At 67.2% G+C, this 227383-nt stretch carries 203 protein-coding genes and 1 tRNA gene (1 of these 204 running past the window's edge); 89 read left to right on the plus strand and 115 right to left on the minus strand.

Going from position 1 to position 227383, the window contains the following annotated elements; translation table 11 throughout:
• The 3 genes from AC4BCK_RS16050 to AC4BCK_RS16060 all read left to right on the plus strand — a co-directional run.
• On the plus strand, positions 1-768 hold the end of the coding sequence (locus tag AC4BCK_RS16050) for a heavy metal translocating P-type ATPase (RefSeq protein ID WP_490566180.1). The gene continues 1371 nt to the left of window position 1, outside the view; the window shows 768 of its 2139 coding nt (coding positions 1372-2139); the start codon falls outside the window, past its left edge; it ends in the stop codon at positions 766-768.
• An 84-nt stretch (positions 769-852) separates the two neighbouring features.
• Positions 853-1374, plus strand: a complete 522-nt coding sequence (locus AC4BCK_RS16055; RefSeq protein WP_490566181.1) for a hypothetical protein — start codon at positions 853-855, stop codon at positions 1372-1374.
• Positions 1375-1449: 75 nt separating this feature from the next.
• Positions 1450-2070, plus strand: coding sequence for a DUF305 domain-containing protein (locus AC4BCK_RS16060; RefSeq protein WP_490566182.1), 621 nt, complete (start codon positions 1450-1452; stop codon positions 2068-2070).
• A 194-nt stretch (positions 2071-2264) separates the two neighbouring features.
• Here AC4BCK_RS16060 and AC4BCK_RS16065 read toward each other — a convergent pair whose 3' ends face one another.
• Positions 2265-3533: an FAD-dependent oxidoreductase gene (locus tag AC4BCK_RS16065; protein WP_310108477.1), complete on the minus strand. Its 1269-nt coding sequence runs from the start codon at positions 3531-3533 to the stop codon at positions 2265-2267.
• Between the two features lie 237 nt (positions 3534-3770).
• Here AC4BCK_RS16065 and AC4BCK_RS16070 point away from each other — a divergent pair, with 237 nt between their 5' ends.
• From AC4BCK_RS16070 to AC4BCK_RS16085, 4 genes are all read left to right on the plus strand, one after another.
• The gene (locus AC4BCK_RS16070; protein WP_174177980.1) at positions 3771-4409 is read left to right on the plus strand and encodes an arsenate reductase/protein-tyrosine-phosphatase family protein; all 639 of its coding nucleotides are present in this window, start codon (positions 3771-3773) and stop codon (positions 4407-4409) included.
• 100 nt (positions 4410-4509) lie between these two features.
• On the plus strand, positions 4510-5664 hold the full coding sequence (locus AC4BCK_RS16075; protein ID WP_490566183.1) for an LCP family protein: 1155 nt from the start codon (positions 4510-4512) through the stop codon (positions 5662-5664).
• 165 nt (positions 5665-5829) lie between these two features.
• Complete coding sequence (locus AC4BCK_RS16080) at positions 5830-6885, plus strand: LCP family protein (protein WP_363940159.1); 1056 nt, start codon at positions 5830-5832, stop codon at positions 6883-6885.
• Positions 6886-7073: 188 nt separating this feature from the next.
• Entirely contained in the window at positions 7074-8777 is a 1704-nt protein-coding gene (locus AC4BCK_RS16085; RefSeq protein WP_490566184.1) for an alkaline phosphatase D family protein, read from the plus strand.
• A 40-nt stretch (positions 8778-8817) separates the two neighbouring features.
• Here the strand turns inward: AC4BCK_RS16085 and AC4BCK_RS16090 are convergent, their stop codons facing one another.
• Positions 8818-9204, minus strand: coding sequence for an HAAS signaling domain-containing protein (locus tag AC4BCK_RS16090; protein WP_174177975.1), 387 nt, complete (start codon positions 9202-9204; stop codon positions 8818-8820).
• Complete coding sequence (locus AC4BCK_RS16095; protein WP_174177973.1) at positions 9205-9549, minus strand: PadR family transcriptional regulator; 345 nt, start codon at positions 9547-9549, stop codon at positions 9205-9207.
• A 166-nt stretch (positions 9550-9715) separates the two neighbouring features.
• Between AC4BCK_RS16095 and AC4BCK_RS16100 the strand changes: the two genes are divergently transcribed.
• Both AC4BCK_RS16100 and AC4BCK_RS16105 read left to right on the plus strand, forming a co-directional pair.
• Positions 9716-10492 carry a histidine phosphatase family protein gene (locus tag AC4BCK_RS16100; RefSeq protein ID WP_174177971.1) on the plus strand — a complete coding sequence of 259 codons (777 nt, stop codon included), beginning with the start codon at positions 9716-9718 and terminating at the stop codon, positions 10490-10492.
• The gene (locus tag AC4BCK_RS16105; protein ID WP_490566185.1) at positions 10461-11402 is read left to right on the plus strand and encodes an NAD(P)H-hydrate dehydratase; all 942 of its coding nucleotides are present in this window, start codon (positions 10461-10463) and stop codon (positions 11400-11402) included. The genes AC4BCK_RS16100 and AC4BCK_RS16105 overlap by 32 nt, the downstream gene beginning before the upstream one ends.
• 165 nt (positions 11403-11567) lie before the next feature.
• On the opposite strand, the gene AC4BCK_RS16110 is transcribed toward AC4BCK_RS16105, so the two are convergent.
• Both AC4BCK_RS16110 and AC4BCK_RS16115 read right to left on the minus strand, forming a co-directional pair.
• On the minus strand, positions 11568-11990 hold the full coding sequence (locus tag AC4BCK_RS16110) for an Hsp20/alpha crystallin family protein (RefSeq protein WP_174177967.1): 423 nt from the start codon (positions 11988-11990) through the stop codon (positions 11568-11570).
• Between the two features lie 241 nt (positions 11991-12231).
• Positions 12232-12414 carry a hypothetical protein gene (locus AC4BCK_RS16115; protein WP_490566186.1) on the minus strand — a complete coding sequence of 61 codons (183 nt, stop codon included), beginning with the start codon at positions 12412-12414 and terminating at the stop codon, positions 12232-12234.
• Positions 12415-12690: 276 nt separating this feature from the next.
• Here AC4BCK_RS16115 and AC4BCK_RS16120 point away from each other — a divergent pair, with 276 nt between their 5' ends.
• Positions 12691-14922: a S9 family peptidase gene (locus AC4BCK_RS16120; protein ID WP_490566187.1), complete on the plus strand. Its 2232-nt coding sequence runs from the start codon at positions 12691-12693 to the stop codon at positions 14920-14922.
• An 89-nt stretch (positions 14923-15011) separates the two neighbouring features.
• Here AC4BCK_RS16120 and AC4BCK_RS16125 read toward each other — a convergent pair whose 3' ends face one another.
• Positions 15012-15464 carry an SRPBCC family protein gene (locus AC4BCK_RS16125; protein ID WP_174177963.1) on the minus strand — a complete coding sequence of 151 codons (453 nt, stop codon included), beginning with the start codon at positions 15462-15464 and terminating at the stop codon, positions 15012-15014.
• Positions 15465-15748: 284 nt separating this feature from the next.
• Between AC4BCK_RS16125 and AC4BCK_RS16130 the strand changes: the two genes are divergently transcribed.
• The 6 genes from AC4BCK_RS16130 (at position 15749) to AC4BCK_RS16155 (ending at position 23150) form a co-directional block, all read left to right on the plus strand.
• A complete protein-coding gene (locus AC4BCK_RS16130; RefSeq protein WP_490566927.1) occupies positions 15749-16498 on the plus strand; it encodes a peptidoglycan-binding protein in 750 nt (249 codons plus the stop codon).
• A gap of 6 nt (positions 16499-16504) precedes the next feature.
• Positions 16505-17605 (plus strand): zinc metalloprotease, encoded by a 1101-nt coding sequence (locus tag AC4BCK_RS16135; protein ID WP_490566188.1) that lies wholly within the window; start codon positions 16505-16507, stop codon positions 17603-17605.
• Positions 17602-18912, plus strand: coding sequence for a hypothetical protein (locus AC4BCK_RS16140; RefSeq protein ID WP_490566189.1), 1311 nt, complete (start codon positions 17602-17604; stop codon positions 18910-18912). The genes AC4BCK_RS16135 and AC4BCK_RS16140 overlap by 4 nt, the downstream gene beginning before the upstream one ends.
• Positions 18913-18994: 82 nt before the next feature.
• Complete coding sequence (locus AC4BCK_RS16145; RefSeq protein ID WP_490566190.1) at positions 18995-21595, plus strand: AMP-binding protein; 2601 nt, start codon at positions 18995-18997, stop codon at positions 21593-21595.
• A 146-nt stretch (positions 21596-21741) separates the two neighbouring features.
• Entirely contained in the window at positions 21742-21948 is a 207-nt protein-coding gene (locus tag AC4BCK_RS16150; protein ID WP_104184611.1) for a hypervirulence associated TUDOR domain-containing protein, read from the plus strand.
• A gap of 5 nt (positions 21949-21953) precedes the next feature.
• A complete protein-coding gene (locus AC4BCK_RS16155) occupies positions 21954-23150 on the plus strand; it encodes an NAD(P)/FAD-dependent oxidoreductase (RefSeq protein ID WP_490566191.1) in 1197 nt (398 codons plus the stop codon).
• A 68-nt stretch (positions 23151-23218) separates the two neighbouring features.
• Here AC4BCK_RS16155 and AC4BCK_RS16160 read toward each other — a convergent pair whose 3' ends face one another.
• Positions 23219-24385: an acetate kinase gene (locus tag AC4BCK_RS16160; protein WP_310108420.1), complete on the minus strand. Its 1167-nt coding sequence runs from the start codon at positions 24383-24385 to the stop codon at positions 23219-23221.
• Between the two features lie 135 nt (positions 24386-24520).
• Between AC4BCK_RS16160 and AC4BCK_RS16165 the strand changes: the two genes are divergently transcribed.
• Positions 24521-24826, plus strand: a complete 306-nt coding sequence (locus tag AC4BCK_RS16165) for a hypothetical protein (protein WP_310108417.1) — start codon at positions 24521-24523, stop codon at positions 24824-24826.
• A gap of 100 nt (positions 24827-24926) precedes the next feature.
• Here the strand turns inward: AC4BCK_RS16165 and pta are convergent, their stop codons facing one another.
• The gene (gene pta / locus AC4BCK_RS16170) at positions 24927-27005 is read right to left on the minus strand and encodes a phosphate acetyltransferase (RefSeq protein WP_174177951.1); all 2079 of its coding nucleotides are present in this window, start codon (positions 27003-27005) and stop codon (positions 24927-24929) included.
• Between the two features lie 407 nt (positions 27006-27412).
• On the opposite strand from pta, the gene AC4BCK_RS16175 reads away from it, so the two are divergent.
• From AC4BCK_RS16175 to AC4BCK_RS16195, 5 genes are all read left to right on the plus strand, one after another.
• Entirely contained in the window at positions 27413-27958 is a 546-nt protein-coding gene (locus AC4BCK_RS16175; RefSeq protein WP_364407773.1) for a hotdog fold thioesterase, read from the plus strand.
• 6 nt (positions 27959-27964) lie between these two features.
• Positions 27965-29332 carry a phenylacetate--CoA ligase PaaK gene (gene paaK, locus AC4BCK_RS16180; RefSeq protein WP_174177947.1) on the plus strand — a complete coding sequence of 456 codons (1368 nt, stop codon included), beginning with the start codon at positions 27965-27967 and terminating at the stop codon, positions 29330-29332.
• Positions 29333-29399: 67 nt separating this feature from the next.
• Entirely contained in the window at positions 29400-30017 is a 618-nt protein-coding gene (locus AC4BCK_RS16185; RefSeq protein WP_174177945.1) for a TetR/AcrR family transcriptional regulator, read from the plus strand.
• Positions 30018-30100: 83 nt separating this feature from the next.
• Entirely contained in the window at positions 30101-31210 is a 1110-nt protein-coding gene (locus tag AC4BCK_RS16190; RefSeq protein WP_490566192.1) for a S1C family serine protease, read from the plus strand.
• 12 nt (positions 31211-31222) lie between these two features.
• The gene (locus AC4BCK_RS16195; RefSeq protein ID WP_174177942.1) at positions 31223-31528 is read left to right on the plus strand and encodes a hypothetical protein; all 306 of its coding nucleotides are present in this window, start codon (positions 31223-31225) and stop codon (positions 31526-31528) included.
• 84 nt (positions 31529-31612) lie between these two features.
• Here AC4BCK_RS16195 and AC4BCK_RS16200 read toward each other — a convergent pair whose 3' ends face one another.
• Together AC4BCK_RS16200 and paaZ are read right to left on the minus strand one after the other, a co-directional pair.
• On the minus strand, positions 31613-32008 hold the full coding sequence (locus AC4BCK_RS16200) for a VOC family protein (RefSeq protein WP_229675165.1): 396 nt from the start codon (positions 32006-32008) through the stop codon (positions 31613-31615).
• 284 nt (positions 32009-32292) lie between these two features.
• On the minus strand, positions 32293-34404 hold the full coding sequence (gene paaZ, locus AC4BCK_RS16205) for a phenylacetic acid degradation bifunctional protein PaaZ (RefSeq protein WP_363939179.1): 2112 nt from the start codon (positions 34402-34404) through the stop codon (positions 32293-32295).
• 145 nt (positions 34405-34549) lie between these two features.
• On the opposite strand from paaZ, the gene AC4BCK_RS16210 reads away from it, so the two are divergent.
• Complete coding sequence (locus tag AC4BCK_RS16210) at positions 34550-35011, plus strand: PaaI family thioesterase (RefSeq protein ID WP_363939181.1); 462 nt, start codon at positions 34550-34552, stop codon at positions 35009-35011.
• A gap of 8 nt (positions 35012-35019) precedes the next feature.
• Here the strand turns inward: AC4BCK_RS16210 and AC4BCK_RS16215 are convergent, their stop codons facing one another.
• Entirely contained in the window at positions 35020-37155 is a 2136-nt protein-coding gene (locus AC4BCK_RS16215; protein WP_490566193.1) for a S1 family peptidase, read from the minus strand.
• A complete protein-coding gene (locus AC4BCK_RS16220) occupies positions 37152-37850 on the minus strand; it encodes a tyrosine-protein phosphatase (RefSeq protein ID WP_310112890.1) in 699 nt (232 codons plus the stop codon). Before AC4BCK_RS16220 ends, AC4BCK_RS16215 begins: the two co-directional genes overlap by 4 nt.
• 118 nt (positions 37851-37968) lie before the next feature.
• Here AC4BCK_RS16220 and AC4BCK_RS16225 point away from each other — a divergent pair, with 118 nt between their 5' ends.
• Positions 37969-38799, plus strand: coding sequence for an SGNH/GDSL hydrolase family protein (locus tag AC4BCK_RS16225; RefSeq protein WP_490566194.1), 831 nt, complete (start codon positions 37969-37971; stop codon positions 38797-38799).
• A gap of 10 nt (positions 38800-38809) precedes the next feature.
• On the opposite strand, the gene AC4BCK_RS16230 is transcribed toward AC4BCK_RS16225, so the two are convergent.
• Complete coding sequence (locus tag AC4BCK_RS16230) at positions 38810-39418, minus strand: GNAT family N-acetyltransferase (RefSeq protein ID WP_174177930.1); 609 nt, start codon at positions 39416-39418, stop codon at positions 38810-38812.
• Between the two features lie 75 nt (positions 39419-39493).
• Between AC4BCK_RS16230 and AC4BCK_RS16235 the strand changes: the two genes are divergently transcribed.
• The gene (locus tag AC4BCK_RS16235; protein WP_174177928.1) at positions 39494-39727 is read left to right on the plus strand and encodes a DUF6480 family protein; all 234 of its coding nucleotides are present in this window, start codon (positions 39494-39496) and stop codon (positions 39725-39727) included.
• A 9-nt stretch (positions 39728-39736) separates the two neighbouring features.
• Here the strand turns inward: AC4BCK_RS16235 and AC4BCK_RS16240 are convergent, their stop codons facing one another.
• The 5 genes from AC4BCK_RS16240 to AC4BCK_RS16260 form a co-directional block, all read right to left on the minus strand.
• Positions 39737-40621: a 3-hydroxyacyl-CoA dehydrogenase family protein gene (locus AC4BCK_RS16240; RefSeq protein ID WP_364272653.1), complete on the minus strand. Its 885-nt coding sequence runs from the start codon at positions 40619-40621 to the stop codon at positions 39737-39739.
• Positions 40618-41475: an enoyl-CoA hydratase/isomerase family protein gene (locus AC4BCK_RS16245; protein WP_364272650.1), complete on the minus strand. Its 858-nt coding sequence runs from the start codon at positions 41473-41475 to the stop codon at positions 40618-40620. The genes AC4BCK_RS16240 and AC4BCK_RS16245 overlap by 4 nt, the downstream gene beginning before the upstream one ends.
• Positions 41475-42701 carry a thiolase family protein gene (locus AC4BCK_RS16250; RefSeq protein WP_310112884.1) on the minus strand — a complete coding sequence of 409 codons (1227 nt, stop codon included), beginning with the start codon at positions 42699-42701 and terminating at the stop codon, positions 41475-41477. The genes AC4BCK_RS16245 and AC4BCK_RS16250 overlap by 1 nt, the downstream gene beginning before the upstream one ends.
• 144 nt (positions 42702-42845) lie before the next feature.
• Positions 42846-43523, minus strand: a complete 678-nt coding sequence (locus AC4BCK_RS16255; RefSeq protein WP_363939193.1) for a pentapeptide repeat-containing protein — start codon at positions 43521-43523, stop codon at positions 42846-42848.
• Entirely contained in the window at positions 43523-43981 is a 459-nt protein-coding gene (locus AC4BCK_RS16260) for an SRPBCC family protein (RefSeq protein ID WP_363939194.1), read from the minus strand. The genes AC4BCK_RS16255 and AC4BCK_RS16260 overlap by 1 nt, the downstream gene beginning before the upstream one ends.
• Positions 43982-44108: 127 nt before the next feature.
• Between AC4BCK_RS16260 and AC4BCK_RS16265 the strand changes: the two genes are divergently transcribed.
• Entirely contained in the window at positions 44109-44285 is a 177-nt protein-coding gene (locus tag AC4BCK_RS16265) for a CsbD family protein (protein WP_363939196.1), read from the plus strand.
• A gap of 76 nt (positions 44286-44361) precedes the next feature.
• Here the strand turns inward: AC4BCK_RS16265 and AC4BCK_RS16270 are convergent, their stop codons facing one another.
• From AC4BCK_RS16270 to AC4BCK_RS16310, 9 genes are all read right to left on the minus strand, one after another.
• Complete coding sequence (locus AC4BCK_RS16270; RefSeq protein WP_446686689.1) at positions 44362-45432, minus strand: DNA polymerase IV; 1071 nt, start codon at positions 45430-45432, stop codon at positions 44362-44364.
• Positions 45433-45612: 180 nt separating this feature from the next.
• A complete protein-coding gene (locus AC4BCK_RS16275; RefSeq protein WP_310112881.1) occupies positions 45613-47073 on the minus strand; it encodes an amino acid permease in 1461 nt (486 codons plus the stop codon).
• 175 nt (positions 47074-47248) lie between these two features.
• A complete protein-coding gene (locus AC4BCK_RS16280) occupies positions 47249-47584 on the minus strand; it encodes a Rieske (2Fe-2S) protein (RefSeq protein WP_364272641.1) in 336 nt (111 codons plus the stop codon).
• A complete protein-coding gene (gene nirB / locus AC4BCK_RS16285; RefSeq protein WP_490566195.1) occupies positions 47581-50109 on the minus strand; it encodes a nitrite reductase large subunit NirB in 2529 nt (842 codons plus the stop codon). Before nirB ends, AC4BCK_RS16280 begins: the two co-directional genes overlap by 4 nt.
• Positions 50109-50456: a molybdopterin oxidoreductase gene (locus AC4BCK_RS16290; RefSeq protein ID WP_364272635.1), complete on the minus strand. Its 348-nt coding sequence runs from the start codon at positions 50454-50456 to the stop codon at positions 50109-50111. Before AC4BCK_RS16290 ends, nirB begins: the two co-directional genes overlap by 1 nt.
• Before the next feature lie 245 nt (positions 50457-50701).
• Entirely contained in the window at positions 50702-52441 is a 1740-nt protein-coding gene (locus AC4BCK_RS16295) for an ABC-F family ATP-binding cassette domain-containing protein (RefSeq protein WP_400633934.1), read from the minus strand.
• Between the two features lie 184 nt (positions 52442-52625).
• The gene (locus AC4BCK_RS16300; RefSeq protein ID WP_490566196.1) at positions 52626-53495 is read right to left on the minus strand and encodes a metal ABC transporter permease; all 870 of its coding nucleotides are present in this window, start codon (positions 53493-53495) and stop codon (positions 52626-52628) included.
• 2 nt (positions 53496-53497) lie between these two features.
• A complete protein-coding gene (locus AC4BCK_RS16305) occupies positions 53498-54241 on the minus strand; it encodes a metal ABC transporter ATP-binding protein (protein ID WP_251425337.1) in 744 nt (247 codons plus the stop codon).
• Positions 54238-55212: a metal ABC transporter substrate-binding protein gene (locus tag AC4BCK_RS16310; RefSeq protein WP_490566197.1), complete on the minus strand. Its 975-nt coding sequence runs from the start codon at positions 55210-55212 to the stop codon at positions 54238-54240. Before AC4BCK_RS16310 ends, AC4BCK_RS16305 begins: the two co-directional genes overlap by 4 nt.
• A gap of 129 nt (positions 55213-55341) precedes the next feature.
• Between AC4BCK_RS16310 and AC4BCK_RS16315 the strand changes: the two genes are divergently transcribed.
• The 5 genes from AC4BCK_RS16315 to AC4BCK_RS16335 all read left to right on the plus strand — a co-directional run bounded on the left by AC4BCK_RS16315 (position 55342) and on the right by AC4BCK_RS16335 (position 59711).
• Positions 55342-56103: a CPBP family intramembrane glutamic endopeptidase gene (locus AC4BCK_RS16315; RefSeq protein WP_251425339.1), complete on the plus strand. Its 762-nt coding sequence runs from the start codon at positions 55342-55344 to the stop codon at positions 56101-56103.
• Between the two features lie 32 nt (positions 56104-56135).
• The gene (locus AC4BCK_RS16320) at positions 56136-56576 is read left to right on the plus strand and encodes a VOC family protein (RefSeq protein WP_174177903.1); all 441 of its coding nucleotides are present in this window, start codon (positions 56136-56138) and stop codon (positions 56574-56576) included.
• A gap of 22 nt (positions 56577-56598) precedes the next feature.
• Positions 56599-57564, plus strand: a complete 966-nt coding sequence (locus tag AC4BCK_RS16325) for a 1,4-dihydroxy-2-naphthoyl-CoA synthase (RefSeq protein WP_174177901.1) — start codon at positions 56599-56601, stop codon at positions 57562-57564.
• 13 nt (positions 57565-57577) lie between these two features.
• The gene (locus tag AC4BCK_RS16330) at positions 57578-58765 is read left to right on the plus strand and encodes an AMP-binding protein (RefSeq protein WP_490566198.1); all 1188 of its coding nucleotides are present in this window, start codon (positions 57578-57580) and stop codon (positions 58763-58765) included.
• Positions 58766-58829: 64 nt separating this feature from the next.
• Entirely contained in the window at positions 58830-59711 is an 882-nt protein-coding gene (locus AC4BCK_RS16335; protein ID WP_174177897.1) for a 1,4-dihydroxy-2-naphthoate polyprenyltransferase, read from the plus strand.
• A gap of 34 nt (positions 59712-59745) precedes the next feature.
• Here the strand turns inward: AC4BCK_RS16335 and AC4BCK_RS16340 are convergent, their stop codons facing one another.
• A complete protein-coding gene (locus AC4BCK_RS16340; protein ID WP_174177895.1) occupies positions 59746-60057 on the minus strand; it encodes a DUF4229 domain-containing protein in 312 nt (103 codons plus the stop codon).
• A gap of 61 nt (positions 60058-60118) precedes the next feature.
• Between AC4BCK_RS16340 and AC4BCK_RS16345 the strand changes: the two genes are divergently transcribed.
• Entirely contained in the window at positions 60119-60511 is a 393-nt protein-coding gene (locus AC4BCK_RS16345; RefSeq protein WP_066278707.1) for a PLD nuclease N-terminal domain-containing protein, read from the plus strand.
• Between the two features lie 35 nt (positions 60512-60546).
• Here the strand turns inward: AC4BCK_RS16345 and AC4BCK_RS16350 are convergent, their stop codons facing one another.
• From AC4BCK_RS16350 to AC4BCK_RS16395, 10 genes are all read right to left on the minus strand, one after another.
• A complete protein-coding gene (locus AC4BCK_RS16350) occupies positions 60547-62040 on the minus strand; it encodes a dynamin family protein (RefSeq protein ID WP_490566199.1) in 1494 nt (497 codons plus the stop codon).
• On the minus strand, positions 62037-63920 hold the full coding sequence (locus AC4BCK_RS16355) for a dynamin family protein (protein WP_310112872.1): 1884 nt from the start codon (positions 63918-63920) through the stop codon (positions 62037-62039). The genes AC4BCK_RS16350 and AC4BCK_RS16355 overlap by 4 nt, the downstream gene beginning before the upstream one ends.
• A 54-nt stretch (positions 63921-63974) precedes the next feature.
• The gene (locus tag AC4BCK_RS16360; RefSeq protein WP_251425353.1) at positions 63975-64724 is read right to left on the minus strand and encodes an IniB N-terminal domain-containing protein; all 750 of its coding nucleotides are present in this window, start codon (positions 64722-64724) and stop codon (positions 63975-63977) included.
• A 149-nt stretch (positions 64725-64873) separates the two neighbouring features.
• Complete coding sequence (locus tag AC4BCK_RS16365; protein ID WP_490566200.1) at positions 64874-66955, minus strand: LuxR C-terminal-related transcriptional regulator; 2082 nt, start codon at positions 66953-66955, stop codon at positions 64874-64876.
• Between the two features lies 1 nt (position 66956).
• Positions 66957-69050 (minus strand): Hsp70 family protein, encoded by a 2094-nt coding sequence (locus tag AC4BCK_RS16370; protein ID WP_251425359.1) that lies wholly within the window; start codon positions 69048-69050, stop codon positions 66957-66959.
• Between the two features lie 150 nt (positions 69051-69200).
• Entirely contained in the window at positions 69201-70337 is a 1137-nt protein-coding gene (ccsB, locus tag AC4BCK_RS16375) for a c-type cytochrome biogenesis protein CcsB (RefSeq protein WP_251425362.1), read from the minus strand.
• On the minus strand, positions 70337-72106 hold the full coding sequence (resB, locus tag AC4BCK_RS16380; RefSeq protein WP_174177883.1) for a cytochrome c biogenesis protein ResB: 1770 nt from the start codon (positions 72104-72106) through the stop codon (positions 70337-70339). The genes ccsB and resB overlap by 1 nt, the downstream gene beginning before the upstream one ends.
• A complete protein-coding gene (locus AC4BCK_RS16385; protein WP_174177881.1) occupies positions 72106-72861 on the minus strand; it encodes a cytochrome c biogenesis CcdA family protein in 756 nt (251 codons plus the stop codon). Before AC4BCK_RS16385 ends, resB begins: the two co-directional genes overlap by 1 nt.
• A 10-nt stretch (positions 72862-72871) precedes the next feature.
• A complete protein-coding gene (locus AC4BCK_RS16390; RefSeq protein WP_310112869.1) occupies positions 72872-73486 on the minus strand; it encodes a TlpA family protein disulfide reductase in 615 nt (204 codons plus the stop codon).
• 2 nt (positions 73487-73488) lie between these two features.
• Positions 73489-74169 carry a histidine phosphatase family protein gene (locus tag AC4BCK_RS16395; RefSeq protein WP_490566201.1) on the minus strand — a complete coding sequence of 227 codons (681 nt, stop codon included), beginning with the start codon at positions 74167-74169 and terminating at the stop codon, positions 73489-73491.
• 212 nt (positions 74170-74381) lie between these two features.
• Here AC4BCK_RS16395 and AC4BCK_RS16400 point away from each other — a divergent pair, with 212 nt between their 5' ends.
• The 3 genes from AC4BCK_RS16400 (at position 74382) to AC4BCK_RS16410 (ending at position 76438) form a co-directional block, all read left to right on the plus strand.
• Entirely contained in the window at positions 74382-74930 is a 549-nt protein-coding gene (locus AC4BCK_RS16400; RefSeq protein ID WP_174177877.1) for a YceI family protein, read from the plus strand.
• Positions 74931-75039: 109 nt separating this feature from the next.
• Entirely contained in the window at positions 75040-75504 is a 465-nt protein-coding gene (locus AC4BCK_RS16405; RefSeq protein WP_490566202.1) for a hypothetical protein, read from the plus strand.
• A gap of 109 nt (positions 75505-75613) precedes the next feature.
• A complete protein-coding gene (locus AC4BCK_RS16410; protein WP_436054746.1) occupies positions 75614-76438 on the plus strand; it encodes a heme-copper oxidase family protein in 825 nt (274 codons plus the stop codon).
• Positions 76439-76500: 62 nt separating this feature from the next.
• Here AC4BCK_RS16410 and AC4BCK_RS16415 read toward each other — a convergent pair whose 3' ends face one another.
• Both AC4BCK_RS16415 and AC4BCK_RS16420 read right to left on the minus strand, forming a co-directional pair.
• Entirely contained in the window at positions 76501-77205 is a 705-nt protein-coding gene (locus AC4BCK_RS16415) for a redox-sensing transcriptional repressor Rex (RefSeq protein ID WP_174177871.1), read from the minus strand.
• Positions 77206-77323: 118 nt separating this feature from the next.
• Complete coding sequence (locus AC4BCK_RS16420; protein WP_174177869.1) at positions 77324-77578, minus strand: glutaredoxin family protein; 255 nt, start codon at positions 77576-77578, stop codon at positions 77324-77326.
• Between the two features lie 99 nt (positions 77579-77677).
• On the opposite strand from AC4BCK_RS16420, the gene AC4BCK_RS16425 reads away from it, so the two are divergent.
• Entirely contained in the window at positions 77678-78496 is an 819-nt protein-coding gene (locus AC4BCK_RS16425) for an HAD family hydrolase (protein WP_066278758.1), read from the plus strand.
• 124 nt (positions 78497-78620) lie between these two features.
• Here AC4BCK_RS16425 and AC4BCK_RS16430 read toward each other — a convergent pair whose 3' ends face one another.
• The 10 genes from AC4BCK_RS16430 to AC4BCK_RS16475 all read right to left on the minus strand — a co-directional run bounded on the left by AC4BCK_RS16430 (position 78621) and on the right by AC4BCK_RS16475 (position 90732).
• On the minus strand, positions 78621-78719 hold the full coding sequence (locus AC4BCK_RS16430) for a 30S ribosomal protein bS22 (RefSeq protein WP_003792170.1): 99 nt from the start codon (positions 78717-78719) through the stop codon (positions 78621-78623).
• A gap of 149 nt (positions 78720-78868) precedes the next feature.
• The gene (locus AC4BCK_RS16435; RefSeq protein WP_174177867.1) at positions 78869-79081 is read right to left on the minus strand and encodes a helix-turn-helix domain-containing protein; all 213 of its coding nucleotides are present in this window, start codon (positions 79079-79081) and stop codon (positions 78869-78871) included.
• Positions 79082-79224: 143 nt separating this feature from the next.
• Complete coding sequence (locus tag AC4BCK_RS16440; protein WP_251425373.1) at positions 79225-80370, minus strand: 3-deoxy-7-phosphoheptulonate synthase; 1146 nt, start codon at positions 80368-80370, stop codon at positions 79225-79227.
• A gap of 215 nt (positions 80371-80585) precedes the next feature.
• A complete protein-coding gene (locus AC4BCK_RS16445; protein WP_363959402.1) occupies positions 80586-81914 on the minus strand; it encodes a glycoside-pentoside-hexuronide (GPH):cation symporter in 1329 nt (442 codons plus the stop codon).
• Positions 81915-81968: 54 nt separating this feature from the next.
• On the minus strand, positions 81969-82988 hold the full coding sequence (locus tag AC4BCK_RS16450; protein ID WP_366278262.1) for an acetylxylan esterase: 1020 nt from the start codon (positions 82986-82988) through the stop codon (positions 81969-81971).
• A 3-nt stretch (positions 82989-82991) separates the two neighbouring features.
• The gene (locus tag AC4BCK_RS16455) at positions 82992-85565 is read right to left on the minus strand and encodes a glycosyl hydrolase family 95 catalytic domain-containing protein (RefSeq protein ID WP_490566203.1); all 2574 of its coding nucleotides are present in this window, start codon (positions 85563-85565) and stop codon (positions 82992-82994) included.
• 62 nt (positions 85566-85627) lie between these two features.
• A complete protein-coding gene (locus AC4BCK_RS16460) occupies positions 85628-87112 on the minus strand; it encodes a rhamnulokinase (protein WP_490566204.1) in 1485 nt (494 codons plus the stop codon).
• Entirely contained in the window at positions 87109-89145 is a 2037-nt protein-coding gene (locus AC4BCK_RS16465) for a bifunctional aldolase/short-chain dehydrogenase (RefSeq protein ID WP_490566205.1), read from the minus strand. The genes AC4BCK_RS16460 and AC4BCK_RS16465 overlap by 4 nt, the downstream gene beginning before the upstream one ends.
• A gap of 6 nt (positions 89146-89151) precedes the next feature.
• Positions 89152-90318, minus strand: coding sequence for an L-rhamnose isomerase (gene rhaI, locus AC4BCK_RS16470; RefSeq protein ID WP_490566206.1), 1167 nt, complete (start codon positions 90316-90318; stop codon positions 89152-89154).
• A gap of 66 nt (positions 90319-90384) precedes the next feature.
• A complete protein-coding gene (locus AC4BCK_RS16475; RefSeq protein WP_174177853.1) occupies positions 90385-90732 on the minus strand; it encodes an L-rhamnose mutarotase in 348 nt (115 codons plus the stop codon).
• 149 nt (positions 90733-90881) lie between these two features.
• On the opposite strand from AC4BCK_RS16475, the gene AC4BCK_RS16480 reads away from it, so the two are divergent.
• Positions 90882-91895 (plus strand): LacI family DNA-binding transcriptional regulator, encoded by a 1014-nt coding sequence (locus AC4BCK_RS16480; RefSeq protein ID WP_174177851.1) that lies wholly within the window; start codon positions 90882-90884, stop codon positions 91893-91895.
• Here the strand turns inward: AC4BCK_RS16480 and AC4BCK_RS16485 are convergent.
• Positions 91892-92266, minus strand: coding sequence for a DUF7793 family protein (locus AC4BCK_RS16485; protein WP_174177849.1), 375 nt, complete (start codon positions 92264-92266; stop codon positions 91892-91894). The genes AC4BCK_RS16480 and AC4BCK_RS16485 overlap by 4 nt on opposite strands.
• A gap of 88 nt (positions 92267-92354) precedes the next feature.
• Here AC4BCK_RS16485 and AC4BCK_RS16490 point away from each other — a divergent pair, with 88 nt between their 5' ends.
• The 4 genes from AC4BCK_RS16490 (at position 92355) to AC4BCK_RS16505 (ending at position 96380) form a co-directional block, all read left to right on the plus strand.
• Entirely contained in the window at positions 92355-93191 is an 837-nt protein-coding gene (locus AC4BCK_RS16490; RefSeq protein WP_490566207.1) for a phosphotransferase, read from the plus strand.
• Between the two features lie 22 nt (positions 93192-93213).
• The gene (locus AC4BCK_RS16495; protein ID WP_490566208.1) at positions 93214-94278 is read left to right on the plus strand and encodes a spore photoproduct lyase family protein; all 1065 of its coding nucleotides are present in this window, start codon (positions 93214-93216) and stop codon (positions 94276-94278) included.
• A 52-nt stretch (positions 94279-94330) separates the two neighbouring features.
• Positions 94331-95194, plus strand: coding sequence for a hypothetical protein (locus tag AC4BCK_RS16500; RefSeq protein ID WP_490566209.1), 864 nt, complete (start codon positions 94331-94333; stop codon positions 95192-95194).
• A 163-nt stretch (positions 95195-95357) separates the two neighbouring features.
• On the plus strand, positions 95358-96380 hold the full coding sequence (locus tag AC4BCK_RS16505; protein ID WP_174181881.1) for a DUF808 domain-containing protein: 1023 nt from the start codon (positions 95358-95360) through the stop codon (positions 96378-96380).
• 5 nt (positions 96381-96385) lie between these two features.
• Here AC4BCK_RS16505 and AC4BCK_RS16510 read toward each other — a convergent pair whose 3' ends face one another.
• The 6 genes from AC4BCK_RS16510 to AC4BCK_RS16535 form a co-directional block, all read right to left on the minus strand.
• Positions 96386-97063, minus strand: coding sequence for a DUF1961 family protein (locus tag AC4BCK_RS16510; protein WP_490566210.1), 678 nt, complete (start codon positions 97061-97063; stop codon positions 96386-96388).
• Positions 97064-97756 (minus strand): rhamnogalacturonan acetylesterase, encoded by a 693-nt coding sequence (locus tag AC4BCK_RS16515; RefSeq protein WP_490566211.1) that lies wholly within the window; start codon positions 97754-97756, stop codon positions 97064-97066.
• 26 nt (positions 97757-97782) lie between these two features.
• A complete protein-coding gene (locus AC4BCK_RS16520; RefSeq protein WP_174181887.1) occupies positions 97783-98655 on the minus strand; it encodes a carbohydrate ABC transporter permease in 873 nt (290 codons plus the stop codon).
• Entirely contained in the window at positions 98655-99629 is a 975-nt protein-coding gene (locus tag AC4BCK_RS16525) for an ABC transporter permease (protein ID WP_174181889.1), read from the minus strand. Before AC4BCK_RS16525 ends, AC4BCK_RS16520 begins: the two co-directional genes overlap by 1 nt.
• Positions 99630-101159, minus strand: a complete 1530-nt coding sequence (locus tag AC4BCK_RS16530) for an extracellular solute-binding protein (RefSeq protein ID WP_490566212.1) — start codon at positions 101157-101159, stop codon at positions 99630-99632.
• Positions 101160-101302: 143 nt separating this feature from the next.
• On the minus strand, positions 101303-101986 hold the full coding sequence (locus tag AC4BCK_RS16535; RefSeq protein WP_174181893.1) for a YesL family protein: 684 nt from the start codon (positions 101984-101986) through the stop codon (positions 101303-101305).
• Between the two features lie 240 nt (positions 101987-102226).
• Between AC4BCK_RS16535 and AC4BCK_RS16540 the strand changes: the two genes are divergently transcribed.
• Positions 102227-103474, plus strand: coding sequence for a Gfo/Idh/MocA family protein (locus AC4BCK_RS16540; RefSeq protein ID WP_400641648.1), 1248 nt, complete (start codon positions 102227-102229; stop codon positions 103472-103474).
• Complete coding sequence (locus AC4BCK_RS16545) at positions 103429-106824, plus strand: family 78 glycoside hydrolase catalytic domain (protein ID WP_490566213.1); 3396 nt, start codon at positions 103429-103431, stop codon at positions 106822-106824. Before AC4BCK_RS16540 ends, AC4BCK_RS16545 begins: the two co-directional genes overlap by 46 nt.
• A gap of 10 nt (positions 106825-106834) precedes the next feature.
• Here the strand turns inward: AC4BCK_RS16545 and AC4BCK_RS16550 are convergent, their stop codons facing one another.
• The 6 genes from AC4BCK_RS16550 to AC4BCK_RS16575 all read right to left on the minus strand — a co-directional run bounded on the left by AC4BCK_RS16550 (position 106835) and on the right by AC4BCK_RS16575 (position 113390).
• Positions 106835-108124 carry an ABC transporter substrate-binding protein gene (locus AC4BCK_RS16550; RefSeq protein ID WP_490566214.1) on the minus strand — a complete coding sequence of 430 codons (1290 nt, stop codon included), beginning with the start codon at positions 108122-108124 and terminating at the stop codon, positions 106835-106837.
• Positions 108125-108261: 137 nt separating this feature from the next.
• The gene (locus tag AC4BCK_RS16555) at positions 108262-109530 is read right to left on the minus strand and encodes an MFS transporter (protein WP_251422791.1); all 1269 of its coding nucleotides are present in this window, start codon (positions 109528-109530) and stop codon (positions 108262-108264) included.
• A gap of 4 nt (positions 109531-109534) precedes the next feature.
• The gene (locus AC4BCK_RS16560) at positions 109535-110164 is read right to left on the minus strand and encodes a Poxvirus protein I5 (protein ID WP_174181901.1); all 630 of its coding nucleotides are present in this window, start codon (positions 110162-110164) and stop codon (positions 109535-109537) included.
• Positions 110165-110182: 18 nt separating this feature from the next.
• Positions 110183-111100: a carbohydrate ABC transporter permease gene (locus AC4BCK_RS16565; RefSeq protein WP_174181903.1), complete on the minus strand. Its 918-nt coding sequence runs from the start codon at positions 111098-111100 to the stop codon at positions 110183-110185.
• The gene (locus tag AC4BCK_RS16570; RefSeq protein ID WP_174181905.1) at positions 111097-112050 is read right to left on the minus strand and encodes a carbohydrate ABC transporter permease; all 954 of its coding nucleotides are present in this window, start codon (positions 112048-112050) and stop codon (positions 111097-111099) included. The genes AC4BCK_RS16565 and AC4BCK_RS16570 overlap by 4 nt, the downstream gene beginning before the upstream one ends.
• 47 nt (positions 112051-112097) lie before the next feature.
• Complete coding sequence (locus AC4BCK_RS16575; RefSeq protein WP_174181907.1) at positions 112098-113390, minus strand: ABC transporter substrate-binding protein; 1293 nt, start codon at positions 113388-113390, stop codon at positions 112098-112100.
• Positions 113391-113565: 175 nt separating this feature from the next.
• On the opposite strand from AC4BCK_RS16575, the gene AC4BCK_RS16580 reads away from it, so the two are divergent.
• A complete protein-coding gene (locus AC4BCK_RS16580; RefSeq protein ID WP_490566215.1) occupies positions 113566-115581 on the plus strand; it encodes a beta-galactosidase in 2016 nt (671 codons plus the stop codon).
• 148 nt (positions 115582-115729) lie between these two features.
• On the opposite strand, the gene AC4BCK_RS16585 is transcribed toward AC4BCK_RS16580, so the two are convergent.
• Positions 115730-116254, minus strand: coding sequence for a hypothetical protein (locus AC4BCK_RS16585; RefSeq protein ID WP_377086879.1), 525 nt, complete (start codon positions 116252-116254; stop codon positions 115730-115732).
• Positions 116255-116908: 654 nt separating this feature from the next.
• Here AC4BCK_RS16585 and AC4BCK_RS16590 point away from each other — a divergent pair.
• The gene (locus tag AC4BCK_RS16590) at positions 116909-118498 is read left to right on the plus strand and encodes an HNH endonuclease (protein WP_490566216.1); all 1590 of its coding nucleotides are present in this window, start codon (positions 116909-116911) and stop codon (positions 118496-118498) included.
• Positions 118499-118655: 157 nt separating this feature from the next.
• On the opposite strand, the gene AC4BCK_RS16595 is transcribed toward AC4BCK_RS16590, so the two are convergent.
• The 3 genes from AC4BCK_RS16595 to AC4BCK_RS16605 all read right to left on the minus strand — a co-directional run bounded on the left by AC4BCK_RS16595 (position 118656) and on the right by AC4BCK_RS16605 (position 122204).
• Positions 118656-120014, minus strand: coding sequence for an ABC transporter substrate-binding protein (locus tag AC4BCK_RS16595; protein WP_490566217.1), 1359 nt, complete (start codon positions 120012-120014; stop codon positions 118656-118658).
• Positions 120015-120328: 314 nt separating this feature from the next.
• Complete coding sequence (locus AC4BCK_RS16600; protein WP_102975962.1) at positions 120329-121270, minus strand: carbohydrate ABC transporter permease; 942 nt, start codon at positions 121268-121270, stop codon at positions 120329-120331.
• Positions 121260-122204: a carbohydrate ABC transporter permease gene (locus AC4BCK_RS16605; RefSeq protein ID WP_251422783.1), complete on the minus strand. Its 945-nt coding sequence runs from the start codon at positions 122202-122204 to the stop codon at positions 121260-121262. The genes AC4BCK_RS16600 and AC4BCK_RS16605 overlap by 11 nt, the downstream gene beginning before the upstream one ends.
• A gap of 338 nt (positions 122205-122542) precedes the next feature.
• On the opposite strand from AC4BCK_RS16605, the gene AC4BCK_RS16610 reads away from it, so the two are divergent.
• Genes AC4BCK_RS16610 through AC4BCK_RS16625 form a run of 4 tightly spaced genes read left to right on the plus strand, consistent with a single transcriptional unit; the run spans position 122543 to position 128233 of the window.
• Complete coding sequence (locus tag AC4BCK_RS16610; protein ID WP_363959353.1) at positions 122543-123838, plus strand: ABC transporter substrate-binding protein; 1296 nt, start codon at positions 122543-122545, stop codon at positions 123836-123838.
• A gap of 50 nt (positions 123839-123888) precedes the next feature.
• Positions 123889-125058 (plus strand): acetylxylan esterase, encoded by a 1170-nt coding sequence (locus tag AC4BCK_RS16615; RefSeq protein ID WP_400583049.1) that lies wholly within the window; start codon positions 123889-123891, stop codon positions 125056-125058.
• Positions 125058-127118: a DUF6807 family protein gene (locus tag AC4BCK_RS16620; protein WP_490566218.1), complete on the plus strand. Its 2061-nt coding sequence runs from the start codon at positions 125058-125060 to the stop codon at positions 127116-127118. The genes AC4BCK_RS16615 and AC4BCK_RS16620 overlap by 1 nt, the downstream gene beginning before the upstream one ends.
• On the plus strand, positions 127115-128233 hold the full coding sequence (locus tag AC4BCK_RS16625; protein WP_366278306.1) for a M24 family metallopeptidase: 1119 nt from the start codon (positions 127115-127117) through the stop codon (positions 128231-128233). Before AC4BCK_RS16620 ends, AC4BCK_RS16625 begins: the two co-directional genes overlap by 4 nt.
• 239 nt (positions 128234-128472) lie before the next feature.
• Here the strand turns inward: AC4BCK_RS16625 and AC4BCK_RS16630 are convergent, their stop codons facing one another.
• The 6 genes from AC4BCK_RS16630 to AC4BCK_RS16655 form a co-directional block, all read right to left on the minus strand.
• Complete coding sequence (locus tag AC4BCK_RS16630; RefSeq protein WP_310112814.1) at positions 128473-128799, minus strand: helix-turn-helix domain-containing protein; 327 nt, start codon at positions 128797-128799, stop codon at positions 128473-128475.
• 274 nt (positions 128800-129073) lie between these two features.
• Entirely contained in the window at positions 129074-130525 is a 1452-nt protein-coding gene (locus AC4BCK_RS16635) for an aldehyde dehydrogenase (NADP(+)) (RefSeq protein ID WP_490566219.1), read from the minus strand.
• Positions 130526-130569: 44 nt separating this feature from the next.
• A complete protein-coding gene (locus tag AC4BCK_RS16640) occupies positions 130570-131673 on the minus strand; it encodes a mandelate racemase/muconate lactonizing enzyme family protein (RefSeq protein ID WP_364321087.1) in 1104 nt (367 codons plus the stop codon).
• Positions 131673-132578: a 5-dehydro-4-deoxyglucarate dehydratase gene (locus AC4BCK_RS16645; RefSeq protein ID WP_490566220.1), complete on the minus strand. Its 906-nt coding sequence runs from the start codon at positions 132576-132578 to the stop codon at positions 131673-131675. The genes AC4BCK_RS16640 and AC4BCK_RS16645 overlap by 1 nt, the downstream gene beginning before the upstream one ends.
• Entirely contained in the window at positions 132575-133540 is a 966-nt protein-coding gene (locus AC4BCK_RS16650; protein ID WP_400601912.1) for an NAD-dependent epimerase/dehydratase family protein, read from the minus strand. Before AC4BCK_RS16650 ends, AC4BCK_RS16645 begins: the two co-directional genes overlap by 4 nt.
• Before the next feature lie 32 nt (positions 133541-133572).
• Positions 133573-135027 carry a Gfo/Idh/MocA family oxidoreductase gene (locus AC4BCK_RS16655; RefSeq protein WP_363939719.1) on the minus strand — a complete coding sequence of 485 codons (1455 nt, stop codon included), beginning with the start codon at positions 135025-135027 and terminating at the stop codon, positions 133573-133575.
• A 380-nt stretch (positions 135028-135407) separates the two neighbouring features.
• Here AC4BCK_RS16655 and AC4BCK_RS16660 point away from each other — a divergent pair, with 380 nt between their 5' ends.
• Entirely contained in the window at positions 135408-136442 is a 1035-nt protein-coding gene (locus AC4BCK_RS16660) for a LacI family DNA-binding transcriptional regulator (protein WP_364275221.1), read from the plus strand.
• A 7-nt stretch (positions 136443-136449) separates the two neighbouring features.
• On the opposite strand, the gene AC4BCK_RS16665 is transcribed toward AC4BCK_RS16660, so the two are convergent.
• Positions 136450-137139, minus strand: coding sequence for a FadR/GntR family transcriptional regulator (locus AC4BCK_RS16665; protein ID WP_174177133.1), 690 nt, complete (start codon positions 137137-137139; stop codon positions 136450-136452).
• A gap of 99 nt (positions 137140-137238) precedes the next feature.
• Between AC4BCK_RS16665 and AC4BCK_RS16670 the strand changes: the two genes are divergently transcribed.
• On the plus strand, positions 137239-138579 hold the full coding sequence (locus AC4BCK_RS16670) for an alpha-hydroxy acid oxidase (RefSeq protein WP_490566221.1): 1341 nt from the start codon (positions 137239-137241) through the stop codon (positions 138577-138579).
• Between the two features lie 11 nt (positions 138580-138590).
• On the opposite strand, the gene AC4BCK_RS16675 is transcribed toward AC4BCK_RS16670, so the two are convergent.
• Positions 138591-139193, minus strand: a complete 603-nt coding sequence (locus AC4BCK_RS16675; RefSeq protein ID WP_251422753.1) for an ArsR/SmtB family transcription factor — start codon at positions 139191-139193, stop codon at positions 138591-138593.
• Between the two features lie 153 nt (positions 139194-139346).
• Between AC4BCK_RS16675 and AC4BCK_RS16680 the strand changes: the two genes are divergently transcribed.
• Positions 139347-139850: a hypothetical protein gene (locus AC4BCK_RS16680; RefSeq protein ID WP_251422750.1), complete on the plus strand. Its 504-nt coding sequence runs from the start codon at positions 139347-139349 to the stop codon at positions 139848-139850.
• A gap of 10 nt (positions 139851-139860) precedes the next feature.
• On the opposite strand, the gene AC4BCK_RS16685 is transcribed toward AC4BCK_RS16680, so the two are convergent.
• Positions 139861-141072, minus strand: coding sequence for an acetoin utilization protein AcuC (locus AC4BCK_RS16685; RefSeq protein ID WP_397425577.1), 1212 nt, complete (start codon positions 141070-141072; stop codon positions 139861-139863).
• 104 nt (positions 141073-141176) lie between these two features.
• On the opposite strand from AC4BCK_RS16685, the gene AC4BCK_RS16690 reads away from it, so the two are divergent.
• Entirely contained in the window at positions 141177-142610 is a 1434-nt protein-coding gene (locus tag AC4BCK_RS16690) for a TrkH family potassium uptake protein (protein ID WP_174177141.1), read from the plus strand.
• 40 nt (positions 142611-142650) lie between these two features.
• Complete coding sequence (locus AC4BCK_RS16695) at positions 142651-143289, plus strand: potassium channel family protein (protein ID WP_172801511.1); 639 nt, start codon at positions 142651-142653, stop codon at positions 143287-143289.
• A 13-nt stretch (positions 143290-143302) separates the two neighbouring features.
• Here the strand turns inward: AC4BCK_RS16695 and proC are convergent, their stop codons facing one another.
• The 5 genes from proC to AC4BCK_RS16720 form a co-directional block, all read right to left on the minus strand.
• Positions 143303-144136 carry a pyrroline-5-carboxylate reductase gene (gene proC, locus AC4BCK_RS16700; protein WP_174177143.1) on the minus strand — a complete coding sequence of 278 codons (834 nt, stop codon included), beginning with the start codon at positions 144134-144136 and terminating at the stop codon, positions 143303-143305.
• 273 nt (positions 144137-144409) lie between these two features.
• Positions 144410-145399, minus strand: a complete 990-nt coding sequence (locus AC4BCK_RS16705) for a Ppx/GppA phosphatase family protein (RefSeq protein WP_174177145.1) — start codon at positions 145397-145399, stop codon at positions 144410-144412.
• A gap of 7 nt (positions 145400-145406) precedes the next feature.
• Positions 145407-145826: an SseB family protein gene (locus AC4BCK_RS16710; protein ID WP_174177147.1), complete on the minus strand. Its 420-nt coding sequence runs from the start codon at positions 145824-145826 to the stop codon at positions 145407-145409.
• Between the two features lie 50 nt (positions 145827-145876).
• Positions 145877-148603: a type I DNA topoisomerase gene (gene topA / locus AC4BCK_RS16715; protein WP_174177149.1), complete on the minus strand. Its 2727-nt coding sequence runs from the start codon at positions 148601-148603 to the stop codon at positions 145877-145879.
• Positions 148604-148739: 136 nt separating this feature from the next.
• Positions 148740-150401 carry a DUF7059 domain-containing protein gene (locus tag AC4BCK_RS16720; RefSeq protein ID WP_490566222.1) on the minus strand — a complete coding sequence of 554 codons (1662 nt, stop codon included), beginning with the start codon at positions 150399-150401 and terminating at the stop codon, positions 148740-148742.
• 63 nt (positions 150402-150464) lie between these two features.
• On the opposite strand from AC4BCK_RS16720, the gene AC4BCK_RS16725 reads away from it, so the two are divergent.
• Positions 150465-150941: a DUF6023 family protein gene (locus AC4BCK_RS16725; RefSeq protein WP_174177153.1), complete on the plus strand. Its 477-nt coding sequence runs from the start codon at positions 150465-150467 to the stop codon at positions 150939-150941.
• 50 nt (positions 150942-150991) lie between these two features.
• The gene (locus AC4BCK_RS16730) at positions 150992-151576 is read left to right on the plus strand and encodes a DUF6023 family protein (RefSeq protein WP_310112789.1); all 585 of its coding nucleotides are present in this window, start codon (positions 150992-150994) and stop codon (positions 151574-151576) included.
• 15 nt (positions 151577-151591) lie between these two features.
• Here the strand turns inward: AC4BCK_RS16730 and trhO are convergent, their stop codons facing one another.
• Positions 151592-152485: an oxygen-dependent tRNA uridine(34) hydroxylase TrhO gene (gene trhO / locus AC4BCK_RS16735; RefSeq protein ID WP_490566223.1), complete on the minus strand. Its 894-nt coding sequence runs from the start codon at positions 152483-152485 to the stop codon at positions 151592-151594.
• 163 nt (positions 152486-152648) lie between these two features.
• Here trhO and AC4BCK_RS16740 point away from each other — a divergent pair, with 163 nt between their 5' ends.
• Together AC4BCK_RS16740 and AC4BCK_RS16745 are read left to right on the plus strand one after the other, a co-directional pair.
• The gene (locus AC4BCK_RS16740) at positions 152649-153341 is read left to right on the plus strand and encodes a GNAT family N-acetyltransferase (RefSeq protein ID WP_310112787.1); all 693 of its coding nucleotides are present in this window, start codon (positions 152649-152651) and stop codon (positions 153339-153341) included.
• A gap of 65 nt (positions 153342-153406) precedes the next feature.
• Positions 153407-155782 carry a DEAD/DEAH box helicase gene (locus AC4BCK_RS16745; protein ID WP_490566224.1) on the plus strand — a complete coding sequence of 792 codons (2376 nt, stop codon included), beginning with the start codon at positions 153407-153409 and terminating at the stop codon, positions 155780-155782.
• A gap of 10 nt (positions 155783-155792) precedes the next feature.
• On the opposite strand, the gene AC4BCK_RS16750 is transcribed toward AC4BCK_RS16745, so the two are convergent.
• From AC4BCK_RS16750 to ssd, 7 genes are all read right to left on the minus strand, one after another.
• Positions 155793-156227 (minus strand): Rv3654c family TadE-like protein, encoded by a 435-nt coding sequence (locus tag AC4BCK_RS16750; RefSeq protein WP_490566225.1) that lies wholly within the window; start codon positions 156225-156227, stop codon positions 155793-155795.
• Positions 156224-156745, minus strand: a complete 522-nt coding sequence (locus AC4BCK_RS16755; RefSeq protein WP_490566226.1) for a TadE family type IV pilus minor pilin — start codon at positions 156743-156745, stop codon at positions 156224-156226. The genes AC4BCK_RS16750 and AC4BCK_RS16755 overlap by 4 nt, the downstream gene beginning before the upstream one ends.
• On the minus strand, positions 156742-157089 hold the full coding sequence (locus tag AC4BCK_RS16760) for a DUF4244 domain-containing protein (RefSeq protein ID WP_174177160.1): 348 nt from the start codon (positions 157087-157089) through the stop codon (positions 156742-156744). The genes AC4BCK_RS16755 and AC4BCK_RS16760 overlap by 4 nt, the downstream gene beginning before the upstream one ends.
• Positions 157090-157229: 140 nt before the next feature.
• On the minus strand, positions 157230-157847 hold the full coding sequence (locus AC4BCK_RS16765; protein ID WP_490566227.1) for a type II secretion system F family protein: 618 nt from the start codon (positions 157845-157847) through the stop codon (positions 157230-157232).
• Positions 157844-158614 carry a hypothetical protein gene (locus tag AC4BCK_RS16770; protein WP_490566228.1) on the minus strand — a complete coding sequence of 257 codons (771 nt, stop codon included), beginning with the start codon at positions 158612-158614 and terminating at the stop codon, positions 157844-157846. The genes AC4BCK_RS16765 and AC4BCK_RS16770 overlap by 4 nt, the downstream gene beginning before the upstream one ends.
• Entirely contained in the window at positions 158611-159966 is a 1356-nt protein-coding gene (locus tag AC4BCK_RS16775) for a TadA family conjugal transfer-associated ATPase (RefSeq protein WP_366278333.1), read from the minus strand. Before AC4BCK_RS16775 ends, AC4BCK_RS16770 begins: the two co-directional genes overlap by 4 nt.
• Complete coding sequence (gene ssd / locus AC4BCK_RS16780; RefSeq protein WP_343044906.1) at positions 159963-161027, minus strand: septum site-determining protein Ssd; 1065 nt, start codon at positions 161025-161027, stop codon at positions 159963-159965. The genes AC4BCK_RS16775 and ssd overlap by 4 nt, the downstream gene beginning before the upstream one ends.
• 269 nt (positions 161028-161296) lie before the next feature.
• Between ssd and AC4BCK_RS16785 the strand changes: the two genes are divergently transcribed.
• Together AC4BCK_RS16785 and AC4BCK_RS16790 are read left to right on the plus strand one after the other, a co-directional pair.
• The gene (locus AC4BCK_RS16785) at positions 161297-163015 is read left to right on the plus strand and encodes a bifunctional 3'-5' exonuclease/DNA polymerase (protein ID WP_366278335.1); all 1719 of its coding nucleotides are present in this window, start codon (positions 161297-161299) and stop codon (positions 163013-163015) included.
• Positions 163016-163175: 160 nt separating this feature from the next.
• On the plus strand, positions 163176-163367 hold the full coding sequence (locus AC4BCK_RS16790; RefSeq protein WP_251422712.1) for a YegP family protein: 192 nt from the start codon (positions 163176-163178) through the stop codon (positions 163365-163367).
• Positions 163368-163370: 3 nt separating this feature from the next.
• Here AC4BCK_RS16790 and AC4BCK_RS16795 read toward each other — a convergent pair whose 3' ends face one another.
• From AC4BCK_RS16795 to AC4BCK_RS16805, 3 genes are all read right to left on the minus strand, one after another.
• Complete coding sequence (locus tag AC4BCK_RS16795) at positions 163371-164048, minus strand: NUDIX domain-containing protein (protein WP_174177172.1); 678 nt, start codon at positions 164046-164048, stop codon at positions 163371-163373.
• On the minus strand, positions 164045-164839 hold the full coding sequence (gene nth, locus AC4BCK_RS16800; protein WP_174177344.1) for an endonuclease III: 795 nt from the start codon (positions 164837-164839) through the stop codon (positions 164045-164047). Before nth ends, AC4BCK_RS16795 begins: the two co-directional genes overlap by 4 nt.
• 68 nt (positions 164840-164907) lie before the next feature.
• Complete coding sequence (locus tag AC4BCK_RS16805) at positions 164908-166320, minus strand: energy-coupling factor transporter transmembrane component T family protein (RefSeq protein ID WP_251422706.1); 1413 nt, start codon at positions 166318-166320, stop codon at positions 164908-164910.
• A gap of 411 nt (positions 166321-166731) precedes the next feature.
• Between AC4BCK_RS16805 and acs the strand changes: the two genes are divergently transcribed.
• Complete coding sequence (gene acs / locus AC4BCK_RS16810; RefSeq protein ID WP_251422704.1) at positions 166732-168768, plus strand: acetate--CoA ligase; 2037 nt, start codon at positions 166732-166734, stop codon at positions 168766-168768.
• A 103-nt stretch (positions 168769-168871) separates the two neighbouring features.
• Positions 168872-169660, plus strand: a complete 789-nt coding sequence (locus AC4BCK_RS16815; RefSeq protein WP_251422701.1) for a DeoR/GlpR family DNA-binding transcription regulator — start codon at positions 168872-168874, stop codon at positions 169658-169660.
• A 9-nt stretch (positions 169661-169669) separates the two neighbouring features.
• Here the strand turns inward: AC4BCK_RS16815 and AC4BCK_RS16820 are convergent, their stop codons facing one another.
• Positions 169670-170689, minus strand: a complete 1020-nt coding sequence (locus AC4BCK_RS16820; RefSeq protein ID WP_066278928.1) for a LacI family DNA-binding transcriptional regulator — start codon at positions 170687-170689, stop codon at positions 169670-169672.
• A 10-nt stretch (positions 170690-170699) separates the two neighbouring features.
• A complete protein-coding gene (locus AC4BCK_RS16825) occupies positions 170700-171905 on the minus strand; it encodes a Gfo/Idh/MocA family protein (protein WP_174177180.1) in 1206 nt (401 codons plus the stop codon).
• A 215-nt stretch (positions 171906-172120) separates the two neighbouring features.
• Between AC4BCK_RS16825 and AC4BCK_RS16830 the strand changes: the two genes are divergently transcribed.
• From AC4BCK_RS16830 to aroQ, 5 genes are all read left to right on the plus strand, one after another.
• Positions 172121-173062 (plus strand): carbohydrate ABC transporter permease, encoded by a 942-nt coding sequence (locus AC4BCK_RS16830; RefSeq protein WP_251422695.1) that lies wholly within the window; start codon positions 172121-172123, stop codon positions 173060-173062.
• Positions 173063-173072: 10 nt separating this feature from the next.
• Positions 173073-173999 (plus strand): carbohydrate ABC transporter permease, encoded by a 927-nt coding sequence (locus AC4BCK_RS16835; protein ID WP_174177184.1) that lies wholly within the window; start codon positions 173073-173075, stop codon positions 173997-173999.
• Between the two features lie 54 nt (positions 174000-174053).
• Complete coding sequence (locus tag AC4BCK_RS16840; RefSeq protein WP_490566229.1) at positions 174054-175394, plus strand: ABC transporter substrate-binding protein; 1341 nt, start codon at positions 174054-174056, stop codon at positions 175392-175394.
• A gap of 169 nt (positions 175395-175563) precedes the next feature.
• Positions 175564-177768 (plus strand): alpha-galactosidase, encoded by a 2205-nt coding sequence (locus AC4BCK_RS16845; protein ID WP_400640904.1) that lies wholly within the window; start codon positions 175564-175566, stop codon positions 177766-177768.
• A gap of 122 nt (positions 177769-177890) precedes the next feature.
• Entirely contained in the window at positions 177891-178352 is a 462-nt protein-coding gene (gene aroQ / locus AC4BCK_RS16850; RefSeq protein ID WP_174177190.1) for a type II 3-dehydroquinate dehydratase, read from the plus strand.
• 3 nt (positions 178353-178355) lie between these two features.
• Here the strand turns inward: aroQ and AC4BCK_RS16855 are convergent, their stop codons facing one another.
• Positions 178356-179540, minus strand: coding sequence for a MarP family serine protease (locus tag AC4BCK_RS16855; RefSeq protein ID WP_490566230.1), 1185 nt, complete (start codon positions 179538-179540; stop codon positions 178356-178358).
• A 263-nt stretch (positions 179541-179803) separates the two neighbouring features.
• Between AC4BCK_RS16855 and AC4BCK_RS16860 the strand changes: the two genes are divergently transcribed.
• Both AC4BCK_RS16860 and AC4BCK_RS16865 read left to right on the plus strand, forming a co-directional pair.
• Positions 179804-180481 carry a Crp/Fnr family transcriptional regulator gene (locus AC4BCK_RS16860; RefSeq protein ID WP_013602309.1) on the plus strand — a complete coding sequence of 226 codons (678 nt, stop codon included), beginning with the start codon at positions 179804-179806 and terminating at the stop codon, positions 180479-180481.
• A 271-nt stretch (positions 180482-180752) separates the two neighbouring features.
• The gene (locus AC4BCK_RS16865) at positions 180753-180941 is read left to right on the plus strand and encodes a hypothetical protein (RefSeq protein WP_490566231.1); all 189 of its coding nucleotides are present in this window, start codon (positions 180753-180755) and stop codon (positions 180939-180941) included.
• Here the strand turns inward: AC4BCK_RS16865 and AC4BCK_RS16870 are convergent.
• From AC4BCK_RS16870 to sp36, 3 genes are read right to left on the minus strand one after another with little or no spacing between them, the layout of a single operon-like run.
• Complete coding sequence (locus AC4BCK_RS16870; protein ID WP_251422680.1) at positions 180938-181849, minus strand: NUDIX hydrolase; 912 nt, start codon at positions 181847-181849, stop codon at positions 180938-180940. The two genes, AC4BCK_RS16865 and AC4BCK_RS16870, sit on opposite strands and share 4 nt — an antisense overlap.
• Positions 181850-181864: 15 nt before the next feature.
• Positions 181865-182398, minus strand: coding sequence for a RidA family protein (locus AC4BCK_RS16875; RefSeq protein ID WP_174177204.1), 534 nt, complete (start codon positions 182396-182398; stop codon positions 181865-181867).
• Between the two features lies 1 nt (position 182399).
• Positions 182400-182555, minus strand: coding sequence for a Sp36 family protein (gene sp36, locus AC4BCK_RS16880; protein ID WP_003797879.1), 156 nt, complete (start codon positions 182553-182555; stop codon positions 182400-182402).
• Positions 182556-182592: 37 nt separating this feature from the next.
• On the opposite strand from sp36, the gene AC4BCK_RS16885 reads away from it, so the two are divergent.
• The 5 genes from AC4BCK_RS16885 (at position 182593) to AC4BCK_RS16905 (ending at position 189812) form a co-directional block, all read left to right on the plus strand.
• Positions 182593-184929, plus strand: coding sequence for a transglycosylase domain-containing protein (locus AC4BCK_RS16885; protein ID WP_377088515.1), 2337 nt, complete (start codon positions 182593-182595; stop codon positions 184927-184929).
• A 6-nt stretch (positions 184930-184935) separates the two neighbouring features.
• Positions 184936-185883 carry a metallophosphoesterase gene (locus AC4BCK_RS16890; RefSeq protein WP_251422674.1) on the plus strand — a complete coding sequence of 316 codons (948 nt, stop codon included), beginning with the start codon at positions 184936-184938 and terminating at the stop codon, positions 185881-185883.
• Positions 185884-186036: 153 nt separating this feature from the next.
• Positions 186037-187857 carry an ABC transporter ATP-binding protein gene (locus AC4BCK_RS16895; protein WP_490566232.1) on the plus strand — a complete coding sequence of 607 codons (1821 nt, stop codon included), beginning with the start codon at positions 186037-186039 and terminating at the stop codon, positions 187855-187857.
• Positions 187854-189680, plus strand: coding sequence for an ABC transporter ATP-binding protein (locus AC4BCK_RS16900; protein WP_490566233.1), 1827 nt, complete (start codon positions 187854-187856; stop codon positions 189678-189680). The genes AC4BCK_RS16895 and AC4BCK_RS16900 overlap by 4 nt, the downstream gene beginning before the upstream one ends.
• 55 nt (positions 189681-189735) lie before the next feature.
• Positions 189736-189812 (plus strand) — tRNA-Pro (locus AC4BCK_RS16905).
• A 104-nt stretch (positions 189813-189916) separates the two neighbouring features.
• Here AC4BCK_RS16905 and AC4BCK_RS16910 read toward each other — a convergent pair.
• The gene (locus tag AC4BCK_RS16910) at positions 189917-190132 is read right to left on the minus strand and encodes a hypothetical protein (RefSeq protein ID WP_174177214.1); all 216 of its coding nucleotides are present in this window, start codon (positions 190130-190132) and stop codon (positions 189917-189919) included.
• A 133-nt stretch (positions 190133-190265) separates the two neighbouring features.
• Between AC4BCK_RS16910 and AC4BCK_RS16915 the strand changes: the two genes are divergently transcribed.
• Positions 190266-191531, plus strand: coding sequence for a helix-turn-helix domain-containing protein (locus AC4BCK_RS16915; protein ID WP_174177215.1), 1266 nt, complete (start codon positions 190266-190268; stop codon positions 191529-191531).
• Between the two features lie 35 nt (positions 191532-191566).
• Here the strand turns inward: AC4BCK_RS16915 and AC4BCK_RS16920 are convergent, their stop codons facing one another.
• Positions 191567-192505 (minus strand): phosphoribosylaminoimidazolesuccinocarboxamide synthase, encoded by a 939-nt coding sequence (locus tag AC4BCK_RS16920; protein ID WP_490566234.1) that lies wholly within the window; start codon positions 192503-192505, stop codon positions 191567-191569.
• Position 192506: 1 nt separating this feature from the next.
• Positions 192507-193823 carry a phosphoribosylamine--glycine ligase gene (gene purD / locus AC4BCK_RS16925; protein WP_251422812.1) on the minus strand — a complete coding sequence of 439 codons (1317 nt, stop codon included), beginning with the start codon at positions 193821-193823 and terminating at the stop codon, positions 192507-192509.
• A 111-nt stretch (positions 193824-193934) separates the two neighbouring features.
• On the opposite strand from purD, the gene AC4BCK_RS16930 reads away from it, so the two are divergent.
• Both AC4BCK_RS16930 and AC4BCK_RS16935 read left to right on the plus strand, forming a co-directional pair.
• Entirely contained in the window at positions 193935-195542 is a 1608-nt protein-coding gene (locus tag AC4BCK_RS16930) for a molybdopterin-dependent oxidoreductase (RefSeq protein WP_364321038.1), read from the plus strand.
• A 36-nt stretch (positions 195543-195578) separates the two neighbouring features.
• Positions 195579-196595, plus strand: coding sequence for an asparaginase (locus tag AC4BCK_RS16935; RefSeq protein WP_174177223.1), 1017 nt, complete (start codon positions 195579-195581; stop codon positions 196593-196595).
• A 64-nt stretch (positions 196596-196659) separates the two neighbouring features.
• Here AC4BCK_RS16935 and AC4BCK_RS16940 read toward each other — a convergent pair whose 3' ends face one another.
• Entirely contained in the window at positions 196660-197031 is a 372-nt protein-coding gene (locus tag AC4BCK_RS16940; RefSeq protein ID WP_363960511.1) for a VOC family protein, read from the minus strand.
• 124 nt (positions 197032-197155) lie between these two features.
• Here AC4BCK_RS16940 and AC4BCK_RS16945 point away from each other — a divergent pair, with 124 nt between their 5' ends.
• Positions 197156-197533, plus strand: a complete 378-nt coding sequence (locus tag AC4BCK_RS16945; protein WP_174177227.1) for a sterol carrier family protein — start codon at positions 197156-197158, stop codon at positions 197531-197533.
• Between the two features lie 28 nt (positions 197534-197561).
• On the opposite strand, the gene AC4BCK_RS16950 is transcribed toward AC4BCK_RS16945, so the two are convergent.
• The 3 genes from AC4BCK_RS16950 to AC4BCK_RS16960 are packed head-to-tail and all read right to left on the minus strand — an operon-like array spanning position 197562 to position 200669.
• Positions 197562-198323, minus strand: a complete 762-nt coding sequence (locus AC4BCK_RS16950; RefSeq protein ID WP_174177229.1) for an SDR family oxidoreductase — start codon at positions 198321-198323, stop codon at positions 197562-197564.
• Positions 198324-198346: 23 nt separating this feature from the next.
• Positions 198347-199090 (minus strand): aspartate/glutamate racemase family protein, encoded by a 744-nt coding sequence (locus tag AC4BCK_RS16955; protein ID WP_363960514.1) that lies wholly within the window; start codon positions 199088-199090, stop codon positions 198347-198349.
• Between the two features lie 10 nt (positions 199091-199100).
• Complete coding sequence (locus AC4BCK_RS16960) at positions 199101-200669, minus strand: NCS1 family nucleobase:cation symporter-1 (RefSeq protein ID WP_251422656.1); 1569 nt, start codon at positions 200667-200669, stop codon at positions 199101-199103.
• Between the two features lie 339 nt (positions 200670-201008).
• Between AC4BCK_RS16960 and aceE the strand changes: the two genes are divergently transcribed.
• Both aceE and nboR read left to right on the plus strand, forming a co-directional pair.
• Entirely contained in the window at positions 201009-203744 is a 2736-nt protein-coding gene (gene aceE, locus AC4BCK_RS16965) for a pyruvate dehydrogenase (acetyl-transferring), homodimeric type (RefSeq protein WP_490566928.1), read from the plus strand.
• A gap of 24 nt (positions 203745-203768) precedes the next feature.
• On the plus strand, positions 203769-204398 hold the full coding sequence (gene nboR / locus AC4BCK_RS16970; protein ID WP_310113291.1) for a nicotine blue oxidoreductase: 630 nt from the start codon (positions 203769-203771) through the stop codon (positions 204396-204398).
• On the opposite strand, the gene AC4BCK_RS16975 is transcribed toward nboR, so the two are convergent.
• The 7 genes from AC4BCK_RS16975 to AC4BCK_RS17005 form a co-directional block, all read right to left on the minus strand.
• Positions 204395-205066: a uracil-DNA glycosylase gene (locus AC4BCK_RS16975; protein WP_363958232.1), complete on the minus strand. Its 672-nt coding sequence runs from the start codon at positions 205064-205066 to the stop codon at positions 204395-204397. The two genes, nboR and AC4BCK_RS16975, sit on opposite strands and share 4 nt — an antisense overlap.
• Before the next feature lie 21 nt (positions 205067-205087).
• Complete coding sequence (locus AC4BCK_RS16980) at positions 205088-206068, minus strand: aldo/keto reductase (protein ID WP_174177239.1); 981 nt, start codon at positions 206066-206068, stop codon at positions 205088-205090.
• A gap of 76 nt (positions 206069-206144) precedes the next feature.
• Complete coding sequence (locus AC4BCK_RS16985; protein WP_436054711.1) at positions 206145-208976, minus strand: molybdopterin-dependent oxidoreductase; 2832 nt, start codon at positions 208974-208976, stop codon at positions 206145-206147.
• 3 nt (positions 208977-208979) lie between these two features.
• Positions 208980-209900, minus strand: a complete 921-nt coding sequence (locus tag AC4BCK_RS16990) for an FAD binding domain-containing protein (RefSeq protein WP_490566235.1) — start codon at positions 209898-209900, stop codon at positions 208980-208982.
• Entirely contained in the window at positions 209891-211132 is a 1242-nt protein-coding gene (locus AC4BCK_RS16995) for an XdhC family protein (RefSeq protein ID WP_490566236.1), read from the minus strand. Before AC4BCK_RS16995 ends, AC4BCK_RS16990 begins: the two co-directional genes overlap by 10 nt.
• A 162-nt stretch (positions 211133-211294) precedes the next feature.
• The gene (locus AC4BCK_RS17000; RefSeq protein ID WP_363938928.1) at positions 211295-212815 is read right to left on the minus strand and encodes an NCS2 family permease; all 1521 of its coding nucleotides are present in this window, start codon (positions 212813-212815) and stop codon (positions 211295-211297) included.
• 15 nt (positions 212816-212830) lie between these two features.
• Positions 212831-213325 (minus strand): nucleoside deaminase, encoded by a 495-nt coding sequence (locus AC4BCK_RS17005; protein ID WP_174177249.1) that lies wholly within the window; start codon positions 213323-213325, stop codon positions 212831-212833.
• 402 nt (positions 213326-213727) lie between these two features.
• Here AC4BCK_RS17005 and AC4BCK_RS17010 point away from each other — a divergent pair, with 402 nt between their 5' ends.
• A complete protein-coding gene (locus AC4BCK_RS17010) occupies positions 213728-215095 on the plus strand; it encodes an 8-oxoguanine deaminase (RefSeq protein ID WP_400594376.1) in 1368 nt (455 codons plus the stop codon).
• On the opposite strand, the gene AC4BCK_RS17015 is transcribed toward AC4BCK_RS17010, so the two are convergent.
• Positions 215092-215280, minus strand: a complete 189-nt coding sequence (locus AC4BCK_RS17015) for a hypothetical protein (RefSeq protein WP_174177254.1) — start codon at positions 215278-215280, stop codon at positions 215092-215094. The genes AC4BCK_RS17010 and AC4BCK_RS17015 overlap by 4 nt on opposite strands.
• A gap of 359 nt (positions 215281-215639) precedes the next feature.
• Between AC4BCK_RS17015 and pucL the strand changes: the two genes are divergently transcribed.
• Together pucL and AC4BCK_RS17025 are read left to right on the plus strand one after the other, a co-directional pair.
• A complete protein-coding gene (pucL, locus tag AC4BCK_RS17020) occupies positions 215640-216548 on the plus strand; it encodes a factor-independent urate hydroxylase (RefSeq protein ID WP_363938932.1) in 909 nt (302 codons plus the stop codon).
• A gap of 181 nt (positions 216549-216729) precedes the next feature.
• Positions 216730-218241, plus strand: a complete 1512-nt coding sequence (locus AC4BCK_RS17025; RefSeq protein WP_490566237.1) for a nucleobase:cation symporter-2 family protein — start codon at positions 216730-216732, stop codon at positions 218239-218241.
• 92 nt (positions 218242-218333) lie between these two features.
• Here the strand turns inward: AC4BCK_RS17025 and AC4BCK_RS17030 are convergent, their stop codons facing one another.
• Positions 218334-219089 (minus strand): IclR family transcriptional regulator, encoded by a 756-nt coding sequence (locus tag AC4BCK_RS17030; RefSeq protein ID WP_104189556.1) that lies wholly within the window; start codon positions 219087-219089, stop codon positions 218334-218336.
• A 209-nt stretch (positions 219090-219298) separates the two neighbouring features.
• On the opposite strand from AC4BCK_RS17030, the gene AC4BCK_RS17035 reads away from it, so the two are divergent.
• From AC4BCK_RS17035 to AC4BCK_RS17055, 5 genes are all read left to right on the plus strand, one after another.
• Positions 219299-220747, plus strand: a complete 1449-nt coding sequence (locus AC4BCK_RS17035; protein WP_363958213.1) for an NAD-dependent malic enzyme — start codon at positions 219299-219301, stop codon at positions 220745-220747.
• 39 nt (positions 220748-220786) lie between these two features.
• A complete protein-coding gene (gene aceB, locus AC4BCK_RS17040; protein ID WP_363958210.1) occupies positions 220787-222385 on the plus strand; it encodes a malate synthase A in 1599 nt (532 codons plus the stop codon).
• Between the two features lie 3 nt (positions 222386-222388).
• Positions 222389-223666 (plus strand): DUF6986 family protein, encoded by a 1278-nt coding sequence (locus AC4BCK_RS17045; RefSeq protein WP_490566238.1) that lies wholly within the window; start codon positions 222389-222391, stop codon positions 223664-223666.
• Between the two features lie 16 nt (positions 223667-223682).
• Positions 223683-224495 carry a bifunctional allantoicase/(S)-ureidoglycine aminohydrolase gene (locus AC4BCK_RS17050; RefSeq protein ID WP_174177266.1) on the plus strand — a complete coding sequence of 271 codons (813 nt, stop codon included), beginning with the start codon at positions 223683-223685 and terminating at the stop codon, positions 224493-224495.
• A gap of 87 nt (positions 224496-224582) precedes the next feature.
• Complete coding sequence (locus AC4BCK_RS17055) at positions 224583-225728, plus strand: serine hydrolase domain-containing protein (protein ID WP_490566239.1); 1146 nt, start codon at positions 224583-224585, stop codon at positions 225726-225728.
• Between the two features lie 27 nt (positions 225729-225755).
• Here AC4BCK_RS17055 and AC4BCK_RS17060 read toward each other — a convergent pair whose 3' ends face one another.
• Positions 225756-226937 (minus strand): zinc-dependent alcohol dehydrogenase, encoded by a 1182-nt coding sequence (locus tag AC4BCK_RS17060; RefSeq protein ID WP_364321566.1) that lies wholly within the window; start codon positions 226935-226937, stop codon positions 225756-225758.
• A 169-nt stretch (positions 226938-227106) separates the two neighbouring features.
• Between AC4BCK_RS17060 and AC4BCK_RS17065 the strand changes: the two genes are divergently transcribed.
• Positions 227107-227355 carry a hypothetical protein gene (locus AC4BCK_RS17065; RefSeq protein WP_174177272.1) on the plus strand — a complete coding sequence of 83 codons (249 nt, stop codon included), beginning with the start codon at positions 227107-227109 and terminating at the stop codon, positions 227353-227355.
• The last annotated feature ends 28 nt before the right edge of the window (positions 227356-227383 follow it).

Genomic DNA, 227383 nt, shown 5'->3' on the forward strand with positions numbered 1-227383 from the left:
TCCCTGACCGGCCGGGGCGTGCGGGCCTCCGTGGGCGGACGCACCGTGCACGTGGGCGGGCCCGCGCTCCTGCGCAAGCTGGGCGCCGTCGAACCTTCCGCCCTGGCCCGGTCCACCCGGGCGTGGATGGACCGCGGCGCTGCCGTCCTGCACGTGATTGACGACGACGGCCGCGTGCTGGGGGCGGTCAGCCTGGAGGACGCGGTGCGGGCGGAGTCGCGCCAGGCCGTGGCGGCCCTGCAGAACCGCGGCGTGAAGGTGGGCATGATCACCGGCGACGCCCGGCAGGTGGCCCAGGCCGTGGCGAAGGACCTGAACATAGATGAAGTGTTCGCCGAGGTGCTGCCTGCGGACAAGGACAAGAAGGTTGCCGAGCTGCAGGCGCGCGGCCTGAAGGTGGCCATGGTGGGTGACGGCGTCAACGATTCGCCGGCGCTGGCCCGCGCCGAGGTGGGCATCGCCATCGGGGCCGGCACGGACGTGGCCATGGAGTCCGCCGGCGTGGTGCTCGCCGGAAACGATCCGCGCGCGGTGCTGTCCATGGTGGACCTCTCCCGGGCGAGCTACCGGAAGATGTGGCAGAACCTGGTGTGGGCCACCGGCTACAACATCCTGTCCGTTCCGTTGGCCGCCGGTGTCCTGGCGTTCGCCGGGGTGGCACTCTCCCCCGCGGCCGCGGCGGTCCTGATGTCCGCGTCCACTATTGTGGTGGCCCTGAACGCCCAGCTGCTGCGGCGGGTGAAACTCAACCCGTCCGAGGTACGTTGAAGGTACTGAACCCGGCCCGTCCCAGTCCCGTCCCGTCCAATCCAGTCCCGTCCCGTCCCGTCCACTGAAGGAGGAGGAACCAGCATGACCGCACGCGCCAGCGTCCTGCCGGCAGCCCTCCTCCGCGCGGGGCTGCTGGCTGCGGTTATGGCCATCGTGGCCGGAATCTTCGGCATGCACGTCATGACCGCGGACCATTCCTCGCACGCAGCCCACGCGGGCGCCGCCGTCGCTGCCGGGGACGCCGCCGTCGGGCACGCTCCCGCTGGGCACACCGCGGCGGAACATGCCGCCGTGGACCATTCAGCCGGGCACACCGCCGTCGAACATTCCGATGCCGGGCACGCAGCGGTTCTGGCGGACGCTGTGGGCGCGGCGAGCGTGGCCTTTACCGCCTCCGAATCATGCAGCGCGGGCTGCCCGGATGTGCGGGAAGGCGGCGCGTCCTGCACCCCCCTGGCCAAGACCGGATCGCTCGCGGCCGTCCCGCCCCCGGCCAACCCCACCGCGCTTCTGGCTCCGGCGTCAGGCGCTCACGGAACCACCGGTTACTCCTTCGTCCCGCCCAGCAAAACGCCCTGCGAACTGTCCATCAGCCGAACGTAAACCGACTGCGCTGCGTGGTCCCGCCCACGCCTCCACAGGCCCAGTTCACCTACGTTCCTGAAGGACCAACACACAATGAACAGCAAGATCAAAGCCCTGTCCGTCGCCGCTGCGCTGGCAGCCTCACTCGGCCTGGCCGGGTGCGCCGCAGACTCCGGAAGCTCAGGGGGAAGCACCATGCCCATGAACCACGGCAGCTCCGGCCCCGCGTCCACCATGATGCCCGATGCCAGTGCCGGCCATAACCCTGCGGACATCGCCTTTTCCCAGATGATGATCCCGCACCACGCACAGGCCGTGGAGATGAGCGACATGATCCTGGCCAAACCGGACATGCCCGCGGACGTCACCGCCCTGGCCACCAAGATCAAGGACGCGCAGGCGCCGGAGATCGACACCATGACCGGGTGGCTCAAGAACTGGAACGTGCCCACCATGATGTCGGACCACTCCGGGCACGGCATGACCGGCATGGTTGATTCTGAGGGCATGGAGAAGCTCAAGGACGCCCAGGGAACGGACGCCGTCCGGCTCTTCCTGGAGCACATGATCGGACACCATGAAGGCGCGATCGACATGGCGCAGCAGGAAATCGCCGCAGGCAAGCACCCCGAAAGCATCCAGCTGGCCCGCGACATCGCCACGTCCCAGGAAGCCGAGATCGCCGAGATGAAGGAAATGCTCGCCGGGCTCTAACCCTCCCCCCACGACGCTCTCTCACTTAATGCCCCAAATCGGCCAACGCTCTATCACCTAACGCACCAAATCGGTCAACGCTCTATCACCTACCTCGCGAGCATGAACGAGCGTCTGTCCGGGGACTGCGTCAAGTGAGAGAGCGTCCGTCCGGGGACTGCGTCAAGTGAGAGAGCGTCCGTCCGGGAACCGCGTTAAGTGAGAGAGCGTCCGCCCGGCTGGCGGCGCCTGGATCGCCTGGATCCAGCCGCCGCCGGTTTCACATGCTCGGGGCGGATTCCGACGCCGATAAACCGTGCGGTGAAGCGGCGCAGCAGCGGTGAGGCGATACGGATCACCGCGACCACCCAGCGCGGCGCGAAGCGACGGCCCGTGGCTGCCCTGGAGATGGCCTTGTGCCCGTTGCGCTGGATCAGCTGCATGACTTTCACCGGCATCTCGCGGCGCCGCTGCACAGCCGCGAGCTTCTCCACCGGGGCCGTTCCGGCAGCCAGGTCCCCCGAAATGGCGTTGAACAGCGCCACGGCGTCCTGGATGGCGAAGTTCACGCCGACGCCGAACACCGGGGACATTGCGTGGGCGGCATCGCCGATAGCCATGAAGCCCGGCCGGTACCAGCGCCGGAGCCGGTTGATCTGGACGGAGAGGAGTTTGACCTGCTCCCAGTCCTGCAGGGTGCCAACCACCGGCTGCAGCACAGGAGCCGCGCGAGTGAGCCGTTCACGGAGTGCGCCCAGACCTGCAGCCCGGAGCTCATCGAGTCCGCCTTTCTGGATGGCCATGCCCGACTGGTACCTGTCGCCCCGGTCAAGGGTGAGGACCATCCCGCGGGAGGAGATATACCCGAGGGTCACTGGCGGCGGCGAGGGCGGTTTGGGAAGGTTGAACCACAGCACGTCGATGGGCACGCCGAACTCATCCGGTACCAGCCCCGCCGCCGAGCGCAGCACGGACGCCCGCCCGTCCGCGGCCACGGTCAGCGTCGCACGGATCTCGCGTCCGCCGTCGGGCGTTTCAACCCGCACGCCACGCACCTGGTCCTGCTCCATGATCAGTCCGCCGGCCTCCGTGTTCATGAGCAGCTCGAAGGTGGGGAAAGCTGCCGCCTCGCGGGCCAGGAAGTTCAGGAAGTCCCACTGCGGGGCCAGGACCAGGAAGTTGTCGGGGGCCCGGAGGGTGCGGAAGTCGGCCATGGTGATGCGCTGCCCTTCCACAACGGCATCCAGGGTGGGCAGCCGGGTGAGGGGCAGCTGCAGGAATTTCTCCCGCAGCCCGAGCTCGCCGAGCAGGGTCACGGTGGACGGATGCACGGTGTCGCCACGGAAGTCGCGCAGGAAGTCCGCGTGCTTCTCCAGCACCGTGACTTTCAGGCCGGCGCCCGCGAGCAGGTATCCGAGCACCATGCCGGCCGGACCGCCGCCGGCGATCACGCAGTCGCGTTCCGGCTGGTCCTGTGGACTCATCGTGCCCCTCCTCCGCATCGGTTCCTGCATCCATGGTGGGCGCAGTGCCGCCGGATTGGTAGTGATGCGTGGCGGTGCCGCTGGGTCAGGTGAGAGAGCGTGCGGCCAAAAGCTGCGTCAAGTGAGAGAGCGTCGGGCGAAAAGCTGCATCAAGTGAGAGAGCGTGCGGGTGTTGCGTGTTAAGTTGAAACGTGCGGGCCGGACGGTCCGCGCACCGGCTGGAAAGAGAAAATCCCCTTGGACACATCCGCACCAGTACGAATCCTCACCGTCTGCACCGGCAACATCTGCCGCTCTCCGGTGGCCGAGCGGCTGCTGCAGGCAGGCCTCAACCAGGCGGTGCCGGGCGGTTTCGTGGTCACCAGCGCGGGGACGCGCGCCATGGTGGGCGAGCCCATGCAGCCCATCTCCGCGGACATCGTGCGCACCTTCGGCGGGGACCCGGACAACTTCGCGGCCCGCCAGCTGACCCCGGCGATCCTGCGCGGCGTGGACCTGGTTCTCACCATGACCACCGGGCACCGCGGCGAAGTGCTCCAGCTGGACGCCTCGCTCCTCAAACGCACCTTCACCATCCGCGAATTCGCCCGCATGCTCGACGTCCTGGACCAGCGCGCGGCAGCATCGGGCGGGGGCACGCCTCCTGCAGGAACGGCCGACGACGGCGACCGGCTGGCTGCCAACACCGCCTTCTGGAAGAGCCTGGCAGCGAGGGCAGCGGGGGTCCGGCATTTGTCCCTGCCGCCGAATGCAGGGGACAACGACATCATCGACCCGTACCGGCGCTCGCCCGAGGTTTACCGGCAGATGGAGGACGAGCTGGCTCCGGCCATCGTCTCCATCCTCCGCCACGCACGCCTGAACGTTCCCGCCTGAGCCGGCCTCCGCCGTCGTCGTTTCAACCTGTGGTTATCTCTGCGGTTTTTCTGCGGATTCCCCCGATGTAATGGATTTTTGCCGGTGCTAATTTTCCCAAATGGGCATCCAGCTGCACGATCCAAGCACCCAGCCAACAGACGCACCCGAGCCGGCCAAACGCCGCAGGCGCCGCCCGTTGCGGACCATCCTGCTGGTACTCCTTGCCGTGGCAATCATCGTTCCTGCCTCCCTCGGGGCCTACCTGTACAGCCTGGGACAGATCTACGAGTCCGAGATCACCACCATCGACTCTCCCTGGCCGGCGGAATCCCTCCGGCCCCAGCGCCAGCAGGCGGGCGCTGCCGCGGGAGAGCCGGCACCCGGTGATGCCGGCGGGCCGGGCGGAAGCCAGCCCGGCGCCGGAACAGCGGAGGGCTCCCAGAACGCCGTGGCCGACGGCATGCTGAACATCCTGGTGATGGGCAGCGACAGCCGCGGCGCCACCACGGAAGAGGCCCTGTCCGGCGGCAACTCCAACCAGCGCGCCGACACCCTGATGCTGGTGCACGTCCCCGCGGACAGGTCCAAGATCTTCACCGTCTCCCTGATGCGGGACACGTGGGTCGACATTCCGGGCCACGGCCAGGCGAAGATCAACGCAGCCCTCGCCTACGGCGGCGTCCCGCTGATGGTGCAGACGGTCGAATCCCTGTTCAACCAGCGGATCGACCATGTGGCCATGATCGACTTCGAAGGGTTCGTGGGCATGACCGACGCCCTGGGCGGGGTGCAAGTGAACGTCACCCAGCCGTTCGTCTCGCCGCACAGCAGCAAGAAGTACGCCAAGGGGCCCACGGTCCTGGACGGCAAGGGAGCCCTGGACTTCGTCCGCGAACGGTATGCCTATGCCGACGGCGACTACCAGCGGGTGCGCAACCAGCAGGCCTTCCTGCAGGCGCTGCTGGCGAAGAACCTCAGCCGGGACACGCTCCTCAACCCCGTGAAGATCCACAACGTCATCAGCGCCATGGCACCCTTTGTCAGCGCGGACAGCGGCCTCAACGCCGGAACGCTGGCGCGGCTGGGGCTGGAGCTCCGGAACGTCCGCTCCGACGACATGGAGATGTTCACCCTCCCAACGCTCGGAACGGGAACGTCGGCAGACGGCCAGTCCATCGTGATCCCGGACCGCAACGCCATTGCGGGGCTCTCAAGGGCCCTGGCAGATGACAGTTTGGACAAGTTTGTAGCCAGCAGGGGCCTCGCGGGCTGACACTGATCCCACCTACCCACAATGAGGTGAGACATCGTGAGCATGCCTGGCGGTCCTGATTCATCCGGTCCCTCTGGTCCTGGTTCGTCCGGGCCCGGTTCATCCGGGCCCGGAGGCAACGGGCCAACCGATCCATCCGGGCCCGGCCCGCACGGCGGCAGCTGGGTGGCACACGGCCGCCGGCGGTGGATCGCGGCGCTGCTGGCGCTTGCGCTGGTGGCTGTGGCCGTCGTCGCCGTCATCAGCCTCAACCGTCCCGCCCCCGAGGCCCAGCCCGCGGCGACGCAGAGCGAGTCGCCGTCGCCGTCGCCATCCGAGACACCGTCCCCCTCGGAAACCCCTTCTGAGGCACCTCCGCCTGCCCCTGCTCCCCCGCCGCCTCCGGAACCCATCCCGGACCTGCCGGCCGTGCCCATGAATGTGCTGGTGATCGGCAGTGACATGCGCGGCGTTGCCAAGGACGCGGCGGCACACACGGCGGCGACCGGCGAAGCGATGGACCACCGTTCGGATACCCTGATGCTCGTCCACGTCCCGGCCGACCGCAGGACCCTGTACATCGTGTCCATCAACCGGGATACCTGGGTGGACATCCCGGGCTTCGGCGGGGCGAAGATCAACGCCGGGCTGCAGTACGGCGGCATCGACATGACCACACAGACGGTGCAGCAACTGCTCGGAATCACCATCGACCACACCCTGATGCTGGACTTTGGCGGCCTCAAGGTCCTCGTGGACGGGCTGGGCGGCATCGACGTCAACGTCCCCATTCCCTTCCAGTCCACGCACGACACCGGGCACGTCTTCGGCCCCGGAGTCAACCACCTGGACGGCCAGGCGGCGCTCGAGTTTTCCCGCGAGCGGTACGCCTTCTCAGACGGCGACTTCCAGCGGGTCCGCAACCAGCAGATCCTGCTCAAGGCCATCCTGTCCCGGCTGACCGCGGGTGGCGTCCTCAACGATGTCAACGCCGTCCGCAGCTTGGTGGGCTTCGCTTCCTGCTGCCTCACCGTGGACAAGGGCTTCGACCCGGTCCAGGCCGCCATCCTCGCCTACAGCCTGCGGAACCTGGACGTCAACGCCATCGGCACCATGACCCTGCCCACGGCCGGAGCCGGGTTCGTGGCCGGCCAGTCCGTGCTGTTTCCCGATTACGGCGCCATCAATGCCGTGGGGGCAGCACTGCGGGAGGGCCGGATCGGCGAATTCGCCGTTCCATAGGGGATGTTGGGCAAGGGCAGTGCCGCCCGCCCGATGAACGGCCCGGCCCCGCACGGTGCTGGGCAGCACCGCGCGGGCGGCCCAAGGCCGTTCCTGCCGGAGGGGTGTTCCCGGCTGTTCAGGCACCCGGCACCCCGCGTTCACCCGGGGGCCAGAGTCCGTGCGCCCGGCGGCGGCAGCGTGGGGGCATGACTTCGATTTCACCGGCCGCCGTGCCACGCCGCACCATCGTCAAGGGATCCGTCCTCGCCGCCGCGCTGTCCGCCGTGCCCGCGTCCGCCCACGCCGGCACCGTCCGGGCCGCCCCGCGCCAGAGTCCCGCCGGCATCGCACTGGTGCGGAAACGGCTCACGCTGCCCAGCGGCCTTGCCACCGGAGATGTTACGTCGGACTCTGCAGTGCTGTGGTCGCGGGCGTCGGGGCCAGGGCGGATGACGGCTGTCCTGCGGGCCGTTGACGGCGGCGGCGAGATACTGCGCGGCCGGGGCGCCTTCGAGCGCGTCATGAAGGGGCCCCGGGCCACCCAGGCGTCCGACTTCACCGCCAAGATCCACGCCGGCAACCTGCCGTCCAACACCCGCTTCGCGCTGGACATCAGTTTCGAGGACGACGGCGGAGCGGGCGGTGAGAGCGTGCGCGGCACCTTCCGCACGGCTCCGGACGCCGGGACGTACAACGGCCGGGGCCGCAACGGCGACTCGAACAACGGAGGCGACGCACCGTCGTCGTCCGCCCAAAGCTTTGTGTGGACCGGCGACACTGCCGGCCAGGGCTGGGGCATCAACGAGGAGATCGGCGGCATGCGCGGCTACCGGGCCATGCACCAGACCCGGCCGGACTTCTTTATCCACTCCGGCGACACCGTGTACGCGGACGGGCCGCTGGCCGAAACCGTGGTGGAGAAGGACGGGCAGGTATGGCGGAACCTGGTCACCGAGGAGGTGTCCAAAGTAGCTGAAACCCTCACCGAGTTCCGCGGCCGGCACCGGTACAACTCCATGGATGCCAATATGCGCGCCATGTTCGCCGACGTCCCGGTGATCGCCAACTGGGACGACCACGAGACCACGAACAACTGGTACCCCGGCGAGATCCTGGACGATCCCCGCTACACCGTCCGCGACGTCAACACCCTTGCCGCCCGCGGCCGCCAGGCATGGCAGGAGAACATGCCCATCGCCGATTCCGCAGCGCTCTGGCGGCCGGGAACGTTCGACGACGCCGGCCAGTACCAGCCCGCCCGCATTTACCGGAAAATCAGCCGCGGCCCGCAGCTGGACATCTTCTGCCTGGACATGCGCACCTTCAAGTCCCCCAACACGGACGGCAAGGAAGCCTACGCAACGTCCATCCTGGGCCAGGAGCAGGTGGACTGGCTGATCCGGGAGGTCTCGAAGTCGAAGGCGACCTGGAAGGTGATCGCCGCGGACCTGCCGCTGGGGATTATCGTGCCCGATGGCGCCGTGAACCAGGAGAGCCTGGCCAACCGTGATCCCGGCGCACCTTTGGGCCGCGAGCTGGAGATCGCCGGGGTGCTGAGCGCCTTCAAGCGGAACCGGGTGAAGAACATCGTCTGGCTGACCGCCGACGTGCACTACTGCGCCGCGCACCACTACTCCCCGGAGCGTGCCGCGTTCACCGACTTCGATCCGTTCTGGGAGTTCGTGGCCGGCCCCATCGCCGCAGGCTCGTTCGGCCCGAACGCCATGGACGGCACGTTCGGGCCCGAGGTGGTGTTCTCCAAGGCGGGCAAATTCGCCGGGGAGTCACCGCGCGACGGCGAGAACCAGTTCTTCGGGCACGTCCAGCTGGACTCCGACACCTTCACGGTGAGCCTGCGGAACGCCAACGGCGCCACGGTGTTCTCGAAGGTGCTGACGCCGCAGCGGTAGGGCGGTGCGGTGTGATGCAACTGCCATGGCAGGCCCGGCGTTACCGCGGGTCCGGGAGGTGCCGATCCATCCGCTGGCCGGCCACGATCAGGGCAGCCGTGACAGCCACCACCGCACTAAAATACGCGAGCGTGCCGGAGATGCCGAAGCTGACGTCGAGCGTCCCCCGCAGCACCAGGTACGCAGCGAGCGTCGCGATCACAACCAGCCCGGCAAGGTTTCCCACCCGCGCGCCCCTCGAGGTGGTTGTGCCTGCGGGGAATGAAGCCGCGTAGTCTTTTGGCTGCCCGAAGGCTGCTTCGCCGCTTTCGCCGCTCTCGGCCAAGTGGCTGCTGACCTCCTGCAGCCTGCTGCTGACCATGTCTTCGTTGAGTTTCCGCTGGCGCAGTTCATAAGCCAGGGCCTTCAGGTATTCCTGTGACGACATTTAGTGTGCCTTCTTTTCCTCTAGCAGGTCCTTGATGAGCGCAGAAAACCGATTCCAGTCCCGGGCCGACTCCTCAAGCCGCTGCCGGCCTTTAGGGGTCAGGGAGTAAAACTTCTTTCCCGGGCCAGCGTCCCCCTGACGCCATTCGGAGCTGACAAAACCGTCCGTCTCCAGCCGGTTCAGCGCCGGGTAGAGCGTCCCGCCGCTGAGCCCGTCAAACCCGGCAGCCTTCAGCGCCTGGATGATCTGGTATCCGTAGGCCTCGCTCCCGGCGACGGCCTGCAAGATGCAGGTGGGGAGCACAGCCCGCACCCAGTCACTGGGCCATCGCTTGTCGGGGGTCATGGCTAGATAGTGTCACAGGCTAGGTTGTTACACAACCCAATGCGTTGCCGGGAGTGACCCCGGACTGCCCGGCCGGCCGCCGTCGTCCGTTATTTTCCCGGCGCCGTGGGTACGCCGCTGGTAGTGTTCCTGCATTCGGCAGGGCACGCGGACGGGGTGATTCTTTGTGAAGGACGACGGACTGACAGAGGCTGTGCAGGAAGCCGGGGCGGTGGAGCTTCTGCTGATCCGCCACGGCGAAAGCGAAGGCAACGTGGCCGCCACCGATGCCCGGATGGCAGGGGCGGAAGTCATTGCTGTGCCTGCCCGGGACGCAGACGTGAACCTCTCGGGCACCGGCCAGGAACAGGCCAAGGCACTCGGCGCGGCGCTGGCCCGCATCGCCGAGGAATTCCGGCCGGACGCCGTGGTCTCTTCCCCCTACGCGCGGGCCTTCCAGACGGCCGAAATCGCGGTGGAGGCTGCGGGCTGGCCTGTGAAGGTCCAGCTGGATGAGCGGCTGCGGGACCGCGAACTGGGCATCCTGGACAGGCTGACCCGGCTCGGCGTGGAGAAGCGCTACCCGGAGGAGGCCGAACGCCGCGAGTGGCTGGGGAAGATGTACTACCGGCCGCCGGGCGGTGAGTCCTGGGCGGACGTGGCGCTCCGGCTGCGCTCCGTCCTGGACGAACTGAACAACCTCGGCAGCGGGCACCGGGTGATGCTGGTCTGCCACGACGCCCTGATCATGCTGTTCCGGTACGTGCTGGAGGGAATGACGGAGAAGGAACTCCTGGACCTGGCGGCCAGCACCTCGGTACTGAATGCCTCCATCACCCGGTTTGTGCGGCCTGCCGGCGAGGGCCCCTGGACGCTGGAGAGCTTCAACGTTGCTGACCACCTGACCGAACACGGCGTCACCGTCACCGAACATGCAGGGGATTCCAGTGTCCACCCACAGTGATACCGCCCCGCCAACCCTCGTCACGCCGTCGCTGCTCCGCGACTGGCCGCTGCCGGCGCCCGGAGAGGACAAGTATTCGCGCGGCTCCGTCCTGGTGATCGGAGGCGCGCGGGCAACGCCGGGGGCGGCGCTGCTCGCCGGCGCGGCCGCACTGCGTGCCGGTGCCGGGAAGCTCACCCTGGCCGTGGCGGAATCCGTGGCCGTCCAGGTGGGCGTGGCGCTGCCTGAGTGCGGGGCCACGGGGCTGCCCGAAACCGCCAGCGGGTCCGTCACGGGTGAGGGACTGGACCTGATTTCGTCATACCTTGACAGCGCTGACGCCATCCTGGTCGGCCCGGGCCTGGACGATCCGGACCTCGCCGAGGACCTGCTCCGGGCCCTCCTGGAGCGGGAGGCCGCCGCCGGGGACAAGAACGACGGCGGAGGGCCCGCCGTCGTTCTCGATGCCTTCGCTTTGGGTGCTTTGGTGAACGTTCAGGACCGGTGTGACCCGTGGAAGGGCCGGCTGATCCTGACGCCCAACCCCAAGGAGGCGGAGATCCTGCTGGAGCGGGACCTGAAAGACCTGCCGGCGGATCTTGCGGAAATCGCCGACAGGTACCAGGCCGTGGTGAGCTGCCAGGGGCTCATTGCCCGCCCGTCCGGCCCGGACGCCCCGGAGGAGTCGGAGCTGTGGAAGATCACCACCGGTTACGGCGGGCTGGGCACATCCGGCAGTGGCGACGTCCTGGCTGGGGCCATCGCCGGCCTCCGCGCCCGGGGAACCACGGGACCGCAGGCCGCCTGCTGGGGAACACACCTCCACGCGGCCGCCGCGGACCGGCTGGCCAGCAGGCTCGGCCCCCTGGGATTCCTGGCCCGCGAACTGGCCGACGAACTGCCCGCCCTGATGCTGGAGCTCAACACCTGAGTCCGGGCATGGGACGACCCCCGGCCGAAACCGGGGGCCACCGTATCGGGAAGTTCAGGCGCAACCTGCCGATGCGCTGGAAGCGCTGTGGCGTGCTCAGAATGGCCATCCGCCCTGAAGAGGCAGTACACAATCAGTGCCCGACGTCCCGATCCTGTGTTGAAACTAGGCGGCGATTTCCTGCTTTGCCCCCTTCGTCTCAATTTCGATCTTCCGCGGCTTGGCCTTTTCGGTGACAGGAATCCGCAGTGTCAGGACACCGGCGTCGTACGTAGCCTTCACATTTTCAGCATCCAGGGTGTCCCCGAGGATCAGCTGGCGGCTGAACACGCCGCGCGGCCGCTCGGAGGCGATCAGCTCGGTGTCCTTGCCCGCAGGATCAGGCCGCTCGGCCTTGACCGTGAGGACATTCCGTTCCACATCCAGATCCACTGAATCCACATCGACGCCGGGCAGATCAAAGGCGACTACAAATTCCTGGTCCTCACGCCATGCGTCCATCGGCATGGCTGCCGGACGCGCTGCGGTGCCGAGGACCTGCTGGGCCAGCCTGTCCAGCTCGCGGAACGGATCGGTTCGCATCAACATGGCTTCCCTCCTCGTAAGAGACGGTCCAACACTTTTGGTATCAGCCGATCTGTATTGGCTGATATAGATTTTTTATCACTGGCGAGGCAGGTCCGCAAGCGTCACGCCAAAGATTTTTCGGACTTTTTTTGGGTGCCGGAATCCGCGTCGGAATGCGGAAAAAGGGGCCTTCCGCATGGTGCGGAAGGCCCCTTTTCCGGCTGCTCCTGGGTTGGGATGTGGCGGTGTTCGCCGCGCCGGCTCAGTCCCGGGTGGGGTCCGGCCGCAGTGGTGCGGGACCGGGGTCCGGTACGGGCAGCGGCCCTGGCGGCTCGGGTGCAGGGAAGGGATTGGGGGCCGGCGGGCCGGGATGTGCCGGATCCGGCTGGGTGGGGCCCGGTTCCGGCGGGAACGGCTCGGGCTCGTGCACTGGCGGGATGGTCATAAACTTCCCCTCTCACGCTGGGCGGATGTGCCTTGGCGTGAACAGGATACGCCTGCCACCTCAAGCCGACCAGCGCCCTCGGGTGAGAGAGCGTAGGGGGAAACGAGCATCAAGTGAGAGAGCGTCCGGGGAAAACCGGCGTCAAGTGAGAGAGCGTTGGGGAAAACGAGCGTCAAGTGAGAGAGCGTCCGGGGTGGGAGGAGAGGGGTTTGGCGGTGTTATCCCCCGGTAGCGAACGGCGGCAAAATTGTCGGGGCGGCTCTATATATTGAAGGCATGACCCAGACTCCGCTGCAGGACTCCTCCGCCACCGCCGTTCCTACCCCGCCGGCAGCAAAGAAAATTCCGTCCGAACGCCTCCACCACGGGGACACCTTCGTGGACAACTACGAGTGGCTGCGGGACAAGGAATCCGCCGAGGTTGTGGAGCACCTGAAGGCCGAGAATGCCTACCAGGAAGCAGTCACCGCCCACCAGGAGCCGCTGCGGGAGGCCATTTTCCAGGAAATCAAGGGCCGCACCCAGGAAACGGACCTTTCCGTGCCGCACCGGAAGGACGGCTGGTGGTATTTCAGCCGCTCGGCCGAGGGCAAGGAGTACGGCATCCAGTGCCGGGTCCGGGCCGCGGACACCGATGACAAGATTGCCGACTGGACACCGCCCGCTGTCCAGCCGGGCATCGAAATCCCCGGCGAGGAAGTCCTGCTTGACGGCAACGTGGAGGCGGAGGGCAAGCCGTTCTTCTCGGTGGGAGGTTCGGCCGTAACGGTCGACGGCAACCTCTACGCCTATGCGGTGGACAACTCGGGGGATGAACGTTTCACCCTCCGCATCAAGGACCTCCGCACCGGAGAACTGCTGCCTGACGTCATCGAGAACATCTTCTACGGCGTCGCCTTCTCGCCGGACGGCACCCGGATTTTCTACACCGTGGTGGACGACTCCTGGCGCCCCTACCAGGTGAAGGCGCACACCCTGGGAACGCCCGTGGCCGAGGACGTCGTCATCTACCAGGAGGACGACGCCGCCATGTGGCTGGGCTTCGAGCTGTCCTCCGACCGCCGATACCTGGTGCTGGGCATCGGATGCTCGGAGTACAGCGAGACGCGCCTGCTCCGCTTTGACGACCCCGCCCAGGAACTGACCACCGTCATCTCCCGCAACGAGCGGGTGCTCTACGAGGCGGAGCCGTTCCTCCTCACCGGCCCGGACGGCAACGCCAGCGAACGCATCTTGCTCACGCACAACCGCGGCGCCATCAACTCCATGGTGTCCCTGGCGGACCCGGCCGAGCTCGCCAGGCCGCTGTCCGGGCAGGACTGGGTCACCGTCGTCGGGCATTCGGACGACGTCCGCGTCAACGGGGCCGGCGTCACCTCCACGCACCTCATCGTGTCCATCCGCAAGGACACCATTGAACGGGTGCAGGTCATCGGGCTGGACGGGCTGGGTACTCCGGCGCAGGAGGCCCCGGTTGAGCCCGCTTTCGATGAAGAGCTGTACACCGCGGGAGTGGGCGGCTCCGATTACGAGGCACCCGTGATCCGGCTGGGTTACACGTCCTACTTCACGCCGTCGCGCATCTATGACTTTGTCCTGCCCACCCCTGAGATGCCGGCAGGCGAACTGCTCCTGCGGAAGGAAAGCCCGGTCCTGGGCGGCTATGACGGCAACGACTACGTGGCCACCCGCGAATGGGCCACCGCTGCAGACGGCACCCGGATCCCGCTGTCAGTGCTGCGGCACAAGGCCGTGAAACAGGATTCGACGGCGGCGGGCCTGGTGTACGGCTACGGCTCCTACGAGATGAGCATGGACCCGGGCTTCGGCATTGCGCGGCTCTCGCTGCTGGACCGCGGCGTGGTGTTCGTGATCGCCCACATCCGCGGCGGCGGGGAGCTTGGCCGGCACTGGTACGAGAACGGCAAGAAGCTCACCAAGAAAAACACGTTCACCGACTTCGTGGACGCCACCGACTGGCTGGCGGCCTCGGGCTGGGTGGACCCGTCACGGATCGCCGCCCTGGGCGGTTCGGCCGGAGGCCTGCTGATGGGTGCCGTGGCGAACATGGCACCCGAGAAGTACGCCGCCATCGTGGCCCAGGTGCCGTTCGTGGACCCGCTGACCAGCATCCTGGATCCGGAGCTGCCGCTGTCCGCCCTGGAGTGGGAGGAGTGGGGCAACCCCATCACGGATCCCGGTGTCTACGAGTACATGAAGTCCTACTCCCCCTACGAGAACGTGCGCCCGGCCGCCTACCCCAAGATTGCCGCCGTCACATCCTTCAACGACACCCGGGTCCTCTACGTTGAGCCGGCCAAGTGGGTGCAGGAGCTGCGGAACAAGACCACCGGTACCGAGCCGATCGTCATGAAGATCGAGATGGACGGCGGACACGGGGGCGCCTCCGGCCGGTACGTACAGTGGCGCGAGCGGGCCTGGGACTACGCGTTCATCGCCGATTCCCTCGGGGCCACGGAGCTGCTGCCGGGGGCCGGCCTGAAGTAGGCCGGGCGTACGCCATCGATTGCTCCGATACTGCCGTTGAGGGCCCCCAGAACGGCAGTATCGGAGCAATCGATGGGAAACCAGGCAGCTCAGGCCTCCGGGTGCGCTGCCAGCCACTCCGCCAGGGTTTCGAGGTTGGCGCGGACCGTGCGGCCCTGGGCCCGTTCAACGAGCGGGTCGGCCAGCTTGCCGAACACGCCGCCCAGTCCTGTGGCAGCGTCGATCCGCTGGGTGAGGCGGGTGCCGCCGTCGGCCGGTTCAAGGGTGAAGGTGATGGTGAAATCCAGCTTGCCCTCGACCGAACGGGACACCATGCGCCGGGGAGGATCGAACTCGGTAACCTCGACGGTCCAGTCGAACTGCCTGCCCATCACTTTGCTGGTGCCCCGCCCGCGGGTGCCGACGCCCAGGGGGCCGTCCCCCACCTGCTCCGAGGACGTGACGGAGGAATCGAAGACCGCGACGTTCTGGAACTTCGACACGAAGTCAAAGACCTCCTGCGGCGGCCGGGCAACAACAACACTTTCTTCTACAACAGGCATGGGAGCCTCCTTCACAGGGCACCTGATGCCGGCTCGGCTCTGCCGGCACGATAGGCAGGCACAGCGCCAGAGTGGACCTTCGGCAGGCCGGTGTCAATGCCCTGCCGGAAGGGCCGGCACCGCCTGCGAATGAAGCCGCGCGCGTGTGGTCCCACAGGCCTGACCAGCGGTAACGCTCATGACGCCTCCAGTACCCATAAATGCTAATCAGGCTTACTATTGTCTGGCTGGCTGCCCGCTGGGGGCAGGACAACCAGCGCCGCATGTGGAGGTTTTGCGTGAGCATGGAACAGGAAATGCGTCCCCTGACCGACGACGAACTGATGTCAGAGCAGGCAACGGCCCTGCCGGACAAGGAAGTCGCCTCTGTCCTGGACTTGAATGCCGACCTGGACCTGGGCATCGACGCGGCAGCGCCCATCGACCTTGCTGTGGCAGCAAACGCCAACGTCGCAGCACCGATTGACGCCGCAGCCTCCGCCAACATTCTTTCCTACGGCTCGGACGCCCAGGCACTCGCCGATCAGGGCGTCGTGATTGAGCAGGGCATCGTGGCGGATGCGAATGCCGAGTCCACCCAGGACAGCACCATCGACCAGGGCAATGACACGGTGGACGGCGGAAGCCCGGATGCGGGAACCACCGCAGGAACGGCCGACGGCGGCGCCCTCCTCCCCGATGGCACGCTTCCGGACGGAACCCTGACCGACGGAACACTAACCGACGGCACGCTTCCCGACGGAACCCTGCCCGATGTCGGCGCGGTGCCTGTGGATCCCGCAGCGGCTCTGGACGGCGACCTGCTCAACGTCAACGTGGACCTTGCTGCGGACGCGGACATCGCGGCGCCGATCAACGGTGCCGTGGCTGCCAATGCGAACGTCGCGGCCCCGATCGACGCGGCTGTGGCCGCGAACATCGGTTCCATCGACAGCCAGGCCTACGCCGTGGCCGAGCAGGACGCCATCATCAGCCAGCACATTGAGGGCCAGGCCAACGCCTCTGCCAACCAGCAGTCCAACCTCGAACAGTAAGCACAGATGACCCAAACCAGCGGCGGGCCGCGCCCCCAGGCGGGCCCGCCGTCGTCCTCTGCCCTGGAAACTGAGCCCCACCTGCGGGTTCCCCGCCTTGCCGACGGCGTCCAACTGATCGGCGAGTCAGAAGGATCAGGCTACCGGGAGCCGCCTTCCCTGGTCCGCCGCGCCGACGGACAAACCCTCCAGCTGACACCGCTGCTCTATCTTGTGCTGGAAGCCGTGAACGGGACCCGCGGCCTATCCGAGATTGCGGAGCATGCCAGCGCCGGGTCCGGCAGGCTCATCAGCACTGACAACGTGCGCACCCTGATCGATTCGCAACTGCTGCCGCTTGGCCTGCTCCGGCTGGCCGACGGGTCCCAGCCCGAAGTCAGGAAGGCAGATCCGCTGCTGGGCATGCGCTTCCGCTACACGGTGACGGATCCGGTGCGGACGGGCAAACTCACGGCTCCGTTCGCCGCACTTTTCAACCCCCTGATCGTCGCGGCGGTTACCGTGGCCTTCCTGGCGGCGTGCTGGTGGGTGCTGATGGTGAAGGGACTCGGATCAGCCACCCACGAAGCTTTCGAAAACCCCCTCCTGCTCCTGCTGATCTTCGCCATCACCATCCTGTCTGCAGGCTTCCACGAATTCGGTCACGCCGCCGCAGCACGGAAAGGAGGCGCCATCCCCGGCTCGATGGGCGCGGGCCTCTACCTGGTCTGGCCGGCATTCTTCACAGATGTGACCGACTCCTACAGGCTGGGCCGCGGCGGCCGGCTCCGGACGGACCTCGGCGGCCTCTACTTCAACGCCATCGTTGCCGTGGCAATCATGGCACTCTGGTGGGCCACCGGCTTCGACGCACTGCTGCTGGTTGTGGTGACGCAGATCCTGCAAATGGTCCGGCAGCTGCTGCCCCTGGTCAGGTTCGACGGCTACCACATCCTGGCGGACGCCACCGGCGTGCCCGACCTTTTCCAGCGCATCAAACCCGTCCTGCTGGGCATGCTTCCATGGCGCTGGGGGCGGCCTGAAAATAAGGTCCTCAAACCATGGGCGCGCGCCGTTGTGACGCTTTGGGTCCTGGTCACCGTGCCCCTGCTGCTGTTCAGCTGGTGATTTCGCTGCCACGGCTGCTGGCCACCGCATGGAGCAGCGCCGCCCGGCAGCAGGGCCTGCTGGCAGAAAGCCTTTCGGCCGGAGACCTGGCCGGGGCCGCGGTACGCTTCCTCGCCATTGTTGCCGTGGCACTGCCCATGCTGGGCATGCTGTACATCCTGCTGCGCCTGGTTCGCCAGCTGCTCACCGCGCTCTGGCAGAAGACCCGCGGCAACGCTGTGCAACGTACCGCTGCATTGACAGTGGTGGGTGCCCTCCTTGCCGGCCTCGCCTGGGCATGGTGGCCAGACGGCGCAACCTACCGGCCCGTCCAGCCCTACGAACGCGGCACCCTCGCGGATGCGACCACATCGATCCTCCCGGCCGGCGATACCGCCTTGAAAGAAGGGCGCGGCGGACGCACAGTGGCCCTCTGGCCTGCGGGCACCCCGACGCCCACGCGCGAGAATCCCCAACTGAGCATGGTGCTTGTTCCCGTTGCAGGCCCGTCCGGTACCGGGCCTGCCGCATCCACGGCCGCGGACGCTTCCGCCGCGCCGTCCTGGGTATTCCCGTTCGATCGGCCCGCCGCCCCGGAGCCGGACGGCACCCAGGCCCTTGCCATCAATACCAGCGACGGCTCAGTCACCTACAGCGTGGCATTCGCGCTGGTATGGGCTGAGGACGGCGAACCGGTGGACGCACGTAACGAGGCATACGCCTTTGCCAGCTGTACAGGCTGCGCGGCGGTGGCGGTCGGTTTCCAGGTGGTTCTTGTTGTGGGGCAGGCGGACGTCATCGTCCCCGAGAACCTGTCAGCTGCCGCAAACTACAACTGCCTGGACTGCCTTACCTATGCGCTGGCCAGCCAGCTCGTGCTCACCCTCGACGGTCCGCTTGAAGGGGACAGCATGGCCCGACTGACAGCCCTGTGGGAAGAAATTGCCGCGTACGGCAGGAACATCCACAACGTCCCGCTTTCGGAGATCCAGGCCGCGCTCGCATCCTACAAGGAACAAATCGTAGCCATCATCAGGGCAGATCCCGGCGCCTCGGCAGGTCAGCCCGCCAGCCGGACGGCCTCGCCCAGCCCAGCCTCCGCGACCGCACCGGCGGACCCGGCTTCGGCGGCCCCCGCCACCGAGCCACCTGCTCCTGCTCCGGCTCCGGCTCCGGCTCCTGCAGGATCCGGGGCAGCAACCGCGGCCCCGACCGGCGGAGCCAGCCCGGCGCCGTCGTCCACTCCGGTTCAGACCGCACAGCCGACGGCGGCCACGGGTCCCACTGTCCCCGCCGCGGAACCGCTCCCCACAACGGACGCAGGCTAGGACGGTAACCGATTATTTCTCCACCGGATGGTCTATAACAGTGGTTTTTACTTAGGTGAGGCTTAGCTAATACCATGGTCGGATGACCACGCAGCTTGATTTCGCGCGGGTACCTTTCGCTGCCGATCTTTCGAGCTACGGAAACAGGCCTGCCATCATCACCGACGGACTGACCCTCACCTACGGGGACCTTGCCGACCGGGTGGACAGCTTCGCCCGAAGGCTCGGCACCGAACGACGCCTGATCGCGCTCGCTGCCTCCAACGACGTCGAATCCGTTGTTGCCTACCTGGCAGCCCTCGCCTCCGGCCACCCGCTGATCCTGCTCCCGGAGGACAAGCCGGCGGCCCTCGAGTCTCTGGTGGCCGCGTACGATCCCGACGTGGTGGTGCGCTCGGCCGACGGGCAGTGCGTCCTGGACGAACGCCGGCCCGGCACCCGGCACACCCTGCATCCGGACCTCGCCCTGCTCCTCAGCACCTCCGGGTCCACGGGCTCCCCCAAACTGGTGAGGCTTTCCCACGCCAACCTCCAGGCCAACGCCGAATCCATTGCAACCTACCTGCAGATCACCCGGGACGACCGCGCCGCCACCACGCTGCCCATGTCCTACTGCTACGGGCTCTCCGTCATCAACAGCCACCTCCTGCGCGGCGCAGGCCTGGTCCTCACCGGGCTGTCCGTGGTGGATCCGTGCTTCTGGGAGCTGTTCCGGCGGGAGGGCGCCACAGCCTTCGCCGCTGTTCCCTACACCTTCGAACTGCTGGAGCGCGTGGGCTTCGCGGACATGGACCTGCCCGCCCTGCGCTATGTCACCCAGGCCGGCGGCCGGCTTGCCCCGGACTCGGTGCGGCACTACGCCGAACTGGGCCGGGAGCGGGGCTGGGACCTGTTCGTCATGTACGGCCAGACGGAGGCCACCGCCCGCATGGCCTACCTGCCGCCGGACCTGGCAACCGACCATCCCGGCGCAATCGGTGTTCCCGTTCCAGGCGGAGCCTTCCGCATCGAGCCCGTCCCGGGGCTTGCCGACGGCGAACTCGTGTACAGCGGCCCGAACGTGATGCTGGGCTATGCAGAGAGCCCTGGCGACCTGGCGCTGGGCCGCACTGTCACCGAACTGCGCACCGGCGACCTCGCCCGGAAGAACAGCGCCGGCCTCTACGAGGTGTGCGGGCGCCGCAGCCGGTTCGTCAAGATCGTTGGGCTGCGGGTGGACCTGGGCCAGGTGGAACGCCTCCTGGCGGATCTCGGCGTGGTAGCGGCGAGCGCCGGGACGGACCAGCGGCTCGTCGTCGCCGTCGAAGGGGACCACGACACCCACCTGCTCACCAAGGTCCTGGCCCAGGGGCTGGGACTGCCGCGGGCCGCCGTCGACCTCCATGCCGTGGAGGAGCTCCCCCGCCTGGGGACGGGCAAGGTGGACTATCCGGCCGTGGCTGCCCTGCCGTCGGCACACCCCTCCCGTCCGGCCGCAGCCGCTGAGTCCGCGGGGGACGCATCCGGCGCCGCAGCCCGGCCCGGCAGCACCACGCAGCCGGACACGGTCAGGCGGATCTTCGAGGACACGCTGGAACTGACGGACATTTCCGACGACGACACGTTCGTTTCGCTCGGCGGCGATTCCCTGTCCTTCGTGGCCGCCTCAGTCCGGCTCGAGCAGGTGCTGGGGCACCTGCCGCCGGACTGGCACGTGACGCCGGTCCGGAACCTCAAACCGCGGCCGGACAGGAACAGGAACGGGCACCCGGACATGCCTGCGGACGGGCGCCAGGGTGAGAAGCCTGTACGCCCGTGGACCGCCCGCCTCCTGGCCCCGATGGACACCAGCCTCGTCCTCCGCGCCGTCGGGATTTTCCTGATTGCCAGTACCCACATCGGCCTCTTCAGCTGGCAGGGCATGGCTCACGTGTTGTTCGCCGCGGCGGGATTCAATTTCGCCCGCTTCCAGCTCTCCGGCGAGGGGCTTCCCCGCCTGCGGCGCCAGCTCACCAGCGTGGCCCGGATCGCGGTGCCCAGCATGGTGTTCATTGCCTTCGCCTACCTGGCCACGGACCGGTACGGCCTGGTGAACATCGTGCTCCTGAACGCCGTCCTCGGCCCCGAGCAGGTGACCACGCAGTGGCACTTCTGGTTCATCGAGGTGATGGTCTACATCCTGCTGGCGATGACGGCCCTGCTCGCCCTCCCCTGGCTCCACCGCGCCGAACGCCTGTTCCCGTTCGTCTTTCCGCTGGTCCTGTTTGGCGGCGGACTGCTCACCCGCTTTGAGCTAATAGAGCCCGGCGTGCCCCACACCGTCCCTGCCTTCTGGCTGTTCGCCCTGGGGTGGGTGGTGGCCCGCTCCCGCACCCTCGCCCAGCGCTGCACCGTCACCGCCCTGACGCTCCTCACCGTCCCGGGATTCTTCGAGAACCCTTACCGGGACCTCACCGTGATGGCCGGAATCCTCATGCTCGCCTGGCTGCCCACCCTCCCGGTGCCGCGCGCCCTGAGCCGGCTGGTAGTCCTGCTGGCCAGCGCCTCCATGCACATCTACCTTGTCCACTGGCTGGTCTACCCCCTGCTGACCGGCATCAGCGTGCCGCTGGCGGTAGCCGGCTCACTGGCCGCGGGAGTGGCCTACTGGGCCCTGTGCAACAGGGCGGCCGGGGCAGCAACCCGCTACCTGGCACGGCGGTGAGGTGACGACGACGGCCGCCTCCCGCCGTCGTCACCCCACCTTCTAGCCGCGGCAGTACCCGGAGAAGCTAACCGTGCTTACTATTGTGGAGCACCCGTATTCCAACCGGAGACCGCCACGTCCCGGACCCCACCAAAGGAGCAGGCATGCCGCTACGCAAGGGAACGTCCGTCGAATGGAACACGTCGCAGGGCATGACCCACGGAAAGATCGTTGAGAAGAAGACCAGCGACTTTGAGCTGGACGGACACACGCACCGTGCCAGCGAGGACGAGCCGCAGTACGTGGTGGAATCCGCCAAGACCGGAGCCCGGGCCGCGCACAAGGCTTCTGCCCTGACCGAAAAGAAGTAGCGCCCGTGGCCACGCAGCATGAAGTGGTGATCATCGGCGGGGGCAACGCAGGCGTTTCCCTGGCAGCCCGCCTGGAACGCTACGGGGTCAGGGACGTGGCCGTCATCGAGCCCAAGGACCACCACCTTTACCAGCCGCTGTTCTCCCACATTGCCGGCGGCCGTGCCCAGGCCCAGGAGGCCGTCCGCTCCCAGGAATCGGTGATGCCCCAGGGCGTCACTTGGATCCGGGACGGCGCCGTGGGGGTGGACACGGACACCAATACCGTCAGCCTGGCCTCGGGCTCGTCCGTGTCCTACGGGCAGCTGGTGGTGTGCCCGGGCCTGCAGTACGACTGGGACGAGGTGCCGGGCCTTGCCGAGGCCGTGCATTCACTGCACGGGGCGTCGCACTACGAGTTCGAGCTGGCACCAAAAGCCTGGACCCTGCTGAGCGGCCTCACGTCCGGAACCGCCGTCTTCACCATGCCCGCCGGTCCCATCAAATGCGGCGGCGCCAGCCAAAAGCCCATGTACCTTGCCTGCGACTACTGGCGGGAACAGGGCGTGCTGGACCAGATCCGCGTGGTCATGGTCCAGCCCTACCCCACAGTGTTCGGGGTGCCCGAGATTGACCGGGAACTGGACCGCAAGATCGCGGAGTACGGCATTGAACTGCGGACCAACAGCGAACTGGTTTCCGTGGACCCGGCAGGCCGGAACGCCGTCATCCGGGACATCTCCACCGGCGTAGACGACACCATCCACTACGACGTACTGAACGCCGTTCCGCCGCAGTCGGCACCGGACTGGCTCAAGGCCACGGACCTGCCTGCCGCCGGGGACACGGGCGGGTTCGTGGAGGTGGACCGCCAGACGCTCCGCCACATCCGGTTCCCGAACGTGTGGTCCCTGGGGGACGCGGCCGGGACCACCAACTCAAAATCCGGCGGCGCCCTCCGGAAGCAGACCAAGGTGCTGGCCAAGAACCTGGTCGCCGCCAGGAAGGGGAAGCCGCTGCGCGCAAAGTACAACGGCTACTCCGTATGCCCGTTCACGGTGTCGCGGGACACGGTGGTGTTCGCGGAGTTCGACGACCGCTACCGGCCCATGCCCACCATTCCCCGGGTGCCTACCTGGAACGAGAGCAAGCTGTCCTGGGTGGTGGACCGGGACATCTTCCCCCAGGTCTACTGGAACCTGATCCTCAAGGGCCGGGCGTAGGCGAGAGAGCGTCCCGGGAACCCCGTCGAGTGCTCCAGTAATGCCGTTCTGGGCGCCGAAAACGGCACTTAAGGAGCAACCGATGAGGAGACGACGGCGGCCGTCGCCTCCGCGATGGCGCGCTCCTCGTCCGTGGGAACCACCAGGACGGGGATGGCGGACCCGGCCGTGGAAATGACGCGCGGATCCCTGGACCGCTCGGCGTTCAGGCCGGCGTCGAGCTCTACGCCCAGGGCGCCCAGCCGGTCCGCCACCAGCGCACGGAACTGGTGGGAGTTCTCGCCGATGCCGGCCGTGAACACGAGGGCCTTCGCCCCGCCCACGGCCACGTGGTACCCGCCGATGTACTTGGCCAGCCGGTAGGACGTGACGGCGAGCGCCGTGGCAGCCTTGGCGTCGCCTGACTCGGAGGCCTCCACCACCGAGCGCATGTCATTGTTGCCGGCCAGGCCCTTCAGCCCGGATTCGCGGTTGAGCATGGTGTCCAGGTCCTCCGGGGTCCAGCCTGCGCGGCCCAGGAACACCAGGATGGACGGGTCCAGGTCGCCCGAGCGGGTTCCCATCACCAGGCCCTCGAGCGGCGTGAAGCCCATGGACGTGTCCACGGAGTTGCCGCCGCGGATGGCCGTAACGGAGGCGCCGTTGCCCAGGTGGGCGATGACGCCGTCGAACTCTTCAACGGGCAGGTCCAGCAGCGCGGCGGCGCGGCGGGTCACGTACTCGTGCGAGGTGCCGTGGAAGCCGTAGCGGCGGATGCCGTGGTTGGTGTAGAGCTCGTCCGGGACGGCGTAGCGCCAGGCGTGCTCGGGCAGGGTGCGGTGGAACGCGGTGTCGAACACGGCAACCTGGGGCATGTCCGGCCACTTCCTGGTGATGGCACGGATCCCCAGGACGTTGGCGGGGTTGTGCAGCGGCGCCAGCGGGTTCAGGCGCTCGATGGCGCGGGTGATCTCGTTGTCTATCAGCACGGGCTCCGCGAAGCGCTCCCCGCCGTGCACCACCCGGTGCCCCACCGCGGCCAGCTCCAGGCCGCCGAGTTCCTGGTGGATGGCGGCATCCACCTGCTCCAGCGCCTCGGCGTGGTCCCGCGGGCCCTCGATCTCGCCGTCCCCGTCACCACCGTTGCCCATGCCGATCTTCTCGATCAGCCCCTCGGTCAGGACGGTCCCGGCGGCGACGTCGCGCACCTGGTACTTGAGCGAGGACGAGCCGGAGTTGATGACGAGCACGAGCATATGGGGCCTCCTGAGCCTTGCTTCTGCGGTTCAAACCCCACTATAGGCGGGCTGCGGTGGAGGTTTCTTGCGGACAGGCGAGGCGGGGGCCTAAAGTCGGCACACGAGCTGGACCACGCCCGAGAGGACACTTCCATGACGAACGAGCCGAATTCGATCGACGAGAACGACCCCACCAACACGGGATCCAGCAGCACCGCGCCTTTGAATCCGCAGGCGGATTCGGACACCGGTTCCGGTTCCGGAAAGAAGGACCCCACAGTGGTGGAAGGCGCCAACCCTGCCCTGGACGACACGGGCGCCCTGAAAGCTGAGGAAACCGGTGAGGCACCCGAAGCCCCGGAGAACACCGAGGACCTGGACCTCACCCCGCAGGGCCTGTCCGATGAGCCCGCCAAGCAGGAGGACCCGGCCAGCCTGGCGAAGCCGGACAACAGCTGACGCGGCGCTAAGCACCTCAAGACAAAGGACGACGGCGGCACCCAGGGTGGGTGCCGCCGTCGCCCTTTGTGCCGGCTGGGTTGTGTCCCGGGACGCCGGCCTAGGAGGCTGGGGCCTGGGCCTGGATGGCGGTGATGGCCACGGTGTTCACGATGTCCTCCACGGTGCAGCCGCGGGAGAGGTCGTTGACCGGCTTCCGCAGCCCCTGCAGGACGGGCCCGACGGCCACGGCCCCGGAGCTCTGCTGCACCGCCTTGTAGGTGTTGTTGCCGGTGTTGAGGTCCGGGAAGATGAACACCGTGGCCTGCCCGGCAACCGAGGAACCCGGCATTTTGGACTCCGCGATGGAGGCGTCCACGGCGGCGTCGTACTGGATGGGGCCCTCGACGGCGAGGTCCGGGCGGCGCTGGCGGACCAGTTCGGTGGCCTGCCGCACCGCGTCCACCGCTTCACCCGAGCCGGAACCGCCGGTGGAGTAGGAGAGCATCGCCACCCGCGGCTCCACGCCGAACTGCGCCGCGGTTTCCGCCGACGCCAGCGCAATGTCCGCCAGCTGCTCCACGTTGGGGTCCGGGTTCACGGCGCAGTCGCCGTACACCAGCACCCGGTCCGGCATCAGCATCAGGAACACCGAGGACACGATCTTCACGCCCTCGCGCGTCTTCACGAACTCCAGGGCGGGCCGGATGGTGTGGGCGGTGGTGTGGGCCGCGCCGGACACCATGCCGTCCACCACGCCGAGCTGGACCATCATGGTGCCGAAATAGCTCACGTCCTGCATGATCTCCAGGGCCTTGGGCAGGTCAACGCCCTTGTGCGCCCGCAGTTCCGCGTACTTTTCCGCGAACTTCTGGCGCAGGTCCGAGGTGGCCGGGTCAACGATGTTGATGCCGGACAGGTCGATGCCGCGGGCGGCCGCCAGTTCGCGGACCTCCGATTCGGGGCCGAGCACGGTGAGGTCGCAGACGTCGCGCCGGTGCAGGATCTCCGCCGCGCGCAGGATCCTCACGTCCGTTCCCTCCGGCAGGACCACGTGCCGGCGCTGCGAGCGGGCGCGCTCTATAAGGTCGTGCAGGAAGCGCAGCGGCGTCATCCGCTCGGCCCGGGGCAGGTGCAGGCGTTCCACCAGTTCGGCCTCGTCCACCCGGCGGGACCAGAGGCCCAGGGCGGACGCCACCTTGCGGCGATGCCCGGACCAGATCTCGCTGCGGACCTCAGAAACCCGGCGGGCGGTGGTGTAGGTGTCCTCCCGCGCCGCGAAGACAGGGAACGGGGCCTGCGCCAGGAGCGGATAGATGTTGGCGTCCGGCGCGAGCCCGCCGGTGAGGATGAGCGCGGAGGCCACCGGGAACTCCGGCGAGAAGGACGCAGCCAGGCACGCCACCATCACGTCCGCTCGGTCGCCGGGGACGATCACCAGGGCTCCCTCGTCCAGCACGTTCAGGAAGTTGCCCACGTTCATGGCGGCCACCTTGATGTCCTTGACGTCGCGTTCCATGTCCGGCCGCCCGGCGATCTGGCGGACGCCCAGCGCCGCTGCAACCTCGCCGGTGGTGGGCCGCGCGATGGCCTCCAGTTCGGGCAGGATGTACACGGGCCGCCTGGAGGCGCCGGGCTTCACGGCAGCGGCGATCGCATCCAGGTCCGCCGGGTCCGCCCGGTTCACCATGATGGCCAGCAGGGAGCACCGTTCCGCGGCAAGTTCCTTCCGGGCAACCTCGACGGCGGCCGCGGCCTCGGCGACGGTCCGCCCCTTGGCTCCCACCACCGCCACGATGGGGGCGGCCAGGTTGTTGGCCAGGCGGGCGTTGAGGTCGAATTCGACGGCGGAGTCCTGGCCCACCAGGTCCGTTCCCTCCACGATCACCACATCGCAGTGCCGCGAGATGTCGGCGAAGATTTCCACGCAGCGGGCGTCGATCTCGGCCCGGTTTCCCTCGGCCAGCAGGGTCCGGACTTCCTCGTGGGTGAGGCCGCCGCGGCAGCGCTCGTCCTCCAGCGCGAATCGGGATTTCATCAGTGCGACCATCGGATCGGCCGCGGCGTCCGGGCCATGGACCACGGGCTTGAAGAAGCCGATCCTGTCCGCATGCCGGTGAAGGGTGTCCGCCAGGCCCAGGGCCACGAGTGACTTGCCCGATCCGGGAGTGGTTGCGCTGACGTAGATGCCTTTGGCCATGGTCCGCCCTTTGCTGTGCTGGTGCCGGTTACTCCATCCTTGCACTTCGGCACGGGCTTTCGGCAGCGTTGGAGCCTGCCGGGCCTGTGGTGATGGGCACGGCCCGCTGTGGTGGCGGGCACGGCGGCGGTGACACTGCACATCCGGCGGGCACGGCGGCGGTGACGCTGCACATCCGCCGGGCCGGGGGCGGCCGGTGCGTGCCGCCGTCGTATGTTCCAGCCCGGTTGCTTCTCCGCACCCCTTCCGGCGCGCCGGGCACGACGGCGTGTCCCGGCTCTGGCGCACGGTCCCGCCGGAGCAAGTGGGCAGGAACGGCCCGGCCGTGACGCCCGGCCCTTGACACCGGACCCCTCCATGGGATTACCTAATGAACATTCGGTAAATAAAGCTGGAGGCAATGACGCATGGCTGAAACCACCCTTTCCGGGCCCACACACCAGATCCTGGAGAACGACTATGCCTCCGAGTGGATGGGCATTGAAGTCCTCGCCATCAGCGACGGCCACGCAACCATCCGGATGACCCTCCGGCAGGAAATGCTCAACGGCTTCGGCATGGCCCACGGCGGAATGATCTTCGCCTTCGGTGATACCGCATTCGCCCTCGCCTGCAACCCGGCCGTCCAGGCACCCGGCGAGGAAAACAGCATCACCGTGGCCTCCGGCGTCGACATCAATTTCCTCAAGCCGGCCTTCCGCGGCCAGGTGCTGACCGCGGTGGCGGACCGCCGCTCCAGCGCCGGACGCAGCGGGCTGTACGACATCCAGATTTTCGCTACGGATGCCCAGCCTGACGCTGCACCCTCCCCCGCGGGCCAGCCCACCCCGGCCCAGCCCAGTTCAGCCCAGCCCAGTTCAGCCCAGCCCAGTTCAATACCGCCCCGTTCAGCCCAGCCCGGCGAGCTCATTGCCGAGTTCCGCGGACGCAGCCGCACCATCCCCAAGAAGTAGGAAACCATGACCCTGCATGCTCCCGAAACCCCCGCCGCTGCCGCAGCAACGGCCGCAGGCACTAACGTCATCCTGGACCGCGAGGAGACCATGTCCCGCGACGAGCTCGAGGCCCTGCAGCTCAGCCGCCTGCAGCACACCGTTGCCTACGCCTACGAGCGCGTGCCCCTGTACAAGCGCAAGTTCGACGACGCCGGCATCCACCCGAACGACCTCCGGGAACTCAGCGACCTGGGCAACTTCCCCTTCACCACCAAGGATGACCTGCGCGAGGAATACCCGTTCGGCATGTTCGCCGTCCCGCAAAACCAGGTTGCCCGCGTGCACGCCAGCTCAGGCACCACGGGCCGGCCCACGGTGGTCGGGTACACCAAAAAGGACCTGGCGGACTGGGCAAAGCTGGTGGCCCGCAGCTTCCGCGCCTCCGGCATCCGCCCGGGCATGAAGGTCCACAACGCCTACGGGTATGGCCTGTTCACCGGCGGCCTGGGCGCCCACGCCGGCGCCGAAGCCCTCGGCTGCACCGTCATCCCCATCTCCGGCGGGCAGACCGAACGCCAGATCCAGCTGATCCAGGACTTCAAGCCGGACGCCATCCTGGCCACCCCCACGTACCTGCTCACCATCGCGGACGCCATGGCGCACATGGGCATCGACCCCGCCTCCACCTCGCTGAAGTACGCGGTGCTGGGCGCCGAGCCGTGGACCGAGGAAATGCGGCACGAACTTGAGGTCACCATGAACATCAAGGCCTGCGACATCTACGGGCTCTCCGAGGTCATGGGACCCGGCGTGGCCGGCGAGGCCGTGGAGACCCAGGACGGCAGCCACATCTGGGAGGACCACTTCCGCCCCGAAATCATCGACGCCTTCAACCCGGAGGTGGGCAAGGAAAACGTCCTGCGCGACGGCGAGCACGGCGAACTGGTTTTCACGTCCCTCACCAAGGAAGCGCTGCCCATCATCCGGTACCGCACCAAGGACCTCACCCGCCTGCTCCCCGGCACGGCCCGCCCCGCGCACCGCCGGATGGGACGCATCACCGGCCGCAGCGACGACATGATCATCCTCCGGGGCGTGAATGTGTTCCCGTCCCAGATCGAGGAGATTGCGCTCCGCATCCCCGAGCTCAGCCCGCACTTCCAGCTGGAGCTCACCCGGCCCGAGGGCCAGCGGATGGACCAGATGACGGTGAAGATCGAGCGCCGGGAAAGCGTCACCGTTGAGCAGTGCACGACGGCGGCGCGCGCCTTGAAGGAGCAGATCAAGATCCACGTGGGTTCTTCGTGCGCAGTCGACGTGGTGGAGCCGGGCTCGCTGGAGCGTTCCAACGGCAAGCTGCGGCGCATCTACGACCTGCGCCCCAAGGCGTAGTCATCCAGCGGTGGCGCAGGCTCCGGGCTGCGCCACCCGACCGACCGTTCGTGAGAAACTAGCCACTATGCCCAGCAGCACTGATACAGCCAGCACAGCCAAGCGCGGCCGCCCCGGATACGACCAGCAGTCGGTGCTGCGCATCGCCGTCGACGTCTTCAACCGGCATGGCTACGACGCAACGTCCATGGGTATCCTTGCGGACAACCTGGGCATCTCCAAGTCCGCCATCTACCACCACGTGCCGTCCAAGGGCGACCTCCTGAAGCTCGCCCTGGAGCACGCCCTCGGCGGACTTGAGGCCATCCTGGAAGAGCCTGCCGCCACGTCCGGCGCGGCCGATGCCCGCCTGGAGTTCGTGCTCCGGCAGACCGTGGCCGTCCTGGTGGACCGGCTGCCGTTCGTCACGCTGCTCCTGCGGCTGCGCGGGAACACGGAGATCGAGCGGGACGCCCTGGAGCGTCGGCGCACCTTCGACCACAAGGTGGCCGCACTGATCTCCGCAGCCCGCGACGAAGGCTCGCTGCGCCAGGACATCGATCCGCGGACCGTCACCAGGCTGCTGTTCGGCATGATCAACTCGATCGTGGAATGGTACAAGCCGGGCGGCTCCCTCTCCCCGGAACGGCTCGCCGACGACGTGATCACCATGGCCTTCGACGGGCTGCACTCCACCCAGCACTGAGATAGATACTAAGGGTGCTTGGTATTTTCTCCGATCCCCGGCTACGGTGGTAGAAACCAGCCAGGACCCGGAGGAGGCCGCCCATGAATACCGTCACCCGCCGGGCGCTGCCGCGTCCGGACCGCTTCCGGACCGCCGCGGGGGCAGCACTGCTCACGGCTTCCCTGGCCCTCACCGGCTGCACCGGCTCCACGCCTCCCCCGGCCCCCAGCGGCTCCTCCAGCCTCGGGCCGACGTCCACGGCCACGCCTGACGGCACAGCGGCGCCGGCCCCCGCGCCGGCCGAGGAGGGCGATATCCCCCAGCTGGTGGAGAACCTCGCACCGTCCGTGGTCACCATTTTCACGGACGGCGGCCTGGGCAGCGGCGTGGTCTACTCCGAGGACGGCCTGATCCTGACGAACGAGCATGTGGTCCGGGGCAACACCCGCGTTGAGGTGGCCTTTGCGGACGGCCAGCGGGTGGAGGGAACCGTCAGGGCAACCGACCCCGTCACGGACCTCGCACTGGTCCAGGCCAACCGAACCGGCCTGCCCAAACCCCTCTACCAGACCAACCTCCCGCGCGTCGGCGAGGGCGCCGTGGTGCTCGGCTCCCCGCTCGGCTTCGAGAACACCGCCACCGCCGGGATCATCTCCGGGCTGCACCGGTCCATTCCCGGTTCCGCCTCCAACAGCCTCTCCCTGGTGGACCTGATCCAGACCGACGCCCCCATCAGCCCGGGCAACTCCGGCGGAGCGGTCATCAATATGCGCGGTGAAATCATCGGCATCAGCGAGGCCTACATTCCCCCGTCAGCCGGGGCCGTGGCCCTCGGGTTCGCGATCCCCGCCGCCACGGCCGTGGAGGTCGCCGAGGAACTGCTGGCGGACGGCACTGCCGAGCACGCCTATCTGGGCCTCACCCCGGGGGAATTGACCCCGCAGATCGCCGGCCAATTGGGCATCGACGCACGCACCGGCGTCGTGGTCCTGGCAGTGGACGACGACGGCCCGGCGGCACGCGCGGGCATCCGCCCGGGTGACGTCCTCGAGTCCCTGGAGGGCGTGGACCTCACCGCTCCGGAGAAGCTCCTGGCGGAACTCCGGAACCGCAACCCCGGCGATACCGTAGGCTTCAAGGTCAAGCGGCAGGACCAGAGCCTTGACCTCAAGGCGGACCTCATCGCGCGGCCCACAAGTAACACCCGATAGGAAGGTAAGAAAATGAGCCACCCCAAAGACGAAGCAGACGCCGGATACATCATTCCGGACCCCTCGAAGGTCCGTGAGGACGTTCCCGGCGACGCCGGCGATGAGGCCAACGTGATCCGCTTCAGCGAAGAGCAGGCACTGATCGAGGAACAGTCTCACGGCATCCGCCCGGACACCTACAGCGTCCCCTCCGGCGGCCCTACCATGGCTGAGGCCCGGGGCAACATGGACCTCTCGGACCAGAGCGAAAGCGGGCACGGCACCGGCCGTGAGGATGACAGCAGCGACGACAGCCTGCACGGCGGCGCCGAGTCCTGACCCCGCTTCCTGCCGGAACGGCAGCAGGGGCGCCCCGGAAACCCGGGGCGCCCCTGCTGTGTTTTGGGGGAGTTCGCTGCGCCGCTAGAGTTCGTATTCGGCCTGGACCCCGAGCTTCTCGTGGACGCACAGGATGTTGTGTTCGGTGTCCATGAACCACGCGCATTTCTCCGAGTCGGTGGTGCAGATGTGGTTCTGTGTCTTCAGGTTGGGCAGATCGTAGTCCTGGAACGCGACACCCCTGGCTTCCATGTCGCGGACCGTTTTTTCGATATCCGTGACCTCGAAGCTCAGGGCTGTGTGCTCGGAGTGCTTGCCGTCCGAGACCGGCATCAACTGCAGCATGGGGCCGCCGTCGCTGCCGAGCAATTCGCTTCCGTCGTCTGTCATGCCGCGGTGCGGGAGTCCGAGCTTTTCGGTGTAGAACCTTCGGGCGCGCGCTGCATCATCGACTGGCAGGACGGTTGTGGCTGTGTTCATTCTTAGGTTCATGTGGCCACCTCCTACGGGCAGAATTTTACGCCTCCGCCCGCCAAAAAGAACCGGCCGCCTCCTTGCCCGGTCCAGCCTCAAACGCTCTCTCACTTGATGCCGCAAATCCCCAAACGCTCTCTCACTTGATGCTGATAAATCGCCAACGCTCTATCACCTACCAGGGGCGAGTGATAGAGCGTTGGCGACAAACCGGCATTAGGTGAGAGAGCGTCACGATGAAACCGGCGTCAAGTGAGAGAGCGTGCCAGGTGGGTGACTTGGCTGCGGGGCTACTTGGCGACGAGGGTAAGGACGTCGTAGGTGGCCACGATCTCGTCGTTCTGGTTGGTGAGCACCGCGTCCCAGGCCACTTCGCCGTACTCGTCGGTTTCGCGCGGGGTGATCTTCTTGGCGGTGAGCGTCACCCGGATGGAGTCGCCCGCCGCCACGGGGGTGATGAACCGCAGGTTTTCCAGCCCGTAGTTGGCCAGCACGGGACCCGGAGCCGGCTCCACGAAGAGGCCGGCACCCCAGGCCAGCAGGAGGTAGCCGTGCGCCACGATGCCCGGGAAGAACGGGTTGGCTTCCGCGGCCTCGTGGTTGGTGTGGGCGTAGAACGTGTCGCCCGTGGAGTTGGCGAACGCGGTGATGTCCTCCAGGGTGACCTGGCGCAGGTCGGACCGGACGGCGTCGCCAATCCTCAGGGTCTCCAGCGACTTCCGGAACGGGTGGGTACCTTCCGTCTCGACGGTGAAGTTGCGGTCCGCGCCCGCGTGCCACACACCCGTGACGGCGGTGAGCATGTTCGGCGAGCCCTGGATGGCGGTGCGCTGCATGTGGTGCATGACCGACCGGATGCCGCCCAGTTCCTCACCGCCGCCGGCACGTCCGGGCCCGCCGTGGACCAGGTGCGGCACGGGCGAACCGTGGCCCGTTGACGAACGGGCGTCCTCGCGGTTGAGCATCAGGACACGGCCGTGGTGCGCGGCGATGCCGGTGACCAATTCCCGGGCCACCGCGGGATCGTTGGTGCAGACCGAGGCGACCAGGGAGCCGCCGCCGCGGGCGGCGAGGCGGACGGCGTCGGGAAGGTCCTTGTACCCGATCACCGAGGACACGGGACCGAACGCCTCCAGGGAATGGACTTCCTCCGCCTCGGGGTCCTGCCAGTTCAGCAGGACAGGCGCCATGAACGCGCCGCCGCCCACCACGCCCGTGGATCCGTCCGCGGACGTGACCGACGGCGAATCGAGCGTCCCGTAGGCCAGCTCACCGCCGTTGTCCAGCATCGTCTGGACGGCCGCCCGGACATCCTTGAGTTGCTCCACCGACGCGAGCGCGCCCATGGTGACGCCGTCCGCGCGGGGGTCGCCGAGGACAACGCGCTCGGAGATCCGCTTGCCGATGGCCGCCGAGACGGCGGCAACCAGCTCCTGCGGCACGATGGCCCGGCGGATGGCGGTGCACTTCTGCCCTGCCTTCGCCGTCATCTCCGTGACCACGGACTTCACGAACGCATCGAATTCCGGGGTGCCCTCCACGGCATCCGGCCCGAGGATGGCGGCGTTGAGGGAGTCGGTCTCGGACGTGAACCGGACCCCGCCCTGCACCACGTTGGGGTGCGACTTCAGGGAGAGGGCCGTGGATGCGGAGCCGGTGAAGGCCACCAGGTCACGGTAGTCCAGGACATCCAGCAGGCCGCGGACGGAGCCGGAAATGAGCTGCAGCGAGCCCTTGGGAAGGATGTTCGATTCGACGATGGCCTTGACCACGGCGGCAGCCACGTACCCGGTGGGGGTAGCGGGCTTGACGATGGTGGGGACGCCGGCGAGGAAGGCCGGGGCGAACTTCTCCAGCATGCCCCAGACGGGGAAGTTGAAGGCGTTGATCTGCACGGCCACGCCGGGGATGCGGGTATAGATGTGTTCACCGGCGAAGGAACCGTCCTTGGACAGCACCTCCATGGGCCCGTCCACCACCACCTGGGAGTTGGGCAGCTCGCGGCGGCCCTTGGACCCGAACGTGAACAGGACGCCGATGCCGCCGTCGATGTCGATCATCGAATCCACCTTGGTGGCGCCGGTCTGGGCGGAGAAAGTGTAAAAGTGCTCGCGCCGGGCATTGAGGTACTGCGCCAGCTCCTTGAGCTTGAGGGCGCGCTGGTGGAAGGTGAACTGGCCGAGTTCCTCCTGGCCGGTGGTGCGGCCATAGTCAACGACGGCGGCCAGGTCCAGCCCCTCGGTGCTTACCTTGGCCAGGACCTCCCCCGTGCTCGCGTCCCGGACCGGCGTTGCGGAAGCTGCCGCTCCGGCGTCGGGCGTCCACCACGCATCCATGATGAAGCTGGGCACTGTCTCCACGGTGTCGACCGTGGCCTGGGGAGCTGTGGCTGTGGTGGTCATCGTTGACGGGTCCTTCCAACAAAGGGGCAGGCAAACAGGACGAGTCATTACTGACCGTCCGTTCGGTAATATATTCACCATACATGAAGTGCCATGCTGCACACTAGAAGGCCAGGACGGTATTCGGCCACCAAGAGGAGAACTAATGAGCGCCCCATCACCCATGGATGCTGCCGAGAGCAAGCCTTCGGCGCACGAGCTGTGGAAGATCACCCTCGGCGAACTGGACGAGAAGATGGGCGTCAAGATTATTGAGGAGTCCGTCCAACGCGTGGTGGCCACCATGCCGGTGGAGGGGAACCGGCAGTCATTCGGGCTGCTCCACGGCGGGGCGTCGCTGGCCGTGGGCGAAGCGGTGGGTTCCTGGGCGGCCGTGATCCATGCGAGCACCCTGGGCAAGACGGCGGTGGGCGTGGATGTTTCGGCAACCCACCACCGCTCCGCGCGGGAAGGGCAGATCACCATTACGGCCACGCCCATCCACCTGGGCGGCACGCTCACCACCCACGAGGTGCTGATCACCAACGAGGCGGGGCAGCGGCTCTGCACCCTCCGCATCACCAACCTGCTGATGCGTCGCCACAAGGAGCCTGCCGGCCGCGCCTGATCGCGTCGCTATTCGGGGGTGTGCTGCCTCCGGCGGCGGACGAGTGCCGTCAACAGGGTTCCGACGGCGATCGCCCCCGCGGCAGCACCCGCTGCCGGGAGTGCGCTGGCACCCGTGTACGCCAGGCCGCCGCCGTCACGGTGGCGCGCGTAGCCTGACGGGTCCGCTGGAGGGGCGGCGGCAGGCGAAGGTACGACGACGGCGTCATGGCCAGCCGCAGAGGAATCCGCCGGGGCCGGGGCTGCCGGCACAGGTGCGGGCGCCGGGGCTGCCGGCACAGGTGCGGGCGCCGGGTCTGCCGGCACAGGTGCCGGCGCGGGCAACGGGCTGGCGGGGGGCTCTTCCGGCTCCGGCTGCACCGGCGGGGCCGGTTCTTCCGGGGCCGGTTCCGGGGCAGCGGCGGCGAACTCGAAGTCCGCAGGACCGGAGGCACTGAACCCGTTGACGGTCTGCGCGGTAAAGCGGAGTGTTCCCTTGCCCTCCGGCGCCGGGAAGCTCCAGGTCCCGTCGGCGTTGACGGGGACCTCGACGGTGTCCTGCTGCTGGATAGTGATCCGGACCTTCGAGCCGGCAGCCACGGCAGAGGCAGGGGCCGCAGGGACGGTGCCGCCGATGACCTGCCCCGGTTCATAGGTGGTGCCGGGCGCCGGAGAGGACACCGAAGGCGTGTTGAGGAAGAGTTCCAGCTGGTAACCGGGCAGCACGGCCAGGCTGTCCGCCAGGGTGGCCCCGACCGCGAAATTCTCCACCACGTTGCCCTGCTCGTCAGGCGTGTCTCCGGCGGCATGGGTGCCCACGGCGTAGTTGCCGCTGACGTACGGGCCGCCGGAATCTCCGCCGCTGGACTGGACGCCGTAGGACAGGAAACCGTTGAACGCCCGCAGGTCGTTGGGGTCCGCCGCGTAGCCGGGCCCGGGAACCACAAAGATCCCCACCGCATCCACCGTGCCGCAGGACCAGGCCGAGGTCCGGCCGGAACGGCACACCGGCATGCCCGCCACGGGATCGGCCGTGCCGATGATCTTGACGTCGGGTTCCGGCTGGGACGCGTCACCCCAGGTGCTCGCTGCCGGCAGGGGGTCCAGGTCCGCACGGAGGGATTCCACCACCGCGATATCTGTTCCCACGTTGCCCGGGTCGTCCGGCTGGAGCGGGTCGTCCACGCTCCCTGGCCGGAGGACCGGGCTGTTGCCGGGGCCGCCGAACTGGCTGAAACCAAACTTTCCGAGCAGCCCTGTCCGGTTGAACTGGAATTCCAGCTCCGCCGTCTCAGCTGCCCCGTCCGAGGCACAGTGGCCGGCCGTGAGGACGGCCGGCAGGCCTGCCGGGTCAAACGCCGAAAAGCCCGTGGAGCAGATCCAGCCGGTGTCGGCGATGTAGCCGAGTCCCCCGGGAACCTCGGCCTCCGGCGCAAGCGGCGTGCCGTCGTCGAGCTCAACGTTGGCGAACCGGGCAACAAACTCCGCCGGCGATTTCCTGCCGGCGTCCGCCGCTTTGGAGCTTCCGGGCCCGGCAGCCGGGGCACCGGTACCGTCCGGGGCCGCTTCCGGCGCGTTGACGCCGCCGGTGCGGATGACGAACTTCCCGCCGGAGGTGACCACCGCCTGCAGTCCCTGCAGCCCCACCTCGGCCACGTACGCGTGGAACAGCTGCTCCGTGCTCAGCGCGAGCTCGGAACCAGGGTTTGGCACGGCAGGCTTTGGCACGGCAGGCTTTGGCACGGCAGGCTTTGGCACGGCAGGCATCGCAGCGCCTGCCGCAGCCGCCTCCAGAACAAGGCCCGGGATGCCGGCGCCGAGCGCCGCCACCGCGTCCTGGAGTTCGGCACCTGTTCCGGACACCACGATCTGCCCGTCCTGGAGCCGGGTGCCCGCATAACCGGGAACGGCCCTGAGCTGCCCGGCCGCGGCTGCGGCCCGGACGCCGAGTTCCCCGGCGGCGGCGAACTGTTCCGGGGTGAGGCCGAGGTCCCGCTGCACGGCATCGGCCAGGGCGGCGTCCGAGAGGAACGAACTGCCCGAGCCCGGGACGGCGCCGGCATCCGGGCCCGGAGCAACCACAGCCCAACCCGGCGCAGCCACAACAGCGGAGGATGCGAGGACGCCCGCCGCCGCGCCGAGGAAGAGGACCCGGCGGACGCTCATCGGGACACCCCCGCTCCGCACAAGGCACGGACGGCGTCAAGCTCCGCGGCGCTGAGTCCGTTGTCCAGCAGGAACGCGCGGGTATCGAGGCTGCGCACGAATTGCGCCACGGCCTCTCCGCGCTCTTGGAGCAGCGGGACCAGTTCCGCTTCGCCGAGGTACCGTTCCCGTGCATGGGGCGGGCCGTGGGTGCGGTAGCGCTCGTTGATGCCGCGGGCCGCGCGCCGGTAGCCCTCGGCGATGTCCTGCCCGGAGTCCCCGGCGAGGTCCTGGACCATGGCCGCCACCATGCCGCTGCGGTCACGGCCGGCCGCGCAGTGCAGCACCACGGCGCCGCGGGCCGAAGCTGCCGCAAGCTCGCGGAAGACGCCCACCAGCTTGTCCGGGAACAGCCGCGCGTTCTCGGGATAGTGGGCCGGATCGTTGAGGTAGGGGCCGGTCACGGCGGTAAAGCGCGGATCGCCCGGCTCCTCCGTCGGCGCGGAAACCACCACCATCCCGGACCAGGCGGCCCTGCCCACCACGGGATCGGTGTCCCGGCGCTGCGCCTCCGCCTCGTTGCGGAGGTCAATCACCGTGCGGATGCCGTCGTCGTACGCCTGCCGCCAGCCTGCCTCGGTGAGCCACTCGCGCCTGCCCATGCGGTAGACACCGCCGGCCACATGCCAGGCGTTAACGGCACCATCCCAGTCCATGGACCTGCCCGGTTTCTTCATCCGCACAGCTAATCACACCGGCCACAGGAGGCGCACGTCACAGCCAGGTAGTACGGTGGCTCGTGCTTGCCTTCTTCCACCGTTCAAGGAGAGCCACTTGGGGAACATCACCGTACGACGCCGTCGCTCGGCTTTTGCAGCAGGCCTCGCCACCCTTGCCATGGCGGCAGGGCTGGCTACCGTGCCGGCGCAGGCTGCGGACAAGACCAAGTACATTGCCCTGGGAGACTCCTTCGCTGCCGGGCAGGGGGCCGGGCCGTACCTGGATGACTGCTACCGCAGCGGCAACACCTACTCTGAGCTCGCCGACGAGACCAAGGCGATCAAACTGGTTGCCAACGAGGCCTGCAGCGGGAAGACAACCCAGGATGTGGTGGACTCCCAGCTTGGGCGGCTGAACAAGAGCACCGAACTGGTGACCATCACCGCCGGCGGCAACAACCTCGGCTTCGGCGCCATCATTACCTACTGTGGAGTAGCGCTGGCAGGTGCAACCCCGGGCCAGGAGTGTGCTGCTGCCACCGCGTATGCAACCGCCCAGCTCGAGGGCGGGCAACTGTACCGCGACGTGGTCTCGATGATCGAGGGCGTGCAGGCCGCCGCGCCCAACGCCAGGATCGTGGTCACCGGTTACCCCTACCTCCTGGACCCCATCCCGGCCGGGCAGACTGGTGCCGCGGCGCTGTTCATATACCAGGCCACCGGGTTGGCTGATGACCTGAACGGTGCAATCGCCGAGGCCGCGGGCGACACCGGCGCCACCTACGTTGACGTACGGTCCGCTTTCCTCGGCCATGGCGCTTTGTCGCCGGTCCCGTGGATCAACCTTGGCGGCGCGGGCAGCCCGGACAGCTTCCACCCGAACGCCGAGGGCTACGAGGCGTATTACGCCACCCTGGACGCCGCCGGAGCCTACTCCGGCGGCTAGCCGGGAACAGCTAGCCGCGCCTGGCCAGCCGGTGCTCCAGGCCCGCCCGGACCATGGGCCACTCGTGTTCCAGGATGGAGAACACCACAGTGTCCCTGAGGAGCCCGTCGCGGGTCCTGGAGTGGTTGCGCAGCACGCCGTCCTGCTTGGCGCCCAGCCGGGCGATGGCCTCGCGCGACTGGTGGTTCAGCCAATGCGTCCGGAACTCCACGGCCGGGCAGCCCAGCGTCTCGAACGCGTGCCGCAGCAGCAGGAGCTTGGAATCGGGGTTGGTCCCGGTTCCCTGGACGGAGGCGGCGTTCCAGGTGGAGCCGATCTCCACCCGGGGCGTGCCGGCGTCGATGTTCATGTAGGTGGTCATGCCGATGATCCGGCCGGGCGCGCCGGTGCCGGGGTCGATCAGCCGGGTGGTGAACGGCAGCATGGATCCCTGCTCCTGCAGGTCGAGGCGGCGCCCGATCTCAGCGGCCATCTCCTCGGGGGCCGGCACCGAGGTGTACCAGAGCCGCCACAGCTCGCCGTCCCGTGCCGCGTCCACCAGTCCGTCGTGGTGCTCCCTGGACAACGGTTCCAGGGTTACATACCTGCCCGTGAGGGTAAGGGGTTCTAGGAAAGTCACGGCACCAGCCTAGGTGCAACCACCAGGGCCGGTTACGCTGGGGACAGCATCAGGACGGCGAGCGAGGGAGTTTACGTGTCAGGAACCAATCCGGACCCGGAGGATGACAAGATCACAGGCCTGGAGCCCGGCGGCGGGGTGCCGCCCGGCGAAACGCCTCCCGGTGAAGGGTCGGTGGCAGGCACCCAGGAGCCCCGGCAGAAGGGCTCGGGGAAGGGCCAGCAGATCTTCTGGATGGGCGCCATCGGGGCCGGCGTCCTGCTGTTCCTGCTCTACTTCATCGGCTACATCGTCGGTTTCTTCGACTGACCCGCGTTCCTATCCGGGCCAGTCGAAAAAGCCCTTGCCGGTTTTCCGTCCCAGTTCGCCCCGGGCCACCTTGTCCTTGAGGATCTGGGGCGGGGCGAACCGCTCGCCCAGGGTGGAGTGCAGGTACTCGGCAATGCCTAGCCGCACGTCCAGCCCCACGATGTCCGTGGTCCGCAGCGGCCCGGTGGGGTGCTTGTAGCCCAGGACCATGGCGGCGTCGATGTCCTCGGCGGATGCAACCCCTTCCTCAACCATGCGCATCGCCTCCAGGGCGATGGCCACACCCAGCCGGGAGGACGCGAACCCCGGGGCGTCATTAACCACGACGGCGGTCTTGCCGAGTGCCTCCACCCACCCCTTCGCCGCGGCAGCGAGCTGGGGAGACGTGCGCTTCCCCAGCACCACCTCGATGAGCGTGGACGCCGGAACAGGGTTGAAGAAGTGCAGGCCGAGGAAGTTTTCGGGCCGCTTCAGTTCACCGGCGAGGCCGTTCACGGACAGCGATGACGTGTTCGAGGCCAGGTAGGCATCATTGGCCAGCCGCTCCTCGATGCCGCGCAGTGACGTGACTTTCAGGTTCCAGTCCTCCGGCACTGCTTCCACCACCAGCTGGCGGTCCGCAAAGTCGTCGTAGTCCACCGTGACGGACAGCCTGGACACCATTTCATCCAGGTTGGCGTCCGTCATGCCGCGCTCAATACTCTTGGCCGCGGCCGATTCCACGCGCTCACGGGCAGCTTCCGCTGACTGGTCGTCGCGCTCCACCACCAGCACGTCCGCGCCCTTGACCAGAAAGGCATGGGCGATTCCGGCACCCATGCGGCCGCCGCCCAGGACACCTACGAAGTGGGGAAGATCAGTGGGCAGGCCGGGGGAAAGTTCGGGTGTGCTCATCGGTTCTGCTCTCCGCTCTCTGTGCCTTCCGGGGTTCCGGTGGCCGCGGCGGTGGCTGCACTGCCGCCGTCCTTCGTGCCGGTTTTCTTGTCGTTCTTCTTGTCCAGGAACTGCTGCATCCGGTCGAATTTCGCCTCGGATTCAAACAGGATCCCTTGTGCCAGCTGGTCTATGACGGGGTGCGCTTCCGCAGGGGCATGGAACACGGACTTGGTGATCCGCACTGCCAGCGGATCCTGCCGGGCGATCCTGTCCGCCAGGCTGTGTGCCGCGTCCATGAGTTCCGGTGCGTCGTGGATTTCGGTGATGAGGTTGACGGCCAGTGCTTCTTCGGCGGTGAGGATCTTTCCCGCCAGGAGGACCTGCTTGGCCACAGGCTCCCCCACCAGTTCCTTCAGCCGCCAGCTGGCGCCGGCGGCGGCGAGGATTCCCAGCCCGGTTTCAGGGTTGCCAATGCGGACACTCGATGTCCCGAGCCGGAAATCCGCCGCGTAGGCCAGCTCTGCCCCGCCGCCCAGGCAGTACCCGTCGAGCGCGGCAATGACCGGCATGGGCAGCTTGGCGATACGGACAAAGATGGTGGAATTGATGCCCTGCAGGGCGTCGCCCCGGCGCCGTTCGCGCAGCTGGGCAATATCGGCGCCGGAGGCGAACACGCCATCCACGCCGGCGATGATCAGCACCTTGGGATCCTGCTCCAGCGCGGCGCACACCACGTGCAGCTCGTCCACCATCTGCTGGTCGATCGCGTTGCGCACCTCGGGCCGGTTCAGCAGCACCACCACCCGGTCGGTGCGTTCCTCCACCAGGAGCGTCTGGAACTTCTCCGCTGCCAGGTCCACGGGGCCCGCCATCAGACTTTCTCCAGCAGCATGGCCGTACCCTGGCCCACGCCGATGCACATGGTGGCGAGGCCCCTCCTGGCGTCCTCGCGCTCCATCCGGCCCAACAGGGTGATCGCAATCCGCGCCCCGCTGGAACCCAGCGGATGCCCCAGGGAGATCGCGCCGCCGTCGTTGTTGACAATGTCCGGATCCAGGCCGAGGCGCCGGATGCAGGCGAGCGATTGCGTGGCAAAGGCTTCGTTAAGTTCAACGGCGTCCAGGTCACCTGCGCTGAGGCCGCTCCGCTTGAGCACCTTCTGGGTGGCGGGGACCGGGCCGATGCCCATGATCTCGGGCTCGCAGCCGGCCGAGGCGCCGTCTATGATGCGTGCCCGGGGCGTCAACCCGAGCCGTTCGATGGCGGCTTCGGAGGCCACGATGATGGCGGAGGCGCCGTCGTTCAGGGTGGAGGAGTTGCCTGCGGTGACCACGGAACCGCCGTGCGTCACGGGCTTCAGTTTGGCGAGGACCTCCATGGTGGTGCCTTCGCGGGGGCCTTCATCCGTGTCCACCACGGTCTCGGATTTGCGGGTCCTGACGGTCACGGGAACGATCTCGTCCTTGAACCGCCCGGCAGCGATGGCGTCCAGGGAGCGCTGGTGGGACCGGACGGCAAAAGCGTCGGCATCCTCGCGGGAGATGTTGTCCACGCGGGCCACTTCCTCTGCCGTCTCCGGCATGGAATAGGTCATTTTGCCGTCGCGGGACAGCTCGCCCTTCTGGAACAGCGGGTTGGCGAACCGCCAGCCGATGGACGTGTCAAAGATGGCGCCAGGCTTGGCGAAGGCCGTGGCGGGCTTTTCCTGCACCCAGGGTGCCCGGCTCATGGATTCCACGCCGCCGGCTATCACGATGTCCGCCGCACCCGACTTGATCATCTGGCTGGCCATGATGATGGCGCTCAGCCCGGACGAGCACAGCCGGTTGACGGTGATTCCGGGGATGTGGAGGGGCAGCCCGGCCAGGAGGGTGGCCATCCGGGCCACGTTGCGGTTTTCCTCGCCGGCCCCGTTGGCGTTGCCCAGGATGACCTCGTCGATGCTGTCCGGGTCCAGGCCGGCCCGGCTGACCGCTTCCCGGAGCACCAGGGCGGCCAGGTCATCGGGACGGACGGAGGAGAGGCTTCCGCCGTATCTGCCCACCGGGGTCCGTACCCCGCCAACAAGGAAAGCCTGCGGACCTGCGGTTGCAGCCATGGAAACACCCTTCACGCGATAAACAGCACTGTCATCAGCGGCCGGTAAATCCCCACTTACCGACCGTTCGTTCTGTAAATAGTACACGGGAGGGTGTGCCGTGGATACGGGAACCCCTCAGCGCGCCGGCGTCCTGTGCGCGCGTCAGAGGACAGTGATCCCCAGATGCGCTGCCAGCAGGGGCGCCAGGAGTCCAAGCTGGGAGTCGTCAATGACCACGCCGCCAAGGCTGCCGAGTCCGCTGATCCCCCTGAGCTCGGAGCCGCGCAGGTCAAAGTCCTTGAGCGTGGCCCCGCCGAGGTCCAGGGAGCCGATGGTGCAGTCCTTCAGGGCTACGCGCGTTCCGGTGGCCGAGCCGAGGTCCAGTTCGTTGATGATGCAGCCGCTGATCAGGACGTCGGTGAGCTTGGCGCCCCGCAGGTTGAGGAAATCGAGTTTTCCGCCGTCAATGCGGACCGACTGCCAGCCACTCTCGTACAGTTCTGCAGAACCGAGGCGGGCATTCCGGATCTCAACTTCCCGCCACGTGGACCGGGCCGCCAGGAGGACCGGCGCGTACAGCTCCTCCAGGATGCAGTCGCGGAAGCTGGAGCCGCGCAACTGCGCTTCGTTGAAGGCCGCGCCCCGGAACTCACAATCGATGAACTCCGAGCCGCCCAGGTCCATCCCCTCGGCAGCCACACGGCTGTACCGCGCACCGTCGTACCGCCCTCCGCGCTGGAAGTCCGGCTCGGCGACGTCGGTCAGGTTTTCGAGCCGGACAGGGGTCAGGCGCGGTGCCGCAACGCCGGGGGGTGCTGCCCGCGGGGTGCGCGCGGCCATTAGATGGATTCCGCCTTGGCTGCTATTTCTGCCAGGTCCTTGCGGAGGGCCTTCCGGGTGGCCGCCATTGCCATCTTGCCGAAGACCGCCATCATGATGCGCGTTGCTGCGGTCGGCTTGTGCATTTCTCCCCCGAACGTCACGCTGAGGTCCGTTCCGCCGTCGCGAGGGGCAAGGGTGAACAGCGTGCTGTAGTCGGCGCCGCCTTGGACAGCTTTCACGGTGGTGCTGCGCGGCGGCTCAGCCTGCGCCACCCACATCTCCACCGTCTCTGATTTGCCCATCATCTTCCGGGTTTCCTTCCAGCGCGTTCCCTCGCCGTACGGGCCGTCCGTCAGCAGCTGGACGGACTCCACCCCGCTCAGCGTGGTGGCCGACCCGGGAATGTCCGTGATGACTGACCAGACTTTTTCCGGCGACGCGTGGATGTGCTGGCTGAGGCTGATGCTGTGGTCCATGGCTTCGAGCCTAGCCGCGGACCCCCGCAATCGACAGAACCCCGGCGTCCCTGGGGGACTTGAATTAGTAAGCATGCTTCGTGTTAGTGTGAAAATGTTCGATCACCGGAAACGAAAGGAGGCCATCGTGGGCCTCGGAGACAAGATCAGCAACGCAGCGGAAGACTTGGGCGGCAAGGCCAAGGAAGCGGCCGGCAACGCCACGAACAATGACCGGCTGAAGGCTGAAGGCCAGGCGGACCAGGTCAAGGCCGACGCGAAGAAGGTCGGCGAAAGCGTCAAGGACGAGTTCAAGCGCGACTAGCTTTTTTCATCGATTGCTCCGATACTGCCGTTTTGGGGCGCCATAAGGGCAGGTACGCAGCAATCGATGAAGCCCGTCACCATCCGCTGCGGGTCGGGGTGTGCCCCTGCCGGGAATCCGCGGGCATCGTCATTTCGGCGCGCAGCCCGAGGAGCCGGATGGGCCGGCCCGGCTCGATCTTCGCCGCAAGGTCGAGGGCGCGTGCCAGCACTTCCGCGGGGTCCGATGTCTCCGGGATCTTCCGGGCGTACGTCTTGGTCAGGAACGGCGCGTAGCGGACCTTGAGCGTCAGCCCGACCACCGGCCGGCCCTCGGCGGCGACATCCTCCAGGACGCGGGTTGCCAACTCCCTCACGGCACCATCAATCTGGGCGGGTCCGGTCAGATCCTGCTGAAAGGTGGTTTCGCGGCTGTGCCCGCGCGCCACCCAGGGCGTGTCATCGACTGTCCGCGAGCCGTCGCCCCGCCCCAATTGCGCGTACCAGGGCCCCATCTTCGGGCCGAACTCGGGGACCAGGTCCTCGGGATTGGCCGCGGCCAGCTCGGCAACCGTCCCGATGCCGAGCTTGGCCAGGCGGGCAGACACCTTCGTCCCGACGCCCCACAGCTCGATCGTCGGCCTGCTCCCCATGACCTCCAGCCAGTTGCCTTCCGTGAGCCGGAAAACCCCGGCCGGTTTACCGAACGTCGTTGCCACCTTGGCGCGGACCAGGGTGTCGCCGATGCCTACGCTGCAGTGCAGCCGGGTCGCCTCCAGGACGGCGTGCTGCAGGCGGCGGGCATAGGCCTCCGGATCTTCCGTCCCGACGCCAACAAAGGCCTCATCCCAGCCAAGCACCTGGACCGTGGCGCCGGGCTGTGAGCGCAGCACCGCCATGACCTTCTCGGACGCCTCAAGGTAGGCCTCGTGATCCACGGGCAGGATCACGGCGTCGGGAACTTTCCGTGCTGCGATGCGCAGCGGCATTCCCGAGCCCACGCCGTAGGCCCTGGCTTCGTAGGACGCCGTGGACACCACTGCCCGCTCGGCGGGATCACCGCGGCCGCCAACAATCACCGCCTTCCCCGCGAGCTCGGGCCGGCGGAGCACTTCGACAGCTGCGATGAACTGGTCAAGGTCCACATGCAGCACCCACGGTTCGTCCACACGCCCAAGTCTGCCCCCGCCGGCCGGTCCGCACCACCGCTCCAGTCCCCATCGATTGCTCCGTAGCGGTCCTTTTGCGGCCCCAAAACGGCAGTTGCGGAGCAATCGATGCCGGGAAACGCCGACGGCGGGACTCCCCTCCCTAGGGGCGTCCCGCCGTCGTGCGTCCTGCTGTGGGCGCTAGTTGTAGAGCACGTGCTTCGGTTCGTTGGCCTTGACCTTCTGCCAGCCGAGCCACAGGAGCAGTGCGAAGAACGGGATGGTGGCCAGGGTCCACAGGCCCAGGTAGAACACCTCGCCGGACTTGCTGGTCATGGTGTCGAAGCCGATCAGCACCGTGATGACCAGCAGCGAGACCAGGCCGGCCCAGCTGGTCCACGGGGAGCCGGGCATCGGCAGGCTGGAGGTGACGCCCTTCTTGTGGCGCAGCGCGATCTGGCTGGCGAAAATGGCACCCCAGGTGAAGATCACGCCGATGGACGCCGTGTTCAGGGCGAGGTCGAAGGCGTGCGAGCCGCCCAGCCAGATGTTCAGCAGGATGCCCACCAGGTAGAACGCCGCGATGGCCAGGATGGCCGCGTACGGAACGTGGCGGCGGGACATCCGGGTGAGCCACTGCGGGGCGTGGCCGTTGTTGGCCATGGTGCGGAAGACGCGGCCGATCGAGTACAGGCCTGAGTTGCAGGAGGACAGCGCCGCGGTGATCACGATCATGTTCATCACGTCACCCACCCAGGCGAGGCCCATCTGGCCGAACACGGTGACGAACGGGGAGGTGCCGGCCACGTACTGGTCGGACGGCAGCAGCATGGCGAGCAGGGTCACGGAACCGACGTAGAACACCACGATGCGGAGGACGACGGCGCGGATCGCCTTGGGGACTTCGCGCTGCGGGTTCTGCATCTCGCCGGCGGTGATGCCCACCAGTTCGATGCCGTTGTAGGCGAAGATCACGGCGTTGAGGACCAGCACCATCACCAGGGCGCCCTTGGGGAACATGCCGCCCTCGGCCGCGAACAGGTTGGCCACGGAGGCGTTGCCGTCGCCCACCTGGGCGTTGGTGACCACCATGAACGTGCCCACCACCAGGAAGATCAGGATGGCGCCCACCTTCAGGCAGGAGGCCCAGAACTCGAACTCGCCGAACGCCTTGACGCTCAGCAGGTTGACGGCCACCAGCAGGGCCAGCGCAGCGATGGCTGAGGCCTCCACCGGAACATTGGGGAAGAAGAACTGGAAATACAGCCCAATGGCGATCAACTCGGCAATGCCGGTCATGCCCCAGTTGATGAAGTACATCCAGCCGGACAGGAACGCGCCCTTCTTGCCGAACATTTCACCGGCGTAGCTCACGAACGAACCCGAGGTCTGGCGGTACATGATGAGCTCGCCGAGTGCCCGCATGAGCAGGTAGGCGATGACGCCGGCAATAGCGTAGGAGAAGATCAGGGCGGGGCCGGTGGAGGCCAGGCGTCCGCCGGCGCCCATGAAGAGGCCGACGCCGATGGCGCCGCCCATGGCGATCATGGTGACATGGCGCCTGCCCAGCGTCTTGCTGTAACCCTCGGCGCTGAGGGAGGGGTCGACGGCGGCGGATGGTGCCGTGGGGTTCTGGAGATCGGTGGGGGTACTTTGAGGCACAACTGTTCCTTGTGGGTTGGGGGGTTGGCCGCATCCGGCGCACGCATGATTTCGCCCAGAAAATTCGGTTTATTGCCTCATGGGCATCCGGATGTGAGCGGAATCTCTCGTGGCGCCGAAGCTTCGCGCGGCTCGTCTATCCTACAAGACCCACCGGGGTGCTACGTGACCCGCACTACACCCCGCCGGCCTCCAGCACAAGGTTCTGCTCACCATCCACGCTGACGCGGTAGGCCTGCAGCGGTTCGGCACCGGTGGTGGAGCAGCCGCTGGTGAGGTCGAACGCGTGCTGGTGCAACGGGCAGATCACCTGCTGGCGGTCGATGGTGCCGTCCGCGATGGGGCCGCCCCGGTGCGGGCAGACTGCCGCGAGCGCCCGCACCGTTCCGTCGCGCAGCCGGAAGACGGCCACCTGTTGGCCGTCCACCGCAAATGCCCTTCCCTCGCCCAACGGAACCTGGTCCACGGGGCCGAGGACGTGTGAGGCTGGAGCCGCACCGGGGGCGCTCATCGGACCGGCACCTGCGGAAGGACCGTCAGCGGCAGGGACGTCCTGAACTGGCCTGGCGTCAGCGGATCCGCGCGTTCGCTCCACGGATCCACGTAGCTGTCCACGGACGCCTGCATCGCGGCATCCAGCTGCGCCGCGATCCCCTCCGCATCCTCGACGATCACCGCGCGGAGATGCTCGATGCCCACACGGGGCACAAAGGCGTAGGTCCGCTCGAGCCAGTTGGCGCGTTCGCGGTAGTACTGCATGAAACGCCCGGTGAGGACCTTCACCTCTTCGGGGCTGTCAACGGTGGCCAGGAGGTCTCCCTTGCGGATGTGGGCTCCCGCCGCTCCCCCAACGTAGATTTCCCAGCGGCCGCCTTCCACGGCCACCACGCCCACGTCCTTGACCAGGGATTCCGCGCAGTTGCGGGGGCAGCCGGAGACTGCCAGCTTCAGCTTGGCCGGTGCTTCGATGCCCTGGAACCGGGATTCGATCTCGATGCCCAGCCTGGTGGAGTCCCCCGTCCCGTAGCGGCAGAAATCCTTCCCAACACAGGTCTTCACGGTGCGGAAGCTCTTGCCGTAGGCGTACCCGGAGGGCATGTCCAGGTCGGCCCAGACCTGCGGCAGGTCCTCCTTGGGGATGCCCAGCAGGTCGATCCGCTGGCCGCCGGTGAGCTTGATCAGGGGCACGTTGTACTTCTCGGCCACGTCCGCGATCCGGCGCAGCTGCTGCACGGACGTGACGCCGCCCTTCATCTGCGGCACCACGGAGAACGTGCCGTCCCGCTGGATGTTGGCGTGGACCCTGTCGTTAATGAAGCGGGCATCGCGTTCGTCGACGTACTGGTCCGCGAGCATCATCTTGAGCAGGGATGCCAGGCCCATTTTGGACTTCGCGTCCTCGGCGCCGCCCGGGGCCAGCGCGTGGAACACGGCCGAAACAGACCGGAGCCCGCGTTTCCGGATCTCTGCCATCAAGGCGGCCTTGTCCAGGGGGATTCCGGGCACGTAGTAGGAGGCGGCTGGGTCCTCTTCAACAGCCCCGTCCGCGGCCCACTCCACCACCTGTTTCACCAGGAGCTGGCACGAGCCACAGCCCTTTCCGGCCCGGGTGGCGTCCATGGCCCCGGCTACCGAGGCGCAGCCACCCCGCACTGCCGTGGCCAGGTCCTTCTTGCTGACACCGTTGCAGTTGCAGACCTGGGCGTCGTCGTCCAGTTCTGCGACGCCCACGTCCTCCCCAGGAGTCCCCAGATCGAACATCAGGCCGAGCCGCTCCTCGGGCAGCGGAAGGCCGCGGTCGTAGGCCTGGGTCAGGAACGCCACCTTGCGGCTGTCGCCCAGGAGGGTGGCGCCCACCATCTTGTTGTCGCGGACCACGATGGACTTGAAGACCCCGCGGCTGGGTTCAGAGAAAACAATATGCTCGTCGGTGTCGAGCTCCGGCCCCTGCAGGCCCATGGACGCGACCTCCACTCCTGCCACCTTGAGCTTGGTGGCGGTCCGCGAACCCAGGTACGCGGCGCTGGTGTCCGCGCCGGTCACATGGTTTGCCAGCACCACCGCCTGCTCCCACAGCGGTGCCACCAGCCCGTACACCTCGCCGCGGTGCTGGACGCACTCCCCCACGGCGTAGATGTCGTCCTCGTCCTGCACGCGCAGCCGGTCATCCACCACGATGGCCCGCTCCACCGGGAGTCCGCTGAGGACGGCCAGGTCCACGTTGGGACGGATCCCGGCCGCCACCACCACCATGTCGCAGTCAATGTCCGGCCGGTCCCGGAGGCTGACGCCGGTCACCCTGTCCCTGCCGAGCACGGCGGTGGTCCGGGTGCCCGTCAGTACCCCGATGCCCAGGGCCTCAACGCTCCGGCGGAGCACCGCACCGCCGTCGGGCCCCATCTGCGCGCTCATGAGGTGGCCGCCCGAGTGGACCACGTCCACCCCCAGCCCGAAGCTGCGCAGCCCGGCGGCGGCCTCCAGCCCCAGGAGGCCCCCGCCGATCACCACGGCATGCCGGTGATGGTCATGCCGGGCGTGCTCGGCCATTTTGCGGGTGTCGTCGATGGTGCGGAAGCCGAAGACGCCCGGTTTGACCGAGCCGCCGGGCGTGTAGAGGCCGTCCATCGGGGGCAGGTGCGGGCGGCTGCCCGTGGCGATGATCAGGGTGTCGTAGGGAGTCACCCGGCCGTCGCTGGAAAACACGTGCTTGGCGAACCGGTCGATCCTGTCCGCCCGGACCCCCGCGTGGAGCGTGATGCCGTTGTCCTCATACCAGGACAGCGGGTTGAGGAAGATGTCCGCATCGCTTTCCTCCCCGGAGAGGACGTGGCTGAGCATGATCCGGTTGTAGTTGCCGTAGGGTTCGTCTCCGAACATGGTGATGCTGAACTGCTCCGCACCGCCCCTGGCCTGGATCTCCTCCACCGCGCGGGCTCCGGCCATCCCGTTCCCGATGACCACCAGGCGGCGGCGGCTGTCCCGGCTGCGTGCCCGGCCGCCTGGCCGGGGTTGGGCCCGTTCGGCCACGCTGGTCATCAGTGCTCCACCATGCCCAGGTCGATCACCACGGTGCCGTTGACGCCCTCCGGCGCGGCCAGGTACAGCTCGATGGCCGAACCGCCCTCGATGTCCTCCACCACGCGCAGCGGGACGTGGACGTCGCCCTTGGCTCCAATGGGGAAATACCGCATGGGCACGCCATTGCGCATCAGGACCACGGCGATCAGTTCGGCGCTGGAGTTGCCGCCGCGGAAGTACAGCGCCTGGTTGACGACGCCGTCCGGGACATAGTGCGAGAGCTCGCTATGCAGGGGCACGGGTTTCTCCATCCCCACGCCCTGGAAGTGGTAGATGCCCTGCATGAAAAGGTTCCTGGTGATCACGGGCAGATCCTTTCGGCCGGCGGAATGACGGGCATGGCCCTATCTTCCGCCGCCGATGTTTCCGCCTGCCGGTCCCCCGGTAAAGACTGCTTAACGCAAATCTCACCGGTCCACAGGCTGGCTGCCGCCCACATGCGTCGCTTTTGTCCTGCGAGGCGGGAGGAAACCCCGCCAATCCGGGCCGGCTGCGCCGCTGCACGGCCAAAAGTGACGCACATCCGGTCGGGATTACCCTCGGCCTGCCCCTAAACCGGCGCCAGCACGCCCTTGTCCATGGAATACCTGGTCCAGCGTCCGACGGCGGTGTTCCCGGCCCGGGTGCCTTCCGGGCCGGCGGCCCCACCACGGCTCCGCCGTGCGCACGCGGCGAACCATTCCCGCAGGGCACGGTCGTGGCTGACCATCACCAGGGTCCCGGCGAATCCGGCGAGCGCCGCCTCCAGCTGTTCCACCAGCACGGGCGCAAGGTGGTTGGTGGGCTCGTCCACGACCAGGGTGCCGTAGCCGCCCAGCAGCAGCCGTGCCAGGGCCAGCCTTCGCTGCTGGCCGGCGGACAGGCTGCCCACGGGCACGTGGAACTCGCTGGTGCGGAAGAGGCCCAGGCGGAGGAGGGCCTCGGCGTGCTCGTCGATGTTGCCGCCGAGGCCCGCGGCGAAGGCCGGCAGCAGGCGCAGGGAGGGCCGTTGCGGCAGCTCCAGTTCCTGCTGCAGGTAGCCGACGCGTCCGGGCCGCGTGACGGAACCGGCAGCCGGCTCCAGGGTTCCGGCAAGGATGGAGAGCAGCGTGGATTTGCCCGCGCCGTTGGGTCCGGTGATCAGGATCTTCTCGCCGGCACCCGCCTGGAAGTCGGTGGTTCCCAGCCGGCCGGGCACGCTCACCCCGTGCACGGCCAGCACCGGCGCACCATCCTGCGCTGCCCCGGAAAGACCAGCACCGGACTCCTCAGCCCCGGACGCCGCAGCATCCGGGTCCGTGGCCAGATCGACGTTCAGCCGCAGGGGTACCGGCGGACGGTCCACGGGGCTGGCTTCGAGCCGGCGCAGGCGTTCCTGGGCGTTCCGGACCTGGCTGCTGGCGGCCTTCTGCCAGGTGCCGGCCTTGAAATCGAAGCCCATCTTGTCGCCGTCGCGCTTGCGGCCGTAGCCCATGGTGCCGGCAACTGTCTCTGCCTGCCGCTTTTCGGACTCCATCGCATCAATCCAGGTGTGGTACTGCTGGACCCAGCGCGCGCGTTCGGCCGCCTTCTCCCGGAGGTAGCCGTCATAGCCGTTGCCGTAGCGGGTCACGGCGCGGCGCTCGGCATCCACTTCGATGATGGTGCTGGCCACCTTGCGGAGGAGCACCCTGTCATGGGACACCACCACCACGGTGCCGCGGTGGGCCGCCAGCCGGTCCTCCAGCCAGGCCGTTCCGCGGGCGTCAAGGTGGTTGGTGGGTTCGTCCAGAAGCAGGATGTCTGCGGGATCGGCCAAGACACACGCCAAGGCCACCCGTTCCTGCTCCCCGCCGGACAGCGATCCCAGAACCCGGCTCCGGTCAAGGCCGCCCAGGCCAAGCCGGTCCAGCGCAGCCTCCACCCGGGACTCCGCTGCGTAGCCTTCCCGCAATTGGTATTCCGTCTGGAGCCTGCCGTAGGTTTCCAGCTCGTCGTCACCGGCGTCGGCCAGCCCTGCCTCCAGCCGGTCGAGCTCCGCCTCGATGGCACGCAGGGCGGCCAGGGAAGCGTCGACGGCGGCACCCACGGTGAAGGTTTCCGGCAGGCCATGGGTCTGGGCGAGGTAGCCCACCCGGCCCTGGATTGCCGCCGCGCCTTCGTCCGGGGTTTCGAGGCCGGCGAGGAGTCGCAGCAGGGTGGATTTGCCGGCGCCGTTTTCGCCGACGACGGCCACGTGTTCGCCGGGGGTGATGGCCAGGGTGATGCCGTCCAGCAGCAGGCGGTCGCCATAGCCGTGGGAGACGCCGGAGAGGGTCAGGTGTTCAGTCAAGGGAAGTCCTCGCAAAGTTCCGCAGTGTGGCCGCGGGGTGGACCGGATTTTCCGGTCCCCGACGGCGGCCCTGGATTCGGGAAGGCAGCCCGGCAGGGCCGGCTGCTGGCTAGGACTTCATCGCTCCAGCCTGCCCGCCGCGGGTGGCCGAGTCAAGCGGAAGCCGGGTCACGCGCTGACCGGTTCAGGCAGCGGCGAGCACAGCGGCCTTCCTGCGCCGCGCCTTCGCCAGCCGGGTTCCGATCAGCCCCTGGCGCGGGCTGAAGAGGTAGACGACGGCGAAGACCACACCCTGCGTGAGCACCACCATGGCGCCGGAGGCTGTGTCCAGGTAATAGCTGAGGTAGATGCCGGTGATGGAGCAGGCTGCCGAGACCACCGGCGCGATGACCAGCATCCGCGAGAAACGGTCCGTCAGCAGGTAGGCCGTGGCACCGGGGATGATCAGCATGGCCACCACCAGCACAACGCCCACGGTCTGCAGCGCCACCACGGAGGTCAGGGCAAGCAGGCCCAGCAGCAGCGCCCCCAGCCTTTGGGGCGACAGCCCGATGGCGTGCGCGTGGGTGGGGTCGAATGCGTAGAGGATGAGGTCCCGCCGCTTGAGGATCAGGATGGCGAAGGCCACCACGCCCAGCACCAGGACCTGGATGAGGTCCGGGATGCTCACGCCCAGCAGGTTGCCGAAGATGATGTGGTTCAGGTCCGTCTGGCTGGGCGTGACGGAAATCAGCACCAGGCCGAGGGCAAAGAGGGAGGAGAACACAATGCCGATCGCGGCGTCCTCCTTCACCCGGCTGGTATTGCGGACCACTCCGATCAGCGTCACGGCAATCAGGGCGAACACCAGCGCGCCGAGTGCGAAGGGGGCGCCCACGATGTAGGCCAGCACGACGCCGGGGAGGACGGCATGCGAGACGGCGTCACCCATCAGGGACCAGCCGATCAGGACCAGCCAGCAGCTGAGCACTGCGCAGACGACGGCGGCGAGCGCGGTGGTGACGATGGCCCGCACCATGAAGTCATAGCTGAGGGGTTCGAGGAGGAGTTCCATCGTCAGCCCGCTTCCTTCCGGTTGAGCACGTCCAGGCCGAAGGCCATGGCGAGGTTTTCCGGCTGCAGCACCCGCTCCGGCGGGCCGTGCATGAGGACCTTATGCATCAGCAGCACGGCTTCGTCGCACAGCTGCGGGAGGGCATGGAGATCGTGGGTGGACACCAGGATGGTGCAGCCGTCCGCGGCGAGCTCGCGCAGCAGGCGGGTGATGGTGGCCTCGGACCGCTTGTCCACGCCGGCGAATGGCTCGTCCAGCAGCATGATGGTGGCACCCTGAGCGATGCCGCGGGCCACGAACGCACGCTTCTTCTGGCCGCCGGACAGCTGGCCGATCTGCCGGCCGGCGTACTCCCCGAGCTCCACCCGGTCCAGTGCCTCGTCCACGGCGGCCTTGTCGGCCTTGGACGCCCGGCGGGTGAATCCCTGGTGGCCGTACCGGCCCATCATCACCACGTCGCGCACGGACAGCGGGAACTGCCAGTCCACTTCCTCGCTTTGCGGAACGTAGCCGATCCCTCCTTCCCGGCGTGCCTTGGAAGGCGACTGGCCGCCAATCCGCACCGTGCCGGCGTCGGGCTTGATCATTCCCATGATCACCTTGAACAGTGTGGATTTCCCGGAGCCGTTCATGCCCACCAGGCCGCAGATCCGTGCCGGGTCCACCGTCAGCGAGGCGGCATCAAGGGCCAGGACCTCGCCGTAGTGCACCGTGACGTTGTCGACGGCGATGGCCGGGGCGCTCATGATCCCGCTCCGGCGGTGAGGGCCTTGGTAATGACCTCGGCGTCGTGCCGGATCAGGTCCAGGTAGGTGGGGACCGGCCCGTCGGCCTCCGAGAGGGAGTCCACGTAGAGGGTGCCGCCAAAGCGGGCCCCCGTGGCCTCCACCACCTGCTGCATGGGGGCATCGGACACCGTGGATTCGCAGAACACCGCGGGGACCTGGTTTGCCTTGACGTATTCGATGGCCCGGGTGATCTGCTGCGGGGTGGCCTGCTGTTCGGCGTTGACCGCCCAGATGTAGACCTCCTTCAGCCCGGCGTCGCGGGCCAGGTAGGAGAATGCGCCTTCGCACGTGACCAGGGCGCGCTGGTTTTCCGGGACGCCGGCCAGGCTTGCCGTCATCTGGTCCTGCACAGCCTGGAGCTCGGCCTTGTAGGCCTCACCGTTCGCTGCGAAGGCAGCCGCGTTGTCCGGGTCCAGCTCGCTGAAGGCCCGGACCATATTGTCCACGTAGGTCTGCACATTGATCGGCGACATCCAGGCGTGCGGGTTGGGTTTGCCCTGGTACGAGTCCTCGCTGATGGACATCACTTCAACGCCCTCGCTCACCACAGCGTGCGGCACGTCCAGCCCCTCGACGAACTGCCCGAACCAGGCCTCCAGGTTGAGTCCGTTGTCCAGGATGAGGTCAGCCTTGGAGGCCTTCCTGATGTCCCCCGGGGTGGGTTCGTAGCCGTGGATCTCTGCGCCGGCCTTGGTGATGGACTCAACCGTCAGCTTGTCCCCCGCAACATTGCGGGCGACGTCCGCCAGCACGGTGAAGGTGGTCAGGACCACGGGCTTGCCGTCCCCGTTACCCGATGCTCCCCCGCCGCAGGCGGTCAGCAGGAGGGAAAGCACGACGGCGGCCACGGCTGCGGCGCGGAAACGCACCGTCCGCCCGGGGCGGGTCCGGGCGGCTACTTTGGCGCACCGAAACATAAATTTAGGCATACCGAAGATTCTACGGGAAGCACGTTTCGGCCAGCAACGCACCCCGGCCCATCCAGGTAGCAGCAGATGTCCGTTTGACCGCTGAAACCGACATCTGCTGCTACCTGGTTGGGAGGTTAGGCTGAAGCCATGGCTACCGCCCACCGAATACCGCCCGCACCGCAGCCGGAGCTGTACCGCTTCAAGCCGCTGGATTTCGCCACCCTCATCACCTACGTGGCCATCGCCGGCTTCTTTGCCGTGGCCGGTGACCTGCTGGCTCCCTTTCTCCGCCAGATAGCCCCCAGCCCGGCGGCAGCTTCCTACGCTGTCAACCTGCTCTTTTATTCCTCAGTGGGCATACTTGCCGTGCTGGCAGCCCGGAAGGTGGTGGGCCGTGACCTCAGGGTGCTGGCCACCCGGCCCTGGTTCACGCTGCTGATGGTCCCGGCAGCGGTGATTGCAATGATGATCCTGACCGCCGTGGCGGTGGCCCTCAGCGGCGAGGCCCAGACATCCCAGAACCAGGCGGGACTGCAGGAACTGGCCCAGCAGATCCCGGCCTGGCTGATGGTCCCGCTGCTGGTGGTGGTGGGACCGTTCGTGGAGGAATACATCTTCCGCCACCTGCTGATCGGCAAGCTGAGCCGGCGGGTGAACATCTGGATCTGCTGCGCCCTCTCCGTGGTGCTGTTCGCGGCCCTTCACATCGTGGGCCAGGAGGCGGTCACCTTCACTGCATTGCTTCCCTACCTGGCCATGGGCGCCACGCTGGTGTTCGTCTACGTGTGGACCGGGAAGAACCTGATGTTCGCCTACTTTGTGCATGCGGCAAAGAACCTGCTGGCCGTGGTGTTCATCTACGCCATCCCACCGGAGGTTTTCGAACAGCTCCAGCAGGTCCAGCCCTAGGCGAGAAGCACGTGCCACCGTACCTTGGTGGGATGGGACTGAACATCCAGATCGTCATTGACTGCACCCGTCCGCACGAGCTGGCGGACTGGTGGGCTGAAACCCTGGGGTGGTCCGTGGAGCCCCAGGACGCCGCTTTCATCCGCTCCATGATCGAGCAGGGCTTCGCCACGGAGGACCAGACCATGACCCACCGGGGAAACCTCGTGTGGCGCGAGGGCTGCGCAATCCGCCCGACGGAGGAACTGGAGGCCAAGGCCCCGGAACGGCGCCTCCTCTTCCAGACGGCGCCCGAGGCCAAAACGGTGAAAAACCGCGTGCACTGGGACATCAACCTGGCCGGCAGGGACAAGGACGAGGTCCGCCGGGAACTTGAAGCACGCGGCGCCACATTCCTGTGGACGGCCAGCCAGGGACCGCACTCCTGGCACACCATGGCGGACCCCGAGGGCAACGAGTTCTGCATCAGCTGAGGCCGATTACTAGACTTGGACGGTGAGCAAACAGATTCCCGCCTCGGTGTCCGACGTCTTCGACCCCTCCCGCTGGCGCACCGTGGCCGGCTTCGAGGACTTCCAGGACATGACCTACCACCGGCAGGTGGAGCGGGATTCCGACGGCGGCTGGGTGCGTGACCTGCCGACGGTCCGGATCGCGTTCAACCGGCCCGAGGTGCGCAACGCCTTCCGGCCGGGCACCGTGGACGAGCTGTACCGGGCCATGGACCACGCCCGGATGTCCCCGGACGTCGCCACCGTCCTGCTTACCGGCAACGGCCCCTCCCCCAAGGACGGCGGGCACTCCTTCTGTTCCGGCGGGGACCAGCGGATCCGGGGCCGTGACGGCTACCGGTATGTAATACAAGAAACAGACGGCGAGACGCAGGAAACCATCGACCCCGCACGCGCCGGCAGGCTGCACATCCTGGAGGTCCAGCGGCTCATGCGGACCATGCCCAAGGTGGTCATCGCCGTCGTCAACGGCTGGGCGGCCGGCGGCGGGCACTCCCTGCACGTGGTGGCGGACCTCACCATCGCCTCCCGCCAGCACGGCAAGTTCAAGCAGACGGACGCCACGGTGGGCAGTTTCGACGCCGGGTACGGTTCGGCCCTGCTGGCCCGCCAGATCGGGCAGAAGGCAGCCCGCGAGATCTTCTTCCTCGCCCGCGAATATTCCGCTGAGGACATGGTTCGGATGGGTGCCGTCAACGAGGCCGTGGACCACGAACGGCTCGAGGAGGTTGCCCTGGAATACGCCGCGGACATCGCGCGCCAGTCGCCGCAGGCCATCCGGATGCTGAAGTTCGCCTTCAACCTTGCCGACGACGGCCTGGCCGGGCAGCAGGTGTTCGCCGGGGAGGCCACGCGACTGGCGTACATGACGGATGAGGCGGTGGAGGGCAAGGAAGCCTTCCTGCAAAAACGCGAGCCCGACTGGTCCACCTTCCCGCACTACTTCTAGGCAGGAGCGGAACATGAATACTCCAGCGAAAGCCGCCGGCCCCATCAACATCGAGCCGGCCCTGACGGCCCTGGCGGCCGCCCTCCATGGCGAGGGACCCGCCGTCGAACTCTCCATCGGCGGGGACGGCGCCCTGGTGGTGGGACACCTGGAGACCCCGGGCTGCGATGACGCGGTGGCCGTGGTCCGCACGTCCGGCTCCACCGGCGCGCCCAAGGCCACCGTGCTGACCGTCGAGTCCCTCGCGGCGTCCTCGATGGCTACGGCCCTGGCGCTCAAGGGCGAGGGCCAGTGGCTCCTGGCGCTGCCCGTGCAGTACGTTGCGGGCATCCAGGTCCTGGTGCGCTCCCTGTTCGCGGGCACCCGCCCCTGGGTCATGGACATGTCCCAGGGCTTTACGCCCGAGGCCTTCACCGCCGCGGCCCAAGAGCTGACGGACAAAATCCGGTTCACCTCGCTGGTCCCCACCCAGCTGCAGCGGCTCCTCGACGAACCGTCGCCTGAGACCCTGGCCGCGCTCCGCCGCTTCAACGCCGTCCTGCTGGGCGGCGCCCCCGCCCCGGCTTCCCTGCTGGCGGCCGCCCGCGAGGCCGGAGTGCGGGTGATCACCACGTACGGTTCCGCCGAATCCTGCGGCGGGTGCGTCTACGACGGTTTCCCGCTGGAGGGCGTCTCGGTCCGGGTCGAGGAGGACGGGCGCATCCTGCTGGGCGGGGACACCATCGCCGCGGGCTACCTCGAGTCACCGGAAAGCACGGACACGTTCTTCGAGGAGGACGGCGTGCGCTGGTACCGCACCAGCGACCTCGGCAGCATCGACGACGACGGCCGGCTGACCGTGCTGGGCAGGGCCGACGACGTGATCATCACCGGCGGCGTGAAGGTGTCCGCCGCGCACGTGCAGGAAGAGCTGGAGAAGTCCGACGGCGTCGCGGCGGCTTTCGTGGCAGGGGTTCCTTCCGCCGAGTGGGGCCAGGCCGTGGCGGCCTACATTGCGCTGGCGGACCCTGCTCCGGACGCGGCCCCGGGCGCGGAAGCCGGGGACACCGCCGTCGTCCTGGAACAGCACTGGCACCGGACGCTGGGCGTCCTCGCGCCCAAAACCGTCCTGGCGGCCTCCGGGCTGCTGATGCTTGCCAACGGCAAACCGGACCGCCTGGCCATGACCGCCGAGCTCAAAGCCCGGCACCAGGGAAAGTAAAGTAGACCTGCACCACCCGGCAGGACCCCCTCCCGCCGCCCCCAACACACGCGAGGTACTTAACGTGGCTACAGCCGCACAATGGATCCAAGGCGCCCGGCTCCGGACGCTGCCCGCAGCGATTGCGCCGGTGCTGATCGGCTCCGCCGCAGCCTACGAGATGGGTTCGTTCCTCCTGTTCAACGCCATCCTCGCGGCGCTGGTGGCCCTCCTGCTCCAGGTGGGGGTGAACTATGCCAACGACTACTCGGACGGCATCCGGGGGACCGACGATGACCGTGTGGGCCCGCTGCGCCTGGTGGGATCCGGGGCGGCAAGCCCCGAACACGTGAAACGGGCGGCGTTCGCGGCGTTTGCGGCCGCCATGGTGTTTGGCCTGGTCCTGGTGGTGATCACCCAGAGCTGGTGGCTGATCCTGGTGGGGCTGGGCTGCGTCATGGCCGCCTGGGGCTATACAGGGGGGAAGAACCCGTACGGCTACATGGGTCTGGGCGACGTGTTCGTGTTTGTGTTCTTCGGGCTGGTGGCAACCCTGGGCACCACGTACACCCAGGCCGGGCAGATCAACCTGCCCGCCATCATCGGCGCGATCGGCACCGGGCTGATCGCCACCGCCCTGCTCATGGCCAACAACGTCCGGGACATCCCCACGGACATGCAGGCCGGAAAGAAGACCCTGGCGGTCCGGCTGGGCGACAAGCATGCGCGCGAAAGCTACGTCCTGATGCTGGCCGTGGCCATCCTGCTGGTGGTGATCCTGGCTCCCGGCCGGCCGTGGATGCTGATAGTGCTGCTGCTGATTCCTGCCTGCCTCATGCCCGCGTGGCTGATGATCAACGGGCGCAAGCGCAAGAGCCTCATCCCGGTCCTCAAGCAGACCGGACTGATCAACCTCGGCTACAGCCTGCTGTTCTCCCTGGGACTGGTGCTCAGCCGCGGCTTCTAGCGGAGCCTGCGGAGTCTGCGGGGCGCGGCGGGGCCTACGGGCGCTTGCGGCCCTTTGCGTCGTTGTTGATGGTCACGTCAGGGTTGGCGTCCAGGAGGGCGTCCTCGGCGTGCGCGTCCTGGACTTCACCGGCGGAGCGCAGCGGCTTGGCCTTGCCGGAGAAACGGTGCTGGAGGGCCGCTGCGGCTTCGTCCCGCTGCTTCTGGAAAAACAGGTAGCTCACCGCAAAGGCGATCAGGGCCGCGCAGATGACGGACATGAGGGCGCCAAGCTCCAGGAAGGTGAAGAGCACGAACAGGGGCGCGAAGAGAGCCAGGCGGATCAGGGAATATTTCAAAAAGGCCACTATTCAAGTTTAGCCGCCTCCCGCCCGCGGCCCCTGCCCGTCCTGACGATAGACTTAATGCATGCTCCTCCGTGTGGCTTTGGCCGTCGCAATCCTCGCCATCTTCGTGTATGGCCTCGTCGACGTGATCCGGACCGACGGGCGCCTCACCCGCGGAATTTCCAAACCCGCCTGGATCGTGGTCATGATCGTCCTGCCGGTACTGGGCGCGATCCTCTGGCTCCTGATCGGCCGGCCGCGCGGCACTCCCCCGCAGCGGCAGGACTACCGCCATCCCACCGCCCCGGACGATGACCCGGACTTCCTCCGCAACCTGGAGGTCCGCCGCCGGCAGGAGGCGGAAGCCGCCCGCCTCAAGAAGCTCAAGGATGAGCTGGATGCCAAGGCAAAGGACGTCGACGGCGGGAAAGACAAGCACGAGACCGACGAGCACGACAACGACGGATTGAAATAGGCCTCCGCCGGGAGGCCACTCCCGGCTGCCGTCCTTCAGGCCGGTTGGCGCTGGCGCTGGCGGGCGGACGACTCCGCCAGCACACCCTCGCAGCTGCGGACCACAACCCGGCAGGCCTCGAGGGCCAGCCTGTCCGTCAGCGGACTCTCCGCCACCGCGCGCCAGCGCAGCAGGCAACGGCGGGCTTCGTCAGCCATGTCGCTGGGCGCCGCATCCGCGTCCAGCCCCAGCCTCACATGCGCCGCAGCGCCCCGGCCGCCGATCAGGCCCTCCGCCTCCGCGGCCAGTTCGGGGCTGAGCGGTACGCCCGTGGTCCGCAGGACGGCCAGCAGCCGCAGTTCGCGGAACTCATGCGCGTTGGCCTGCAGCCGCTCCAGGGCCGCAGCCAGGGGCCCGGTTCCCGGGCGGGGCGAGGTGCGCAGCAGGGACTCCACCGCCACCAAAGCCGTACGCGCCTTCAGGGCCTCAGCCCGTGCCTGGAACTGGCGGCCCAGCAGGTCCAGCAGCGGATCCAGTCCGCTGCGCCGGGCCAGCTCGTGGGCCAGCGGGGTGGGTTCATTGAAGCCGTTGGAAATGAGGACCACGGCGAGCCGGATCCCGAACAGGCCAAACCTTGCCAGCAGCGACGCCCTGGCCTCCGCCGCCAGCCCCTCCGGGATGGTGGACCGGAGGAACCGGTCCGCTGAGAGCAGTGCCTTTTCGCGGTCACCGCGGTCCAGTCCGGCCAGCAGCTGAAGGGCACTGAATTCCTGCTGGCGCATGGTCCGGGCGCTCTGGGCAAGGAGCCCGGCCACGGGCACCACGCCCAGGGCGAGTTTCCGCAGGTTGTGGTCACGGCGGTACCTGTCCGCGATCTCCCCCGCGGAGAGCAGCGAATCGATGCGGCCGCCACCAACCTCATCCGCCCTGGAGAGTACCGCGATTGCGTTGACTGTTCCCGAGCGGCCCGCTTCCGTGTCCCGGAAGGATTCGAGGAACCTCACGTCCGCGGCGTGCATGTGGCGCATCAGGTAGATGATGGCGTCGGCCTCCGATTCCGTGTCCGCCGGGGCCAGGAAGGCGGTGGAGCGGGCAGACACCTCGCGGGACAGCGAAGCGATGCCGGGGGTATCGATCAGGGTCATGTTCAGCAGCGCCGGCGACGGCCATTCCACCTCCAGCCGGTCCACGTCCGCCGCGTCCACATCCCCCAGCACGAAGACGAGGCGGCCGTCCGCGCGTTTGAGCGGCAGCGTCCTGGGCTCGCCGGAGGTGGGGTGGAGGGTGATGCGGGGAGTGTGCCCGTGCCGGTACCAGGTGATGATGCGGGTGCACTCCCCCGTGTCCGTGGGCGCTATCTCCTCGCCGAGAATCGCGTTCAGCAGGGTGGACTTGCCGGCCTTGACCATGCCCGCAATGGCCACGCGCAACGGCTCCGCGAGCCTCCGGGCAATACCCTCGAGGGCGGCCACGGAAGCCGGGTCATCCGCGTAGGTTTCCAGCGCCTCCTGGACCAGGCCAGCGGCGCCGGCAATTGTTGGGGCAGTCATCGTGGACCGCCCGCGGGCATCATGGTTCCGGATACCTCGGCGGCAACGGCCTGCGCGGCCCGGTGGAGTGCATCCACCTTCTTGAGCTCGGCCTTGATGTCCCTGATGCGGGCGTCCCTTTCCAGGGCGTAGGTATTGGCAGCTTTCTGGGCAGCGGACACCGAGTCCGCCAGGGAACGGTGGTGCTCATCCGCTATCTCGTTGAAGTGGTCGCGGATGGCGCGCTGCACCAGCCGCAGGCGGTCCTTCAGTTGCTTGCCCACCTGGAAGGTCACGTCATCGAGCTGCCGCCTGACGAGGGCCTTGGCCTCCCCCTGCCGGCGCTTGAGCCGCGCCTCCTTGTCCTCCCGGTAGGCCTTGCGTCCCAGCAGGAGACCGGCGCCCAGGGAGAGCGGGTTGATCAGCGCCATCCCGAAAATGCCGGTCAGGAGCCCGAACATGAGCACCCCTCCGTAGGAGCCCCGCATGCCGATCAGCACTTTCTGCACGGGGTTGACGTGCCCGGCGTCCATGCCCGGCATCGCGTCCACGGGATCCAGCACGTCGGCGGAATGGGACACCTGCATCACCGGCAAGGGGACTACGTCCGCGGCGAAATGGTCAGCCACCTGCCCGGCCAGCCACTGCGCCCGCTCACTGGTGAGGACGAAGGTCTCAGAGATGGCAGCCGCGGTGGACACTTCCAGCCACTTGGAAAAATCGGCCCAGGCCGGTCCCGGGTCCTCCTGGTCGATGGCGGCTTCAGCCTCCCGCTGGATGTGGCGGAGCCGGTTGCGGAGGTCGTACTCCATATCGGCGATGAGGTCGCTGATGCCATCGCTCAGGGTGACCTGCCAGCGCGCAGACCGTTTCCGAAGGTCGTCAGCCTCAGCCCGGGCCGCCTCCAGCTCCAAAATCATCCGGGGTGTGCCGCCGGGGTTTTCGAGGGCTTCAAGCTCCGATTGCAGCGAGAGGCGCAGGTTCTCGGTGACGGCGAGCAGGTCCTGGCTCACGGAGCGGCCCTGGAGGCGCTGTGCCCCTTCCACGATTCCGCTGCGGAGGTGGGCAACCAGTGCGGGGAAGCCGGATTCCTCATTCAGCTCACTGTCCTGCAGGCGTGCTGCCTCCAGGCGGAGGTCGGAGGAAACGGGAAACAGCGGAATCCCGGGCGCTACGTTTCCGAGGTGGGAGCGGTCCATCTCTTCCACCCGCCGCCAGTCCGGGTAGAGGTCGGTCTTGGTCAGCACGCCCACAACGTTCGGGGTAATCCGCATCGCCTGCCGCAGGAAGCGCAGCTCCGGTTCGGTGTATTCCTGGGAGGCGTCCGAGACCAGGAGCATCGCATCGGCGGTGGGCAGGGCCGTGAGGGTGGCCAGGGTGTGCGCGGACCCGAGGCCCCCCACCCCGGGCGAATCGATGACGATGAGCCCGCCGGCCAGGATCCTGCGGGGCAGGCATACCTCGGCGGCCAGGAGCTTCTTGCTGTTGCCGGGATTACCCTGTTCGGAAACATAAGCGGGCAGGTCGGCGACGGGAATCGGCTGGCGGTCAACACCACCGTCGTCGCCGGCGTCCGCAGTAGAGGTGGGGACCAGGATCGTTGCCGAGGCAGGGTCCCCATAGCGGACAACCGTGGGAACGGACGTGGCAACGTCGTCGTCGACGGGGCAGGCCGGCGCACCCACCAGGGCGTTGATGAATTTGCTTTTGCCCTGTTTGAACTCCCCCACCACGATGACCCGGATGCTCGGATCCCTCAGCCGCCCCAATGCCAGGTCAAGGCGTTTCCGGAGGTCCTCCCGGTCGCCGGTGCCCACGAGCTGGAGTCCGTGTTCCACAAGCTGGATCAGCTGGCCGGCCGTCACCGGAGTTGCTGGGTGTGCCGGTCCTGCTTCTGCCACAGCCTGTCCTCTGTACTACGCCTCAAAGATCGTTCCGGGACCGGGGTCCGGCTGCTAGGCACCAAAGTCCATGGAGTCTGCCGCCTCCCCAGCGCCAGCGTCGTCGATGTCATTGTCGATGTCAATGGTTGCGGCGTCGTCCTCCGTGAACTCGAGCCCCGCACCGGCGGGATCCACATCCACCTCGACGAATGCCTGCTGCTCTTCGGTGAAGGATTCGTCGATCAAGGTGGCCGGGAGGACGGTTCCGTGTGCACCTGCCGTCGCGGTTTCGCTGTCCGCGTCAAGGTCGAAGAGGCCGTCGATCCGGATGTCAGCGAAACCCATCCCGGTTCCGGCGCCTATGGCGGGGTCGCCGAAGGCAGGCACGGAGTCGTTGTCGAACCATTGCTCCACGTCCCCGTCGGCCCAGATGTTGGGGGCCGGGGATTGGTCCGCCATGGCGGCGCCGCGGTCATCCGGCGTGGAAGGGAAGGAGTAGCTGGCCACGACATGGGTGAGCTGCTCCACTGCAAGTCCATGGTCGTCGTCGTGGCCTCCGCCGGAAGGAAACGGGCTCCAGCCACTCCCGGCGTGGCCAGTGCCGGCGCCGGCGCTTAGATGCCGGTCAACGGCGGGAGCCGTGACGCTCAGGGGCGCGTAGTCCAGGACAACCGGCATGGCGGCGTCAACATCTGCGGAGCTGACACCGGCCAGGCCGTGCTGCTCCAGGACGCCTTCGGGATCATCCAGGAAGTCCTGGGCCGCCTGGCGGTCTCCGAAGATGTCCATCAGGAACTGGACCACTTCCTTTGCGACTGTCATGTGCTGGTCCTCAGATCGTTGTCATTTCGGTGCGCCGGCCCTGATGCCTTGGATCAAACCTATTGTTCCTGCAGGGAACCGGCATCGGGCCGGTCCCCCTTACCGGCGGCGCCCCTGGTGGGGAACCGCGGACGTCCCCGTTAGGGGTGTTAGGGGGACGGGTCATGGGCCTGGCTGTCCGGGCCCAGCGCAAGGCGCAGCTTGGCCATCAGGTCCGAGCGGTTTTCCGCACCAAGCCTGCGCCGCATCCGGGCAATGTGGTGCTCGGCGGTGCGCGGCGAAATGTAGATGGCCTCGCCAATTTCCCGGTAGGTCTTGCCGTCGAGCACCAGCCGGGCCACTTCCTTTTCCCGCTCGCTCAGCCCTGCGCCGTCTGGTTGCATGCCATTACCTGCCTCGGTGGGGGGAGCATTGCGGGCCTCGGATGATGCCGGACCCCCCGGGCCCGCCGAACTGGCCTGTGGGTGGAGTTCCCGGGCGCAGGAGAGCAGGCGCACCATGTCCTTGCGCTCGTCCGCCCGGGCGGCGGCGTGGCCGGCAAGCCGTGCTCCCTCCCAGGGCATGCCCACCAGCCCCAGGCCCCGTGCCGCCGCGTCGACGTCATCAGGACGGAACCTCTCGGCCAAAACGGTTACCCAGGCTTTGCCGGCCGCCGCGAGGACGGCTGCCAAGTGGCTTTGCCCTGCGGCCCGGGCGAGCGCTGCTGCGTGCGGGGCCAGGTCAGCGGGGCTTTCGTTCAGCAGGGCAGCCTGGACTGCAGCCCAGTGCAGCGGCACAGCCCACAGCGGCGGATTGCCCAGGCGCTCCAGGAGGCCCCATGCGTCCGTGAGGTACGGGGCAACCCTGCGGCCCTCCCGAAGGCGGGCGGCTGCGATCATCAGCTCCCCCCAGGGCAGCAGGCTGTACAGGTCCACTGCAGTGTGGAGCGTCGCTTCGCGCGCCCGTTCCCAGGCCTTGATGAGCTCGGGGAAATCGCCGTTGCGCCGGGCAAGGGCCACTTCCAGGGCCGAACAGAGGAACTCGTCGCGCGGCACCAGCGGCCAGTGGTTCGCTTTGGATGCCTCATTGATGGCGAGCCGTGCGTCCTCAAGCCTGTCCTGCATCATCGCCGACCACGCCTGCAGCAGGAAGAGGCGCGGTTGGGCGGTATCGCCTCCCTGCCCGGCGGCGGCCGCGGACCGGCAGATTGTTTCCGCCAGGTTCGGTTCCCCGCTGTGCAGCGCCACCAGTGCCGCCAGTGCCGCCGGAGTCTCCGGCAGGGGAAGCGCGGCACCCGCCGCGTTCAGCATGTCCGAGGCGTGGATCAGGGTCTGGAGTCCCTGATGCGGGTCTCCCTCCAGTGACTGGAGGATGCCTTTTCCGAGGTGGGCGAGGGTGGCGGCAAGCAGCGTGGGGGACGAGGGGGGTGCATCGGCCCCGAACATGTTCTCCGCACCGGACAGGTCGCCGCAGCCGATCAGGGTGACGGCGGCAAGGGGCGCGGATTGGCCAATGCGGGAGGGGCCCAGCCAGCTGTAGACATCGGCTCCGCGGGCGATCATGCCCCGCTGGGCCCACACCGCGGCTGCCACGTCCGCGGCCCGGCGGACGTCCGGTGGACCGTCCTGCCCCAACAGGGTGTCCACAATGCGGGTGGCCGTGTCCAGGTCGCCGTTGGCCGCGGCGGCCTGGGCACGCCGGGCCGCTGTGGCTTTCTCGTCCGTGCCCGCCAGCAGGGCCTCATCGTAGAGCTGGTACGCCAGCCCGGGATCGCGCTCCAGCGCCTTGTCCGCCGCCTGCTCCAGCTCGGCTGCCACCCTTGGATCGGCGAGTCCGGCGCGTGCCAGTTCCCGGGCGAGTTCCCCCAGCGGCTGGCCGTTGGCCGCGTAGACGCCCACCAGCTCCCGCTGGAGCGCATGCACCTTGGTGGTGGGGGCGACGGCGAGCAGCGCGTGCCGGGCCGGGCCGACCACCGCGCCGTCCGGGGTCAGCAGGCCTGACGACTCTGCCCTGTGCACCAGGGCGTCCAGGCTCTCCACCCCGTTTCCGTCGATCTTGCGCTGCAGGTCTGACGGCAGGGGTCCCGGCAGGGCGAAACCTACGGACAACGCCAGCAGCAGCTCCCGGACTGCTGCGTTCTCACCCTTGAGCTGGCTTGCCATGAGTTCCGCGCTCTGCAGTGACGTCCCCTGGTGGTCCGGCTCGGGATGGCGGAATGCCGTCTTCTGCGTGTGCGGCTGGTAGCTGACCATGTCAGGCCGCCGGGATCGTCGTCGTGGCGGTGGCGGTGCCGGTGTCCGTGGAAGTGGCCGTCGCTGTGCCGGTGGAGCCGGAGCCCGTGGGTTCCTGTGCCAGGGGCGTAAACCCGCCCGTGCCTGTGGGTGACGCGGATACCTGGACCGTTGGTGAAGGCGAACCGACGGATGTGGGCGTAGCTTCCGTGTCCGTGGATGTGGGCTCCGCCGTGCTTGTGAAGCGGGTAGGCTCCGCCGTGCTGGTCCCTGGGCTCGCTGCCGTTGTGGAAGGGGCCGGCGTCCCGGACCCGCTGCCGGATGGCGTGGGCGAAGGGCTGGACGTGACCGGTTCCGGGGCTTCTGTCGTCGTTGGATCAACGGTGGGGGTCGCCCCGTCAGTGGTCGGCGTGGCTGTGCCAGTAGTCGCCGTATCCCCTGGCGCAGTGGTGCCGGTGGCCTCACCTGCCGTGACTGCGCTGGCGGAGGGCCCTTCGGAGGCGCCCTTCTCGATGGCCCGGATGGACGCTACCTGGCCGTTCGGCTTCCCGTCCGGCACGGGGCCAGGTGCCTGGGAGGCAGCGGCCCGCTCCATGCCGGAATCGATGCCCGCCACCGGGACCTGGATGTCTCCCGCGGCCCCTGCCGCCGGACCGGCACCATTGCCGCCCCCGGCGGCACCGGTGGCGGGCACGGCCCCGCGATCATTGGAGGCCCCGGCCGGCGGGACGAACACGGAGGTCAGGCTGTTGAATCCTGCCGGGCTCTGGGCGGCCGTGGCGGTGAGGACAGTGAACAGGACCGCGGTGGCCGCCACGGCAGTAAGCCGCACCCGGGGCTTCGGCGCATGCGCTCCGCCCTTGTCACCATTGCCCTGGCTGAGGGCTGCTGCCGCCAGGGATTGCGGGGCGGGCGTGGGGTTCCGGGACCAGCTGGCCAGCCGCAGCGGCGCTGCACCATCCGCGGCGGGGCTGGAAACAGCCTCACCGTGAGCTTCGGCCGGGCTCGATTCCGCTGCGGCGGCAGCAGCCAGAGCCGCCCGGCCCAGCACCGCGGATACGGCTGCGCCCATGCAGATGGAGGACTTGGGATCGGCGTCGACGGCGATGGGACGGTCAAGCTGCTCCGAGATCAGCTGTGCAACAAGGGGAATCCTTGAGGACCCGCCAATCAGCAGCACGGCGGAGAGGTCAGCCGGCTCCAGCCCCAGCTGGCCCAGCGATTGTTCGAGGGCATCCACGGTGTCCCGGACGGGGTCTTCGATCAGTGACTCGAATTCGGGGCGGACCAGGCGTATTTGCTGCTGGATGCCGGGCAGGAGCACGGAGATGTTGGCTTCGCTGTCGCTGGAGAGCGCTTCCTTGGCCTCCACGCACTCCCGCCGCAGCCGGGAAAGCGCGGCGAGCACCCCTGGGGCTGCCGGGTCCAGCCGGGCCAGCCCCCCGTCCGTATGTTCAGCCACAAAGCGGAAAAGGGCGGCATCGAAATCGGCGCCGCCCATGTGTTCAAAGCCTTCCGGTTTCCCGAGCAGTTCAAACCGGTTGCTGGCCTCTTTGCGGAGGACAGCGGTATCGAAGGTGCCGCCGCCGAGATCGTAGACGGCGATGATGCTGCCGTCCTCCACCCGCACCTGGGAAGCGTAATGGAGGGCCGCGGCTTCCGGTTCCGTCAGCAGCGTGACGTTGTGGAGCCCCTTGGCGGCGAGGGCGTCCTTGATGAGGGATGTGCGGTGGAAGCCCCAGGCAGCGGGGTACGTCAGGATGATTTCCGACGGCGGCGCCCCCTGGCGTTCTTCCGCGCGGTCTGCCACCCAGCGGGCCATGGTGGCGAACACGTCCTCGGCGGCCAGGGACAGCGTGCCCGCGGAGATCGGCACGGCGTCGCCAATGCGCCTCTTGAATTCCCGCACGACCCGCCCGGGCGAATCCAGGCCGCGGCGCTCCGCGGCTTCCCCCACCAGGACGGGTCCGTTGTCGGGGTAAAAAAGAACAGAGGGTACCGAGGTTCCACGGAGTCCCAGCGGCAGGCACTCGGGAGAGGAAGCTCCCTGGTCAAAACGGGCGATGGCAGCAGCTGTGAAGCTGGTTCCCACGTCAATGGCGAGAACATAGCTCATGGGTACCTCAGGAAAAACTGTTGTTCCGCCAGCAAACTTCATCACGGGCGCACGAAACCAACGTAGCATTACCGGCTGACCGGGAACAGCCCTGTTGCTACATCGATTTTAGAAGTCCCCGGGCACCTGGGAACCCCGCAGAAGTCCTGCTCAGAGGCCTGAGTACGAGTGGAGCCCGTTGAAGAACTGGTTCACGATGGTGAAGTTGAACACCACGCAGAGGTAGCCAACGATCGAGAGCCAGGCGGCACGGGTGCCGGTCCAGCCCCGGGTTGCCCGTGCGTGGAGGTATCCGGCGTAGACAACCCAGATCACGAAGGTCCACACTTCCTTGGTGTCCCAGCCCCAGAACCGACCCCAGGCCTTTTCTGCCCAGATGGCACCGAACATGAGGGTGAACGTCCAGCCGATGAAGGCGATGGCGTTGATCCGGTAGGACAGGTTTTCCAGGCTCAGCGCGGACGGCACCAGGCGCATGAAGCCCAGTTTGTCCGCCCCGCCGGCAGCCACCGTCTTCTGGCGGTGGGACTGGACCAGCTGCAGCGCGGACATCGCGAAGGTCAGGGTGAAGAGGGCTGAGGACAGCACGGCGATGGACACGTGGATGATGAGCCAGTAGCTCTGGAGGGCGGGAACCAGGTGCCCGACGGGGGTCCAGTAGGCCACGGAGGCGGCCACCAGCATGATGATGGCCAGGCCCACCACGAAGGTTCCCAGGAAGCGGAGGTCGCGGCGGACCAGCACCAGCAGGAACACCGCTACCGCCACGAAGGCGCCGGTGGTGAGGAATTCGTACATGTTGCCCCACGGCACGCGGCCGGCACCCAGCGCACGGGTCACCACACCGGCGGCATGGATCAGGACGCCGAGGACGGTCAGGGCAACTGCCACCCGGGCCGGTGCGCGGCGTTCCGCGGCGTAGCGCATGTCGGCGTCGGCGGTGATGACTCCCCCGGCCCCCGGCCCCGCTGCTTTGGTGGTGGACGACGTCGGCCGCTCGGCTCTGCCGGCCGGCCCGCCCAGGCGCGCCCCGGCGGAATCGGAGCGGGAGGCTTCGGCGGATGCAGCGTGGTCGCCCACCCCGGCTGCCACCGGAACCCTGGCGGAGTCCTGGGCACTGCCGGGCTGCGAGGCCTGAGCAGCCTTGAGGTCGATGGCTCGCAGCGCCTTGCTGCTCTTGGCCAGGTCCCAGGCGAAAGCGATGAAGGCTACGGTGTACGTGCCGGCCGCCAGCAGCATAAAGAGCTCGCTGTACTGGCCCATGGTTTCGTTGATTCCGTACGGCATTACTGGTCCTTTTCGGGCCCGGTGGGGCCGGCTGGGGTGGTGGCGGGGCCTGTGGTTGCGGCAGCTCCGGTGCTATTGTCCCCCGGGCTGCCGGGAGTTTCCTGTGAGGTCCGCGGCGGGCCCTGGTCCGGATCCAGCTGCCACTCTTCGGTCAGCAGCTTGCGGAGGGCTTCCGCTTCGCCGGCAAGCCGGTGGTCCTCGCCGCGGGCCAGGAGCCCGTACTCAACCATGGTGCGGCCGTCCTCGTGGGTGCCCGTACGGACCCACACGCGGCGGCGGTTGACGTAGAGCGACAGGATCAGGCCGGCCACGGCCAGCAGCGCGAAGATCAGGGCGTAGAGCTGTCCGGGGTTGTGGTGGATGTCCACGCCGATGTACCGCTTGACGCCGTCGAAGCTGATGGTGCCTTTGCCGTCGGGGAGGGTGTAGCTGGTCCCCGGCGAGAGGGTGATGCCGCCGGCGTCCAGGTTGCGGGCGTTCAGCGGGGTCAGGTCCTTGACGTCAAGTTCGAAGACGTTCTGCGGCGCTCCGTCATCCAGGCCAAGGTCGCCATAGTAGGAGTTGAGCGTGAGCTGCGGGTTGAAGAGCTCCGGGTCACCGCTGAAGGAAACCCCCTCATCGGTGACGAAGGCGGTGGGCAGGAAGAAGCCGGCGAATCCCAGCTGGTCCGGCGCGGCGTCGGGGACCTTGATCACCACGGAGGAGTAGTAGTTGTCCCCCTGGAGCTTGGCCACCACGGGGCCCTGCATGGCCACGTTGCCGGCGCCGTCCCGGATGGTCACCACGGGGGCGTAGCCGTTGCCGGTGAGGTAGATGCTGGTGCCGCCCAGGGTGACGGGATCGTTGACCTTCAGGGTTTCCTGCCGCGCGGGCGCGTCCGGGTTTTCCTTGGTGGTCACTGCGGCCGAGAAATCGATGGGCTGGCCAAACTTGCCCTCGGACTCGCGGTCGAACGTGATGTCGAACTTGTCCAGCTGGATGGAATAGGGCTGCAGCTGGCTGGACTGGAAGTTGGTGCCGGGCGTGAACTGGTCGTAGCCCACCAGGGTGTTCACGAACGTGTCACCCTCCACCAGGATCCGCTGGCCGCTGTAGCCGAAGAGGCCGCCGATGGCCACGGACACCAGGACGCCGATGAGGGACGTGTGGAAGACGAGGTTGCCCACTTCCTTCAGGAAGCCGCGCTCGGCCCCCAAAGACGGCCGCGCGCCGTCGTCGTCCCTGACCTCCACGCGGTAGCCGCGTTTCTTCAGCAGTCCGGCGGCGCCGTGGATGGCGTCCGACGCCGGGATCCCGGCCCGGGCGGGTATCACCAGGGTCCCGTACTCGGGGAGGCGGGAGAGCCGTTTCGGGGTGCGCGGCGGCTGGGACCTCATCGCCTTGTAGTGGGCGATGGCGCGCGGCACCACGCACCCGATCAGGGAGATGAACAGCAGCAGGTAGATGGCCGAGAACCAGGCCGAGGAGTAGACGTCGTACAGCTGCAGGGTGTCCAGCAGCTTCCCGTAGTCCGGGTTGTCCTTGATGTACTGGGTGACGATGGACGGGTTGGCGGGGCGCTGCGGGAACAGTGAGCCCGGAACGGCGGCAACGGCAAGGAGCAGCAGCAGGAACAGCGCCGTGCGCATGCTGGTCAGCTGGGTCCAGGCCCAGCGCAGCATCTCCTTGGGGCCCAGGGCGGGCAGCGCGGCGTCAGCCTTGGCCGCTGGCAGGCCGTTGCCCGTCGCGGGTGTGGAGGACTTCTTCTCTAGGTTCACGCGCTCGCTCATCAGATCGGCAACTTCACATCGGTTTGGAACCAGTACTGGAGTTCGGTCACCCAGGTGCCCCAGACACCGCTGGCCATCAGCAGGCCCAGCACCACCAGGATGCCCCCGCCGGTGCGCTGGATGGCCAGGCGGTGCCTGCGGAAGAACGCCATCACTCCCATCCCCCGGCGGACCGCCAGTGCGATCAGCAGGAACGGGATGCCCAGGCCCAGGCTGTAGACGAAGGCCAGGAAGGCGCCCTTGGCCGCGGACGATCCCCCGGAGAGGCTCAGCAGCTGCACGGCCGAGTAGGTGGGCCCGATGCACGGCGCCCAGCCCAGCCCGAAGGTCAGGCCCAGCAGCGGCGCTCCCCACAGCCCGGCCGGCGGCCTGGCGGAGATCTTGGCGTCGCGCTGCAGCCAGCTGAAGCCGCCCATGAAGACGACACCCATCACGATCACCAGGATGCCCAGGAGTTGGGTGATCCAGGCGTTCTGCGCACCGGTGATCAGGGTTCCGAGCTGGCCGAAAGCCCCGCCGAGGAGGACGAAAATGACGGAAAAACCGAGCACGAACAGTCCGATGCCCACCAGCATCCGGCCGCGCTTCTGCTTCTGCAGGTCCACGCCGCTGAGTCCGGTGACGTAGCCCAGGTATCCGGGGACCAGGGGCAGCACGCACGGGGAGAGGAAGGAGACCAGTCCGGCCAGCAGCGCCACCGGGATGGCAAGCAGGAGCGAGCCATTCAGGATGGCTTCGGCGAAGGGGCTGTTCACGGGACCGCCGCTACTCTGCCACGGCGGCAGCGATGAGGGCCTTCAGGGTGCCTTTTTGGACTTCGCCCAGGACGCGGGAGGCCACGCGGCCCTGCTTGTCCAGCACCAGGGTGGTGGGGACCGCGCCCGGCGGAACCAGTCCGGAGACAGCCAGGAGGACGCCGCCGTCCTTGTCGTCGAAGCTGGGGTAGGTCAGGTTGAAGGTCTTCTCGAAGGCCTCGGCGGTGGCTTTCTCGTCCCGCAGGTTGACGCCGTAGAACTGCACGCCCTGGTCCTTGAACTCCTGGTGGAGCTCTTCCAGGATGGGGGCCTCCACGCGGCACGGGGCGCAGGCGGCGAACCAGAAGTTCAGCACCGTCACCCGGCCCTGGAAATCGGCGGGCGCCACGGTGGTGCCGTTGAAGAGCGTGCCGTTGACCTGGATGGCGGACTTGCGGTCCCCGGCCGCAAACTCCGTCACGGAGCCGTCGCCGGCAACATAGTTTTTGTTGTCGCCCGCTTTGGCCTGCTGGGCCAGGGCATCCTCCTGGGCGCAGCCTGACAGGCCCAGGGTCACGGCGGTCAGGGCCAGGCCACCGGCAGCCAGCAGGCTACGGCGGGAAGTCACGGGATTGCGGTGGGTCACAGCTAGGCTCCAGGGGTGCTGGACGCACCCGGAAGAAGGGAAGCGGCGGGTTCGCTGTACTGCACGCGCAGGAGCGTGCCGGCGTCGTCGAACACCAGGGACGTAATGGAGGTCAGGGTGCATTCGCGTTTCCGAGGGTCATGCCACAGCGGCTTTCCCTCGGCGCTGAGGCGGGTGGCCCAGATGGGGAGCTGGTGGCTGACCATGATGGCTTCAGGCCCGTCCGTGCCGAAGTCCCCGGCTGCCAGTTCGATGGCGCGCAGCCGCGCGTCCTGGACCGCTTCCATTACCCGGGAAGCCTGGTTTTTGTACGGTTCGCCCCAGGACGGCCGCAGCGGGTTGACCAGCCGCGGCCAGTGCTTGGGGCGGCGCAGCTCAGCCCTGGTGACCTTCATGCCCTCGAAGTAGTTCTCCGCTTCGATGATCCGTTCGTCCGTGTGGATCTGCAGGTTGAGCGCGTCCGACGTCGGCCGGGCAGTTTCCTGCGCACGGTCCAGCGGGGAGGCTGCCAGGTAGGTGATCCGGGCACCCCCGGCCGCGCGCCGGCTGAAGTGCTCGGCGAGCGTACGTGCCATCTCCTGGCCCAGTTCGGAGAGGTGGAATTCGGGCAGCCGTCCGTAGAGAACGCCGTCGGGATTGTGGACCTCGCCGTGGCGGAGCAAATGGACAGTGACTTGGGGCATGTTTACCAGTTTCTCAAAGATGGCGTGCGATCCGAAATCTCCCGGACAAGCTTCTACGGAGAGTAGAACTGAAGTTTTTGAAGAAATGTTCCGAAGACGGGAACAAAACATGCAAATGCATGTTTATACTGGATGCAGCAGTTAGTTGAGACTTCAACAGATGAAGGTTCAACAGCACAACCCGACAGTACGCAAACCCAAGGAGCATCACCATGGCACTTCCCGCAGACGTCACCACCGGCACCTGGACCCTCGACAACTCACACAGCGAGATCGGCTTCACGGTCCGCCACGCGGGCATCAGCAAGGTCCGCGGCCAGTTCACCGAAGCCGCCGCCACCCTTGACCTCCCCGGGGACATCTCCGATGCCAGGATCAACGCCACCATCAACACCGCCAGCTTCGATTCCGGCGACGTAAACCGCGATGGCCACGTCAAGGGCGAGGATTTCTTCGACGTAGAGAAGTTCCCCGAAATCTCCTTTGTCTCCAACGGCCTCGTGGCCAAGGGCGACAGCTATGAGCTGACCGGCGACCTGACCATCAAGGGCGTCACCCGCCCCGTCACCCTGGACACCGAGTTCAACGGTGTGGCTGTTGACCCGTTCGGCAACACCCGTGCAGGCGTTTCCGCCGGGACCACCATCAGCCGCAAGGACTTCGGCCTGACCTGGAACGCCATCCTCGAGACCGGCGGCGTCCTGGTGAGCGACAAGGTTGCCATCAACCTCGAACTCGCCTTCATCGCTCCCGCGGCATAATTCCTTCCGCTCCGGCACCCCGGCCCTGGACTCCCGCAGTCCGGCGCCGGGGTGCCGTCTTTAAGCACGCCGCTCCTTCCGGGTCCCGGCGGGGATTACAGTGAGGGCCATGAGCAACTCTCCCAGCGCGCCGCGGAGCGGTTTTGCCCGAATGTTCCTGGTGACAGGCCTGCCCACCGAACTCAAGGTCTCCTTCTGGATCTGGTTTGTGGGCGGCATCCTGGGCCTGCTGGGTGGAATGCTCGGCATGCTGGCATCGCTGGTGCTCTTTGCCGCGGCACCGGGGGCGGCCACGCTGGTGCTCCTGCTCATGCTGCTGGCGGCAGCGGTCGGTGCGGCGCAGATCGTCCTGGCCCTTGCCATGAAGGACGGAAAGCGCTGGGCCCGCCTGGGCCTCACGGCCCTCACCGGCGCCACCCTGGTCCTGGCCGTGCCCAACGCCATGATGGGCGTGGGCCAGGGCGGCAACTGGGCAACGTTCCTCATCAGCCTGGCGGCAACGGTGCTGCTGTGGCTGCCCAATTCCCAGGCCTTCTTCGCCGCGGCCCGCTCCGGGAATACCTCTTCCGAATGACCCACAAGGCGGCTGCCCGGGGGTACGGTGGACGTAAGTGATGCTGGGGGTAGGGGACAGGACCGATCCCGGCGATTTACCTGGAACCCGACACGCAAAAGGACCGCCCATGAGCACTCCCCCCGTCCCGCCTCCCGTTCCGAACGAACCCGAGCCCGGCTCCGAGTCCGGCAGCCAGGGTCCGCGCTACGGCCAGAATGCACCCCAGTATGGCCAAAACCAGCCCCAGTACGGCCAGCAGTCCGGAACACCGCAGTATGGACAGAACACCCCGCAGTATGGACAGAACACCCCGCAGTACGGCCAGAACCCGCCCCAGTACGGCCAGTCGGGCGCACCCCAGTACGGGCAGAACGCCCCGCAGTACGGCCAGAACCCGCCGGCAGCCCCCGGCTACGGCCAGCAGCCGTACGGACAGTCCCCCTATGCGCAGTATCCGTCGGAGCAGCCCCAGCCGTCCGGCAGCACGGGTGTTCCCCAGATGGTCAACATCTCCTTCTGGCTGCTGATTGCCTCCGCCGCGATCTTTGTGATTTCGATGCTGACCGGCCTGACCACGCTGGATGATCCCATGTTCCGCGACGCCTTCGAAACCCAGATCGAGGGCAGCGGCGCCGGTGTCACCTACGAGGATATGAAGGGCGTCATCGCCGGAACCCTGGTGGTGTTCGCCATCATCGGCCTCGCCCTGTACCTGCTGGTGGCGTTCTTCGTCCGTAAGGGCAAGAACTGGGCGCGGATCCTGGGCACGGTCTTCGCGGCACTGTCCATCTTCGGCCTCTTCGGCCCGCCCAGCTTCGCAACCCTCGGCACCCTGCTGGGGATCGCGGCCATCGTGCTGCTCTACCTGCCGGCCTCGGCTCCGTATTTCCGGCGCCAGCAGCCGTTCGCCAACCCGTACGGCGGCAATATGGGGAACCCATACGGCCGGTAACTCCACGCACCACCCACCCTTCGGGCGTGGGCCCCGGAACCAGCAAGCACCGCTGACGGAGACTAGGCGGTCTGCCCCGGGGCCTGCGCCCGTTGTGCGTGATAGGCCAGGATCTGCAGCTCGGTTGCCATGTCCACCTTGCGGAGGTTAACGCCCTCCGGCACCTGGAGCATGATGGGGGCGAAACTCAGGACGCTGCGGACCCCGGCCGCCACCACGCGGTCGCAGATGCCCTGGGCCACGGAAGCGGGCAACGCAAGGACCACCATGTTGGCCCCGGTGCGGTGCAGCACGGTTTCCAGGTCCGCCACGTCGCTGACGCGCAGCCAGCCGACCTCGTTGCCCACCACCATCTGGTCCGCGTCAAAGATGGCCACGACGTCGAAACCCCGGGATTCGAAGCCGCCGTACCGTGCAAGGGCCTTGCCCAGGTTGCCGGCACCGACGATGGCAACTTTCCAGTCGTGGGTGAGTCCCAGGGCAGCGGCGATGTGCCGGCTGAGGTACTGGACCTCGTAGCCCACACCGCGGGTGCCGTAGGAGCCCACGTGGGAGAGGTCCTTGCGGAGCGTAGCGGAGCTGACGCCGGAGGCCTCGGCAAGGGATTCGGAGGAGACCCGCTCCACGCCCTCGGCCAGGAGGGTATTGAGGGCACGCAGGTAGAGGGTCAGCCGGGCCACTGCAGCGGGCGGAATCTGTTTGGCTGCCGTGCCCGCAGCTCCCGGCAGGTCCGGGACAGCCTGGGGGGTTGAATCCAGCGAAGCCACCAGCCCCTCCCTCGCATCGCGTTGTGACTCCACTCTAGGGCCCAACCGGCAATGCCATCAAAGCAGGTGCCGCCGATGCAGGGGACACTGAAGACCTCTCCACCACGGTACTGCTCCCCTACTGTGCCAGGGCCCGCTGGAGCACGCGTGCCAGCCGGGCTTCGTCGATTTTCCAAAAATCGCGCTGCACGCCATCCACCAGCACCACCGGGATTTCTTCCGCGTAGCGCTCACGGAGTTCCGGCTGGTTGTCCACCAACTCCTCGCTCCACCCAAGTCCCAACGAGGCTGTAACCCTGCTGACGGCGTCGCGCGCGTCTTCGCAGAGGTGGCAGTCTGCCTTGGTGATCAGGACAACGCGGGGTGAGGCCATGCGTTAACCGTAGACCCGTTCCCCCGGGTCCGGCGACGCCGGGCAAGGGGGAACAAGGCTAAACGGGGATTGAACAGCGGATTGACTAGACTCGACTGCATGCCCGAGGAGAAGTACGTCGCCGTAGTCACCAAACCGGTTGCTGCGCCGCAACCGGGCGAGGCGGCGTTCTTCGATGTGGACAACACCCTGATGCGCGGTGCCAGCCTCTTCCACGTTGCCCGCAAGATGCACCAGCGCGGGGCGTTCACCATGGCCCAGGCGGCCGGGTTCGCGTGGAAGCAGTTCAAGTTCGTGGCCCGCGGCGAAAACATGGACGATGTCCACGCCGTCCGCGACTCCGCACTGACGCTGGCGGCCGGCATCACGGTTGATGACATCAAGGCGCTCGGCGAAGAGGTCTACGACGAGATGATCGCCTCCCGCATCTGGCCGGGCGCCAAAGCGCTGGCGGAGCAGCACCTGCGCGTGGGCCGCCGGGTGTGGCTGGTGACCGCCACCCCCATCGAAGTGGCCACGGTGATCTCTACCCGGCTGGGACTGACCGGGGCGCTGGGGACGGTGGGGGAAATTTCCGAGGGCATGTACACCGGCCGCCTGGTGGGTGACATCCTGCACGGCTCGGCCAAGGCTGTGGCCGTCCAGGCCATTGCGGACGCCGAGGAGCTGGACCTCAAGCGCTGCTGGGCGTACAGCGACTCCTATAACGACATTCCGCTGCTGACCCTTGTGGGCCATCCGGTGGCCATCAACCCGGATGCCCGCCTGCGCCGGCACGCCCGCGACAACAACTGGCCGGTCTACGATTTCCGGTCAGGCCGGCGCGCGGCCACGTTCGGCCTCAAAGCCGCGACGGCCGGCGGCGCCGTCTACGGGCTCTGGAAGGGATTTGCCCGCATCCGGGGCCCGCGCATCTAGGTCGCAGCAGATGTCCTTATGAGCCTTGTTAACGACATGTGCTGCTACCTGGTTGGGGACAGCACAAGAAAATGCCCGCCGCCTCGGAAGGCGACGGGCATTTCCTGCGCTGTTCGAAGTATCTCTACTTCTTGTTGCGGCGCTGGTGACGGGTCTTGCGAAGCAGCTTGCGGTGCTTCTTCTTGGCCATACGCTTGCGACGCTTCTTAATAACTGAACCCACGTAAGTTCCTTACAAACTAGATGCAGTACCTGTCTGATGGAAATTGTTCGTGGACAGAGCTACGAACTGAACAACTGACAGATTCTTACAATGACGTAAAACGTTCCTTAACAGGGTACCGCTTCCGGAAGGCGGCTACGGACAGCTGCTCAGGCTGTCTCGGAGTGGCCGTCCACCACAGCACCTTTGAGGTACTGCTCAACGGCCTGTTCCGGAACCCGGTAGGAGCGGCCGAAGCGCACTGCCGGCATTTCGCCGGAGTGCACCAGCCGGTACACGGTCATTTTGGAGACGCGCATGACCTGGGCTACTTCAGCCACGGTCAGGAACTTCGCGTTGGAGAAGTTCTGTTCTGCCGACATTTCCCTATTTTCCTTTGCTGACGGATGGACAACAGTGACCCCAGGTACGTGCCAATGCGGTGTTCCGATGCTGAGCCATCCACCAACCACCTATCTAGATACTCTAGATGTTCGTGTGGCAGAAGTGAAAGTAGTAAATCCCCCTATTTCGCCTCCCGGCGCTTGCGCGCGGATGCCGCCAGTTGGTCCAGGACGGAGACCGAAACGTCCCATTCCATGCAGGCATCGGTGACGCTCTGCCCGTACACGAGCTCAGCGCGTCCGGCCGCGTGCTCGGCAACATCCAGGTTCTGCGCACCGCCCACCAGGAAGCTTTCCAGCATGACGCCGGCAATCGCCTGGGCCGACGTGCCGCCGTCCTCGAGCTGCGCGCCGATCTCCAGCGCCACCTCGGCCTGCCGGTGGTGGCTCTTGCCGCTGTTGGCATGGCTGGCATCCACAATGAGCCGCGGGTTCAGCTGCTTGCCTGCCAGCTTGGCTGACGCCGCCCCGACGTCGGCGGCGGAGTAGTTGGGTCCCTTGCGTCCGCCGCGGAGGATGACATGGGTGTCCGGGTTCCCGGCAGTGGACACCAGCGCCGCCCGGCCGTCACCGTCAATGCCCAGGAACGCCTGGGCCGCGGCCGCCGCACCGCAGGCGTCGATGGCCACCTGGAGGTCGCCGTCGGTCCCGTTCTTGAAGCCGATGGGCATGGACAGCCCGGACGCGAGCTGCCGGTGGATCTGGCTTTCGGTGGTGCGCGCCCCGATGGCGCCCCAGGAGATCAGGTCCGCCATGTACTGCGGGCTGATGGGTTCGAGGAACTCCGTTGCCGTGGGGAGGCCCAGGGCGGTGACCTGCTGCAGGAAGTGCCGGGCGGTGCGGAGGCCGGTCACCATGTCGTGGCTGCCGTCCAGGCGGGGATCGTTGATGAGGCCCTTCCAGCCCACGGTGGTGCGGGGCTTTTCGAAGTAGGTGCGCATCACGATCAGCAGGTCTTCCCTGTGCTTCTCGGCCTGGCTCACCAGCCGGCGTGCGTACTCCAGGCCCGCCTTGGGGTCGTGGATGGAGCAGGGCCCAACGATCACCAGCAGGCGGTCGTCCACGCCGTCCATGATGGCCCGGACTTCATCGCGGCCGCGTTCGACGACGTCCGCCACCCGGGCGTCCAGCGGCAGTTCCGCGATGAGTTCCTGCGGGGTGGGCAGCGCCGTGAATTCGCTGACGCGCAGGTTCGACGTGGACCTGGCCGCGGATTCCGTTGCGGAAATGCCGGCGGTTGTGGTTGCGGGGGCTGTTGCGGTGCTCATGTTCGGGTCCTGTTCCAGATGGGAAGCGGGCCCGGATCAGAACCCGCCGGAGAAACGGCGAAGGGCAGAGAATCATCTCTGCCCTGTTGGCTCTGAAGGAAAGTTGGTTGCGTGTCAGTTAGACGCGGGCCCCTCCAGAGCCAACGAAAAATACGCATACCAACGGTTAGTCATGCCATGAACCATAACCACAGCTTCCGCGGATGGCAAAACGGTTACGTTGCATCACGCGACAGGCTTGCCACCAGCTCGGCGTGCTTCCGGTCCGTGAGGCGGTACCAGTACATGATGCCCACGGCCGCCAGGACCAGGACTCCGGGCAGCAGTCCCGCCGCGGCCCGGATGGCCAGTGTTGCGGATTGCGGCTGTTCTGCCACGCCCGAGGCGTAGCCGCCCCAGGCCAGGGAAAAGGCCACAACGCCGGCACCAAAGCCCATGCCCAGCTTCCTGGTGGCGGCCAGGAGGGCGTAGTTGATGCCCTGCACCCGGACTCCGGTCTTCCACTCGCCGTACTCCACGGTGTCCGCGATCAGCGCCCACGTGACAATGCTGACCGACGCGGAGGCAAGCAGCCCCAGCACCAGGCCAGCCACGCCCAGCAGGGGCGCCTCCACGGGCGCCAGGAAAACCAGCAGGCCCCCAACGGCACCGAGGCCGGCGCCGGCGCAGTAGACGGCACGTTTGCCCCAGCGCGCCACCGGACGCGGAATGAGCACCGCCAACGTGAGCGTGATGGCCACCTGCGCGGCGGCCATCAGGGGAAACAGGTCCACCCGGGACAGGACATCGCGGAGGTAGTAGAACTGGGATGCTCCCGTGGCGGATGTTCCGGTGACAAAAAGCACCGAGCTGACGCAGAGGACCACCAGCGGCGAATTTGCCTTGAGGGCCGCCATGCTCTGGCTGAGGGTGATCCTGGGGACGCTGCCGGGAACCTGCTCGGCGCAGGCGGCACCGGTGAAGGCGTACAGGGCCGAGCCCACAACCGCGAAGGTGATGGTCAGCCAGGTGAAGACCTGCTGCATGTCCTGCCCGGCCCCCAGGAGCGGGGCAATGAAGAAGCCGAGCGTGGCGCCAACGGACAGCCCGCCGAGGGTCCGGGCGCCGCCCAGCCGGGCGCGCTGCCGGGCGTCCTGCGTCATGGCCCCCACCAGGCAGCCGTAGGGAACATTGACCATGCTGTAGGCGACACACACCAGGCCGTACGTGCAGTAGGCGTAGAGCAGCTTAAGGGACGGTTCGACGTCCGGAACATGGAACACCGCCACGCTCAGCAGGAGCGGGATGAAACCGAACATCAGGAAGGGCCGGAACTTCCCCCAGCGCCTGCTGTGGACGCGGTCCACGATGCGCCCCGCGGCGATGTCCGTGAAGGCGTTAAAGACCCGCAGGAGAAGCAGCAGGGTTCCTGCGGCGGCCGCCCCGATCCCGGCAACATCCGTGTAGTAGACGAGCAGGAACATGTTCCCGGTGCTGATGATCATGCTGTTGGCGGCGTCACCGGCGCCGTAGGCAAAGACGCTGAGCCTGCTGAGTTTCTTCATTGCTTCCTGTTCCAACGGGCAGAGAAACCGTTTTCTCACCCCGGCAGAAGCAACTTACCCCAAAATCTTGCGCAGAAACAGCAGCTGGCGGATCCAGTGGTGTTCCTGGCCGCCCTCGTGGTTGTTGAACCGGTACACCTCAATCTCCTTCCCGGCGCCGGTTCCGGAGGAGCCTGCCGTTCCGGAGCCATAGGCGTTGAAACTTGCGAACACCGTGGACGGCGGGCAGATGTCGTCCATCTGGGCGGCTGAATACAGCGCAGGGGCTGTTGCCCACCGGGCCAGGTTGACGCCGTCGAAATAGCGCAGAACGGCGAGCGCGGAGTCGTACCGGTCCCGGTGCCGGGCCAGGAACTGGGCGATCTCGGGGTACGGGCCGCGGGGTGTGATGTCGATGGCCCGGGGGAAGTCCTGCAGGAACGGGACATCGGGCAGCGCGGCGATGACGCCGTCGAGCCTTCCGGCGGCCAGGCCCGCGGTGGCCACCACAATGCCGCCGCCCTGGCTGACGCCGGCCAGCACCACCCTGGAGGGGTCGACGGCGGGGTGGGACTGGGCGGCTTCCACGGCCCGGAAGGCGTCCACGTACACACGGCGGTAGTAGTAGTCCTCGCGGTTTCCGATGCCCCGGGTCATGAGTCCGGCGTGGGCGACGTCCCCGGCGGAGGGGTGCGGGTCCGGCGTGTCGCCCAGGGTGCCGCCGTAGCCCTGGCCGCGGGTGTCCATGATGAAGTGCGCGTAGCCGGCCTGGGCCCAGCGGGTGTCCTGGTTGACCAGGCCGCGGCCGCCGGAGTAGCCAACGTACTGGACCACCACCGGCAGCGACGCCCCGGGTTCCCTGAGCGCCGGGAGGTGGAGCCAGCCCCGGACCGGAGCGCCGCCGTAGCCCGCGAAGGTGACGTCGAAGGTGTCGATGACGGAAAGGTAGTTTTCCACCGGCTCAAAACTGGCGTCCAGCGGGAAGGCCCGGGCTTCCCTGATGGTGGCGTCCCAGAAGTGGCCCAGGTCCTCCGGGGGCGTCACGTCCGAGGAGTAGGCGCGGAGCTGCGCAAGGGGAAGGTCGAAGAGCGGCATGGGTCATCCAATCCTGTCAGTAGGGGCGCTGCGAGGGGCGCTGTAGGTGAGAACTGCGGGTATTCCTGGCTCAAGGTGCGCTTCCCCGGTGCCCGGTCCATAACGGACCAGCACCTTGACCGGCTTCCGCGCGGCCAGGGTTGCCCGCACCAGCCGCCCGTCCTGCCAGTCCAGGTCCACGTCCACCCCGGGCCGGGCACGGAGCCGCCGGGCGCGGCCGGCGGGCAGCTCGGAGGGGAGGGCGGGGAGCAGCTCTATTTCGTGGAGCCCGCCCACGGTCCGGTGGCTCTGGACCAGGCACTCGGCCAGGGCGGCCACGTACCCGAGGTTGCCGTCGATCTGGAACGGCGGGTGGGCGCCGAAAAGGTTGGGATACAGGCCTCCGCTTTGGCCTCCGCGGGGCGTCTGCATGTCCCGGAAGTAGAGCCGCAGGAGGTCGCTGACTTTTCCGGCCTGGCGGAGCCGTGCGCGCAGCAGGATCTTCCAAGCCAGCGACCAGCCGGTGGCTTCGTCGCCCCGGCCGTCCAGGCTGGCCCGAACCGCCGCTTCGAGCCCGGGGGTGAGCGGCGTGTCCCCGGGATAGGCGAGGTAGAGGTGGCTGACGTGCCGGTGCCCGGGTTCCCATTCCTCCGGATCGTCAAGCCACTCCCGGAGCTTTCCGCCGCGTCCCGGTGCCGGTGCGGGAAGCCGGGGCAGGGCACTGCGTGCGGCGGAGGCCACGGGGTCATCTTCCAGGCCAAGGCGGCGGGCCAGGGTGTCCAGCATCCGGAAAACATCGCCGATGAGGGTCAGGTCCATGGTGGCGGATTGGGCGGCGGATCCCTGCACCCGGGTGCCGGTGGACGGGTCTGCCGCCGCAAACGTGTTCTCCGGGGACGTGGACGGGCTGGTTCCCAGCGAGCCGTCCGGGAAATTAACCAGCAGGTCCAGGGCGAATTCAGCGGCACCGCGGATGGCCGGCCAGGCTGTGTCCCGGGCAAAGCTGTCCGGGGCGAAAGTGTCCGCGTCCGCGGAACTGTCCGTGCTGCCAAACTGCAGATGCTCCCACAGGTGCCGCACCAGCCAGGTGCCTGCCATGGGCCAGTACGCCCACTCCGGCGAATGCGCCCCGTGCCCCACCGGTTTTGCGTAGGCCCACAGATCCGAGTTGTGGTGCACGGCCCAGCCGCGGGCGCCGTAATACTCCCGGGCCACCGCGGACCCGGTCCCCTGCATCGCCTCGATGAGGGCAAAGAGCGGTTCCGCGCACTCGGCCAGGCCGGTGGGTTCGGCGCCCCAGTAGTTCATCTGCAGGTTGATGTTGGTGGTGTAGTTGGAGCTCCAGGGGGCCGGCAGTTCGGCGTTCCAGATGCCCTGGAGGTTGGCCGGCACTCCGCGCCAGGCCGTCCCCTGCCGGGACCCCGCAGGGGCGGACCGCGAGCTGGAGATCAGCAGGTACCGCCCGTAGTTGAAGAGCAGCGCCGCCAGGCCGGGATCGGCCGCCAGCGGGCCGCCAGGGTGGGCGTTGGCCGCCAGCAGCCGCCGGCCCGTATCTTCGCTTTCCCGCACCGGAACATCGAATTCCACCCGCGCGGCCCCGTAGAGCCTGGAGTGGCTCTCCCCGTGCCGGCCAAGCAGGACTTCCCGTCCGGAGGCCCGGGCCTGGTCCACCACGGTACGGGCGGCGGCCGCGGCAGTGGAGGCGGTGCCCCGCGGCTGGCGGGCCAGCCCCGCGAAGGTGGTGTCGGTGGCGAGGTAGATGTCGGCGCGCCGGACGCCGGTGGCGGCCAGGCCGTCGTCGTGCGCTGATGCCTGCCTGGCGGGGCCGGCTGGTCCCTGCACGGGCCGGCCGTCATGCTCCCAGGTGGCCGCCACTGCCCCCTGCATGCTGAGGGAATCGTCCTCCGAGTACTCCACCACGCCGCCGTCGTGCGCCGGGGCTGCGTCGGAGGGCATTTTCAGTTCGAGGGACAGCCTCCCGTCCCCGCCGGAGCGGCGGAGGATACGCAGCGGGGAATCCAGTCGCAACGCAAGGTCGAGGCCCTGCGGCGCGTCGGTCCGCAGCGAGACCACCAGCACTGACGGATCGTGGCTGATGAACGCTTCCACCCGGACGGCGTGGCCGTCCAGGCGGTACGTGTTGGTATTGAGGGCGCGGGAAAGGTCCAGGCCGCGGTGATAGTCCGACGACGGCTGTGCGGGAGCGCCGCCGCCTCCCTTTTCCCCTGCTGCCGGGTTTGCTGCGGTGGCTGCCGCGGTGAGGTAGAGGTCGGCGAACGGGAGGTACGCCTGGGAGTGCCGGTGCTGCAGGCCTTTCAGGGTTACCGTGGCGCCGGCGAAGTCGCCGGAACCGATCAGGCGGCGGCTTTCGTTGAGGATCCGGTCCGCCACCTCCCGGCTGAAGACGGGCTCCCGGTCCTGGCTGCGCGGTGACCCGGACCAGGCGGACGAGTCGTTGAGCTGGAACCGGTGTTCCACCTCCGCGCCCGCCTGGCTGCCGCCGAACACCATGGCGCCCAGCCGGCCGTTTCCCAGGGGAAGGGCCTCCAGCCACCGGGCAGCAGGCGCATCGTAGGCAAGGACGTGTTCTGGGGGCATGGGTTCAGATCCTAGGGCCGGCCGGGGAACAAGGGAAGGTCAGGCCACACGGTGAACAGCAGCTACAGCCGCGAGAGTTCCGGAACGAACACCTGCAGGTGGTGGCTGTGCACCACCAGGGCACGGAGATCGGCCAGCTCCCCGGAGACTGCCCCCGCGGCGCGCGCCTGCACCAGGACGTTGCCCAGCGCCGTTGCTTCCACGGGCCCGGCCACCACTTTCTTCCCGGTGACGTCCGCCGTGAGTTGGCAGAGCAGCCTGTTCTGGGAGCCGCCGCCCACTATGTGCACCACGTCCACGGTCCGGCCGGCCAGGCGTTCGGCGTCCCGGAGGGTGCGGGCGTAGCCGGCGGCCAGGCTGTCCATGATGCAGCGGGTGATGGCGGCGGGATCGTCCGGCAGTACCTCTCCGGTGCGCCGGACGGCGGCCCGGATACGCCCGGGCATGTTGTCCGGGGCGATGAAGTAGGGATCGTCCGGGTTGACCTGCGGCCCTCCCGGCGGCAGCGCGGCCGCCGCGGTGAGCAGCGCCGTCAGTTCCGGCCGGAACCCCTCCTGCGCCCAGGTCCGCTGGCATTCGCTGAGGAGCCAGAGCCCGCCCATGTTGCGGAGGTAGCGGATGGTGCCGTCCACGCCGCGTTCATTGGTGAAGTTCGCTTCGCGGCTGGCCTCGGTGAGGACCGGGTGCTTCAGTTCCAGCCCCACGAGCGACCAGGTGCCGGAGGAGATGTACGCGAAGTGCTCCCCGCCGTTGTCCGCTTCCGCCGGGACGGCCGCCACCGCCGAGGCGGTGTCGTGCGAGCCCACGGCCACCACCCGGGTGTCCGGCGGCAGGCCCACCTGCGCGGCGATGCCCGGCAGGAGGGTGCCCACGGCCTCGCCGGGCTGGATCAGCGGCGGGAACAGGTCCTTCCGCAGGCCCAGGGCGGTGAGGAACTCGGTGGCCCACTCCCCCGCCACGGCGTCGAACAGGCCCGTGGTGGAGGCGTTCGTGGCCTCCGTCCGCCGGACGCCGGTGAGCAGGAACGCGATCAGGTCCGGGATCAGGAGTGCCTGCACCCCGTCCAGGTTCTTCTCGCTGGCGAGCTGGTAGATGGTGTTGAACTGCAGGAACTGCAGCCCCGTGGTCCCGTAGAGGCGCGCGGGGTCCAGTTTCCGGTGCACGGGTTCGACGGCGGTGCGGCTGCGGTCATCGCGGTAGCTGAAGGGCTGGGCAACCAGCTCCCCGGATTTGTTGACCAAACCGTAGTCCACCGCCCAGGTGTCGATGCCGATGCTGGCCACCTGTTCCCCTTGCGCGGCGGCCACGGTGGCCGCCGCCGCCAGGCCCGTGAGCACCTCGGCGAAGAGGGCGTCGAAGTCCCAGCGGAGGCCGCCGTCGATCTCCACCACGCCGTTGGGGAAGCGGTGGACCACTTCCAGCTCCACGCTCCTGCCTGAGCTGACGCGGCCGAGGATCACGCGGCCTGAAGAGGCGCCAATGTCCACCGCGGCGAACACGCCGGGGGCGGAACGCGCGCCGTCGGCGCCCTGAACCTGCCCGCTCATCGCAGGAAGGCTGCGGCTACTCCGGCGTCCACGGGGATGTGCAGGCCGGTGGTGTGGGACAGTTCGTTGCCGGTGAGGACGGCGGCGGCGTTGGCCACGTGCTCGGGCAGGACTTCGCGCTTGAGCAGGGTGCGCTGGGCGTAGTACTCGCCCAGCTTTTCCTCGTCCACGCCGTACACGGCGGCGCGCTTGGCGCCCCAGCCGCCGGCGAAGATGCCGGAGCCGCGGACCACGCCGTCGGGGTTGATGCCGTTGACGCGGATGCCGTGCTCGCCCAGTTCAGCGGCGAGCAGGCGGACCTGGTGGGCCTGGTCCGCCTTGGTGGCGGAGTAGGCGATGTTGTTCGGGCCGGCGAACACGGAGTTCTTGGAAGAGATGTAGATGATGTCCCCGCCCAGGCCCTGGGCGATCATCACCTTGGCCGCGGCCTTGGCCACCAGGAACGAGCCCTTGGCCATGACGTTGTGCTGCAGGTCCCAGTCCTTTTCGGTGGTTTCCAGCAGCGGCTTGGAGATGGACAGGCCGGCATTGTTGACCACCAGGTCCACGCCGCCAAAGGCCAGCACGGCGGCGTCGATCACTGCCGCAACCTGGGCCTCGTCCGTGACGTCCGCCTGCACACCGACGGCAACATCGGGTCCGCCGAGTTCTTCGGCGACCTTTTCGGCGTTCTCCAGGTTCAGGTCCGCGATGACCACGCACGCGCCTTCCGCGGCGAGGCGCGTGGCGATGGCCTTGCCGATGCCCGACGCCGCACCGGTCACCAGGGCGATGCGGGTGGCGTGGGACTTCGGCTTGGGCATGCGGGCGAGCTTGGCTTCCTCCAGCGCCCAGTACTCGATCCGGAACTTCTCGGATTCCTCGATCGGGGCATACGTGGAGATGGCTTCGGCGCCGCGCATCACGTTGATGGCGTTGATGTAGAACTCACCGGCAACCCGGGCGGTCTGCTTGTTCGCCCCGTACGAGAACATGCCGACGCCGGGGACCAGCACAATGGCCGGGTCCGCGCCGCGCAGCGCCGGGCTGTCCGCATCCGCATGGCGGCTGTAGTAGGCCTGGTAGTCCTCGCGGTAGTCCGCGTGCAGCTCATGCAGCCGCGCGATCGAGTCCTCCACCGAGGCGTCGGCGGGCAGGTCCAGGATCAGCGGCTTGACCTTGGTGCGCAGGAAGTGGTCGGGGCAGGAGGTGCCCAGCGCGCCCAGGCGCGGGTGCCCGGCGGCTTCCAGGAAGTCCAGGACGACGGCGTCATCGCTGAAGTGCCCCAGCTGCGGCTTGTCCGTGGAGGCCAGGCCGCGGATCACCGGTGCCAGGGCAGCGGCCTTGGCACGCCGTTCTGTTTCGGGCAGGGCGCCGTAGCCAGGCAGCTTCGGTCCGAAAGGCTCGGCCTTGCCGTTGTCCCGGATGTACTTCTCCGCCTGGTCGATGATCCACAGGGAGTTCTGCTCGGCCTCTTCGGATGTGGCGCCCCAGGCGGTGATGCCGTGTCCGCCCAGGATGGTCCCGATGGCCTGCGGGTTTGCGTCCTTGATCGCGGCGATGTCCAGGCCCAGCTGGAACCCGGGCCGGCGCCAGGGCACCCATACCACCTTGTTGCCGAAGATCTTGGTGGTCAGCGCCTCGCCGTCCGCCGCCGTCGCAATGGCGATGCCCGAGTCCGGGTGCAGGTGGTCCACGTGCGCCGCATCCACCAGGCCATGCATGGCAGTGTCGATCGACGGGGCGGCGCCGCCCTTGCCGTGCAGGCAGTAATCGAACGCGGCCACCATTTCGTCTTCACGCTCAACGCCGGGGTAGACGTTCTTCAACGCGTTCAGCCGGTCCAGGCGCAGCACGGCCAGGTTTTCGGCCTTCAGCGTGCCCAGGTCCCCGCCGGAGCCCTTCACCCACAGCAGCTGGACGTCCTCGCCCGTGACCGGGTCCTTCTCCGTGCCCTTGGCCGAGGTGTTGCCGCCGGCAAAGTTGGTGTTCCGCTTGTCCGCACCCAGGCGGTTGGAACGGGAAATCAGGTCTTCAACAGTGGTATTCGTCATGACTTTTCAGGCGCCCCATCCGGCTTGCTGGCCGCCCACGCGGTCCTCGTTGATCTTCTTCTGGTAGCCGCTGGCCTTGAACGCGGCCAGCGGGTCCGCGGGCAGTCCGCGGGATTCACGCCACTCGGCCAGGACCGGCCGGACGTCGGTGTAGAACGCATCATTGAAAATACCGTTGGCGGCCAGCACGTCCCCGGAGCGCTGGGCCTCGGCCAGGGCAGCGGTATCCACCAGCAGGGCCCGGGCCGTCATTTCCTGGACGTTCAGCACGGAACGGATCTGGCCCGGGATCTTCTCCTCCAGGTTGTGGCACTGGTCCAGCATCAGGGCCACGCCCGAATCCTTGCCAAACCCGCCGCCGCGGATCACCTCATGCATGATGCGGAACAGCTGGAACGGATCCGCCGCGCCCACAATCAGGTCATCGTCCGCATAGAAGCGGGAGTTGAAATCGAACGAGCCCAGCTTGCCCAGGCGCAGCAGCTGCATCACGATGAACTCGATGTTGGTGCCCGGCGCGTGGTGGCCGGTGTCCAGGCAGACAAACGCCTTCTCGCCCAGCGCGAGGGTCTGGGCATAGGACGTGCCCCAGTCCGGAACATCGGTGTGGTAGAAAGCCGGCTCGAAGAACTTGTACTCAAGCACCAGCCGCTGCTCATCGCCCAGCGCCGCGTAGATCTCCTGCAGGGACTCGGCCAGGCGGTCCTGGCGGCCGCGGATGTCATCCTGGCCCGGGTAGTTGGTGCCGTCAGCCAGCCAGATCTTCAGGTCCTTGGACCCCGTGGCGTGCATGATGTCGATGCATTCCAGGTGGTGGTCGATCGCCCGGCGCCGCACCGCCCCGTTGGACGAGGTCAGGGAGCCGAACTTGTACTCGTCATCCTGGAAGGTGTTGGAGTTGATCGTGCCCAGGCCCACACCCAAACCTGCCGCGTACTCCTTCAAGGCGGCGTAGTCGTCCACCTTGTCCCACGGGATATGCAGCGCAACGGTAGGAGCCAGGCCAGTCAGTTCATGGACCTTCGCTGCATCCGCAAGTTTCTCCTGCACGGTGCGCGGAGTGCCGGGCGTGCCGAACACCTTGAACCGCGTCCCCGAATTTCCATAGGCCCACGAAGGGACCTCGATGGCAAGCTCCTCGAGCCTGCCCAGCGCCGTTGCTACGTCATTCATGATGGTTCTTTCCGGTGTCGTGATGCTGTGGTCGGTGGTGCGGCCCGCTGCTGGAGCCGGTGTGCGTCAGTTCGCGGTGGACTCGGCCGCCGCCAGTTGGCTGTCAAGGTTGAAGACTTCCTCCAGGACCTGGAACCCTTCATCGGGAGCCTGCCCGGAATTTTCAAAAAGCGTGGCCATTTCCGCCTGCCAGCGGGCGTTGACGTCCGTCAGAGCCATGCGGGCCCGAACCGCGTCGAAGTCGTCGCATTCCAGGTAGCCCACAAGGAGCCCGTCCCCGGAGAGGAACAAGGAGTAGTTGTTCCAGCCGGCGTCCTTGAGTGCGCGGAGCATGTCCGGCCAGACGGCGGCGTGCCGCCTGCGGTATTCGTCGATCATGGCCGGCTGGACCGAGGAGCGGAAACACACCCTCATTTTTGGTTCTCCTGAAATAGCAAATCTTTGAATCGTTTCATTGTTACGATTCAAAGTACTCTTGAAGCTGAGCAGGTGTCAAGCATTCCAGGCCGCGGTCCACAACCCGGCCTCAATGCGTGCCACAAAGAGCAGCAGCACGGAGAATCATGAATCGTTCAGCCAGTATCAAGGACGTCGCCAACCATGCCAGCGTGGCGGTGGGCACGGTGTCCAATGTGCTGAATTACCCGGACAGGGTTTCGCAGCGGACCAAGGACCGCGTGCTGAAGGCCATTGACGAGCTTGGCTTCGTCCGCAACGACGCCGCCCGCCAGCTGCGCGCAGGCCACAGCCGCACCATCGGGCTCATCGTCCTGGACGTGGGCAACCCGTTCTTCACCGCCGTCGTGCGCGCGGCCGAGGACGCCGCCGCACTCCACGGCAGTGCTGTCCTGCTGGGGGACAGCGGCCACGACGCCGCCCGCGAGGCCAACTACATCGATCTCTTCCAGGAACAGCGTGTCCAGGGCCTGCTGATCTCCCCCGTGGGCGATGTAACCGAGCGGCTGGACCTCCTCCGCGAACGTGGCGTGCCCACCGTCCTGGTGGACCGTCAGGCGGACGAGGCAAAGTTCAGTTCCGTGGCGGTGGACGACGACGCCGGCGGGTACCTGGCAGCGCGGCACCTGCTGGACACCGGCCGCCGTCGGCTCGCCTTTGTGGGCGGCCCCACCTCCATCCGGCAGGTGGCCGACCGCCTCCAGGGTGCCCGGCGTGCAGTCAAGGAGGAAGCGGACGCCACGCTGGAGGTGCTCGAGTCCGAGGGGCAGACCGTCCTGGCCGGACGCAGCGTGGGCAACTCGCTGGTGGAGCGGGGCCGTGAAGGGCTGCCGGACGGCATCTTCTGTGCCAACGACCTCCTGGCTTTGGGCGTGATGCAGTCCCTGACTATGACCCACACATTCCGCATTCCGGAGGACGTCGCGCTGATCGGCTATGACGACATCGACTTCGCCGTCTCCGCCGTGGTTCCGCTGTCCTCCATCCGGCAGCCCACGGAGGCATTGGGACGTACCGCCATCCAGCTGCTCGCCGAAGAGGTCGAATCCCGGAATCCGGCGCACCGGTCGGTGGTCTTCACACCGGAACTGGTGGTACGGCAGAGCACAAAAGCCAACTAGTTACCGGCCTGCAGCCACTTCATGGACTCGGTCCGCGAGGTGAAGAACCGGGTGGGACACGGCGGGATATGCACGCCCAGGAAGAAGTTGGCGATGATCCGGTCCACCGGGCTGGCACCCAGCAGCGCAATGCGGTCCGCGGCGCAGGGGATGGAAAACACGGAACGGGCCGCCCGTGTGACGTCCTCGGTGGTGGCCATGTCCACCAGCATGGGATAGGTCCGGCCCCCCGCTATCTCGTTGACGGCCGCCATGGCAGCCTGCGCGTCCTCGAGCTGTATCCGGACCTTGGGCTCCCAGATCAGGTGGATGACGCCGTCGGAACGCAACTCCACCGTCCCCTTGCCGCCGTCGACAACTAAAGGCTCCAAAACTGCTTCCCTCCCCTGGGCAGACCCGCATGACCCTCCTATCATGCCGTAGCTTTACCGCCCGCACTGCTGCAGCGTAGCCTGATGGATGCCCGCTTCAGTTACCGATGAGCAGAACCGGCTGCTGAGGTCCTGGCTTGGCCCGTTCAGGGTGGTCAAGGACTACTCCTGGCCCCTGCAGGACACCTCCGTACTCCACGTGTCCACGCCCGACGGCGCGGGCTTCATCGTCAAGGCGAGCACCACCAGCCACCATATCCGGCGGGAGATCGCCGCCCTCGCCCCGGGATTGCCCGGCCCCCACGGCACAACCCCCGTGCTCAGGCAAGCCTCGGTAGAGGCGGGAATCCTGGTGACGGAATTCCTGCCCGGAACGCCGGTGGAGGGATCCGCTGCCGAGTACCACCCCGAAACGTACCGCCAGGCCGGAGCGCTCCTGGCACGGCTGCACTGCCCAGCCGGGACCTCGGCCGACTACACAAAGAAGATCGCCTACCAGACGCAGCTGCTCATCCGCTCGGCTGAAGGGCTGCTGGCCGCCGGCCTCCGCGCCCGGGCCGCGGAGGACCTGGCCGGCATCATAACGGCCCCCGTGGAACTGGTGGCCACCCACGGTGACTACCAGCCCAGGAACTGGCTGGTGGACGGGGAAACGATCAAAGTCATCGACTTCGGGCGGGCCGATGCCCGCCCCTGGGTCCACGACCTGGTCCGCCTTACCCACCAGCAGTTCCTTGGGCGGCCCGCCCTGGCGGAGGCCTTCTACAGCGGGCTGGGGAAGCAACCCACGGGCGCCGAAGCCGGCGTGTGGCATCTCGAAAACCTGAACCAGGCCCTGGGAACCGTGGTCTGGGCGCACAAGATCGGTGACGCCGCCTTTGAGCAGTCCGGAGTGGAGCGGCTGGAGCGGATACTGGCGGGCTAGGACCTCCTGCGAGGATGGAGCCATGGAATTCAACCGTCTGCTGCAGATCCGGCGCATCTATGCGCAACCCGCTGCACTGGAACTGCCACGGGGGAAGGAGATCGTCGGACGCTGGCCGGACGCCGACGTCGTGCTTGTTGACAGCCATTGGAACATCCCCGAGCTGCACGGTGAAGAAACCAACGTGCCGCGCTGGTCCCGGATCAAGACGGAGGCACTGGTCCTGGGCGTCAAGAAGGCACTGTCGGTCAAGCCGAACGGCCGGTCAGCGGACTTCATCGCACCCTCAACCGCCAATGGCTGCGCCATGGCCTGCGCCTACTGCTATGTGCCCCGCCACAAGGGGTACAGCAATCCCGTAACCGCGTTTGCCAACATCAGCCAGATTTCCGCGGCGCTGGAACGGCACGTGACGCGCCAGGGCATGAAGCTGGAGCCAAACCAGTGCGACCCGGAGCTCTGGGTCTACGACATCGGCGAGAACAGCGACTGCTCGGTCGATGCCCTGGTCAGCGACAACGTGGAGGACCTCGTCACGCTCTTCCGCGACCTGCCCACTGCGAAGCTGTCCTTTGCCACCAAGTTCGTCAACCCGGCGATGCTCGGCTGGGACCACGGCGGACACACCCGGATCCGGTTCTCCCTGATGCCCGCGGCCCTGGCGAAGTCCATCGATGTCAGGACCTCCCCCGTGGCTGACCGGATGGCCGCCATCAACGACTTCGTTGCCGCCGGCTACGAGGTGCATGTGAACTTCTCCCCCGTCATCATCACGGACACGTGGCTCAGCGATTGGGAGGAGCTGCTGCGCCAGCTGGACCGCACCCTCAGCTCCGCCGCAAAGGCCCAGCTCGCGGCGGAAGTCATCTTCCTGACCCACAACGAGCGGCTGCACGAGGTTAACCTCGGCTGGCATCCGCAGGCCGAGGACGTGCTGTGGCGCCCGGACCTCCAGGAGTCCAAGGTCTCCTCCAACGGCTTCACCAACGTCCGCTACCGCGCGGGGACCAAGGCGCGCTACGTGAACCAGCTGACGGCGCTGATTGAAAGGATCGCACCATACTGCCGGGTCCGCTACGCGTTCTAAGGCTGCGCGGGGCACACCGGACAGCGGGGCCCCGCGCTAGACTGATCCCATCATGACCGGCGCCCGTCCCCGTCTCCTTGCCTGGCTCGTTGCCCTGGCGACCTGCCTCGGGGCCTGCGCGCCCGCCGTCGGTATCAACGAGGCGCCCGCCGGGCAAGCGGTCCCGGCTTCCCCCGCCCAGCAGGCCCCTGCCTCCCCCGCACCGCCCTCCGCAACCGGCATTGCCCTCGAACCCCAGGGCACCACAGCTCCAGTTCCCACCGCTGCATCCATTCCCGCCCCGCCGCCGGCCCCCGCACCACCCCCGGTCCCCCAGCCCTACGCCCTCAACCTCTACCAGGAGGGTGACTTCGTGCCGCAGTACACCTTTGACTGGTGCGTTGCGGCGAGCATCCAGATGGCGCACAACCTCATAGACGACACCGGAGGCGGCACCTGGGCGGATTCCACCCAGCAGGGCGAACTGTGGGAGATGGCACGGGCACGGTCGTCCAACTCGTACAACGGCGCCAACCCGTTCGGGTGGGCGCAGGTACTGACGGAAGTGGGCGTGGGGCCGTACACAGTGGTCAGCATCGCCGACTACGGCGCTGCCCTCCAGACGGCGGCACGCGCCATCGCTGACACGGGCAGGCCGGTGGGGCTGGTCATGTGGAGCGGCCGGCATGCGTGGGTGATGAGCGGTTTCGAGTCGATCGGCGATCCCGCCCGGTTCCCGGAGTTCTCCGTGACCGGCGTCCGCGTCCAGGATCCGCTCTACCCGCACGGCAGCGGGCAGTGGGGCCCATCGCCCGAACCCAACAGCCTCCTCACCCCCGAGCAGCTGGCCACGCAGTTCGTGCTCCGCGAGCCGCGGCGCTGGAGCAGCGAACTGCCGGCGGGCTACCTGCTGGTGCTCCCGGTCGCCGGGGCCTGACCGGCCAGGGCTGGGGACTGGCCCTCGAAGGAACACCGGCCGCGCGCGGCGGACAGGGCGGGTACGGCTGCCCGCCACCGTATAATCGCAGCATGCCGATCACGCGCCTGTTCCCAGGCAGCCACGCCCAGCCGTCCGAACGCAAGTACCGCGGGAGCGGTCTGTGAGCGGCGGCCTGGTCGCCCTGCTGGACGACGTCGCAGCCCTGGCCCGCATCGCGGCCGCCTCGGTGGACGACGTCGCAGCCGGAGCCGCAAAGGCCGGGGCCAAAGCCGCCGGTGTGGTCATCGACGACGCCGCTGTCACCCCGCAGTACGTCTCCGGAGCGGACCCGTCCCGCGAACTGCCGATGATCAAGCGGATCTTCTGGGGCTCGCTCCGGAACAAGCTGCTGATCATCCTGCCGGCGCTGCTGCTCATCAGCGCCTTCCTCCCGTGGGCCATCCCCTTCATCCTCATGCTGGGCGGCACGTACCTGTGCTTCGAGGGCGCCGAGAAGGTCTGGCACAAAATCCGGCGGGACCACTCGGACGAAAAAGCGCCTGCGGTCGAGCGGGGTCCTGAGGCGGAGGCGAAGGTGGTCAAGGGCGCCATCACCACCGACTTCATCCTGTCCTGCGAGATCATGGTCATCTCCATGAACGAGGTGGCCGCCGAATCCATCTGGGCCCGGGCCGCCATCCTGGTGGTCGTGGCCCTTGCCATCACGGTGCTTGTGTACGGTGCGGTGGCACTGATCGTGAAGATGGACGACATTGGCCTGCACCTTGCCGCCAAGGATTCTGCGGGCTCGCAGCGTTTCGGCGAGCTGCTCGTCAAGGGGATGCCCGCCGTGCTGGCGGCCATCACCCTGATCGGGACCGTCGCCATGCTGTGGGTAGGCGGGCACATCATGCTGCAGGGCGCCTACGACCTCGGCTGGCACCTGCCGTATGACCTGGTCCATGCCCTCGAAGCCCCGGTCGCCGGAATCGCAGGTATTGGCGGCCTCCTCGCCTGGCTCGTGAACACCCTCTGCTCAGCCGTCCTGGGACTCGCCTGGGGCCTCGCCGTGATGGCTGTCCTGCACCCGCTGCTGAAGGCCCTGCCGTTCGGCAAGGAGAAGGGCCAGCACGAGGAAGGTGACGTCCGCGCCGAACTCGCCGGCTACCGGCCGACGAAGCACAAAGCGGATCCCGCTCCCTAGCCGGGCTAAAGCTCCTCCACCACCAGGTTCCGGTACGCCGCCCGGAGCGGGGCCATCTGCCGGAAGCCCAGGTATCCGCCGCCCAGCACGGCAGCGGCAGGGGATGGATCGTGCCATTCAAAAAGCGGCAGACCGTTGATGGCGAAAGCCACCCGCGGCCCGTCCTTCACAAGCTCCATCCGGTAGAAGTCCACCGCCTCCCCGGCCGGCGGCAGCGGATCGGCCCCCTGCGCCACCAGGTCAAACCCGGCGCTCTTGCGCAGGTTGCAGGTCCGGAAAGCCCGCTCGGACTCATATTTGTGCCGGAAATAGGAGACGTGCAGGGCATCGATGTCCCCGGAATGGTACTGCGGGTAGTACCCCGTCCGCGGTGCCAGCGCACGGGAAAACAGGTCATGCCCGCCGTGCCCCCGGGCGGCGAAGAACAGCATGGCAAGGCCTGGTTCCTCGAGCGGCAGGAATTCCCAGGTGATCCGGATGGCGTCCGGGAACTGCACCGGGCACCAGAACGTCCAGTGCGCATGGTCCCCGAATTCCGCGTCGTCCAGCGAACCTGACAGTTCCAGGGCGCCCTGGTGGGTCCCCAGGTTCAGCGGCCCTTCCGCCACCCAGTCCCCCACGTCCGCCGGAGACGCGAGGGCGTTGCTGTACAGCACCCTCGCCGCCGGGCCGCGCGTGCCCACCTAGCCGCGTCCCGCCGTCGTACGCACCAGGACGCCGGGCACCAGGTCCAGCTCCTGGAGCCGGGCGGCAACGTGCCCCGCCACCAGCGCAGCTCCCTGCCGGGAAAAGTGGGTGTTATCCGCCAGGCCGTCCGGCCAGTAGGCATGGGACCCCGGCTCGAAGTGGCAGAAGAGCGGCTCCGATTCCTCCCGCCCCAACTTCAGGTAGAGCCCGCGGGTCCACGCGTTCAGGTCAAGAACCGGCAGTCCCAGTTCCAGGCCGATCTCCCGCACCACCTCCGGATAATCCTCCAGGCTCTGTTCCAGGACAGCAGCGTCCGACGACGGGCCGTCCAGGAAGTGCCGGCGCTCCACCGGGGTGCAGAGTACGGGCAGCGCCCCCAGGTTCTGCACCTCCCCCGCCATGGTCCGCAGGTTGGCGGCGTAACCCGTCCTCGCCGCGAGGTGCTGCTTCTTCTGGTCGTTGTGGCCGAACTGGATCAGGACCAGGCCCCCGTCCCCTGCCTCCGCCAGCAGGCGCCCCCACAGCCCTTCCTCGCGGAAGGACTCCGTGCTGGCCCCGCCCTTGGCGAAGTTGTACACGGCCCCGAAGGTGTAGACGTGGGGCGCAAGCTGCGCTCCCCAGCCGCTCATGGGGTACTCGTGCGTGGGGCAGTTGGCCACCGTGGAATCTCCGGCGAGCAGGATTTTCATGCTGTGCTTTCTCTCGTGGTGCAGGCTCAGCCCTTGACGGAGCCGATGAGCATGCCTTTGGCGAAGTGCTTCTGCAGGAACGGGTAGAAGATGAGGATGGGCAGGGTGGCCACCACAATCACCGCGAACTTGATGCCCTGCTCGGGCGGGATGTAGTTCGGGTCCACGTTGCCGGTGCCGAGCAGGTCCGATGACGCCGTGACCTGGCGCAGGTACATCTGCAGGGTCCACTTGGAGTTGTCGGAGAGGTAGAGCAGGGGTGACATGAAGTCGTTCCAGATGCCCACGGCGTAGAACAGGGCGAAGGTGGCCAGGACGGGCTTGGACAGGGGCAACAGGATCCGCCACAGGATGCCGATCTCCGTGGCGCCGTCCATCTTGGCCGATTCCTCGAGCTCCGCGGGGAGCTCCTGGAAGAAGTTCTTGATGATGATCAGGCTGAACGGGTTGATGGCCGCCGGCAGGATCAGGGCCCAGTAGGAGTTCAGCAGGCCCAGGTCCTTGACCAGCAGGAAGGTGGGGATCATGCCGCCGGAGAACACCATGGCGAACACCACCAGGGACAGGATGACCTGCCGTCCGCGGAGCGTCTTCTTGGCCAGCGGGTAGGCCATGGTCACGGTGAAGGCGAGCTGGACCAGGGTTCCGACGGCGGTGACCAGGATGGTGGTCACCAGCGCCCTGGTGAATGCCGGGGTGGAGAAGATGTATTCGTAGGAGCCCAGGGTGAACTGTTCGGGCCAGACGAAGAACGCCCGCCGGGTGATTTCTGCCTCGTTGGCGAAGGACCCTGCGATCACGTAGATGAACGGCAGCAGGGTGATGATGCCGATCAGGGACAGGAAGACGTAGTTCGCGGCGTCGAAGATCCGCCCGCCGGTGGTGTTGTGAATCTTCATTAGAACAGTCCGCTCTGGTTGAAGCGTTTGGCCAGGGCGTTGGTGCCGAAGATCAGCACGATGCCCACCAGCGATTTGAAGAGCCCCACCGCGGTGGAGTAGCTGTAGGCGCCCTGGGTGATGCCCACGAAGTACACGTAGGTGTCGAATACGTCGGCCACGGACCTGTTCAGGGCGTTGGTCATCAGGTAGATCTGTTCGAACCCGGTGTTGAGCATCTGGCCGATGGCAAGGATCAGCATGACGATGATGGTGGAGCGGATGCCGGGCAGGGTGATGTGCCAGACCCTGCGGAACCGGCCGGCGCCGTCGATGATGGCGGCCTCGTACTGGTCCTGGTCCACGGTGGCCAGCGCGGCGAGGAAGATGATGGTGCCCCAGCCGGTGTTCTTCCAGATCTCCTGCAGCACGATCAGCGGCCGGAACCAGTTCGGATCGGACAGGAAGTCGATGTTGGTGCCCATCACGTTGTTCAGGAACAAGAACAGCGGGCCGAAGTCCAGGGCGAACAGCAGGAAGCTCAGCGACGCCACGATGGTCCAGGACAGGAAGTGCGGAATGTAGACGAGCGTCTGGACCGTGCGTTTGAGGATGGAAAGGCGGACCTCGTTCAGCAGCAGCGCCAGGACGATGGTCAGCGGAAAGGCGATGCCCAGGTTCAGGAACGCCAGGATCAGCGTGTTCCCAAGCAGCCGCGGGAAGTCCGGGTTGGAGAAGAAGTCCTGGAAGTGCTGGGTGCCCACCCACGGGCTGCCGTTCACGCCCAGGAAGGGGACATAGTCCTTGAACGCGATGGACACCCCGTACATGGGGGCATAGCGGAACACCGCGAAGTACACCACCCCCGGCACCAGCAGCAGGTAGAGCCACTTGTAGTGCGCGAAATGGACGGCGAAGCTGCCCCGCTTCCGGGGAGCAGGCGGTGTGTTGAGCGCCTGCTCCCCGGACTGGGTGTCAATGACAGGTGCTGCCATTTACTTGTTGTCCTGCCAGAGCTGGTTGATCTCTTCCTTGACCTTGTCCCCGCCGCTGGTGTTCCACAGCGTGATGGCGTCCTTGAGGCCCTGCTCATCGATCTGGCCGGCAAGGTACTTGATCCGTGCATCGGCCACGATGTTGTCCAGCTGCGCACCCTTGGAGACGTAGGTGGCGGAGACGTACGGGGCGGCCGGGTTGTAGACGGCGCTCTTGAGGTCCTCTGCCATCACTTCCGTGCGCTTGTCGAAGACCTGCTGCTCGTACTCCGTCGGCTGCTTCACCGGGTAGAAGGTGTTTCCGGCAACGTTCATGCCGAGCTGAGCGTAGCTCTTGATATCGGTGGAGACGGCTTTCGATTCCTCGGTTTCAGGCTTGATGGTGGCGGCCTTGCCGTCCTCGAGGGTGAAGTTCACGCCCTCGATGCCGTTGTTGAGCAGGATGGCCACGTCCTTGCCGTTCATGGTGTTCAAAACCTCCAGCACCTTCGCCAGCTCGGCCTCGGTGCGGACGCTGGCCTTCGGCACGGCGAGGAAGCCGGAGTAGCCGTCGGTGGGGTGGGCGTGGAGTTCGCCGTCGGGGCCTTCGAGGTTGCCCACGAAGCCCACCTTGTTCTCGTAGTTGTTGGGATCTGCCTGCTTGAACAGGTTGACCAGGACGCTGACGCGGGAGTCGACGTCCACAATGATGCCGCCCTTGCCGTTGAAGAACGGCTCGTTCCACTTGGTGCCGTCAAAGGTGGCGAAGTCCGGGTTGATGAGCTTTTCGTCCACCATCTTCTTGACGAACCGGTTGGCCTCGAGGAACTCCTCCGTTTCGAAGCTGGGGATCAGTTTCCCGTCCTTCTCGGTCCAGCGGTTTCCGGCGCCGTACCATTCCTCGATGAGGTCGTAGGGGCTGTTGGTGCCGAGTGCGCCCCACTTGGGGATGGTGATGCCCCAGGTGTCGTCCTGGCCGTTGCCGTCGGGGTCCTGCTCGGTGAAGGCCTTGGCCACCTTGTACAGGTCCTCGGTGGTCTTCGGCGCCTCGAGGCCCAGCTTGTCCAGCCAGTCCTGGCGGAACATGACGGCGGCGCGCATCGGGGCGCGGCCGCGGAAGACGCCGTATACCTTGCCGTTGATGCTGGCGTTCTGCTGGATGTCCGGGAAAGTGGTCTTGAGGTTCGGGTAGTCATCGAGTTTGTCCGTCAGGTCCCAGAAGGCACCGGCTTCCGCGTTCTTGACGAAGCCTGGGGTCTTGCCCTGGATCACCATGATGTGCGGGATCTCGGAGGAGGCAAGCGTGATGTTGGTCTTGTCCTCGTAGGACGCGTTGGGGGTCCACGTGATGTTGATGTCCTTGCCGGTGAGCTCTTCAAGCTTCTTCTGGACGGCACCGTCGGCACTGGGCGGCTGGGCCTCAAGGAACGGCGCCATGATGGACACCGTGCTGAGGTCCGCGGCCGGGGCTTCGCCGCCGCTGCAGGCAGTGAGGGAGATGGCCGTGGCCGTTACCACCGCGGCCGCCAGGGAGAGTTTTCTGCGCATCATGGTTGTCCTTTTCCACTTCTTTGGGGTTTCGATCGGTCAAGTTGTTGAGGGTTCCTGTTGATACGTTTCAAGCAATGGGGAAGCATTCAGGGGGAAGACCGACGGCGCCTCCCGGGCCCGGGTGCCGGGCAGCCTCCCGGCTGTCAGGCCACGGAGGCTGACGGGAGGGAGCCGTTCCCCGCGGGGATCTCCGGGCCGGCCGCCGGAGTCCCGGCCACGGATTCATCGTTGGCGGTGAAGAACCGGTCGCACAGCCAGCCGGTCACATACAGCCAGGCCCCGATGCTGAAGAACGGGACCAGCCCCGGGACGGTGGTGCTGGCATAGAACGCGGCAGCGGAAATGAACAGCAGGATGACAGTTCCGGCGAGATGCCGGAACGCGAAGCGGGAAGACGTCAGCAGGTACTGCCCCAGCGGGAGCTCGTACCTCGCATACAGCGGGAAAAGGTAACAGGCTGCGCCGGCCAGGAAGATGGCCGCCACAAAAATGCCGGCCGCCACCAGCTGTGGAAACAGGCCCTCCGAGGCCGAGAAGTAGTTCCAGTTCATGGACAGCGCAACTGCCGCCGCCATCACCGGGAGGGCGAGTACGTTGGCCCGGCCGAAGTTCCGGAAGTAATTGGCGCCGAAGCTGCGGAGCAGCGGAGCCGCATCACCCTGTGCGCGCTTCCGCACGGCGATCTGGGCGGCTGCGGTGGCAGGGCCTGCGCCGAGGACGCCCAGGCCCAGCAGCGTGAAGAGGATCCACAGCAGGTTCAGGCAGGCGATCCACAGGAGGGTGTCAAAGAATGAGTAGGCCCGGGCACTGAACGATCCAGACAGCACGGCGCAGCTCCCTTCAGTTCTCCATCGTTGCAGAGGCGAAGGCGGAAGTGTCCGCATCACGCCGGTAATCGGTTTCTCGAAAATCTAGACGCACACCGGCAGTAAGGTCAAGTGAAATTTTGAATCGTTACATAGCTGGACTCCGCAGAGTGCCATGACGCACACTGAGGGGTGGAAAGCGCTTGCTGGCTGGCGCGTGCGCCCACGCAACTGTGCCCTGCAGGGCGGAAATGGAGAATCATGGCAACGCCAACCGGCACCCACAGCCCGGGCGCGCCCGCCGGGGCAGCAGCAACGGCTGGCCGCGGCGCTGCCGCCGGAACGTCAGGCCCCAAGGCCGCCCGCGTGGCTTTGGTCGGCGTGCACGGCTTCGGCACCCACCACCTCCGCAACCTTCAACGCCTCCAGGCGGCAGGCGCCGTCGAACTCGTTGCCGTGGCTGATCCGCAGCCGCCGGCAGCAGGCTCCGTTCCGGCCTCGGCCCGGGTGTACCCGGGACTCGACGAACTGCTGTCCGCCACCACCTCCCTGGACCTGGTCATCGTGGCAACCCCCATCCAGACCCACGCCCCGCTGGCGCTCGCTGCCTTGCGCACCGACGCGGACCTGTACCTGGAGAAGCCCCCGGTGGCGTCCCTGGCCGATTTCAACCGGCTCTGTGACGCCGCAGCGGCGTCAGGCAGGAGCGTGCAGATCGGCTTCCAGAGCCTCGGCTCCCAGGCCCTGCAGGAAATCGAAAACCTGGTGGCAGCCGGCACCCTCGGCACGCTCCAGGGCATTTCCGCCACGGGCCGCTGGGTCCGGGACCGGGCCTACTACAAGCGCTCCCGGTGGGCCGGGAAGCGCAGCATCAACGGTGTGGACGTGGTGGATGGTGTGGCCACCAATCCGCTGGCCCATGCCGTGGCAACAGCACTGAGGATTGCCAGGGCCAGGACCACGGCCGACGTCGCCTCCGTGGAAACCGAACTTTACCGCGCCAACGACATTGAGTCGGATGACACCTCGGTGATCCGCATCCGGACAGCCTCAGGCCTGCCCATCACCTGCGCCCTGACCATCTGCGCTTCCGAATCCGTGGAACCCTACGTCACGCTGCAGGGCTCCGCGGGAACCGCCGTGTTCCACTACACGGAGGACCGCCTCACCGTCACCACGGCGTCGGGCACCACCGAGGAGACGTACGGACGCGAGGACCTCACCGGGAACCTGCTGTCCCACCGCAATTCCGGATCCCCGCTGATCAGCCCCCTCCCGGACAGCGGCGCCTTCATGCTGGTCCTGGAAGCGGTCCGGACCGCTCCGCTGCCTGCTGTCATCGGTGAGGCCCACGTCAGGTGGGAGGGCGACGGGGACGCAGCGCACGCCGTCGTCATTGATATTGAGGCTGCCCTGGAACGCGCGGGCCGCGAGCACGCTACCTTCAGCGAACTGGGCCTGCCGTGGGCAACATCCGCCCCCTGCACCTTCAGCGTGCCGGCTTCCTGATGCGCCCGCAGCCTGCCACGACCCCGGAACTTGCCACGGCCATACCCAAAGCGCGGGGCCAGCTGCACGCCGTCAACCTGCTGACGGAGGGCCTCGCCGAGTGCCTGACCGCATCACTCCGGCCCGCGTTCAGCTGGCAGCTGGCCCAGCCGGACGGCTCCGATCCGGCGCGGGCCCTGCAGACCGGCTACGAGGTCACAGTGGAGGACGCGCAGGGGCTCAAGTTCTGGAGCTCCGGTCCGGTGCCCTCCCCCGCACAGCGCGGGGTCACCTATGACGGGCCTGCGCTCGACGGCGACACGGACTACGCGTGGCGGGTGCGGGTCCGCGACGCCGCAGGAATGCCCGGGGAATGGTCTACTCCGAAGATGTTCAGCACAGGCCTCCCGGACGATTCCTGGCAGGCCGACTGGATCCGACGCGCCCCCGGCGGCCGCGCCCCGCTGGAAATCCTCAACAACGCCCTCCGCGTGGCCGGCTCACCCCACCTGCCGGTTCCCTGCCCGCCTGCCCGCACCATCCGCCTCGAAGCCCGCGTCCGCCCGGTCATGGGCTGGGCCGGACTCATCCTTCGCAGCAACGGCCCCGGCACCGGCCTGCTGCTGGAACTCAACACGGCCGGGGAGGTGGTCATCCGCCACGCCCCGGTGTGGGAAATTCCAGCCCCGGCCGTCCCCGAAACCGCGGAGCTGGCCAGGGCCCGGGCGGACCGGGACCTGGATGTCCGCCAGGCGCGGCTGCCCGGCAAGGACCTGGTGCGCGGCTCCTGGCAGGACCTGCTGGTCACCGACGACGGCACCACCATCACCGTCTCCCTGGACGGCGTGGAACTGCTTGACGTGCACCAGCCCGCGGCTCCCGGGTCCGCCGGGAGGCCGGCCCTGCACCAGGGCCCCCGCAGCCAGGCCGAGTATGCATCGCTGCGTATCAGCAGTGCCGGCGCCGTCCTGCTGGACCACCGCTTCGACGCCAGCGGGGACCACGCCCGCGCCTGCCTGGCGCAGTGGGCCGCCTCCACGGCGCACCGCCAGCCGGACGAATGGACAATATTCCGCAGCACCCTGCAGCTCACGGGCCCGGTGCGCCGGGCGCGGCTGTTCATGGCGGCCCAGCACCACGCGCAAATCTCCCTGGCCGGTGTCCCCTGCCTGGCAACAACCTCTTTCGGCTATCCGGGCGAAGGCTACTACGACGCCGCGGACGTGACCGGACTGCTTGCGGCCCAGCCTCCGGGCGCAGCTGTACCCCTGACGGCAGTGCTGCACTGGTACGGCCCGGGCCAGGGGCGTGCCGCCGGCCTCCCCGGCCTGTTGGTGCGCATCAGCGTGCAGTACACGGACGGCCGCCGCGAGGCCTTCTGTTCCGGGCCGGAGTGGTCAGCCGGCGAGGCGCCGTACCGGCAGTCCGGGTACCGCAATGACGAGGGCGACCCCGTGGAACACCTGGACGGGCAGGCCGCACGGGCCCTGGCCGCCGCGCCGTCCTCCCCGTCTCCATCTTTCCCGGACCTGCCGCCCGCCATCAGCTGCGGCCGCCACCCGTCAGCGGAGTCCCCCGGGCTGCACCCGCGCCGGACCTTCCTGGCCGGCGGGTTTGTTGCTCCCAAGGCTTTCCTGACGGCCGACGACGGCACCATGGTGGCGGACTTTGGCCAGGTTCTTCCCGGGTGCCCGGAGGTGGACTTCCTGGACGGAGTTCCCGGCCGCACCGTGATGATCCGGGCCGGCTACGCCCTCCGGCCCGACGGACGGGTGGACGCGGGAAAGACCGCAAGCCAGAACACGGACATGTCCTTTCCGTACACCCAGGCGGCCGGGCCCCAGCAGTTCAGCGCCACGGTGCACCTGGGTTTCCGCTACCTTGAGCTTCCCGGCGTGGAGGCCGCCGAGGTGTCCCGGGTCGGTGCCGTGCTGGCGCACGGCAGCCATCCGGCGGAGGGCAGTTTCAACAGCTCGGACCCCGTGCTGGACCGCGTTTTCGGGCTGCTGCGCGACTCGGCCCTCTACGGCGTCCAGGAACAGTTCGTGGACACGCCCACCCGGGAGAAGGGCCAGTTCCTGGCGGATGCGGTGAACATTTCGTATGCCACCATGGCCCTCTTCGGGGAGCACTCCTACACGGCGCAGGCGTTGCGGGAGTTCGCCTGGTCCGCCGTCCGCTACTGGTCCGAGGGGCAGGACCGCGGCCGCTACAACGCCGTATACCCCAACGGCGACGGCAAGCGCGACATTCCTGATTTTTCCCTCATGGTCCCGGAGTGGGCCGAGGAGTACCACCTGCGCACCGGGGACCTTGCCCTGGTCCGGGAACTGCTGCCGCACCTGCGCAACACCGCCGACTACGCGTTGCGGTACGTTCCGGAAGAAGGGCCGACGGCGGGACTGGTCACCCGGCTGGGCGGCGGCTCCGGCCCCTACCTGCACGGCATCGTGGACTGGCCCGAACCCGGGCGGTTCGGTTACGACATGGAGTGCGCCGCGAAGACCACCGTCAACGCGCAGGCCTACTCTGCGCTGGTGTCCACGTCCCGGCTCTGCAGCGTGGCAGGCGATCATGATGCCGCCGTCCGCTACGCCTCCTCGGCCCGCCGGCTGGCCGACGCAATCCGTACCCGCCTGCGCGTGGACGGGGTGATGGTGGACGGACTGCACGCCGACGGCACCCCCAGCCCGCACGCCTCCCAGCATGCCGCGTCCTTCCCGCTCTCCCTGGGCATCACCGCTCCGGAGTTCGCCGCCGCCGATGCGCTGAGGATCGCCTCGATGGGGATGAAGCAGGGGCCGCTGACAGTCCACCGGCTGGTCCGCGCCCTGCTCTCCCAGGGCATGACGGACGCGGTGCTGGATCTCCTGACGGACAAGGACCAGCCCGGCTGGGCCAACCTGCTGGAGCGCGGCGCCACCTTCACCTGGGAAGCCTGGGACCTGGTGGAAGGAACGGACTACAGCCAGTCCCACGCCTGGTCCGCGTCAGTGGTCAAGGAGATCCTGGACCACCTGCTCGGCGTCCGGTTCAGCTCCCCCGGAGGCTCGGAGCTGATGATCGAGCCTCCACTGTGCCGGCTAAACCACGCCAGCGGCACGGTGCCCGTGAACAACGGCTATGTGGAAGCGGGCTGGACCCGGGACGGCGGACAGATGCGGCTGGAATGCACGGTCCCTGCCGGGACGGCGGCCGTAGTCCGGCTGCCAGCCGGCAAGTACACGGTCACGTCCGGGGATACGCACCCGACGGCGGAGGCCGCCGTCGTTCCTTCCGCTGCGGAGGCCGCCAGGACACAGCCGGCCGAGCACGCGACGCGGGATTTCAGGGTGCACGCCGGGACGTGGAGCTTCACGCCCCGGGCGTAGCCACCACTGGTCAGAGGAGGGCGCTCTTTGCCTCGTCCATGGCCTTCTTTGCCGCGTCCTGCGGTGACAGGCGGCTGAAGTGGACCTCCAGCGAGTAGCGGCCCAGGACCTCCACCACGGCGGCCGAACCGGCGGGCGGAACCGGCACGGCCTCGCCCAGTTCGTCCGAGATCTCGTCGATGAACGCTGCCGTCTTCGCGTCCGCAGGGCTCAACTTGGCGGCTATGGCCTCGCGGATTTCCGAGTTGGCCGGGATGCCGCGGTCCGCCAGGCCGATCTCGCCGGCTGCGGGGTTGTTGGTGACGAAGTCGATGAACTTCTGTGCTTCCACCGGGTGCTTTGTCCGGGAGCTGGCGGACCAGAACATGGACGACTTGTAGAACTGCCGGGCTTCGGATGCCTTGCCCTCCAGGCTCGGCGGGCGCCGGATTTCCAAGTCCTGCCCGGAGGCTTTGCTGAGGGCGCCCAACTGGTTGGACCAGTACATGTTCATGGCAAACCTGTTGGTGGACAAGCCCTGCTGGTCAATGGAGGCGCTGGCGTCCTCGGTGATCACCGACGCCGGGGGCACTGCCTTGGAGTCGCGCATCTTCGCCTGGTACCCGTACCACTCGGCCAGGGCCGCCTCATCGAATCCCAGCTCCCCGTCCGGGGTGAACAGCGACTTCCCCTGCTGCCGGAACCACAGGTTGGCCGCGGCATCACTGTTCACCTGGCCCGTCCCGTACACGCCGTCCGGGCTGGCTGCCGTGATGGCCGCGGCGGTGTCATTCAGGTCCTCCCAGGTCCACGCCTCATCGTCCGGGAGGGTCACTCCGCTGGCAGAAACCAGCGACGGGTTGGCCAGTACGACCATGGCGTTGACACCACTGGTCACGGCATACTGCTTGCCGTCCACCTTGCCGGAGTCCGCCACGGGCTGGTCGAACTTCGACAGGTCCACATCCTTGAGCTCGAGCAGCGCGCCGCGCTCGGAGTATTCACCCAGGTAGGCCGCGTCCATCTGGATGATGTCCGGGGCGTCCTGTGAGGCCACCTGGGTGGCCAGCTTGTCCCAGTAGCCGGACCAGTCGCCATATTCCCCTTCGACGTCGATGTTGGGATTCTCCGCCTCGAAGGCTTCAATCAGCTTCTCCGTCATCTTGTGCCGGGTGTCCGAGCCCCACCAGCTGAAGCGCAGGGTCACCGGCCCCTCTGACTCGGCTTGGGGAGAGCTGCCGCAGCCGGTCAGGACCAAGGAGAGGGCTGCCGCCGCGGCGGCAGCTTTGGGCAGCAGGGATTTCTGGGCGCGAAACATCATCGTTTGTCCTTTGGCGCGGGTTGCTGGAACCTCGAAGAAACCGGTTTCCCACAGCCTAGGTGTGAGCTGGCGCACGCGTCAAGGCTTCTAAAGGAGCCACTGCCGGGAGACGGCAATGACTCTCTACCGGCCGGCAGTCAGGCCTGCCTGGCACCCGCCCTGCGCCCGTGGAGCCACAGCAACAGACCAATGACAAGGGCGGACAGCATGCCCAGCCCGCCGGTGGCCACCAGTCCGGTCCGCACGCCGAACTGCTCCGTGAGCCAGCCCGCAAGGAGGCCTCCCAGTGCGTGCCCGCCCAGCAGGAGGGGAAGGTAGAGGGCCATGACGCGGCCGCGGATTTCCGGGCCGGCTTCGAGCTGGACGGCGGTGGCCGCGCTGGTGAGGAAGAGGAGGGTCATAAGCCCCACCACCACCAGCATCACGATAAACAAGGTAAGGGTGGGCATCAGGGCCGCCACCATCTGGGACAGGCCGAACAGCCCCGCAGCCGCCACGATGCCTCTCCGCCCCAAACGCCGCAGCCGGGCGGCCAGCAGCGCACCGGCCAGGGCCCCGATGGCGCTGACGGTGTTGAACAGGCCGAAGCCTTCAACGCCGTTGTGCCACACCCGTTCGGCGAAGGCGGCCAGCACCACCGGACCGTTCATGCCGAACATTCCCAGGAGCCCGGCCAGGGCGATGACCAACAGCAGGGACGGCCGTTCCCGGACGTACCGGAACCCGGCCAGGAGCTGCCCGCGGCCGCGCGCCGCCCGGGTGCCGGGATGCAGCTCGGCGGGGCGGATGGCGGCGATGAGGCAGAGCACCAGCAGGCACAGCACGGAGTTCGCCGCAAACGCAGCAGCCGATCCTGCCTGGGCGATCACCACACCGCCCACGGCGGGACCCGCCATGGCGCCCAGCTGGCCGATGGCGTTGTTGAGGCCGATGGCCGGCCGGAGGTTGGCGTCGCCCACCACCTCGTTGACAAAAACCTGGCTGGCCGGCTGGTTGATGGCCGACGTGACGCCCAGTGCCACACAGCTGGCATAAACGGCCCAGACGGTGATGGTTCCACTTGCCGCCCACGCAGCGAGGCCAAGGGCCAGGACGGCGATAACGGCCTGGCACCACAGCATGATCCGGCGCTTGGGAAACATGTCCACCAGCAGGCCGCTCAGGGGTCCCACCACCAGCATCGGGAGGAACTGCAGGGCAACGGCCACCCCCACCGCGGCGGGGCTGCCGGTCAGCTGCAGCACGAGCCAGTCCTGGGCGAGCCGTTGCATCCACACGCCCACGCTGCCGGTGAACACCAGGGCCAGGAAGAGGCGGTAGTTGCGTTGCGTCAGCGGCTGGTACCAGGCCGGCTGGTGTGTGCGGGCGCGTCGGGACTGCCGGGCACGCTGGCGGTTGAAAGGCACTGCTTCAGGCGCGGGTGGAGCGCAGTTTGACGGCGGCGGCCGCCAGGATCAGGGTGCCGGGAACCACCACGAAGAGGGCGGCCAGCATCCAGACGAACACCACGGCCCCGAAGAGCGCGGCAGCGAGCAGGAGGGACCCGCTCCAGTCCTTGAGGGACAGCGCCTGGCCGGCCTCGAGCGCTGAGCGCCAGGAGGTGCGGGAATCTGTGTGGGCGCCGGCGGCATCGGACCACGCGGCAGCGGTGCGCAGGAGCAGGATTGCCCCGGCGGCCGCGAGGATCAGGGTGGCCGGCAGCACCACTTCCCGGCCCGGGAGCTGCCCCACCCAAGCGAGCAAAAGGTTGAGGACAATCACGACGGCGGCTGCCGCCGTCGTGATTCCCAGCTTCCAGCTGCCTGGCAAGGCAGCCTTGAACGTGCCCCAGAGGCCGCGGACGGAATCGTCCCGGCCCGAGAGGTGGCGCTCCAGATGGGCGATCCCCGCCGCATAAGCGGCGGGGATCGTCACCAGCGGAAGGGACAGCACCAGCACCAGCACCCCTGCCAGCAGGGTCTCGGAGAACAGCGCGAAGCGGTTGACCGGGACGGGTTCGTGGTGGTTGGGGGCGGGTGTGGTGCTGTCCATGACGCTCATTTTCTGTCTCGTTTTCCGTCAGCCCTTGAGGCCCTGGGTGGAGACGCCTTCAACAATGTACCGCTGGAACACCAGGAAGAAGATCAGCACCGGCAGCAGGGCCAGGACGGACATGGCGATCATGGCGCCGTAGTCCGAGGACTGGGTCTGGTCCACGAAGAGGCGCAGGGCCAGCGGCAGGGGGTACTTGTCCGGGGTGTTGAGGTAGAGCAGCGGGCCCAGGAAGTCGTTCCAGCTCCAGATGAAGGAGAAGATGGACGTCGAAATCAGGGCCGGCTTCATCAGCGGGAGCATGATGGAGGTGAAGATCCGGACGTGGCCTGCGCCGTCGATGCGTGCTGCTTCGTCCAGTTCGGCCGGGAGGTTGCGCATGAACTGGACCATGAGGAACACGAAGAACGCGTCGGCGGCGAGGAACTTGCCGATCAGCAGCGGCACGTAGGTGTCCACCAGGCCCAGCTGCTGGAACACGATGTACTGCGGGATGATCACCACGTGGAAGGGCAGGAGCAGGGTGGCGATCATCATGCCGAAGAAGATGCTGCGGCCGGGGAACTTGATCCTGGCGAACGCGTACGCCGACACGGACGCCGAGAGGATGGTTCCCACCACGGCACCGATGGCCAGGATGAGTGAGTTGGTGAAGAACTGCAGGGTGGATACCCCGCCGATGCCGTCCATGGCCGTGACGAAGTTGTCGAAGCTGAAGTTGTTGGACCACAGCGAGGTGTTGGAGCCGCCAATTTCGGCGTTGGGCTTGAAGGCCGAGGCGATCATCCACAGGCCCGGGTACAGGACCACCGCCGTGAGGGCGAGGGCCACCAGGTGGAAGACGGTGCTCTTGGCGCGCTTGGTCCCGGCCGACTCGGACTTGGGATTGTAATGCGCCAGTTCTGCGTCCGGCAGGGTCTGGGTGGGGGTTGCCGTGCTTGTCATTTTGCATCACCGCTGTAGTGGACCCAGGACTTGGACGTGCGGAAGAAGATCAGGGTGATGATGCCGACGACGATCACCAGGAGCCAGGCCATGGCCGAGGCGTAGCCCATCCGGAAGTCGCTGAAGCCCCGCAGGTACAGGTAGAGGGTGTAGAAAAGGGTGGATCCGGCAGGGCCGCCTTCACCGTTGGAGATGATGTACGCCGAAGCGAAGATCTGGAACGCGTGGATGGTTTCCATGAGCAGGTTGAAGAAGATCACCGGGGAGAGCATGGGCCAGGTGATGTTGAAGAACTTCCGCACCGGGCCGGCGCCGTCCATGGACGCCGCTTCGTAGAGGTCCGCCGGGATCTGTTTCAGGCCGGCGAGGAAGATCACCATCGGGGCGCCGAACTGCCATACGGTCAGCAGGATGAACATCGGCATGGTCATGGCCGGGTTGCCTACCCAGCCGCCCAGGTTGATCCCGAAGAAGGAGAGGCCCTGGTCCACCGGGCCGGCATCGCCGAACATGGCTTTCCAGACGATCGCGATGGAGACTGATGCGCCGATCAGGGACGGGGCGTAGAACGCGGAGCGGTAGAAGCCCTGGCCGCGCCGCTTGCTGTTCAGCAGCATGGCCACTGCCAGTGCCGCGGCAAGCTTAAGAGGGGTGCCGAAGACCACGTAGGAGACCGTCACGCCCACCGACTGCAGGAACCGTTCGTCCTGGAAGAGGGTGGTGTAGTTGTCCAGGCCGATCCACTTGGGCGGCTCGAACAGGTTGTAGTTGGTGAAGGAGAGGTAGAGCGAGGAAATCATGGGCCCAACAGTGAGGGCGATGAATCCCAGCAGCCAGGGCAGCAGGAAGGTGTAGCCGGCGCGGGCGTCCGCCCCGCGCTGCCGCGACTTGCGCGGCAGCGGGGAAGCGGACGACGACGAGCGCCTGCTCAGTGTTGGGCTTTGGGTCACGAGTTCATTCCGTCAGTCATGAAGGCTTTGGCAGGCAAGGTGCCTGGTCAGGCGTTCTGCTTGATGAGGTCTTCGGCTTCCTTGAACCACGCGTCGGCGGCGCCGTCGATGGTGAGCTTGCCGTAGTTGAGGTCCGAGGCAACGCGCTTGAAGGAGGCCTCGAGCGTGCCGAAACCGACGATCGGCGGCTCCGGAGCGTCCTTGAGGTACTGCTCGATGGACTTCTCGTAATCCACCACGAGCTTGTCCGTACCTTCGAAGGTGGTCCCGTCGCGCTGGGTCTTGGAGGCCGGAACACCGCGGGAGGTCTTGAAGATCTGGCCCACCTCGGGGTCGTTGACCATGAAGTCGATGAAGCGGGCAGCAGCATCCTTGAACTTGGTCTTGGCGCTGGCCACCATCAGCATGGACGGCTTCAGGAACAGGCCCAGGTTGTCCGGGTCGTCCGAGGGGACCGGTGCAAGCTTGAGTTCCTTCGCGCCGCTGTCCGCCAGGTAGCCGGCCATGAAGTTGTCCCAGGTGACTTCGGTGGCGGTGACGTTGGAGCCGAACGGGGACTTGGGCGCGAGCTGGGTGACACGCTCTTCGGAGACGATGGCCGGGGTGCCGCGCAGGGCGGCGGTCTGGTTCCACCACTTCTTCAGGTCGTCCTTGGTGAAGCCCAGCTTGCCGTCCTCGGTGAAGGCTTCGATGTTGTTCTGCCGGAGCCAGATGTTGAACATCCACCAGACGCCGGTGTAGTCCGTGCTGCCGAAGATCTCGCCGTTGCTCTTGGCACCCACCTCGGCCAGGAACTCATTGAATTCCTTGTAGGTCCAGGAGCCGTCCGGTTCGGCGATGCCCAGGGAAGCGAGCTTGGCGGGGTCGTAGTACACAGCGAACGCGTTGGTGCTGGTGGGGATGCCGTAGGTCTTGCCGCGGATCTGGCCGGAGGGCAGGAGGGACTTCTCGAAGGCGTCCGTGTTGATGTTCACGGTGCCCAGGTCCAGGAGCTGGTTGCGCTGGCCGTAGTCACGCAGGTAGGAGAGGTCCCACTGCATGACGTCGGGCAGGCCGCCGCCGGCGGCCTCGGTGGCGCGCTTCTGCCAGTAGCCGGCAAAGTCCGTGAAGTTGCCGTTGACCTTGATGTCCGGATTCTTCTCCTCGAACAGGGCGATCGCCTTGCGGGTGCGCTCGGCGCGGTCATCGTTGCCCCACCAGGTGTAGTTGATGGTGACCGGGTTCTCCGCGGAGCCCGTCTCTCCAGCGCTGGTGCCGGATCCCGTTCCACACGCGGCCAAAGCTGCGGCAGATGCGGTGCCGACGGCCACGGTGGTGAGGAAATGCCTTCTGTTGATCATGGGAGCCTCCTTGCTCAGTGTGTGCAATCCCCGACCTCAACTACAACCAAAGTAGTGAGCTGGCTTACACGGCTTCTGAAACGATACAATATCCCTATTCCCGCAAATGGGCAAGCGTTTTCCAAGCGGCTGGTTTCCGCCGCGTGATCATCCACACCGCAGACAAAGGAGTCCCATGACCCACCAGGCGAACCCCGGCGCGGCCAGCGTTTGGAACAACATCGAGGGCATTGCTTTCGGTGGCGACTACAACCCGGAGCAGTGGCCGGTCAGCGTCAGGCTGGAGGACCTGGAGCTGATGCAGGAGGCCGGAGTGAACTTCCTCAGCGTCGGCATCTTCTCGTGGGCCCTGCTTGAGCCGGCTGAGGGCCAGTACGACTTCGGCTGGCTCGACGACGTGCTGGACAACCTGCACGGCATCGGCGTCAAGGTCGCGCTGGCCACCGCCACCGCTGCTCCCCCGGCATGGCTGGTGCGGAGGCATCCGGAAATCTTGCCGGTCACGGCTGACGGCACCACGCTGGGACCGGGGTCACGGCGGCACTACACGCCGTCGTCGTCCGTGTACCGGAAGTACGCGGCCGGTATCACGCGCGTGCTGGCGGAACGGTACAAGGACCACCCCGCCCTGGCGCTGTGGCACGTGGACAACGAGCTGGGCTGCCACGTTTCGGAGTTCTACGGCGAGGAAGATGCTGCCGCGTTCCGCCTGTGGCTCAAGCGGCGGTACGGGACCATCGATGCACTCAACGCCGCCTGGGGAACAGCGTTCTGGTCGCAGCACTACGGCTCCTTTGAGGAGATCCTTCCTCCCGGTGCTGCACCGTCCACGCTTAACCCCGGCCAGCAGCTGGACTTCCAGCGCTTCAACTCCTGGGCGCTGATGGACTACTACCGCAGCCTGGTTGCCGTCCTCCGGGAAGTCACCCCCGCAGTCCCCTGCACCACCAACCTGATGGCTTCCAGCGCCACCAAATCCATGGACTACTTCGGCTGGGCCAAGGACCTGGATGTCATCGCCAACGACCACTACCTGGTGGCGGAAGATCCCGAACGGCACATCGAACTCGCGTTCAGCGCGGACCTCACGCGTGGCATTGCGGGAGGTGACCCGTGGATCCTGATGGAGCATTCGACGTCGGCCGTTAACTGGCAGCCGCGCAACCAGCCCAAGATGCCCGGCGAAATGCTGCGGAACTCGCTGGCGCATGTGGCTCGCGGCGCGGACGCGGTGATGTTCTTCCAGTGGCGGCAGAGCTTTGCGGGCTCGGAGAAGTTCCACTCGGCCATGGTTCCCCACGGCGGCCGGGACACCCGGGTGTGGCGCGAGGTGGTGGACCTGGGCGCTGCACTCCAGCTGCTGGCACCGGTCCGCGGTTCGCGGGTCGAGTCCCGCGCGGCCATCGTGTTCGACTACGAGGCCTGGTGGGCCAGCGAAATCGATTCCAAGCCGAGCATTGACGTGCGGTACCTGGACCTACTGCGGGCCTTCCACCGGTCACTGTACCTGCGGGGCGTTTCAGTGGACATGGTGCACCCGTCGGCGTCGCTGGACGGCTACGGCTTGGTCCTCGTCTGCACGCTGTATTCGGTGACGGATGAGGCTGCCGCCAACATTGCCGCTGCCGCTGCCGGCGGGGCGACCGTCCTTGTCAGCTACTTCAGCGGGATTACTGATGAGAGGGACCACGTGCGGCTGGGCGGCTACCCGGGGGCATTCCGGGAACTCCTGGGCGTACGCGTTGAGGAATTCCATCCGCTGCTGGCCGGATCGCAGCTGAAGCTGAGCGACGGCACAGTGTCCTCCATCTGGAGCGAGCACGTGCACCTTGACGGCGCGGAGGCACTCCAGACGTTCACCGTGTACCCCCTGGAGGGCGTTCCCTCCCTGACCCGGCGGGCAGTGGGAACCGGCGCCGCGTGGTACCTGGCCACGTTCCCCGACCGTGACGGGATCGAGTCCCTGGTGGACCGGCTGCTGGCGGAATCGGGGGTCTCCCCCGTCGCCGAGGCCGACGCGGGAGTCGAGCTGGCCCGCCGGCGCTCGGCCGACGGCGGCAGCTTCCTGTTCGCCATCAACCACACCCGGGCAGCGGCCACAGTGCGGGCATCCGGCACGGACGTGCTCTCCGGCGAGCGGTTCACCGGCACCGTGGAAGCAGGCAGCGTTGCGGTGATCGCGGAGGACTGAGTCGGCTACTCGGTAGGTCGCCAGGCATGGGTAAGCCCCGAAGGCCACAGAATGTATCCTCCGGGGCGTGCCGTCCGCAGATTTGAGAAGCTGCGAATTGTCAGGGGCAGCTGGGCAGGGGTTATCCCCTACCTCACTCAAGTGTCGACTAACCCGTGATCCTGATGGCCGGCTCGGTGAACCCCGCGAAGGTCAGCGTATAGATGTAGCTGAGGGCCACGCCAGAGACAACGGGAGTCCAGTTCGGGTTCGGGCAAGAGAAATCGGCCAGGAATTCCTCCGAGCTCTCTCCGGTTTCGGACTGCGCCGGGACCTTCAGCCTGCCGTTCTTTGTTGAGGTGACCACCTCGCTGGTTGTATTCGTGTCGGATTCCGTGAACGGGTCGACGACTTTGTCCTTCGAACCTGGGTTTTGGCACTCGCCCGTGAATGTGCTGGTGACGGCCAGGGTCACCGTCGCGTTGGTGTTCCCGACGCCCGCAATCTCCGTGCCGGTGCAGGTTACAGTGAGTTCATCGAGGGTACAGACGGGTTCGGCAGAGCCCTTCGTGTAGTGGGCTCCCTGGGGAGCGTTGTCGAAGTTTGTTGCGGCCTGTGCCGCTGTCATGCCCGTTGCGACGGCGATGAGTAGTGCAGCGAACAGAGCCAGGACGCGGCGGAGTGATAGCTTCATTTTTCATACTTTCCGCAGATGCCTTTGGCCTCATGCCGAAAGGCAGCGATTAAAGGAATTGGCGGATCGGCACTCACCGGTCCTGCGTGCTTCGGAAACTTCTAAAGTCCCCCAAAACCACCCGGCCGCAGCACTCGGTTTGGGCTGCGCCTTTCACATTGGGCGAGCGGCGGCAGCATCAAAGGTGTGCTGTCCTCGCCACTCAAGAGATGGCCGAATCCGGCTGATTATTCTTGCTGATATTGGGATTCTTTCAGTGCAAACGCTGCAAATATGAAGCCACCGATTCCCAGTTTATGGCGGTGTGCATGCCACCAATGGCAGGCGACGCTGACGCCAGTTCGCACCTCCCAGTAGGACAATTTTACGTCTCTGAGGGGCGCCGTATCCTGCAGCAGCGCTAAAGAGGGGAGGTCCAGATTACTGGAGTGGGGCATTAGGTAGATGTGCTTTGGCCGGCGGTGTGCTGGGGTACGCAGCGCTGCCAAAGTTTTCCACATAGGGGATTGGGGACGCGTTATTGTCGGTGGTCTTTGGCAGAGTTGGGTTATGGAAACGGCTGGGGTTTTGGGGGCGGGGCAGGCAGGGCGCCGGCCTGATGTGTCTGTCACTCGTCCCTCGCCGGCGGCCTCCGGGCGCCTTGACTCTGGCACCATGACTTCTGCGGACCTGCCCTCGATCGCTGACGTCTCCCGTTCCCTGTTGTCGGTTCCGGTCGCGGCTGACGGCCCCGGGATGATTGATCAGGTGCGGGAGCTTGAAGACCTGAAATCGCTGGCGGCTGCGAAACAGGCCCGGATCGCTGTGGCTTTCGATCTCTCCCAGCGGAGGGAGCAGGCCGCGGCCGGTGTCCCGGCCAAGGAACAGGGCGCCGGTGTTGCCGCGCAGGTCGCGTTGGCGCGCCGGGAGTCCCCGGCCCGCGGCGGCCGGCTCCTGGGCCTGGCCAAAGCCCTCACCACCGAGATGCCCCACACCCTGGCCGCCCTGCAGTCCGGGCAGCTGAACGAATGGCGCGCCACCCTCATCGTGAAGGAAACAGCATGCCTGTCCGCCGAAGACCGGTGCGCGGTGGATGAGGAACTCGCCGCCGACACCGGCACCCTCTCCGGTACAGGTTCACTGGCCGGCGCCGGGGACCGGGCCATCCTTGCCGCGGTCCGGGCCGCCGCGTACCGGCGCGACCCGCACTCCGTAGCCAGACGAGCCAATCAGGCGGTGAACGACCGGACCGTGACGCTCCGCCCGGCGCCGGACACCATGGCCCGCCTGAGCGCCCTGCTCCCGGTCGCGCAGGGCGTCGCCGTGTACGCCGCCCTCACCCGCCACGCCGACACCGCCCGATCAAACGGTGATGACCGTTCCAGGGGCGCGGCCATGGCCGATGAACTGGTGCAGCGCATCACTGGCACCCCGGCCGGGATCAGCAGCATCGAAGTCCAGCTCGTCATGACCGACCGCACCCTCTTCCAGGCCGACAGCGAACCCGCCCGCCTGGCAGGCTACGGCATCGTCCCCGCCCACTGGGCACGGCAAACCATCCTCGGGCAGCAAGAACGACCCGGCACGGGACCAGCGGACAGCGCCGGCGCTCCGGAGACGGACCTCAGGGCTGGCAGCGGTACTGATGTTTGGCTCCGCCGGGTCTTCACAGCCCCCGGCACCGGCGAACTCCTCGCCATGGATTCGAAAGCCCGGCTCTTCCCTCCCGGGCTCCGCCGGTTCCTCCAGGTCCGCGACGACACCTGCCGCATCCCCTACTGCGATGCACCCATCCGCCACCACGACCACATCATCCCCTGGCACCAGAACGGGCCCACCACCAGCACCAACGGCCAAGGCCTCTGCGAAGCCTGCAACCACACCAAAGAAACACCCGGATTCTCAGCCAGACCGGTCCCTGGACCACGACACACGGTGGAACTAAAAACCCCCACCGGCCACACCTACCACTCCACCGCCCCGCCACCACCCGGAACACCGGCGATGAGCCATGGGGTGGCCGGGATGCACCCTTCGGGCCCACCAGCCGGTACTGCAAGTACCTCGGCCACGGGCACAGCACGTGACATGGCTCCGCGGACCGCGCCTGGCCCGGGCCGCGGCGACCCCGGATCCACCATGCGGGAAAGGGCAGTGTGTCCCAGCCCGAAGAAGCACGGTGTCCAGGTCCTCGGCCGCGTTGTTCCGTACCGATCCCTGGTTGTACAGCGCGGGCTCGAGGCCGTACCGGCTGCACCGCCGTAGTCCTGCCGCTGCAGCTTTAGACCCACAGCCTTAAACAGCTCCGTCCCGGAAGGAACCCGAGGTTCCTGCCGGGACGGAGCTGCCACCCGCCGTCGGACGCTGGGAGTGGAGGAGGCTTCCACCCAAACTGTCCGGAGCCGTGTTGGCGGTGTGAGGACTAACTGCTGATTGCCGACTTCATCTCGTCGTAGGCCTTCTTGCCTGCTTCATCGGTGGAAAGCCGTTCGAAGAGAACCTCGGAGGTGTACCGCTTGATGATTTCCTGGATTGCGCCGGCGCCCTTCGGCGGCGGAGCGGGTGCCTCGCCGAGTTCATCCTTGATCTGATCGATGAATTTGACCACCTTGACATCGGCCGGGGTCAGCTTGGACTCGATGGCTGCACGGACCTCTGAGTTCGGGTAGACACCGCGGTCTGCAAGGAGGGCCTCGCCGGCCTTGACGTTGTTGGCCAGGAAGTCGATGAACTTGGCGGTCTCCTCGGGGTGCTTGGTGCGTGAGGAGGCTGACCAGAACTGCGAAGCCTTGTACCAAAGCTCTGCATCAGCGGAAGACCCGGTCTTCGTGGGGAACCGCAGGATCTTCAGGTCACTGCCGGAAGCCTTCTCCAAAGCCGGGGCCTGGTTGGACCACCAGAAAGCCATGGCATTCTTGCCGGTGGCGAGTCCGCTCTGGTCCAGCGGGGCAGCCTCGGCTTCAACCACCTCGGAGGCCGTGGGAACTGCCTTGTTCTCGCTGAGCTGCTTCAAGAACGCCCACCATTCGGAAATGTCACTGGGCTCGAAGCCCAGCTTGCCGTCGGAGGTGTACAGCGACTTGCCGTTCTGGCGGAGCCAGACACCCAGGGATGCCTCGTCCGTACCGTACGCGGCGGCACCATAAGTGCCCTTCGGGGACTTGGCCGTCACTTCGGAGGCGGTTTTCTCGAAGTCCTCCCAGGTCCACGTGGAGTCGTCCGGCATCGCCACACCTGCGGCCTCAAACACCGCGGGGTTAGCCAGGATAGTGGCCGCGTTGATGCCGGCCGCGATGCCGGTCAGGCCGTCCTCGCTCTTGCCCGCGTTCAGTGCGGCCTCGTCAAGCTTGGAGGTGTCGATCTCGTACTTGGACAGGTCAAGCAGGGCACCGCGGCTGGAGTATTCGGTAATGTACTTCTCGTCCATCTGGATGATGTCCGGGGCGTCGTTGGCGGCAACCTGGGTTGCCAGCTTGTCCCAGTAGCCGCTCCAGTCGCCAAACTCCGGCTTGATCTTGATGTTCGGGTTCTCAGCCTCGAACTGCTTGATGGCTTCCTGGGTCAGCTGGGCGCGCTTGTCGCCACCCCACCAGGAGAACCGCAGCTCAACGGGTCCATCGGCATTCTGTGGGGATGATCCTCCGCCGCAGGCACTGAGGGCCATAACGACGGCGGCAGCCGCCGCGACGATGCCCGTCTTGCGGATGCGGCGTGCTGCGCCGGGGGAACGCGACTCTGCCGGTTGCCGGGCAGCAGACGCAGGGCGGGAAAAAAGCTGCACTGGTAACTCCGATCTTCTTTGATCTAGGTGCTGTGGACTAACGCACTGGGGAACAGGGATGAAACGCGTAAGCGCTTTCTAGATGTAATAGTACAAGTAGGTGACTTGTACTACAAGATGTTTGGCCAACAGTTCCGGACGTCCACTTTCTGCGGGAGACGTTACAGCCCGGCGCGGTCCTGGACGGCATGTTCCGGCGCGGCACAGTTTCCAACACCACGCTTCCGGACAGCCAAACGGCCCGCCACAAGGACGGGCCGTTCGGTTGGTGCGCAGGCCTGCTGGCCGGCAGCGCATGAGTCCAGGAGCTGGATCTATTTGATGCCGGTGGTTGCGATTCCCTTGATGAGGAAGCGCTGGCCGAAGAGGAACACCAGGAAGACCGGCAGGAGCGAGACGATGGACATCGCAAACAGGGATCCCCAGCTCGTGGCTGACTGCGAGTCGACGAAAGCCCTCAGCGCCACCGGAACGGTGAACATGTCCGGGTCCGTCAGGTAGATCAGGGCGCCGAAGAAGTCGTTCCAGGTCCAGATGAACGTGAAGATGGTGGTGGTGGCCAGGGCCGGCACCATCAGCGGCAGGATGACCCGCAGGAAGATGCGAGGGTGGCCCGCGCCGTCGATCCTCGCAGCCTCATCAAGTTCCCGCGGAATGCCGCGGATGAACTGCACCATCAGGAAGACGAAGAACGCTTCGGTGGCCAGCAGCTTCGGCACGATCAGTGGCCAGAAGGTGTTAACCCAGCCGATCTGCGAGAACAGGATGTACTGCGGAACAATCACCACGTGGAACGGCAGCATGATGGTGAGCAGCATGATGCCGAACAGCAGCTTCTTGGCAGTGAACTGCAGCCGGGCGAAGGCGTAGGCCGCCATGGAGCATGAGATCAGGTTGCCCAGGATGGAGCCGATGACCACAATCGCCGAGTTGATCATGTAGTGGCCGAAGGGGTGGGTCAGGGCAGACCAGCCGGAGGTGTAGTTGCTCATCTCCAGGCTGTTGAGCCAGAGCCCCGGTTCGCGGAAGATCAGCTCGTTGGGGCGTAGCGATGAAACAACCATCCAGAGCAGCGGGTAGATCATCAGGCCGCCGGCAAGGATCAGGATGCCGTGCTTCATCAGGGATTTTCCGCGCTGGGCCCGGCTGAAGGCCAGCGTGCCGCGGGACTCGCGGGGCTTGCGGTGGTTCGTAGGCTTGCCGGCGCCTCCGGACTTCTTGTCCGGGGTGGGCAGCGTCTCCAGCTTAGTCGTCATAGAAAACCCAATACTTAGAAGCGATGAAGTTAATGGCGGTGAATACACCGATGATCACCAGCAGGACCCACGCCATGGCTGACGCGTAGCCCATGTCGAACTGGCCGAAGCCCTTTTGGTAGAGGTACAGCGTGAAGAACATCGTGGAGTCCGAGGGGCCGCCGTTGCCGCCCGAGACGATGAACGCCTGGGTGAACGACTGGAAGGATCCGATGATCTGCAGGACCAGGTTGAAGAAGATGATCGGGCTCAGCATCGGCAGCGTGATCCGCCAGAACTGCTGGAGGGTGGTGGCGCCGTCAACCCTTGCCGCCTCGTAATACATGTGCGGGATCTGCCGGAGGCCGGCCAGGAAGATGATCATGGGGGCGCCGAAGGTCCAGACGTGGAGCAGGATGATGGAGCCGAGCGCCGTGCTGGGGTCTGAGATCCACCCCGGACCCTGGATGCCGAACATGGCCAGGACCTGGTTCACCAGGCCCGTGGTGCCGAAGATCTGCTTCCAGAGAATAGCGACTGCCACCGAACCGCCCAGGAGGGACGGCAGATAGAACACTGAGCGGTAGAACGGCAGGCCGCGCAGGCCTTTGTCCAGGACCAGGGCGATCAGGAGCGCCACGGCGAGCTGGAGCGGCACACCAACAAATACATAGGTGAAGGTCACGCCGAGGGAGTTATGCAGGCGTGCGTCACTGAGCATCCGGGTGAAGTTGTCCAGCCCGACCCATTCCGGCGGCTGGAGCAGGTTGTAGTCCGTGAAGGACAGATACAGGGACATGACCATGGGGCCGATGGTGATGGCCACGAGGCCCACCAGCCACGGCAGCAGGAAGATATACGCTGCCTTGTTGTCCCGGCCGTTGGCCTTCTTCTCCGCGGCGGTGGCTTTGCCCTTGCGCCGGGTGATGGAGCTGAGTTCGCTGATGGCGCTCACTGTTGCCGTCCCGTTCGTGTCATCAGGCCCGCTGCTGCCGGCATTCCAGCCGGGCGCAGCGCCCTGGGTATGTGCTTAGCGGCCATGTGGTCTCCTTTGGTCATCGTGGCCTCCACGTTCCTGGTATCGCCTGGGCGATAGGTGCGCTCCCGCGGCCGGTGGTTGGCCGCCGTAGATTCGGCGGTTCCCACCACCGCGGAGGTGCGGATTGAAAAGCGGCTCCGTACCAAAGTAAACGGTTTCTTGACTCCTGTATAGCCCTTTGTTAGTTTTTGAGAAAACGCTTTCTGTTATACAGGTCACTACGAATGAAACCACAACACCTAAGGGGCAGGACAATGCGGTTACGTCTCCGGAAATCAGTCATGGGGGTTGCAGGCGCAACAGCTGCCCTCGCCATGGTACTTACGGGTTGCGGCAGCAACGCAGAGGCCGGGAAAGTCGGGACGGTCGAGGATCCCGTCACCATCCGTTTCGCCTGGTGGGGGAACGATTCCCGTGCCAAGACCACCCTGGAGGTCATCAAGGACTTCGAGGCCGCGAACCCCACCATCAAGGTGCAGGGCGAGAACACCGAGTTCAGCTCCTACTGGGACAAGATGGCCACCCAGATCGCCGGCGGCACCACCCCGGACGTCTTCGCCATGAGCGGCGCCTACCCCAGCGAATACGCCAGCCGGGGCGTGCTGCTGGACCTGGACGACGTCAAGGACCAGATCGACACCTCCAAGTTCGCCGAAGGCACGGTGGACCTGGGCAAGATCGACGGCAAGCAGTACACCATCACCGCAGGCGTGAACTCCATGTCCATGGTGATCGACCCCAAGGTCTTCGAGGCAGCAGGCGTTGAGCTGCCCGACGACGAAACCTGGACCTGGGACGATTACGCGCAGATCGCCGCTGACATCACCAAGAACTCCCCGGCGGGAACCTTCGGCACCACCCCCATGTCCAACGACTCCTTCCTGGCGGTATGGGCACGCCAGAGCGGCGAGGAGCTCTACACCGATGACGGCAAGAAGCTGGGCATCAGCGAGGACACTGCCACCGAGTGGTTCGAGCTCAACAAGAAGCTCATGGACACCGGCGGCGCCCCGTCCGCCTCACAGACCGTGGAGGACGGCTCTGCCCAGCCCGAAATGACGCTCATGGGCCAGGGCAAGCAGGGCATGAAGATCTCCTGGAGCAACCAGATGAACTCCTACTCCGGCTCACCGCTGGTCATGATGAAGATGCCGGGCGAAAGCAAGACACCCGGCGCGTGGCTGCGCTCCTCCATGGAGTACGCCATCTCCTCCAAGTCCGCGCACCCCAAGGAAGCCGCCCTCTTCATCAATTACCTGGTGAACAACGTGGACGCTGCCACCAAGATCAAGAGTGACCGGGGCATGCCGGCCAACACCGAGCTCAAGGCGGCCATCACTCCCCTCCTGAAGGAATCCCAGCAGAAGGAAGCGGAGTACCTGGACCGCATCGCGGAGATGGACATCGAACCGCCGCTGCCGTTCCCCGCAGGTTCCTCGGCCACCATGGAAGTCCTGAACAGGTTCAATACGGATGTCCTGTTCGGCAAGATCTCACCACGGGATGCGGCCAAGGGCTTCATCCAGGAAGTCAACTCGAACTTGGGCTGACCGCCGGCTGTCCAGCCATCACAACAACATCCCGAACAGGAGGCAGGCCAGTGACTGAAAGCACAGGGCCCGTCAGGCCCAGCGCCATCGCCGGCTACGAGGACTGGCCTGCCTACGTCCGGCACTACCCCCGCCACCAGGCAGCAACGCCGGCTGCGCAGGAACTCGCAGACGCCCTCGGCGTCCCTGAAGTTCCAGCCCAGCCTGACGTGTCAGTTCATTGGGAGGAAACGCACGACGGCGTCACCACCTCCCAGCTCAGCTGGCAGTTGGGCTTCGGTCCCAGGACTACCGGCTGGCTGATCCGGCCGGCCGGCAGTTCCGGGCCGCTGCCCGGCGTCCTCGCGCTGCACTGCCATGGGGGCAACAAATTCGGCGGGGCGGACCGGCTGGTGGAGCTCCCGGAGCAGCACCCGTCGGCGGAGGCCGCCCAGGCCGGCCACTACGACGGCCGCGCCCTTGCCACGGACCTGGCACGTAGCGGTTTCGCAGTCCTCGCCCACGACGCCTTCGCCTGGGGCAGCCGCCGCTTCGACCTTTCCGTCCCGCCCTGGCGGACGGCCTCGGCACTGGAGGCGAGGCAGGCACAGTGGCGGGAGGACGGCGTCGTGCCTTCCGATGCCGACGTGTACAACGCGGCCGCAGGGTTCCACGAAGAGACCGTGGCCAAGACCGCCGGCCTGCTGGGCACCAGCCTGGCAGGCATGGTGGCCCACGACGACCTTGCTGCCCTGGAGATCCTCGCGGGGCTGCCGGATGTCGACCAGGACCGGCTGGGCTGCATCGGCTTCTCCGGCGGCGGCGGCCGTTCCCTGGCCCTCGCTGCGCTGAGTCCCCGCATCAAGAGCTACGTCGTGACCTGCATGATGACCACGTTCCAGTCACTTCTGCCCTCCTACCTGGACGCCCACTCGTGGCTGCTGCAGACCCCCGGCCTCTGGAAGCTGGGCGACTGGCCGGAGCTGACGGCAAGGTCGGAGTCCGAAAGACTGCTGGTGCAGTATGCCCTGGCGGACCAGCTCTTCCCCGAAGCCGGGATGCGCGACGCCCACCGGGTGCTGGAGTCGCTCCACAGCCCCGGCACCTATACCGGGAGCTTCTGGCCGGGCGGGCACGTATTTACCGCCAGCATGCAACAGGAAGCGCTCGGTTTCCTGTCCAACTCGCTCTGCGCCCATGACCCCCAAACCCTTCCCCTCAGCTACCAAGGACCCGCCTGATGATTGATCAATCCGCCACCGCGGAACGCGAAAGCCACTCCGCGGGAGGCGCCGTCCCGGCACCCGTCCCGCGCATCGCCCTGGTGGGCGTGCACGGCTTCGGTGAACGGCACCTTGCCAACCTCGCCAGGCTCGAAGCAGCCGGCACCCTGGAACTCGTCGCCGTCGCGGATCCCAATCCCCCGGCTCCAGGACGGCTGGCTGAATCCGTAGCCGTCTTCCGCGACCTTGCCCAGCTGTTGGCAGCGGACCCGGAAGTCGACGTCGTCATCCTCGCCACACCCATCCAAACGCACGCCCCGCTGGCCCTCGCGGCGCTGGCAGCAGGCAAGGACGTGTACGTGGAAAAACCGCCGGTGGCCTCGCTCGGCCAGTTCCGGGATGTACTCGCCGCTGCCGACGCCGCAGGACGGCTGGTCCAGGTGGGTTTCCAGAGCCTGGGGTCGCACGCGCTGCCGGCTGTCCGGGCCCTCGTGGAATCCGGCGGCATCGGTGATGTCCTGGGCCTGAGCGCCACCGGACAGTGGGTACGGAACAGGGCCTACTTCAAGCGCTCACGCTGGGCCGGAAAGCGCAGCCTGGACGGCATCGACGTGGTGGACGGCGTGGCCACCAATGCCCTTGCCCATGCGGTAGCCACGGGCCTCCACCTGGCCGGCGCCCACACGATGGCCGACGTCGAATCAGTGGACACGGACCTGTACCGGGCCCATGACACCGAAAGTGACGACACCTCCATCATCCGTGTCCGCACCACCAGTGGCTCCACGCTGCTGTGCGGACTGACGCTGTGCGCGCCGGAACAGCAGCGGCCCTCCGTGACGGTACACGGCACCCGCGGCGAGGTCACGCTCTTCTACACCGACGACGAGGTGGTCATCAGCACCCCCGACGGCGAGCGCCGCGAGACATTCGGCCGGACCGACCTGCTGGAGAACCTTCTGGAGGCCCGCTCCAACGGGGTGCCGCTGCTGTGCGCCCTGCCGGACACCGGCGCCTTCACCACGGTGCTGGAAGCCATCCGGACAGCGCCCGCGCCGCAACCCATCAACCCCGGGTACATCGCGTGGGAGGGCGAGGACGACGACGCCCATCCGGTAGTCCAGGACATCGCGGCCGTGATCGCAAGGGCAGTCAAAGCCCAGGCCACCTTCGCGGAACTCGGTATGCCCTGGGCCCGCAAAATGCCGCCGGTCCGCACCCTCACCCTGGACGGCAAGGCGGTCGCGGAGTACCAGGACGGCAGCCGGATCCGGGCCGTGTCCTCGCCGCGGCCCTACCTGCACCCCGTCCGGACCCTCGCGGGCACCGTGGTGACGGACCACCAGCCGCTGGACCATGTGTGGCACCTCGGGGCCGGCGTGGCCCTGCAGGACGTGGACGGCATTAACTTTTGGGGCGGCCGCACCTACACGCGCGAGGCCGGCCAGTATGTCTGGCGCCCGGACCACGGCAGCATCACACCCACGGAAACCCACGCTGAGGAAACGGCTGCGCGGACGGGCGGCGCGGCAGGCCGGCTGCGGGAGACCCTGGGCTGGAACGGGCCGGACGGCGCGCCGGTCCTTCGCGAGGACCGCACCTGGGAGTGGTCCGGCGTCCACTCGTCCGCCTGGCGCCTGTCCCTGGATTTTGCCCTCTCCCCCGCCGGCGACCGGCCGGTCAGCCTGGGCAGCCCCGGTTCCAACGGCCGCTTCGAAGGCGGCTACGGCGGGTTCTTCTGGCGCCTGCCCGCCTGCGCGGACGCCACCGTGTGGACGCCGTCCGGTGCCGGGGAAGCAGAGGTGCACGGTTCAGTAACGCCGTGGCTGGCCTGGGCAGGAACGTTCGACGGCGCCAGCGCCACCCTTGTGTTCGTGGCCGCCGGAGGTTCCACCGATCCGTGGTTCGTCCGGGTGGATGGCTACCCGGGGGTGGGCCAGTCGCTGGCCTGGGACAGCCCGGTCATCGCCGAACCTGACGCTCCGGTGCAGCGCAGCATCACCGTTTTTGTGGCCGACGGCATCCTGGGCACAACCGACATCGAAGCTCTCATCAACCAGCAGGGGAACCGTTCATGACCCAGACAACAGCCGACGCTTCCTTGCTCTCGGGCAGGGCGGCCCCCGCCTCCCCGGAGGACCGCGCCATCAAACGCCAGCGGGTGCTGGACATTCTTGACGCAAAGGGCCAGGATTCACTGCTGCTGACCACCAACACCGCCCTGACGTGGTACCTGGACGGCAGCCGGGTACACATCAGCCTGGCCGGCGATCCCATCGCAGCTGTCCTGGTGGACCGCCGCGGCGACCACGTGGTCACGTTCAACAACGAGGCCGGGCGCCTCGCCGCCGAGGAGCTTCCGTCCGGCGTCACCCTGCACTCCGTGCCCTGGCACGCCAACCTGCATGAGGCCGCCGCCGCCGTCGGCCTCCCTGGAAGGAACGCCGTACCGGTGGCCGAAGCGGACGTCGCCGCCGAACTGCGCGCGGCCCGCCAGCAGCTGCTCCCCAACGAAAGCGCACGCTACGCCCGTCTCAGCGCCGAGGTTGCAGCCCTGATGACGGACGTGCTGTCCGGCGCCCGGCCGGAAACCACCGAGTTCGAACTGGTGTCCGCCCTCGCTGCCCGGATTGTGGCCGCGGGCGCGGAGCCGCTGGTCCTGCTGTGCAACGGCAGCAGCCGGAGCAGCTTCCGGCACCCGCTGGCCACCCACTCGCCGCTGGGACGCCGCGCCATGGCGGTGGTGTGCGCACGCAGGGACGGCATGGTGGCCAACATCACCCGCTGGGTGAGGTTCGACGCCGGCACTGCGGAAGAGCGCGACGCCGAGGCGAGGATCGCAGGGGTGGAGGCGGACATCTTCGACGCCACGGTCCCGGGCGCCCGGCTGGACCGGATCTTTACCGAGATCAAGGCGGCCTACGCGCGCCATGGCTTCGGCGCAGACCAGTGGGAGCAGCACCACCAGGGCGGACCCGCCGGCTATGCAGGGCGTGATCCCCGCGTCACCGACGCCGCGACCGACACCGTGATCCTGGGCCAGGCCTTCACCTGGAACCCGTCCGGGCCCGGCGTCAAGATCGAGGACACTGTCCAGCTCACCGGGTCCGGCCTGCAGGTCCTCACGGCCGACCCCCGCTGGCCCTCGACCACGGTGAACGGCCTCCAGCGCCCGGCCACCCTCCAGCTCTAGGCCAGACGCTCTCTCAGATCCTGCAGCAAAACCAGAAACGCTCTCTCAGATCCTGCAGCAAAACCAGAAACGCTCTCTCAGATCCTGCAGCAAAACCAGAAACGCTCTCTCAGTTGGCGCTGTACTTCCGGCACCAACTGGGAGAGCGTTTCGGGTAAAGCAACATCAAGAACTGGTCTCCGATAGTTGGACTGGCTTAATGGGATTCTAGGGCGCGAGGGAAACGACGGCCTGGACCTTTACCGTCGTCCCTGATCCCTCAAGGCCCGCAGTTTTCCCAAGTACGCCACCTCCGCGCGGAGCCGCTCGTTCTCCCGGCGCAACCGTTCCAGTTCAGGTAACTCGGCCGGTGGAGGTGGAGCCGCGGACTTCGCGGGCCTGCCTTTGGCCTTGGGACGTAATGCCTCCGCACCGTCACGGCGATACGCCCGGACCCACTTTTGCAGCAACTGACGCGATGACAAACCGGCCTCCACAGTCAGGGCCGGGCCGGTCTCGCCCGCGAGGAACCGTTCCACTAACGCCAGCTTGAACTCAAACGAGTACGACTTCGCCGGTTTGCTCACCACTACTCCTTGACCATGAATCCTCCACCGCCCATTCAGTGCCCTGACCGGCACCCACGGCGTCTCAAGCAAACGAGCCGCAGCCCGCTACCCAACGCCCTTCCCAAAACCACGCTACCGCCGCCTCGCGCTGGACCTCAGACAAAGAACTACTAATAGCAGGCATAAAACTGCTCCCCGGAAGTCGCAACTGAATTTCTCAGTCCAACTTCCGGGGAGCCGTTCACAAGTGAGAGAGCGTTCCGGTTAAAGCAACATCAAGTGAGAGAGCGTGTCAGGGGAGGTGGAGCTCCCCGTCCACCCGGCGCGGGATGCCCAGCGGGTTGCTTTCGTGCAGGGCCGGGTGCAGGACCGTCTCGGGCGCATCCTGGTAGGCAACCGGACGCTGGAAGCGGCGGACCGCCGTCGCGCCTACCGAGGTGAACAGGGACGTGGTGGCCGGGTACGGGCCGCCGTGCTGCTGGGCCCAGTTGACGGCCACACCGGTGGGCCAGCCGTCGAAGAGGACGCGGCCGGCCAGCTCGGACAACTGGCCCACAAGAGCGGACACGTCCTCGCCCGGCTGGGCGTGGACGGTGGCGGTGAGGCTGCCCGGCACCTTGGCCAGGACCGCGGACAGCTCCTCCTGGCCCGAGTACTCAATCAGCATGGTGGTGGGACCGAAGCACTCCTCCAGCAGTTCCCCGGGGCGCTCCAGGACCTTTGCCGCCGAGGTGGAAAAGACCACGGGTGCGGCGCCGTCGGCCACTGCGTCCTGGTCCACGGTGCCGCTGACCACATCCACGCCATCCACGGACGCGAAGCTGCGCAGGCCGTCAGGGTAGGCCTCCGCGATCCGGCTGGTGAGCATGCCCAGGGCAGGCTTGTCCTTGCTGGCCGCCGCCACTTTTGCGGCAAAGTCTGTTCCAGACGGGATAAAGACGAGCCCGGGCTTGGTGCAGAACTGTCCGGCACCAAGGGTGAAGGATCCCGCCAGGCCTTCCGCGAGCTGCCCGGAACGCTCTGCCAGGGCGGCCTGGGTCACCACCACCGGGTTCAGGCTGCCCAGCTCGCCGTAGAACGGGATGGGGTCCGGACGGGACGTGGCAAGGTCAAAGAGGGCTCGGCCGCCGGGGATGGAGCCGGTGAAGCCCACCGCTTTGATGGCCGGATCCTGGACCAGCGCGGTTCCCACCTCACGGCCGCTCACCAGTGCGAACAGGCCTTCCGGAGCACCGGCTGCGCGCAGTGCTTCGGTGACGATTTCCGCCGTCCGCTCAGAAAGGCGGAGGTGGCCCGAGTGGGCTTTGACGATCACGGAGCAGCCCACGGCCAGGGCCGAGGCAGTGTCGCCGCCGGCCACCGAGAAGGCGAACGGGAAGTTGGAGGCGGAGAAGACCGCAACCGGTCCGATGGGCCGCAGGATGCGCCGCAGGTCCGGCTTGGGCGGCGTGGAGGCGGGGTCCGCGTGGTCGATCACGGCTTCCAGGTAGGAGCCCTCGGTGATGACGCGCGCGAACAGGCGCAGCTGGCCGGTTGTGCGGGCCACTTCGCCGGTGAGGCGAGCTGCGCCAAGGCTGGTCTCGGAATCGGCGATCTCCACCAGGTCGGCGGCGTTCGCGTCGAGCGCATCGGCCACCCCGATGAGCCAGGCGGCACGTTCAGAATCGGAGGCGGCCGCGGAGATCCTGGCTGCCTCCGTGGCAGCGGCGGTGAGTTCGGACAGGGAAAGCGTTGCAGTTGTCACGTCAGGTACCTGTTCTTCGTATGTAGATTCATCAACGGCGCTTCTTACAGGTCGTCCCGGAAGCGGAAGCCAAGTCCGGGCTGGTCGGTGAGCGACACCCGGCTGTTGCTGAAACGGACGGGCGAAGGTCCTGCCAGGATGCCCAGCTGCTCAAAGGATGCCTCCTCCACGTCCTCCACCAGGGTGGGCTCTGCAAGCGTCAACGCCAGCTGGCCGGACAGCTCCGGCAGCAGGTGCGGCATGACCTTGATGCTGTTGGTCCGGGCAAGTTCCACGATGCGCCGGAACGGGGTGATGCCGCCCACCCGGATGATGTTCGGCTGGATGATGTCCACGGCCTCCGCGTCGATGAAATCGCGGAAGCGGTAGATGGTGTGCAGGTTTTCACCGAGGGCGATCGGCACGGGTGAGTGCTTGCGGAGCCTGCGGTAGGCCCAGAGGTCGTCGGCGCGGATGGGTTCCTCAAGCCACTCCAGCCCGAAGCCGGCCAGCACGTCCAGGGCTTTGAGGGTGGTGGGGAGGTCCCAGCGCTGGTTGGCGTCGATCATCAGCTTCCGGTCCGGGCCCAGCACGGACCGGACTGCGGCGACCCGTTCGGCGTCCTCGCGGATGTCTGGCTTTCCCACCTTGATCTTCACAGCGTGGTGCCCGGCTGCAACCCAGCGCTCGGTCTGCGCCACCAGCTCTTCGAGCGTGTAGTGCAGGTTCACCCCGGAGCCGTAGACCTCGGCAGACTCCTGGCGCTGCCCCAGGAGTCCGGTCACGGAGGTGTGGGCCCGCGACGCCTGGAGGTCCCACAGCGCCAGGTCCACGCCGGCCATGGCAATGGTGGTCAGTCCCCCGCCGCCGGCCTCGTGCAGCCGCTTCCATACGGCATCCCACACCGTTTCCGGGTTGGCAGGCAGCCCGGCGATGAACGGGGCGATGTCGTGATCGAGCAGGGCCTTGACTGCCTGCGGACCGATGGTGGGGGTCCAGGAGAAACCGTGCCCCGCGCCGCCGTCGTCCGTGTGGATCTCCGTGGCGATCACGTGGTTTTCCGGTGCCTCCACGCCCCAGCTGCGGCGCAGCGGAACCGTGATGAGGCGGGTGCTGAGTCCTGTGATGCGCGGTTCCGTGCGGACGGCGACAGCCGCGGGGGCGCTCATCAGCGGCCGGCCAGCTCGTAGCCCCTGGCGAGGATGGCCTTCAGCTGCACCAGCTGCTCCTCGGTGGGATCCACCAGCGGCGGGCGTACGGAGCCGACGGGAAGTCCGCCCAGCCGCAGGCCTGCCTTGATCAGCGAAACGCCGAAACCGGGCGTCTGGTCGCGGAGGCGTACCAGCGGTGCGTAGAAGCCTTCCAGCAGGGCGTTGCGGCGGTCCTCATCGCCGGCTTCGTAGGCGTCATAGTAGGCCTTGGCGATCTCCGGGGCCATGGCGAATGCCGCGGAGGAGTACAAGGGGATGCCCAGTCCGCGGTAGGCGCCCTGGGTCAGTTCGGCGGTCAGCAGGCCGTTGAAGAGGGCGAAGTCCTGGCGTCCGGTGGCACGCACCGCGGAGACGATTTCCTGGGCCAGGCCGACGTCTCCCAGCCCGTCTTTGAAGCCGATGACCTTGGGGTTGGCAGCCAGCGTGGCCATCGATGCGGCGGTGAACCTGGCGTTGCCGCGGTGGTAGACGATCACCGGAAGGCTGCTGGCGTTGGCCACGGCCTCGATATAAGCCACGAGTCCGTCGGTGGGACCGGTGACCAGGTACGGCGGGAGGACCAGGAGGGCGTCCGCCCCTGCCTCTTCCGCGGCGCGGGCGGCGGCAATCGCGTGGCCCAGCGGCCCGCCGGCGCCGGCGACTACCGGGACCTTTCCGGCGACGACCTCGACGGCGGCCGTCACCACGGTGCGGACCTCCTCGATGCTGAGGGCGTGGAATTCGCCGGTGCCGCAGGCGGGGAAAACGCCGCCGGGCCCGAACGGAAGCCGGGAGCTGATGTGTTCCTTCAGCAGCTCCACGTCAACGGTGCCTTCGGCCGTGAACGGGGTGACGGGGAAGAACAGTACGCCGTCGAATTTCATGGTGTCTCCTTGGCTCCGCTGCCGGCAGTAACCAGCGCGGAGTTCTCGTCTTTGAGCAGGGTGTTGGACTTGAGTTCGGTGCGCCAGCTGCGCGTTGGCTGCCAGCCCAGGAGCTCCTGGGCCTTGGCGATGGAGAAGGCCGGGCTGGCACCAGTGAGTCCGGCGCTGAGGGCTTCGCTTCCGGGCAGGAATTTCGGCATCAGTTCGGCCAGCGGTGCTGTGGCAAGGGCGTCCGCGGCTCCTACAAAGAAGGTTTCCCCGTTGGGGATGGACGGCATCTTTTCCAGCAGCAGGTCCAGGAAGTCCGCCACGTCCCGGGCATCCACGTAGTTGAAAAGCGCGGGTGCGGACAGTGCGGGATCGGCCAGCCGCTCAGCAAGGGTGTGGCCCTGCTGCGTCGGTGCACCCTCCCATTCCTCCGGCGAGATCACGTAGCAGGGCCGGAACGCTGCGTAACGGATTTTCTCGCCCTGTGCTGCAGCGAAGGTCTGGACGGTCTGCTCGGCAATGAGTTTGGACAGGGCGTAGGCGTTCCACGGCCGCGGCGGCGTCCGCTCATCCAGCGGGAACGACGGCGGCAGCCAGCCCGCCGGCGAACCGTAGCCCAGCACCGTGGGGCTGCTGGCCGTAACAATCTTCTGCACGCCCACGTCGGTGGCCGCGCTGATCACGGCGAACGCGAGCCGCGTGTTCGTGGCAAAAATGACGTCCTCGGGCGCGCTGAACGGTACGGCTATGGCGGCAAGGTGGATGACGGCGTCGGGCGTGGTCTCGCGGAGGAGGCGCAGCGCCTCGCCGGGGGCCAGGAGGTCGGCCGTTTCCTGCACGACGCCGGCGGGCAGCTGGTCCGCCGGAACGGCGTCGCGGTCCACCGAGATGACGTGATGGCCCTTTGCGGCGAGCCCCGCCACAACACTGCGGCCCAGGCGTCCGGAGCCGCCCGTGACAAAGATCCTGCTCATGGTTATTCCTTCGGTTGGTTCCCGGGCAGGAGTCAGTTGCCGCGGCGGAGGTCGACGCCGAGGTCCAGGTCCTCGATGCGTACGGGCAGGGAGGACTCGAGGGAGCGGTTGCCGGCGATGCCGACGGAGACGGAGCGCAGCCCGTCCAGGTATCCGGAGGGGCGTCCCAGCGGGTCCTCGCCCGGACCGTCGAAGAGGTCTGAGAGCAGGAGCTCGTCACCGCCGCCGTGGCCGCCTTCGCCGTTGACGATCGGCACCTCGTAGGCGGCTTCCCAGTGGCGCTGGACCACCAGGCGTTCGCCGTTGCGGCGGATGGCGTCATCCTCTTCGATGGGGGTGGCGCTGGGGTCCACGACGGTCTTCTTGTCCGTGCTGGAGGTGACGGCGGCGCGTTCCACCACCTCGAGCTCGGCGCGGCCTTCGGTGCCATTGACCGCTACCCGGTAGCCCTCCCAGGGGCTGTGGGCGTTCAGCGAGTAGCTGAGGCGGGGCCCGCCCTGGTATTCCACCACCAGTGCGAGGTTGTCCTCGATGGTGATGCCGCCGGTGAACACGTCCTGGTCGCGGCGGTAGCCGTCGTAGTGCTCGTTGTCCAGGAAGAGGGCCTTGAGGCGCTCGTCCTCCCGCAGGTCAAGGGTGAAGGGGTCCTTTTCCGCGCCGGCGGGGGCATCGGCGCTGGGCGTGCCGCGCTCGGGGCGGGGACCCAGGCCGCGCTCAGCGGCGTTTTTGTCGCCGTAGAACTTCAGGCCGCCGGAAGCGAAGACACGCTCGGGAACGTCGTCGATCCACCAGTTGACCAGGTCGAAGTGGTGCGAGGCCTTGTGGATCAACAGGCCGCCGGAGTTCTTCTTTTCCCGGTGCCAGCGGCGGAAGTAGTCGGCGCCGTGGACGGTGTCCAGGACCCAGCTGAAGTCGATGGACGTGACCTTCCCGATCACGCCGCTCTGGATAATCTCCTTGAGGGCGCTGTTACGCGGCGAGTAGCGGTAGTTGAAGGTGACCACCACGTTGCGGCCGGTCTCATGCACCGCCTGGGTGATGCGGCGGCAGCCTTCGGCGTCGATGGTGAGGGGCTTCTCGACGACGACGTCGGCGCCCGCGCGCAGTGCCTCCACGATGTAGTCGGCGTGGGTGTAGTCAGGGGTGGTCACCACGACGCGGTCGATGGCGTTGGCCTGAATGAAGGCGGTGAGGCCGGCGGGATCGAACGATGCGACCGGACCCGGCGCACCCAGTTCCTGGATGAGCTTCTGGTAGAACTCCACGCGGCCGGGGTTCACGTCCGAGAATGCCACCAGCTCGGCGGTGTCCGCATGCTTGCCGAAAATGGCGCGGATGTACATCTCGGAACGCCCGCCGGTGCCGATCAGGGCAATGCGGGCTTTGCCGCCGCGGCGGGCGGGCGCAGCGGCGGCAGCAGTTTCGGTGCCGTCCGCGGGTTCGGACCATGCCTCTGGGGCGGAAGTCGACTCGGCTGTGTTGACCATGAGGGGTCCCTTTCGAAGACGCAAAATCCGGCCGGATGGGCCGCTGTTCGGTGACGATGTGGTGCTTCTTTGTACCTTGCCTCAGAAAGCGTTTTCTCAGGCTTCTCTATGAGTTGTATCAATCCGATCGCTCATCCGTCAAGCATTGGACTACGCAGGAGAAAGCGTTTTCTGCCCGATCCGCGCCCAGGACCGGGAAAGAACGGGAAAATTGGCGGGAAAAAGTGGGAAAGGAAGAGAAATCGCTTTCCCGTCCCGTTATATGCTGTCACTCACTACATGCTTTGACGAGTACGCCGCCACACAGTCGGTTTGGATCCTGCCCTGCAACGGAACGGCGCCACCACCTGCCGGCCGCGGCGCGAAGGAAGGGGCCACGCATGGTCAGGAAATCGGCATCCGGCAGGATCGGCATCGCAGACGTTGCCGTGAAGGCGGGAGTCTCCCACGCGACGGTTTCGCGCGTCATGAACGGCAACTTCACGGTGGACCCCGAGATCGCTGCCCGGGTCCGGGCGGCGGCGGTCGAGCTGAAGTACCAGCCCAACCCCGTGGGCCGAAGCCTGGCCCTCGGCAAGACAGACACCATCGGCATTGTGGTGCCGGACCTGGCCAACCCCACCTTCCAGGCCATCCTCCGCGGCTTGAGCCGGGCCGCCGCCCAGGACGGGTACCGCGTGCTCATCGCCGATTCCTTTGAGGTCTCCAGCGAGGAAACCATCCTGGCGGGCGAGGCACGCCGGCGGTGCGACGGACTGGTACTCTGCGCGCCCCGCATGAGCGACGCCGAACTGGAGGAGATTGCGCCGTCCCTCCGGCCGCTGGTCCTCATCAACCGCACCACGGCCGCTGCAGGCGTCCCCAGCCTGGTGGTGGACTACGGCCAGGGCGTGCAGGATATCGCCGAACACCTGGTGGACCTGGGCCATACCCGCCTCGCCTTCCTGGCAGGTCCTCCCCGCAGCGCGTCCAACAACCTCCGGCTCCAGGGCCTGGAGGCCTTCAAGGCGGCCCATCCGCAGGTGGAGGTCACCATGCTGGAAGGTGGCTCGGACTTCGACACCGGCCACGGCGCGGTGGATGCCGTTTTGGAAAGCGGCGCCACGGGGATCCTTGCCTTCAACGACCTGGTGGCGATGGGCCTGATGAGCGGGCTGCATGAACGGGGCCTCGACGTCCCCGGCGACATCTCCGTCACCGGGTTCGACGACATTCCCTTCGCAAAGTACACGACGCCGACGCTCACCACAGCGGCTGTTCCCATTACCGAACTGGGCGAGCAGGCCTGGCACCAGCTGCGGGCCCTCATCCGCAACGAGGAAAGCGACGCTCCCGGCAGCCGCTACCAGCCAAAGCTCGAGGTGCGCGCCAGCACCGGCCCGGCCAAGGCTGCCCGCACGGCAGTCCACGGCTGAGTACCCTTTAGGGACGACCCATTCCGGCTTCCCGGTAGTAGCCCTCGATGTGGGCTGCCACCAGCCGTGCCGCGCGGTCGCCGTCGCCGTTCCTGATGGCGGCAAGGATCCCGCAGTGCTCTGCCTTCAGGCGCGTGGCTGTTGCCTCCCAGTCCGGAAGGCTGGATGTCAGCTGCGCGGCGTACCGCTGGATCGATTCGCGCAGCGAGCCCATCATGGCGCTGACCACCGCGTTTCCCGCGGCATCGGCGAGGGCCAGGTGGAACCGGACATCCAGCGCCAGGAATTCATCAACGTCCAACCCCTCAACGGCCATCTCGTCCAGAAGTTTGCCGGCCTCCTCCAGCTCCGGGGCCTCCGGGCTTGCCCTGGACGCCGCCCAGGACTCAAGGAGCATCCGGGTTTCCACGATGTCCGCCACCGGAAGGTGCTGCGTGGCCACGTGCAGGCGCAAAGCTGAGCCAAGGGCCGCCGTCGGATCCGAGATGACCACCGTACCGGCGTCCGGGCCCGACCCCACCCCGGCCCGGACCACGCCCATGGCTTCAAGGATCCGGATGGCTTCGCGCACGGACGTGCGTGAGACCTTCAGCTGTTCGGCGAGGGTCCTTTCGGCGGGCAGCCGTCCGCCCACGGCCAGCCGGCCCTCGGAAAGCTCGGCCTCAATCCAAGACAAAACAAGCTGGTGCGTACGCATAGGGCCATGGTACTTGATGTGGTCCGACCACATGGCCTACAGTGTGGTTAGACCACAGGAGGTCCCGGACGCGGACCTGCCGGCCCAACGGAGGACGCCATGACCCACACCATCCAGCCCAACAATCCGGAGGCATCCCCCGCCCCGGATGCTACGGACATCCCGGCGGCCGCCCCCGGGCCCGCCGCCACACCGGCCGTTTCAGCGGTGCCGGCAGCGCTGAAGCGCCGGATCCCCAAGTACTCGGATTTGGCCCCGCTGATGCAGTTCAAGAAGCCCGAGTTCAGCAAGGAAGCGCGGCTCAAGCGGGCCAGCACCATCTGGGATCTCCGCGACATCGCCAAGCGCCGCACCCCGCAGGCACCGTTCGACTACACCGACGGCGCTGCCGAAGGGGAAATCACCCTCCGCCGTGCCCGCGAGGCGTTCCTGGACATCGAGTTCCGGCCCGGCATCCTGCGCAACGTCTCCAAAATCGACCTGAGCACCGAAATCCTGGGCAAGCCATCCCGGCTGCCCGTGGGCATCGCCCCCACCGGCTTCACCCGCATGATGCAGTCCGAAGGCGAGTACGCCGGTTCCCAGGCCGCGGAAGCCGCCGGAATCCCCTACACCCTCTCCACCATGGGCACCGCGTCCATCGAGGATGTGGCGGCCGCAGCCCCGAACGGCCGCAACTGGTTCCAGTTGTACCTCTGGACGGACCGCGACCGCTCACTGGAACTGATCGAGCGGGCCGCCAAGGCCGGCAACGACACCCTCATGGTCACCGTGGACACCGCCGTGGCCGGCGCCCGCCTCCGCGATGTCCGCAACGGCATGACCATCCCGCCGGCGCTGACGGTCAAGACCGTCCTCGATGCCTCCTACCGCCCCGCCTGGTGGTTCAACTTCCTCACGCATGAGCCGCTCACTTTCGCGTCACTGTCCCGCTACACCGGAACCGTGGCGGACCTCATCAACTCCATGTTCGATCCCACGCTCACGTTCGAGGACCTGGACTGGCTGCGCGAAACCTGGAAGGGCAAGCTGGTGGTCAAGGGCATCCAGACCGTGGAGGATGCCCGCCGCGTCGTCGACCATGGCGCCGACGGCGTGGTCCTCTCCAACCATGGCGGCCGCCAGCTGGACCGGGCACCCATCCCGTTCCACCTGCTCCCCGAGGTCAAGCAGGCCTTCACCGCGGACAACAGCGATGCCGCAATCATGCTGGACACGGGGATCATGAGCGGCGCGGACATCGTGGCCGCCCTGGCCCTGGGCGCAGACTTCACGCTGATCGGGCGCGCCTACCTGTACGGACTGATGGCCGGCGGCCGGGCGGGCGTTGACCGTACGCTGCAGATCCTCGAGAAGGACATGGCCCGCACCATGGCCCTGCTGGGTGTCAGCAATATCTCCGGACTGACCCCGGACCACGTGCGCCTGCTCAACAAGTAGGCGCCAGGGCCCTACTTCTTGCGGCCGAACTTCGGCAGGGTGGGCAGGTTAGCCAGGAGGTCGGCGGCCTTGGTGGCGGCCCGCCCCACGGTCCTGCCGATCTGCTGGGGCACGCTATCGTCGCTCAGCGGCGCCGTGGTGCCGCCGGGGATAACGACGGCGGGACTAAGCTCGGCGCCGTCGCGCGCCAGGACACCGGCGGACACAGCCTCCGCCGCCACGGCGCCGGCGGTGGCGGATTCCTGGTCCGCGGGTGCCGTCTCGGGGGTGGTGCGGGAAGCCTGTTCCTGGCTGCCTTGGGCAGCGGCGGCGTGCGAGGACGCCCGGCCGGCCGGTTCCGCTGGCGCCGCCGCGCCGACGTCGAGGGTCTCTAGCCAGGTGGCGATGCCCTCCAGAGGTTTGCGGTTGAGTGCGTAGTAGCGCTTCTGGCCCTGGGCCCGCATGCTCACCAGCTGGGCTTCGCGAAGGACTTTGAGGTGCTTGGAAATGGTGGGCTGGCTCGCAGCCAGTTCCTCCACCAGTTCGCCCACGGCCTTGTCCCCAGAGCGGAGGGAAACCAAAATGTCACGCCGGGTCGATTCCGCTATGACGGCAAATACGTCGTCTGTCACCATGCCTCAACCCTAGCGACATATACGCCGAAAGGCATCAACTATTTCGGCCCTTACCCGAATGCCATTGCCCCGGTTCTCCCGCGGTGCTAGAACGGTTCCAGGGTTGCCCAGGGTTCCCGGGCAGCGGCCGGCGTGACCTGAGGGGTGGGTGGCATGGAGATCCTCCGCCAGCAACTGTTCAACATCATCGCGTTCGTGTTCCTGGGCCTCTTCGTCGCGGTGTGGGGCTCAGTTCTGCTCCGCGTGGGGTTCTGGGTGCCGGACGGACGGACTGTTGCGCCGCCCCTCAATGGAGCCCTGGTAACTGCGGCCGGCGTCCTGGCGACGTCGCTGAGTTCGCTGACCGCATCGGCGCTCGGTTTCACCATCGCCGAAGTCCGCCGTGAGGAGTCCGGGCAGGACGCCCGCCGGCCACCAGGTCCCGGGGCGCCGGGAAGCTCCACCGCGGTCAACCCGTCCGACGTCACCGCCCGGCTGTCGGGGCGGATCATCGCAGCCATCATCGTCTACCTCGCTGTGGGCCTGGCTGTCCTGCTGCTGTGGCTCGCCAAGGGAACCGCGTCCACGGACCTGATCGGGGCCTTCGCGTTATCGCTGCTGGGATGGCTGATCGGCGCAGCGGGAGTGGTGTTCCAGACGGAGAAGCGGAACACCTGAAGGCAACGCGTCAGTCGAACCAGGGGTCGAGTCCGTGGAGCGGGAACACGGACTTCCGGGTCGCCATGACAGTCCGGTCCACGGCATCGTTGGGATCGAAACCGACCTCCCATGACCGCCACCAGAGCTCCACATCGTCACTCATCAGCGCCGGCGCCGAGGAACCGAACTTTTCCTGGACGTAATCACGCCAGTCCTGCGGGACCGGCGTGCGCAGCGGCACGGGCCGCCCGGCCGCGATGGCAATCAGGTGGCTCCAGGACCGCGGGACCACCTGGAGGACGTTGTAGCCGCCGCCTCCCGTGGCGATCCAGCGGTTGTCGCAGTGGCGGGCTGCAAGGTTCCCGACGGCGGAGGCGGCCTCCCTCTGCCCGTCAACGCTGAGGTTGAGGTGCGTCAGGGGGTCGAGGCGGTGCGAGTCGCAGCCGTGCTGGCTGACGATTACCTCCGGCTGGAAGGCGGCTACCAACTGCGGGACCACGGCGTAGAAGGCGCGCAGCCAGCCGGCGTCCCCCGTTCCCGAGGGCAGCGCGACGTTCACGGCTGTCCCTTCCGCCTGCGGGCCGCCGATCTCGTTCGCAAACCCTGTGCCCGGGAACAGCGTCAGCCCGCTCTCGTGCAGCGAAACCGTGAGCACGCGGGGGTCGTCCCAGAAGATACTCTCCGTTCCGTCCCCGTGGTGCGCATCGACGTCGATATACGCCACCCTGCGGATGCCGCCGTCGAGCAGCCTCTGCACGGCAAGGGCGGCGTCGTTATAAATGCAGAACCCGCTGGCCCGCTCGCGGGAGGCGTGGTGCATGCCGCCGCCGAAATTGATGGCGCGCAGGGCCGAACCGTCCAGGATCCGGGAGGCGGACAGCAGGGACGCTCCGGCCAGGCGGGCTGCAGCCTCATGCATCCCGGCAAAAGCGGGGTCATCCTCGGTGCCCAGGCCGCGGGCCTCGTCAGTCTCGCCGGGATGTGCGCTGACCTTTTTGACTGCCGCAACAAATTCGGCGGAATGCACGGTTTCGAGGTCGGCGTCGTCCGCCACGTCCGGCGCCTCCACCGCCACATGCTCCAGGTCGAACAACCCAAGGCTGCCCGCCAACCGGGCTGTCAGGTCCATGCGCTCCGGGGCCATGGGGTGGCCCGGGCCGAAATTGTAGGCGGTCATGTCAGAACTCCACGCCACCACCGTTGGGGGCGCGGGCAAGCTGAGGCCCGGCAGGTATGTCATCAATCACAGGCTACCTGAGCGCGGCACCCCTCCTGCCCAGTCATGACGCAGGCATTAGTGGTTTACTACTGAGGGAAGCAGTTTCTACCGAGGAAAAGCCACACATGACGCAAAGCCAGTCGAGGCCCCGTACCCCGGCCAACTGGCATCCCGCAGGGCAGGAGCGGGAAGGCCTCTGGATCCTTACGCGGCTGCGGGACTTCGTCGACGACATTGCGAACACCTCGCCGGCCCGTCTTGCCCTCACGGTGTTCGCCGCCGTCTGCCTTGTATTCACGCTCCTGCTGTCCCTTCCCGTCTCTTCCGCCACCGGTACCGTCACCCCGGTCCACCAGGCGATGTTCACCGCAGTCTCCGCCGTGTGCGTCACCGGACTGACGGTGGTGTCCACGGCGGTCCACTGGTCCTTCTTCGGTCAGCTGGTAATCCTGATTGGTATCTTCATCGGCGGCCTCGGCACCCTGACCCTGGCCTCGCTGCTGGCGCTGATGGTAGGCAAGCGACTGGGAGTGCGCGGCAAAATCATTGCCGCCGAGTCCATGAACAACGCAGGGCGCCTGGGCGAGGTGGGCACCTTGCTGCGGATCGTCATCACCACGTCAGTGGTGATCGAAGGAATCCTTGCACTGGCCCTGATCCCCCGGTTCCTGACCCTGGGTGAGCCGTTCTGGCAGGCCGTCTGGCATGGAATTTTCTACGCCATCTCCTCTTTCAACAACGCAGGCTTCACCCCGCACTCGGACGGCATCGTGCCCTACGAGACAGACCTCTGGATCCTGGTTCCCCTGATGCTCGGCGTCTTCCTGGGCAGCCTGGGCTTTCCCGTGGTGATGGTCCTCCAGCAGAACGGGCTGAACTGGAAGAAGTGGAACCTGCACACCAAACTCACCATCCAGGTGTCCTTCATCCTCCTGCTGGCGGGCACCGTCCTGTGGGCCTTGATGGAGTGGGACAACCTGCGGACCATCGGAACCATGGATGTCGGGGACAAGGTCACCCACGCCCTGTTTGCGTCCGTCATGATGCGGTCCGGCGGCTTCAACCTCGTGGACCAGAACCAGATGGAATCCACCACCATGCTGCTGACGGATGCGCTGATGTTCGCCGGCGGAGGTTCTGCGTCCACCGCGGGCGGCATCAAGGTCACCACCATCGCCGTGATGTTCCTGGCAATTGTGGCCGAAGGCCGCGGCGACACCGACGTCAAGGTGTACGGCCGGACCATCCCCCAAGGCACCATGCGGGTGGCCATCTCGGTGATCGTCGCCGGGGCCACCCTGGTGTCCGTCTCGGCATTCCTCCTGCTCCATATCAGCGGGGCGTCACTGGACCGGGTGCTGTTCGAAACGATCTCCGCGTTCGCCACCTGCGGCCTCAGCACCAACCTCAGCGCTGAAGTGCCGCCGTCGGGCGTTTACGTCCTCACTGCCCTGATGTTCGCCGGGCGCGTAGGAACGGTCACCCTCGCAGCCGCCCTGGCCCTTCGCCAGCGCAGCCAGCTCTACCACTATCCCGAAGAGAGGCCCATCATTGGCTAGTTCACCCGACGCCCCGCGTCGCCCCGCCCACAACGCCCCCGTGCTGGTCATCGGGCTGGGACGGTTCGGTTCCTCCACGGCAGAGCAGCTGGTCAAGCAGGGCCGCGAGGTCCTCGCCATCGAACGGGACAGGACCCTCGTCCAGAAATGGGCGCCGCTGCTCACCCACGTCGTGGAGGCTGACGCCACCAACATCGACGCACTCCGCCAGCTGGGCGCCCAGGAGTTCAGCTCGGCCGTCGTGGGGGTGGGCACGTCCATCGAATCCTCGGTGCTGATCACTGTCAACCTCGTGGACCTGGGCATCGAACACCTCTGGGTGAAGGCCATTACGCCCTCCCACGGCAAAATCCTTACCCGCATCGGCGCCAACCATGTGATCTATCCGGAGGCCGACGCCGGCGTCCGGGCCGCGCACCTGGTCTCCGGCCGGATGCTGGACTTCATCGAATTCGACGACGACTTCGCCATCGTCAAGATGTACCCCCCGCGCGAAACGGTGGGATTCACGCTGGACGAATCCAAGGTCAGGTCCAAGTACGGCGTGACGATCGTTGGTGTGAAGTCACCGGGTGAGGACTTCACCTACGCCCGCCCGGAGACCAAGGTGTCCTCCCGGGACATGCTGATCGTGTCCGGGCACGTGGACCTGCTGGAACGGTTCGCAGCCCGGCCCTAGTTCCCGACGTGAGTCAGCCGAGCTGCCTGGTGATCTCGGCTGCGCGCTCCGCGGCGGCGCGGGCACCGGCGGCAATGATGGCGGGAAGGCCGCGCTCGTCGAACGTGGCGATGGCCCTCTCGGTGGTGCCGTTCGGGCTGGTCACGGCCTTGCGCAGCGCGGTGGGATCGGCGCCGGGCTCGGCGAGCATAAAGCCGGCTCCGGCCACCGTTTCCCGGGCGAGGAGAAGGGACAGTTCCGGGTCCAGGCCAAGCTCCCGGCCCGCTGCGGCCATTGCTTCAGCCAGGTAGAACGCGTACGCCGGTCCGGAACCGCTGATCGCAGAGAGCGCGTCCACCTGTTCCTCGGGGACCTCCACCACCGTCCCCGCACCGTGCAGGACATCCTTGACCCTCTTGAGCTGTTCAGGGGTGCAGCTGGTGCCCGGCGAGACCGACACCACGCCGCGGCCCAGCTTGGCCGGTGTATTGGGCATGGAGCGGATCACCGGCTGCCCTGCGGGCAGGGCCGCCTCAAGCTGGGCAATGGACACCGCCGCTGCCACGCTGACCACCACCGTGGTGGGCGAGAGCGAGCTGCTGATTTCCCGCGCCAGCTCCGTGATGCCAACAGGCTTGACGCCCAGGATCACGACGCCGGATCCCTTGGTTGCCTGCTTGTTGTTGTCCGGCTCCTCTTCCCCGGCGATTGCGGTCACCCCGTGGTGCCGTTCCGCCAGCTCTGCGGCACGCTCTGCCCTCCGGACGGTTGCGACGACGTCCGCCGGATCCGTTCCGGATTCCAGCAGGCCACTCAGAATTGCTTCGTTCATGGATCCACAGCCAAGGAATGCGATTCGGTTGCTCATGGCTCCATCATTACAGTTCGGCCCTGCAAGCGCAGAAATCCATGACCCGGGGCGGACACGAAAAGGGTGGGAACTCGCCGAAACCCATTCACAGGTGGCTCACATGTTGGGTGCAGGTGCCTCACAACTTGGAGTCCTAACGTGGGTACTACCTCATTGAGGGTGCGAGTGATGCGGCAGGGATGGGGATCCCTGCCAGGGTACCGGCGTCCGGCAACAGGTTTTCCCCCATTTTCCTGTTGCCGACGCCGGTACTTCCCTTTTAAGGAGTTCCTAGACCGCGGCTTCGACAGTCTGCGGCGGGGCCAGGTGGGGTGCGAGCTCCAGGGGCCCGGAAAACACCAGCTGGTCCAGCCGGCGGAGGATGAGGCCTTCACGCAAGGCCCAAGGGCAGATCCTCAGCTTCTTGAACTTGAAGAGTTCCAGTGCGGCCTCCGCCACAAGCGCTCCGGCCAGCAGCTGGTGGGCGCGGGCTTCGGAGACGCCCGGCAGGTGCAGCCGGTCCTCGACCTTCATGGCCGAGATCCGCTGCGCCCAGACCCCCAGGTCCGAAGCCTGCAGCTCGCGCTTGACGTAGGGGCCGGCCGCGCTGGGGGCGGCCCCGGCGATCCGTGCCAGGGAGCGGAAGGTCTTGGACGTTCCCGCCACCACGTTGGCCCGGCCCAACCCGTCGAATTCCCGGACCGCAGGCTTGAGGGTGGCGCGGATGTACCGCCGCAACTCCTTGACGCTCTTGGCCGACGGCGGATCTTCGGACAGCCAGTCCCGCGTGAGCCGGCTGGCACCCAGCGGCACGGACGTGGCCACTTCCGGAAGCTCATCCTGGCCGAAGGCCATCTCAAAGGAGCCGCCGCCGATGTCCAGGTTGAGAATGGGTCCGGCACCCCACCCATGCCAGCGCCTGACGGCGAAGAAGGTCATGGATGCTTCTTCGCTGCCGGTGAGTTCCTGAAGGGTCACGGTGGTTTCGTGCTTGACCCGGGCCAGGACCTCGGGGCCGTTGGTGGCCTCGCGGATGGCTGACGTACAGAAGGCCAGGAGGTCTTCGGCCTTGTGCCTGGCCGCAAACTCCCAGGCTTCAAGGACGAACTCGGTGAGCTCGTGCTGGCCGGCGTCATTGATGCTGCCGTCCGGTTCCAGGTATTGGACCAGGGACAGCGGCCGCTTGTGCGAGGCGAAGGGCACCGGCCGCGCACCGGGGTGGGCATCCACCAGGAGGAGGTGGACAGTATTGGACCCGATATCGAGGACGCCTAGCCGCATGGTGCCATTATTGCTCGTCAGCCCGCTTGAAGTCGCGCTTGATGTTGGCCACGCCCTCGGGGTTGATCTCGAATCCGTAGGCTGCGCCCGGGTTGATGACCATTCCCAGTTCGTCACCGATGTTCGCGATGATGGCCGCACCCTGGGTGCCCAGCACGTTGGGCGCAGCTTCGAGGTACTGCTGGTCCACGCGGCTGGGGTGCGAGAAGACGGCGAGGACGGGGTCGCCGTCGGCATTGCCCAGGACCAGGGGCTCCACCTGGGAGTCCTCGCCCTCGATGCCGTCCGAACTGATGATGTAGACCTCGCTGTTCAGGAAGGACAGGATGACGTCTACCGGGCTGGCGTCAGGCTGCCCGCCCTTCGCGAGCTTTTCCTCGAGGTCGTTGAGGGGCTGGAGATCCGTGTGCGCTGGCTGTTCAGTCATCCCCCTACCCGATCACGATCCAGTGCCCCATGCAAACCCCGTAACCACCGCTACTTCTTGGCGGTGGCCTTCTTCTTGGCCGGGGCCTTGCGGGTGGCCGTACGCTTCACCGGACCCTTGGCACGCTTCTCCGCCAGCAGTTCCACGGCCTGTTCACGCGTCAGCTCCTCCAGGGAGGTTGCCCGAGGAACGGTGATATTGGTGATCCCGTCGGTGATGTAGGGGCCGAAGCGGCCCTCCTTCACCACGATGTTCTTCTCCGACACCGGGTCGGGGCCGAACTCCGCCAGCGGCGGGACGGCGGCCCGGGCGCCACGCTGCTTCGGCTGAGAGTAGATCTCCAGCGCCTGGTCCAGGGTGATGGTGAAGATCTCTTCCTCGGAGCCGATGGACCGGGAGTCGGTCCCCTTCTTGAGGTAGGGGCCAAACCGGCCGTTCTGCACCGTGATGAGGTTGCCTTCGGCGTCCTCGCCCAGGGCGCGGGGCAGGCTCATGAGCTGCAGCGCCTCGTCAAGGGTGACTGACTCCACGGTCATGGACTTGAACAGCGAGCCGGTGCGGGGTTTGGCCTTGACCGGCTTCTTCGGCGGCTTGGGCTTGCCGTTCTTGTAGTACTCCACCGGCTGGGCGGCGATCTGTTCCTCGGTCATCTCCGGGATGACCTCGGTGACGTAGGCGCCGTATCGGCCGTTCTTGGCAACCACCGTATGCCCAGTGTGCGGGTCGGTGCCCAGTACCCGCTCCTCGGGGGCAGCGGTTTCCATCAGTTCAATGGCCTTGGCAGCGGTCAGCTCGTCCGGAGCCAGGTCCTCGGGCACGTTGGCCCGGGGCGACTCCACGATCTCCCCGGTCTTCGGGTCGACAGTGGCGGCCGAGCTCTCCAGGTACGGGCCGAACTTGCCAACCCGCAGCGTGATCTCATCCGTGATGGGGATGGAGTTGATTTCGCGGGCGTCGATCTCCCCCAGGTTGTTCACGATGCTCAGCAGGCCCGGGTCCGAGTCTTCCCCGAAGTAGAAGTGGCGGAGCCAGGAGGCGCCCACGGCCTGGCCGTTGGCGATCTTGTCCAGGTCGCCTTCCATGTCCGCGGTGAACTCGTAGTCAACGTAGTCGCTGAAGTGCTGCTCCAGCAGGCGGATCACCGAGAAGGCGATCCAGCTGGGGACCAGCGCAGAACCCTGTTTCCGGACGTATCCGCGGTCCTGGATGGTGGAGATGGTGGAGGCGTAGGTGGACGGGCGGCCGATGCCCCTCTTCTCCAGCTCGGCCGTCAGTGACGCTTCGGTGTAGCGCGGCGGCGGCGAGGTTTCGTGGCCCACTGCCAGGATCTCGGAGGCCGTGAGGGCATCACCCTTGGCCACGTTGGGCAGCCGGCGGGCGTCGTCGGAATCGTCGTCTCCGCGGGTCTCGTCCTTGCCTTCCTCGTAGGCTGCGAGGAAGCCGGGGAACGTGATCACGGTGCCGGAGGCCGAGAACTCGGCATCCCGGCCGTCCGCAGCGACGGCACCCAGCCGGATGGTCGCCGTCGAGCCCTTCGCATCGGCCATCTGGGACGCAACGGTGCGCTTCCAGATGAGTTCGTAGAGGCGGAATTCGTCGCCCGAGAGCTGCTTGGCCACCTGGGCCGGGGTGCGGAATGAGTCACCGGCGGGGCGGATGGCCTCGTGCGCTTCCTGCGCGTTGGCTGCCTTGCCGGTGTACACGCGCGGGGACTGCGGGATGTACTCCGGGCCGTACAGCTCGGACGCCTGGCGCCGCGCGGCGGTGAGGGCTTCGTCGCTCAGCGCGGAGGAGTCCGTACGCATATAGGTGATGTAGCCGTTTTCGTACAGCCGCTGGGCCACCTGCATGGTGCTCTTGGAGGAGAAACGCAGCTTGCGGCCGGCCTCCTGCTGCAGCGTAGAGGTGGTGAAGGGCGCAGCCGGGCGCCGGGTGTACGGCTTGGTGTCGACGGACCGGACGGTGAACGAAGCGTCCTGCAGCCCTGCCGCCAGGGACGCAGCCAGCTCCTCGTTCAGGTGGGCAACGTTCTTCGACGTCAGGACGCCGTCGTCGTTGAAGTCCCGGCCGCTGGCCACCTTCGCCCCGTCCACGGCGGCGAGCTTGGCCTTGAAGGACCCGGCGTCGGCGCCGAACTGGCCCGTGAGGTCCCAGTAGGAGGCGGCCTTGAAGGCCATTCGCTCGCGTTCGCGGTCCACCACCATGCGGGTCACCACGGACTGCACGCGGCCGGCGGACAAGCCGCGGGCCACCTTGCGCCACAGCACCGGGGAGATTTCGTAGCCGTAGAGGCGGTCCAGGACGCGGCGGGTCTCCTGGGCGTCCACCAGCGCGGTGTCCACATCGCGCAGATTGCCCATGGCGCGCTGGATGGCTTCCTTCGTGATTTCGCCGAAGGTCATCCGGTACACCGGGACCTTGGGCTTGAGCACTTCCAGCAGGTGCCACGCGATGGCTTCGCCCTCGCGGTCCCCATCGGTTGCGAGATAAAGTTCGTCGGCGTCCTTGAGCGCGGCCTTGAGCTCAGTGACCTTTTTCTTCTTGTCCGCGGACACCACGTAGTAGGGCTTGAAGTCGTGATCGATGTCGACGGCGAACTTGCCCACCGACGTTTTCTTCAGCTCGGCGGGGAGCTCGGATGGCTGCGGCAGGTCGCGGATGTGACCAATGGAGGCCTCTACGATGAAGCCCTCGCCGAGGTACTTGGCGATGGTCTTGCTCTTGGCCGGAGACTCCACAATCACGAGTTTCTTGCCGGTTTTGGCCTTGCTTGGCACGGTGCTCCTACAGAAAAAGGTTGCTCGGGCAGATGCGCCCATACTGGCCTAGTTCACCATATTTTGCAGAAATGTGCGCATCCATGTGGAAAAGAAGGGGGTTCTGCCGGGCGCCGCCGGCGCCTTGCTCCGCGCCTTATCCGGCGGCAGGGATCAGGAAGCCGTCCCGCACCAGATTGGCCACATCGGCGAGCAGCCGGCCCCGGAAGGAACCGGCGTCGAACCCGTCCCCGCCTGCCATCCCGCCGCCGAGCAGCGCCTCCAGGGCACCGGCAATCTGCCCGGCGGAAAGGTCGCCGTCGCAGGCCGACACGAAGCCTGCCAGCTCGGTGCTCAGCAGGTTTGTCCAGCGCAGGCCCGCGCCCTGCCGGAGCAGGATCACGCCCGGATGCTCCGCTCCCGGGCGCTGGTGGCGCTCCTCCGTGACGTCCTCGGCCACCAGCAGGTGCGCTTCCTCGAGGCTGTGCGCGGCCAGCCAGTCGATGCGTTCGACGGCGGCGCCCAGGTGGGGGCCGATGGGCTGCTCGATGGGGTAGGTGATTTCCTCGAACCGGCTGAAGGTGCCCTGCCCGGGTGCCGGCGGCCGCCGGAGCCAGACCATGCCGAAGCCGATGCCCTCCACGTTCCTCGACTCGAAGTCCGCCAGGTAGGCCGCGTAAGCGTCCCGGTAGTGCTGCCGGTCCCGGCCCTCGGAGGCGTCCTGCAGCCAGGTTTCCGCGTACTGTTCCGGCCCCACCTGCTCGCGCTGGATGAACCAGGCATCCGTGTCCGGCCGGACCCACGTCCGCGGGCGCTCCTGCCACCCGGTTCCGGCCGCCACTTCCCAGTTCCCCAGCATCTGCGCGGTGCCGCCGGGGGCCAGGATCCCGGGCAGGTCGGCAACCAGCGAGGCAACAATCGCATCGCCCGGAAGGCCGCCGTCGCGGTAGGTGAACTGCTCCGCGGCAGCCTCCCCTGCGCTCCGCGGCGTGATCACGAACGGAGGATTGGACACCACCAGCCCGAATTCCTCGCCTGCCACGGGGTCCAGGAGTGAGCCGAGGCGCAGGCTCACCCTGTCCTCCAGCCGGGACGGGTCAACGGACAGGGCCGCGGCGTTGAGCAGGATGTTGAAGCGCGTGAAAGCAAGTGCCCGTTCGGAGATGTCCGTGGCCGTGACGTGCTCGCAGTGGTGGAGCAGGTGGAAGGCCTGGATGCCGCATCCCGTGCCGAGGTCCAGGGCGCGTCCGGTATGGCGGCGGACGGTGGTCTGCACCAGGGTGGTGGACGCCTGGCCGATGCCGAGCACGTGGTCGTGCCGCAGCACCCCCGCCTGCTGGTGTGCGGCCAGGTCGCTCGCCACCCAAAGCTCCGCACCCCCGCTGCCGTCTGTGTTGTTCCCGGAGGTGCCGGACCACCCGTACGGCCGCAGATCAGCCTTGGCGGCCAACAGGCCCGCGCCGGGTACGGGCTCAACAAGCCCCAGCGTGAGGAGCCCGTCGGCACCGATGCCCGGAAGGGCGGCGTCGAGCGTGTCCTTCGGCTGCGGCTCGGCAAGGAGCCAGAGGCGGACGACGGCGGCGAGCGCCGCGTTCCCTTCGTCCTGGCGCACAGCCCGGTCCACTGCCAGCAGGGCCGGAATGATCTGGTCCCGGTTCAGGGCCTCGGAAGCGGCGGCGCCCAGGAGCCTGGCGACGCCGTCGGGCGTGTAGTCCAGGCCCCGCAGATCGGCGGCGAGGGCCGTGAGCAGCTCCGGGAGGTCGCTGCGGGGTGCGTCCGGGGTGTTGCCGGCGGTGAACTCGTATGGGGATCTAGGCACTGCCCAAGTTTAGTCCGGCGGGCACCGGAGGCCGGGGCGGCCGGCACCGGGTAGCGTTGAGGCATGCCTTCGCGTTCTTCCGTCCTTCCGCGCGCCCGGCTCCGGCCCGCGCGGCGTGCCCGCCTGATGCCGTGGTCCGCCGTGTCCGCGGGTGCGGCGGCCCTTGTCCTGGCCGGGTGCTCCCCCGTTGTTTCCATCGAGAACGCGGACGTCCCGCAGTGGCAGGCCACGGCGCTGCCCCCGGTTCCGGGAGCGGTCCTTGAGGACGCCGGCAAAATCCTCAACCGGGACCGCATCATCAGGGAAGCCGCTGATGTCCCGGCGGGCCGCTACATCCTCACCGCCACGTGTGAGGGCGGCGGAAAGGCTTTCTTCGCCGTATCGCTGGACGGGAAGAAGCTGGCGGACGCCGGAGCAGCCTGCAACGGCAGCCGGGAATCCACAAAAATCACCCTGCCGGATGCCGGCACACTGGAGATCAGCACGTACAGCGTGGACGCACCCCTCATTTACGCCTACCGGCTGGCGCCCGCGGACTAACCGCCCTCCGTGCTCTGGCCCGCCGCCGCCGTCGGGCATACAGTCGGACTATGCCCAGTGTGCGGACGGCCTCCGCGCCATCCACCGCCCCCACGGCCCCCGCTGGGGACGCACGGGTGCGGCCAGGGCGGAAGCCGGCCGCCGCCGTCGCCATTGCTGTGGCGGCCGCCGGGATGATGCTGGGCGGGTGTGAATATACGTACGACGACGGGCGGAACCTGCCCGGGCCCGTCGAGGCGGAAGCGACGCGCCTTCCCGGGCCGGTGTTCACCCGCGACCCCCTGCAGAACGATCCCGTCAGCGAGGAGGAAACCGGCGCATGGGCGGCCCGCACGCTTCCCGACCCCGGGCAGCCGGTGGCCTCCGCCGGAGCGGGACTTGTGGCCGCGGGCAACGTCCGGACCGAATCCACTCCGGTGCTGGGGACGGGCACCTACGTGCTGTCCCTGGCGTGCCGCAGCCAGCGGCGCGTGACCTTCACGGTCCGCAGCGAATCGCTGACGCTGGTGGACCTGGGGCTCCGGTGCGGGATCAACAGGGAGAACGTCATCTATCTTTCGTCGGAAACAGCGCTCACCATCAGGGTGGAGGCCAGGACAGGCGCGAACTACGCCTACCGGCTGCGGCTTCTCTGACCTGGCTGCCTGTGCTCAGGCGGCGCAGCCCTCCGGGCAGCGGAGGGTTTCCGGGCTGGAGGCGCACTCCGCGCAGTACAAGGTGAGGGTCCGGCAACTGGGGTTGGAGCAGTTCTCGAACTTGCTGGTGGGCGCTGCGCAGCGGGCGCACTGCCCGGTGGTCTTCGCGTCGTCGCTGAACTCAAGGTGCATGCGTTTGTCGAAGACGTACAGCGAGCCCTCCCACAGGCCCTGGTCCTTGAAGGTTTCGCCGTAGCGGACAATGCCGCCGTCCAGCTGGTACACCTCTTTGAAGCCCCGGTTCACCATCAGGCTGGACAGCACCTCGCAGCGGATCCCGCCGGTGCAGTAGGTGACCACGGGCTTGTCCTTGAGCCCGTCATACTTGCCGGACTCGAGCTCCTGGATGAAGTCATGGGTGGTGGCAACGTCCGGGACGATTGCGTCCTTGAACCGGCCGATCTGCGCTTCGAAGGCGTTCCGCCCGTCAAAGAACACCACGTCCTCCCCGCTTTGCTTCTTGGCGTCAACGAGCTGGTGCAGTTCCTCGGGCTTGAGGTGGGTCCCGCCGCCCACCACCCCGTGGGCATCGACCTTCAGCTCGCCGGGGGCGCCGAAGGAGACAATCTCGTCGCGCACTTTGACGCTGAGGCGCGGGAAGTCCTCCGCACCGCCGTCGGACCATTTCACGTCGATGTCCCTGAAGCCCTGGTACTCGCGCGTTGTCTTCACGTACTGCTTCACGGCGCCGATCTCACCGCCCACGGTGGCGTTGATGCCGTCCTTGGAGATCAGGATGCGGCCCGTCAGCCCGAGCTTCTCGCAGAGCGCACGCTGCCAGAGCCGTACCGCCTCCGGGTCAGGAAGGGGGGTAAAGCCGTAAAAAAGCACAATCCGGTTTAAAGCCACGTATTTAAGGGTACCGGCACGGTTGGGACGGGCGGAGCGGAAACCTGTGGCTGCCGGACCGGCGGCCACGACTGCCGGCCCGTACCGGCTTCGCCGCATCACAATTGCATAAGCTCTTGGCAGCCCCCTGTTGCTGGCGACCGGGCTGGAATAGTCTCATGCCATGAGTCCGGAAACCATGGTTGAAGACATCACTGGCCTTCTTGAGGTGTGGGTGGCAGGCTGGGCCGGTTGTCGCGGTTACCGGACATCCACCGAGGGCCGGTTCCCTGCCGTGCTCCGCACTGACACCAGCGGCGACTGGGAATTCTTCGCCTCCGAGCCCACGGACGATGAATTCGCAGCCCTGGCCGCTAAGACGGCGGAGGCGCCCGCGAGGGTCCTCACCATCCTCACCAATGACATCCCGCGTTACTCCGCCCTGGCGGAACGGCACGGCCTGAACGTGACCTCTGCCTCGCAGGCAATGATGATCGTGGACATGGAAACCCAGGACGCAGAGGATCCCTGGCTCCCCGACGACGACCTCACGCACTCAACGTGGGAGCAGGACGGCGTGCACTACGCAGAGGTCCGCTCCGGCGACACCCTGGCGGCCAGCGGACGCGTCTTTGTGGTGGGGGAAACCGCGGTGTTCGACAAGATCATCACCGAACCGGCTTTCCAGCGCCGTGGCTTGGGCAGTTTCATCATGCGGGCCCTGGCCGCCCAGGCCTTCGAGCACGACGTGCAGGAGGGCCTTCTCCTGGCCTCCGCTGACGGCCGGAAACTGTATTCCCACCTCGGCTGGACCACGGTTTCCCATGTGCTGATGCTCTCCGCATCCCACGACGGTTCCGACCTTTCCCTGAGCTGACCCGTCCTGTTACCCCCGTGGCGAACCGGGGCCGGCCAGGCCCCGCCGGGTGAAACAATGTGGGGGTGAACCCCCATGACTCCCTGATTCCCTTGCTGGGCCGCGGCCCGGACCCGGAACAGCTCCGTCATGTGCGCACCATCCCGGCCCGCGAGGCCGAGCATGAGCCGTGGCCCGCGTGGGTGCACCCCGACCTAGTGGCGGCATACGGTTCGCTGGGCATCCAGGAGCCCTACCGGCACCAGGTGGAGGCAGCCGGCATAGCCCACGGCGGTGAACACGTGGTGGTGGCCACCGGAACCGCGTCAGGGAAGTCGCTGGCGTATCAGCTGCCGGCCCTTGACGCCATCCACCGCTCCGAGCTCCGCGTCCTGGCCGACCCGGGGAAGATCCACGACGACGGCGCCGTCACCCTGTACCTCTCCCCCACCAAGGCCCTGGCCGCCGACCAGCTCAACGCCATCCGCGCCCTGAAACTGCCCACCGTGCGGGCGGAAACCTATGACGGCGACACCGACCCCGCGTCCCGCCGCTGGATCAGGGACCACGCCAACTTCATCCTGGCCAACCCGGACATGCTCCACTTCGGGATCCTTCCCAACCATGCCTGGTGGGCGGGCTTCTTCCGCCGCCTGCGCTACGTGATCATTGACGAGGCCCACAGCTACCGGGGCGTTTTCGGCTCCCATGTGGCCAACCTGATGCGCCGGCTGCGCCGGATCTGCGCGTACTACGGTGCAGGTGCAGCCCATCCGGGGCCGGTGTTCATCGCAGCCTCCGCCACCGCGTCAGAGCCTGACGTGTCCTTCGCCCGCCTCATTGGTGCCCCGGTCAAGGCCGTGTCCCGTGACGGCTCCCCGCACGGTTCCACCACCGTGGCTTTCTGGGAACCTGCGCTGACCGAGGTCCGGGGCGAGAACGGCGCCAGGGAACGGCGGACGGCGGTGGCGGAAACTGCCGACCTGCTGGCGAACCTGGTGTCAGCGCGCATCCGCACCATCGCGTTCATCAAGTCCCGGCGCGGGGCGGAAACCATCTCCTCGATCACCAAACGCCTCCTGGATGAGGTGGATCCCAGCCTGCCGCAGCGGGTGGCCGCCTACCGTTCCGGATACCTGCCCGAAGAACGCCGTGCGGTTGAACGGGCGCTGCGCTCCGGCGAGCTCCTGGGCGTTTCGAGTACTTCAGCGCTGGAACTGGGCATTGATATCTCGGGCCTGGACGCCGTCCTGGTCGCAGGATGGCCCGGCACGCGGGCCTCCCTGTTCCAGCAGATCGGACGGGCCGGAAGGGCGGGCCAGGATGCCATCGCGGCCTTCGTGGCCAGCGACGATCCCCTGGACACCTTCCTGGTGAACCATCCCGAGGCGATCTTCGACGTGTCAGTGGAAGCGACGGTCTTCGATCCCTCCAACCCCTACGTCCTGGGGCCACACCTGTGCGCCGCGGCGGCCGAGCTTCCCTTGGGACCCGCGGAGCTGGGCCTGTTCGGAGCCACCGCGGAGTCCCTCCTGGACAGGCTGGTGGCGCAGGGCTACCTCCGGCGGCGGCCCGCGGGCTGGTTCTGGACACACTCCCAGAGCGCGGCCGCCATGGTGAACCTGCGGGCCGACGGCGGCGGGCCGGTGAGCATCGTGGATGCCGAGACCGGGTCCCTCCTTGGCACGATGGATTCCCCGCAGACGCACTACCAGGCGCACACCGGCGCCGTCTACATCCACCAGGGTGACAGTTACGTGGTGGAGAACCTCAACGAGGACGACCACTGCGTGATGGTGCGCCGCGCCAATCCCGATTACTACACCACAGCCCGGGACGTGACCCAGATTGAGGTGCTGGAGACCCAGCGGACGGTGGAATGGGGTGACATCTCCGTTCATTTCGGCGACGTGAAAGTGACTACCCAGGTTGTCTCCTTCCAGCGCAAGGCACTCATCTCCAACGAAATCCTTGGGGAGGAGCCGCTGGAACTGGGTGCCCGCGAACTCTTCACCAAGGCCGTCTGGTTCGTGGTGGACAATCGCTCCCTCACCGGGGCAGGCCTGATCGAAGCCCAGTTCCCTGGAGCGCTGCACGCAGCGGAACATGCTGCGATCGGCCTGCTGCCCCTGGTGGCGTCCAGCGACCGGTGGGACATCGGCGGGGTGTCCACGGCCCTGCACGCCGACACCGGGGTGCCCACCATCTTTGTGTACGACGGGCACCCCGGCGGCGCGGGATTTGCCGAACGCGGTTTCGACAAGGCCAAGGTCTGGCTGACAGCCACCCGTGACGCCATCAAGGCCTGCGAATGTGATTCCGGGTGCCCTTCCTGCGTCCAGTCGCCCAAATGCGGGAACAAGAACAACCCGCTGGACAAGGGGGCCGCCGTCACCCTCCTCGACGTCCTGCTCAAGGACGCCACCGAAGGTGCTTCCCCGGGCCTGGAAGTCCGGCACTGACCTGGACTGGCTAGGGCGGAGGCCCCGCACGGGAGCGCCCATGGGCTGAACCGAACACCGTCCGTTCCACCAGCTCGGTCCTCACTTCAACGGTCTGGCCAGTACCCTCCGCGCAGCCCACCACGGCGGCCCCGTGCCGGGCAGCCACCTCCGCCGCAACGGTGCACGGTTCCCCGGAGGCAAGGCCGCGCAGGGCGTCGGCCGCTGCCAGTGCAGCAAGGTCGGCAGCGGCTGCCGCCCTGCTGGCCAGGACGGCCGACTGCGCCAGCAACAGCATCAGCGCCATGGCCGTCATCACCACCAAGGCAAGGCCGGCCGCCAGCACCGTCCCCGAACCGCGTTCCCGGTTGGTGCCGTCTGCACGTCCGTTCCGGCCTGAACCACGACGCCCGGTCATGTTCGCCCCGAGCCCGCGGCCCGTTCCGGGTGCCTTGCCGTGGGTCATCCCGCCGCCTCGCTCCGGGTGGAGGCCCGCGCAGTCAGATGCCACGGGATGGATGCGCCCAGGGGTCCACCCACCCTGTCTGTCACGGTGACATGCAGCCACTCGCCGTCGGCCGATACCGCCGCGGACGCCGACCCGCCGGCCAGGGTCCGGACGATTCCTTCCACAGTGGCGGAATCGTCACCACGGGCAAGTGCGCGGGCGCCGGCACGCGCTCCCTCCTCCAATCGCAGCTGGGTGACCCCGGCGGAGGCCCCCGCCAGCAGCATGGCCAGCAGCAGCAGGACCGCGGGCAGGGTGACGGCAAACTCCGCTGTCACCGCGCCGCACGACTCCTGGGCCGCGGGGCCTCCGGTGGGACTGCAGGCCGCACGGTCCCGCCCGCCGGTAGGTCCGGTGGCGGACTGTGCGGCGGCGGACGGACCCGTGGTGGAGGGACCCGCGGCGGACTTACCTGCGGTGGTCTGGCCTGGACCGAACGGATCCGCGGCCGGGAGCACGGCCGGGGCCTCGGTCATGGCAAGGCCAGCGCGGTGCGGATCAGGGTGAGCAGGAAGCCGCGGACCTCCTCGCTGCGAAGGATGAAGACAAGGAGCCCGGCAAAGCCCACGGCGGCAAGGGTGGCGATGGCGTATTCGGCGGTTGCCATCCCTGCCTCTGATCCGAGGAGCCGGACCTTGCCCTTGATGGTCCGCGGCGCGCCTGCACCCGGATACAGTTCCACGGTGTGGGCGGTCAGCGGGCTGCTGCCCCCGGCGCGGAGGCCGTGGTGGCCGGTACCGCGGTGTTCCCGGGAGGCGGCACGGGCAGCGGCGGGCGCCGCGGCCCCGCCAGTGTAAGGGCGGCGGTGATGAGTGGACATGTGGTGTTTCCTTCCTTTGGGCCGGTGGTGTTGCCGGCTGTCTTGACTCTTCCGGGCCTGGCGTGGAGCGGTAAGCCGTGGGGGTTCGTAAGTGGAAAAGCCCAACGGTTTCCCACCTGTGGAGGAGAAGACACAGGCGCCTAGGAACCGGAAGGCACAAGGGCCAGGAGCACAGGAACCACGCCCAGGCAGATAAAGGCCGGAAGGGAGCAAAGGCCCAGCGGAACCACCAGCTTCACTCCCAGTGATGCCGCGCGCTTCTCTGCAGCACGGAACCTCTCCCGGCGGAGCCGTGCCGCCTGCGCGTAGAGAATCGCTGACGACGGCGCACCTGTCAGGGCAGCGAACCCCAGGGCGTCGCGTAGTTCCAGGACCTCGGGGAGCCGGACCGCGCTGCTGCGCCATGCGGTTTCCCAGTCGGCCCCGATTGCCAGTGCCGCCACCACCGGCCGCAGGGCTCCGCTGTACTTGCCAGAAGCCGAGGCTGCCACCAGTTCGAGTGAACGGCCGATGCCCGACCCGGCGTCCAGCATGGCGGCCACAAGTTCGAGCATCATGGCGGTGTCCCTGAGCCCTTCGGGCGCAGGTCCGGACAGATGCCCTCCGTCACCGGCGGAGGCCTTCGCGCCGCGGCAAATGGAGCCGGAGGACCAACTGCGCAGCCGCTTGCGGGGCCTGCCCCGCCCGCTGCCGGCCAGGGCTGCCGCCGCGGCGAGGGTAAGGAAGATCGCGAGCACTGCGGCGGAAGGCGGGGTCATGGCGCTCCAGCCCCTGCTGCCGCGGCCACCAGCCTGGCCGACCACAACCGCCCGGCCACTGTCAGGCCGGCTCCGGCTGCAAGTGCTGCGAGTCCCCAGGGTGTTCCCAGCAGGATGGCGAGCGGGTCCACGCCCAGGGCCATTCCCAGGCCCAGCCCCATCAGCGGCAGCCAGGTAAGGAGGCTGACGGTGGCCTTTGGTCCGGCCAGGGCCGTCTGGCGGGCCGCGTCGGCGTCGTCCTCCACTTCAAGCTGCGCGGCGAACCTGGTCAGCACGTCCGCGAGCGGACAGCCGCTTGCCTCCGCGATGTCGAAGCATGCCGCGAGCTCCGACCAGATGCGGGACTCTTTGTCCCGCCGGGGAAAGGCGGACGGCGACGCCCGACGGATGGCTTCCGAAACGGGAAGGCCGCGGCCGGCGGCAGCACGCGCGGCGGCGAGCATGGCACCGGATCCCGCGGACAGGCTGTGCGCATGGGAGCCGGACGAACCGTAGACGTCCCAGATCTCCTCCCAGAGCCGTGCCGGCGTGCGGCCGCCTTTGAGCAGCGCGGCGAGTTGCTGTACCACCAGGGTCATGGGCGCCGCTGGCTGTGCTCCTCTCCCGGCACCACGCAGCTTCCGCGCAAAGCCGCCCCGCGAGGGGGCTTTGCGGCCCACAGCCGGGCCGGACACGCCGGTGCGGCGCAACCTGGCGGGTGCACCCAGCGGCGGCCTGGCAAGCAGCACCGCAGCCAGTCCCAGGGAAACGACAAGAAGGAGCATCATGCGGGCAGTCCCGGGTCAAGCCCCAACCGTGCCGCCAGCGCCGTCCAGGCGGGGCCGGCGGCCACGCTACCCTCGACAGTTTCCAGGGCAGGCTGGACGGTGAGCCCGCTGGGGCCTTCCCCGATCAGGCCCACGCACGCCACTGCCCGGCCGCGGCGCGTCCTGTCCACGTGGATGACCACGTCCAGCGCGCTCGCTGCCTGGAGCCTCACGCCGTCAGCGTTCATTCCGGCGAGTGCACCGAGCGCAGTGAGCCGGGCGGGAACAGCAGCGGCAGTATTCGCATGGATGGTCCCGCCCCCGCCGCTGTGTCCGGTGTTCATGGCAGTGAGAAGCTCCCGGACTTCCGCGCCGCGGCATTCGCCCACCACCAGCCTGTCCGGGCGCATGCGGAGCGCCTGCCGGACGAGATCGCCAAGGTCCACTTCTCCACCGCCTTCGAGGTTTCCGTGGCGTGACTCCAGGGACACCACATGCGGATGGACGGGATTCAGTTCCGAGGCATCCTCGATGAGGACCAACCGTTCTGCCGGACTGCACAGGCCGAGCAGCGTGGAGAGCAGGGTGGTCTTGCCGGACCCGGTGGCCCCGCTGATGAGGAAGCTCAGCCTGCGCTCCACCACCCGTTCCAGGACGTGCTGCAGTCCGGAGCTGAACATGCCGCTGTCCCGCAGCTCATCCATCGTGAAAACACGTTCGCGCCGGATCCGGATGCTGAGCAGCGTCCCGGCCGTTGAGACGGGCGGCAGCACGGCATGGACTCGGTAGCCGCCGGCCAGCCGCACGTCCACGCAGGGTGAGCCGTCATCAAGCCGCCTGCCGCCTGCCGCCACGAGCCGGCAGGCCAACGCCCGGAGCTGGGCCTCGTTGTCGAAGGCCACGGGCACCCGCTCGATGCCGCGGCCCCTGTCCACCCACACGGACCCGGGAGCATTCACAAAGATGTCCGTTACGGCCGGGTCCCGGGTCAGGGACTGCAGGGGCCCCAGGCCGTTCAACTCGGCGCTGATGCGCTCCACGGCGGCGAGCGAACCCGCCGTGCCCAAGAGCTTCCCTGTGGCCTGCACCGCCGCAGCCACGCGCGACGGCGTAACGGCTGCCGCGTCCGACATCATGGAATCCCGCACGGATTCCAGGAGTCCCAGGTCAACAGCCTGCCGCTCACCCGTGCGGCGTTCACGCCGGCGCCATTCGCCGGGGCCGGGTTCATCCGGGCGCCTGCCCTCCTGGCGGGGACTGACCAGGAGGGGATTGTCCTGGCGGGGATTGTCCCGGCCCGCGTCCAGGATCCGCGCCCGCCGCCGGATACCTGCCTCAGGGTCCGTTGCCCCAGCCGCCGCCTGGTGCCTCATTCACGTTCTCCGGCGGCCAGCCCGTCCCCGAGGAGGTCCAGCACGGAAGCCGCGAAGTGCCGGACCGCCCGCCGCTTGCCCAGCTCAAGGAGGCGGCCCGATTCCATGGCCCCAGCGACTCCGCGCAGCTCAGGCACCCGCCCCTGGACCGGAAGTCCGATGGCCTCGGCGATCAGGGGTCCGTCCAGCGCTGCGCCGGGTTTGCCACGGACCAGGAGGGCAGCCTCAACCGGCGGAAACTCCTGGAGCAGCCGCACGGCCGCCACAGCAGCCTTCAGCTGCGCCGGGACCACCATGGCGATGCGGTCGCAGTCCCAGGCGAACGTATGGATGGGGTCGGCTCCCCGGCCAATGTCCACCACCACCAGCTCATACCCGCGGCGGGCAGCATCAAGGATGCCTGCGGTGGCGGCAGCGGCAACGGGTACCGGCTGCTCCCGGGTGGCAGGCCACGACAGGAATGAGAACCCGCCTGCAACAGGCAGCGAGTCCGCAAGCTGGATGGGATCGATGCTGCCCCTGGCCTCGGAAAGGTCGGGCCAGCGCAGGCCGGGATTCTCTTCGGCGGCCAGGGCCAGTTCCAGCCCGCCGCCCCAGGGATCGCCATCCACCAGCAGCACACGGGCTCCGAGTCCGGCCGCCGCCTGGGCGATCCAGATCGCAGCCGTGGTGGCCCCGGCACCGCCGCAACCGCCGGTCACGCCAAGGATCACCCCGCCTGGCCCGGGTGAACGGGACCGGCTGAGATGGTCGGCGAGCCATGCTGCGGCGTCGGGCAGGACAGCCACCCGTTCTGCACCGAGGACAGCCGCAAGATGCCACAGGCTGTCACCTTCGCCGTCAAGTCCCACCAGGACAGCGGGCGCCCGCCGGCGCGGGGGCAGCTCCCGGATGTCGCTTCCCACCAGCACGGCTGCCGCCCCGTCCCAATGCCGGCCTCCCTCTGCCGGGTTGGCTGCAACGCGCAGCTGCGCCCCGGCAGCGGCCACGATCCGCTCCACCTCGGCACGAAGGACAGGGGAGGACGTCACCAGCAGGATGTCCTCACCCCCGGCCGGCAGCCACGCGTCCCCGTCGCCTCCCGCAGTGCCCGCCAGCCCAAGGACATGGGGCCGTAAGCGTCCCGGCGGATCTGCCCCTTCCGGGCCGCCGGCGGCTCCGGCGTGCGAAGGATCAAGGTGGGACGGGTCAGGGTGCGAGGGATCAGGATGGGACGGGATCAGCTGGTGCCTGCTCATACAGCCACTCTCCGCCCCGGGACCACAGCGGGTAAGGACTCCAGCCACGTATGTGGAAAACCAGGTCCAGCAAGGCAAGGCAGAATAAGACCATGTACCTGCTGCTCGCCGCCCACCCCCACGGCGCGGCCCTGCAGGAACTCACGCAGGCCGGACAGCCAGTGCAGGCCACGCCCGAACCCCGGCTGGTCAGCACCGGCGATCTTCCCGCCGTCGTACGTCACTTCGAAAGCCTCCGGCCAGGCGGGCAGCCGCCCCGCTGGATCTGGCACCGCACCCAGGACTGGTACCCGGCCCTGCTGGCGTCCGGCGTCGAACTGGAGCGGTGCTACGACCTCAGCCTTTGCGGCAACATCCTGGCGTTCTCCCGCTTTACCGAGCACACGGACTACGCCAGGAACACGGAACGCATGGTGGTTGAGGATCCTCTCCAGCCTCCCCGGTCGCTGCAGCCGCCGCCTCCCCCGGCAGACCAGGGCGCCCTGTTCGATGCTCCCGGGATCCGGCCGGAAACGCACCGCAGCCCTGAAGAGCTTCGTGCTGAATACGCTGCCCAGCAGGTGGCGCTGGCCGCGGTCAGCCCGGAGGATAACCGGCGGAACCGGCTTCAGCTGCTGCTGGCGGCCGAGTCCGCAGGGGCCATGATCGCCGCCGAGATGCAGCACGCCGGCGTCCCCTGGCGCGAAGACCTCCACGGGCAGATCCTCGCCGACCACCTCGGCCCCCGGCCTCCCCTGGGCCAGCGCCCGGCCAGGCTTGAGGCGCTGAACCAGGAGCTGCGCGGACTCCTGAACGCGCCCACGCTGAATCCCGACTCCCCGCAGGACCTCATGCGGGCCCTGCACCGCAACGGGATAGAGGTGAAAAGCACCAGGAAGTGGGAGCTGAGGGAATCCACCCACCCCGCCATCGAGCCGTTGCTCGCCTACAAACAGCTTTCCCGCCTGCATGCAGCGAACGGCTGGGCCTGGCTGGACGCCTGGGTGGACGGCGGACGGTTCCGGCCCGAGTACGTGGTGGGTGGCGTGGTGTCCGGCCGCTGGGCGTCGCGCGGCGGCGGCGCCCTTCAAATTCCGCGCCAGATCCGCGGCGCAGTCCATGCCGATCCGGGCTATAAGCTCATCGTCGCGGATGCCTCCCAGCTGGAACCGCGCGTCCTGGTGGCCCTCGCCCGTGACCCTTCCATGGCGGAAGCCGCCCGGAACCAGGACCTCTACGCGGGCATCGCCGCCAAAGGATTCGGCGGGGACCGGGCAAAAGCGAAGATGGCATTACTGGGGGCCATGTACGGCGCCACTTCCGGCGAGGCCGGCCGCCTCATGCCGCAGCTCGCAAGAACTTTTCCCCGGGCAGTGGACTTTGTTGAGCAGGCGGCCCGCACCGGCGAGGCCGGCGGGACAGTTACCACCCGACTGGGACGGAGCAGCCCGCCGCCGTCGGAGCGGTGGTTCCAGAGCCAGCGGTCCGCTTCTGCCGAGGAACAGCGCCGGGCAGAATCAATCGCCCGTTCGCGTGGACGCTTCACCCGCAATTTTGTTGTGCAGGGTTCGGCTGCGGACTGGGCGGCGTGCTGGCTGGCGGAATTACGACGGCGGCTGCGCACCCTCCGGACCGACGGCCACGTCAGCGCCGAACTCGTCTTCTTCCTGCATGACGAGGTGATGGTTCATGCGCCGGCGGACGCGGTGGACGCCTGCATCACCGCCATTGAAGAGGCGGCCAGCGCTGCCAAGGAACTGCTGTTCGGGCCCATCCCGGTGGAGTTTCCCGTCAGTGTGGCCGTTGTTGATTCCTACGACAACGCCAAATAGGTCCGCGGGCCCCTGCGCCGCGGGGAGCTCACGACCCCCAAAGTAACCTACCCGGGAGTAGCTCGCCAGAGGCTTGTGGCGCGGGCTATGGTCGACGTGGCGACTGAGGCAGATCGGTCAAAAGCTGATGCAACGACGCATTCCAGGGGAGGTCCGGCATATGGCGGGCAGGTTTGAAATTCATCGAGTAGGCGAGGAGTCCTACCGGCTGCGGCTCACCGACGCAGAGGGCAACACGGTTGCCGTCTCACCCAAGTTCAAGTCCCTCAACACAGTGCTTGAGGGCGTCAAGGCGGTCCGGGAGAACGCGGCCACGGGTATTGTGGTTGATCTCCGCCAGCAGCAGGCCTGAGGGCTAGGCGCCCATCCGGTGGAGCCGGCTCCGGTCCCACGGAACGGCCCAGCCCAGCTGTTCAAACAACCCGTTCAGGACAATTCCGGTAAAACCCCACACCACCACACCGTTCACCGTGAAGGCCGGGCTGTCGAAGCTGCGCCCGGCACGGTGGACGGTTGCCATCACCCGGTTGTCCGGGTCCAGCAGGTCACGGACCGGTACCCGGAACACCTGCGCCGATTCGGCGTAGTCCACCACACGGACAGGTGACGGGGAGCGCCACCAGCCCAGCACCGGCGTCACCAGGAAGTTGCTGTGGGCGAGCCCCAGCTCCTGCAGGGTGCCAAGGACCTCCACACCGCCTGAGTCGAGGCCGGTTTCCTCTTCGGCCTCGCGCAAAGCTGCCTGAACCGGCGTTTCCCGGGCGTCAATGGCGCCGCCCGGGAACGCCACCTGCCCCGGGTGCGAACCCAGGGTGTGGGCGCGCTCCAGCAGGAGGACGTCTAGATCGGCCGGTGCCAGGGGCTTGCCCGAGACAGCCGGAACGTCATCGAGGGCGCCAAAAAGCATCAGCACCGCCGCCCTCCTGGCCTGTTCGGCATCCACCGTCAGGGCCGCCCAGAGGGCATCCGGCGCGGCAGCGTCTCCGGACTCAGCCCGGCGTGCCAGTTGCAGCAGGTCCTCGCGCGCGCTCACGGTGTCCTCTGCTGGGAGGCCATCCGGATCTCGGCGGCCCTGTGGGTCTCGGCCAGCAACTGATCCAGCAGCGCCTCGCTGCCGGGCGCGAGCTCGTACTTCAGGAGCTTGGCTGCCTTCGCGGGGTCTGTTTCGCCCAGCCCGAAACTGGGGCACCAGGTGGCCACGGGGCAGGCCCCGCACGCGGGCTTCCGCGCGTGGCACACCCGCCTCCCGTGGAAGATCACCCGGTGGGACAGCATGGTCCAGTCCTTGCGGTCGAACAGTTCGGCCACGTCCTGCTCGATCCGGACGGGGTCATCAGACTGCGTCCAGCCGAAGCGGTTGGCCAGCCGGGCGAAGTGGGTGTCCACGGAGATGCCGGGAATGCCGAAGCCGTTGCCGAGCACTACGTTGGCCGTTTTGCGTCCCACGCCGGGCAGCGTGACCAGGTCCTCCAGCCGGCCCGGGACCACCCCGTTGTAGTCGTCCACCAGGCGGGTGCACAGGGCAATGACGTTCCTGGACTTGGCCCGGAAGAACCCGGTGGGTTTCAGGATCACCTCAAGGTCCGCGGGATCCGCCTCGGCCAGGGACCGCGCGTCCGGGTAGCGGTCGAACAACACCCTGGTGACCTGGTTGACCGTGACGTCCGTGGTCTGGGCGGAAAGGACCGTGGCCACGAGCAGTTCGAACGGGTTGCGGAAATCAAGCTCCGCGTGGGCGTAAGGGTATTTCTCCGCCAGCGCCCTGTTGATCCGCCGTGCCCGCCTTTTCAGTGCCAGCACGGACTCGGAGGACACCACCGGCATGCCGGCTGCCTGGCCGGCGGATGTCTTGGCTCCGCCGGCCCCAGGTGCCCTGCCCTCCCCCATGGACGTCAGCCGCGCTCGATGTTGCTGAGGTCCCGCAGGACACCCAGCCGGCCGTCAGTGTGCTGGACCAGGAATTCGTGGCCGCGGTCCTCAAGCGCCAGGACCCAGCCGCCGGGTTCGATAACGAACGCCGGAGCGCCCGTGCGCGGGTCATAGGCGGTGCGGTGCTGCGCAACCGCAAACCAGAATGCCTCGTGAATGGGCTGTTCTTCCGATTCATCCGGACGGGTGGAGGGGTCCACCGTGGCGCCGATCGGCTCCTCGGTACGGACCTGCTGGTGCACTGCGGTGGCAGGCGTGGGCTCCCAGCCGCTCCGGGCACCCTGCGCGGAGGAGGAGCTGCCCTGGCCGGACGGCGTGGCCGGGTGCGTGCCGCCGTCGTGGTTCGCTGAGGTTTCGTGATGCGCTGCGGCAGCGGCTGAGCCGGCGCCGGCAGCTGCCGGTACATCCCCCAGCCGGGTTTCCTCTGCGGCGGGCGTTGAGGAGGGGCGTACGACGTCGGCCGCCTGGGTTGCGGGGCCCGGGTCGCCGGCGGGAGTCCAATCGGATACCTCGGGAGCGGTGGAGACGGGCGCAGCAGCGGTGGGGACGGCTGCCGTGGCAGGGGCATGGGTCGCCGCGGCCTGTCCGCCGGGACGCGGTGACGCCTGCTGCGCCGCCGGGCCCTGGTGCCCCGCTGGTGCCGGCTCTTCAGCTGATCCGGGCTTCACCGCCGAGGATCCTGCGCCTGCGCCGCCGAACAGCCCCCCGCCGGAAAGGATCTTCGAGCCGGGCCTGGAGTCTTTCGACCCCGGGGCGGTTTCTTCCTTCGGCTTCTTGGGCGCGCGGGGTTTCCGGGTGGGAACAGCGGCCTCACGGGCCACCACGTGGGCGGGCACTTCGGCCCGGTCCTGGAAGTCACTGGAGAGATACGGCAGGAAACGGCCCAGCACTGTTGCAGCGAAGAGGACCAGGGAGCCGATCAGGCCCACCAGGAGGCTGGGTACGTAGGCACCGGCCACGGAGACAAAGAAGAAGGCCACGGCAAAGGACGCAACCACTGAGGCGAACTGGTCGATGGACAGGGAGCCGATCCGGATCTTCGTGGCCGGGGACAGCCTGCGGGCCGCAAAGAGCGCGCTGACGATCAGGGGCAGGACGATGCCCAGCCCCAGGAAGAACAGGTTGTTGAGGTTCCACAGGTTGTACCGGGCGCCGAAGATCGGCAGCAGGGAGGCGACAAAAAGGATCAGCGTGCCGCCGAAGACAGTCATGTCCCGGATGGTGAAAGGACCCAGCACTGCCTCGTTGGAGGCCTTGCCTGCGGCGGGGGCCTTGCCCGCGGCGGCCTGGGAGCCTGGCCCTTCAGCGGTTCCGGCACCGTGGCCGGAACCTGCCGTCTCGGGGCCGGTCTTCTGGCCGAAGCTTTGCTGGTTCATTCTGCTCTCCTTAGCGTGGCGGCACCGGGACCTGTGTGGTCCCGACATCGTGCCGTCTTGACGGCGGTTCCGGCGTGGCCAGGCCCTTGTGGTGCCTGGCCAGAACGGTCCGCAGTGAAGTCACAATTCCACCCCAGCCTAGTCAAGGGCCAGGCCGATCACTAGCTGGCCACGCACCGCGGGGGTGGCGGCAAGCTGCCCCCGAAAACCATTCACCGCTTAATAAATGCCGTTCACGGGCTGCGGTGTGACACCGCACACATCGCCGCCAGCCAAAGCATTAGTCTTGATTCCGGAACAGCTCTTTGCGGAATGTCCGTGACCAGCCGGTGCCCGACGTCGTGCAGGCGGCGGAGCCCGGCCGGCGGCGGACATCCCGCCCAGCAAAGATCGATGAATGATGAGGTTCACATGTCCCAGGACACTACAAGCGCCGTCGTAGACGCTTCCGCAAGCACAGGGCAGCCGGGGTCAGCCCAGGGAGCCGGGCAGGGCGATGCCTTTGAAAACCTGCTTCATGAGACCCGCAGGTTTGCGCCCTCCCCCGAGTTCGCTGCTGACGCTGTGGTCACCGCCGCGGAGTATGAGGACGCCAATGCAGACCGTCCCGCGTTCTGGGCGAAGAAGGCCCGTGAGTTGCTGACCTGGAACAAGGACTTCGACCAGGCACTGGACTGGTCCAACCCTCCCTTTGCCAAATGGTTCGTCGGCGGAGAGGTCAACGCCGCCTACAACGCGTTGGACCGTCACGTGGAGAATGGCCTCGGCGACCGGGTGGCCATCCACTTCGAGGGCGAGCCCGGGGACACCCGCACCTACACCTATGCCCAGCTCACCGACGAGGTGAAGAAGGCCGCGAACGCTTTCGAGTCCCTCGGCGTGGCCAAGGGTGACCGGGTGGCCGTCTACCTGCCGATGATCCCCGAGGCCGTCATCACCCTGCTGGCCTGCGCCCGGATCGGTGCGGTGCACTCCGTGGTGTTCGGCGGGTTCTCCGCCGATGCCCTGCGCTCACGGATCGACGACGCGGAAGCCAAGCTCGTAGTCACCGCCGACGGCACCTACCGCCGCGGCAAGCCCAGCGCCCTGAAAACCGCCGTGGACGACGCACTCTCCCACGTGGGCGACGGCAGCGGCCACACAGTCCAGAACGTCGTGGTGGTTAAGCGCAACGGCCAGCACGTTGACTGGCACGAGGGCCGGGACCACTGGTGGGACGACACCGTCGGGCAGGCATCCACCGAGCACACCGCCGTGGGCCACGATTCCGAGCACCCGCTGTTCATCCTCTACACCTCCGGCACCACCGGAAAGCCCAAGGGCATCCTGCACACCACCGGCGGGTACCTCACCCAGACCGCCTACACGCACAGGGCGGTGTTCGACCTGCATCCGGAAACGGACGTGTACTGGTGCACGGCCGACGTCGGCTGGGTCACCGGCCATTCCTACGTCGCGTACGCGCCGCTCATCAACGGCGCCACCCAGGTGATGTACGAGGGCACCCCGGACTCCCCGCACCAGGGCCGCTGGTGGGAGATCATAGAGAAGTACAAGGTTTCCATCCTCTACACCGCCCCCACCGCGATCCGGACGTTCATGAAGTGGGGCAGGGATATCCCGGACAAGTACGATCTGTCCTCCCTCCGGGTCCTTGGCTCGGTGGGCGAATCCATCAACCCAGAGGCCTGGATGTGGTACCGGAAGGTCATCGGCGGGGACAAGACCCCCATCGTGGACACCTGGTGGCAGACCGAGACCGGCGCCCAGATGATCGCCCCGCTCCCCGGGGTTACCGCCACCAAGCCCGGCTCCGCCCAGGTCCCGCTCCCCGGCATTGCGGTGGACGTGGTGGACGAAATGGGCGAATCCGTGCCCAACGGCCACGGCGGCTTCCTGGTGATCCGGGAGCCATGGCCGGCCATGCTCCGCGGCATCTGGGGCGATCCCGAACGCTTTAAGGACACCTACTGGTCCCGGTTCGAGACTATGTATTTCGCCGGGGACGGCGCCAAGAAGGACGAGGACGGCGACATCTGGCTCCTGGGCCGGGTGGATGACGTCATGAACGTCTCCGGGCACCGGCTCTCCACCACCGAAATCGAGTCGGCACTGGTGTCCCACCCCGCCGTGGCCGAGGCCGCCGTGGTGGGCGCCGCCGACGAAACCACCGGCCAGGCCGTCGTCGCGTTCGTCATCCTCCGCGGGGACGCCGTGGATTCCGGGGACGCCATCGTCCAGGAACTCCGGAACCACGTAGGCAAGGAGATCGGGCCCATCGCCAAGCCGAAAGCCATCCTGGTGGTCCCGGAACTGCCCAAGACCCGCTCCGGCAAGATCATGCGCCGCCTGCTCAAGGACGTCGCCGAAGGCCGGGATCCGGGAGACGCCACCACCCTCTCGGACCCCACCATCATGCAGCAGATCGCAGCGTCCCTCCGGAAATAAGGCGGAAGGGGACTTTACGACGGCGGCGCCTGGCTCACAGCCGGGCGCCGCCGTCGTCGTATGCTGGGAGCAGACCCGCCCCCTGCCCTGAAGGATCGCCCTGATGCTCGCCGTCGCCCGCCACCAGGCCATTTTGGACGCTCTCCAGCGGGAGCGGGTTGTCCGGGTCTCGGACCTGGCCCAGCAGTTGGGTGTGTCCCTGATGACGGTCCGCCGTGACATCGAGGTGCTGGAGGAGGGCGGCCGCCTGGAGCGCATCCACGGCGGCGCGAAAATCCCGGGCGACACCAGCACCCATGAGCCCGGATTCGACCTCAAGTCGACGCAGCTGACGGCGGAGAAACGCGCCATCGCGGTGGAGGCGGCCTCGCTGGTGCAGGAGGGCATGGCCGTGGGGCTCAGCGCCGGAACCACCACCTGGGCGCTGGCCAAAGAGCTGGTGAACGGCCCGCAGATCACGGTGGTCACCAACTCAGTCCGCATCGCAGACCTGTTCCACCACGCGGCGTCGGCCGGTTCTGCCCGGTACGCCTCCACGGTGATCCTCATTGGCGGCGAACGCACGCCCTCTGACGCCCTGGTGGGCCCCATCGCCACCGGAGCCCTCAAGCAGCTGCACCTGGACATGCTGTTCCTGGGCGTCCACGGGATGGATGCCGACGCCGGCTTCACCACTCCCAACCTGCTCGAAGCGGAAACGGACCGGGCCTTTGTGGCCGCGGCGCGCAAGACTGTGGTCCTCGCCGACCATACGAAGTGGGGCATGCTGGGCATCAGTTCCATTGCGTCGCTGGACGAGGTGGATGAGGTCATCAGCGATTCCGGGCTGGGGGCCGAGGCGCAGCGCGTCCTCCAGGAACAGGTGGGCAGGCTGCGGCTCGCGGCCGTGTAGGAGCCGCTCCTAGGGGCAGCCGCAGGACTGTCGGACGTGCAGGGTGGTGGGGAAGATCCGGTGCCGGGGCTTCTCGCCGCGGCTGGCCCCCACCAGTGCGGCCACCGCCGCCTCCGCCATTGCGGCCACGGGCTGCTCCACCGTGGTCAGCGGAGGCCAGGAGTATTCGGACTCGGCAGAACCGTCAAAGGACGCCACGGCCATCTGGCCGGGGACGGACAGCCCGGCTTCATGGACCGCCCGGAGCAGCCCGATGGCCTGCATGTCCGAGGTGGCAAAGATGGCCGTGGGCCGGTTGACGGACGCCAGGAGGCGCTGCCCGGCGGTATAGCCGCCGGGACGGGTGAAGGCGCTGTACACGATCGGCCCCTCGGGCAGGCCCGCCTCCTGCAGGGCCTCCCGCCAGCCCACTTCACGGCCGTCAGTGGCGCCGGAGACGTTGGTGCCCATGGCGAGGCCGATGTTGGTGTGGCCGTGCCCGATCAGGTGTTCCACGGCGATCCGGGCTCCTGCTGCGAGGTCCACGCCGATGCTGTTGAAACCGGGGGCGTCCCGTTCCTGGTTGAGCAGGACCGAGGGGATCTCGGCCGTTTCCAGGACTTCCAGGTCGGGTTCGAAAAGGACACTGGCCAGGAGCACGCCATCCACCTGCCTGGCGGCGAGGTTGCGGATGTTGCGCCGTTCCTTGGCAAGGTTTCCGTCAGAGTTGCCCAGCACCAGCGCGTATCCCAAGGCGGCGGCGGCGTCCTCAACGGCGTGGGAGAACAGGGCGAAGAACGGGTTGGAGATATCCGGGACCACGAGCCCCAGCGTCTCGCTGGAGCCCAGCTTGAGTGCCCGCGCCGCAGCATTGGGGCGGTAGCCCAGGACGCGGATGGCATCCTGCACCTTGGCTTCGGTGGCGGGCGCCACCTTCTTGGGCCCGCCGTTGACAACGTAACTGACGACGGCGGTGCTGACGCCGGCGTATCTCGCCACGTCCTTGCGCGTCACCGGGCCCCGCGAAGCCTGCACTGCCGGAGTAGTCATGCTGTCCATGTTATGTACCGGTACCCGGTGCATCGCCAAAGTCACGGATGGGAAGCCGCTCCCCGTTTTGCAGGGCCGACTGGTGTGCCACGATTCCCGGGAGCGTAAAGCGGGCAGCAAGCCAGGCGTTCACCGGAGGCAGGGTGCCGTTGTTGACCGCCGTCACGAAGTCGTCCACCAGGAAATGATGGCTGCCTTCGTGCCCGTTGGGCGCGCCCAGGAACTCCTCCGGCAGCCTCCCGGGATCATGGACCGGAGCCAGGCCGGAGACAAAGGCGTCCCTCAGCTCTGGCGCAACGTTCGCAAGGGACGGGTCGTCGAGGGGGATGCTGGGCCGGGTTTCCATCTGCTCGGAGACGTCGTGGACGTTCTGCTTGTCCTGCCAGACGGACACCTTGGCGAGCTGTTCAAAGCTGGCCTCCGTTCCGAAGAACCGGAACCTGGACTCGCGGATATGTGAAGGGTAGCCCACCCGGCGCATCTCGTTGGTGCGCATCACGCCGCCGTCGTTCAGCTCGAAGAGGGCGGTGGCGTTGGAGAAGTCGTTCCCGAACATGCTGACATCCTTGTCAAAGACGCCGTCGTTGCGGTCATCCCTGACGCCCACGCAGCTGACGCTCACAGCATGGGCGGGGACGGCACCCAGCACACCGCCCACGGCATGGGTGGGGTACAGCATGGGCGGGTAGCTGGCGGTTTCCTTCCACCGCTCCCCTCCGCTGTACTGGTAGGCCTCGTAGAAGCCCAGGTCCATGTCATGGACGTAGTCGCCTTCGGCGTAGAAGATGCGGCCGAACTTCCCGTCAGCGAGCTGCTTGCGGGCATAGACAGTGGCCGGGTTGTAGTAGCTGGTCTCACCCATCATGTACACCAGTCCGGTGTCACGGACGGCCTGGATGATTGCTGCGATCTCTTCTTCCGAGACCGCCATGGGGACGGCTGAGTAGACGTGCTTGCCGGCACGCAGGGCCTGCTCCACCAGGGGACCATGCGTCCAGCGCTGCGTGAAGATGGCTACGGCATCCACGTCGGAGGCCAGGAGCGCGTCGAAGCTGTCTTTCACGCCCGCCAGGCCGTACCGGGCCACGGCCTCTGCAGCCCGTTCCGGAAGCTCGTCGGCCACATACACAGCGCTGACGCCGGGGTGGAGATTGAACAGGTGGGCGAACTGGCTGCCGAACTGGCCTGCTCCTACTACGCCGAGTGAAAACGTCATTGTTTGCCTTCCGTGGGGGGCTGGTTGGGGGTCGCCGGGCAAGCGCTGTCCTCCAGGAACTCCAGTGTTCCACCCGCATCTACTCGAGTCAACAGGCCAGCGATTGGATAAACCGTCCGGATTACGGGATGAATGTAACCTCTTGCCCTTCTAAATCTACTCGTGTAGATTACATCGCAGTTGTTACCTCCATCACAGTCAGGAAAGGGTCGAAGATGACCACCCTTGCCAAACACTCCAGGTCCGCCTCTGCGGCTTCGGCCTCCCCGAAGCCGCAGGGAAGCCACCGCCGCCTCGGGGACCTCAAGATCGCCCTGCTGTTCATCGCACCGGCGATGATCGGATTCGTTGTTTTCTACGTCCTGCCCACCGTCCGGGGCATCTACCTCAGCTTCACCGAATACAACATCCTCGGCGACCCGGAATGGGTCGGCATGGACAACTACGTGGCCATCGCCGCGGACCCGCTGTTCTGGAACTCGCTGGCCGTCACCGGGCAGTACGTGTTCCTCAACATCCTCCTCCAGACAGCCCTGGCCCTTGGCCTTGCCCTCCTGATGCACAACGTGGCCAAGTCCACCATCATCCGGGGCACCCTGCTCCTGCCGTACCTGATGTCCAACGTCATCGCCGCACTGCTGTGGTTCTGGATGCTGGACTACCAGATCGGCGTGGTGAACCAGTTCATCGAATGGAGCGGGCTGCCCCGCGTCGCCTTCTTCGGCAGCGAGGCGTGGGCCATTCCCACCCAGGCGCTGATCAACACCTGGCGCCACATGGGCTACACGGCCCTGCTGATCTTCGCCGGACTCCAGGCCATCCCCAGCCACGTCTACGAAGTGGCCAAACTGGACGGCGCGTCAGCATTCCAGACCTTCCGGAAAATCACTATTCCCCTGCTGCGTCCGGTCCTTGTCCTGGTCCTCGTGGTGACCGTCATCGGCTCGTTCCAGGTCTTCGACACCGTGGCCGTGACCACTGCGGGCGGCCCGGTCAACGCCACCCGCGTCATCCAGTACTACATCTACCAGCGGGCCTTCACCGAGTCGGACTTCGGCTACGGATCCGCCATCGCCGTCATTCTCTTCCTCATCCTCGCCCTGGTGGCCTTCATCCAGATGAAGTTCCTCAAGGGCAACGAGTCGGACCTGGACTAAGGAGTTCCGCATGAGCACCACCGCAAGCCGCGCACCGCTGCCGGCCGCAACCCGCCGCCGTCGTCCTTTCAACGCCCGCCGCGCCGGCGCCTGGGCACTCCTCATCCTGGCCATCGCAGTCTCCGTCCTCCCCTTCCTGTGGGTCCTGCGCACTGCACTGTCCACCAACAACGCGCTGGCCTCGAACGCCACCAGCCTGCTGCCGGCCGAATTCACCCTGGGCGCCTTCAAACGGGTCTTCGGGCTTCAGTCCCCGGCGGAGGCCGTCGCCGAAGGCGGATCCGGTGCCGCCATCGACTTCTGGCTCTACCTGCGCAACTCGATCATCTTCTCCTCGATCACCACCGCCGGCGCCGTCTTTTTCAGCGCCATGGCCGCCTACGCGTTCTCCCGGCTGCGCTGGAAGGGCCGCAACGCCGTCTTCAGCCTGTTCCTCGGCACCATGCTGGTCCCGCCGATCTTCACCGCCCTGCCGAACTTCCTGCTCATCAAGAACCTGGACCTGCTCAACACCATGCTCGGCCTGGTCCTGCCGTACGTGTTCATGACCCCCTTCGCCATCTTCTTCCTCCGGCAGTTCTTCCTGAACATGTCCCGCGAAGTGGAGGAGGCGGCCATGCTCGACGGCGCCAAGCACCTGAGGATCTTCTTCCAGATCGTGCTCCCCAACGCCGCAGCCCCCATCGCCACGCTGGCGCTCCTCACCTTCATCGGCCAGTGGAACGAGTACTTCTGGCCCCTGCTGGTGGCGTCGCAGGACGATGTCCGCGTCCTGCAGGTGGGCCTCGGCGTCTTCAAGTCCCAGTCCCCGCAGGGGGCACCGGACTGGTCCGGGCTGATGGCCGCAACCCTCATTTCGGCCCTCCCGGTGCTGATCCTCTTCGCCGCCTTCGGCAAGAAGATCGTCAACTCCATTGGCTTCTCCGGCATCAAATAAGCACACCCCACCCATCGCATCCCAGCGAACTCCACCCGAACGGAAAGTAGAACCATGAAGAAATCCCTCGGCGCCGTTGCCGTCGCCGCAGCTATGGCACTCTCCCTCTCTGCCTGCAGCGGATCCTCCTCCTCCGAAGAAAGCGCCACCGGCGAGATCAGCTACTGGCTGTGGGACGCCAACCAGCTGCCCGCCTACCAGCAGTGCGCTGACGACTTCCAGGCAGCCAACCCGGACATCACGGTCAAGATCACCCAGCGTGGCTGGGACGACTACTGGAGCACCCTCACCAACGGTTTTGTTGGCGGCACCGCACCGGACGTCTTCACCAACCACCTGGGACGCTACGGCGAACTGGCCGAAAACAAGCAGCTCCTGGCCATCGACGAGGCCGTCGAAAAGGACAACATCGATCTCTCCGCCTACAACGAGGGCCTCGCGGACCTGTGGGTGGGCCAGGACGGCAAGCGCTACGGACTGCCCAAGGACTGGGACACCATCGGCCTGTTCTACAACAAGGCAATGCTCAGCAGCGCCGGCATCCCGGAGGACCAGATGAAGGACCTCACCTGGAACCCTGAAGACGGCGGCAGCTACGGGAAGGTCATCGCCCACCTGACCGTGGACAAGAACGGCAAGCGCGGCGACGAGCCCGGCTTCGACAAGAACAACGTGGACGTCTACGGCCTGGGCCTGAACGGCGGCGGCGACTCCTCCGGCCAGACCGAATGGAGCTACCTCACCAACACCACCGGCTGGTCCCACACGGACAAGAACCCGTGGGGCACCAAGTACAACTACGACGATCCCAAGTTCCAGGAAAGCATGGAGTGGTTCGCCGGGCTGGCGGACAAGGGCTACATGCCCAAGCTCGAGACCACCGTTGGCGCGAGCATGGCTGACACCTTCGCTGCCGGCAAGTCCGCCATCAACGCCCACGGCTCCTGGATGATCGGCCAGTACACCGGCTACAAGGGCATCGAGGTGGGCATCGCCCCCACACCGGTGGGCCCCGAGGGCGAGCGTGCCTCCATGTTCAACGGCCTGGCGGATTCCATTTGGGCCGGAACCGAAAAGAAGGACGCGGCCATCAAGTGGGTTGAATACCTCGCTTCGGCCGACTGCCAGGACGTCGTAGCCTCCAAGGCCGTGGTGTTCCCCGCCCTCAAGGCGTCCTCGGAGAAGGCCGCCGAGGCCTTCCAGGCCAAGGGTGTTGACGTCACCGCGTTTACCGAGCACGTCAAGAACAAGACCACCTTCCTGTACCCCATCACGGACAACACCGCCAAGGTCAAGGGCATCATGGAGCCGGCCATGGACGCCGTCGTCTCCGGCAAGGCACCCGCCAGCTCGCTGACCCAGGCCAACGAACAGGTCAACGCCCTCTTCAAGTAGGCCCTGGCCCCCAAACAGTGGCTGCGTTTGTGGTCGCAGCCACTGGGCTGGATGCCGCCGTGCCCTCCTCGCGGCGGCGGCATCCAGCCCCTCCCCACTCCCTGGTTTGAGGCGTCTACGACGCTCCAGCCCCCAGACGCACAGCACAACGACGAAAGAGATTTCCCCTATGGACCCCCTCCACCTCCGTTCCGCCGGGACCAGCCTGGTGATCAGCTTCGACAGCGGAGAGGCCGAGGTGGTCCACTGGGGCGCAGACCTGGGCGCGGACCTGCCGGACCTGGCCATCCTCACCTCCCCGGTCCCGCACTCCGCCATCGACGCACGCGTCCCCGCAGCGCTCCTCCCCCAGGCGTCGTCCTCCTGGCGCGGCCGGGCCGCCCTGCGCGGCTCCCGGACGGCCGACGGCGTCTCCGGGCTTGATTTCTCGGCCCGCCTCCGCGTTGTGACAGCAGGTGCCGACGGCGGTTCGGCAGTGATCGTCCAGTCAGATCCGGACGCCGGGCTCACGGTCGAATCAACCCTCACCCTTCACGACGCCGGGCTGCTGGAGATGCGGCACACCGTCACCAACGACGGCACCACGCCGTACCAGCTCGACGAACTGGCGACCGTGCTTCCGGTGGCGCCGGACGCCGTCGAACTCCTTGACCTCACCGGCCGCTGGTGCCGGGAACGGCACCCGCAGCGCCGCGCCATCCAGCAGGGCACCTGGGTCCGGACCGGCCGGCACGGGCGCACCGGACACGACTCCTCCCTTCTGTTCGCCGCCGGCACCACCGGTTTCGGCAACCGCCACGGCAAGGTCTGGGCCACCCACCTGGCCTGGAGCGGCAACCACGAACAGTTCGCGGACACCATCGGCGACGGCCGGACCATGATCGGCGGCTCCGAACTCCTGGGCCCCGCCGAGGTCATCCTCGAACCCGGCAGCAGCTACACCACCCCGGCACTGTTCGCCGCCTACTCCGACCATGGGCTGGACGGGATCACCGAGGCCTTCTACAGCTGGTTCCGGTCCCGCCCGCACCACGTCCTCCCGGCCGCCTCCACCGGACTGCCCGCCGGAAAACCGCGCCCCGTTGTGCTTAACACCTGGGAGGCCGTGTACTTCGACCACAACCTGGACACGCTGATCGAGCTGGCTGAGTCCGCTGCCGACCTTGGCGTTGAGCGCTTCGTGCTCGACGACGGCTGGTTCCGCGGCCGCCGGGACGACCACGCCGGCCTCGGCGACTGGTACGTCGACGAGACCCTGTGGCCGAAGGGGCTGACACCGCTGATCGAGGCCGTGACCTCCCGCGGCATGGAGTTCGGGCTCTGGGTGGAGCCGGAAATGGTCAACCTTGATTCCGATATCGCACGGGCGCACCCGGACTGGATTGTTGGCCCGTCAGCGGTGCAGCACAAGGACGGCGGCCGCCTGCCCCTGGAATGGCGGAACCAGCACATCATCGACCTGGTCAACCCCGAGGCGTGGCAGTACATCTACAGCCGCATCGACGCGCTCCTGAGCGAGAACAACATCAGCTACCTCAAGTGGGACCAGAACCGGGACCTGCTGGAGCACGGCCACGCCGGACGCTCCTCCGTCCACGAGCAGACCCTCGCCGCGTACAGGCTGTTCGACGCGCTCCGAAAGGCCCATCCCGGCGTCGAGATTGAATCCTGCTCCTCAGGCGGCGCGCGCGTTGACCTGGGCATCCTGGAACGCACGGACCGGATCTGGGGGTCGGACTGCAACGATGCGCTGGAGCGGCAGACCATCCAGCGCTGGACCGGCGCCGTGGTCCCGCCGGAGCTGGTGGGCAGCCACATCGGCCCCACTACCTCGCACACCACAGCCCGCACCCACGACCTCTCCTTCCGGGCCATCACCGCGCTGTTCGGCCACTTCGGCATGGAGTGGGACATCCGCGGCGTCCAGGGCAAGGACCGGGAGGAGCTCAAGCGCTTCATCGCCCTGTTCAAGGAACACCGCGGCCTCCTCCACAGCGGCCGCCGCGTCCACGCGGACGTGGCCGGTGACGCCCTGCTGCTGCACGGCGTCGTCACCGATGCACCGGAATCCACGCCTCTGGCGGAGGGCACGACGGCGGGCCTGTTCGCCCTGGTCAGCACCCGCACCTCCGCGGCGGAGGAGCCGGGCCGGATCGGCATTCCCGGGCTGGAGGCCGGGCGCACGTACCGGGTGGAGGCGGTCTTCCCCACTCCCGAAGACGCCGACTACGGCCACACTTACACCCAGGTGCAGCCGCCGGCCTGGCTGGCAGACGGGGCAGTGGCCAACGGACGCTTCCTCGCCGAGGTGGGCCTGCCCATGCCCAACCTCAACCCCGAGCACGCGCTGCTGCTGAAGGTCACTGCCCTCTAGTGACCGTCGATTGCTCCGTAAACGTCGTTTTCACGCTTCAAAACGGCATTTACGGAGCGGTCGAGGGGGGGTGCCGGCGTAAGAATGAGCGGCGCCCAGCGCCAGCCGATAGATTGTCATCCATGACTGACGCCTCCACAGACTCCGCCGCCGGCCGCACCATCCTGGTGATCAACGGGCCAAACCTGAACCTGTTGGGAACCCGCGAGCCGGAAAAATACGGCACCTCGACGTTGGCCGACGTGGAGCAGCTGGCCGCGGCCGCCGCCGAGGCCCACGGCTTCACGGCCGAATGCGTCCAGTCCAACCACGAAGGCGTCCTGCTCGATGTCATCCACGCCGCCCGGAACAACGCCGCGGGCATCGTCATCAATGCGGGCGCCTTCACCCACACCTCGGTTGCCCTCCGGGACGCCCTTGCCGCCGTGCAGCTTCCCGCCGTCGAGGTCCACATCACCAACGTGCACCAGCGCGAAGAATTCCGGCACCATTCGTACCTCTCCCCCGTCTGCTCTGCGGTCATTGTGGGCGCGGGCGTTACGGGGTACCGGCTGGCCATTGACTACCTTGCCGAGGTCCTCTAACCGCTACTTCTGGATGCACTGCCCGGAGGACACCGGCGCGGAGAGGGACGCCGCCTGCGATGCCACGGGAGTGAGGTCGTCCATGGTGATGGCAAATCCCATCTCCATATCCGCCGTCGCTTTCGCGAAAATCACTCCTGCCACCTGGCCGTCCATGGTCAGCAGCGGTCCTCCCGAATTCCCCGGCTGCACGTCCCCGGCCAGGCGGTAGATCTCTTCGGGTGACGCGTTGTTTCCGTAGATGTCCGGCACCAGGACAGTGGTGATGTCCTGCACCGTGGCGGGCTTGGACTGGAAGGGGCCGCCGTGGGGATAGCCGGCGAAAGCTGCAGGACTGCCGCCGGGCAGGTCCCGGCCCAGCGCCAGCGGGCTTGCCTGCAGTCCGTCCACAGCCAGCACCGCAAGGTCGTGTTTGGTGTCGAAGTAGACGACCCGTCCTGGCATCGCTCCGCCGTCGGGCATTTCCACTACCGGCTGCGACACGCCCGCCACAACATGTGCGTTGGTGACCACCCGGTCCTCTGACACCACAAACCCCGTGCCCGTCTGGTTTTGGCCGCACTGGTACGCGGTCCCGGCGATCCGGAGCACTGACTCCGCGGCCCGGTTCAGCGAGGGAGTGTCGGTGCTCGCGTTCGGCAACGGTACCGCCGGCCCCTGTTCCAGGCCCTCCAGCAGCGTGGGGATGCCGTTGCCGATCACGGTGGAGCGCAGCTGCGCCATGGTGGCTTTGACGGGGACGGGCGTTAGTCCGTCGATGAAGCGGATGACCCTTGACTCGGCCAGCTGCTGCGATACGAACGGCACACCCAGGGAGCTGACGCTGAAGGCCAGCATGGACATCACCAGCGCCGACACCATTAAGTTCACGGCTCCGCCCACCAGGCGGTCTACTGCCCGGAGGGGCCGGATCCGCACGGCGCCGCGGATTTGCCGGCCGGCCATCGTCCCCAGGCCGTGCCCCAGGACCACCAGCACGACGGCGGCGGCCACGATGGCGGTCAGCCTCCATCCGGAGTCCTCAACGAAGCCGCTCACCAGGGGGACCGCGAAAAAGGCCGCCACGGCTCCCGCCGCGAACCCCGCTATGCCGCCCGCCGTCACCAGGAAACCGTTGAGCAGGCCATAAACCAGGTAGGACAGCAGCGCCAGGATCAGGATCAGGTCCAGGACAGTCAAGCCGACCACAAAGGCTCCTTATAAACAGTTGAACACTCATTCTAGTGGTGGTCACTGACAGTTTTCTGGACAGCCCACCCCTCCTGGCAGGCCTGCCAGGGGCACCTCCCCAACTGCCTCCCAGCCGCCCCCGGGACGTCCCGTGCCACCTCCGCTGGTGGCGCTGCGGCCCCGGATCAGGGCGTTTCGCCTGCCAAGTTCGTCACAGAACCTTGAAAATTCTGAAACAATGGCACAAGCGCCACAGCCGACACTTTTATTCAGGAGATTTCATGGACATCGAGGTACTGCGCCGAGCACCCCTTTTCGCCACGCTCGACGACGACGCATTCCGTCTGCTGACGGACGAGCTCACCGAGGTGGACCTGTCCCGCGGCGCTTCGGTGTTCCGCGAGGGCGACCAGGGTGACCAGCTCTACTTCATCGTCTCCGGCAAGGTGAAGCTCGGCCGGACGTCTCCTGACGGCCGGGAATCCCTCCTGGCAATCCTGGGCCCGGGTGAACTCTTCGGCGAGATGGCCCTCTTCGACCCGAGCCCCCGCACCGCAACCGCAACCGCGGTCTCGGAAACCCGGCTGGCGGGCCTCAAGAACGAAAGCCTCAACACGCTGCTCCGCACCCGCCCCGAGGTCTCAGCACAGCTCCTGCAGGCCCTCGCCCGTCGGCTCCGCCGCACCAACGATTCGCTGTCCGACCTCGTCTTCTCCGACGTTCCGGGCCGCGTAGCCAAGGCACTCCTGGACCTCGCGGACCGCTTCGGCCGCCCTGCAACGGACGGCGTCCTGGTAGCCCACGAGCTCACCCAGGAAGAGCTGGCCCAGCTGGTTGGCGCCTCCCGCGAAACCGTCAACAAGGCCCTCGCCGAGTTCGTCCAGCGCGGCTGGCTGCGGCTGGAAGCCCGCGCCGTCGTCATCCTGGACATGCAGCGCCTCCGCCAGCGCTCCCGCTAGCCACCAAACAGGAAGGCCGCCCCCGTGAACTGATCACGGGGGCGGCCTTTCTGCGTTAACCCGGCCCAACGCTCTCTCACTCCCTGCAGCCTTTTCGTAAACCCTCGCTCATCTCCTGCAGCTTTTCTGTAAACCCTCGCTCACCGTGCCAGACCGAGTGAGAGAGCGTCACACCAAAAGCTGTGTTAAGTGAGAGAGCGTCGCGCCAAAACCTGCGTTGAGTGAGAGAGCGTCACAGGTGGGGCGGCGGTAAAATTGAGGCACGAGGTGCATGGCGATGTCAGTGGCTTTGGGTGTCCTGTTGATCCTGCTGGGCCTGGCGGTTTTGGCCGCCACAGCCGGCACGGTGGTCCTGGTAATCCGTGACGGTATGGGCCGGATTCCGCTGGAACCGCCCACCAAGGACTGGACCGCGGGAACCCTTCCCAGCCGCCCGTACGCAACGCTCAGGAGGATCTAGCGTTCGCGCTGGGGGTCGTCGGCGGTAGTCTTGGCGGCCTCCACCTCAAGCATGAGCTTGCCGTCCTCTTCAACCAGGACCGGCTGGTACACATGGGCCTTGCGCTTGTAGCTGAGGTAGGCGATGCAGCCATTGGCCGCGGCCATCTTTTCAAGCATGATCTCCGAGCCGGGAACCAGGAGTTCCCCCAGGGTACGGCCCACTGTGTTCTCCTGGCCCACTTCGTCGCCCAGAGCTGTGGTGTGGCGTTCGGCGATGACATCGGCGGCATTGACCCACCGGCCCCACACGCCTTTGCCCTCCAGCAGGGTGGGCTGCTGGTTCAGGGGGACGGTGGCCGCAAAATAGCGGGTGTCGAACCGGCGGTGGGCGAAATCAGGGCTGCGCCAGTTGACCAGGGACTTGAGCAGGTCCGTCCGGACGGACAGCCCACGCTTGGCCAGGATCTCGGGGAACGTCTTTTCCTGCTCGGCGACGGCAACGCGGGCGCGCATCCATTCCGGGGTTGACGTCGCTTCGACGGTGCCGGCCATGTCAGGTCCGGCCAGCAGCAGGCCGGTTTCCTCAAAGAGTTCGCGGATGGCGCCCAGCACGTGGCGGCGCGCCAGCCCGACGTCGTCCGTGCCCATCTGCTCAGCCCAATGCTGTGGTGACGGTCCCAGCCAGGGGACGGGATCGTCGTCGGCCGCGTCCAGCGAGCCGCCGGGAAACGCCAGGACGCCAAGCGGCGAGGAGCCTGGCCGGTAGGCCAGCCAGGTCTCCAGGCCGGTTGGGGAATCCCGCAGCAGCACCACCGAGGATGCAAGGCGTGCTGCCCGCGGGGTCCGTTCGCCGTGTTCGAGCCAGCTCTGGGCCGCCCCTTCAAGGTCCTGGGGAAGGGCGAAGAGCCGTCGGGCGAGGTGAGGCAAGGGAAACGACCGGTCCTAGCTAAATTCGGCGATCAGTTCGACCTCGACGGGAGAGTCGAGGGGCAGCACGGAGACGCCGACGGCGGAACGTGCGTGCTGGCCTGCGTCACCGAGGACACGTCCCAGCAGCTCCGAGGCTCCGTTGATGACGCCGGGCTGGCCGGTGAAGGAAGGATCGGAGGAGACGAATCCCACAACCTTGACGATGCGGGTGATCCGGTCAAGATCGCCGATGACGCTCTTGACGGCCGCCAGGGCGTTGACGGCGCAAATGGCTGCGAACCGCTGTGCGTCCTCGGGTGAAACGGTGGGCTCGTCGGCGTAACCTTCGGTCCCTGCCGATACCTTGCCTGTTGCCGGAAGTTTGCCGTTGACAAAAGGCAACTGGCCGGACGTGTACACGTGGCTGCCGGAAACCACTGCCGGAACGTAGGCGGCTACGGGCGCAGCCACTTCCGGAAGGGTCAGCCCAAGGTCCGCGAGCCGCTTTTCAACAGCCGAAACCGGGGCGTCAGCCGCGCCGGGCTGGGCCTGTGCGGAGGTGCTCATGCTACTGCTTCTCCCTCTTGAGGTAGGCAACCAGGCCGTTTCCGTCAGGTCCGGGGACAACCTGGACCAGCTCCCAGCCGTCGTCTCCCCACTGGTCAAGAATCTGCTTTGTGGCGTGAATAATGAGCGGAATCGTGGCGTACTCCCATTTGGTCATGAGAGAAAGACTAGTCCTTGCCGGTAAAGTGGAAAACATGGCGACTCGTACGAACCCATTATTCGACACTGCCACCACCCTCGGAAAAATCCTCGTTTTCCTTGGCGTGAGTGCGATCTGCGGTGTCCTGGTAGCAGGCCTGCTGGTTCCCGCCGCGGCCGTTTCAGGCAGCGCAGCCAGCGGTTCGATCGAGTTCTTCGACACCCTCCCCGATGAGCTGAAGGTCGATCCGCCCAACCAGACCACCAGGATCCTGGCTGCGGACGGCAGCGAGATCGCCAGCGTCTATAAGGAGAACCGCACCAAGGTTGCCCTGGACCAGATCTCGCCGTTCATGAAGGAAGCCGTCATCGCCGTCGAGGACAGCCGGTTCTACGAGCACGGCGGCGTGGACACCACGGGTATCCTGCGTGCACTGGTCAGCACGGCCCGCGGCAACAGGCAGGGTGCCTCCACCATCACCCAGCAGTACGTCAACAACGTCCTCAACTCCAACCTCGCCGCCGAGGGCAGGGACGAGGACATCAAGCTCAACGGCGTGAACAAGGGCGTGGGCGACAAGCTCCGCGAGATGAAGCTCGCCATTGCCCTGGAAAAGGAGTTCAGCAAGGAGCAGATCCTTGAGGGCTACCTGAACATCGTGTTCTTCAACCGCGACGCCTACGGCATCGAAGCCGCGTCCAGGTTCTTCTTCAGCACCACCGCCAAGGACCTCACCCTTCCGCAGGCCGCGCTGCTGGCCGGCCTGGTCAACAGCCCGTCCGCATTCGACCCCATCACCAACCCCGAGAACGCCAAGCAGCGCCGGGACCTGGTGCTGAGCCTGATGCTGAACCAGGGCAAGATCACGCAGGCAGACCATGACGCCGCCGTCGCCACCCCCGTGGAAACCAATGTCACGCCCGCCCGGCAGGGCTGCGCCTACGCGTCCACCGCCCCGTACTTCTGTGATTACGTGCTGCACCTGCTGGAAAACAACCCGGCTTACGGTGCGGACCGCGAGGAACGCCTTCGCCTCATCTACGGTGGCGGCCTGACCATCACCACCACGCTGGACCCGAACGCCCAGGCTGTGGCCCAGGAACAGGTCAACGCCTCGGCCGGCGCCAACCCGGACAAGTGGGGAGCTGCCATGGTGTCCGTGCAGCCCAACTCCGGCAAGATCGTCTCGATGGCCCAGAACACCTCCTTCCTTCCGGCTGAGGGTGCCTTCGACTCGCAGGTGAACTTCAACGTGGACAAGCTGGACAAGGACGGCAACGACCTCAACGGCCTGGGCGGCGCGCAGCCCGGCTCCACCATGAAGCCTTTCACGTTCGCCCAGTGGCTTGAGGAGGGAAAATCCATGAATACAGTGGTCAATGCCGCCCAGCGCCGCTACCCGCTGAACTTCAAGTGGCGCAACTCCTGCGGCCAGGTCACCGGCGCCTATAACACTGCGGAAAAGTCGCTGGGCGCCGCTGACGACCTGCAGAATGCGGAACCCCAGTGGTACCGGCCGCTGTCCGTCCTCGAAGGCCTGTACAACTCCATCAACACCGTCACCTTCGCTTCGGCGGCACAGCTGGACTTCTGCGGAATCCAGAAAATCGTTGACGCAACGGGCCTCCATGGCGGACTCCCGGCTGACGGCGATCCCAACCCGAAGATCAACATGTCCACGCTCGGCAACCTGTTGGGGTCCACCCAGACGGCGCCGCTGACCATGGCCAGCGCCTTCGCCACGTTCGCGAATGACGGAAAGTACTGCGAGCCCATCGCCATCACCGCGGTTACGGACCAGACCGGGGCCACCCTGCCGGCCCAGTCGAGCAGCTGCCGGGATGCGGTCAAGCCCGAGGTTGCCCGCGGCGTGAACTACGCCCTCCAGGAAGTCCTGAACCGCGGCTCCGGCTCCCTGATCCAGCCCCGCATCTCCACCCGGACCAGCTTCCCCATCGGCGCCAAGACCGGTACCTCGAACAACAACGGTTCCACCTGGGTTGTCGGCCACACCACCGGCCTTGCCACGGCCGCCTGGTTTGGCGACGCACTTGGTGCCCAGGACCGTTCCGGCCAGAACATCACCGTGAACGGAAAGTTCTACCCGGGCATTGACGGTTACATGATTGCCGGGCCGATGTTCTCGAACTTCATGTCCCGGATCGCGCCCGCCTACGGCACCGAGCCGTTCCCCGCCCCGCCCAGCTCCATGATCAACGGCGGCGGCAACACACGCACACCCGCCACCACGGCGCCGCGCACAAGCCAGGCACCCCAGGCTCCGGCCACCCAGGCGCCCGCTCCTGAGCCTTCAGCGCCTGCCGCCCCCGAGCCTGCTCCGCAGCCGACCAACAGCGGCAACGGTAATGGCAACGGAAACGGAAACGGCTAGCCGCCGATGACGTCCACCACTACGCTGGCAGGCCGCGCCCGGACTATCGGACGCGGCCTTGCCGTCACTGCAGGGGCCGGCGTTGCCGCCGGGGCAGCCGCCTTCGGATATGGCCTGTGGGAGAAGGACCAGTTCGTCCTCCGCGAGGAAACCCTGGCCATCCTGCCGCCGGGACACGGCCCGTTCCGCATCCTCCACCTGAGCGATATCCACTTCATTACCGGACAGAAGAAGAAGGCGGCCTGGCTCCAGTCCCTGGCCGACCTCAAGCCGGACCTGGTGGCCAACACGGGCGACAACCTCAGTCACCCCAAAGCCGTGGACCCCCTGCTGGCCGCCCTGCGGCCGCTGATGGACTTCCCCGGGGTTTTCGTTCCAGGCTCCAACGACTACTTTGCGCCGAGCCCGAAGAATCCTGCCCTCTACCTGCTGGGGCCCTCCAAGGTGAAGCCCAAACCCAAGATGCTGGACTGGCCCCGGCTGCGTTCAGGCTTCGGCATGGCCGGCTGGGTGGACCTGACCAACCGCCACCAGTCCTTGGTGCTGAACGGCATGCGCTTTGACTTCTCCGGGGTTGACGATCCCCACCTGAAGCGCGAAAAATACGCCGGCTGGCCCCGTGGAACCGTGAACCAGGACGCCGCCGACCACCTCAAAGTGGCTGTCATCCATGCGCCCTACCAGCGGGTGCTGGACCACTTCACCGAGGACGGCGCCGACCTCCTCCTCGCCGGCCACACGCACGGGGGCCAGATCTGCATCCCGGGCTACGGCGCGCTGGTGGCCAACTGCGACCTTCCCACATGGCGGGCAAAGGGGCTCAACGACTGGCAGAGCAATGGACGTACGACGCCGGTCAACGTGTCCGGCGGCATCGGCACCTCCCGCTTCGCTCCGGTAAGGATCGCCTGCAAGCCCGAGGCAGTCCTGCTGACCCTGACCTCACCCGGCTGATCCCGCTGCGCGTGCAACAACAGGTTGCATTGCACAACGCAATAACTGGCCAAGCTCTTTATCACGCCGAAATTCCTGTGAACCGCCTCACGTCCATGGCATAGGGTAGTTGCTAAGGGAAACTACATTCGTTTTAGAGCTTGAGAAGCGGGCATGGCCAAGCAATCTTCATTCTTTCGATCAATCAGTCGTCTCTACCCCCATGTCCGGCCCATCATTCCGCGGCTGCTGCTGGGACTCGTGTGCGCGCTGCTGGCCAGTATCGTTGCACTGTCGATCCCCCAGGTCCTGCGGGTGCTGGTCAACGAGTCGCTGCAGCCGGGCGGCGCCAGCGAAGCCATCTGGGTTTCGGCCGGCATCATTTTGGTCCTGGGCATAGCTGAGGCGGGACTGGTGGCACTCCGCCGCCAGTTCGTGATCAATCCGGCCACTACGGTGGAAACCCGGATGCGGGTGTCCCTCTATGACCACCTGCAGGAGCTCACGGTCTCCTTCCACGACCGCTGGGGTTCCGGCCAGCTGCTGTCCCGGGCCATGACGGACCTCAACTTCCTGCGCCGCTGGATGGCGTTTGGCGCCATCATGCTGGTGGTCACCACGCTCACCGTGATCATCGGCATTGCCGTGATGTTCGCAATGAGCTGGCAGCTCGCCCTGATCTTCCTGGCCGCAGCCGTGCCCATCATGGCCTACAGCTTCCGGTTCCGCACCCGGTTCAGCAAGGTGGCCCGCCGCAGCCAGGACCAGGCCGGCGACCTGGCAACCACGGTGGAGGAGTCGGTGCACGGCATCCGTGTGCTCAAGGCCTTCGGCCGCAGCCGGGAAGCACTCGAAAATTTCGAGGAACAAGCCGAAGAGCTGCGCCAAACAGAGATCGACAAAGCACGCCACCAGGCCATGTTCACCATGGTGGTCACACTCTTGCCGGAACTCGCGCTGGGGGCAGGCCTGGTGGTGGGTGTCATGCTCTGCGCCAGCGGGCAACTGAGCATCGGCGCACTGGTGGCCTTCTTTGCCACCGCGGCCGTCATTGCCTCACCCGTGGAATTCTCCGGCATGCTGCTGGCCATGGCACTCACCGCCAAGACCGCCGTCGACCGCCACTACGAAGTCATGGATTCCGCCAACACCATCACCAGTCCCCCGGAACCGCGCCTGCCCCGCCAGCCCGCCGGCGCGCTCCGTTTCAACAACGCCACTTTCGCCTTCGAGGACGCCCCGGACAAGCCCATCCTCAAGGACATCAACCTGGAACTCCGGCCCGGTGAGACCATGGCCCTGGTGGGCATCACAGGAAGCGGCAAGAGCGCCCTGATCCAGCTGGTGCCCCGGCTGTATGACGTCACCGACGGATCCATCAGCATCGACGGCGTGGACCTGCGGGACTTCGACGTGGAGGAGCTGCGCCGCATCGTGGCGGTGGCCTTCGAGGACACCACCCTGTTCTCCAACTCCGTCCGGGACAATGTGCTGCTCGGCGCCCCGGTCCGCAGCGACGCCGTCCTGGAGGAAGCACTGGATGTTGCCCAGGCACACTTCGCGTACTCCCTGCCCCAGGGCCTGGACACCCTGATCGGCGAGGAAGGCCTGAGCCTGTCCGGCGGGCAGCGCCAGCGGATTGCCCTGGCCCGTGCCATCGCGGCCCGCCCCCGCGTGCTGGTGCTGGATGACCCGCTCTCCGCCCTTGACGTCCATACGGAGGAACTGGTGGAGACCCGGCTCCGTGCGGTCCTGAAGGACACCACCACCCTGATCGTCGCGCACAGGCCGTCCACCGTGGCCCTCGCGGACCGGGTGGCGCTGCTTGAAGAGGGCCGGATCACCGCCGTCGGAACCCACACGGAACTCCTGGCGGGCAACGACCATTACCGCTACGTCATTGCGAGCCTGGACCAGGAACCCCGGGACCTAGACTCGGAACTCTCGGACCTCAAGGCAGAAGCAGTTATCCAGGAAGCGGAGGTCACCCGATGAGCGCCGCCTCCTTCGGCACTGCCAATGAAGACAATGCCCACCTCAGCAAGGATGACAGCAGGGCCGTCCGACGGCGGTCACTGGCGCTCCTGCGGTCACTGATCCGGCCGGTGCGGCTCCGGTTCTGGCTGACCATCGCCATGGTGGTCCTCTCCCAGGCTGCAAGGGTGGCCGGGCCGGCGCTGATCGCCTTTGGCATCGACCGCGCCCTGCCCGCCCTGCAGGCCGGAGACAACGCGCCCCTGGTGTTCACCGGCGCCGCCTACCTCCTTGCCGCCATTGCGACGGCGGGGCTCACGGCTTTGTACGTCACGTCCACCGCGAAGCTCAGCCAGGCCATGCTGCTGGACCTGCGCCTGCGGGTCTTCCGCCAGACCCAGGGGCTGAGCCTCGAGTTCCACGAAAAGTACACGTCCGGACGGATCATCGCCCGGCAGACGTCGGACCTGGAAGCCCTCCGCGAACTCCTGGACTCCGGCGTCAGCTCGCTGGCGTCAGGCATGCTGTTCATGGTCTTCACCGCCGTCACCGTGTTTGCCCTGGACTGGCGGAGCGGGCTGCTGGTGCTGGCCGCCGGCGTGCCCATGTTCTTCCTGGCCCGCTGGTACCAGAAGCACTCCCAGATCGCCTTCCGCGAATCCCGGGTGGTGTCCGCCCGGCTCATTGTGCACTTCGTGGAAACCATGACCGGCATCCGCGCCGTCAAGGCCTTCCGCAAGGAGCAGGAAAACTCCGGCCGGTACGGCCAGTTGGCCGAGGACTACCGGCGGGTCACCGTACGCTCCATCAACCTCAACGGCATCTTCCAGCCGGGGCTGGTCCTGATCGGCAACGTCTGTGTGGCCGTGGTCCTGCTCTTCGGCGGCTTCCGCGTCCTCGGCGGCGACCTGGAGGTCGGGGTGTTGCTGGCACTCATCCTTTCCACCAAGCGGTTCTTCCAGCCGGTGGACCAGATGGCCATGTTCTACAACTCCTTCCAGAGCGCGCAGGCGGCGCTCGAGAAGGTCTCGGGGCTCCTGGAGGAGGTGCCGACGGTCCGCCCGCCCAAGAACCCGGTCGCCCTGAAGCAGGCCAAGGGATCCATCGACTTCAACGGCGTGGAGTTCCGCTACGGCGACGGCCCGCTGATCGTCCCCACCCTGGACCTGCACATTCCCGCAGGCCAGACTGTTGCCCTGGTGGGCCAGACGGGTGCCGGCAAGTCCACGCTGGCGAAGCTGATAGCACGCTTCTACGACGTCTCCGCCGGATCGCTCACGCTCGACGGGGTCGACGTCCGCAACCTGGGCACCACGGATCTCCGCCGGAACATCGTGATGGTCACCCAGGAGGCCTTCCTGTTCAGCGGCTCGGTGGCAGACAACATCGCCCTGGGCCGCCCGGAGGCTTCCCGGGCGGAGATCGAGGAAGCGGCCAAAGCCGTAGGCGCCCACGACTTCATCATGGAACTGCCCGAAGGCTACGCCACCGACGTCAACAAGCGCGGCGGCCGTGTCTCGTCCGGGCAGCGGCAGCTCATCAGTTTTGCCCGGGCGTTCCTGGCCCGACCTGCCGTACTGATCCTGGACGAGGCGACGTCCTCCCTGGACATCCCCTCCGAGAGGCTGGTGCAGCAGGGCCTTGCGCGGCTCCTGGCGGGCACGGAAGCGGCCCGCAGGACGGCCCTCATCATCGCCCACCGCCTGTCCACGGTGGAGACCGCTGACAGGGTGCTGGTGGTGCACGACGGCCGGATCGTGGAGGACGGAAGCCCGGCTGAACTCATTGGCGGGGGCGGCCGCTTTGCCGACCTCCACGGCGCCTGGAAGGATTCGCTGGTCTGATTTCGCATCGGGACCCGGCATCGGCTATCCTTGTAAAGTTGCTTTTGCAGCGGATCGGGATGTAGCGCAGCTTGGTAGCGCGCTTCGTTCGGGACGAAGAGGTCGCAGGTTCAAATCCTGTCATCCCGACCAAAAAGGAAGAGGGTCTCCATGCGGAGGCCCTCTTCCTTCTTAAAAGGAATGGCCCCGAAGCCTGCGCTCCGGGGCCATCCTCGCCTCCATGTGTGAGGAAGCTATTACATCGGGTCGGGCCAGTTGCCTACGTACGTGGTGTACGAGGTATCCGTGCTCTTGTCCTTGGTCTTCTTGGACATCGGGTCCGGCCAGTTTCCTACGGCTACCGACGTTCCGGCAGAGTCCCCGAGGGAACCGGCAGACAGGACAGCTGGAGCCGCAGCAGAAAAAGCAAGTGCCCCTGCCAGTACGGCCGCGGTTGCGATCTTCTTCAACATAAATAGGTTCCTCAATACGAGTCGGATTCGTTACAAAGCCAGCACTGTCCTTGTTGACATACATTGTAAAATGTTTTCCACAGGGACTGTCAAGCATTTTGTACGAAGACCGTCCGGAAAAGGAGGAAATCCCGTGGGCAACGGATTCGGGGAGAAGCTCCGTGCGGAGCGTCTCGAACGGGGGCTGACACAGGCGGAACTGGGAAAGGACCTGTATTCCCCCAGCTATATTTCACTACTTGAGACCGGCCGCAGGGAACCTACGGCAGAGGTGATCGAGGAACTTGCACGCAGGCTGGAACTGGCACCCAAGGCGCTGGAAGCCTGGAGCCAGCCTATCTCGGTGAGCGACGCCGAATACGTCCTCGCCGGATTGTACGCCCGGCAGGCGTGGGACCTGAGGGACTATCAGCTCGCGGCAAGCCACGCCGCCACAGCTGCCAAGATAGCCCTCGAAGGCAGGAACACGAGCGCCTGGTGGAACATGACGTACATGCAGGCCGAGTGCCTCATCAAGCAGGGCAACTGGCAGGAATGCCAGCGCATCATGCAGCACCTGCTGGAGCACCCCATGGCAACGGAATCGGCCGGCCTCGCCGTCCGGGCCCGCCAGATGCTCGCCGGCATCTCCCAGGGCCAGGGCCAGCTGAGCGCGGCGGTGGACCACGCCATGGAGGCCGTGCGGCTGTGTTCCCAGCTGCCGAAGGGTTCCACGCTCATCATCGGGGCGCACCGGGCACTGATCGGCGCACTTGCCGAAAGCGGCCGGCTCGACGAAGCCTGGAAATACTGCCAGGCGATGATCGACCACGTGGATGAGCACTCCATGTCCCAGCTCGCCGGCGAAGTGGCGTGGGTGATCGGCAACGTGGCCTTCATGCGGCACGACTACCAGGAGGGCATCAAGCACCACGAACGGGCTGCCCGGCTGCTCTCCCCCGCCAACGACATCGAACTGTGGGCCCGGTTCAACAAAGCCTCGGCCGCCGTTCGCCTGTCCTCCGGGATCGTTGAGCCGGAGACGCTGTCATCGATTGAACGGGCCGAACTGGCCCTGTCCATCGTGGGTGGCAACAAGTCCGACCAGCTGGAGGTCGCTTTCATCCGCGCCCGCTGGCTGTACCTGACCGGTGACATCGTTGCCGCCGTCGAGAAGCTCCGCGAAATCCATGCGGAACGCGCCAGCCTGGCAAAGCACACCGCCGGTGAAGTCTCGCTGCTGCTGGGCAAGTCCCTCAAGGCCGCGGGTGAATCCGAGGAAGCCCTGGTGCACCTCGAGGAAGCCCAGAAAGCCTTCAGTGCGGCAGGAGCGGCTGACCGCGTCCAGCAGGCGATGGACGCGGTCCTGGAAATAAAACTGGCCCAGCAGCGCGCCGCGGCCGCTGCCAAAGCCAGCTAGCAAAGCACCATCCGCCGGGAGCAGCTGGGGCTCCGTCAGGCGAAGGTTTTCCCCGTCAGTTTCTCGTAGGCCTCGACGTAGCGGCCGCGGGTACGGTCAACAACCTCGTTGGGCAGCGCCGGTGGCGGCGTATCCGAGGACCTGTCCCAGCCTGATTCGGCAGACGTCAGCCAATCGCGCACATACTGTTTGTCGTAGGACGGCTGTGCCTGGCCCGGCTGGTAGGTGGCGGCATCCCAGAAGCGCGAGGAATCCGGCGTCAGCACCTCATCCCCCAGGGTGATGAGCCCCGTCACCGGGTCATAGCCAAATTCGACTTTTGTATCGGCCAGGATGATGCCCCGCTCACGGGTGATTTTCTCGGCGGTGTTGTAGATCTTGAGCGTCAGCTCGCTGAGGCGTCCGGCAATATCGTCGCCAACCATCGCCACCACGGCGTCGTAGGTGATGTTCTCGTCGTGCTCGCCCACCTCGGCTTTGGCCGATGGCGTGAAGATGGCACGGTCCAGCCGCGACCCGTCAACCAGGCCCTCCGGCAGCGGAATGCTGCACACAGTCCCCGAGGCTTTGTATTCCTGCAGGCCGGAGCCTGTGAGGTAGCCGCGGGCGATGCACTCCACCGGGAACATGTCCAGCTTCTTGCAGATCATGGACCGGCCTTCCACCTCGGCCGGGACGCCGTCTTCCACCGTGGAGCCCAGGACGTGGTGGTCCACGTCCAGCTGGTCGAACCACCACAGGCTGAGCTGGGTAAGGATGCGCCCCTTGTCCGGAATCAGGGAGGACAGGACGTGGTCATAGGCGCTGATCCGGTCGCTGGCCACCACCAGCACGCAGTCCTGGCCCATACGCTGCAGGACGGCCTCGTCAGCCGGCTCGTAGAGGTCCCTGACCTTGCCGGAGTAGACGTGCGTCCATCCGGGAAGGTCCAGGGTCTTGGTGTTGAAACCGCGGGGTGCTGGATCGTTGCTCATGTCAGGCCTTCGTCTTGGTCCCGTGGAGGGATGCGCTGGCAGTGGAGGGGACCTTTATTTCCCCGCGGGCGGCTTTTCCGCCAATGTCGGTGCGGAACTGCGAGCCCTCAAGCTGGACCAGCTCCACGCCGTCGTACGCTTTTTCCCGCGCGTCCACGAGGTCGCTGCCGAGGGCGACGACGGCGAGCACGCGCCCTCCTGCGGACACCACTTTGCCGTCCTCGTCGAAGGCCGTGCCGGCGTGGATGACGTGGACGCCTTCGAGCTCCTCCACCTTTTTGAGCCCGCGGATGCGGTCCCCGGTGCGGGGGGTGTCGGGGTAGTTTTCGGACGCGACGACGACGGCGACGGCAGTTTCCTTGGCCCACCGCAGCTCTTCCGCCTTGTCCAGTTCGCCCTTGGCGGCTGCCAGCAGCAGGGCACCGAGCGGGGTCTTCAACCGGGCCAGCACGGCCTGTGTTTCCGGATCGCCGAAGCGGACATTGAACTCGATGACGCGGGTGCCGCGCGAGGTGAGGGCCAGCCCCACGAACAACACGCCGACGAACGGGGTGCCGCGGCGGGCCATCTCGTTGACGGTGGGCTGGGCCACGCGCTCAATGACTTCCTGGACAAGGCCTTCCGGTGCCCACTCGAGCGGAGTGTAGGCACCCATGCCGCCGGTGTTGGGGCCTTCGTCGTTGTCGAAGATCCGCTTGAAGTCCTGGGCGGGTGAAAGCGCCACGGTGTTGTGGCCGTCGCACAGGACGAACAGCGAAACCTCGGGACCATCCAGGAACTCCTCGATCACCACCGAGCCGCCGGCATCGAAGCAGGACTGCGCGTGGGCGAGGGCCTCCCGGCGGTCCTTGGTGACCACCACGCCCTTGCCTGCGGCGAGGCCGTCATCCTTCACCACGTAGGGTGCACCGAAGGTATCCAGGGCCGATTCGGCTTCCCCAGCGTTCGTGGCCACCATGGCCATGGCCGTGGGCACTCCCGCTTCCGCCATGATTTCCTTGGCGAACGCCTTGGACGCTTCCAGCTGGGCTGCAGCCTTGCTGGGTCCGAACACGGGGATGCCCGCCTCGCGGACGGCGTCGGACACACCCGCGGCCAGCGGCGCCTCGGGGCCAACCACCACTAAGTCCACCGTCAGCCGAGTGGCCAGGGCGGCGACGGCGTCGGGATCGTTGCCGTCGATTTTGTGGGTGGGGACCAGCTTGCTGATACCGGCGTTGCCGGGTGCTGCATGGACCTCGGACACGTTGGGGTCGGCGAGCAGGGAGCGGACAATGGCGTGTTCGCGGCCTCCGGGGCCAATGACGAGTACCTTCACAGTCTCCAAGGGTACTTTGTGCACCCTGCGTGCTCCTAAGCTGTGTCACCGCCAGTACCGCACCGGCGTCCGGGCGACAATCCCGGAGCCTGTCCGCTCCGAATACCCGTCATGGAGAAGCTGAAGAACTGGTTCCGGGGACCCACTGCAATGGCGGCGCTGGCAGGCGTGGTGGCGGCCGCCGTCGTCCTTGCCGTGGCCGAACTGCTCGGGGCATTCTTCACCGCCCGCGCCACGCCGCTGATAGCCCTGGGATCAACTTTCATCGACTTCACCCCCTCGTGGCTGAAGGACTTCGCCATCGCCACGTTCGGCACCAATGACAAGGTTGCCCTCTTCGCGGGCATGGGCGTCACCATCACCCTGCTGGCGTGCGTGCTGGGCGTGGTGGCCTACCGCAGATGGGCGCTGGGCGTCGTTGGCGTCCTGTTCATGGGTGCCGTCATCGTGGCCAGCGTGGTGACCCGCGCCGGCGTCGGGCCCTTTGAAGCGCTGCCGTCAGTGGCCGGAACCCTGGCCGGCCTCCTGGTGCTGCGGTTCCTGGTCAAAAAGCTGCCGGCAACCAAGGCGTGGCCGGAAGCGCCGGCCGGCAGCGCCGTCGCTGATTTCCCGGACGTGGTGGCCGGGCCGGGGCAAGCGTCCCGCGCCGCAACCAGCCGCCGCCGCTTTTTCGCGGCGGCCGGAATCACCGCTGCCGCTGCCGGCCTGGCCGCAACAGGAGGCCGGCTGCTGGGCGCCGCCCGCAGCAACATCCTCCAGGCGCGGGATTCCCTGCAACTGCCCGCACCCGCCAAGGCAGCGCCGGCCGTTCCCGCCGGCGTCCAGTCTCCGGTGCCCGGGGTGGCGCCCTGGGTGACGCCAAACGGCGAGTTCTACCGGATCGACACCGCGCTTAGCGTGCCGGAAATTGACGTGGCGGACTGGGAACTCCGGGTCCACGGCATGGTTGAGGAGGAAATCCGCCTCACGTTCCAGGACCTGCTCGACGCCGACCTGATCGAGTCCCATGTGACGCTCACCTGTGTGTCCAACCCCGTGGGCGGCAACCTTGCCGGCAACGCCAAATGGCTGGGGTTCCCCCTCCGCGAGGTGCTCAAGCGGGCCCGGCCCAAGGATGGAGCAGACATGGTGCTCTCCACGTCCATCGACGGTTTCAGCGCCTCAACGCCCCTGGAGGTGCTGCAGGACGACCGGGACGCAATGCTGGCCATCGGCATGAACGGCGAGCCGCTCCCGCTGGAGCACGGCTACCCAGTGCGGATGGTGGTCCCCGGCCTGTACGGTTTTGTCTCCGCCACCAAGTGGGTGGTGGACCTGGAAGTCACCCGGTTCGCCGACAGCAAGGCGTACTGGACGGAGCGGGGCTGGTCCGAACGCGGCCCCATCAAGACCATGGCCCGGGTGGACGTTCCCAAGTCCTTCGCCAAGGTGCCTGCCGGCAAAGTTGCCGTGGGGGGCACCGCCTGGGCACAGACACGGGGCATCAGCAAAGTGGAAATCCAGGTGGACGACGGCGAGTGGATGGAAGCCGAGCTTTCCACGGAGGCGTCGCTGGTCACCTGGCGGCAATGGTCCTACCAGTGGGACGCCGCTCCCGGGCCGCACTACATCAAGGTCCGGGCCACCGACGGCTCCGGCGAGGTGCAGACAGACCAGCGCGCCGACCCTGTTCCCGATGGCGCGTCCGGGTGGCAGTCCGTGATGGTCACCGTGGAATAGCGCGGCATTCGGAGGGGCGACCCATAGACTGGCACCATGCCCCACAACCCCCATGCCACCTTTACCGTGGACTCCGCCGTGGAACTGGCCGTCGTCGAACGCAGCGGTTTTGTGGAATCCCGGCACATCGGGTCTGCCGTCCTCCTGGCAGCGGACGGATCCGTGGTCACTGAGCTGGGCGACATCAACACGCCCATCCTGGCCAGGTCCACGCTCAAGCCGTTCCAGGCTTTGGCGTCCATGCAGTCCGGCGTCCCGCTGCGGGGCGCCCAGGTGGCTGTTGCCTGTGGAAGCCACACCGGGTCCCTGGACCATATGGACGTGGTGGCGGGGATGCTCAAGGCCGCCGGAGTCCGTGAGGACCAGCTGCAGTGCCCGGAGGCATGGCCGCAGGATGAGACGGCCCGGAACTGGCTGGTGCGCTCCGAAAAGGGGAAGTCGCGCCTGGCCTTCAACTGCTCCGGCAAGCACGCCGCGTTCCTGTGGGCCTGCACGGAAAACGGGTGGGACACGCACAGCTACCTGGAGCCCAACCATCCGCTCCAGCAGCGGGTCCGCACTGTGGTGGAGGAATACACGGGCGAGAAGATTGCCCACCTGGGCATCGACGGCTGCGGTGCACCCGTGGCAGCGGTGTCCCTCAAGGGGCTTGCCAGGGGGTACTCGCAGCTGGCAAAAGCACCGGGCGACCAGAGCTTTAGCGCCCGCGCCGCCACCATCGCCACGTCGATGCTGGACTACCCCTGGGCCGTCCAGGGCATCGGCGAGGCCAACACGCTGGTCATGGATGAGCTGGGGGTTATTGCCAAAATTGGCGCGGAAGGCGTCCTGGCCATGGCTACGGCCCAGGGTGTCTCGGTGGCAGTCAAAATCCTGGACGGGAACGTGCGTGCCACGTCGCTGGTGGCCCTGACCCTCCTGGCCGCGGCCGGCGCGGTGGAGATACCCGGTGTTGCCAGCGTCCTGGAAAGAGTGGTTGATCCTGTGCTGGGCGGCGGCAGGCCGGTCGGCAAGATCCGGCTCGGCCCGGCGGTCTCGGCGCTTCTGGACTAGGTGATTCTGGACCAGGTGATTCTGGACCAGGCGCCCTTGGACAGGGCAGGCACGGCTGGACGCCTCACACGTGCTGGTCCACGATAATCGGGTTGCCGTCCGGGTCAACAACAATGAAGCTCGCCGGCCCTGCTGTTCCTTCCTCCGCTTCGCTGGCGAAAGTGACTCCCTGGCCCCGCAGTTCCCGCTGAAGGTCACGGATATCCGTAAAGGACTCCAGCGGCTGGGCGTCCTGGTCCCAGCCAGGGTTGAAGGTCAGCGCGTTCCTCTCCAACATCCCCTGGAAAAGTCCCACCACCGCCTGGCCATTTTTCAGGATCAGCCAGTTCTGCCCGATGTCACCGGCAAAACGCGTGAACCCAAGTTTTTCGTAGAAAGCCGTTGAAGCGGCGATGTCCTTGACGTTGAGGCTTACTGAGAAAGCGCCGAGATGCACGGGCCGTTCCTTTCCCTCTGTGGCGGGTGCTACCGATCGTACCCCCCCCCGGTTCCTTACTGTTAGGCATCCGCGGTACTCTGGTTGCCTTTGCCGCTGCATCCCCACGAAAGGGCCCCGAAACATGGCTGTAGCCCGTCGCCGGATCGACCCGAAGGAAGGCGCCGCAGCGGTGGAGGCATGGCGCAAAGCCGCCGGACCGTCGTCGGACGTTCCTGTCCCGCGGACCATCCTTGCAACGGCGGTGCGCTATACGCTCGAGGAAGTCACTGCGCGGGCGCCGGGAAATTCGGTGGAGGTGCGGGTGCCGCCGTTCGGCGTCACCCAGTGCGTGGAAGGCCCGCGGCACACGCGCGGCACGCCTCCCAATGTGATTGAGTGCGACGCCGCCACCTGGCTTGCGATGGTGACCGGCCAGTTGGGCTGGGCGGACGCGGTGGCCGCGCACAAGGTGGCCGCCTCCGGCCTCCGCGCGGACCTCTCCGCGCTGCTCCCCCTCTAGTACCAGAGTTTTTGGGTCAGCCCGGGGGTCAGCCGCGGCCGATGAACGGCATCCCCGCGGCGGTGATGACCACAGATCCGACGCTGGCCGACGGCGGCATGCCTGCCATCATCAGGACCGCACGGGCGGCGTCCGCAACCGGGAAGGTCGGCTCCACCCGGCGGCTGCCGTCCGCCTGCAGCGCCCCCGCGCCCACGCCGATGGTGTCCATGATGTCCGTGGCCGTATTGCCGATATCGATCTGCCCGCACGTGATCCCATAGCCCCGCCCGTCCAGCTCAATGCTTTTGGTCAGGCCGGACATGGCGTGCTTGGTGACGGCGTAGGCCACCGTCCGGGGCCGGGGCGAGTGCGCGGAGATGGAGCCGTTGTTGATGATCCGCCCGCCCTTCGGGTCCTGCGCCTTCATGGCCCGGACCGCGGCCGCGGCGCACAGCATGGAACCCGTCAGGTTGACCGCGAGGGTGGCGTTCCAGTCCTCCAGCGAAATCTCATCCACGCTGGCTGCCGGGCCGAACACGCCGGCGTTGTTGAACAGCAGGTCCACCCGGCCCCACCGCCGGCGGACGGCGTCGAAAAGATGCTCGACGTCGTCCTGCCGGGTGACGTCGCACGGCACCACCAGCGCTTCGGGGTGATCGTCCGCCGTCTCTTTCAACTGCGCTTCCCGGCGGCCCGCCAGCGCTACCCGGTATCCGGCGGCCAGCATCTGCCGGGCCACCTCCCGCCCGATGCCGGAACCTGCTCCGGTAACGACGGCAACCCGCGCGGCGGAAGGGGTAGTGTTCACGCTGTTCTCCTCGGGATCTGCTGCTAAAGGGCGGCGGGCACGCCAGTGCTGTTCAGCGGCCAGCCTATGACGGTCTTGGGCCGCGGCGCAGCGTAGGTCCGCACCTTGGAGGTGGACAGTCGCATGCGGACCAGGGATTCAGCGATGGCCACGGCGGAGGCCACGCCGTCCACCACGGGCACTCCGGCCCGCAGCCTGATCTGCTCGTCCAGTCCTGCCATTCCGCCGCAACCGAGCACAATCACCTCGGCCTTGTCCTGGCTGACGGCCAGCATCGCCTGGTTGATGATGGCTTCGACGGCGCGGTCCGGTTCCTCCTCAAGTTCAAGGACGGCCATGCCGCTGGCCCGGACGGAGGCGCAGCGCGCGTCGAGTCCGGCGAGCTTGAGCCGGTCCTCGATGAGCGGAACGGTGCGGTCCAGCGTGGTGACCACCGAGTACTTGTGCCCCAGGAACATGGCGGTGCTGGCGGCGGCCTCGGTGATGTCCACCACCGGGACATCCAGGAGCTCCTGCAGCCCTTCCCGTCCGTGCTCGCCGTAGCCGGCCTGCACAACGGCGTCGAACGGCTCCGGGTAGGAGGTGACGGCGTCCATCACGGCAATGGCGGCCAGGTAGCTTTCGAAGTTCCCTTCGCAGGAGTCGGCCCCGAACCGGGGTGTGATTCCCACGATCTCCGTGCCCGGCGCGGCGATGCTGCGTGCCGAAGCGGCGATGGAATCCGTCATGGACTGGGTGGTGTTGACGTTCGCAACGAGTATGCGCATCAGGGGATCCTTAGTGTTTGCTGGCGACGGCGATGGCCTCGCCGTCGCGGTCTTCGAGCCGCTGTGAGCGGTCGGCGATGAAGAAGTACACAACGGCTGCGATGCCGGCGGCGAAGAACCAGGCGAAGGGTGCTGCCGCGGCCAGCGCCGGGACGAAGGCGATGAGGAGAGCAAGGACGGCGGCCGGCACCATGGCGATGATGGCCCTGGGGTTGACGCCGTTCTTGTAGTAGTAGGTGCCCTCCGGCGAGGCTGTGTACAGCTCGGGGACGTTGACCTTGCCGCGGCGGATCAGCCAGTAGTCAGCCATGACGACGCCGAACAGCGGGCCGAGGAGGGCTCCGAGGCCGCCGAGGAAGTACACGATGACCAGCGGGTTGTTGTAGAGGTTCCAGGGCAGGATGACCAGGCCAATGACGGCGCTGACGATGGCGGCCTTGCGGAAGTCCAGGTGTTTGGGGAACAGGTTGGTAAGGGCGTAGACCGGAGCCACGAAGTTGGCCATGAGGTTGACCGCGATGGTCAGGATCAGCAGGGCCAGGCATGCCAGGACCAGGAAGAGCGTGTTGGGGATGGTCTGGACGATGTCCGAGGGGCTCTCGATGATGGTGCCGTTGATTTTGAACTGACCTCCCGCCATCACGACGACGATGGCGCCGAAGACGAGCATGTTGATGGGAATCCCCCAGAAGTTTCCGCTGACCACGGCCTTCTTGGAGACGGCGGACCGGGTGAAGTCGCAGAAGTTCAGGACGAACGTGCCGTAGATGGAGACCCAGAGCGCGCCGCCTGCGAAGATTGTCAGCCACATTTGCGGCCCTTCGAGGGCGTTGTCCGAGGACCAGGCGATGGCGCCGCCGGCTTCCATGAAGATCCAGACGGCGATGGCGGCCATGGTGACCAGGATGATCGGTCCTGCGAAGGCCTCATACTTGCGGATCATCTCCATGCCGAAGCTCACGATGACCAGTTGGACAACCCAGAGGATGACGAAGGCGATCCATCCCAGGGTGGACAGCCCCAGGATGGAGTCCTTGTCCAGCGCTCCGAGGCCCGGGAACATGGCCACGAGCATCACGCGGAAGACGACGGATGCGAGGTAGGTCTGGATGCCGAACCACGCGACGGCGACAGCGCCTCGGAGCAGGCTGGCGATTTGGGCGCCGCGGATGCCGAAGCTGATCCTGCTCATTACCGGGAAGGGGACCCCGGTTTTGACGCCCATGAATCCTGAGAGATTCAGGAGGCCGAAGAGCAGGGCAGCTCCGATGCCGAGTGCCAGCAGGATCTGCCAGCCGCCCAGTCCCAGGGCGAACAGTCCGATGGCGAAGGCGTAGTTGCCGAGGCTGTGGACATCGTTGGCCCAGAGGGTGAAGATGCTGTAGCCGGACCAGCTTCGGCCGGCGCGCTTGGTGGGGGCAAGATCGACGTTGTAAAGGGTGGGGCTGATGGCCTGGCCTGAAGCTGCGCTGGCTGATTCACAAAGAGCTTCGACGCCTGTGGCGGAGTGGGCTGAAGAGTCTGACGGCATTGTCAGGTCAGGAGCCTTTTCGACGCCGACCGGTGGAGGGGTCTGCATGGGGATCTCCGGTTCTTGAATGATTCGCAGTGGTGAGCGCTGGCCTGAAGGACCGGTTCTATTATTCCACATTGCGAAAAGTAGATATTGCTAAGTGGAATAAAAGTATGACCTGGATCACCCCTGGGTCAAGGAGTTTCGGCGGCACCGGCAGTCACATTCGGTTCGCAGGCGCCGACGTGCCGCTTGGGCAGCCCTGGAACCAAGCGTGTTTGACCCCACTTCCAACCTGTCGCTAATCTCGTATGGCAATAATGTTTTCTCACAATACGAAAACACTGGCCCAGCATTCAAAGACGAAAAGAGGCTGACGTGGCTGCAGGAGAAGATACCTCCCATATGCTCAGCGGGTTGACTAACCAGCTGCCTGATCGTGATCCGGAAGAGACTGCCGAGTGGGTTGAGTCCCTGGATTCGTTGATCAGGGAACAGGGCACGGAGCGTGCCCAATTCATCATGCGGAGCCTGCTGCAGCGTGCCGGCGCGCAGAGCGTCGGGGTGCCGATGGTGACCACCACCGATTACGTGAACACGATCCCGGTGGACCAGGAAGCACCCTTCCCGGGCAACGAGGAATACGAGCGCCGGTACCGGGCGTACATGCGGTGGAACGCCGCGGTGATGGTGCACCGGGCGCAGCGGGCGAACATCGGCGTGGGCGGGCATATCTCCACCTATGCCGGGGCCGCGACCCTGTACGAGGTCGGCTTCAACCACTTCTTCCGCGGCAAGGACCACCCCGGCGGCGGCGACCAGGTCTTCTTCCAGGGCCACGCCTCCCCCGGCATGTACGCCCGGGCGTTCATGGAAGGCCGGCTCTCGGAGGAGGACCTGGACGGGTTCCGGCAGGAAAAGTCCAAGGAAGGACACGCCCTGTCCTCCTACCCGCACCCGCGCCTGATGCCCGAGTTCTGGGAGTTCCCCACCGTGTCCATGGGCATCGGGCCGATGAACGCGATCTACCAGGCCCAGTCCAACCGGTACCTGCACAACCGCGGCCTGAAAGACACCTCCGACCAGCAGGTCTGGGCGTTCCTGGGCGACGGGGAAATGGACGAGCCCGAGTCCCGCGGCCTGCTCCAGCTCGCCGCGAACGAGAACCTGGACAACCTGAACTTCGTGATCAACTGCAACCTCCAGCGCCTGGACGGGCCCGTGCGCGGCAACGGCAAGATCATGCAGGAACTCGAGGCGTTCTTCCGCGGCGCGGGCTGGAACGTCATCAAGGTCGTCTGGGGCCGGGAATGGGATGACCTGCTCACCAAGGACACCGACGGGTCCCTGGTGAAGATCATGAACGAAACCCCCGACGGGGACTACCAGACCTACAAGGCAGAATCCGGCGGGTTCGTCCGCGAACACTTCTTCGGCAAGGACCCGGCCACCAAGGACCTCGTCGCGGACCTCACCGATGACCAGATCTGGAACCTCAAACGCGGCGGCCACGACTACCGCAAGGTCTACGCCGCATACAAGGCCGCCACCGAATTCAAGGGCAAACCCACCGTCATCCTCGCCAAAACCGTCAAAGGCTACGGCCTCGGACCGAGGTTTGAAGGCAGGAATGCCACGCACCAGATGAAAAAGCTGACTGTCGAGGACCTCAAGGAGTTTCGGGACTACCTGCGGATCCCCATTACCGATGCGCAACTGGAAGCGGATCCCTATGCCCCGCCGTACTTCCACCCCGGGCATGATGCACCGGAGATCGCCTACCTCCACGAACGGCGGAAGGCGCTGGGCGGTGCCGTTCCTGAACGCCGGTCGTCCCATGATGCCGTTGCGTTGCCGGATCCCAAGACGTTTGACGTTGCCAAACGCGGCTCGGGAAAACAGCAGGCCGCCACCACCATGGCCTTTGTCAGGCTCCTGAAAGACCTCATCCGGGACAAGAACTTCGGGCACCGGATTGTGCCCATCGTCCCGGACGAATCGAGGACGTTCGGCATGGACGCGTTCTTCCCCACGGCCAAGATCTACAACCCCAAGGGCCAGAACTACCTCTCCGTGGACCGCGACCTGGTCCTGGCGTACAAGGAATCCGCCCAGGGCCAGCTGATCCACCCCGGCATCAACGAAGCCGGCGCCGTGGCAGCCTTCACCGCCGCCGGCACCGCCTACGCCACCCACGGCGTGCCCCTGGTCCCGGTCTACGTGTTCTACTCCATGTTCGGCTTCCAGCGCACCGGCGACGCCTTCTGGGCCGCAGCAGACCAAATGACCCGCGGCTTCATCATCGGCGCCACCGCAGGACGGACCACCCTCACCGGCGAAGGCCTCCAGCACGCCGACGGCCACTCCCCCCTCCTGGCCTCCACCAACCCCGCCGTCGTCACCTACGACCCCGCCTACGGCTACGAAATGGGCCACATCATCCGCGACGGCCTCGAACGCATGTACGGGGAAAAGTCCGACGGCGGCGCGGCAGGTTCACAGGACCGGAACCTGATGTACTACCTGACCGTCTACAACGAGCCGATCACCCAGCCCGCCGAACCGGAGAACCTCGATGTGGAAGGTGTGCTGAAAGGCATCTACCGGGTGTCGGCGTCGGACCTTGCAGGACCGAAGACCCAGATCCTCGCCTCCGGCGTCTCCGTCCCCTGGGCCCTCGAAGCCCAGCGGATCCTCGCCGAAGACTGGTCAGTCTCCGCCGACGTCTGGTCCGTGACCTCCTGGAACGAACTGCGCCGCGACGGACTCGCCGCCGAGGAAGAAGCCTTCCTCAACCCCGGCGAACCCGCCCGGATCCCGTTTGTGGCCCGGCAATTGGCTGATGCGCAAGGCCCGGTCGTTGCGGTCTCGGACTACATGAAGGCCGTCCCCGACCAGATCCGCCAGTTTCTCCCGAACCAGTTCGCCTCGCTCGGCGCGGACGGCTTCGGCTTCTCCGACACCCGCGCCGCCGCCCGCCGCTACTTCAAGAACGACACCCACTCCATCGTGGTGAAAGCCTTGCAGATGCTCGCGGCGAGGGGCGAAGTCGAGGAGGGGGCGCCGTCGTACGCCCTGGACCGCTACAAACTCCTGGACGTGAACGCCGGAACCACCGGAGGGGCCGGCGGCGACGCCTGAGACAACAAGAGTTAGGGTGTGGCTATGCGGAACACGGAGGCGGCGGGCACCACCGGCGTTGTGCTCGCGGCCGGCGGCGGCGCCAGATTGGGACGCGGTCCCAAGGCGCTGCTCCCCTACCGTGGCCGTCCCCTGGTGGAAGCGGTCGCTGAAGCGCTGCTCGACGGAGGCTGCCGCGAGGTTGTGGTGGTGCTCGGCGCAGGCGCCCGGGACGTCCTGGCCGCCGCAAGGCTGGACGGCTGCCGCACGGTGGTGAACCATGAGTGGCAGTCAGGGATGGGGAGTTCCCTGCTGCTGGGCAACGCCGCCGCCGATCCCCGGGATCACGTGATGATTGCGCTCGTGGACCAGCCCGGCCTGTCCTCCCTGGCGGTGGCGCGGCTGCTTGCGTCCCACCGTCCGGGCCGGGTCACCGCTGCGGCGTACGACGACGGCGCTGCCGCAGCGCAGGGTGGGGACGGCGGGCTCCGCCGCGGCCACCCCCTGGTGATCGATGCTTCCCTGCGCCAGTCAGTGGCTGCAACCGTGATGGGCGATGCCGGGGCGCGCGCCTTCCTGCGCAGCCACCCGGAACTGGTGGACGAGGTGGATTGCAGTGATCTCTCCAGCGGCCTGGATGTTGACACGCCGGAGCAGCTCTACCTCCTGGACTAGCTCTGCCTGTTCGGCTGCGTGGTGATGCTTCCAGCCAGGAGCAACTCCTCCAGGCCGCGCTTGAAGCCCGAGCGCCCGCCGTGGGCCGGATGCCGGACCTTGGGCGCATCCACGCCGCTGGCCTGCAGGCTTCGGTGGGCGATGTTTCCCACGGCAACCACTGCCTCAATGCTGAACAGCTCCACCAGCGACTGCCAGTAGGGCATGCCCAGCTTTGCTTCCGTGATCCGCGGCGTCCGGTTGGACTGCGGTTCTCCCGGCACATGGGTGTGCCAGGGGCAGGCACTCCACAGCAAAGGCAGGAAGTCCAGTTCCGCCAGGACCTCCCACATCACCGTCGCCGTCGGCTCGGCAGCCACTCCCTCCGCCTCGGCGGGCAGGGCGTAGCCTTTGCCCGGCCCGAATAGCCCGAAGATATTGGCCGGTCCCTGGAACATCGTGCGGTTGGTGAAGGGCACGCCCGTGATCCGCATGCCCCTGAAACCGGGGGCCTCGCCCAGCAGCAGCACCCTTGGCGAACGGTCCAGCATTTCGGAGAGGTACAGCTCCAGGTTGCGCCGGCGCACGGCATTGCCGGGGTGGCTGTGGTCAAGGAAGTTGTTGCGGCCCGGCACCGTGGGCACGGCCGCGAGCCCGTCCACAAAAGAGGCAATGGAACGGTCTGTCACCGGCGTGCTCCCAGCGAACGGCTACCAGCGCGGGTGGATGGCTTCGCGGAAGTAGTGGTCGTAGATCCAGCGGACGCCGGCCTCGAACTCTTCGTTGACCTGCACGGCAGCAGCCGCGGCGTTGGCCGTTGCCTGGTCCACGTTGCGCGCGCCGGGGATCACCGTGGTGACACCATCCTGGGCCGCTATCCAGGCGATGGCCGCCTGGGCGGTGGTGGCTCCGGACGGAACCAGCTGCTCAAACTCGGCCACGGCCTTGAGCCCGAGCTCGTAGTCCACGCCGGAGAAGGTCTCGCCCACGTCGAACTTGTCACCCTGGCGGTTGTAGTTCCGGTGGTCGTTCTCCGCGAACGTGGTTTCCTTCGAGTACTTGCCGGACAGGAGGCCGGACGCGAGCGGGACACGGGCGATGATGCCCACGTTGGCCGCCTTGGCTGCGGGAAGGACCTCGTCCAGGGGCTTGAGGCGGAAAGCGTTCAGGATGATCTGGACGGAGGCGGTGCCAGGGTGCCGGATCGCTTCCAGGGCCTCATCCGTGCGCTCCACGCTGACGCCGTAGTTGCGGATGGCGCCCTCGGACACCAGGGTATCCAAAGCGTCGTAGACCTCGGCGCTGCTGTACACCGGGGTGGGCGGGCAGTGCAGCTGGACCAGGTCCAGGGTGTCGGTGCCCAGGTTCTTCCGGGACCGGTCCACCCACTGGCGGAAGTTGGCCAGGGTGTAGTTCTCCGGCTGCTGGTCCATCCGGCGGCCCATCTTGGTGGCAACCGTGATGTCCAGGCCCGGGTTGTCCGCGAGGAACTTCCCGATGGCCTGCTCGCTCTTGCCGTCGCCGTAGACGTCCGCGGTGTCGAAGAAGTTCACGCCGGCTTCCGCGGACGCCGCCAGGATGGCCTGCGCCTGCGCCGGGTCAACGTTGCCCCAGTCCGCGCCAAGCTGCCAGGTGCCGAGCCCCACGACGGAGACATTTCGTCCGGTCTTGCCTAAAATCCGCTGTTCCATCCCTCGACTATATGGGGTGCCCCGTGGGACGCCGGAATTTTACGGGTCGCTGCCCCCGCCGCGCCGCGCCGGATCTTCAGGTGGCCGAGCGCTGCAGATTGGGAACCAGCCCGGCTTCCTTGAGTCCCAGGTACACCTTGTCGCGGGCTATGGGCAGCGAGGCGAACCGCACTCCGGTGGCATTGCGGATGGCGTTCGCAAGCGCCGGGGCCACCGGGTTAAACGGGCTTTCACTCATGGATTTTGCGCCCAGGGGCCCCAGTTTGTCGTTGGTGTCCGCGAAGTACACCTCGCTCCGCGGCACGTCCGCGAAGGTGGGGATGTGGTACTGCCGAAGGATGTCCGTGGTGACCCGGCCGGCGTCGTCCACCACCACCTCCTCATACAGCGCCGCGCCGATCGCCTGGGCGATGCCTCCTTCGATCTGGCCGCGGCACTGGCGCGGGTTCACCACCACGCCCGCGTCCGCCGCCTGCACGCTCTGCAGGATCTTCAGTTCCCCCGTGCCGCGGTTCACGGCAACCCGGAAGCCGTGCACGTTGAAGGCAACGGACCGCGGCGTCCCGCCCCAGCGCCCCTCTGCGGCCAGTTCGACGCCGGCGTCCGCGGCCGCCTGCGCCAGTTCAGCGAGCGGCACGGACGTTCCGTCGCACACCACGGCGTCCCCGGCGAGGACGCAGGCGGAGGCCTGGGTCTGGCGGATGCCGGCGGCGAAGGCGCGGATCCGGACGGCGAGTTCCTCGGCCGCCGCAAGCGTGGCCTTTCCGGCAACCACCGTTCCCGCGGAGCCGAAGGCGCCGGTATCGTGCTCCACCAGGTCCGTATCGGACTGCCGCACGGCAACTTTTGCGGCCTCCGTGGACAGGGCGGTGGCGGCCAGCTGGGCGTGGACGGTGGTGGTGCCGTTGCCGAACTCTGCGGTTCCGACGTCGGCCTGGTACGTCCCGTCCGGCAGGAGCCGGAGCCGGGAGTGGGCAAAGTGCCCGCGCGGGGGCACGGTGTCGATCATGGACAGGGCGGTTCCCTCGCCGGTCAGCCACTCCGGTCCCAGCTCATCCAGGCCGGCGGCGCGGTAACGCTCCCGGCCGCGGGCAAGGGCATCGCGGACCAGGCCCAGGCACTGGTCCAGGCCGTAGCTGCCGTAGTGGACGTCTTCCTCGGGATCAGGCTGCGTGGACAGCATCTGGTCGCCTTCGCGCACCATGTTCCGGCGGCGGAACTCAAAGGGGTCCATGCCGATGCCGGCCGCGAGCTCGTCCATGGCGGATTCAATGGCGAAGATCATCTGGCTCAGTCCATAGCCCCGGAACGCGCCGGCCGGGACGGTGTTGGTGTACATCGCGTGGGCGTCCACTTTTTTGTTCCCGCACCTGTAAACCGCCAGGGACTCGCCGCAGCCGTGGAACATCACGCCGGGCCCGTGGTTGCCGTAGGCCCCGGTGTTGGTCAGGACATCAAGTTCCAGGGCTGTCAGCCTGCCGTCCACGCTGGCGCCGGCCTTGAGCCTGATGGTGAACGGGTGCCGTGTTGTGGTGGCGGTGAACTGCTCCGTGCGTGTCAGTTCCAGCTGGACGGGGCGCCCCAGTTTCAGGGCCGCGAGAGCCACGATGTCCTCGGTGAGGACTTCCTGCTTGCCGCCGAAGCCGCCGCCCACCCGGCCTGCCAGCACGTGCACCTGCTCCTCCGGGAGCCCGAAGACCCGGCACAGGGTCCGCCGGACCAGGAAGGGAACCTGGCTGGAGGTCCGGACCTGCAGGCGGCCTTCGCTGTCCACGGAGGCGATGGCCGCATGCGTTTCCAGGGCCACGTGCTGCACGCGCTGGGTCTGGTAGGTCTGTTCGTGGATGAAGTCCGCAGCGGCGAACCCCTCGGCGACGCTCCCCAGCTCGGAATGGAGCTCGGCCACCACGTTCTGCCCGGGCCGCGAGATGCGGGACACCGTTCCGTCCTTCTCCCCGTGCACCAGGGGCGCGCCGGGCTGCAGGGCCTCCTGCGGTGAGAAGACAGCCGGGAGTTCCTGGTACTCAACGTCCAGGGCCCGCACCCCGGCCTCGGCGGCGGCCACCGTCTCAGCCACCACCGCGGCCACGCGCTGGCCCCGGAACCGGACCACGTCGTCCAGCACCCGGGTATCGTCCGGGTCATCGGTGAACAGTTCATGCTGGGCTGTGGAGAACAGCTGCTCCGGCGCGTCCTGGTGGGTGAAGACCGCCACGACGCCCGGCACCTCCAGGGCGGCCCCGGTGTTAATGGACAGCACCCTCGCGTGGGCGTGCGGCGAGCGCAGGAGCTTGAGGTGCAGCAGGCCCTGCAGCTCGTCGGCCGGCACGTCCAGGGTGTAGCGGGCGGTGCCGGTGACCACTGCGCGGCTGGCGGGGGCCGGGACGTCGTCGCCCAGTCGCCCGGGCTCGGGGTCCGGCTGGCCTGCCCCCGCGATTCCGGAACCCTGGCCCCGGGGGTCGGGGTGCCCGGCATGGCCGCAGACGGCGTCGGAGATGGCGCGGTAGCCGGTGCAGCGGCAGAGGTTTCCCTTGAGGTTCCGGGGCAGGTTCTCTTTCTGCGCGTCGTCGAAGGTGGCTGCCGTCATCACCATGCCCGCCGTGCAGAAGCCGCACTGGAACCCCTGCCGCTCCATGAACTGCTGCTGCACCGGATGCAGGTCCGCAGCCCCGCCGGCAGTTGAGGCCAGCCCTTCGATGGTGGTGACGGCACGGCCCTCCGCGCGGACCGCTGGGTAGATGCAGCTGTGGACCGGGGTTCCGTCCACGTGCACCGTGCAGGCACCGCAGTCTCCGCCGTCGCAGCCCTTCTTCACGCCGAAGTTGCCCTGTTCCCGCAGGAAGGTGCGCAGGCACTGCCCCGGACGGGGTGCGGCGTCCGCCTGTTTTCCGTTGATTTCGATGGCCACGTTTCAGGCCCCTTCCTGCTGTGCGTCAAGCCTGCGGTGGTTCGGCGGCCAGAAGTCGCCCGATGCCCGGAGTCCGGGGGCCCCTTCGGGGGCAGCGAGTTCTGCGCGGATCTCTTCCGCCAGGCGGTAGGTCATGTCCCGGCGCCAGGCCGGCAGGCCGTGGATGTCGTTGTGGTAGAGGTCGTCAGGGATGGCCTCCCGGATGGCCGCGGCCAGGTCCCCGGTCTCCGGGACCTCGTCGAAGCGCAGCTGCACAGGCCGCTTGGTGGCGGCGGTGACGGTGAGGACCAGGCGGTGTCCGCCGTCGAGCCTTCCAACCAGCAGCACCCCCGACCTGCCCAGGTTGCTGAGGGACAGGCGGCGGAATGCCACCCTGGATTCAAGGGCCGACGCCGGGAGGAAGACGCTGCGGAGAAGCTCGCCGGGTGCCAGGCAGTTCCGGGCGTCGCCGGTGACGAAGTCCGCCACCGGCACGCTGCGGCTGGTCCCGCCGGGCGCGAGGACTGTGGCTGTTCCGTCCAAACCGGCGCAGAGCGAAATAACCGGACCGGCGGGCAGGGACGTGCACAGGTTGCCGCCCACGGTGGACATGTTCCAGACCTTGAAGGATGCCACGAAGGAGTCGCAGCAGGGCCGGACCAGGTCCAGGGCCGGCCAGGCACGGCCTGCTGCCTCCGCTGAACCGGGGAGTCCATACAGCTCGGCGACGGTGCAGGTGGCAGCGAGCTCGATGCCTCCGTCAGTGACCGTCACCGGGGCCCAGCCGGAGCTTCCCAGGTCCAGGAGGCGCTTCAACGGCTGCGGCCCGAACGCAAGGCTGCCGTAGGAAAACAGCACGGTGCCCCCGGCCAGCCATGCGTCGCCGTCACGCCATTGTGCGGGGTCGGTGGTGGGGACTACCGCCTCGATGGTGTTCATGTCCATGCGATCTCCTGCTGCAAAACGTTGGTGGGTGCCGGCGCGGTGGCCGGTGGCGCGGCCGGCTGGTGGATGGGGCCGGAGGTTTCCCTCAACGGCTGGTGGGAGGCCGCCGGGTTCCTGGCGGCGATGACTTCTGCGAGGACGGACACCGCCACTTCCGCCGGGGTTGCCGCGCCGAGGTCCAGGCCCAGCGGTGAGTGGAGCTGGGCGATCCGGCCGGGGAGTATCCCCCGGTCCAGGAGGGCGCCCACCCGCTGGGCGTGGCTGCGCCGTGAGCCGAGTGCTCCGATGAACGCGACATCCAGTGCCAGCGCGGCTTCCAGCAGCGGAATGTCGAACTTGGGGTCGTGGGTCAGGACGCAGACCACGGTCCGGGAATCCACCCGCCCCGCGGCCGCTTCTGCTGCCAGGTACTGGTGAGGCCAGGCTGTGACCACCTGGTCCGCCGCCGCGAACCGTGCCTGGGAGGCAAAGGCCGGGCGCGCGTCCACCAGGGTGACCAGGTAGCCGAGCGGTTTGGCGGCGGGCAGCAGCGCTGCGCTGAAGTCATTGGCACCGAAGACGAGCAGGCGCGGCGGTGCGAGCCTGGTTTCCACCAGGACGGCGGCGTCACTGGTGCACAGCCCTGCTCCGCCCAGGTCCAGGACACCGGTGGTGCCGGCACGGAGCATGGACTCGAGCTGCGCGGCGCTGGCCCGCCAGGTTGGTTCGCTGCCGCCGGTACCGTCGCTGCTTTCAAGCAGCGTGGCCAGTCCGCGGTGTCCGGCTGCCTTGATGGCGCCGGGGTCCGGAAGAACGACGGCGCCGCTGCCGCTGGCATCAGGGCGGATGTCCAGCCTGCGGACAAGCGCCACGGGTTCATCCGGCCCGTACCCCGCCAGCTGCCGGACGGCTTCTCCCAGCGCGCACCCGCGGTTCCTGTTGGCAGGCTCGATATGGACCTCCAGTTCTCCGCCGCAGGTGAGCCCGGCTGCGAAGGCGTCGGCGGAGCTGAAGCCGAACGCCTCAAGGCGCGTGGCGCCGTCGTCCATTGCTTCCAGCGCTGCCGCCACGACGGCGCCTTCGACGCAGCCTCCGGAGAGGCTGCCCAGGATTGCACCGTCCGCGGACACCAGCATGGAGGTGCCCACGGGCCGGGGAACGGAACCGCTGGCGCGCACGATGGTGGCCACTGCGAAGGGCTCTCCGGCCAGGGCCGGCGCCCAGGTTCCCAGTGACGGGATCAGGTCAAGCATGGCGGCACTCCTTCTTCCGCGCTGCGGTGGTGTCCATATTGTCGTTGCTGCGGGCTGGTTCGGAAAGCATGTGGTCCTGGAAGCGTGTGGATCGGAAAATGCGCTGCCGTTCCGGACATCCGCTCCCCGGGTCGCGGGGGCGGATGCCCGGAACCGGTGCGCTCAGGCGCCGAGCAGCAGGTTGATGGGTCCGCGGGCGAAGTACACCAGGAATCCGGCGCTGACCACCCACATCAGCGGATGGACTTTCTTGGCTTTCCCGGACGCCGCGCCGATGATGGCCCAGCTGATGAAGCCCACGCCGATGCCGTTGGCAATCGAATAGCTCAGCGGCATGGTCACGATGGTGAGGAAGGCGGGCAGGGCCACGGAGAACTTGCTGAATTTGATCTCGCGGATCTGCGCCATCATCATGGCGCCAACCACCACCAGTGCGGCAGCAGCGACCTCCAGCGGAACCACGCTGGTCAGCGGGGTGAGGAACATCGAGCCGAGGAACAGCACGCCCGTGACCACGGAGGCCAGGCCGGTGCGGGCGCCTTCGCCGATGCCGGCGGCGGAGTCGATATATACCGTGTTGGAGGAGCCCGATGTTGCCCCGCCGGCCACGGCGCCGAAGCCTTCCACGATGAAGGCGGACTTCAGCCGCGGGAACGTGCCGTCCTTGTGGGCGACGCCGGCGCTCTTGGCCAGGCCGGTCATGGTGCCCATGGCGTCGAAGAAGTTGGTGAACACCAGGGTGAACACCAGCATGGTGGCGGCAAGCGCGCCGATCCGGCCGAAGGCGCCGAACAGGTCGAACTGGCCCACCAGGCCCAGGTCCGGGGCGGACACCAGCTGGCCGGAGAGCACGGGGGTGTTCAGGTGCCAGCCGCCGGGGTTGGCGGCGCTGGCCGGGCCGATCTTCAGGACAGCCTCCACAATGGCCGCGAGGACGGTGGTGGCCACGATGCCGATCAGCAGGCCGCCCTGGACCTTGCGGGCCACCAGGATGCCCATGGCCAGCAGGCCGACCACGAACACCAGGGTGGGGACGGAGGTGATGGAGCCGCCGGTGCCCAGCTGGACGGGCGGGCCGCCCGTCGTCGCCTTGACGAAGCCGGAGTCCACGAAGCCGATGAAGGCAATGAACAGGCCGATGCCCACGGTGATGGCGGCCTTCAGTTCCCGGGGGACGGCCCGGAAGATGGCGGTCCGGGCGCCGGTGATGCCGAACAGGACGATCAGGAAGCCGTTGATCACCACCAGCCCCATGGCTTCTGCCCAGGTGACCTCCTGGATCACCGAGACGGCCAGGAAGGAGTTGATGCCGAGCCCGGCTGCGAGTCCGAACGGCAGGTTGGCGACGAGTCCGAAGAGGATGGTCATGACGCCGGCTGTCAGTCCGGTGACGGCGCCCACCTGCGCGGCGGAGAGCCAGCCGCCGGCGACGTCGGTGGGCGCGTTGTCCGCGGTGAAGCCGCCCAGGATCAGGGGGTTGAGGATGACGATGTACGCCATGGTGAAGAAGGTGACCAGGCCTCCGCGGAACTCCCGCGCAAGCGTGGAGCCGCGCTGGGTGATCTGGAAGAACCGGTCCAGGAAAGAGTCCGGTGCCGGCGGCCTGGGGCCGCGCGTTGCGGGCTTTGGGGTGCGGGGGCTTGGAGCCGAATGCTCCTCGTGGGAATTGTCCAGGATGGTCATGGTGAGCCGCCGGGCCTAGTAGTCGATCCTGGACTCGAGCGTGTTCCAGGTGGTGAACGGCTCCAGCGGGGCGGGTGCCTGCGGATCGTCCAGCTCCAGCTTCGAGACCGGCATCAGGGAGTTCCTGTCCTGGTTCTCGAAGTATTCATAGAAGACGGCGTCGTCAAAACCCACGGAGGCGGCGTCGTGCCGGTCTGCGGCGAACACGACCCGCTCCACCCGGGCCCAGAGCGCGGAGGCCAGGCACATGGGGCACGGCTCGCAGCTGGTGTAGAGGGTGGCGCCGGTGAGGTCGAAGGTGCCGAGTTCGCGGCAGGCCGTGCGGATGGCGGTGACCTCGGCGTGGGCGGTGGGATCGTTGTCCGCGGTGACGCGGTTGACGCCGTCGAACGTTTGGCCGTCGGCCGTGACGATCATCGCCCCGAAGGGTCCGCCGCTGTTGAGGACGTTGGCCGTGGCCAACCTGATGGATCTGGCCAGAAACTGTTCGGCCGTGACGGTGGTACTCATGATGCGACTTCCTTTTGCCGGGAAGCCTGATGCCGCTTGCAGGACCAGTAGAACCAGGTGCGACGGTTACCAGGCTTCAGCATGTGCTGTGAAGGTTAAGTTGCGCCTGGTAGATAGCTTCCCGGGAACCGGGTGCCCGCCTTTGGCAAGATCGAGGTTAGCACCGGATTGTGGTCCGCGCCATAGTTTTCTGAAAACTTTATTCCGCAATGTGAAATCCATGTTTCCTGCAGTTCACAGCCGCCCGGCCGGCGCGCAGTCACAATCCGCTGGCGTTGACGCGTCCCGGGCAGCACCCTACTCTGATCCCACCCGCACCCCCCTGGACGGCGGGCCCTGGATCAGCAGACAGGGGTTCACTGAGCTGGATTAATTCCAACTGCGCTCAGGCAAGGACAACCCATGAACCCTTCCCCCGCCCCCGCTCCCCGGCTGTGGATCAGGAACCCGCAGGCCGCCTTCACCGCCAACGGCCTGGATGCCTCCGGCGGCCTGGTGGTCAGCGCCGGGCTCATCACGGAAGTACTGGCTGCCGGGCAAAGCCCCTCCGAACCCTGCCAGGAAACCTTCGACGCCGGCAGCCACGTGCTGCTGCCGGGCCTCATCAACACGCACCACCACTTCTACCAGACCCTCACCCGGGCATGGGGTCCCGCAGCGAACGTTCCGCTGTTTCCCTGGCTGCAGAACCTGTATCCGGTGTGGGCCCGGCTGACGCCGCGGGACCTCGAGCTGGCGTCGACCGTGGCACTGGCCGAGCTCCTGCTCTCGGGGTGCACCACGGCGGCCGACCACCACTACCTCTTTCCGGCCGGGCTGGAGGACGCCATCGACATCCAGGTGGAAACCGTCCGGCGGCTGGGAATGCGGGCCACCCTCACCCGCGGGTCCATGACCCTGGGAGCGGACGACGGCGGCCTGCCGCCCCAGTCAACGGTGCAGGCGCCGGAGGTGGTCCTGGCGGACAGCGAGCGGCTGGTGCAGCAGTACCACGAGCGCGGCGACGACGCCGTGATCCAGATAGCACTCGCCCCATGCTCGCCCTTTTCGGTGACCAAGGAGATCATGGCCGGGAGCGCAGCCCTTGCGGAGCGCCTGGACGTGCGCCTCCACACCCACCTGGCGGAAACCCTGGATGAGGAGGACTTCTGCCGGGAGATGTTCGGGCTGCGCACCGTGGACTATCTGGACAGCGTGGGCTGGCTGACCGACCGCACCTGGCTGGGCCACGGCATCCACTTCAGCGACGCCGAGATCATCCGGCTGGGAGCAGCGGGCACCGCCGTCGCCCACTGCCCCACGTCGAACATGCGCCTGGCCTCGGGGACCGCCCGAGTGCTGGAACTGGAGGACGCGGGAGTGCCGGTGGGGCTGGGAGTGGACGGATCGGCGTCGAACGATGCCTCGAACATGATCCTGGAGGCGCGGCAGGCGCTGTATCTCCAGCGGCTTCGGTATGGGGCGGACGTTCCGGTGGAGCGGGCGCTGGGCTGGGCCACCCGGGGATCGGCTGCCGTGCTGGGCCGCCCCGGACTGGGCCAGCTGGCGCCAGGAATGCAGGCGGACCTGGCCTTGTTCCGGCTGGACGGCCTGCGCTTTTCCGGCAGCCACGATCCCGTTGCCGCGCTGCTGCTGTGCGCCGCGGACCGGGCGGACCGCGTGATGGTCGGCGGCCGGTGGCGCGTGGTGGACGGCACGATTCCGGGACTCGACGTCGCCGGCCTTATCGCCGAACACTCAGCGGCAGCCCGCCGGCTGGCGGGGGGCTAGGACCGCCGGCCGCCGAAGCCCGGCAGGGCGTGGATCCAGCGGGAAATCCTGCCGGGAACGTGTTCCCGGTCGGCCGGAAGGTTGAAATCGGGATCCGTGCCGCCCCCGAGGGGAAGGTAGAACTCCGGAACTGCCGGCGCCGCCGCCTGTGCCGGTGCAACCGGCGTTGTGTCCTGCTGGTACATCTGATCCTCCTCCGAGGTAGTTCGCTAGTACTCTGATTCCGCTTAGCGGAAATAAAGTTTTGCTATACGGAATACTCTAGGGTCGGGCTTCGGGGAGGTCAAGAGGCCGCGGCCCCGGCGGTCACAAAACGAATTTTCAACTTGTGATGTACACCACCGGCCTGGCGGGGGTACGCTGGTTGTCAATTCGTGGCGCATGTCACGTAACCTGGGAGCAGCAGGCAGGGTCGTAATGAGCTGGCATCAATGGATGCCGGCTCTTTTTTGTTGGGTCGGCTCCACCGGAAACGCGCTTGAAATGCGCGCTTAATTTCAGTGATGGAACCTAGGTTCCACTTACCGGAAGTTGGGAACAGACCATGAGCAGCAACATCATCCTCGGCGAGAACCAGTACGGAAAGGCCGAAGTCCGGGTCGTCAAGATCACCCGGGACACTGACCGCCACGAGATCGAAGACCTGAACGTCACCTCCCAGCTGCGGGGCGACTTCGAGGCCGCCCACCGTGAGGGCGACAACGCCCACGTCGTGGCCACGGACACCCAGAAGAACACTATTTACGCCTTTGCCCGTGACGGCGTGGGCTCCCCCGAAGCGTTCCTGCTTCGCCTCGGTGAGCACTTCACGTCCAGCTTCGACTGGGTCACCGGGGGCCGCTGGGAAGCCGAGTCCTACAGCTGGGACCGGATCCAGGCCCACGGCAGCGAACACGACCATTCCTTCGTGCGCAACGGCCAGGAAGTCCGCACCGCGGTCCTGGTCCGCGACGGCGCCGCCACCCACCTGATCTCGGGACTCAAGGACCTCACCGTCCTGAAGTCCACGCAGTCCGGCTTTGTGGGCTACCCCAAGGACAAATACACCACGCTCCCGGAAACCACGGACCGCATCCTGGCCACCGACGTTTCCGCCCGCTGGCGCTTCAGGACCGGGACTGACTTCAGCACCCTGGACTTCAACAAGAGCTACGAGGACGTCAAGGGCCTCCTGCTTGAAGGCTTCACGGAGAAGTACTCCCACGCCCTGCAGCAGACCCTCTTCGACATGGGCACCAAGGTCCTCGAAGCCCACAGCGAGATCGACGAGATCAAGTTCTCCATGCCGAACAAGCACCACTTCCTGGTGGACCTCTCCCCGTTCGGCCTCGACAACCCCAACGAGGTCTTCTTCGCAGCCGACCGTCCCTACGGCCTGATCGAGGCCACGGTCCAGCGCGACGACGCCACCCCGGCGGACGTCGCCTGGTCCGGCATCGCGGGCTTCTGCTAGGCACGCAGCCCCACTAACACCATCCGGTCCGGAGTTTTTGTCCAGATAAGACGGCTCCTGAGCACCAGAAGTCCGCGAACGTGGACAAGAACTCCGGACCCGCACCCCTCGTCTTTAGAACCCTGTTAGCCAGACAACGTTAGCCAGACGATGACGTCTGCCATGAACCAGAAAGTCTGCCATGAACATCAAGAACACCCTCCAAGCCGACGCCAAGAAGCACGGCAAGCGCCCCGCCTCCCACCGGCCGGAGGACGAACGGTTGTCCGTCGGGAGCAGCTTTGCCTACGGGTTCCAGCACGTCCTCACCATGTACGGCGGCATCATCGCCGTCCCCCTGATTGTGGGCCAGGCCGCGGGCCTCTCCCCTGCCGAAATCGGCATCCTCATTGCCGCGGCACTCTTCATGGGCGGCCTGGCCACCCTGCTGCAGACCATCGGCGTTCCGTTCTTTGGCTCCCAGCTTCCCCTGGTGCAGGGTGTGTCCTTCGCCAGTGTCGCCACCATGGTGGCCATCGTCAGCGGCGGAGGCGGATTGCCGGCCGTTTTCGGCGCGGTGATCGTATCCGCGGCCATCGGCCTGCTGATCGCCCCGGTCTTTTCCAAAATCGTGCGGTTCTTCCCGCCGGTAGTAACCGGAACCGTCATCACCACCATCGGCCTTACGCTGATGCCCGTCGCCGCCAACTGGGCCATGGGTGGCAACCGGACCGCAGAGAATTACGGCAGTATGGCCAACATCGGCCTCGCCGCCGTAACACTTGCCCTCGTCCTGCTCCTGAGCAAGGTCGGCAGCGCCACCATTTCCCGCCTGTCCATCCTCCTCGCCATGGTGGGCGGCACCGTCATCGCCGTCGTTACCGGCATGGCGGACTTCTCCAAGGTGGGTCAAGGACCCATCGCGGCCTTCCCCACCCCGTTCCATCTCGGCGCGCCCACCTTCGAAATCGCCGCCATCATCTCCATGGTGATCGTGGTGCTGGTCATCCTCACGGAGACGATGGCAGACATCCTGGCAGTCGGTGAAATCGTCGGGACCAAAGTCGATTCCAAGCGCATCGCTGCAGGACTCCGTGCAGATATGGGATCCAGCCTGATCGCCCCGATCTTCGGCTCGTTCACCCAGAGCGCGTTCGCACAAAACGTCGGCCTGGTGGCTGTTACCAAAATCAAGAGTCGCTACGTTGTGGCCGCAGGCGGCGTCATTCTGGTGATCCTCGGCCTGCTGCCCGTCATGGGCCGCGTTGTGGCAGCCGTTCCCACCGCTGTTCTCGGCGGGGCAGGAATTGTCCTGTTCGGCACGGTGGCCGCCAGCGGCATCCGGACGCTTGCCAAGGTGGAGTACAAAAACAACATGAACCTCATCATCGTGGCCGCGTCCATCGGTTTTGGCATGATCCCCATCGCCGCGCCCACTTTCTATGACCAGTTTCCGTCCTGGTTCAGCACCATCTTCCACTCCGGCATCAGCTCGGCCGCCGTCATGGCCATCCTGCTGAACCTGTTGTTCAACCACCTTCAGGCAGGCAACTCTGAAAACCAGTCTGTCTTCGTGGCCGGCACCGGGCGGGTGGTCCGGGAGGAAGACCTCAAGTGCCTGGCCGACGGCGACCGCTTCGAAGGCGGCAAGCTCATCGACTGCGACGGCAAGGAAGTTCCGGTCCAGTCCTCCGAAAAGGCATCGGACCACTAGGAACGCCTGCGCACCAGGAACACGGCATAAAAAAGCGGCGGCGGCCCGTCCCGGAAAGGGCAGGCCGCCGCCGGCGTCGGCGCGGGGGCGGATCAGGTGCGGTTCATCTCCAGGGAGATGGCTTCCGCAGCCTCGCGGAGGACGGGCACCGCCTTGTCGGCGAAGTGCTCGTCCACGCGGGACACGGGGCCGGACACCGAAATGGCGGTGGGGGTGGGGGCGTTGGGCACAGCCATCGCGAAGCAGCGGACGCCCAGTTCCTGCTCCTCCTCGTCGATGGAGTAGCCGCGTTCCCGGATGAGCTTGAGGTCGGCCAGGAGGTCGTCAATGTCCCCGATGCTCTTGGGCGTGGGGGTGGGCATCCCTGCACGGGTGACGATGCCGCGGACCACGTCGTCGTCCAGCTGGGCCAGGATGGCCTTGCCGACGCCGGTGGCATGGGTATGGGCGCGCCGGCCCACCTCTGTGAACATGCGCATGGCGTGGAGCGAGGGAACCTGGGCAACGTAGATGACCATGTCCGAATCGAGCACGGCCATGTTGGACGTCTCCCCCAGGCGGTCCACCAGGGTTTTCAGCTGCGGCCGTGCCACGGCGCCAAGCTGCTTGTTGGCTCCTTCGCCCAGCCGGATCAGCCGCGGGCCCAGGGCGTAGCGCCGGTTGGGCAGCTGGCGGATATAGCCAAGCGATACCAGGGTGCGCAGCAGGCGGTGGATGGTGGGCAGCGGCAGGTCGGTGGATGACGACAACTCGCTGAGGGTGACGTCGCCGCCGGCATCAGTGATCAGTTCGAGCAGTTCGAAGACGCGTTCAACGGACTGCACGCCTCCTGCGGCTTTTTCAGCCATGGCCAGTCTCCTGTGGACTCGGATTCCGACAAGTCTTATCCGCATCGTGAAAAGAATTGCCCTAGAAGTCCCAAGATACAGCACAACCCCTGCAGGCGCGATGAAGCGCGTTTCGGGCTTGTGTTTCCACAAAGTAGATAATAATATCCATAATACGAAAACATTCGGATATGGAACAAAGCCCACTGGGCCCAACAGGAGGACATTCAATGGCGAACCCGAGCCCCGGAAATTCCATCACCCTGCGCGTGGAAGCGCCGTCAAGCTTCAGCGCCACCAGCGAGCTCGCTGCGGCAGTGGGTGCAGCCGGCGCTGCCATCACTGCCCTGGACGTCAGCGAGTCCCACCACGAGACCCTGGTTGTGGACGTCACCTGCAACACCACGGACGATGAGCACGCCGGCCGCGTCAAGGACGCCCTCAACGCGCTCGACGGCGTCACGGTCCAGCACGTCTCGGACCGCACCTTCCTGATGCACCTGGGCGGCAAGCTCGAAGTGGTCCCCAAGGTGGCCCTGCGCAACCGTGACGACCTCTCCCGCGCCTACACGCCCGGCGTCGCCCGCGTCTGCCTCGCCATTGCCGAGGACCCCGCGGCGGCCCGCAACCTGACGGTCAAGCGCAACACCATCGCGGTTGTCACGGACGGCTCGGCCGTCCTGGGCCTGGGCAACATCGGCCCGGCAGCCGCCCTGCCCGTCATGGAGGGCAAGGCAGCGCTGTTCAAGCAGTTCGCCAACGTGGATGCCTGGCCGGTCTGCCTGGACACCCAGGACACCGAGGAAATCATCAGCATCGTCAAGGCCCTGGCCCCCGTCTACGGCGGCGTGAACCTCGAGGACATCGCTGCCCCGCGTTGCTTCGAAATCGAGAACCGCCTCCGCGAGGAACTGGATATCCCGGTGTTCCACGACGACCAGCACGGCACCGCGATCGTCACCCTCGCGGCCCTTGTCAATGCACTCCGAGTGGTGGGCAAGAAGCTCTCCGAGGTCCGCATTGTGGTCTCCGGCGTGGGCGCAGCCGGCTCCGCCATCATCCAGCTCCTCAAGGCCCAGGGCGCGCAGCACATCATTGCAGCGGGCCGCTCCGGGGCCATCCACTCGGGCCAGGAGTATGGGGACGAGCACCGCAGCTGGATCGCCGCGAACACCAACCAGGAAGGCTTCAACGGCACCCTGCACGAGGCCCTCGTGGGGGCGGACGTGTTCATCGGCGTCAGCGCCCCGCACGTGATCGGCGAGGAGCAGGTCGCCGCGATGGCGGACGACGCCATCGTATTTGCCATGGCCAACCCGACGCCGGAGATCGATCCGGTGGTCGCGGCGAGGCACGCCGCCGTGGTGGCCACAGGACGCAGCGACTTCCCCAACCAGATCAACAACGTGCTGGCATTCCCCGGCTTCTTCCGGGGGCTGCTGGACGCCGGAGCCTCGGACATCACGCCGGAGATGCTGGTGGCCGCCGCGGACGCCATTGCCAACCGCGTAGCTGACGAAGAGCTCAATGCCAGCTACATTATCCCCAGCGTCTTCGATCCCCATGTTGCCGCCGATGTTGCCTCAGCTGTTGCCGCGGCCGCCCACGCAGCGAACGTGGCCACCGCGGCCCCCGCCAAGGCAGCCCCGGCTCCCGAAGCCGCCCTGGCCAGCGCCTGATTCACTGCCTGACTGCAAGCCACAAGGAAAGGACCAGAAATGGCCATCACTGTCACAGATCCCCGGCCGATCGACCGCGCGGAGGAGATCCTCACCCCCAAGGCGCTGGCATTCATCGAGGAGCTTCACACCCGCTTCGCCGGCACCCGCAACGAGCTCCTGGCGGCCAGGGCCGCCAAGCGCCAGCGGGTGGCCGAGACCGGAAAGCTGGACTTCCTGCCGGAGACGCAGGACGTGCGCGACGGCGACTGGAAAGTTGCGCCCGCCCCCGCACCGCTGCAGGACCGCCGGGTCGAAATGACCGGGCCCGCCTCCCCGGCGAAGATGGCCATCAATGCCCTGAACTCCGGCGCCAAGGTGTGGCTCGCGGACCTCGAGGATGCCAGCACCCCCACCTGGGGCAACGTCATCGACGCCATCCTCAACCTCCGCGACGCCGCCCAGGGCACCCTGAGCTACACCTCGGACGAGGGCAAGGAGTACAGGCTCCGCACGGACGCGCCGCTCGCCGTCGTGGTGGCCCGCCCCCGTGGCTGGCACATGCCCGAAAAGCACCTGCTCATCAACGGTGAACCCACGGTGGGCGCCCTGGTGGACTTTGGCCTGCACTTCTTCCACGTGGCCAAGCAGCTGGTCCTCAACGGCCAGGGACCGTACTACTACCTGCCCAAGATGGAAAGCCACCTTGAGGCGCGGCTGTGGAATGACGTCTTTGTCTTCGCTCAGGACTACCTGGGCCTGGGCCAGGGGACCGTCCGCGCCACCGTGCTGATCGAGACCATCCCGGCCGCGTTCGAGATGGACGAGATCCTCTACGAACTGCGGGACCACGCTTCCGGCCTGAATGCAGGCCGCTGGGACTACCTGTTCAGCATCATCAAGTACTTCCGGGACGCCGGCGAGGAGTTTGTGCTGCCGGACCGCGCCTCGGTGGCCATGACGGCACCGTTCATGCGCGCCTACACCGAACTGCTGGTCAAGACCTGCCACAAGCGCGGGGCCTTCGCGATGGGCGGCATGGCCGCCGTCATCCCCAACCGCCGCCACCCTGAGGTGACCGAGGCTGCCTTCGCCAAGGTCCGCGCGGACAAGACGCGTGAGGCCAACGACGGCTTCGACGGCTCCTGGGTTGCCCACCCCGACCTGGTGCCCACCTGCCGCGAGGTCTTCGACTCCGTCCTGGGCAGCAGGCCCAACCAGCTGGACAAGCAGCGGCCGGAGGTCAACGTCACGGCGGAGCAGCTGCTGGACGTTTCGTCCGCCGAGGGCCAGGTGACGGAGTCCGGACTGCGCCTGAACCTGTATGTCGCCGTGGCCTACACCGCGGTATGGCTGTCCGGAAACGGCGCGGTTGCCATCCACAACCTCATGGAGGATGCTGCCACGGCGGAAATCTCCCGCTCACAGGTCTGGCAGCAGATCCGCAACAAGTCCGTCCTGGCGGACACGGGCAACACCGTGACCCGTGAGCTGGTGGAACGGATCCTGGGCGAGGAAACCGAGCGGCTGCGGACCGAATTCGGCGACGAAGCCTTCCGCCGCTACTACCAGCCCGCCAGCGAACTGATCGCCGACATCTGCCTCTCGGAGGACTACACGGATTTCCTCACCACCCCGGCCTACGAACTGGTGGGCTGAGGCATGGCGGAAACACCCAAACCGTCCTTGTCAGTGGGCGACCTGGCGGCCATCGACGCGCAGCTCGCCGCGACGGACCACCTGCTGGAGCGGAACTACCCGGGCGACGACGGCTCCCGCCAGCCCGTCCACACCGTGTACGTCCCCGCAGACCGGTTTACGCCGTCGTTCGCAGCTGACTGGGGCGCGCAGGCGATGGCGACGGCGGCCGGCCACGGCGGGCTGGAACGCCTGGGCACGCTGCTGGGCCAGGATGACGCGCTAGCTGAGGCCGTCGCGGCCCGCGTGGAAGCGAAGCTGGACAGTGAGCCGGTCGAGGACCTGCGGCTCGATTTCGAGGACGGGTTCGGGGACAGGGGCGACGACGCCGAGGACGCCGCCGCCGTGGCTGCAGCAGGAGCGGTGGCCGCCGCCGTCGCGGCCGGGTCCGCTCCCCCGTTCTTCGGCATCCGGTTCAAGTGCTTCGAGGCGCCCACGAGGGCCCGCGGGCTCCGGACGCTGGACCTCTTTGTCTCCGGGCTCGCAGCGGCTGGCGAACTTCCCGAGGGACTGGTCCTGACCCTGCCCAAGGTCACCACCGTGGCCCAGGTCCAGGCCATGGACTATGCCGTGTCCCGGCTGGAAGAGGTCCACTCCCTCCCCGCCGGCCGACTCCGCTTCGAGGTCCAGGTGGAAACCCCGCAGCTCATCCTGGGTCCGGACGGCACCTCTCCGGTGGCGCAGTTGCCGCACGCCGTCCCCGGCCGGATCAGCGGCCTGCACTACGGAACCTACGACTATTCCGCCTCCCTGCAGATCTCTGCCGAGTACCAGTCCATGGAGCACCCGGTGGCGGACTTCGCCAAGGAAGTCATGCAGCTGGCAGTGGCCGGCACCGGCATCCGTCTCTCGGACGGGTCCACCAACATCATCCCCGTGGGCGACAACGTGGAAAACGCCTGGCAGCTGCACGGCCGCCTGGTCCGGCGGTCGCTGGAACGCGGCTTCTACCAGGGCTGGGACCTGCACCCGGCCCAGCTGCCCAGCCGGTTCGCCGCCACCTATGCCTTCTACCGGCAAGGACTCCCCGCTGCCGCGGCCCGGCTGCGGAACTACGTGGAACAGACCGAAGGCGGCGTCATGGATGAACCCGCCACGGCCCGCGCCCTGGCCGCCTTCGTCCTCCGCGGCGTCCAGTGCGGCGCCGTCGGTGCCGAGGAAGTCCAGGCGCTGGCCGGCGTCGGAATTCCGCAGCTCACAGTGCTGGCGCACCCGCGGCTCGCCACCACGTCCAACTCCTAGGTAAGGATCAATTTTCATGGGCAAGTACTATTCCCCCACCGGCGGACTGCCGCCGCAGACCCACCTGACCACCGAGCGCGCCATCGTGACCGAGGCGTACACGGTAATCCCGAAGGGCGTCATGACGGACATCGTCACGTCCAACCTGCCCGGTTTCTCGAACACCCGGTCCTGGATCATCGCCCGCCCCATCTCCGGCTTCGCCACCACGTTCTCGCAGCTCATCGTGGAGATCGGCCCGGGCGGCGGCGCCCCCAAGGCCGAGTTCGAGGCCGGGGTGGAAGGCGTCATCTTCGTGACCCGCGGCAAGGTCAGCCTCACCCTCGACGGTGAACTGCACCAGCTGGAGGAAGGCGGCTACGCCTACCTGGCGGCCGGTTCGGAGTGGGGCCTGGAGAACGTATCCGACGACGTTGTGTCCTTCCACTGGATCCGCAAGGCCTACGAACGCCTTGAGGGCTACGAGGCCAAGTCCTTCGTCACCAACGAAAAGGACGTAGAGCCGACGGCGATGCCGGACACCGACGGCGCCTGGAAGACCACCCGCTTCACGGATTCCAGCGACCTCGCCCACGACATGCAGGTGAACATCGTGACGTTCCAGCCCGGCGGCGTCATCCCGTTCCCCGAAACCCACGTCATGGAACACGGCCTCTACGTCCTCGAGGGCAAGGCCATGTACCTGCTGAACAACGACTGGGTGGAGGTGGAGGCAGGCGACTTCATGTGGCTGCGCGCCTTCTGCCCGCAGGCCTGCTATGCCGGCGGGCCGGGCGAGTTCCGCTACCTGCTCTACAAGGACATGAACCGGCAGGTCCGCCTCACCTGACCCTCTTCCCAGCCACGTAGCAGCACATGCCGTAGTGGGCCACCAAAAGGACATGTGCTGCTGCCTCGTTGGGGGAAAAATGGTGGCATGGGCACAATCCGGGTCCGCGGGTGGAAGCGCACGGCGGCAGCCCTGTGCGTGGCCCTGCTGGCGGGAGCCTCTGCCGGCTGCATCCGGGAACCCGATCCCCCGAAGCCGGAGCCGCCCGCCGCCTTTGCGCTGCTGGAGGCCTTCAGCGCCCGGATGCTTGCGGAGGGCGCCCCCGCCGTCCTGATCGCCGTCAGGACCGGAACCGGCACCTGGAGCCACGCCGCCGGAGTGCGGAGCCTGGACTCGGCCGAGCCCGCCACGGTATCCGATACCGTCCGTGTGGGCGGCATTACCGAATCCCTGATCGCCGTCTCGGTGATGAAACTTGCGGCGGAGGGCAGGCTGGACCTGGACAGCCAGGCCAGCCGCTACCTGCCCGAGTTCGGCAGCGTCCTCCATCCGCCCGGCCCTGTGAGCGTGCGGCAGCTCCTGACCCACGAATCCGGGATCCCCGATTTTTCCGTCCCCCTGCTGGCGTCCGGAAGCTGGGCAGAAACGATGAACCGGCCGCTCAGCCTCGAACAGCAGCTGGCCCTGGCGGCCACCGAGCCGTGGGACGGCCGGCTGGCACGGATCTTCGACTACTCCCGTTCGAACTACGCGGCGCTTGCCCTCATTGTTGAACGGCTCCGCGGCCGGGGTATCGATGAGGTCCTGGCTGAGGACATCGCCCGCCCCTTGCGCCTGGAGGCCACCCGGATGGGCGGCCCCCCGCCCACCGGCATGGTCCACGGGTACATCACCCTGGAGGGCAGGCGCGCGGATGCCAGCATGCCGGCCTGGCAGGCGGAATCGGCCTCCACCGGGGCCCTCTCAACTGTGGAGGAAGTGAACACGTTCTACGCCGCGCTGCTGCAGGGCAGGCTGCTGCCCCCGGACAGCGTGACGGCCATGAAGGGCGGCTACTCGCAGTACTACGGCTTTGCCCTGCGGCGCTGGAACAACACCTGCAACAACCGCTTCTACTACGGCCTGCCCGGTGACACCGACGGATACGGAATGATCGCCATGACCAGCGAGGACGGCAGGATCCAGCTGGCAATGTCCCTCGCCTACCCTCCGGCACCGCCCACCCTTGAGGCCCACCCGCTGATCCATGAGATGCAGGACGTGGCACAGGAAGCCCTCAACAGCCTGTGCTGAGGGCTTCCTGTCGAGCTTCGTGCGGGGTCAGGCCCCCGGGTTCAGGACCACCTTGATGCAGCCGTCCTCTTTCTTCTGGAACTTTTCGTACAGGGCAGGCGCGCCTTCCAGCCCCGAGCGGTGGGTGACCAGGTCCATCACGCCCAGCGGATCGGCGTCGTCCTCCACCAGGGGCAGGATGTCATCGGTCCAGCGCCGGACGTTGCACTGGCCCATCCGGACCTGGATCTGCTTGTCGAACATGGTCAGCAGGGGCATGGGGCTGGCCTGGCCGCCGTACACGCCGCTCAGGGACAGCGTGCCGCCGCGCCGTACTGCGTCGATCGAGGTGTGGAGCACGGCCAGGCGGTCCACGCCGGCAGTTTCCATCGCCTTCTGGGCGAGCTTGTCGGGCAGCAGTGCGAGCGCCTGGTGGGCGAAACCCGCAACAGGGGAACCGTGGGCTTCCATCCCGACGGCGTCAATGACCGCGTCCGGTCCCCGCCCGGCGGTCATCTCCCGCAACTGGTCCGCCACGTCCTTGCCGTAGTCGAGGGTTTCCACGCCGTGCCGCTCCGCCATCGCGCGGCGCTCGGCGACCGGATCCACGCCGACGACCCTAAGCCCGCGCTGCACGCCGATACGGCTCGCGAACTGTCCCACGGGCCCGAGCCCAAAGACCGCGAGGGTACCTCCGGGCGGGACGTCCGCGTATTCGACGCCCTGCCAGGCGGTGGGAAGGATGTCGGAAAGGAACAAGTACCTGTCATCCGGAAGTTCGCTGCCCACCTTCACCGGCCCGTAGTCCGCGTGGGGCACACGCAGGTACTCCGCCTGCCCACCCGGAACCGAGCCGTAAAGTTCGGAGAAGCCGAAAAGCGCGGCGCCGGAACCCTTGCTCCTGACCTGAGTGGTTTCACACTGCGACTGCAGTCCTTGGGCACACATGAAGCAGTGGCCGCAGGAGATGTTGAAAGGTATCACCACGCGGTCGCCCTTGCGGAGGTTGGTGACGGCGCTGCCCACCTCCTCAACGATGCCCATCGGCTCATGGCCCATGACGTCGCCCTTGTGCATGTACGCGCCGAGCACCTCGTACAGGTGCAGGTCCGAGCCGCAGATCGCCGTCGACGTGATCCGCACAATGGCGTCCGTCGGATCCTGGATGACGGGGTCGGGTACTTCTGCCACGCTTACCGAGCGTTTTCCTTGCCAGGTCAGTGCTTTCACGATTCGCCTTTCCGCAGGTTTTGCCTTCAGTCCGGGCGGAGCCCATCAACCGACGGTATCGGTTCCGGCAGAAAAAAGTAAGTAAGCTGACTAAAGTCTTGTCGCGGGGCCCCGGGGCTTCTAGCGTAGGAAGGGCCAGATCCCAGGACACGCGCGAAAGAGGAACGCCATGACGCTCTACCAGCCGGAACCGGTTGAGATCTCCACCCGCATACGGCCAGGCGAATGGACGGAAGAGAGCCTGGAGGAACTCGTGGGCACCTACCGCACCAGGATCATGGAGATGGGCGCCAACATGGCGGAAGTGAGCACGGACATCGAGCGGAGCGATGACGGTTCAGTAAGGGTGGCGGTGGTGTGGAACAAACCCGCTAACGCGGGGGACGAGGATGCCGTCACCGGCGGCCAAAGCGTCTGAACCGGCTGGCCGGCCGAACGGCAAACGC

It is taken from the genome of Pseudarthrobacter sp. As-47 (genome assembly GCF_058215595.1).

Excerpts from the sequence above, each read along its gene's own strand:
- pta (WP_174177951.1), bottom strand. The coding sequence starts at position 27,005 with ATGGCCAAAGGCATCTACGTCAGCGCAACCACTCCCGGATCGGGCAAG.
- AC4BCK_RS16675 (WP_251422753.1), bottom strand. The coding sequence starts at position 139,193 with ATGGTGACAGACGACGTATTTGCCGTCATAGCGGAATCGACCCGGCGT.
- AC4BCK_RS16500 (WP_490566209.1), top strand. The coding sequence starts at position 94,331 with ATGACCGGCGCCCGTCCCCGTCTCCTTGCCTGGCTCGTTGCCCTGGCG.
- AC4BCK_RS16420 (WP_174177869.1), bottom strand. The coding sequence starts at position 77,578 with ATGGCCTCACCCCGCGTTGTCCTGATCACCAAGGCAGACTGCCACCTC.
- AC4BCK_RS16600 (WP_102975962.1), bottom strand. The coding sequence starts at position 121,270 with ATGACGACTAAGCTGGAGACGCTGCCCACCCCGGACAAGAAGTCCGGA.
- AC4BCK_RS16865 (WP_490566231.1), top strand. The coding sequence starts at position 180,753 with ATGGCGATGTCAGTGGCTTTGGGTGTCCTGTTGATCCTGCTGGGCCTG.
- AC4BCK_RS16575 (WP_174181907.1), bottom strand. The coding sequence starts at position 113,390 with ATGATCAACAGAAGGCATTTCCTCACCACCGTGGCCGTCGGCACCGCA.
- AC4BCK_RS16540 (WP_400641648.1), top strand. The coding sequence starts at position 102,227 with ATGGCAACGCCAACCGGCACCCACAGCCCGGGCGCGCCCGCCGGGGCA.
- AC4BCK_RS16645 (WP_490566220.1), bottom strand. The coding sequence starts at position 132,578 with ATGAAATTCGACGGCGTACTGTTCTTCCCCGTCACCCCGTTCACGGCC.
- AC4BCK_RS16240 (WP_364272653.1), bottom strand. The coding sequence starts at position 40,621 with ATGAGCACACCCGAACTTTCCCCCGGCCTGCCCACTGATCTTCCCCAC.
- AC4BCK_RS16115 (WP_490566186.1), bottom strand. The coding sequence starts at position 12,414 with ATGACCATCCCGCCAGTGCACGAGCCCGAGCCGTTCCCGCCGGAACCG.
- AC4BCK_RS16455 (WP_490566203.1), bottom strand. The coding sequence starts at position 85,565 with ATGCCCCCAGAACACGTCCTTGCCTACGATGCGCCTGCTGCCCGGTGG.
- AC4BCK_RS16560 (WP_174181901.1), bottom strand. The coding sequence starts at position 110,164 with ATGAGCGTCATGGACAGCACCACACCCGCCCCCAACCACCACGAACCC.
- AC4BCK_RS16895 (WP_490566232.1), top strand. The coding sequence starts at position 186,037 with ATGGCCAAGCAATCTTCATTCTTTCGATCAATCAGTCGTCTCTACCCC.
- AC4BCK_RS17010 (WP_400594376.1), top strand. The coding sequence starts at position 213,728 with ATGAACCCTTCCCCCGCCCCCGCTCCCCGGCTGTGGATCAGGAACCCG.
- AC4BCK_RS16200 (WP_229675165.1), bottom strand. The coding sequence starts at position 32,008 with ATGAACACAGCCACAACCGTCCTGCCAGTCGATGATGCAGCGCGCGCC.
- rhaI (WP_490566206.1), bottom strand. The coding sequence starts at position 90,318 with ATGAATGACGTAGCAACGGCGCTGGGCAGGCTCGAGGAGCTTGCCATC.
- AC4BCK_RS16125 (WP_174177963.1), bottom strand. The coding sequence starts at position 15,464 with ATGCCTGTTGTAGAAGAAAGTGTTGTTGTTGCCCGGCCGCCGCAGGAG.
- AC4BCK_RS16190 (WP_490566192.1), top strand. The coding sequence starts at position 30,101 with ATGAATACCGTCACCCGCCGGGCGCTGCCGCGTCCGGACCGCTTCCGG.
- AC4BCK_RS16625 (WP_366278306.1), top strand. The coding sequence starts at position 127,115 with ATGACCCAGACAACAGCCGACGCTTCCTTGCTCTCGGGCAGGGCGGCC.
- AC4BCK_RS16395 (WP_490566201.1), bottom strand. The coding sequence starts at position 74,169 with ATGCCCCAAGTCACTGTCCATTTGCTCCGCCACGGCGAGGTCCACAAT.
- AC4BCK_RS16315 (WP_251425339.1), top strand. The coding sequence starts at position 55,342 with ATGGCTACCGCCCACCGAATACCGCCCGCACCGCAGCCGGAGCTGTAC.
- AC4BCK_RS16875 (WP_174177204.1), bottom strand. The coding sequence starts at position 182,398 with ATGAGCACCTCCGCACAGGCCCAGCCCGGCGCGGCTGACGCCCCGGTT.
- AC4BCK_RS16640 (WP_364321087.1), bottom strand. The coding sequence starts at position 131,673 with ATGAGCGCCCCCGCGGCTGTCGCCGTCCGCACGGAACCGCGCATCACA.
- AC4BCK_RS16185 (WP_174177945.1), top strand. The coding sequence starts at position 29,400 with ATGCCCAGCAGCACTGATACAGCCAGCACAGCCAAGCGCGGCCGCCCC.
- AC4BCK_RS16580 (WP_490566215.1), top strand. The coding sequence starts at position 113,566 with ATGACCCACCAGGCGAACCCCGGCGCGGCCAGCGTTTGGAACAACATC.
- AC4BCK_RS16960 (WP_251422656.1), bottom strand. The coding sequence starts at position 200,669 with ATGCAGACCCCTCCACCGGTCGGCGTCGAAAAGGCTCCTGACCTGACA.
- AC4BCK_RS16825 (WP_174177180.1), bottom strand. The coding sequence starts at position 171,905 with ATGACGTTTTCACTCGGCGTAGTAGGAGCAGGCCAGTTCGGCAGCCAG.
- AC4BCK_RS16840 (WP_490566229.1), top strand. The coding sequence starts at position 174,054 with ATGAAGAAATCCCTCGGCGCCGTTGCCGTCGCCGCAGCTATGGCACTC.
- AC4BCK_RS17065 (WP_174177272.1), top strand. The coding sequence starts at position 227,107 with ATGACGCTCTACCAGCCGGAACCGGTTGAGATCTCCACCCGCATACGG.
- ccsB (WP_251425362.1), bottom strand. The coding sequence starts at position 70,337 with ATGCCGTACGGAATCAACGAAACCATGGGCCAGTACAGCGAGCTCTTT.
- AC4BCK_RS16090 (WP_174177975.1), bottom strand. The coding sequence starts at position 9,204 with ATGTCGTCACAGGAATACCTGAAGGCCCTGGCTTATGAACTGCGCCAG.
- AC4BCK_RS16130 (WP_490566927.1), top strand. The coding sequence starts at position 15,749 with ATGGAACAGGAAATGCGTCCCCTGACCGACGACGAACTGATGTCAGAG.
- AC4BCK_RS16995 (WP_490566236.1), bottom strand. The coding sequence starts at position 211,132 with ATGCTTGACCTGATCCCGTCACTGGGAACCTGGGCGCCGGCCCTGGCC.
- AC4BCK_RS16135 (WP_490566188.1), top strand. The coding sequence starts at position 16,505 with ATGACCCAAACCAGCGGCGGGCCGCGCCCCCAGGCGGGCCCGCCGTCG.
- AC4BCK_RS16660 (WP_364275221.1), top strand. The coding sequence starts at position 135,408 with ATGGTCAGGAAATCGGCATCCGGCAGGATCGGCATCGCAGACGTTGCC.
- AC4BCK_RS16910 (WP_174177214.1), bottom strand. The coding sequence starts at position 190,132 with ATGTTGAAGAAGATCGCAACCGCGGCCGTACTGGCAGGGGCACTTGCT.
- AC4BCK_RS16890 (WP_251422674.1), top strand. The coding sequence starts at position 184,936 with ATGACGTCCACCACTACGCTGGCAGGCCGCGCCCGGACTATCGGACGC.
- AC4BCK_RS16195 (WP_174177942.1), top strand. The coding sequence starts at position 31,223 with ATGAGCCACCCCAAAGACGAAGCAGACGCCGGATACATCATTCCGGAC.
- AC4BCK_RS16730 (WP_310112789.1), top strand. The coding sequence starts at position 150,992 with ATGCCCAGTGTGCGGACGGCCTCCGCGCCATCCACCGCCCCCACGGCC.
- AC4BCK_RS16085 (WP_490566184.1), top strand. The coding sequence starts at position 7,074 with ATGACTTCGATTTCACCGGCCGCCGTGCCACGCCGCACCATCGTCAAG.
- proC (WP_174177143.1), bottom strand. The coding sequence starts at position 144,136 with ATGAGCAACCGAATCGCATTCCTTGGCTGTGGATCCATGAACGAAGCA.
- AC4BCK_RS16330 (WP_490566198.1), top strand. The coding sequence starts at position 57,578 with ATGAATACTCCAGCGAAAGCCGCCGGCCCCATCAACATCGAGCCGGCC.
- AC4BCK_RS16165 (WP_310108417.1), top strand. The coding sequence starts at position 24,521 with ATGACGAACGAGCCGAATTCGATCGACGAGAACGACCCCACCAACACG.
- AC4BCK_RS16160 (WP_310108420.1), bottom strand. The coding sequence starts at position 24,385 with ATGCTCGTGCTCGTCATCAACTCCGGCTCGTCCTCGCTCAAGTACCAG.
- AC4BCK_RS16590 (WP_490566216.1), top strand. The coding sequence starts at position 116,909 with ATGACTTCTGCGGACCTGCCCTCGATCGCTGACGTCTCCCGTTCCCTG.
- AC4BCK_RS16215 (WP_490566193.1), bottom strand. The coding sequence starts at position 37,155 with ATGAGCGTCCGCCGGGTCCTCTTCCTCGGCGCGGCGGCGGGCGTCCTC.
- AC4BCK_RS16120 (WP_490566187.1), top strand. The coding sequence starts at position 12,691 with ATGACCCAGACTCCGCTGCAGGACTCCTCCGCCACCGCCGTTCCTACC.
- AC4BCK_RS17005 (WP_174177249.1), bottom strand. The coding sequence starts at position 213,325 with ATGAGTACCACCGTCACGGCCGAACAGTTTCTGGCCAGATCCATCAGG.
- AC4BCK_RS16845 (WP_400640904.1), top strand. The coding sequence starts at position 175,564 with ATGGACCCCCTCCACCTCCGTTCCGCCGGGACCAGCCTGGTGATCAGC.
- AC4BCK_RS16305 (WP_251425337.1), bottom strand. The coding sequence starts at position 54,241 with ATGAGCGCCCCGGCCATCGCCGTCGACAACGTCACGGTGCACTACGGC.
- AC4BCK_RS16930 (WP_364321038.1), top strand. The coding sequence starts at position 193,935 with ATGGAGAAGCTGAAGAACTGGTTCCGGGGACCCACTGCAATGGCGGCG.
- AC4BCK_RS16460 (WP_490566204.1), bottom strand. The coding sequence starts at position 87,112 with ATGAGCGGGCAGGTTCAGGGCGCCGACGGCGCGCGTTCCGCCCCCGGC.
- AC4BCK_RS16610 (WP_363959353.1), top strand. The coding sequence starts at position 122,543 with ATGCGGTTACGTCTCCGGAAATCAGTCATGGGGGTTGCAGGCGCAACA.
- AC4BCK_RS16495 (WP_490566208.1), top strand. The coding sequence starts at position 93,214 with ATGGAATTCAACCGTCTGCTGCAGATCCGGCGCATCTATGCGCAACCC.
- paaK (WP_174177947.1), top strand. The coding sequence starts at position 27,965 with ATGACCCTGCATGCTCCCGAAACCCCCGCCGCTGCCGCAGCAACGGCC.
- AC4BCK_RS16550 (WP_490566214.1), bottom strand. The coding sequence starts at position 108,124 with ATGATGTTTCGCGCCCAGAAATCCCTGCTGCCCAAAGCTGCCGCCGCG.
- AC4BCK_RS16105 (WP_490566185.1), top strand. The coding sequence starts at position 10,461 with ATGCAGGGGATTCCAGTGTCCACCCACAGTGATACCGCCCCGCCAACC.
- AC4BCK_RS16450 (WP_366278262.1), bottom strand. The coding sequence starts at position 82,988 with ATGCCGCTCTTCGACCTTCCCCTTGCGCAGCTCCGCGCCTACTCCTCG.
- AC4BCK_RS16525 (WP_174181889.1), bottom strand. The coding sequence starts at position 99,629 with ATGGCAGCACCTGTCATTGACACCCAGTCCGGGGAGCAGGCGCTCAAC.
- AC4BCK_RS16820 (WP_066278928.1), bottom strand. The coding sequence starts at position 170,689 with ATGACTACTCCGGCAGTGCAGGCTTCGCGGGGCCCGGTGACGCGCAAG.
- AC4BCK_RS16665 (WP_174177133.1), bottom strand. The coding sequence starts at position 137,139 with ATGCGTACGCACCAGCTTGTTTTGTCTTGGATTGAGGCCGAGCTTTCC.
- AC4BCK_RS16835 (WP_174177184.1), top strand. The coding sequence starts at position 173,073 with ATGAGCACCACCGCAAGCCGCGCACCGCTGCCGGCCGCAACCCGCCGC.
- AC4BCK_RS16400 (WP_174177877.1), top strand. The coding sequence starts at position 74,382 with ATGGCACTTCCCGCAGACGTCACCACCGGCACCTGGACCCTCGACAAC.
- AC4BCK_RS16670 (WP_490566221.1), top strand. The coding sequence starts at position 137,239 with ATGACCCACACCATCCAGCCCAACAATCCGGAGGCATCCCCCGCCCCG.
- nth (WP_174177344.1), bottom strand. The coding sequence starts at position 164,839 with ATGCCGGTGGTGTCCTCCGAGTCCGTGCTGGCACTGAAAAGGCGGGCA.
- AC4BCK_RS16410 (WP_436054746.1), top strand. The coding sequence starts at position 75,614 with ATGAGCACTCCCCCCGTCCCGCCTCCCGTTCCGAACGAACCCGAGCCC.
- AC4BCK_RS16885 (WP_377088515.1), top strand. The coding sequence starts at position 182,593 with ATGGCGACTCGTACGAACCCATTATTCGACACTGCCACCACCCTCGGA.
- resB (WP_174177883.1), bottom strand. The coding sequence starts at position 72,106 with ATGAGCGAGCGCGTGAACCTAGAGAAGAAGTCCTCCACACCCGCGACG.
- AC4BCK_RS16245 (WP_364272650.1), bottom strand. The coding sequence starts at position 41,475 with ATGGCGGGCCCCGTGGACCTGGCAGCGGAGAAGTTCCAGACGCTCCTG.
- AC4BCK_RS16805 (WP_251422706.1), bottom strand. The coding sequence starts at position 166,320 with ATGAACCAGCAAAGCTTCGGCCAGAAGACCGGCCCCGAGACGGCAGGT.
- AC4BCK_RS16075 (WP_490566183.1), top strand. The coding sequence starts at position 4,510 with ATGGGCATCCAGCTGCACGATCCAAGCACCCAGCCAACAGACGCACCC.
- AC4BCK_RS16785 (WP_366278335.1), top strand. The coding sequence starts at position 161,297 with ATGTACCTGCTGCTCGCCGCCCACCCCCACGGCGCGGCCCTGCAGGAA.
- AC4BCK_RS16220 (WP_310112890.1), bottom strand. The coding sequence starts at position 37,850 with ATGGACTGGGATGGTGCCGTTAACGCCTGGCATGTGGCCGGCGGTGTC.
- AC4BCK_RS16360 (WP_251425353.1), bottom strand. The coding sequence starts at position 64,724 with ATGACAGTCGCAAAGGAAGTGGTCCAGTTCCTGATGGACATCTTCGGA.
- AC4BCK_RS16935 (WP_174177223.1), top strand. The coding sequence starts at position 195,579 with ATGCCCCACAACCCCCATGCCACCTTTACCGTGGACTCCGCCGTGGAA.
- AC4BCK_RS17050 (WP_174177266.1), top strand. The coding sequence starts at position 223,683 with ATGGGCAAGTACTATTCCCCCACCGGCGGACTGCCGCCGCAGACCCAC.
- AC4BCK_RS16760 (WP_174177160.1), bottom strand. The coding sequence starts at position 157,089 with ATGTCCACTCATCACCGCCGCCCTTACACTGGCGGGGCCGCGGCGCCC.
- AC4BCK_RS16705 (WP_174177145.1), bottom strand. The coding sequence starts at position 145,399 with ATGCGGCTAGGCGTCCTCGATATCGGGTCCAATACTGTCCACCTCCTC.
- AC4BCK_RS16210 (WP_363939181.1), top strand. The coding sequence starts at position 34,550 with ATGAGCGCCCCATCACCCATGGATGCTGCCGAGAGCAAGCCTTCGGCG.
- nboR (WP_310113291.1), top strand. The coding sequence starts at position 203,769 with ATGCGGAACACGGAGGCGGCGGGCACCACCGGCGTTGTGCTCGCGGCC.
- AC4BCK_RS16350 (WP_490566199.1), bottom strand. The coding sequence starts at position 62,040 with ATGACTGCCCCAACAATTGCCGGCGCCGCTGGCCTGGTCCAGGAGGCG.
- AC4BCK_RS16750 (WP_490566225.1), bottom strand. The coding sequence starts at position 156,227 with ATGACCCACGGCAAGGCACCCGGAACGGGCCGCGGGCTCGGGGCGAAC.
- AC4BCK_RS16790 (WP_251422712.1), top strand. The coding sequence starts at position 163,176 with ATGGCGGGCAGGTTTGAAATTCATCGAGTAGGCGAGGAGTCCTACCGG.
- AC4BCK_RS16300 (WP_490566196.1), bottom strand. The coding sequence starts at position 53,495 with ATGGAACTCCTCCTCGAACCCCTCAGCTATGACTTCATGGTGCGGGCC.
- AC4BCK_RS16990 (WP_490566235.1), bottom strand. The coding sequence starts at position 209,900 with ATGGACATGAACACCATCGAGGCGGTAGTCCCCACCACCGACCCCGCA.
- AC4BCK_RS16655 (WP_363939719.1), bottom strand. The coding sequence starts at position 135,027 with ATGGTCAACACAGCCGAGTCGACTTCCGCCCCAGAGGCATGGTCCGAA.
- AC4BCK_RS16860 (WP_013602309.1), top strand. The coding sequence starts at position 179,804 with ATGGACATCGAGGTACTGCGCCGAGCACCCCTTTTCGCCACGCTCGAC.
- AC4BCK_RS17015 (WP_174177254.1), bottom strand. The coding sequence starts at position 215,280 with ATGTACCAGCAGGACACAACGCCGGTTGCACCGGCACAGGCGGCGGCG.
- aroQ (WP_174177190.1), top strand. The coding sequence starts at position 177,891 with ATGACTGACGCCTCCACAGACTCCGCCGCCGGCCGCACCATCCTGGTG.
- AC4BCK_RS16405 (WP_490566202.1), top strand. The coding sequence starts at position 75,040 with ATGAGCAACTCTCCCAGCGCGCCGCGGAGCGGTTTTGCCCGAATGTTC.
- aceB (WP_363958210.1), top strand. The coding sequence starts at position 220,787 with ATGGCCATCACTGTCACAGATCCCCGGCCGATCGACCGCGCGGAGGAG.
- AC4BCK_RS16310 (WP_490566197.1), bottom strand. The coding sequence starts at position 55,212 with ATGCCTAAATTTATGTTTCGGTGCGCCAAAGTAGCCGCCCGGACCCGC.
- AC4BCK_RS16770 (WP_490566228.1), bottom strand. The coding sequence starts at position 158,614 with ATGATGCTCCTTCTTGTCGTTTCCCTGGGACTGGCTGCGGTGCTGCTT.
- sp36 (WP_003797879.1), bottom strand. The coding sequence starts at position 182,555 with ATGACCAAATGGGAGTACGCCACGATTCCGCTCATTATTCACGCCACA.
- pucL (WP_363938932.1), top strand. The coding sequence starts at position 215,640 with ATGAGCAGCAACATCATCCTCGGCGAGAACCAGTACGGAAAGGCCGAA.
- AC4BCK_RS16175 (WP_364407773.1), top strand. The coding sequence starts at position 27,413 with ATGGCTGAAACCACCCTTTCCGGGCCCACACACCAGATCCTGGAGAAC.
- AC4BCK_RS16620 (WP_490566218.1), top strand. The coding sequence starts at position 125,058 with ATGATTGATCAATCCGCCACCGCGGAACGCGAAAGCCACTCCGCGGGA.
- nirB (WP_490566195.1), bottom strand. The coding sequence starts at position 50,109 with ATGACCAGCGTGGCCGAACGGGCCCAACCCCGGCCAGGCGGCCGGGCA.
- AC4BCK_RS16520 (WP_174181887.1), bottom strand. The coding sequence starts at position 98,655 with ATGAAGATTCACAACACCACCGGCGGGCGGATCTTCGACGCCGCGAAC.
- AC4BCK_RS16425 (WP_066278758.1), top strand. The coding sequence starts at position 77,678 with ATGCCCGAGGAGAAGTACGTCGCCGTAGTCACCAAACCGGTTGCTGCG.
- AC4BCK_RS16710 (WP_174177147.1), bottom strand. The coding sequence starts at position 145,826 with ATGACTGAACAGCCAGCGCACACGGATCTCCAGCCCCTCAACGACCTC.
- AC4BCK_RS16255 (WP_363939193.1), bottom strand. The coding sequence starts at position 43,523 with ATGGCCGCGCGCACCCCGCGGGCAGCACCCCCCGGCGTTGCGGCACCG.
- AC4BCK_RS16055 (WP_490566181.1), top strand. The coding sequence starts at position 853 with ATGACCGCACGCGCCAGCGTCCTGCCGGCAGCCCTCCTCCGCGCGGGG.
- AC4BCK_RS17045 (WP_490566238.1), top strand. The coding sequence starts at position 222,389 with ATGGCGGAAACACCCAAACCGTCCTTGTCAGTGGGCGACCTGGCGGCC.
- AC4BCK_RS16065 (WP_310108477.1), bottom strand. The coding sequence starts at position 3,533 with ATGAGTCCACAGGACCAGCCGGAACGCGACTGCGTGATCGCCGGCGGC.
- AC4BCK_RS17055 (WP_490566239.1), top strand. The coding sequence starts at position 224,583 with ATGGGCACAATCCGGGTCCGCGGGTGGAAGCGCACGGCGGCAGCCCTG.
- AC4BCK_RS16345 (WP_066278707.1), top strand. The coding sequence starts at position 60,119 with ATGCTCCTCCGTGTGGCTTTGGCCGTCGCAATCCTCGCCATCTTCGTG.
- AC4BCK_RS16250 (WP_310112884.1), bottom strand. The coding sequence starts at position 42,701 with ATGGCTGCAACCGCAGGTCCGCAGGCTTTCCTTGTTGGCGGGGTACGG.
- AC4BCK_RS16095 (WP_174177973.1), bottom strand. The coding sequence starts at position 9,549 with ATGACCCCCGACAAGCGATGGCCCAGTGACTGGGTGCGGGCTGTGCTC.
- AC4BCK_RS17025 (WP_490566237.1), top strand. The coding sequence starts at position 216,730 with ATGAACATCAAGAACACCCTCCAAGCCGACGCCAAGAAGCACGGCAAG.
- AC4BCK_RS16320 (WP_174177903.1), top strand. The coding sequence starts at position 56,136 with ATGGGACTGAACATCCAGATCGTCATTGACTGCACCCGTCCGCACGAG.
- AC4BCK_RS16110 (WP_174177967.1), bottom strand. The coding sequence starts at position 11,990 with ATGTTGATGCGAACCGATCCGTTCCGCGAGCTGGACAGGCTGGCCCAG.
- AC4BCK_RS16435 (WP_174177867.1), bottom strand. The coding sequence starts at position 79,081 with ATGTCGGCAGAACAGAACTTCTCCAACGCGAAGTTCCTGACCGTGGCT.
- paaZ (WP_363939179.1), bottom strand. The coding sequence starts at position 34,404 with ATGACCACCACAGCCACAGCTCCCCAGGCCACGGTCGACACCGTGGAG.
- AC4BCK_RS16365 (WP_490566200.1), bottom strand. The coding sequence starts at position 66,955 with ATGGTCAGCTACCAGCCGCACACGCAGAAGACGGCATTCCGCCATCCC.
- AC4BCK_RS16755 (WP_490566226.1), bottom strand. The coding sequence starts at position 156,745 with ATGACCGAGGCCCCGGCCGTGCTCCCGGCCGCGGATCCGTTCGGTCCA.
- AC4BCK_RS16145 (WP_490566190.1), top strand. The coding sequence starts at position 18,995 with ATGACCACGCAGCTTGATTTCGCGCGGGTACCTTTCGCTGCCGATCTT.
- AC4BCK_RS16370 (WP_251425359.1), bottom strand. The coding sequence starts at position 69,050 with ATGAGCTATGTTCTCGCCATTGACGTGGGAACCAGCTTCACAGCTGCT.
- AC4BCK_RS16440 (WP_251425373.1), bottom strand. The coding sequence starts at position 80,370 with ATGAGCACCGCAACAGCCCCCGCAACCACAACCGCCGGCATTTCCGCA.
- AC4BCK_RS17030 (WP_104189556.1), bottom strand. The coding sequence starts at position 219,089 with ATGGCTGAAAAAGCCGCAGGAGGCGTGCAGTCCGTTGAACGCGTCTTC.
- aceE (WP_490566928.1), top strand. The coding sequence starts at position 201,009 with ATGCTCAGCGGGTTGACTAACCAGCTGCCTGATCGTGATCCGGAAGAG.
- AC4BCK_RS16830 (WP_251422695.1), top strand. The coding sequence starts at position 172,121 with ATGACCACCCTTGCCAAACACTCCAGGTCCGCCTCTGCGGCTTCGGCC.
- AC4BCK_RS17035 (WP_363958213.1), top strand. The coding sequence starts at position 219,299 with ATGGCGAACCCGAGCCCCGGAAATTCCATCACCCTGCGCGTGGAAGCG.
- AC4BCK_RS16475 (WP_174177853.1), bottom strand. The coding sequence starts at position 90,732 with ATGAGGGTGTGTTTCCGCTCCTCGGTCCAGCCGGCCATGATCGACGAA.
- AC4BCK_RS16955 (WP_363960514.1), bottom strand. The coding sequence starts at position 199,090 with ATGCGCATACTCGTTGCGAACGTCAACACCACCCAGTCCATGACGGAT.
- AC4BCK_RS16815 (WP_251422701.1), top strand. The coding sequence starts at position 168,872 with ATGCTCGCCGTCGCCCGCCACCAGGCCATTTTGGACGCTCTCCAGCGG.
- AC4BCK_RS16920 (WP_490566234.1), bottom strand. The coding sequence starts at position 192,505 with ATGAGCAACGATCCAGCACCCCGCGGTTTCAACACCAAGACCCTGGAC.
- AC4BCK_RS16775 (WP_366278333.1), bottom strand. The coding sequence starts at position 159,966 with ATGAGGCACCAGGCGGCGGCTGGGGCAACGGACCCTGAGGCAGGTATC.
- AC4BCK_RS16690 (WP_174177141.1), top strand. The coding sequence starts at position 141,177 with ATGACGCAAAGCCAGTCGAGGCCCCGTACCCCGGCCAACTGGCATCCC.
- AC4BCK_RS16280 (WP_364272641.1), bottom strand. The coding sequence starts at position 47,584 with ATGAGCGCCCCCGGTGCGGCTCCAGCCTCACACGTCCTCGGCCCCGTG.
- AC4BCK_RS16650 (WP_400601912.1), bottom strand. The coding sequence starts at position 133,540 with ATGAGCAGGATCTTTGTCACGGGCGGCTCCGGACGCCTGGGCCGCAGT.
- AC4BCK_RS16465 (WP_490566205.1), bottom strand. The coding sequence starts at position 89,145 with ATGACGAATACCACTGTTGAAGACCTGATTTCCCGTTCCAACCGCCTG.
- AC4BCK_RS16725 (WP_174177153.1), top strand. The coding sequence starts at position 150,465 with ATGCCTTCGCGTTCTTCCGTCCTTCCGCGCGCCCGGCTCCGGCCCGCG.
- AC4BCK_RS16685 (WP_397425577.1), bottom strand. The coding sequence starts at position 141,072 with ATGACATACCTGCCGGGCCTCAGCTTGCCCGCGCCCCCAACGGTGGTG.
- AC4BCK_RS16515 (WP_490566211.1), bottom strand. The coding sequence starts at position 97,756 with ATGAAAATCCTGCTCGCCGGAGATTCCACGGTGGCCAACTGCCCCACG.
- AC4BCK_RS16060 (WP_490566182.1), top strand. The coding sequence starts at position 1,450 with ATGAACAGCAAGATCAAAGCCCTGTCCGTCGCCGCTGCGCTGGCAGCC.
- AC4BCK_RS16585 (WP_377086879.1), bottom strand. The coding sequence starts at position 116,254 with ATGAAGCTATCACTCCGCCGCGTCCTGGCTCTGTTCGCTGCACTACTC.
- AC4BCK_RS17000 (WP_363938928.1), bottom strand. The coding sequence starts at position 212,815 with ATGACCATCCTGGACAATTCCCACGAGGAGCATTCGGCTCCAAGCCCC.
- AC4BCK_RS16445 (WP_363959402.1), bottom strand. The coding sequence starts at position 81,914 with ATGAAGAAACTCAGCAGGCTCAGCGTCTTTGCCTACGGCGCCGGTGAC.
- AC4BCK_RS16900 (WP_490566233.1), top strand. The coding sequence starts at position 187,854 with ATGAGCGCCGCCTCCTTCGGCACTGCCAATGAAGACAATGCCCACCTC.
- AC4BCK_RS16765 (WP_490566227.1), bottom strand. The coding sequence starts at position 157,847 with ATGACCCCGCCTTCCGCCGCAGTGCTCGCGATCTTCCTTACCCTCGCC.
- AC4BCK_RS16565 (WP_174181903.1), bottom strand. The coding sequence starts at position 111,100 with ATGACAAGCACGGCAACCCCCACCCAGACCCTGCCGGACGCAGAACTG.
- AC4BCK_RS16980 (WP_174177239.1), bottom strand. The coding sequence starts at position 206,068 with ATGGAACAGCGGATTTTAGGCAAGACCGGACGAAATGTCTCCGTCGTG.
- AC4BCK_RS16480 (WP_174177851.1), top strand. The coding sequence starts at position 90,882 with ATGAATCGTTCAGCCAGTATCAAGGACGTCGCCAACCATGCCAGCGTG.
- AC4BCK_RS16260 (WP_363939194.1), bottom strand. The coding sequence starts at position 43,981 with ATGGACCACAGCATCAGCCTCAGCCAGCACATCCACGCGTCGCCGGAA.
- AC4BCK_RS16945 (WP_174177227.1), top strand. The coding sequence starts at position 197,156 with ATGGCTGTAGCCCGTCGCCGGATCGACCCGAAGGAAGGCGCCGCAGCG.
- AC4BCK_RS16150 (WP_104184611.1), top strand. The coding sequence starts at position 21,742 with ATGCCGCTACGCAAGGGAACGTCCGTCGAATGGAACACGTCGCAGGGC.
- AC4BCK_RS16530 (WP_490566212.1), bottom strand. The coding sequence starts at position 101,159 with ATGATGCGCAGAAAACTCTCCCTGGCGGCCGCGGTGGTAACGGCCACG.
- acs (WP_251422704.1), top strand. The coding sequence starts at position 166,732 with ATGTCCCAGGACACTACAAGCGCCGTCGTAGACGCTTCCGCAAGCACA.
- AC4BCK_RS16680 (WP_251422750.1), top strand. The coding sequence starts at position 139,347 with ATGGAGATCCTCCGCCAGCAACTGTTCAACATCATCGCGTTCGTGTTC.
- AC4BCK_RS16740 (WP_310112787.1), top strand. The coding sequence starts at position 152,649 with ATGAGTCCGGAAACCATGGTTGAAGACATCACTGGCCTTCTTGAGGTG.
- AC4BCK_RS16490 (WP_490566207.1), top strand. The coding sequence starts at position 92,355 with ATGCCCGCTTCAGTTACCGATGAGCAGAACCGGCTGCTGAGGTCCTGG.